This window comes from Anoxybacillus ayderensis, from assembly GCF_013761015.1.
Classification (GTDB): Bacteria; Bacillota; Bacilli; order Bacillales; family Anoxybacillaceae; genus Anoxybacillus; species Anoxybacillus ayderensis.
This window is the reverse complement of record NZ_JACDUV010000003.1, coordinates 1-228357: the sequence shown is the minus strand read 5'-3', so window position 1 is coordinate 228357 and position 228357 is coordinate 1. Positions and strand designations below refer to the sequence as shown.

Annotated in this window: 276 protein-coding genes, 1 pseudogene and 1 riboswitch (1 of these 278 only partly in view); of the genes and pseudogenes, 55 read left to right on the top strand and 222 right to left on the bottom strand. The window is 40.5% G+C overall.

Features of this window, described 5'->3' with window-relative positions; all coding sequences use genetic code 11:
- The 5 genes from HNR63_RS05790 to HNR63_RS05770 form a co-directional block, all read right to left on the bottom strand.
- Window positions 1–7 carry the 5' portion of an AAA family ATPase gene (locus HNR63_RS05790; protein WP_246316765.1) on the bottom strand. Its footprint begins 815 nt before the window's first position, so the window shows 7 of its 822 coding nt (coding positions 1–7); it begins with the start codon at window positions 5–7; its stop codon lies off the left edge, out of view.
- Window positions 8–201: 194 nt separating this feature from the next.
- Window positions 202–465: a metal-sensitive transcriptional regulator gene (locus HNR63_RS05785; protein ID WP_085789486.1), complete on the bottom strand. Its 264-nt coding sequence runs from the start codon at window positions 463–465 to the stop codon at window positions 202–204.
- A gap of 64 nt (window positions 466–529) precedes the next feature.
- The gene (locus HNR63_RS05780; RefSeq protein WP_003397201.1) at window positions 530–904 is read right to left on the bottom strand and encodes a replication termination protein; all 375 of its coding nucleotides are present in this window, start codon (window positions 902–904) and stop codon (window positions 530–532) included.
- Window positions 905–1065: 161 nt separating this feature from the next.
- A complete protein-coding gene (purU, locus tag HNR63_RS05775) occupies window positions 1066–1965 on the bottom strand; it encodes a formyltetrahydrofolate deformylase (protein ID WP_181520220.1) in 900 nt (299 codons plus the stop codon).
- Window positions 1966–2056: 91 nt separating this feature from the next.
- Window positions 2057–2881: a formate/nitrite transporter family protein gene (locus HNR63_RS05770; protein WP_181520219.1), complete on the bottom strand. Its 825-nt coding sequence runs from the start codon at window positions 2879–2881 to the stop codon at window positions 2057–2059.
- A 243-nt stretch (window positions 2882–3124) separates the two neighbouring features.
- On the opposite strand from HNR63_RS05770, the gene speE reads away from it, so the two are divergent.
- Entirely contained in the window at window positions 3125–3973 is an 849-nt protein-coding gene (speE, locus tag HNR63_RS05765; RefSeq protein ID WP_181520108.1) for a polyamine aminopropyltransferase, read from the top strand.
- 99 nt (window positions 3974–4072) lie between these two features.
- Window positions 4073–4222 carry a 50S ribosomal protein L33 gene (rpmG, locus tag HNR63_RS05760; RefSeq protein ID WP_043966395.1) on the top strand — a complete coding sequence of 50 codons (150 nt, stop codon included), beginning with the start codon at window positions 4073–4075 and terminating at the stop codon, window positions 4220–4222.
- Window positions 4223–4248: 26 nt separating this feature from the next.
- On the opposite strand, the gene treR is transcribed toward rpmG, so the two are convergent.
- From treR to HNR63_RS05725, 7 genes are all read right to left on the bottom strand, one after another.
- Entirely contained in the window at window positions 4249–4971 is a 723-nt protein-coding gene (gene treR, locus HNR63_RS05755; protein WP_021095937.1) for a trehalose operon repressor, read from the bottom strand.
- Window positions 4972–4998: 27 nt separating this feature from the next.
- Window positions 4999–6663, bottom strand: a complete 1665-nt coding sequence (gene treC, locus HNR63_RS05750; protein WP_181520107.1) for an alpha,alpha-phosphotrehalase — start codon at window positions 6661–6663, stop codon at window positions 4999–5001.
- A gap of 1 nt (window position 6664) precedes the next feature.
- Window positions 6665–8068, bottom strand: coding sequence for a PTS system trehalose-specific EIIBC component (gene treP / locus HNR63_RS05745; RefSeq protein ID WP_181520106.1), 1404 nt, complete (start codon window positions 8066–8068; stop codon window positions 6665–6667).
- 165 nt (window positions 8069–8233) lie between these two features.
- Window positions 8234–8623, bottom strand: coding sequence for a PilZ domain-containing protein (locus tag HNR63_RS05740; protein ID WP_181520105.1), 390 nt, complete (start codon window positions 8621–8623; stop codon window positions 8234–8236).
- A gap of 71 nt (window positions 8624–8694) precedes the next feature.
- A complete protein-coding gene (gene parC, locus HNR63_RS05735; RefSeq protein ID WP_181520104.1) occupies window positions 8695–11085 on the bottom strand; it encodes a DNA topoisomerase IV subunit A in 2391 nt (796 codons plus the stop codon).
- Between the two features lie 4 nt (window positions 11086–11089).
- Entirely contained in the window at window positions 11090–13063 is a 1974-nt protein-coding gene (gene parE / locus HNR63_RS05730) for a DNA topoisomerase IV subunit B (RefSeq protein WP_181520103.1), read from the bottom strand.
- A gap of 122 nt (window positions 13064–13185) precedes the next feature.
- Window positions 13186–13590, bottom strand: coding sequence for a CoA-binding protein (locus tag HNR63_RS05725; protein WP_181520102.1), 405 nt, complete (start codon window positions 13588–13590; stop codon window positions 13186–13188).
- Between the two features lie 135 nt (window positions 13591–13725).
- On the opposite strand from HNR63_RS05725, the gene plsY reads away from it, so the two are divergent.
- Together plsY and HNR63_RS05715 are read left to right on the top strand one after the other, a co-directional pair.
- The gene (plsY, locus tag HNR63_RS05720) at window positions 13726–14307 is read left to right on the top strand and encodes a glycerol-3-phosphate 1-O-acyltransferase PlsY (RefSeq protein WP_181520101.1); all 582 of its coding nucleotides are present in this window, start codon (window positions 13726–13728) and stop codon (window positions 14305–14307) included.
- Between the two features lies 1 nt (window position 14308).
- Window positions 14309–15673, top strand: a complete 1365-nt coding sequence (locus HNR63_RS05715) for an RsmF rRNA methyltransferase first C-terminal domain-containing protein (protein ID WP_181520100.1) — start codon at window positions 14309–14311, stop codon at window positions 15671–15673.
- Between the two features lie 25 nt (window positions 15674–15698).
- Here the strand turns inward: HNR63_RS05715 and HNR63_RS05710 are convergent, their stop codons facing one another.
- From HNR63_RS05710 to HNR63_RS05610, 21 genes are all read right to left on the bottom strand, one after another.
- The gene (locus HNR63_RS05710) at window positions 15699–16259 is read right to left on the bottom strand and encodes a DUF2140 family protein (RefSeq protein ID WP_181520099.1); all 561 of its coding nucleotides are present in this window, start codon (window positions 16257–16259) and stop codon (window positions 15699–15701) included.
- A 3-nt stretch (window positions 16260–16262) separates the two neighbouring features.
- The gene (locus tag HNR63_RS05705; RefSeq protein WP_181520098.1) at window positions 16263–17000 is read right to left on the bottom strand and encodes a GDSL-type esterase/lipase family protein; all 738 of its coding nucleotides are present in this window, start codon (window positions 16998–17000) and stop codon (window positions 16263–16265) included.
- Window positions 17001–17065: 65 nt separating this feature from the next.
- Window positions 17066–17638, bottom strand: a complete 573-nt coding sequence (locus HNR63_RS05700) for an SCO family protein (RefSeq protein ID WP_181520097.1) — start codon at window positions 17636–17638, stop codon at window positions 17066–17068.
- Between the two features lie 12 nt (window positions 17639–17650).
- On the bottom strand, window positions 17651–18493 hold the full coding sequence (locus tag HNR63_RS05695; RefSeq protein WP_181520096.1) for a DegV family protein: 843 nt from the start codon (window positions 18491–18493) through the stop codon (window positions 17651–17653).
- Window positions 18494–18632: 139 nt separating this feature from the next.
- Entirely contained in the window at window positions 18633–18884 is a 252-nt protein-coding gene (locus HNR63_RS05690; RefSeq protein WP_021094802.1) for a YpmP family protein, read from the bottom strand.
- Window positions 18885–18981: 97 nt separating this feature from the next.
- On the bottom strand, window positions 18982–20250 hold the full coding sequence (gene ilvA, locus HNR63_RS05685; protein WP_021094801.1) for a threonine ammonia-lyase IlvA: 1269 nt from the start codon (window positions 20248–20250) through the stop codon (window positions 18982–18984).
- 123 nt (window positions 20251–20373) lie between these two features.
- Complete coding sequence (locus HNR63_RS05680) at window positions 20374–20865, bottom strand: dihydrofolate reductase (RefSeq protein ID WP_181520095.1); 492 nt, start codon at window positions 20863–20865, stop codon at window positions 20374–20376.
- Between the two features lie 14 nt (window positions 20866–20879).
- Window positions 20880–21674 carry a thymidylate synthase gene (gene thyA / locus HNR63_RS05675; RefSeq protein ID WP_009361209.1) on the bottom strand — a complete coding sequence of 265 codons (795 nt, stop codon included), beginning with the start codon at window positions 21672–21674 and terminating at the stop codon, window positions 20880–20882.
- 92 nt (window positions 21675–21766) lie between these two features.
- Window positions 21767–22759, bottom strand: coding sequence for a hydrogenase expression/formation protein HypE (hypE, locus tag HNR63_RS05670; protein WP_021094799.1), 993 nt, complete (start codon window positions 22757–22759; stop codon window positions 21767–21769).
- A gap of 3 nt (window positions 22760–22762) precedes the next feature.
- Window positions 22763–23872: a hydrogenase formation protein HypD gene (gene hypD, locus HNR63_RS05665; protein ID WP_181520094.1), complete on the bottom strand. Its 1110-nt coding sequence runs from the start codon at window positions 23870–23872 to the stop codon at window positions 22763–22765.
- A complete protein-coding gene (locus tag HNR63_RS05660) occupies window positions 23853–24080 on the bottom strand; it encodes a HypC/HybG/HupF family hydrogenase formation chaperone (protein ID WP_021094797.1) in 228 nt (75 codons plus the stop codon). Before HNR63_RS05660 ends, hypD begins: the two co-directional genes overlap by 20 nt.
- Window positions 24071–26350, bottom strand: coding sequence for a carbamoyltransferase HypF (gene hypF, locus HNR63_RS05655; RefSeq protein ID WP_181520093.1), 2280 nt, complete (start codon window positions 26348–26350; stop codon window positions 24071–24073). The genes HNR63_RS05660 and hypF overlap by 10 nt, the downstream gene beginning before the upstream one ends.
- Window positions 26323–26994, bottom strand: coding sequence for a hydrogenase nickel incorporation protein HypB (gene hypB / locus HNR63_RS05650; RefSeq protein ID WP_181520092.1), 672 nt, complete (start codon window positions 26992–26994; stop codon window positions 26323–26325). Before hypB ends, hypF begins: the two co-directional genes overlap by 28 nt.
- Complete coding sequence (locus HNR63_RS05645; protein ID WP_085788935.1) at window positions 26972–27349, bottom strand: hydrogenase maturation nickel metallochaperone HypA/HybF; 378 nt, start codon at window positions 27347–27349, stop codon at window positions 26972–26974. The genes hypB and HNR63_RS05645 overlap by 23 nt, the downstream gene beginning before the upstream one ends.
- Window positions 27342–27761, bottom strand: coding sequence for a Rieske (2Fe-2S) protein (locus tag HNR63_RS05640; protein WP_181520091.1), 420 nt, complete (start codon window positions 27759–27761; stop codon window positions 27342–27344). The genes HNR63_RS05645 and HNR63_RS05640 overlap by 8 nt, the downstream gene beginning before the upstream one ends.
- Window positions 27758–28234: a HyaD/HybD family hydrogenase maturation endopeptidase gene (locus tag HNR63_RS05635; protein ID WP_021094792.1), complete on the bottom strand. Its 477-nt coding sequence runs from the start codon at window positions 28232–28234 to the stop codon at window positions 27758–27760. Before HNR63_RS05635 ends, HNR63_RS05640 begins: the two co-directional genes overlap by 4 nt.
- Entirely contained in the window at window positions 28224–29000 is a 777-nt protein-coding gene (cybH, locus tag HNR63_RS05630; protein WP_021094791.1) for a Ni/Fe-hydrogenase, b-type cytochrome subunit, read from the bottom strand. The genes HNR63_RS05635 and cybH overlap by 11 nt, the downstream gene beginning before the upstream one ends.
- 11 nt (window positions 29001–29011) lie before the next feature.
- Window positions 29012–30733, bottom strand: a complete 1722-nt coding sequence (locus HNR63_RS05625) for a nickel-dependent hydrogenase large subunit (RefSeq protein ID WP_181520090.1) — start codon at window positions 30731–30733, stop codon at window positions 29012–29014.
- A 2-nt stretch (window positions 30734–30735) separates the two neighbouring features.
- A complete protein-coding gene (locus HNR63_RS05620) occupies window positions 30736–31806 on the bottom strand; it encodes a hydrogenase small subunit (protein ID WP_181520089.1) in 1071 nt (356 codons plus the stop codon).
- A 161-nt stretch (window positions 31807–31967) separates the two neighbouring features.
- Complete coding sequence (tatC, locus tag HNR63_RS05615; protein WP_181520218.1) at window positions 31968–32687, bottom strand: twin-arginine translocase subunit TatC; 720 nt, start codon at window positions 32685–32687, stop codon at window positions 31968–31970.
- A gap of 88 nt (window positions 32688–32775) precedes the next feature.
- Window positions 32776–32970, bottom strand: a complete 195-nt coding sequence (locus HNR63_RS05610; RefSeq protein WP_009361196.1) for a twin-arginine translocase TatA/TatE family subunit — start codon at window positions 32968–32970, stop codon at window positions 32776–32778.
- 92 nt (window positions 32971–33062) lie between these two features.
- On the opposite strand from HNR63_RS05610, the gene HNR63_RS05605 reads away from it, so the two are divergent.
- Entirely contained in the window at window positions 33063–33428 is a 366-nt protein-coding gene (locus HNR63_RS05605) for a GIY-YIG nuclease family protein (protein ID WP_021094787.1), read from the top strand.
- 21 nt (window positions 33429–33449) lie between these two features.
- Here the strand turns inward: HNR63_RS05605 and HNR63_RS05600 are convergent, their stop codons facing one another.
- The 4 genes from HNR63_RS05600 to HNR63_RS05585 all read right to left on the bottom strand — a co-directional run bounded on the left by HNR63_RS05600 (window position 33450) and on the right by HNR63_RS05585 (window position 36295).
- Complete coding sequence (locus tag HNR63_RS05600; RefSeq protein WP_021094786.1) at window positions 33450–34682, bottom strand: dicarboxylate/amino acid:cation symporter; 1233 nt, start codon at window positions 34680–34682, stop codon at window positions 33450–33452.
- Between the two features lie 195 nt (window positions 34683–34877).
- Complete coding sequence (locus tag HNR63_RS05595) at window positions 34878–35009, bottom strand: YuzL family protein (protein WP_181520088.1); 132 nt, start codon at window positions 35007–35009, stop codon at window positions 34878–34880.
- A gap of 34 nt (window positions 35010–35043) precedes the next feature.
- The gene (locus HNR63_RS05590) at window positions 35044–35820 is read right to left on the bottom strand and encodes a class I SAM-dependent methyltransferase (RefSeq protein ID WP_181520087.1); all 777 of its coding nucleotides are present in this window, start codon (window positions 35818–35820) and stop codon (window positions 35044–35046) included.
- 40 nt (window positions 35821–35860) lie between these two features.
- Complete coding sequence (locus HNR63_RS05585; RefSeq protein ID WP_042536079.1) at window positions 35861–36295, bottom strand: BrxA/BrxB family bacilliredoxin; 435 nt, start codon at window positions 36293–36295, stop codon at window positions 35861–35863.
- Between the two features lie 144 nt (window positions 36296–36439).
- Here HNR63_RS05585 and metA point away from each other — a divergent pair, with 144 nt between their 5' ends.
- The gene (metA, locus tag HNR63_RS05580; protein ID WP_181520086.1) at window positions 36440–37348 is read left to right on the top strand and encodes a homoserine O-acetyltransferase MetA; all 909 of its coding nucleotides are present in this window, start codon (window positions 36440–36442) and stop codon (window positions 37346–37348) included.
- Between the two features lie 167 nt (window positions 37349–37515).
- Here the strand turns inward: metA and HNR63_RS05575 are convergent, their stop codons facing one another.
- The 6 genes from HNR63_RS05575 to HNR63_RS05550 all read right to left on the bottom strand — a co-directional run bounded on the left by HNR63_RS05575 (window position 37516) and on the right by HNR63_RS05550 (window position 41808).
- A complete protein-coding gene (locus HNR63_RS05575) occupies window positions 37516–39681 on the bottom strand; it encodes a type IV secretory system conjugative DNA transfer family protein (RefSeq protein ID WP_220127414.1) in 2166 nt (721 codons plus the stop codon).
- Window positions 39678–40064 carry a hypothetical protein gene (locus HNR63_RS05570; RefSeq protein WP_181520084.1) on the bottom strand — a complete coding sequence of 129 codons (387 nt, stop codon included), beginning with the start codon at window positions 40062–40064 and terminating at the stop codon, window positions 39678–39680. The genes HNR63_RS05575 and HNR63_RS05570 overlap by 4 nt, the downstream gene beginning before the upstream one ends.
- Window positions 40065–40189: 125 nt before the next feature.
- Entirely contained in the window at window positions 40190–40426 is a 237-nt protein-coding gene (locus tag HNR63_RS05565; protein ID WP_181520083.1) for a hypothetical protein, read from the bottom strand.
- 206 nt (window positions 40427–40632) lie between these two features.
- Window positions 40633–40788, bottom strand: coding sequence for a hypothetical protein (locus tag HNR63_RS05560; RefSeq protein ID WP_181520082.1), 156 nt, complete (start codon window positions 40786–40788; stop codon window positions 40633–40635).
- A gap of 14 nt (window positions 40789–40802) precedes the next feature.
- Window positions 40803–41003 (bottom strand): hypothetical protein, encoded by a 201-nt coding sequence (locus HNR63_RS05555; protein WP_181520081.1) that lies wholly within the window; start codon window positions 41001–41003, stop codon window positions 40803–40805.
- Window positions 40990–41808, bottom strand: coding sequence for a ParM/StbA family protein (locus tag HNR63_RS05550; RefSeq protein ID WP_181520080.1), 819 nt, complete (start codon window positions 41806–41808; stop codon window positions 40990–40992). Before HNR63_RS05550 ends, HNR63_RS05555 begins: the two co-directional genes overlap by 14 nt.
- A gap of 204 nt (window positions 41809–42012) precedes the next feature.
- On the opposite strand from HNR63_RS05550, the gene HNR63_RS13870 reads away from it, so the two are divergent.
- Window positions 42013–42210, top strand: coding sequence for a helix-turn-helix domain-containing protein (locus HNR63_RS13870; RefSeq protein WP_181520079.1), 198 nt, complete (start codon window positions 42013–42015; stop codon window positions 42208–42210).
- A gap of 95 nt (window positions 42211–42305) precedes the next feature.
- On the opposite strand, the gene HNR63_RS05540 is transcribed toward HNR63_RS13870, so the two are convergent.
- From HNR63_RS05540 to HNR63_RS05225, 65 genes and pseudogenes are all read right to left on the bottom strand, one after another.
- Entirely contained in the window at window positions 42306–42722 is a 417-nt protein-coding gene (locus HNR63_RS05540; protein WP_181520078.1) for a hypothetical protein, read from the bottom strand.
- A gap of 128 nt (window positions 42723–42850) precedes the next feature.
- Window positions 42851–43531, bottom strand: a complete 681-nt coding sequence (locus tag HNR63_RS05535; RefSeq protein WP_181520077.1) for an N-acetylmuramoyl-L-alanine amidase — start codon at window positions 43529–43531, stop codon at window positions 42851–42853.
- Window positions 43524–43943: a phage holin family protein gene (locus HNR63_RS05530; RefSeq protein WP_181520076.1), complete on the bottom strand. Its 420-nt coding sequence runs from the start codon at window positions 43941–43943 to the stop codon at window positions 43524–43526. The genes HNR63_RS05535 and HNR63_RS05530 overlap by 8 nt, the downstream gene beginning before the upstream one ends.
- A 182-nt stretch (window positions 43944–44125) precedes the next feature.
- Window positions 44126–44269, bottom strand: a complete 144-nt coding sequence (locus HNR63_RS05525; protein ID WP_181520075.1) for an XkdX family protein — start codon at window positions 44267–44269, stop codon at window positions 44126–44128.
- Window positions 44269–44469, bottom strand: coding sequence for a hypothetical protein (locus HNR63_RS05520; protein WP_181520074.1), 201 nt, complete (start codon window positions 44467–44469; stop codon window positions 44269–44271). The genes HNR63_RS05525 and HNR63_RS05520 overlap by 1 nt, the downstream gene beginning before the upstream one ends.
- Before the next feature lie 15 nt (window positions 44470–44484).
- Window positions 44485–45759 (bottom strand): Ig-like domain-containing protein, encoded by a 1275-nt coding sequence (locus HNR63_RS05515; RefSeq protein ID WP_246316751.1) that lies wholly within the window; start codon window positions 45757–45759, stop codon window positions 44485–44487.
- The gene (locus HNR63_RS05510; protein WP_181520073.1) at window positions 45737–46804 is read right to left on the bottom strand and encodes a reverse transcriptase domain-containing protein; all 1068 of its coding nucleotides are present in this window, start codon (window positions 46802–46804) and stop codon (window positions 45737–45739) included. The genes HNR63_RS05515 and HNR63_RS05510 overlap by 23 nt, the downstream gene beginning before the upstream one ends.
- A 275-nt stretch (window positions 46805–47079) precedes the next feature.
- Entirely contained in the window at window positions 47080–47421 is a 342-nt protein-coding gene (avd, locus tag HNR63_RS05505; RefSeq protein ID WP_181520072.1) for a diversity-generating retroelement protein Avd, read from the bottom strand.
- Window positions 47422–48021: a hypothetical protein gene (locus HNR63_RS13790; protein ID WP_220127413.1), complete on the bottom strand. Its 600-nt coding sequence runs from the start codon at window positions 48019–48021 to the stop codon at window positions 47422–47424.
- A gap of 14 nt (window positions 48022–48035) precedes the next feature.
- The gene (locus tag HNR63_RS05495) at window positions 48036–48674 is read right to left on the bottom strand and encodes a hypothetical protein (protein ID WP_181520071.1); all 639 of its coding nucleotides are present in this window, start codon (window positions 48672–48674) and stop codon (window positions 48036–48038) included.
- The gene (locus tag HNR63_RS05490) at window positions 48667–49842 is read right to left on the bottom strand and encodes a baseplate J/gp47 family protein (protein WP_181520070.1); all 1176 of its coding nucleotides are present in this window, start codon (window positions 49840–49842) and stop codon (window positions 48667–48669) included. The genes HNR63_RS05495 and HNR63_RS05490 overlap by 8 nt, the downstream gene beginning before the upstream one ends.
- Entirely contained in the window at window positions 49835–50191 is a 357-nt protein-coding gene (locus HNR63_RS05485) for a contractile injection system sheath initiator (protein WP_181520069.1), read from the bottom strand. The genes HNR63_RS05490 and HNR63_RS05485 overlap by 8 nt, the downstream gene beginning before the upstream one ends.
- On the bottom strand, window positions 50188–50562 hold the full coding sequence (locus HNR63_RS05480; protein WP_181520068.1) for a Gp138 family membrane-puncturing spike protein: 375 nt from the start codon (window positions 50560–50562) through the stop codon (window positions 50188–50190). Before HNR63_RS05480 ends, HNR63_RS05485 begins: the two co-directional genes overlap by 4 nt.
- A gap of 1 nt (window position 50563) precedes the next feature.
- Window positions 50564–51358 (bottom strand): phage protein, encoded by a 795-nt coding sequence (locus tag HNR63_RS05475; protein ID WP_181520067.1) that lies wholly within the window; start codon window positions 51356–51358, stop codon window positions 50564–50566.
- The gene (locus HNR63_RS05470; protein WP_181520066.1) at window positions 51358–51666 is read right to left on the bottom strand and encodes a phage baseplate plug family protein; all 309 of its coding nucleotides are present in this window, start codon (window positions 51664–51666) and stop codon (window positions 51358–51360) included. The genes HNR63_RS05475 and HNR63_RS05470 overlap by 1 nt, the downstream gene beginning before the upstream one ends.
- On the bottom strand, window positions 51667–52275 hold the full coding sequence (locus HNR63_RS05465) for a LysM peptidoglycan-binding domain-containing protein (RefSeq protein WP_343047640.1): 609 nt from the start codon (window positions 52273–52275) through the stop codon (window positions 51667–51669).
- A 9-nt stretch (window positions 52276–52284) separates the two neighbouring features.
- On the bottom strand, window positions 52285–54426 hold the full coding sequence (locus tag HNR63_RS05460; RefSeq protein ID WP_181520064.1) for a phage tail tape measure protein: 2142 nt from the start codon (window positions 54424–54426) through the stop codon (window positions 52285–52287).
- A 195-nt stretch (window positions 54427–54621) separates the two neighbouring features.
- On the bottom strand, window positions 54622–54891 hold the full coding sequence (locus HNR63_RS05455) for a hypothetical protein (RefSeq protein ID WP_181520063.1): 270 nt from the start codon (window positions 54889–54891) through the stop codon (window positions 54622–54624).
- A gap of 13 nt (window positions 54892–54904) precedes the next feature.
- A complete protein-coding gene (locus tag HNR63_RS05450) occupies window positions 54905–55306 on the bottom strand; it encodes a phage structural protein (RefSeq protein ID WP_181520062.1) in 402 nt (133 codons plus the stop codon).
- A gap of 13 nt (window positions 55307–55319) precedes the next feature.
- Window positions 55320–56330 carry a DUF3383 family protein gene (locus HNR63_RS05445; RefSeq protein WP_220127412.1) on the bottom strand — a complete coding sequence of 337 codons (1011 nt, stop codon included), beginning with the start codon at window positions 56328–56330 and terminating at the stop codon, window positions 55320–55322.
- Between the two features lie 4 nt (window positions 56331–56334).
- Window positions 56335–56814, bottom strand: a complete 480-nt coding sequence (locus HNR63_RS05440) for a phage neck terminator protein (RefSeq protein ID WP_181520061.1) — start codon at window positions 56812–56814, stop codon at window positions 56335–56337.
- Window positions 56811–57155: a hypothetical protein gene (locus HNR63_RS05435; protein ID WP_181520060.1), complete on the bottom strand. Its 345-nt coding sequence runs from the start codon at window positions 57153–57155 to the stop codon at window positions 56811–56813. Before HNR63_RS05435 ends, HNR63_RS05440 begins: the two co-directional genes overlap by 4 nt.
- Window positions 57156–57182: 27 nt before the next feature.
- The gene (locus HNR63_RS05430; RefSeq protein WP_181520059.1) at window positions 57183–58100 is read right to left on the bottom strand and encodes a hypothetical protein; all 918 of its coding nucleotides are present in this window, start codon (window positions 58098–58100) and stop codon (window positions 57183–57185) included.
- 66 nt (window positions 58101–58166) lie between these two features.
- Window positions 58167–58631 (bottom strand): hypothetical protein, encoded by a 465-nt coding sequence (locus HNR63_RS05425; RefSeq protein ID WP_220127411.1) that lies wholly within the window; start codon window positions 58629–58631, stop codon window positions 58167–58169.
- Between the two features lie 38 nt (window positions 58632–58669).
- A complete protein-coding gene (locus tag HNR63_RS05420) occupies window positions 58670–58975 on the bottom strand; it encodes a head-tail connector protein (RefSeq protein ID WP_181520057.1) in 306 nt (101 codons plus the stop codon).
- Complete coding sequence (locus HNR63_RS05415) at window positions 58972–59877, bottom strand: phage minor head protein (RefSeq protein WP_181520056.1); 906 nt, start codon at window positions 59875–59877, stop codon at window positions 58972–58974. Before HNR63_RS05415 ends, HNR63_RS05420 begins: the two co-directional genes overlap by 4 nt.
- The gene (locus HNR63_RS05410) at window positions 59874–60026 is read right to left on the bottom strand and encodes a hypothetical protein (RefSeq protein ID WP_181520055.1); all 153 of its coding nucleotides are present in this window, start codon (window positions 60024–60026) and stop codon (window positions 59874–59876) included. The genes HNR63_RS05415 and HNR63_RS05410 overlap by 4 nt, the downstream gene beginning before the upstream one ends.
- A 49-nt stretch (window positions 60027–60075) precedes the next feature.
- The gene (locus HNR63_RS05405; RefSeq protein ID WP_181520054.1) at window positions 60076–60930 is read right to left on the bottom strand and encodes a phage major capsid protein; all 855 of its coding nucleotides are present in this window, start codon (window positions 60928–60930) and stop codon (window positions 60076–60078) included.
- 14 nt (window positions 60931–60944) lie between these two features.
- On the bottom strand, window positions 60945–61643 hold the full coding sequence (locus tag HNR63_RS05400; RefSeq protein WP_246316750.1) for a DUF4355 domain-containing protein: 699 nt from the start codon (window positions 61641–61643) through the stop codon (window positions 60945–60947).
- Window positions 61644–61752: 109 nt separating this feature from the next.
- Window positions 61753–63123: a phage portal protein gene (locus HNR63_RS05395; protein ID WP_181520052.1), complete on the bottom strand. Its 1371-nt coding sequence runs from the start codon at window positions 63121–63123 to the stop codon at window positions 61753–61755.
- Window positions 63124–63305: 182 nt separating this feature from the next.
- Window positions 63306–64589 (bottom strand): PBSX family phage terminase large subunit, encoded by a 1284-nt coding sequence (locus tag HNR63_RS05390; RefSeq protein ID WP_181520051.1) that lies wholly within the window; start codon window positions 64587–64589, stop codon window positions 63306–63308.
- The gene (locus HNR63_RS05385) at window positions 64576–65367 is read right to left on the bottom strand and encodes a phage terminase small subunit-related protein (protein ID WP_181520050.1); all 792 of its coding nucleotides are present in this window, start codon (window positions 65365–65367) and stop codon (window positions 64576–64578) included. Before HNR63_RS05385 ends, HNR63_RS05390 begins: the two co-directional genes overlap by 14 nt.
- 38 nt (window positions 65368–65405) lie before the next feature.
- Window positions 65406–65591, bottom strand: coding sequence for a hypothetical protein (locus HNR63_RS05380; protein WP_181520049.1), 186 nt, complete (start codon window positions 65589–65591; stop codon window positions 65406–65408).
- A gap of 33 nt (window positions 65592–65624) precedes the next feature.
- Window positions 65625–66101 (bottom strand): DUF5662 family protein, encoded by a 477-nt coding sequence (locus HNR63_RS05375; protein ID WP_220127410.1) that lies wholly within the window; start codon window positions 66099–66101, stop codon window positions 65625–65627.
- A gap of 538 nt (window positions 66102–66639) precedes the next feature.
- Entirely contained in the window at window positions 66640–67362 is a 723-nt protein-coding gene (locus tag HNR63_RS13785; RefSeq protein ID WP_246316749.1) for a helix-turn-helix domain-containing protein, read from the bottom strand.
- A 51-nt stretch (window positions 67363–67413) separates the two neighbouring features.
- Entirely contained in the window at window positions 67414–67914 is a 501-nt protein-coding gene (locus tag HNR63_RS05365) for a hypothetical protein (protein WP_181520048.1), read from the bottom strand.
- 137 nt (window positions 67915–68051) lie between these two features.
- Window positions 68052–68825 carry a phosphoadenosine phosphosulfate reductase family protein gene (locus HNR63_RS05360; RefSeq protein ID WP_246316763.1) on the bottom strand — a complete coding sequence of 258 codons (774 nt, stop codon included), beginning with the start codon at window positions 68823–68825 and terminating at the stop codon, window positions 68052–68054.
- On the bottom strand, window positions 68815–69462 hold the full coding sequence (gene cas6 / locus HNR63_RS13865; protein WP_181520046.1) for a CRISPR system precrRNA processing endoribonuclease RAMP protein Cas6: 648 nt from the start codon (window positions 69460–69462) through the stop codon (window positions 68815–68817). The genes HNR63_RS05360 and cas6 overlap by 11 nt, the downstream gene beginning before the upstream one ends.
- Window positions 69437–69973 carry a hypothetical protein gene (locus HNR63_RS05350; protein ID WP_181520045.1) on the bottom strand — a complete coding sequence of 179 codons (537 nt, stop codon included), beginning with the start codon at window positions 69971–69973 and terminating at the stop codon, window positions 69437–69439. The genes cas6 and HNR63_RS05350 overlap by 26 nt, the downstream gene beginning before the upstream one ends.
- The gene (locus HNR63_RS05345) at window positions 69948–70652 is read right to left on the bottom strand and encodes a hypothetical protein (RefSeq protein WP_181520044.1); all 705 of its coding nucleotides are present in this window, start codon (window positions 70650–70652) and stop codon (window positions 69948–69950) included. Before HNR63_RS05345 ends, HNR63_RS05350 begins: the two co-directional genes overlap by 26 nt.
- Window positions 70649–71608: a hypothetical protein gene (locus HNR63_RS05340; protein ID WP_181520043.1), complete on the bottom strand. Its 960-nt coding sequence runs from the start codon at window positions 71606–71608 to the stop codon at window positions 70649–70651. The genes HNR63_RS05345 and HNR63_RS05340 overlap by 4 nt, the downstream gene beginning before the upstream one ends.
- Window positions 71605–71796, bottom strand: a complete 192-nt coding sequence (locus tag HNR63_RS05335) for a hypothetical protein (protein WP_181520042.1) — start codon at window positions 71794–71796, stop codon at window positions 71605–71607. The genes HNR63_RS05340 and HNR63_RS05335 overlap by 4 nt, the downstream gene beginning before the upstream one ends.
- Before the next feature lie 104 nt (window positions 71797–71900).
- The gene (locus HNR63_RS05330; protein ID WP_181520041.1) at window positions 71901–72815 is read right to left on the bottom strand and encodes a hypothetical protein; all 915 of its coding nucleotides are present in this window, start codon (window positions 72813–72815) and stop codon (window positions 71901–71903) included.
- Between the two features lie 4 nt (window positions 72816–72819).
- Window positions 72820–73248 (bottom strand): transcriptional regulator, encoded by a 429-nt coding sequence (locus tag HNR63_RS05325; RefSeq protein WP_181520040.1) that lies wholly within the window; start codon window positions 73246–73248, stop codon window positions 72820–72822.
- A complete protein-coding gene (locus HNR63_RS05320; protein ID WP_343047611.1) occupies window positions 73245–73496 on the bottom strand; it encodes a hypothetical protein in 252 nt (83 codons plus the stop codon). Before HNR63_RS05320 ends, HNR63_RS05325 begins: the two co-directional genes overlap by 4 nt.
- Window positions 73486–73878 carry a hypothetical protein gene (locus tag HNR63_RS05315; protein ID WP_181520039.1) on the bottom strand — a complete coding sequence of 131 codons (393 nt, stop codon included), beginning with the start codon at window positions 73876–73878 and terminating at the stop codon, window positions 73486–73488. The genes HNR63_RS05320 and HNR63_RS05315 overlap by 11 nt, the downstream gene beginning before the upstream one ends.
- A 4-nt stretch (window positions 73879–73882) precedes the next feature.
- Window positions 73883–74044, bottom strand: coding sequence for a hypothetical protein (locus HNR63_RS05310; protein WP_181520038.1), 162 nt, complete (start codon window positions 74042–74044; stop codon window positions 73883–73885).
- A complete protein-coding gene (locus HNR63_RS05305; protein ID WP_181520037.1) occupies window positions 74031–74342 on the bottom strand; it encodes a hypothetical protein in 312 nt (103 codons plus the stop codon). The genes HNR63_RS05310 and HNR63_RS05305 overlap by 14 nt, the downstream gene beginning before the upstream one ends.
- A gap of 145 nt (window positions 74343–74487) precedes the next feature.
- Window positions 74488–74736 carry a hypothetical protein gene (locus tag HNR63_RS05300; RefSeq protein WP_181520036.1) on the bottom strand — a complete coding sequence of 83 codons (249 nt, stop codon included), beginning with the start codon at window positions 74734–74736 and terminating at the stop codon, window positions 74488–74490.
- Window positions 74733–75269 (bottom strand): dUTP diphosphatase, encoded by a 537-nt coding sequence (locus HNR63_RS05295; protein WP_181520035.1) that lies wholly within the window; start codon window positions 75267–75269, stop codon window positions 74733–74735. Before HNR63_RS05295 ends, HNR63_RS05300 begins: the two co-directional genes overlap by 4 nt.
- Window positions 75270–75294: 25 nt before the next feature.
- Window positions 75295–75489 carry a ComEA family DNA-binding protein gene (locus tag HNR63_RS05290; protein WP_181520034.1) on the bottom strand — a complete coding sequence of 65 codons (195 nt, stop codon included), beginning with the start codon at window positions 75487–75489 and terminating at the stop codon, window positions 75295–75297.
- Window positions 75486–76205 carry a sigma-70 family RNA polymerase sigma factor gene (locus HNR63_RS05285; RefSeq protein WP_181520033.1) on the bottom strand — a complete coding sequence of 240 codons (720 nt, stop codon included), beginning with the start codon at window positions 76203–76205 and terminating at the stop codon, window positions 75486–75488. Before HNR63_RS05285 ends, HNR63_RS05290 begins: the two co-directional genes overlap by 4 nt.
- Before the next feature lie 120 nt (window positions 76206–76325).
- The gene (locus HNR63_RS05280; RefSeq protein WP_181520032.1) at window positions 76326–76742 is read right to left on the bottom strand and encodes a single-stranded DNA-binding protein; all 417 of its coding nucleotides are present in this window, start codon (window positions 76740–76742) and stop codon (window positions 76326–76328) included.
- Between the two features lie 100 nt (window positions 76743–76842).
- Window positions 76843–77382, bottom strand: a complete 540-nt coding sequence (locus HNR63_RS05275; protein WP_220127409.1) for an HNH endonuclease signature motif containing protein — start codon at window positions 77380–77382, stop codon at window positions 76843–76845.
- 5 nt (window positions 77383–77387) lie between these two features.
- Window positions 77388–77825 (bottom strand): hypothetical protein, encoded by a 438-nt coding sequence (locus HNR63_RS05270; RefSeq protein WP_246316748.1) that lies wholly within the window; start codon window positions 77823–77825, stop codon window positions 77388–77390.
- 30 nt (window positions 77826–77855) lie between these two features.
- Window positions 77856–78026, bottom strand: a pseudogene (locus tag HNR63_RS13970) (zinc-finger domain-containing protein); the annotation flags it as partial.
- Window positions 78027–78030: 4 nt separating this feature from the next.
- Window positions 78031–78210 (bottom strand): hypothetical protein, encoded by a 180-nt coding sequence (locus HNR63_RS05265; protein ID WP_181520029.1) that lies wholly within the window; start codon window positions 78208–78210, stop codon window positions 78031–78033.
- A 1-nt stretch (window position 78211) separates the two neighbouring features.
- Window positions 78212–78625, bottom strand: coding sequence for a hypothetical protein (locus HNR63_RS05260; protein WP_181520028.1), 414 nt, complete (start codon window positions 78623–78625; stop codon window positions 78212–78214).
- Window positions 78622–79896 carry a DnaB-like helicase C-terminal domain-containing protein gene (locus HNR63_RS05255; RefSeq protein ID WP_181520027.1) on the bottom strand — a complete coding sequence of 425 codons (1275 nt, stop codon included), beginning with the start codon at window positions 79894–79896 and terminating at the stop codon, window positions 78622–78624. The genes HNR63_RS05260 and HNR63_RS05255 overlap by 4 nt, the downstream gene beginning before the upstream one ends.
- Window positions 79874–80158: a replicative helicase loader/inhibitor gene (locus HNR63_RS05250; RefSeq protein WP_181520026.1), complete on the bottom strand. Its 285-nt coding sequence runs from the start codon at window positions 80156–80158 to the stop codon at window positions 79874–79876. Before HNR63_RS05250 ends, HNR63_RS05255 begins: the two co-directional genes overlap by 23 nt.
- Window positions 80155–80967 carry a DnaD domain-containing protein gene (locus HNR63_RS05245; protein ID WP_181520025.1) on the bottom strand — a complete coding sequence of 271 codons (813 nt, stop codon included), beginning with the start codon at window positions 80965–80967 and terminating at the stop codon, window positions 80155–80157. Before HNR63_RS05245 ends, HNR63_RS05250 begins: the two co-directional genes overlap by 4 nt.
- Window positions 80939–81712: a GIY-YIG nuclease family protein gene (locus HNR63_RS05240; RefSeq protein ID WP_181520024.1), complete on the bottom strand. Its 774-nt coding sequence runs from the start codon at window positions 81710–81712 to the stop codon at window positions 80939–80941. Before HNR63_RS05240 ends, HNR63_RS05245 begins: the two co-directional genes overlap by 29 nt.
- 82 nt (window positions 81713–81794) lie before the next feature.
- Window positions 81795–82562: an ORF6N domain-containing protein gene (locus tag HNR63_RS05235; RefSeq protein WP_181520023.1), complete on the bottom strand. Its 768-nt coding sequence runs from the start codon at window positions 82560–82562 to the stop codon at window positions 81795–81797.
- A gap of 18 nt (window positions 82563–82580) precedes the next feature.
- Window positions 82581–82982, bottom strand: a complete 402-nt coding sequence (locus HNR63_RS05230) for a hypothetical protein (protein WP_181520022.1) — start codon at window positions 82980–82982, stop codon at window positions 82581–82583.
- Window positions 82983–82995: 13 nt separating this feature from the next.
- The gene (locus tag HNR63_RS05225) at window positions 82996–83214 is read right to left on the bottom strand and encodes a helix-turn-helix domain-containing protein (protein WP_181520021.1); all 219 of its coding nucleotides are present in this window, start codon (window positions 83212–83214) and stop codon (window positions 82996–82998) included.
- 144 nt (window positions 83215–83358) lie between these two features.
- Here HNR63_RS05225 and HNR63_RS05220 point away from each other — a divergent pair, with 144 nt between their 5' ends.
- A complete protein-coding gene (locus HNR63_RS05220) occupies window positions 83359–83580 on the top strand; it encodes a helix-turn-helix domain-containing protein (RefSeq protein ID WP_181520020.1) in 222 nt (73 codons plus the stop codon).
- Between the two features lie 37 nt (window positions 83581–83617).
- On the opposite strand, the gene HNR63_RS05215 is transcribed toward HNR63_RS05220, so the two are convergent.
- The 10 genes from HNR63_RS05215 to HNR63_RS05170 form a co-directional block, all read right to left on the bottom strand.
- Window positions 83618–83812, bottom strand: coding sequence for a hypothetical protein (locus HNR63_RS05215; protein WP_181520019.1), 195 nt, complete (start codon window positions 83810–83812; stop codon window positions 83618–83620).
- Between the two features lie 40 nt (window positions 83813–83852).
- On the bottom strand, window positions 83853–84581 hold the full coding sequence (gene thyX / locus HNR63_RS05210; protein WP_181520018.1) for an FAD-dependent thymidylate synthase: 729 nt from the start codon (window positions 84579–84581) through the stop codon (window positions 83853–83855).
- An 85-nt stretch (window positions 84582–84666) separates the two neighbouring features.
- Entirely contained in the window at window positions 84667–85143 is a 477-nt protein-coding gene (locus HNR63_RS05205; RefSeq protein WP_181520017.1) for a BC1872 family protein, read from the bottom strand.
- Entirely contained in the window at window positions 85140–85337 is a 198-nt protein-coding gene (locus tag HNR63_RS05200) for a hypothetical protein (protein ID WP_181520016.1), read from the bottom strand. Before HNR63_RS05200 ends, HNR63_RS05205 begins: the two co-directional genes overlap by 4 nt.
- Before the next feature lie 173 nt (window positions 85338–85510).
- Complete coding sequence (locus tag HNR63_RS05195; RefSeq protein ID WP_181520015.1) at window positions 85511–86026, bottom strand: hypothetical protein; 516 nt, start codon at window positions 86024–86026, stop codon at window positions 85511–85513.
- 161 nt (window positions 86027–86187) lie between these two features.
- Window positions 86188–86481 (bottom strand): hypothetical protein, encoded by a 294-nt coding sequence (locus HNR63_RS05190; RefSeq protein WP_181520014.1) that lies wholly within the window; start codon window positions 86479–86481, stop codon window positions 86188–86190.
- 30 nt (window positions 86482–86511) lie between these two features.
- The gene (locus HNR63_RS05185; protein ID WP_181520013.1) at window positions 86512–87102 is read right to left on the bottom strand and encodes an ERF family protein; all 591 of its coding nucleotides are present in this window, start codon (window positions 87100–87102) and stop codon (window positions 86512–86514) included.
- Complete coding sequence (locus HNR63_RS05180) at window positions 87099–87578, bottom strand: siphovirus Gp157 family protein (RefSeq protein ID WP_181520012.1); 480 nt, start codon at window positions 87576–87578, stop codon at window positions 87099–87101. Before HNR63_RS05180 ends, HNR63_RS05185 begins: the two co-directional genes overlap by 4 nt.
- Window positions 87575–87805 (bottom strand): hypothetical protein, encoded by a 231-nt coding sequence (locus HNR63_RS05175; protein ID WP_181520011.1) that lies wholly within the window; start codon window positions 87803–87805, stop codon window positions 87575–87577. Before HNR63_RS05175 ends, HNR63_RS05180 begins: the two co-directional genes overlap by 4 nt.
- A 13-nt stretch (window positions 87806–87818) precedes the next feature.
- Window positions 87819–88010: a helix-turn-helix domain-containing protein gene (locus HNR63_RS05170; RefSeq protein WP_246316747.1), complete on the bottom strand. Its 192-nt coding sequence runs from the start codon at window positions 88008–88010 to the stop codon at window positions 87819–87821.
- Window positions 88011–88190: 180 nt separating this feature from the next.
- Here HNR63_RS05170 and HNR63_RS05165 point away from each other — a divergent pair, with 180 nt between their 5' ends.
- The 5 genes from HNR63_RS05165 (at window position 88191) to HNR63_RS05150 (ending at window position 92079) form a co-directional block, all read left to right on the top strand.
- On the top strand, window positions 88191–88517 hold the full coding sequence (locus tag HNR63_RS05165; RefSeq protein WP_181520009.1) for a helix-turn-helix domain-containing protein: 327 nt from the start codon (window positions 88191–88193) through the stop codon (window positions 88515–88517).
- A gap of 93 nt (window positions 88518–88610) precedes the next feature.
- Window positions 88611–88733: a hypothetical protein gene (locus HNR63_RS13905; RefSeq protein WP_281363158.1), complete on the top strand. Its 123-nt coding sequence runs from the start codon at window positions 88611–88613 to the stop codon at window positions 88731–88733.
- On the top strand, window positions 88702–89823 hold the full coding sequence (locus HNR63_RS05160) for a site-specific integrase (protein ID WP_181520008.1): 1122 nt from the start codon (window positions 88702–88704) through the stop codon (window positions 89821–89823). Before HNR63_RS13905 ends, HNR63_RS05160 begins: the two co-directional genes overlap by 32 nt.
- Before the next feature lie 197 nt (window positions 89824–90020).
- A complete protein-coding gene (locus HNR63_RS05155; protein WP_181520007.1) occupies window positions 90021–91526 on the top strand; it encodes an MDR family MFS transporter in 1506 nt (501 codons plus the stop codon).
- A 1-nt stretch (window position 91527) separates the two neighbouring features.
- Complete coding sequence (locus HNR63_RS05150) at window positions 91528–92079, top strand: PadR family transcriptional regulator (RefSeq protein WP_181520006.1); 552 nt, start codon at window positions 91528–91530, stop codon at window positions 92077–92079.
- Window positions 92080–92084: 5 nt separating this feature from the next.
- Here the strand turns inward: HNR63_RS05150 and HNR63_RS05145 are convergent, their stop codons facing one another.
- On the bottom strand, window positions 92085–92759 hold the full coding sequence (locus tag HNR63_RS05145) for a class I SAM-dependent methyltransferase (RefSeq protein WP_246316746.1): 675 nt from the start codon (window positions 92757–92759) through the stop codon (window positions 92085–92087).
- 64 nt (window positions 92760–92823) lie between these two features.
- Between HNR63_RS05145 and HNR63_RS13900 the strand changes: the two genes are divergently transcribed.
- Entirely contained in the window at window positions 92824–92955 is a 132-nt protein-coding gene (locus HNR63_RS13900) for a hypothetical protein (protein ID WP_019416538.1), read from the top strand.
- Window positions 92956–92982: 27 nt separating this feature from the next.
- Here the strand turns inward: HNR63_RS13900 and HNR63_RS05140 are convergent, their stop codons facing one another.
- Genes HNR63_RS05140 through HNR63_RS05130 form a run of 3 tightly spaced genes read right to left on the bottom strand, consistent with a single transcriptional unit; the run spans window position 92983 to window position 94218 of the window.
- The gene (locus HNR63_RS05140) at window positions 92983–93135 is read right to left on the bottom strand and encodes a hypothetical protein (RefSeq protein ID WP_021094656.1); all 153 of its coding nucleotides are present in this window, start codon (window positions 93133–93135) and stop codon (window positions 92983–92985) included.
- A 40-nt stretch (window positions 93136–93175) separates the two neighbouring features.
- Window positions 93176–93652: a ribonuclease E activity regulator RraA gene (rraA, locus tag HNR63_RS05135; protein ID WP_085788925.1), complete on the bottom strand. Its 477-nt coding sequence runs from the start codon at window positions 93650–93652 to the stop codon at window positions 93176–93178.
- Window positions 93653–93696: 44 nt separating this feature from the next.
- Complete coding sequence (locus HNR63_RS05130) at window positions 93697–94218, bottom strand: metal-dependent hydrolase (protein ID WP_085788924.1); 522 nt, start codon at window positions 94216–94218, stop codon at window positions 93697–93699.
- Between the two features lie 167 nt (window positions 94219–94385).
- Here HNR63_RS05130 and HNR63_RS05125 point away from each other — a divergent pair, with 167 nt between their 5' ends.
- Window positions 94386–95492 (top strand): acyltransferase, encoded by a 1107-nt coding sequence (locus HNR63_RS05125; protein WP_181520004.1) that lies wholly within the window; start codon window positions 94386–94388, stop codon window positions 95490–95492.
- A gap of 101 nt (window positions 95493–95593) precedes the next feature.
- The gene (locus HNR63_RS05120) at window positions 95594–97267 is read left to right on the top strand and encodes a methyl-accepting chemotaxis protein (protein WP_181520003.1); all 1674 of its coding nucleotides are present in this window, start codon (window positions 95594–95596) and stop codon (window positions 97265–97267) included.
- A gap of 22 nt (window positions 97268–97289) precedes the next feature.
- On the opposite strand, the gene HNR63_RS05115 is transcribed toward HNR63_RS05120, so the two are convergent.
- Complete coding sequence (locus HNR63_RS05115; RefSeq protein ID WP_246316745.1) at window positions 97290–98099, bottom strand: uroporphyrinogen-III synthase; 810 nt, start codon at window positions 98097–98099, stop codon at window positions 97290–97292.
- Window positions 98100–98290: 191 nt separating this feature from the next.
- On the opposite strand from HNR63_RS05115, the gene HNR63_RS05110 reads away from it, so the two are divergent.
- The gene (locus HNR63_RS05110; protein ID WP_181520002.1) at window positions 98291–99598 is read left to right on the top strand and encodes an ATP-binding protein; all 1308 of its coding nucleotides are present in this window, start codon (window positions 98291–98293) and stop codon (window positions 99596–99598) included.
- Between the two features lie 96 nt (window positions 99599–99694).
- Here the strand turns inward: HNR63_RS05110 and HNR63_RS05105 are convergent, their stop codons facing one another.
- From HNR63_RS05105 to HNR63_RS05055, 11 genes are all read right to left on the bottom strand, one after another.
- Window positions 99695–100135, bottom strand: a complete 441-nt coding sequence (locus HNR63_RS05105) for a flavodoxin (protein ID WP_085788919.1) — start codon at window positions 100133–100135, stop codon at window positions 99695–99697.
- Between the two features lie 128 nt (window positions 100136–100263).
- Window positions 100264–102120, bottom strand: coding sequence for a PTS fructose transporter subunit IIABC (locus HNR63_RS05100; protein WP_181520001.1), 1857 nt, complete (start codon window positions 102118–102120; stop codon window positions 100264–100266).
- A complete protein-coding gene (pfkB, locus tag HNR63_RS05095; protein WP_181520000.1) occupies window positions 102117–103040 on the bottom strand; it encodes a 1-phosphofructokinase in 924 nt (307 codons plus the stop codon). Before pfkB ends, HNR63_RS05100 begins: the two co-directional genes overlap by 4 nt.
- Entirely contained in the window at window positions 103037–103789 is a 753-nt protein-coding gene (locus HNR63_RS05090) for a DeoR/GlpR family DNA-binding transcription regulator (RefSeq protein ID WP_181519999.1), read from the bottom strand. Before HNR63_RS05090 ends, pfkB begins: the two co-directional genes overlap by 4 nt.
- A gap of 152 nt (window positions 103790–103941) precedes the next feature.
- Complete coding sequence (locus tag HNR63_RS05085) at window positions 103942–105783, bottom strand: bifunctional diguanylate cyclase/phosphohydrolase (RefSeq protein WP_425485163.1); 1842 nt, start codon at window positions 105781–105783, stop codon at window positions 103942–103944.
- Window positions 105784–105978: 195 nt separating this feature from the next.
- A complete protein-coding gene (locus HNR63_RS05080; RefSeq protein ID WP_181519997.1) occupies window positions 105979–106560 on the bottom strand; it encodes a DUF5317 domain-containing protein in 582 nt (193 codons plus the stop codon).
- 177 nt (window positions 106561–106737) lie between these two features.
- Complete coding sequence (gene glpK / locus HNR63_RS05075) at window positions 106738–108228, bottom strand: glycerol kinase GlpK (RefSeq protein WP_181519996.1); 1491 nt, start codon at window positions 108226–108228, stop codon at window positions 106738–106740.
- 32 nt (window positions 108229–108260) lie between these two features.
- Window positions 108261–109088 (bottom strand): MIP/aquaporin family protein, encoded by an 828-nt coding sequence (locus HNR63_RS05070; protein WP_085789198.1) that lies wholly within the window; start codon window positions 109086–109088, stop codon window positions 108261–108263.
- A gap of 166 nt (window positions 109089–109254) precedes the next feature.
- Entirely contained in the window at window positions 109255–109809 is a 555-nt protein-coding gene (locus HNR63_RS05065; protein ID WP_085789197.1) for a glycerol-3-phosphate responsive antiterminator, read from the bottom strand.
- Window positions 109806–110210, bottom strand: coding sequence for a secondary thiamine-phosphate synthase enzyme YjbQ (locus HNR63_RS05060; protein WP_425485162.1), 405 nt, complete (start codon window positions 110208–110210; stop codon window positions 109806–109808). Before HNR63_RS05060 ends, HNR63_RS05065 begins: the two co-directional genes overlap by 4 nt.
- A 123-nt stretch (window positions 110211–110333) precedes the next feature.
- Window positions 110334–110582 (bottom strand): hypothetical protein, encoded by a 249-nt coding sequence (locus HNR63_RS05055; RefSeq protein WP_021094639.1) that lies wholly within the window; start codon window positions 110580–110582, stop codon window positions 110334–110336.
- 248 nt (window positions 110583–110830) lie between these two features.
- Between HNR63_RS05055 and cspD the strand changes: the two genes are divergently transcribed.
- Both cspD and HNR63_RS05045 read left to right on the top strand, forming a co-directional pair.
- Window positions 110831–111031, top strand: coding sequence for a cold-shock protein CspD (cspD, locus tag HNR63_RS05050; protein WP_003398931.1), 201 nt, complete (start codon window positions 110831–110833; stop codon window positions 111029–111031).
- A gap of 112 nt (window positions 111032–111143) precedes the next feature.
- Window positions 111144–111422 (top strand): DUF2564 family protein, encoded by a 279-nt coding sequence (locus HNR63_RS05045; protein ID WP_181519995.1) that lies wholly within the window; start codon window positions 111144–111146, stop codon window positions 111420–111422.
- 36 nt (window positions 111423–111458) lie between these two features.
- Here the strand turns inward: HNR63_RS05045 and HNR63_RS05040 are convergent, their stop codons facing one another.
- Both HNR63_RS05040 and HNR63_RS05035 read right to left on the bottom strand, forming a co-directional pair.
- Complete coding sequence (locus HNR63_RS05040) at window positions 111459–111647, bottom strand: zinc-finger domain-containing protein (protein ID WP_085789195.1); 189 nt, start codon at window positions 111645–111647, stop codon at window positions 111459–111461.
- A complete protein-coding gene (locus HNR63_RS05035; RefSeq protein WP_181519994.1) occupies window positions 111644–112294 on the bottom strand; it encodes a ribonuclease H family protein in 651 nt (216 codons plus the stop codon). Before HNR63_RS05035 ends, HNR63_RS05040 begins: the two co-directional genes overlap by 4 nt.
- A 122-nt stretch (window positions 112295–112416) precedes the next feature.
- On the opposite strand from HNR63_RS05035, the gene HNR63_RS05030 reads away from it, so the two are divergent.
- Complete coding sequence (locus HNR63_RS05030; protein WP_085789194.1) at window positions 112417–113100, top strand: queuosine precursor transporter; 684 nt, start codon at window positions 112417–112419, stop codon at window positions 113098–113100.
- A gap of 60 nt (window positions 113101–113160) precedes the next feature.
- Window positions 113161–114057, top strand: coding sequence for a DMT family transporter (locus HNR63_RS05025; RefSeq protein WP_181519993.1), 897 nt, complete (start codon window positions 113161–113163; stop codon window positions 114055–114057).
- Here HNR63_RS05025 and HNR63_RS05020 read toward each other — a convergent pair.
- Complete coding sequence (locus HNR63_RS05020; protein ID WP_085789192.1) at window positions 114052–114519, bottom strand: divergent PAP2 family protein; 468 nt, start codon at window positions 114517–114519, stop codon at window positions 114052–114054. The genes HNR63_RS05025 and HNR63_RS05020 overlap by 6 nt on opposite strands.
- A gap of 64 nt (window positions 114520–114583) precedes the next feature.
- On the opposite strand from HNR63_RS05020, the gene HNR63_RS05015 reads away from it, so the two are divergent.
- The gene (locus HNR63_RS05015; protein ID WP_021094632.1) at window positions 114584–114715 is read left to right on the top strand and encodes a Small acid-soluble spore protein; all 132 of its coding nucleotides are present in this window, start codon (window positions 114584–114586) and stop codon (window positions 114713–114715) included.
- Window positions 114716–114739: 24 nt separating this feature from the next.
- Here HNR63_RS05015 and acnA read toward each other — a convergent pair whose 3' ends face one another.
- Window positions 114740–117448 (bottom strand): aconitate hydratase AcnA, encoded by a 2709-nt coding sequence (acnA, locus tag HNR63_RS05010; RefSeq protein ID WP_181519992.1) that lies wholly within the window; start codon window positions 117446–117448, stop codon window positions 114740–114742.
- A gap of 169 nt (window positions 117449–117617) precedes the next feature.
- On the opposite strand from acnA, the gene sspO reads away from it, so the two are divergent.
- Complete coding sequence (gene sspO, locus HNR63_RS05005; RefSeq protein ID WP_004890592.1) at window positions 117618–117767, top strand: small acid-soluble spore protein O; 150 nt, start codon at window positions 117618–117620, stop codon at window positions 117765–117767.
- Between the two features lie 17 nt (window positions 117768–117784).
- On the opposite strand, the gene HNR63_RS05000 is transcribed toward sspO, so the two are convergent.
- Entirely contained in the window at window positions 117785–118045 is a 261-nt protein-coding gene (locus HNR63_RS05000) for a hypothetical protein (RefSeq protein WP_009361159.1), read from the bottom strand.
- A 105-nt stretch (window positions 118046–118150) separates the two neighbouring features.
- Here HNR63_RS05000 and HNR63_RS04995 point away from each other — a divergent pair, with 105 nt between their 5' ends.
- Window positions 118151–118294: a small acid-soluble spore protein P gene (locus tag HNR63_RS04995; protein ID WP_006318326.1), complete on the top strand. Its 144-nt coding sequence runs from the start codon at window positions 118151–118153 to the stop codon at window positions 118292–118294.
- 77 nt (window positions 118295–118371) lie between these two features.
- Window positions 118372–118809 carry a DUF2621 domain-containing protein gene (locus HNR63_RS04990; RefSeq protein WP_021094629.1) on the top strand — a complete coding sequence of 146 codons (438 nt, stop codon included), beginning with the start codon at window positions 118372–118374 and terminating at the stop codon, window positions 118807–118809.
- A gap of 14 nt (window positions 118810–118823) precedes the next feature.
- On the opposite strand, the gene HNR63_RS04985 is transcribed toward HNR63_RS04990, so the two are convergent.
- The 8 genes from HNR63_RS04985 to yneA all read right to left on the bottom strand — a co-directional run bounded on the left by HNR63_RS04985 (window position 118824) and on the right by yneA (window position 124247).
- Window positions 118824–119291, bottom strand: coding sequence for a CcdC family protein (locus HNR63_RS04985; RefSeq protein ID WP_181519991.1), 468 nt, complete (start codon window positions 119289–119291; stop codon window positions 118824–118826).
- A gap of 20 nt (window positions 119292–119311) precedes the next feature.
- Window positions 119312–119671 (bottom strand): response regulator, encoded by a 360-nt coding sequence (locus tag HNR63_RS04980; RefSeq protein ID WP_085789189.1) that lies wholly within the window; start codon window positions 119669–119671, stop codon window positions 119312–119314.
- A gap of 26 nt (window positions 119672–119697) precedes the next feature.
- Window positions 119698–120402, bottom strand: coding sequence for a cytochrome c biogenesis CcdA family protein (locus tag HNR63_RS04975; RefSeq protein ID WP_181519990.1), 705 nt, complete (start codon window positions 120400–120402; stop codon window positions 119698–119700).
- 115 nt (window positions 120403–120517) lie between these two features.
- On the bottom strand, window positions 120518–120730 hold the full coding sequence (locus HNR63_RS04970; protein WP_003398951.1) for a YneF family protein: 213 nt from the start codon (window positions 120728–120730) through the stop codon (window positions 120518–120520).
- 119 nt (window positions 120731–120849) lie between these two features.
- On the bottom strand, window positions 120850–122853 hold the full coding sequence (gene tkt, locus HNR63_RS04965; protein ID WP_181520211.1) for a transketolase: 2004 nt from the start codon (window positions 122851–122853) through the stop codon (window positions 120850–120852).
- A gap of 144 nt (window positions 122854–122997) precedes the next feature.
- A complete protein-coding gene (locus HNR63_RS04960) occupies window positions 122998–123228 on the bottom strand; it encodes a DUF896 domain-containing protein (protein WP_021094624.1) in 231 nt (76 codons plus the stop codon).
- 20 nt (window positions 123229–123248) lie between these two features.
- Window positions 123249–123929, bottom strand: a complete 681-nt coding sequence (locus HNR63_RS04955; RefSeq protein ID WP_085789187.1) for a YneB family resolvase-like protein — start codon at window positions 123927–123929, stop codon at window positions 123249–123251.
- 15 nt (window positions 123930–123944) lie between these two features.
- Window positions 123945–124247 (bottom strand): cell division suppressor protein YneA, encoded by a 303-nt coding sequence (gene yneA, locus HNR63_RS04950; protein ID WP_021094622.1) that lies wholly within the window; start codon window positions 124245–124247, stop codon window positions 123945–123947.
- A gap of 152 nt (window positions 124248–124399) precedes the next feature.
- Between yneA and lexA the strand changes: the two genes are divergently transcribed.
- Window positions 124400–125017 (top strand): transcriptional repressor LexA, encoded by a 618-nt coding sequence (gene lexA, locus HNR63_RS04945; RefSeq protein WP_021094621.1) that lies wholly within the window; start codon window positions 124400–124402, stop codon window positions 125015–125017.
- A 30-nt stretch (window positions 125018–125047) separates the two neighbouring features.
- Here the strand turns inward: lexA and glnA are convergent, their stop codons facing one another.
- From glnA to hflX, 4 genes are all read right to left on the bottom strand, one after another.
- On the bottom strand, window positions 125048–126382 hold the full coding sequence (gene glnA / locus HNR63_RS04940) for a type I glutamate--ammonia ligase (RefSeq protein ID WP_021094620.1): 1335 nt from the start codon (window positions 126380–126382) through the stop codon (window positions 125048–125050).
- A 51-nt stretch (window positions 126383–126433) separates the two neighbouring features.
- The gene (locus HNR63_RS04935) at window positions 126434–126838 is read right to left on the bottom strand and encodes a MerR family transcriptional regulator (RefSeq protein WP_085789186.1); all 405 of its coding nucleotides are present in this window, start codon (window positions 126836–126838) and stop codon (window positions 126434–126436) included.
- Between the two features lie 102 nt (window positions 126839–126940).
- Window positions 126941–128209 carry a methionine gamma-lyase family protein gene (locus HNR63_RS04930; RefSeq protein ID WP_181519989.1) on the bottom strand — a complete coding sequence of 423 codons (1269 nt, stop codon included), beginning with the start codon at window positions 128207–128209 and terminating at the stop codon, window positions 126941–126943.
- A gap of 13 nt (window positions 128210–128222) precedes the next feature.
- A complete protein-coding gene (hflX, locus tag HNR63_RS04925) occupies window positions 128223–129470 on the bottom strand; it encodes a GTPase HflX (protein WP_181519988.1) in 1248 nt (415 codons plus the stop codon).
- A 145-nt stretch (window positions 129471–129615) separates the two neighbouring features.
- Between hflX and HNR63_RS04920 the strand changes: the two genes are divergently transcribed.
- A complete protein-coding gene (locus tag HNR63_RS04920) occupies window positions 129616–130224 on the top strand; it encodes a trimeric intracellular cation channel family protein (RefSeq protein WP_181520210.1) in 609 nt (202 codons plus the stop codon).
- A 32-nt stretch (window positions 130225–130256) separates the two neighbouring features.
- Here the strand turns inward: HNR63_RS04920 and HNR63_RS04915 are convergent, their stop codons facing one another.
- The 29 genes from HNR63_RS04915 to cysK form a co-directional block, all read right to left on the bottom strand.
- Window positions 130257–131411, bottom strand: coding sequence for a thiolase family protein (locus HNR63_RS04915; RefSeq protein ID WP_181519987.1), 1155 nt, complete (start codon window positions 131409–131411; stop codon window positions 130257–130259).
- Between the two features lie 14 nt (window positions 131412–131425).
- Window positions 131426–132271, bottom strand: coding sequence for a 3-hydroxyacyl-CoA dehydrogenase family protein (locus HNR63_RS04910; protein ID WP_181519986.1), 846 nt, complete (start codon window positions 132269–132271; stop codon window positions 131426–131428).
- Window positions 132272–132282: 11 nt separating this feature from the next.
- Window positions 132283–133890 (bottom strand): long-chain fatty acid--CoA ligase, encoded by a 1608-nt coding sequence (locus HNR63_RS04905; protein WP_181519985.1) that lies wholly within the window; start codon window positions 133888–133890, stop codon window positions 132283–132285.
- Between the two features lie 14 nt (window positions 133891–133904).
- Window positions 133905–135047 carry an acyl-CoA dehydrogenase family protein gene (locus HNR63_RS04900; protein ID WP_181519984.1) on the bottom strand — a complete coding sequence of 381 codons (1143 nt, stop codon included), beginning with the start codon at window positions 135045–135047 and terminating at the stop codon, window positions 133905–133907.
- 12 nt (window positions 135048–135059) lie between these two features.
- Complete coding sequence (locus HNR63_RS04895; protein ID WP_181519983.1) at window positions 135060–136619, bottom strand: fatty acid--CoA ligase; 1560 nt, start codon at window positions 136617–136619, stop codon at window positions 135060–135062.
- A 124-nt stretch (window positions 136620–136743) separates the two neighbouring features.
- Window positions 136744–137673 carry a stage V sporulation protein K gene (spoVK, locus tag HNR63_RS04890; protein ID WP_019418281.1) on the bottom strand — a complete coding sequence of 310 codons (930 nt, stop codon included), beginning with the start codon at window positions 137671–137673 and terminating at the stop codon, window positions 136744–136746.
- A 115-nt stretch (window positions 137674–137788) separates the two neighbouring features.
- The gene (gene hfq / locus HNR63_RS04885; protein ID WP_009362664.1) at window positions 137789–138013 is read right to left on the bottom strand and encodes an RNA chaperone Hfq; all 225 of its coding nucleotides are present in this window, start codon (window positions 138011–138013) and stop codon (window positions 137789–137791) included.
- A gap of 34 nt (window positions 138014–138047) precedes the next feature.
- Window positions 138048–138983: a tRNA (adenosine(37)-N6)-dimethylallyltransferase MiaA gene (miaA, locus tag HNR63_RS04880; protein WP_085789182.1), complete on the bottom strand. Its 936-nt coding sequence runs from the start codon at window positions 138981–138983 to the stop codon at window positions 138048–138050.
- Between the two features lie 117 nt (window positions 138984–139100).
- On the bottom strand, window positions 139101–140927 hold the full coding sequence (gene mutL / locus HNR63_RS04875; RefSeq protein ID WP_181519982.1) for a DNA mismatch repair endonuclease MutL: 1827 nt from the start codon (window positions 140925–140927) through the stop codon (window positions 139101–139103).
- Window positions 140928–140940: 13 nt separating this feature from the next.
- The gene (mutS, locus tag HNR63_RS04870) at window positions 140941–143505 is read right to left on the bottom strand and encodes a DNA mismatch repair protein MutS (protein WP_181519981.1); all 2565 of its coding nucleotides are present in this window, start codon (window positions 143503–143505) and stop codon (window positions 140941–140943) included.
- A gap of 75 nt (window positions 143506–143580) precedes the next feature.
- Window positions 143581–144117, bottom strand: coding sequence for an outer spore coat protein CotE (locus tag HNR63_RS04865; protein WP_181519980.1), 537 nt, complete (start codon window positions 144115–144117; stop codon window positions 143581–143583).
- A 156-nt stretch (window positions 144118–144273) separates the two neighbouring features.
- A complete protein-coding gene (locus HNR63_RS04860; RefSeq protein ID WP_009362669.1) occupies window positions 144274–144708 on the bottom strand; it encodes a YlbF/YmcA family competence regulator in 435 nt (144 codons plus the stop codon).
- A 1-nt stretch (window position 144709) separates the two neighbouring features.
- Complete coding sequence (gene miaB / locus HNR63_RS04855) at window positions 144710–146290, bottom strand: tRNA (N6-isopentenyl adenosine(37)-C2)-methylthiotransferase MiaB (RefSeq protein WP_085789101.1); 1581 nt, start codon at window positions 146288–146290, stop codon at window positions 144710–144712.
- A gap of 119 nt (window positions 146291–146409) precedes the next feature.
- On the bottom strand, window positions 146410–147276 hold the full coding sequence (locus HNR63_RS04850; protein WP_021094607.1) for a 2-oxoacid:ferredoxin oxidoreductase subunit beta: 867 nt from the start codon (window positions 147274–147276) through the stop codon (window positions 146410–146412).
- Between the two features lie 2 nt (window positions 147277–147278).
- Window positions 147279–149015 carry a 2-oxoacid:acceptor oxidoreductase subunit alpha gene (locus HNR63_RS04845; protein WP_009362672.1) on the bottom strand — a complete coding sequence of 579 codons (1737 nt, stop codon included), beginning with the start codon at window positions 149013–149015 and terminating at the stop codon, window positions 147279–147281.
- Window positions 149016–149214: 199 nt separating this feature from the next.
- Window positions 149215–150174, bottom strand: a complete 960-nt coding sequence (locus tag HNR63_RS04840) for a dipeptidase (protein WP_181519979.1) — start codon at window positions 150172–150174, stop codon at window positions 149215–149217.
- A 48-nt stretch (window positions 150175–150222) separates the two neighbouring features.
- Entirely contained in the window at window positions 150223–150483 is a 261-nt protein-coding gene (gene spoVS, locus HNR63_RS04835) for a stage V sporulation protein SpoVS (RefSeq protein WP_003181955.1), read from the bottom strand.
- A gap of 125 nt (window positions 150484–150608) precedes the next feature.
- The gene (locus HNR63_RS04830; RefSeq protein ID WP_021094604.1) at window positions 150609–151403 is read right to left on the bottom strand and encodes a TIGR00282 family metallophosphoesterase; all 795 of its coding nucleotides are present in this window, start codon (window positions 151401–151403) and stop codon (window positions 150609–150611) included.
- A 99-nt stretch (window positions 151404–151502) separates the two neighbouring features.
- Entirely contained in the window at window positions 151503–153059 is a 1557-nt protein-coding gene (gene rny / locus HNR63_RS04825; protein WP_021094603.1) for a ribonuclease Y, read from the bottom strand.
- A 268-nt stretch (window positions 153060–153327) separates the two neighbouring features.
- The gene (recA, locus tag HNR63_RS04820; protein ID WP_181519978.1) at window positions 153328–154365 is read right to left on the bottom strand and encodes a recombinase RecA; all 1038 of its coding nucleotides are present in this window, start codon (window positions 154363–154365) and stop codon (window positions 153328–153330) included.
- A gap of 106 nt (window positions 154366–154471) precedes the next feature.
- A complete protein-coding gene (locus HNR63_RS04815) occupies window positions 154472–155704 on the bottom strand; it encodes a competence/damage-inducible protein A (RefSeq protein ID WP_181519977.1) in 1233 nt (410 codons plus the stop codon).
- Window positions 155705–155725: 21 nt separating this feature from the next.
- Window positions 155726–156304, bottom strand: a complete 579-nt coding sequence (gene pgsA, locus HNR63_RS04810; RefSeq protein ID WP_026011787.1) for a CDP-diacylglycerol--glycerol-3-phosphate 3-phosphatidyltransferase — start codon at window positions 156302–156304, stop codon at window positions 155726–155728.
- Window positions 156305–156333: 29 nt separating this feature from the next.
- A complete protein-coding gene (locus tag HNR63_RS04805) occupies window positions 156334–157200 on the bottom strand; it encodes a helix-turn-helix domain-containing protein (RefSeq protein WP_084220253.1) in 867 nt (288 codons plus the stop codon).
- A 9-nt stretch (window positions 157201–157209) separates the two neighbouring features.
- Window positions 157210–158001 (bottom strand): DUF3388 domain-containing protein, encoded by a 792-nt coding sequence (locus tag HNR63_RS04800; RefSeq protein ID WP_009362682.1) that lies wholly within the window; start codon window positions 157999–158001, stop codon window positions 157210–157212.
- 182 nt (window positions 158002–158183) lie between these two features.
- Window positions 158184–158432, bottom strand: a complete 249-nt coding sequence (locus tag HNR63_RS04795) for a DUF3243 domain-containing protein (RefSeq protein WP_009362683.1) — start codon at window positions 158430–158432, stop codon at window positions 158184–158186.
- 65 nt (window positions 158433–158497) lie between these two features.
- Window positions 158498–159211, bottom strand: a complete 714-nt coding sequence (gene ymfI / locus HNR63_RS04790) for an elongation factor P 5-aminopentanone reductase (protein WP_085789094.1) — start codon at window positions 159209–159211, stop codon at window positions 158498–158500.
- Between the two features lie 6 nt (window positions 159212–159217).
- A complete protein-coding gene (yfmH, locus tag HNR63_RS04785) occupies window positions 159218–160498 on the bottom strand; it encodes an EF-P 5-aminopentanol modification-associated protein YfmH (RefSeq protein ID WP_181519976.1) in 1281 nt (426 codons plus the stop codon).
- Window positions 160495–161772 (bottom strand): EF-P 5-aminopentanol modification-associated protein YfmF, encoded by a 1278-nt coding sequence (gene yfmF / locus HNR63_RS04780; RefSeq protein ID WP_181519975.1) that lies wholly within the window; start codon window positions 161770–161772, stop codon window positions 160495–160497. Before yfmF ends, yfmH begins: the two co-directional genes overlap by 4 nt.
- Window positions 161773–161818: 46 nt before the next feature.
- Complete coding sequence (cysK, locus tag HNR63_RS04775; protein ID WP_181519974.1) at window positions 161819–162739, bottom strand: cysteine synthase A; 921 nt, start codon at window positions 162737–162739, stop codon at window positions 161819–161821.
- Window positions 162740–162881: 142 nt separating this feature from the next.
- Here cysK and HNR63_RS04770 point away from each other — a divergent pair, with 142 nt between their 5' ends.
- Complete coding sequence (locus HNR63_RS04770) at window positions 162882–163247, top strand: rhodanese-like domain-containing protein (protein WP_085789090.1); 366 nt, start codon at window positions 162882–162884, stop codon at window positions 163245–163247.
- A gap of 12 nt (window positions 163248–163259) precedes the next feature.
- Here HNR63_RS04770 and HNR63_RS04765 read toward each other — a convergent pair whose 3' ends face one another.
- Genes HNR63_RS04765 through HNR63_RS04750 form a run of 4 tightly spaced genes read right to left on the bottom strand, consistent with a single transcriptional unit; the run spans window position 163260 to window position 166833 of the window.
- Entirely contained in the window at window positions 163260–165404 is a 2145-nt protein-coding gene (locus HNR63_RS04765) for a DNA topoisomerase III (protein WP_181519973.1), read from the bottom strand.
- 46 nt (window positions 165405–165450) lie between these two features.
- The gene (gene yidC, locus HNR63_RS04760; RefSeq protein ID WP_425485167.1) at window positions 165451–166200 is read right to left on the bottom strand and encodes a membrane protein insertase YidC; all 750 of its coding nucleotides are present in this window, start codon (window positions 166198–166200) and stop codon (window positions 165451–165453) included.
- A gap of 21 nt (window positions 166201–166221) precedes the next feature.
- Window positions 166222–166506 (bottom strand): hypothetical protein, encoded by a 285-nt coding sequence (locus HNR63_RS04755; RefSeq protein ID WP_246316743.1) that lies wholly within the window; start codon window positions 166504–166506, stop codon window positions 166222–166224.
- Window positions 166507–166545: 39 nt separating this feature from the next.
- Entirely contained in the window at window positions 166546–166833 is a 288-nt protein-coding gene (locus HNR63_RS04750) for a MerR family transcriptional regulator (RefSeq protein WP_006323413.1), read from the bottom strand.
- Window positions 166834–167164: 331 nt separating this feature from the next.
- Here HNR63_RS04750 and HNR63_RS04745 point away from each other — a divergent pair, with 331 nt between their 5' ends.
- Window positions 167165–167302: a hypothetical protein gene (locus HNR63_RS04745; protein ID WP_006323411.1), complete on the top strand. Its 138-nt coding sequence runs from the start codon at window positions 167165–167167 to the stop codon at window positions 167300–167302.
- Between the two features lie 53 nt (window positions 167303–167355).
- Here HNR63_RS04745 and HNR63_RS04740 read toward each other — a convergent pair whose 3' ends face one another.
- Entirely contained in the window at window positions 167356–168273 is a 918-nt protein-coding gene (locus tag HNR63_RS04740) for a diacylglycerol/lipid kinase family protein (protein ID WP_181519971.1), read from the bottom strand.
- Between the two features lie 298 nt (window positions 168274–168571).
- On the opposite strand from HNR63_RS04740, the gene HNR63_RS04735 reads away from it, so the two are divergent.
- Window positions 168572–168931, top strand: a complete 360-nt coding sequence (locus HNR63_RS04735) for a Na-translocating system protein MpsC family protein (RefSeq protein WP_181519970.1) — start codon at window positions 168572–168574, stop codon at window positions 168929–168931.
- Window positions 168932–169050: 119 nt separating this feature from the next.
- Entirely contained in the window at window positions 169051–170040 is a 990-nt protein-coding gene (locus HNR63_RS04730) for a sodium-dependent bicarbonate transport family permease (protein ID WP_181519969.1), read from the top strand.
- Between the two features lie 26 nt (window positions 170041–170066).
- Here the strand turns inward: HNR63_RS04730 and HNR63_RS04725 are convergent, their stop codons facing one another.
- Window positions 170067–171761 (bottom strand): hypothetical protein, encoded by a 1695-nt coding sequence (locus HNR63_RS04725; RefSeq protein WP_343047605.1) that lies wholly within the window; start codon window positions 171759–171761, stop codon window positions 170067–170069.
- Window positions 171762–171873: 112 nt separating this feature from the next.
- On the opposite strand from HNR63_RS04725, the gene HNR63_RS04720 reads away from it, so the two are divergent.
- Genes HNR63_RS04720 through HNR63_RS04705 form a run of 4 tightly spaced genes read left to right on the top strand, consistent with a single transcriptional unit; the run spans window position 171874 to window position 175033 of the window.
- A complete protein-coding gene (locus HNR63_RS04720; RefSeq protein WP_181519968.1) occupies window positions 171874–172992 on the top strand; it encodes an NAD(P)/FAD-dependent oxidoreductase in 1119 nt (372 codons plus the stop codon).
- Window positions 172993–173040: 48 nt separating this feature from the next.
- The gene (locus tag HNR63_RS04715; protein WP_181519967.1) at window positions 173041–173691 is read left to right on the top strand and encodes an MtnX-like HAD-IB family phosphatase; all 651 of its coding nucleotides are present in this window, start codon (window positions 173041–173043) and stop codon (window positions 173689–173691) included.
- The gene (locus HNR63_RS04710; protein WP_042533991.1) at window positions 173688–174725 is read left to right on the top strand and encodes an iron-containing alcohol dehydrogenase family protein; all 1038 of its coding nucleotides are present in this window, start codon (window positions 173688–173690) and stop codon (window positions 174723–174725) included. The genes HNR63_RS04715 and HNR63_RS04710 overlap by 4 nt, the downstream gene beginning before the upstream one ends.
- A gap of 44 nt (window positions 174726–174769) precedes the next feature.
- Window positions 174770–175033, top strand: a complete 264-nt coding sequence (locus HNR63_RS04705) for a sigma-G-dependent sporulation-specific acid-soluble spore protein CsgA (RefSeq protein ID WP_425485161.1) — start codon at window positions 174770–174772, stop codon at window positions 175031–175033.
- Between the two features lie 40 nt (window positions 175034–175073).
- Here HNR63_RS04705 and HNR63_RS04700 read toward each other — a convergent pair whose 3' ends face one another.
- The 5 genes from HNR63_RS04700 to HNR63_RS04680 all read right to left on the bottom strand — a co-directional run bounded on the left by HNR63_RS04700 (window position 175074) and on the right by HNR63_RS04680 (window position 177785).
- Window positions 175074–175805, bottom strand: coding sequence for a YkgJ family cysteine cluster protein (locus tag HNR63_RS04700; RefSeq protein WP_181519965.1), 732 nt, complete (start codon window positions 175803–175805; stop codon window positions 175074–175076).
- An 11-nt stretch (window positions 175806–175816) separates the two neighbouring features.
- The gene (locus HNR63_RS04695) at window positions 175817–176140 is read right to left on the bottom strand and encodes a YnfA family protein (protein ID WP_085789469.1); all 324 of its coding nucleotides are present in this window, start codon (window positions 176138–176140) and stop codon (window positions 175817–175819) included.
- Window positions 176141–176242: 102 nt separating this feature from the next.
- Window positions 176243–176473 carry a thioredoxin family protein gene (locus tag HNR63_RS04690; RefSeq protein WP_181519964.1) on the bottom strand — a complete coding sequence of 77 codons (231 nt, stop codon included), beginning with the start codon at window positions 176471–176473 and terminating at the stop codon, window positions 176243–176245.
- 12 nt (window positions 176474–176485) lie between these two features.
- Window positions 176486–177433, bottom strand: a complete 948-nt coding sequence (locus tag HNR63_RS04685) for a permease (protein WP_085789471.1) — start codon at window positions 177431–177433, stop codon at window positions 176486–176488.
- Window positions 177426–177785: an ArsR/SmtB family transcription factor gene (locus HNR63_RS04680; RefSeq protein ID WP_181519963.1), complete on the bottom strand. Its 360-nt coding sequence runs from the start codon at window positions 177783–177785 to the stop codon at window positions 177426–177428. Before HNR63_RS04680 ends, HNR63_RS04685 begins: the two co-directional genes overlap by 8 nt.
- A gap of 171 nt (window positions 177786–177956) precedes the next feature.
- Here HNR63_RS04680 and HNR63_RS04675 point away from each other — a divergent pair, with 171 nt between their 5' ends.
- From HNR63_RS04675 to HNR63_RS04660, 4 genes are all read left to right on the top strand, one after another.
- Window positions 177957–178685: an amino acid ABC transporter ATP-binding protein gene (locus tag HNR63_RS04675; protein WP_181519962.1), complete on the top strand. Its 729-nt coding sequence runs from the start codon at window positions 177957–177959 to the stop codon at window positions 178683–178685.
- Between the two features lie 19 nt (window positions 178686–178704).
- Entirely contained in the window at window positions 178705–179559 is an 855-nt protein-coding gene (locus HNR63_RS04670) for a glutamate ABC transporter substrate-binding protein (protein WP_181519961.1), read from the top strand.
- Between the two features lie 64 nt (window positions 179560–179623).
- Complete coding sequence (locus tag HNR63_RS04665) at window positions 179624–180277, top strand: amino acid ABC transporter permease (protein WP_181519960.1); 654 nt, start codon at window positions 179624–179626, stop codon at window positions 180275–180277.
- Between the two features lie 14 nt (window positions 180278–180291).
- Window positions 180292–180942 carry an amino acid ABC transporter permease gene (locus HNR63_RS04660; RefSeq protein WP_181519959.1) on the top strand — a complete coding sequence of 217 codons (651 nt, stop codon included), beginning with the start codon at window positions 180292–180294 and terminating at the stop codon, window positions 180940–180942.
- Window positions 180943–181365: 423 nt separating this feature from the next.
- On the opposite strand, the gene HNR63_RS04655 is transcribed toward HNR63_RS04660, so the two are convergent.
- Both HNR63_RS04655 and HNR63_RS04650 read right to left on the bottom strand, forming a co-directional pair.
- Window positions 181366–182037, bottom strand: a complete 672-nt coding sequence (locus tag HNR63_RS04655) for a hypothetical protein (protein ID WP_181519958.1) — start codon at window positions 182035–182037, stop codon at window positions 181366–181368.
- A gap of 44 nt (window positions 182038–182081) precedes the next feature.
- Window positions 182082–182822, bottom strand: coding sequence for a hypothetical protein (locus HNR63_RS04650; RefSeq protein ID WP_181519957.1), 741 nt, complete (start codon window positions 182820–182822; stop codon window positions 182082–182084).
- Window positions 182823–182895: 73 nt separating this feature from the next.
- On the opposite strand from HNR63_RS04650, the gene HNR63_RS04645 reads away from it, so the two are divergent.
- A complete protein-coding gene (locus tag HNR63_RS04645; protein WP_181519956.1) occupies window positions 182896–184146 on the top strand; it encodes a sensor histidine kinase in 1251 nt (416 codons plus the stop codon).
- A gap of 12 nt (window positions 184147–184158) precedes the next feature.
- Window positions 184159–185046 (top strand): response regulator, encoded by an 888-nt coding sequence (locus HNR63_RS04640; RefSeq protein WP_181519955.1) that lies wholly within the window; start codon window positions 184159–184161, stop codon window positions 185044–185046.
- Between the two features lie 41 nt (window positions 185047–185087).
- Here the strand turns inward: HNR63_RS04640 and HNR63_RS04635 are convergent, their stop codons facing one another.
- The gene (locus HNR63_RS04635; RefSeq protein ID WP_181519954.1) at window positions 185088–186791 is read right to left on the bottom strand and encodes a two-component system sensor histidine kinase NtrB; all 1704 of its coding nucleotides are present in this window, start codon (window positions 186789–186791) and stop codon (window positions 185088–185090) included.
- 143 nt (window positions 186792–186934) lie between these two features.
- Here HNR63_RS04635 and HNR63_RS04630 point away from each other — a divergent pair, with 143 nt between their 5' ends.
- Window positions 186935–187327: a permease gene (locus HNR63_RS04630; protein ID WP_181519953.1), complete on the top strand. Its 393-nt coding sequence runs from the start codon at window positions 186935–186937 to the stop codon at window positions 187325–187327.
- Between the two features lie 26 nt (window positions 187328–187353).
- On the opposite strand, the gene HNR63_RS04625 is transcribed toward HNR63_RS04630, so the two are convergent.
- The 4 genes from HNR63_RS04625 to HNR63_RS04610 form a co-directional block, all read right to left on the bottom strand.
- Window positions 187354–188499: a mannitol-1-phosphate 5-dehydrogenase gene (locus HNR63_RS04625; RefSeq protein ID WP_181519952.1), complete on the bottom strand. Its 1146-nt coding sequence runs from the start codon at window positions 188497–188499 to the stop codon at window positions 187354–187356.
- 1 nt (window position 188500) lies between these two features.
- The gene (locus tag HNR63_RS04620; protein WP_181520207.1) at window positions 188501–188938 is read right to left on the bottom strand and encodes a PTS sugar transporter subunit IIA; all 438 of its coding nucleotides are present in this window, start codon (window positions 188936–188938) and stop codon (window positions 188501–188503) included.
- A complete protein-coding gene (locus HNR63_RS04615; RefSeq protein WP_181519951.1) occupies window positions 188939–191014 on the bottom strand; it encodes a PRD domain-containing protein in 2076 nt (691 codons plus the stop codon).
- Between the two features lie 190 nt (window positions 191015–191204).
- The gene (locus HNR63_RS04610; RefSeq protein WP_181519950.1) at window positions 191205–192605 is read right to left on the bottom strand and encodes a PTS mannitol transporter subunit IIBC; all 1401 of its coding nucleotides are present in this window, start codon (window positions 192603–192605) and stop codon (window positions 191205–191207) included.
- Between the two features lie 226 nt (window positions 192606–192831).
- Between HNR63_RS04610 and HNR63_RS04605 the strand changes: the two genes are divergently transcribed.
- Window positions 192832–193596, top strand: a complete 765-nt coding sequence (locus HNR63_RS04605) for a CAP domain-containing protein (protein ID WP_085789475.1) — start codon at window positions 192832–192834, stop codon at window positions 193594–193596.
- Between the two features lie 83 nt (window positions 193597–193679).
- Here HNR63_RS04605 and HNR63_RS04600 read toward each other — a convergent pair whose 3' ends face one another.
- The 7 genes from HNR63_RS04600 to HNR63_RS04570 all read right to left on the bottom strand — a co-directional run bounded on the left by HNR63_RS04600 (window position 193680) and on the right by HNR63_RS04570 (window position 201995).
- Window positions 193680–195740 carry a GDYXXLXY domain-containing protein gene (locus HNR63_RS04600; RefSeq protein ID WP_181519949.1) on the bottom strand — a complete coding sequence of 687 codons (2061 nt, stop codon included), beginning with the start codon at window positions 195738–195740 and terminating at the stop codon, window positions 193680–193682.
- Window positions 195741–195806: 66 nt separating this feature from the next.
- Window positions 195807–196571 (bottom strand): IclR family transcriptional regulator, encoded by a 765-nt coding sequence (locus tag HNR63_RS04595; protein ID WP_181519948.1) that lies wholly within the window; start codon window positions 196569–196571, stop codon window positions 195807–195809.
- Between the two features lie 57 nt (window positions 196572–196628).
- On the bottom strand, window positions 196629–198812 hold the full coding sequence (locus HNR63_RS04590) for a malate synthase G (RefSeq protein WP_181520206.1): 2184 nt from the start codon (window positions 198810–198812) through the stop codon (window positions 196629–196631).
- A gap of 132 nt (window positions 198813–198944) precedes the next feature.
- Window positions 198945–199595 carry a TetR/AcrR family transcriptional regulator gene (locus HNR63_RS04585; protein ID WP_181519947.1) on the bottom strand — a complete coding sequence of 217 codons (651 nt, stop codon included), beginning with the start codon at window positions 199593–199595 and terminating at the stop codon, window positions 198945–198947.
- Between the two features lie 11 nt (window positions 199596–199606).
- Complete coding sequence (locus HNR63_RS04580) at window positions 199607–200401, bottom strand: ABC transporter permease (RefSeq protein ID WP_181519946.1); 795 nt, start codon at window positions 200399–200401, stop codon at window positions 199607–199609.
- 10 nt (window positions 200402–200411) lie between these two features.
- Window positions 200412–201284, bottom strand: a complete 873-nt coding sequence (locus HNR63_RS04575) for an ABC transporter ATP-binding protein (RefSeq protein ID WP_181519945.1) — start codon at window positions 201282–201284, stop codon at window positions 200412–200414.
- Between the two features lie 123 nt (window positions 201285–201407).
- Entirely contained in the window at window positions 201408–201995 is a 588-nt protein-coding gene (locus HNR63_RS04570; protein WP_181519944.1) for a cell wall hydrolase, read from the bottom strand.
- A gap of 290 nt (window positions 201996–202285) precedes the next feature.
- Here HNR63_RS04570 and HNR63_RS04565 point away from each other — a divergent pair, with 290 nt between their 5' ends.
- From HNR63_RS04565 to HNR63_RS04555, 3 genes are read left to right on the top strand one after another with little or no spacing between them, the layout of a single operon-like run.
- Window positions 202286–202726 (top strand): MarR family winged helix-turn-helix transcriptional regulator, encoded by a 441-nt coding sequence (locus HNR63_RS04565; RefSeq protein ID WP_181519943.1) that lies wholly within the window; start codon window positions 202286–202288, stop codon window positions 202724–202726.
- 56 nt (window positions 202727–202782) lie between these two features.
- Window positions 202783–203181 carry a DoxX family protein gene (locus HNR63_RS04560; protein ID WP_042533976.1) on the top strand — a complete coding sequence of 133 codons (399 nt, stop codon included), beginning with the start codon at window positions 202783–202785 and terminating at the stop codon, window positions 203179–203181.
- Between the two features lie 11 nt (window positions 203182–203192).
- Window positions 203193–203897 (top strand): pirin family protein, encoded by a 705-nt coding sequence (locus HNR63_RS04555; protein ID WP_181519942.1) that lies wholly within the window; start codon window positions 203193–203195, stop codon window positions 203895–203897.
- 36 nt (window positions 203898–203933) lie between these two features.
- Here HNR63_RS04555 and HNR63_RS04550 read toward each other — a convergent pair whose 3' ends face one another.
- The 6 genes from HNR63_RS04550 to HNR63_RS04525 form a co-directional block, all read right to left on the bottom strand.
- The gene (locus HNR63_RS04550; protein ID WP_181519941.1) at window positions 203934–205136 is read right to left on the bottom strand and encodes an MFS transporter; all 1203 of its coding nucleotides are present in this window, start codon (window positions 205134–205136) and stop codon (window positions 203934–203936) included.
- 134 nt (window positions 205137–205270) lie between these two features.
- Complete coding sequence (locus HNR63_RS04545) at window positions 205271–206959, bottom strand: formate--tetrahydrofolate ligase (protein ID WP_181519940.1); 1689 nt, start codon at window positions 206957–206959, stop codon at window positions 205271–205273.
- Window positions 206960–207082: 123 nt separating this feature from the next.
- Window positions 207083–208000 carry an aldo/keto reductase gene (locus tag HNR63_RS04540; RefSeq protein ID WP_181519939.1) on the bottom strand — a complete coding sequence of 306 codons (918 nt, stop codon included), beginning with the start codon at window positions 207998–208000 and terminating at the stop codon, window positions 207083–207085.
- A gap of 161 nt (window positions 208001–208161) precedes the next feature.
- Entirely contained in the window at window positions 208162–208932 is a 771-nt protein-coding gene (locus HNR63_RS04535; RefSeq protein WP_181519938.1) for a YhfC family intramembrane metalloprotease, read from the bottom strand.
- On the bottom strand, window positions 208929–209555 hold the full coding sequence (locus tag HNR63_RS04530; RefSeq protein WP_181520205.1) for an SdpI family protein: 627 nt from the start codon (window positions 209553–209555) through the stop codon (window positions 208929–208931). Before HNR63_RS04530 ends, HNR63_RS04535 begins: the two co-directional genes overlap by 4 nt.
- Window positions 209555–209830 carry an autorepressor SdpR family transcription factor gene (locus tag HNR63_RS04525; protein WP_085789346.1) on the bottom strand — a complete coding sequence of 92 codons (276 nt, stop codon included), beginning with the start codon at window positions 209828–209830 and terminating at the stop codon, window positions 209555–209557. The genes HNR63_RS04530 and HNR63_RS04525 overlap by 1 nt, the downstream gene beginning before the upstream one ends.
- 326 nt (window positions 209831–210156) lie before the next feature.
- On the opposite strand from HNR63_RS04525, the gene HNR63_RS04520 reads away from it, so the two are divergent.
- Complete coding sequence (locus tag HNR63_RS04520; protein WP_143255554.1) at window positions 210157–210426, top strand: hypothetical protein; 270 nt, start codon at window positions 210157–210159, stop codon at window positions 210424–210426.
- A gap of 41 nt (window positions 210427–210467) precedes the next feature.
- Here the strand turns inward: HNR63_RS04520 and HNR63_RS04515 are convergent, their stop codons facing one another.
- From HNR63_RS04515 to HNR63_RS04505, 3 genes are all read right to left on the bottom strand, one after another.
- The gene (locus tag HNR63_RS04515) at window positions 210468–210785 is read right to left on the bottom strand and encodes a YbjQ family protein (protein ID WP_042533963.1); all 318 of its coding nucleotides are present in this window, start codon (window positions 210783–210785) and stop codon (window positions 210468–210470) included.
- A gap of 110 nt (window positions 210786–210895) precedes the next feature.
- Entirely contained in the window at window positions 210896–212617 is a 1722-nt protein-coding gene (cysI, locus tag HNR63_RS04510) for an assimilatory sulfite reductase (NADPH) hemoprotein subunit (RefSeq protein ID WP_220127406.1), read from the bottom strand.
- A 5-nt stretch (window positions 212618–212622) separates the two neighbouring features.
- Complete coding sequence (locus HNR63_RS04505; protein WP_181519937.1) at window positions 212623–214398, bottom strand: assimilatory sulfite reductase (NADPH) flavoprotein subunit; 1776 nt, start codon at window positions 214396–214398, stop codon at window positions 212623–212625.
- A gap of 136 nt (window positions 214399–214534) precedes the next feature.
- Between HNR63_RS04505 and HNR63_RS04500 the strand changes: the two genes are divergently transcribed.
- On the top strand, window positions 214535–215416 hold the full coding sequence (locus tag HNR63_RS04500; RefSeq protein ID WP_181519936.1) for a LysR family transcriptional regulator: 882 nt from the start codon (window positions 214535–214537) through the stop codon (window positions 215414–215416).
- A gap of 31 nt (window positions 215417–215447) precedes the next feature.
- On the opposite strand, the gene HNR63_RS04495 is transcribed toward HNR63_RS04500, so the two are convergent.
- Together HNR63_RS04495 and HNR63_RS04490 are read right to left on the bottom strand one after the other, a co-directional pair.
- A complete protein-coding gene (locus HNR63_RS04495) occupies window positions 215448–215627 on the bottom strand; it encodes an H-type small acid-soluble spore protein (RefSeq protein ID WP_181519935.1) in 180 nt (59 codons plus the stop codon).
- A gap of 79 nt (window positions 215628–215706) precedes the next feature.
- Window positions 215707–216342, bottom strand: coding sequence for a hypothetical protein (locus HNR63_RS04490; protein ID WP_181519934.1), 636 nt, complete (start codon window positions 216340–216342; stop codon window positions 215707–215709).
- A gap of 36 nt (window positions 216343–216378) precedes the next feature.
- A riboswitch (cyclic di-GMP riboswitch) is annotated at window positions 216379–216461 on the bottom strand.
- 130 nt (window positions 216462–216591) lie between these two features.
- Between HNR63_RS04490 and HNR63_RS04485 the strand changes: the two genes are divergently transcribed.
- Window positions 216592–217302: an NAD-dependent deacylase gene (locus tag HNR63_RS04485; RefSeq protein ID WP_181519933.1), complete on the top strand. Its 711-nt coding sequence runs from the start codon at window positions 216592–216594 to the stop codon at window positions 217300–217302.
- 279 nt (window positions 217303–217581) lie between these two features.
- Here HNR63_RS04485 and HNR63_RS04480 read toward each other — a convergent pair whose 3' ends face one another.
- The 5 genes from HNR63_RS04480 to HNR63_RS04465 form a co-directional block, all read right to left on the bottom strand.
- On the bottom strand, window positions 217582–218094 hold the full coding sequence (locus HNR63_RS04480; protein ID WP_181519932.1) for a DIP1984 family protein: 513 nt from the start codon (window positions 218092–218094) through the stop codon (window positions 217582–217584).
- 227 nt (window positions 218095–218321) lie between these two features.
- The gene (locus HNR63_RS13945; protein WP_343047604.1) at window positions 218322–218900 is read right to left on the bottom strand and encodes a PH domain-containing protein; all 579 of its coding nucleotides are present in this window, start codon (window positions 218898–218900) and stop codon (window positions 218322–218324) included.
- A gap of 19 nt (window positions 218901–218919) precedes the next feature.
- On the bottom strand, window positions 218920–219726 hold the full coding sequence (locus HNR63_RS13850) for a PH domain-containing protein (RefSeq protein WP_246316742.1): 807 nt from the start codon (window positions 219724–219726) through the stop codon (window positions 218920–218922).
- A complete protein-coding gene (locus HNR63_RS04470) occupies window positions 219716–220168 on the bottom strand; it encodes a PH domain-containing protein (protein ID WP_181519931.1) in 453 nt (150 codons plus the stop codon). Before HNR63_RS04470 ends, HNR63_RS13850 begins: the two co-directional genes overlap by 11 nt.
- Window positions 220169–220173: 5 nt before the next feature.
- Window positions 220174–221289, bottom strand: a complete 1116-nt coding sequence (locus HNR63_RS04465; protein WP_181519930.1) for a M20 peptidase aminoacylase family protein — start codon at window positions 221287–221289, stop codon at window positions 220174–220176.
- 139 nt (window positions 221290–221428) lie between these two features.
- On the opposite strand from HNR63_RS04465, the gene nhaC reads away from it, so the two are divergent.
- From nhaC to HNR63_RS04435, 6 genes are all read left to right on the top strand, one after another.
- Window positions 221429–222841, top strand: a complete 1413-nt coding sequence (gene nhaC / locus HNR63_RS04460; protein ID WP_181519929.1) for a Na+/H+ antiporter NhaC — start codon at window positions 221429–221431, stop codon at window positions 222839–222841.
- Between the two features lie 46 nt (window positions 222842–222887).
- Window positions 222888–223997: a mandelate racemase/muconate lactonizing enzyme family protein gene (locus HNR63_RS04455; protein WP_181519928.1), complete on the top strand. Its 1110-nt coding sequence runs from the start codon at window positions 222888–222890 to the stop codon at window positions 223995–223997.
- Window positions 223998–224010: 13 nt separating this feature from the next.
- Complete coding sequence (locus HNR63_RS04450; protein WP_181519927.1) at window positions 224011–224691, top strand: GNAT family N-acetyltransferase; 681 nt, start codon at window positions 224011–224013, stop codon at window positions 224689–224691.
- A gap of 197 nt (window positions 224692–224888) precedes the next feature.
- A complete protein-coding gene (gene adh, locus HNR63_RS04445; RefSeq protein ID WP_181519926.1) occupies window positions 224889–226409 on the top strand; it encodes an aldehyde dehydrogenase in 1521 nt (506 codons plus the stop codon).
- 50 nt (window positions 226410–226459) lie between these two features.
- Entirely contained in the window at window positions 226460–226786 is a 327-nt protein-coding gene (locus HNR63_RS04440; RefSeq protein ID WP_181519925.1) for a DUF779 domain-containing protein, read from the top strand.
- A gap of 132 nt (window positions 226787–226918) precedes the next feature.
- Entirely contained in the window at window positions 226919–227752 is an 834-nt protein-coding gene (locus tag HNR63_RS04435) for an MBL fold metallo-hydrolase (RefSeq protein WP_181519924.1), read from the top strand.
- A gap of 38 nt (window positions 227753–227790) precedes the next feature.
- Here HNR63_RS04435 and HNR63_RS04430 read toward each other — a convergent pair.
- Window positions 227791–228357: DUF817 family protein (locus HNR63_RS04430; protein WP_246316741.1), on the bottom strand; the 567-nt coding region annotated here is incomplete at its 5' end.

Genomic DNA, 228357 nt, shown 5'->3' with positions numbered 1-228357 from the left:
TAAACATTTCTCTTCTTTCTTCTATGATCGTCCGAATCGTTTCAGGAAGTGAAAATGATTGTGTATACATCATGATGTCAACCCTTTCTATGTTTTCATACGTACGTATTGTACAAAAAATGCACTCATTTGTACAAACAAACAAAATGTTTAACATAATTATATTATGTTAACAAACAATAAAAAAGGAGCCACTCGGCATTATCGACTTTTGACGAGTAGCTCAACCGCTTCTTGAATCAGTTTTTCACTTTCTAATGTTCCTGTTTCGATATCTTTGCGAATGCAACGTTCCAAATTAGCACTTACAACAACTGCAATGGCACGATCGACAGCACTACGAATAGCAGATAATTGAGCAACTACTTCTTTACAATCTTTTTGCTCATCCATCATTTTCAGCACACCGCGAACTTGTCCCTCAATTCGTTTTAATCGGTTTTTTACCTGGTTATCATATGTCATGTTTATCAAGCTCCTTTTTCTTATATACCCTTATCAGTATATTAAATGAAATATGATCTTATTGTCAACTAAAATTATCTTTAATTGCTTTACGAATAAGCGCTTCACAACGATCTAATTCTGTTTTTAATTGCCGCTTATATAACTGGGCTTTTTTATATCCTTCCTCAGTAAAACGGTAATAAACAACTTCTTGATATTTCATCCCCTCTTTTTTCTTTTTCACTTGTTCTAAAATTCCATCCTCAATTAAATCGTGTAGTGCTTTGTACACTTCTGAATGATTTGGTCGGTATCCAAACGGCTGAAATTCTTCACGAAGTACATCTAACAACTTAAGTCCGTACAATCGTTCTTGTTCGGTTAAAGTAATTAAATATAGCTTTAAAAATGCGCGTTGCTTTAATAAAAATCCGCTCGGTTTTCTTTTTTCGCTCATCTTTTCCTCCTCCTCTCATATGACACATTCTTTACTCAAAAGAAAAATCCTTCTATATTTCCATTATAATTGAACATTTTTATTTTTATTCAGTTTTTATTTAGAACATAGTTTTATGATATCAATTTTTTACAAAAAAGAAGAAGAGTAACTCCTCTTCTTTATTTGAATACAATTGTTTTATTTTCATGAACGATAACACGATCTTCTAAATGCCATTTTAATGCGCGAACGAGGACTGTTTTTTCGATCATGCGTCCAATTCGTTTCAAGTCTTCTACATGATGTTTATGATCGACTCGTTCCACATCTTGTTCAATAATTGGTCCTTCATCTAAATCATCTGTTACATAATGGGACGTGGCGCCGATGAGTTTCACTCCACGTCGATAAGCTTGCTCATATGGTCGCGCGCCAATAAACGCTGGTAAAAACGAATGGTGAATATTAATAATTTGCGTTGGAAAGGTTGCGACAAAACGAGGTGATAAAATTTGCATATAACGAGCAAGCACAATGACATCAATATCATGTTCCTTTAACAACTGTATTTGTTTTTCTTCTGCTTCTTGTTTTGTTTCTTTTGTCACTGGTATGTAGTAGTACGGGATACCGAATGACTCTACCGTTTCTCTCATTTGTTCATGGTTGCTGATGACGAGGACGAAATCTGCAAGCAATTCACCCGCTTGCCATTCCCACAATAACTCTAATAAGCAATGTTCTTCTTTTGAAACGAATATCGCTACCTTTTTTATATGCGTATGTAGACTCAATCGCCATTTCATTGAAAAACGTTGTGCAATCGTTGTGAACTTTCTCTCCATCTCCTCTTTTCGTTCCGATATATTCGGAGCATCAAACTCAATTCGTAAAAAAAATGTACCACCTTCAGGGTCTGTCGAATATTGACTCGACTCAACAATATTGGCTCCTTGTTCATACAAAAAAGTTGTAACCGCTGCAACAATTCCCGGTTGATCCGGACATGAAATAAGCAAGCGTGCCCGATGTTTATATTTGTCCATAAACTTTTGCGCATGTTTTTGTTGAAAATGCATCATAACTCCCCCCTATAAAACGATGAAATAAATAATAGCCATTATTATAACAAATAAACAAATAGTCGAGAACATATCCCGACTATTTTTCTTACTTATTCATTATTTTTCGTACGCCAAAAGCTCCTTTCCATATGGGAGCAGATTGTTTAGCAGAAGAAGATGAAAGGTACGTGTATAACGCGCCCATAAATAATGAACCACCGACAATATTACCGAGCGTTACAGGTATGATGTTATGAACCATTCCTGCCACATGAATCGTATCAGGATGTTGAACAGCTAATGCAAGGGAGAAAATAACAAAATTTGCGATCGAGTGTTCATATCCAGAAGCAAAAAAGACGAAAACGATTAAAATCATGGCGAACATTTTTGCGATATCTTCTTTCATTTGCATCGGGATAAAAATAGCTAAACAAACGAGCCAGTTACACAAAATCCCTTTCACAAACAGTTGTAACGTTGTTGCATGCATTTTTTTCAATGCAATCGCAAATAGTAAATGATCCATCGGAAGATCATGAAAAATCCCTGACTGTGCAATTAAAAAAGCAAAGAAAATAGCACCGAGCAAATTCCCGCTATAACATGCGACCCAGTTACGAAGGGTGTCTCCAATCGTCGTTTCTTTTTGCAGGGTACTAACGGTAAAGTACATCGTATTTCCTGTAAACAATTCTGCCCCACCATACATGATCAGTACAAGAGCAATCCCGAAGAAAATGCCGCTTACTAAATAAGTGGCTGGTGAATGTGTTTCGTAAAAGTATTGACCAACCCGAACACAAAGAACAAGAGCAAAACCGATATATACACCTGCTAAAGCAGCACGAATCATGTATTGAAGCAGTGATTTTTGCAAAATAGATCGCTTCTTTAATGCGAGCTCTTTACATGTTTGTAAAGCATCCATCATTTCCTCACTTCTCTTTCTATTTTTGTGATGTTTTTCACACTTTATCCTACTCCTCTTCCTTACGTTTTTCAACGAATTTATGTAAATGTTAAAAGAACTGTCAACACTTTATTTTTGTAAACGATTGCGAACAAAAAGACTATTGCAATTTTTGCACATATTGTTCTCACCCTTTGCAAATCTATACAGAAATATATTAATATAAAAAAGGTGTAAAATACGTTGTTAGAGGAGGAAGCTATGAACTACATAAAGGAACAAAACGGTGAGTTGTGGTTAACAGAAGATGAACGTGAAAATTTAAAAATTAGTTATCGCATTAAAGAAATCATTTACTCAGAACGTTCACCATTTCAACATGTAATGATTTTAGACTCATACGACTTCGGAAGAATGCTCGTACTTGACGGAGTTGTACAAACCACTTCCATTGATGGTCATATTTATAACGAGATGATTGCACATGTTCCTCTTTCTCTTCATCCGTCGCCGAAGAAAGTTTTAATTATTGGCGGGGGCGATTGTGGCGCAGCTCGTGAAGTGGCGAAATATGAAGAGGTAGAAGAAATACATCTTGTCGAAATTGATGAACTTGTTGTTCAAGCATGTAAAGAACATTTACCTGAAGTATCTGGAAATCTTTCGGACCCGCGTGTGCAATATATATATAAAGATGGGGTTCAATTTGTGAAAGATCACGTGAATACGTATGATGTCATTATTATTGACTCGTCCGACCCGATCGGCCCTGCACAAGTATTATTTGAATACGATTTTTACAAAAGTGTGCATGAAGCGCTTAAAGAAGATGGAATGATGGTTTGTCAAAGCCAATCCCCTATTTTTCATATGGACGTATTGAAACAAACATATACAAATATTCGTCATTTATTCCCGCATGTACACGTATATACAGCTACTGTTCCAACATATCCTGGCGGGCTATGGAGCTTTACGCTCGGTGGTAAACAACCTATTTCATTTGAGCGACTCAACACATTCTCAAAACAAACGAAATACGCAAATGCTGATGTATTAAACCAATGCTTCCGTCTCCCACAATTTATGAAAGAACATCTTCAATCGTAGTCGGGATCATTCCGGCTACGATTGTTGACAAACAGACTTTTTTATATTACGATACAAAACGTAATGATTACTATTATCTTTTTTTGAGGAGGACGAAACATGCGTGTGAAAATCGTTTTACAATGTACAGAAACTGGGGATCGTAACTACATAACAACGAAAAATAAGCGCAACAATCCAGAGCGGCTAGAATTAAAAAAATATTGTCCTCGTCTAAAGCGCCATACGTTACATCGTGAAACAAAATAATCCGTGGCATATGCCACGGATTATTTTTAATGCAAATGAATGCGCCGCGCAAAATCAACGAATCGAAATTTATCAAGACGATGACGGGACTCTGTATATTGAAACAAACTCGCATCATCTAAATAAACGTAATTCCGCACGACAACAACGTGGGTATATTGTTTAACATGCAAATACATTCGATCTTCATCCGTACACTCTTCGACGAAAAATTCCTTTTTGGCAAAACTAATTTTTAATTGCAATTCTTTTTCTAAATATTCATAAATGGAGCGCTCACATATATCTTTCGATAAAAACGGAACAAACTTTTTATTGAAAAAATCTTTATCTAAAATAATGCGCTCGCCTTCAATTTCTCGCACGCGTACTACTTTCCAAATGTCCTCTCTTGATGTCACATGAAGATGTTTTTTTAACATTTCATCAGGTTTCATCACTTCAAGTTGCTCAACAATCGTTCGCGAAGGTTTTCCTAACTTTTGTGCTAATTCTTTAAAACTAATCAGTCCCGAAATCGGGAAATCAAATTTACGAACGTCTAATACAATGGAACCTTTTCCTTTAATTTTTTGAATATACCCATGTTCCGAAAGTAAATTGAGCGCTTTGCGAATCGTTTCACGAGATGTCTCATATTGTTCAACGAGCTGATTTTCAGAAGGAATTTTCATTCCAGGTTTAAATATTCCCTTTTCAATTTTCGATAACAAGTCATTATAAATGGACAAATATTTATTTTCACTCATTGTTTATCACCGAAAAATATTTTACCATTATTTTTTCAAGTAATAAACAATCGATTCATACGGACGCAACATCATTTTTATAAAATCGCTTGGCGAGTCGTCATAGTTCGATAATAATATTTCGCTTTTATATTCTGTGATGTCTATATGTTCTGGCCATTCAAATAGTGTTTCTTGTCCATAAAAATTATTAATCACAACAAGTTTTTCATCGTTTCCGTTACGTATATATGCAAAAATCGAAGGATGATCTTCTAAAATGAGTTCGTAATCCCCTGTCGTAATAATGTCGTATCGTTTACGCAACTGAATTAGTTTTCGATAATGATAAAAAATAGATGTTGGATCTTGTAACGCTCGTTGAACATTAATTTCTTCATAATTGCGCGCGACAGAAATCCAAGGGGTGCCAGTTGTAAATCCCGCGTGTCGCTCATCGCTCCATTGCATTGGTGTTCGAGAGTTGTCACGAGATTTTCGCTGTAAAATATGCAATACCTCTTGTTCACTTTTTCCTTGTTCTTTTAATATTCGGTACATATTTAATGATTCAACATCTCGATAGTCATCGATTCGTTCAAATTTTGGATCGGTCATTCCGATCTCTTCACCTTGATAAATAAAAGGTGTGCCTTGCATCATATGAATCGTTGTGGCTAACATTTTTGCTGATTGTTTATGATAACGTCCGTCATCCCCATAACGAGAAACGATGCGTGGTTGGTCATGATTGCACCAAAACAATGCGTTCCATCCACCGCCTTTATGCATGTTCACTTGCCATTCCGATAAAATCTTTTTTAACTGTAAAAAGTCAAAATTAGCAACTGCCCACTTCTCTCCATTTGGATAGTCGACTTTTAAATGATGGAAATTAAATGTCATATTCAGTTCATGACGATCAGGATTTGTATATAAAATACAATGGTCAATTGTCGTCGATGACATTTCTCCTACTGTCATCATATCGTACTTCGAAAATACTTCTCGATTCATTTCTTGCAAAAATTCATGAATGCGCGGACCGTCTGTATAATATTTTCTTCCATCTCCAGGGGGAATGGATCCATCATCGTCTAAAAATCGTTGATCTTTCGAAATTAAATTAATGACATCTAACCGGAAACCGTCTACTCCTTTTTGTAACCAAAAATGCATCATCTCATATACACGCTTACGTACTTCTTCGTTTTCCCAGTTTAAATCAGCTTGTGTAACATCGAACAAGTGTAAATAATATTGTCCTGTTTGCTCATCATACTCCCAAGCCGATCCCCCAAATTTCGATTGCCAATTGTTTTGTTTATCTCTCCAAATGTAAAAATGACGATACGGGTTATCTTTAGATGAGCGAGCTTGTTGGAACCATTCATGATCTGTTGACGTATGGTTCACAACGATATCCATCACAATTTTTATATTCCGCTTATGCGCTTCTTCAATAAGTTTTTCAAAGTCTTCCATTGTACCGTATGGTTCATAAATTCGATAATAGTCACTTATATCATATCCATTATCACGCTGCGGAGATTCGTAAATGGGGGTGAGCCAGATGGCATCAACCCCGAGAGTTTGTAAATAATCAAGTTTTTGTATAACTCCTTGCAAATCACCAATTCCATCGCCATTTGTATCTTTGAAACTTTTCGGATAAATTTGATACACGACTGCTGTTTTCCACCATGGATGCATATTACTTACCGCCTTTCGTTTTTGCCAAAATGTACGTCAACGTAAATGGAACGATAAGGACGATGGCCATGCCGATGAAAAATGGTGCCCATTTATCAGGGAAAATCGATAAAAATCCAGGTAGTCCGCCAACGCCGATAGAAGAAGCTTGCACTTTATTAATCGTAATAAAAATCCCCGCAATAGCAGAGCCGATTAACGCTGAAATGAACGGATAACGGAATCGTAAATTGACACCAAACATCGCTGGCTCCGTAATGCCCAAGTAAGCAGATATAGCTGATGTAAACGATAAGCCTTTTAATTTTTCATCTTTTGTAGCAAACATCATCGCAAGTGCTGCAGAACCTTGTGCAATGTTGGATAACGCAAGCATAGGCCATAAAAATGTCCCACCTGTGCTACCAATCAATTGTAAGTCTACTGCTAAAAACGTATGATGCATTCCTGTGACAACGAGAACAGCGTATAACCCTCCATATACGAGCCCACCTAACGCTGCAAAACGATCGAATAAAGCAACAAGACCATCTGTTAAAGCGTTTGCAATGGCAAACGTTACAGGACCGATTGCAATAAAAGAAACAAACCCTGTCACAAGCAATGCAATTGGAGCAACAAGCAACAATTGAAATGCTTCCGGAATGCGTTTTTTCAAAAATTGTTCTAATTTCGCTAACACATATGATGAAATTAAAATAGGTAATACTTGACCTTGATAACCGATTTTTTGAATATCAAATCCAAATAAATTCCAATATGGCACTGTTCCTTCTTGCACAGCTGAAGCGTATGCCCATGCATTTAATAACGCTGGATGAACAAGCATAAGTCCGAGTACAATTCCGAGTAACTCGCTTCCACCAAACTTTTTAACAGCTGACCAACCAATTAACCCAGGTAAAAAGACGAACGCTGTATTGGCAATTAAGTTAATCATATCAGCAAAATCGCGCCATTGTTTATGAACATCAACAACCGATTTTCCTTCATAAAAAATCCCTGGGCCTGTTAAAATGTTATTTAAACCCATCAATAAGCCGGCTGTGACGATAGCAGGTAAAAGCGGAATAAAGATGTCAGCCAACGTTTTAATGGCTCGTTGTAGCGGATTTAATTTTTTTTCCGTAGCGTCTTTAATGTCTTGTTTTGTCGCGCGGCCGAGACCGGTCATTTCAATCATTTCGTTATATACTTTTTCTACTAATCCTTGACCAATCACTACTTGAAACTGGCCATTGACTGAAAATGATCCTTTCACAATATCAATGTTTTCTAATGCTTCTTTGTCAACTTTTCCTTCATCTTTTAACGCAAAACGAAGACGTGTGACGCAATGTGTCGCGGCAATAATATTTTCTTTCCCACCGACCGCTTGGACAATTTTTTCAACAGATTGTCGCATCTTCTACTCCTCCTTAGTTAAAGCGTTTACACACAATTTTTATAAACTTGTATATACAAGTCGACTTGTTTGTTTTTATTTTAACCTGTATATACAAGTTAGTCAACCGCTTTCAACATTTTTCAAAGAAAAAAAGATGCCCACATGGACATCCTCTTTATTTGCTTATTTGCTTTCTTTTCTCCGAGCATACATCGCTGCATGTCTTTTAATTTCGCCAATTAACTGCATTTCTTCTTGTTTAGAAATCTCTAACGATAGACCGTATTGAAATTCATTGGCATATGTTTTTTTCCAAATGACAACGCCACGGACGTTCATTGGTTGATCGACGATTGTAAACTGTAACTCCACCTCCATTTCACCTTTAGCAGAGTCAATAGGTAAATTTAATTTTGTCTCCATTCGAATGCCACGCGGACTAATATCGTGAATTTCAGCCGCTCCTTTATCCGTTTCCACTTCCCGTTCTCCAATGCGTGTAATACGGAACGTGCACGGAATCGGTTGACCAAATTGATATCGGAAAGGTTCTTGTCGTTTAAATCTCATCATAAGTCCCCCATATGAAAACTATACCTTCTTCAATATAATTGAAACAACGAAGAAATTCAAGGGAGTTATGACTATTTCACCCATGTATCCGTAACATAACCAACTTCTTCACAATCAAGCACGTATGTTACGTTGCCATATCGATCACTTAATCGCAGTTCGTCGACATAAACCTCTTCCATCATTCCTTTCTCCGTCTTTAAAATAACATATCCGTTCGAAAGGAAATGACAGCTCACTAATCGATGTGGGGTTGTTTTCACTTCTTTAACGAGAAGTTGCCCACGTTTTGCACGTGTAGATTGCTCGATCTCTGTTCGTGCTATTTTTTTCACTGCTCCACGTTTTGTCACAAGAACAACGTTTTCTTCAGTTGCTTGTTGGGCAGAAACAACGCAATCTCCTTCTTTTAGATGGATTCCTTTCACTCCAGCTGCTCGAACGCCAACTTCTCCGATTTCTTCTTCTTGGAACAATAAGCCATAGCCATATTGTGTGACGAGGAATATGTCCCCTGTTCCGTCAGTTTGATACACGTTCACAACTTCATCGTCATCTTTTAATCGAATCGCCACAAGCGGCTTAGAGTACCGTTGTGCTTTATAATGAACGAGAGCTGTTTTTTTCACAAACCCTTGTTTTGTAATAAATAGCACATATCCATTTGAAAAATCTGTGATTGGAATAGCACTAATGAGTTGCTCATCGCGATCAAGCGGAATGATATGAGAAATATGTTGACCAATATCTTTCCAACGAATATCGGGAAGTTCATAAACAGGGCAATATAGATAATTACCTTTATTTGTAAACAACAACAACGTATGTGTCGTATTCATTTCGAACATACCGAGCAATCTATCGCTCTCTTTCATGCCAATATCTTGTCCGTTCGAAGCGCTATAAGACCGAAGGCTTGTCCGCTTAATATATCCATCTTTTGTGACGGTGACAATGACATCTTCCTCGGGAACAACGACATTCATTTCAATTTTAATTTCTTTTATTTCTTCTTCAATCGTCGTTCTCCGCTCATCTGCATACGTTTTTTTCATTTTTCTTAAATCGGCTTTAATCACAGATAATAGCTTTTTCTCACTTTCTAAAATGGTCGTTAATTCTTCGATTTTATCGTTTAATGCGTTTGCTTCTTCACGCAAATCATAAATATCTGTATTCGTTAAACGATACAGCTGTAATGTGACGATAGCTTCCGCCTGAGGCTCCGTAAATTCATAGCGATTCATCAAATTTGCTTTTGCATCTTTTTTATCTTTGGACGCACGAATCGTTGCGATCACTTCATCTAACATCGATATAGCTTTCATTAGCCCTTCCACAATATGAGCGCGTTCTTTTGCTTTTCGTAATTCATAACGGGAACGATTCGCGACCACTTCTTTTTGATGTTCGATATATGCATCTAATAGTTGCGGTAAGCTTAATAACTTTGGACGACGCTCATGAATGGCAACCATGTTAAAATTGTACGTAATTTGTAAATCAGTGTTTTTGTACAAATAGTTTAAAATACCTTCTGCATTGCCGTCTTTTCTCACTTCAATAACAATGCGTAACCCTGTGCGATCTGTTTCATCACGCACATCAACAATTCCGTCCAACTTTTTTTCAAGGCGCAATTCATCAATTTTTTTAACTAAATTCGCTTTATTGACTTCATAAGGGATTTCCGTAATCACAATCGCTTGTTTGCCGCCTTTCCCTTGTTCGATCGTTGCTTTAGCGCGAATAATAATTTTTCCTTTCCCTGTTTCGTAGGCCGTTTTAATGCCTTCTTTTCCTTGGATGATGCCACCCGTTGGGAAATCCGGCCCTTTTAATACGGTCATTAAATCATCAACTGTACAAGTCGGATGATCAATGCGCATAATCACTGCATCAATTACTTCTCCTAAATGATGTGGTGGAATTTCTGTCGCATAACCTGCTGAAATGCCTGTTGAACCATTGACAAGTAAATTCGGAAACATCGCTGGCAATACAACAGGTTCTTTGCTCGTATCATCAAAGTTTGGTACAAATTCTACCGTTTCTTTATCAATATCGCGCAACAATTCAGATGCGATCGCGGATAATCTTGCTTCTGTATAACGCATCGCTGCAGGTGGATCTCCATCAATGCTTCCGTTATTTCCGTGCATTTCAATAAGCACGTTTCTCACTTTCCATTCTTGGCTCATACGCACCATCGCTTCATATACGGAAGAATCACCATGTGGATGAAAATTACCAATGACATTTCCGACTGTCTTAGCCGATTTACGGAATGGTTTATCGGACGTATTTCCATCTACATACATCGCATATAAAATGCGACGCTGCACCGGTTTCAATCCATCGCGTGCATCAGGTAAGGCACGTTCTTGAATAATATATTTACTATACCGACCAAATCGGTCTCCTAACACATCTTCAAACGGTAAATCTAATACACGTTCCATGTTCTTATTCCCCCTCAGTTGTCATCACATGATCGTTTTCTAAAATATTCATATCGTCCTCTAAACCGAATTGCACATTGGACTCAATCCATTTTCTTCTCGGTTCTACTTTATCGCCCATCAATGTCGTGACACGACGTTCTGCACGTGCTGCATCGTCAATACGAACACGAATAAGCGTCCGCGTTTCTGGATTCATCGTCGTTTCCCATAATTGATCAGCATTCATTTCACCAAGCCCTTTGTAGCGTTGAATCGTATATCCTTTACCGATTTTTTTCAAAATCGATTGCAGTTGCTCATCCGTCCATGCGTATTCAATCACTTCTTTTTTACCAACTTTTTTACTTACTTTATAAAGTGGTGGAAGGGCAATAAACACTTTACCAGCTTCGATGAGTGGTCGCATGTAACGGTAAAAGAAAGTTAACAACAACACTTGAATATGTGCCCCGTCTGTATCTGCGTCAGTCATAATGATGACTTTATCATAATGAATATCATCGAGCGAAAAATCAGCCCCCACACCCCCGCCAATGGCATGAATAATGGTGTTAATTTCTTCATTTTTAAAAATATCAGCTAGTTTCGCCTTTTCTGTGTTAATGACTTTCCCACGAAGAGGCAATACCGCTTGAAAACGACGATCACGACCTTGTTTAGCTGAGCCACCTGCCGAGTCCCCTTCGACTAAATACAATTCATTTTTTTGTGGATTTCGTGTTTGAGCAGGTGTTAACTTTCCGCTTAATACATGTTCTTTTCCTTTTCGCTTTTTTCCAGAACGTGCTTCTTCCCGTGCTTTTCGCGCGGCTTCACGCGCTTGAAACGCCCGAATCGCTTTTTTAATTAACAATGTGGCGATATCTGGGTTTTCATTTAAAAAGTACGTTAGTTTCTCGCTAACGACCGCTTCAACGGCCGAACGAGCCTCAGGTGTTCCTAGTTTCCCTTTCGTTTGTCCTTCAAATTGCAACAGTGCTTCTGGAATGCGAACAGATATAATCGCAGATAATCCTTCACGAATGTCTGTGCCTTCTAAGTTTTTATCTCGTTCTTTCAATAAACCTACTTTTCGTGCATATTCATTAAACGCGCGAGTCATTGCCGTTTTGGCTCCGATTTCATGTGTTCCTCCATCTTTCGTTCGCACGTGGTTCACAAACGAAAGCATATGTTCTGCATACCCATCATGAAACTGAAAGGCAAACTCCACTTCAATATCGCTTTGCTCGCCGCTAAAAAATACAACCGGATGCAATACATCTTTTTCTTCATTTAAGTATTGTACAAACGCTTCAATTCCATTTTCGTAATAAAATGTATCACGTAATCCCGAACGTTCATCGTGTAATTCAATTTTTAATCCTTTTAATAAAAATGCAGATTCTCGTAAACGTTCACTAATCGTTTCATAATGGAACGTTGTTGTACTAAAAATCGTTGGGTCCGGTTTAAAGCGAATTTTTGTTCCTGTTCGCTTTGTTTCTCCAATTTTTTCAAGTGTACTGACAGGCTTTCCACCATGTTCAAACCGTTGGTAATATATGAACCCATCACGTTGAATCGTCACTTCTAACCATTCTGATAAAGCATTAACAACAGAGGCACCAACCCCATGCAAACCACCGCTCGTTTTATATCCACCTTGACCAAATTTCCCTCCTGCATGTAATACAGTTAAAATAACCTCTGGCGTTGGCTTTCCTAACTTATGCATACCTGTAGGCATCCCACGTCCTTCATCTTGAACGCTAATGCTTTGATCATTATGTATCGTCACAACAATGCGCTTTCCATATCCAGCAAGCGCCTCGTCAACGGCATTATCTACAATTTCATATACGAGATGATGCAAACCACGGCTATCTGTACTTCCGATATACATGCCTGGCCGCTTACGAACCGCCTCTAATCCTTCTAATACTTGAATTGTATCTTCGTTATATGTAAGAAGTTGTTTATCTGTCACAATCATTCCCCTTTCACAACAAGAACATTTGTTTCTGTTTTTTTGACTTTCTCTATTTTAACATACATTCGAAAAACGTCCAACGTCATGAAGAAAAAGAACGACCATTACAAAAAGAATGGTCGTTTTTAACGTGTGAGCGCATGTTCTACTTTGATGCAGCGATCCATCACAACGGTATAACCCTTTTCAGTTAAATCACGGTACACCTCTTCATCATATACACCTAATTGCGCCCAAAACACGTCCGCATCTATTTGTACAAATTGCTCAGCAATTTCACGTAAATGTTCGGAGCGGCGAAACACATTCACAATATCGACATGTCCTTCAATATCCGTTAACATAGCAACAGCCGGAATGCCTTCCCATTCTTTAATAAGCGGGTTAACTGGAATGATTTCATATCCTGCTTCTTTCATCGCTTTTGCGACCATGTACGATGTACGTTCCGGACGATCTGACAATCCCACGACAGCAATTCGTTTGGCGTTATTTAAAATTTGTTTGATTTGTTCACGACTTGGATTCATGTCATCTACCTCCTATGATAACCTAGTATTTCTTCATACAAAAAAATAATCCTGCCTTCATTTTTTAAAAAAGCATGTTACAATAAAAACATGACCTTTATAGAGGAAATATGAATGAAGTAGAGGGGGCTTATAATGTCCATTTTGCTTATGATCATCGGTTATTTACTTGGTTCGATTCCGTTCGCGTTACTTGTCGGAAAAATTGGGTACGGAATTGACATACGTGAACATGGGAGCGGCAATTTAGGCGGAACAAATACGTTTCGGGTGCTCGGTGTAAAAGCAGGATTAATTGTGACGATTGCCGACATTTTAAAAGGAACGTTGGCTACAAGCTTACCTGTATTGTTTCATGTAGACATTCACCCGCTCATTACGGGAATGTTTGCTGTGTTTGGCCATACATATCCGGTGTTTGCGCAATTTCGCGGTGGAAAAGCAGTCGCTACATCTGGGGGAGTGTTGTTATTTTATTCACCTGTTCTTTTTATGACGATGTTAGCTGTCTTTTTTCTCATTTTGTATATATCCAAATACGTCTCGCTTTCGTCCATGTTAACTGGCGTGTATGCCACCGTTTATGCATTCATATGGACAGACGATATTCCTTTGCGCATTGTCGTCACATTATTAACACTCTTTGTATTTTATCGTCACCGAGCAAACATCAAACGTATTTTAAACAAAACAGAACCGAAAGTGAAGTGGTTATAGCGTGACTACATGTCGTTTACCAGAAGAATTTATAACAAAAATGAATGCTTTGCTTCAAAATGAAGCGGAGCGTTTTTTTGCGACATACAATGAAGAAAAAGTTCATGGTTTGCGGGTGAATACACTAAAAGTTTCACCATCGACATTTTTAAACATCAGTCCATGGGAACTTGATCCAATTCCTTTTTGTTCTACAGGATTTTATTACCGCGATGCCCAGCCTGGAAAACATCCGTATCATGCTGCTGGATTGTATTACATTCAAGAGCCAAGCGCAATGTTTGTCGCTGAAGTGCTTGCCCCATCTCCAGGAGAGCGCGTGCTTGACTTATGCGCAGCCCCCGGTGGGAAAACGACACAATTAGCAGCTATGATGAACAATGAAGGGTTTTTATTGGCAAACGAAATTCATCCAAAGCGTGTCAAAGCTTTATCTGAAAATATTGAGCGACTCGGAATTACAAATGCTGTTGTGACAAATGAAACACCTGAAAAACTATCGGAAACATTGGAAGGATTTTTCGATAAAATTTTAGTTGATGCTCCATGTTCCGGGGAAGGGATGTTTCGAAAAGACGAAGAAGCGATTCAATTTTGGAGTTTAGACCATGTTCAAAAATGTGCACAAACACAAAAACATATTTTATCGTGTGCTTATAAAATGTTAAACGAAGGGGGCACACTTGTTTATTCGACGTGCACATTTTCTCCCGAAGAAAATGAACAAATGATTGACTGGTTTTTAGCAACTTACGATGATATGGAACTCATTCCAATTGAAAAAGAACACGGGATTCAACCAGGTGTGACACATTGGACGAACACACATAATGAACAAATCGCACATACTGCAAGACTTTGGCCTCATCATCTCCGAGGAGAAGGGCATTTCGTTGCAAAAATGCGCAAACGAGGAGAAGCAAAACGATGGACTGGAAAAACAGCTACTTCTAACGTATCGAAAGCGATGTGGCGTGATTATGAAACGTTTATAAACAACACAATCCAAACGACAATAGACGGGACGCTTTACGCATTTGGGACGCATATATTTGCTCTCCCTTATTTATGTCCACGTTTAGACGGCTTAAAAGTCGTTCGCCCTGGTCTCCATATAGGAGAATGGAAAAAAAATCGCTTTGAACCAAACCACGCTTTAGCTATGGCACTAACAAAACAACAAGCACAAGCACACTTTCCGCTCACGTTTGAAGAAAGTATCCGATATATGAAAGGAGAAACGTTACAAACAAATGGCGATCGGGGATGGATATTAATTACTATTGACGGCTATCCACTCGGTTGGGGAAAAGAAGTAAAAGGAGTGGTAAAAAACTTTTACCCGAAAGGATTACGAATAAAATAGGATGTCCCTCGATATGTGGGGCATCCTATTTTGTAATTGTAACTGTAAAAGTCATATCATCTTTACTTAAATCAAACGTTTTCGCTTTGAGCATATATCCTTTTTTTATACGGATGTCGCTTACAACAATATAAATGCGCTCTTTTTTCGCGTCCACTTTCACCCAATTTGGCAAAGAAGCATGTTGATCTATATATGATAGCACATACGGAACGGGTAAACGAAGTTGTCCAAATGTCATCGTCGGGTGGGCAAGTACAATGTGCCCGTTTTCATCCACAGTCGGATCAAACGCCATCGTTAAATCGACTTGTTTTCCGAATATCGGAATCGCGCTTATTATATAAAGACGATCAGCTAATTGAACATCATAAGACAATTCACCCTTTTTTTCATGCTTCTGAATATAGTCACGAATAAGGGTATTCATATGCTGTTTCGAAGTTTGAACAGTAAATACCGGTCCTTCCCCTTCGATGTTTGGAATATTTGGAGAAGGAGATGGCTGAAACATATAAAAAAGTAGTAACACGATTATGAAACCATTTATCCCTAACAGGCTAAAAAATAAAATTTTCCATTTCACAATTCATTCTCCTATCCACTCACGATGTTTTTGTAAATATTCATATATGCGCTTTGCCATTTGTTCATAGCCTAGTTTGTTCGGATGAAATTGATCATCATACAATACATCATCACGTCCTTCAAACAGATCCGCAATAGGTACAAATAGTGTACGATCATAGCGGGAAATCACTTCCTTACTCCCTTCGTTCCACATGTGTATAACCTCATCCATTTCTGGTATATTTGGAAATGCTGAAGAAAACGGATTGTATAATCCAATAAGCACAATATAAGCGTCCTGATTCATATGGCGAAGAAGCTGCAGTTGTTCATCAAGTCGGGAAGCAAACGCCTGTTGTTCCTTTACAAACAAATCGTATGTTAAAGACAAAAAATGTGAACGAACAACCTTCATCATATCATTTCCACCGATAGTGATAAAAATAAGATCTGCTTGCTGAATGACCGATTCGTTATTTATAATGACATCTGCGAGTTGTGTACTACGTAATCCTCGTTTGCCAAAGTTGTGCACAAACACTTTATTCACATCGTCACGATTTTCTAAATATTGCTCAATGAAAGCAACATATCCACCTTCCTCATCACCTACCCCTTCGGTTAATGAATCACCTAACGCCACAATTTGTAAATCACGTGGCTTCATTTGTACTTGCTCTTTCTCTTCCATCATTGTAGGTGTAGAAGAACATCCGACTAAACAGACGCAAAGAAATAGAAGAAGAAATTTGTTCACAGAAAATCCCCTCTCTATAAAAGAAAAGACAAAAATGAATGAATCATCATTTTTGTCTGTATATCCTATTTTTGTAACATGTCAATATGCTTTAAAATTTCTTCGTAAGGCACATCGTTTAAGCCACTATAGTACTTCACAATCGTCCCATTTTGATCAACAAGATAAAAATCTGTACCGTGAATGACTTGGTCTCCCTCTTGCGGTTTTTTTACGACAGCTTTAAAGTTTTTTTGAGCAAAACGTTCAATTTCTTGTTGTGTGTATCCTGTAAGTAGATGCCAACGACTCGTATCTCCTTGAAACTTCTCAACATATGCCTTTAATGCATCCGGTGTATCGTTTTCAGGATCGACACTAAACGAAACAAAATGAACGTCTAACCCTTTTTTCTTCGCCATTTTTTGTAATTTTGCCATATTTGCCGTCATTGGAGGACAAACGTCAGCGCAGCGCGTAAAAATAAAATCAGCCACCCATACTTTTCCTTTTAAATCAGCTAAACCAAATTGTTGACCATTTTGATCGATAAATGTGAAATCTTCAATTGGCCAATTTTTTGCATCTGGAATTGATTGTTGGCAAGCAACAAGCAAGGACAGGAATAAAGCAAACGCCCATAAGCGTATACGTTTCACTTGTAATACCTCCTACTCCGTATAGTACATAAATCCGATGGCTCCTGGGCCTGTGTGCGTAGAAATAATTGGGGTTGTATACACGATGTCGGTTTGCGTCCATCCTGTTGCTTCCGCAATCGACTGTTTTAATCGTTCACTTAAATCCATTGCTTCTGCATGAGCAATCCCCACTGCTCGAATCATCTTCCCTTTCGTATGTTCAACAAATTGATTCGTTAAAAATTTTACAATTTGAGATTGGCTACGAACTTTTGTCACAGGTGTATATACACCATCTTCTAACGAGGCGATCGGTTTAATGTTTAATAACGAACCAATCATCGCTTTTCCTCGGCCAATCCGCCCACCTTTAACGAGATTTTCAAGCGTATCAACAACAACAAATAAATGTGTATTCGCTCGGATCGTATCAAGACGGGAAACAATTTCTTCTACTGTTTTTCCCTCTGCCGCCATTTTTGCCGCTTCTAATACTTGAAAACCGAGCGCAAGGGAAATAAAACGGGAATCAATGACGGTAACGTTGGTTTTTGTCATAGCCGCAGCACTCTCGGCAGAGCGCACCGTTCCGCTCATTCCTCCTGTCATATGAATGGAAATGACATCATATCCTGCTCCTCCGAGTTCATCATATACTTGTAAAAACTGCCCTGCAGACGGTTGAGAACTTTTTGGAAGTTCATCTGCTTGTTTCATTTTTTCAATAAATTGTTGTGGAGTTAAATCAATGCCGTCTACATATGTTTGCCCATCAATGGAGATTGATAATGGTACAACGCGAATGTCCCACGCCTCAATCGTTTCTTTTGTTAAATCGACCGTAGAATCTGTTACAATCTTCACTTTACTCATTTTTCCACTTCCCATATTTCATTCTAAAATTTCGTACGGTGAAATTATATAATAAAATGCTCCTATATGTCGCTGTTTTCATAAAATTTTTTGTAAAAAAAGAGCTGATTTGCACATTGGCAAAACAGCTCCTTATCATTTATGCATTGTTTTTTAAAATTTCAGATTTAAATATTTGTTCGTACACCGGCCACTTTAACACTCGTTTTAAATATTCTTTAAATGAATACACCTTCTTTGGACTTTTTCTAGCATGCACTTGTGCAATAAACGTTTGCAACCTTACTTTTACCATAAATTGATAAGGGTTATCGTCCTCCAATACCGGAATTTCGATAATTTTTACTTTTTGCCCATCTACGTTTTTAAACTCTAGGCTTTTGAATAACAAAATATCAATCCTCTTTTTTGACCGATTTACTTATATTATACACGATTTTTATGTTGAAGTATGTCACATTTCGTCATCGATTTATAAAAAATTTTTGTCAAATGAGCAAATGGAACAAACTGCTATCTTTATTCACTTCCATAAACGGAAAACCTTTTTTCTTCATTCGTTCGATGAGCGGACCGTAATCTTCACGACATTTTAATTCAATGCCAACGAGAGCGGGGCCACTTTCTTTATTATTTTTTTTCGTATATTCAAAGAGTGTAATGTCGTCTGTCGGTCCTAATACTTCATCGAGAAATTCACGCAAAGCGCCAGCACGTTGCGGAAAATTCACAATAAAATAATGTTGAAGTCCTTCATAAATCATAGAACGCTCTTTAATTTCTTGCATGCGCCCAATATCGTTGTTTCCTCCGCTAATAATACAAACAACGGTCTTGCCACGAATATGTTCTTTATATAAATCAAGCGCAGCAACCGGCAACGCTCCAGCAGGCTCGACTACAATCGCGTTTTCGTTATAAAGTTGCAAAATCGTTGTACATGCTTTTCCTTCAGGAACAACGACAATATCATCGACCATTTCTTTTGCTAATGCAAATGTTTTTTCCCCCACACGTTTCACTGCCGCCCCATCTACAAATGGATCAATTTCACTTAAAGTGACGACTTCTTCTGCTTCAAACGATTTTTTCATAGAAGGGGCTCCTTCAGGTTCGACGCCAACTAATTTCGTTGCTGGTGAAATACTTTTGATATACGTTCCGACACCAGAAATAAGCCCCCCGCCGCCAATGCTTGCAAACACATAATCAATCGCTTCTTCACAATCATTTAAAATTTCAACACCAACTGTTCCTTGCCCAGCAATCACAGCTTCATCATCGAATGGGTGGATAAATGTTCGCTGCTCTTGCTTTGCGCAAATAAGTGCTTGTTCATAGGAATCATCAAATGTATCGCCAACTAAAATAATGTCGACAAACTCTCGACCAAAAAACTGTACTTGTGATACTTTTTGTCTCGGAGTTGTAGATGGCATATAAATTTTCCCATGCACACCGAGCGCTCGACATGAATAAGCTACACCTTGAGCGTGATTGCCTGCACTTGCGCAAACAATTCCATTTTTCTTTTCTTCTTCACTTAAGCTTTTCATTCGATAATATGCGCCACGAATTTTAAACGAGCGAACGACTTGTAAATCTTCCCGTTTAAAATATACGTGACAATCATACCGTTCTGAAAGCAATTCATTTTTTTGCAAAGGGGTATGATACACGACATCTTTTAACGTTTGATAAGCAATTAAAATATCTTCTACATATACGCCATGTTTTCGTTTTACTTGTTGTTCCATTTTCTCGTTTCCTTTCTATTTATAATTTCGTTGTCAAAATTATGTTATTCTAAAATATATCATATTTTCGAATAAAGAAAAGTAAATTTTCTAAAAATTATTCAAAAAGATGAAGCTCGCCAATTAGCGAGCTGTTCGTTCATATATACAAAATGTGTGTGGATAACGATTTTTTTCGTCTTGCACACCTTGTCGAGCGGTACGAAGCACCCATTGCTTTTCATCAATTGGTGGAAAAAATGTGTCTCCTGTAAACGTTTCGTCAATATGTGTAACGTACAATTGATCAGCTAGCGGCATCGCTTGTTCAAACACTTGTGCCCCCCCGATAACAAACAAATGACCATGTTGCTGTTCTATTTGTTCGATGTCATCAATTGAATGAATCACTTGAACATTCGGATCCGCTGAAAACGTGCTGTCCCGTGTAAGTACGATGTTTATTCTTCCAGGAAGCGGGCGGCCGATCGATTCAAATGTTTTTCGCCCCATGACAATCGGATGACCCATAGTTACATGTTTAAAATAAGCTAAATCCGACGGTAAATGCCAAGGTAATGTATTGTTCCAACCAATGACTCGATTTCGATCCATCGCAACAATGATAGAAATCACTTGACTCACTTCCCTTACACAGACACGTCCGCTTTAATGTGCGGATGCGGATGATAATCAACAATTTCAAAATCTTCAAAGCGATACTCAAAAATAGAAGCTGGTTTGCGTTTAATGACTAATTTCGGAAGTGGGCGCGGTTCTCTCGTTAATTGCAACTTCGCTTGTTCGATATGATTCATATATAAATGAACATCACCACCAGTAAAAATAAGTTCTTTCGGTTGTAGATCGCATTGTTGAGCAACCATATGCGTAAGTAGTGCATAGCTTGCGATATTGAACGGAAGACCTAAAAACGTATCAACCGAACGCTGTTGCCACATGCACGATAACGTCCCATTTTCCACGTAAAACTGAAAAGCATAATGGCAAGGAGGCAACTTCATATTGTCTAATTCCGCAACATTCCATGCGCTTACTAAAAGACGGCGCGAATTTGGATTGTGCTTTATTTGTTCAATCACTTCGCTAATTTGATCAATCGTTCGGCCGTCTGCTCCCCTCCATGAACGCCATTGAGCTCCATACACCGGTCCTAAATCTCCATTTTCATCTGCCCATTCGTCCCAAATTGTTACACCATTTTCTTTTAAATAACGAATATTCGTATCCCCGCTTAAAAACCAAAGTAATTCATGAATAATCGAACGAATATGTAATTTTTTTGTTGTAAGTAAAGGAAATCCTTCGCGTAAATCAAAACGCAATTGACGTCCAAATACAGAAATGGTCCCTGTTCCCGTACGGTCATCTTTATACACACCGTTTTGTAAAATATCTTCAAGTAATTGTAAATATTGCTTCATGACACCCTCACCCTTTTTTATGTACTGTCATTTATTATGACATAAACGATAAAAGTAGGAAAGACAAAAACCGTAGGATTTTCCCCTACGGTTTAACAAATACGAGGCAACATTAATCCTGTTAATCGATATAATCTTCGTGTTGTGCCAAGCGGTGTTCGCAACAATAATTGACCTTTATTTGTTGCTCGAACAGTTCCGATGACAGCGGCATCTTTTCCTTCAGGTTGAGAACGCAGGGCATCAAGAACAGCCTGTTCATCTTCTTTTGGAACGATCATGACCACTTTTCCCTCATTGGCCAAATAGAGCGGATCAAAACCGAGCAATTCACATGCTCCTTCCACTTCTTGTTTTACAGGGATACGTTCTTCCTCCAATTCAATCGTTACCCCAAAATCCTCACAAATTTCTACAAGGGCAGTCGCTAATCCCCCGCGGGTTGGATCGCGCATCAGGCGAATGCGTTGACTTGCTTGTAACGCTTTGGCAATGAGCGGATACAATGTTGCACAGTCGCTCTCAACCGTTGATACAAGACCTAATTCCCCTCGGGCCACTAATATAGCTACTCCATGATCACCAACTGAACCGCTGACAATGACCGAGTCGCCTTCACACATTTTAGGCTCAAGCGGATGGGAAATGACTCCGATCCCTGTTGTATTAATATATAATCCATCCGCACTACCACGTTCAACAACTTTTGTATCGCCCGCAACAATCGCCACATTCGCTTTTTTTGCTTCTTCAGCCATCGATTGCACGATCGTTTTTAAATCACCAATTGGAAACCCTTCTTCGATAATAAAACTACAAGTCATGACTTTCGGGATCGCTCCAACGACCGCTAAATCATTTATTGTTCCAGCTACCGCTAACTTTCCAATGTTTCCACCTGGAAAGAAAAGAGGTTTAACGACAAAACTATCCGTTGTCATTGCTAGCTCATGCAGGTCTAACGTAAACGTAGCCGCATCGAATTTTGCATGACGATCGTTATGAAACATAGAAACAAAAATATCCGCAATGAGCTGATGAGCTAACTGTCCTCCGTCTCCGTGGGCGAGCGTTATTCGCTCCATTTGTTACTCCTCCCTCATATATTGATAATACGCTGCACAACTACCTTCTGATGACACCATACAAGGTCCAATCGGATGAAGCGGTGTACATGCTTTCCCAAACAATACACATTGTGGTGGATCGATAAGCCCACGAATGACTTCTCCACACCGACACTTTGTTCGACGCGGTTCGCGCGTTAAAACAGAAAACTTCACCTTTGCGTTAAACCGATCATACTCTTTCTTAAAATCCATTCCACTTTGTGAAATCACCCCGATACCGCGCCACGCCTCATCGCATAATGTAAAATAATGGTTCATCCAATATTTCGCTTGTACATTTCCTTGTTCATTCACTACACTTTTATAATCGTTTAATACAATAGCGTGCTGTTTGAGTGCCAATATTAATAAATGACGAATAGCACTTAACATATCTAATGCTTCAAATCCACTAATTACCGCAGGCATATTGTATTCTGTTGCTAAAAATTCAAAATGCGCTCTTCCCATCACCATGGATACATGCCCAGGCAGTAAAAAACCGTCTAGTGACACTTCTCCATCGTGAAGTAATTGCCGCAAAATTGGCTCCACTAGCTTTGTCGACATCCACATCGAAAAATTGTGCACTTGTTTTTCTTCTGCTTCTTTTACTGCTGCTGCTAAAATCGGAATGGTTGTCTCAAACCCTATCCCTAAAAAAATAACTTCTTGATACGGATGCTGTTCAGCAATACGAACCGCATCAACCGGGGAGTAGACGACACGCACATCTTTTCCTTCTGTCTTCGCTTGCATCAACGTTCCATAAGATCCAGGCACCCGCATCATGTCGCCAAATGTGCAAATGATTCGATCTGCACCATCTGTCAAAGAAATCATTGCATCAATTGTTACTTGATCGGTGACGCAAACAGGACAACCAGGACCAGAAATGAGACGAACGTATCCTTCGAGCGCTTTTTTTACTCCCATACGAGCAAGTGCCATCGTATGTGAACCGCACACTTCCATAAACGAAGGCATTCGTCCAAACGTTTGTTGAAACTGATTTGCTAACGTCTGTACTTCTTTTAACAACGTTCGACTGAGCGCTGAACGAGTTGGGCTATCCATCACGTCTAGCATCGACTAGCTTCCTCCATTCTTCCAAACTTTCTTTTGCATACTGTTCATCAATAATCGACATCGCCTGTCCAGCATGCACAATGACATAGTCGCCAATTTTGACTTCAGGAACAAAAATAATTCCAACATCCATTTGCGATCCCATAACATCTACTCGTGCGGAAAAACCTTCAATATGTAACACTTTTGCCGGTACTCCTACACACATACACGATCCCTCCTATGTGCTGCGATGATTAACTGTCCAAGAGCTAGTCCTCCATCATTGCACGGTACTTTTTGATGCGTGTAAACACACAATCCAAGCTTACTGAGTTCTTGACGAAGACGTTTAACGATATAACGATTATGCATACTCCCTCCTGATAATACGATATTTCGTTCGTACGTTGGATATTGTTGTAAAGCTAAACGAACCAATTCAACAGACGCTTGCACGACTGTTTCATGGAAACGACCAGCAATGATATTTACTTGTTCATGAGCTTCAACATCTTCCCATATCGCTTGCCACATCTTTGCCAAATCAATTTCCCATTCATCCTGTTTTTTCATATGAAACGGATAAGCTTCATATATTTTTGTATCATCAATGAATTCAGAAAGTCGAACAGCCGCCTCTCCATCGTACGTACTATGCGTGCAAACGTACAAAAAGGCACTAACGGCGTCAAATAGCCTCCCGCACGTACCTGCTAAAGGAGAGTGTATCCCTTTTTCGACCATTTGTTTTAATACACGTACCTCTTGTGCTTTTTCGGTAAATCGCTTCTCCGCCAGAGCATATCCTTGTTCACCAAAATAATGTCCGAGCATGCCGACTGCTGTACGCCAAGGCTCTTTGATGCAACGCTCTCCACCTGGAAGCGGAGTATACGTTAAATGCCCGAGCCGTTTATATTGTGAAGCATCTCCGTACAGTAGCTCAAACCCCCATATATGTCCGTCCTCCCCGTATCCTGTTCCATCTAAAATAAGGCCAAAACAAGGGGAATATATGTGATTTTCCTCCATGCACGAAACCATATGTGCATGATGGTGTTGGACAGCTACAATATCGGTATGCCATTGTTTTGCGATGTTCCACGTTTCATAGTTTGGATGCAAATCAACAGCAATTGTTTTTGGTGTCACTCCCATCCAAGTGCGTAAATGTTCGTATTCCCTTTGGAAATGCTCAACGACTTCTACATGCTCTAGGTCACCAATATGAGGTCCTAAAAAAATTTGATGATGTCTCCCAAACGCGAATGCATTTTTTTGTTGCCCACCAAGTGCTACAGTTTCATGAACGTCATACTTCGTCTCTAATGGATCGGGAACAAAGCCACGCGCTCGTCGAATAAAATGAATCTTGCCACTCTCTATTTGAACAACAGAATCATCAATAGGGTGAACAATCGGACGATTATGTACAAGAAAGTAATCAGCAATGCCTTGTAAATCACGTAAAGCTTGTTCATCTTCGTATATCATGGGCACCCCTGAACGATTCGCACTTGTCATCACGACAACAGGCAATCGGTCATCAAGCAATAAATGATGAAGTGGGGTGTACGGTAACATCACTCCAACTGTTTGTAACCCCGGAGCAACCGATGAAGCAATCATCGTGTTTTTTCTTTGTTTCACAACAACGATGGGAGCTTCCGGCGAAGTTAACAACCGTTTTTCTTCCACAGTTACATGACAGAATTGTTCTACAATATCAAGGGAGGCTGCCATGATAGCTAGCGGACGATGAGGCCGTTGTTTTCTTATTCGTAATTGTCGAACAGCCATTTCATTTGTCGCATCACAAGCTAAGTGATATCCACCTAATCCTTTCACCGCAACAATCGCCCCAGCACGAATATATTCCTTCGCTTGTTCAATGGCATCTCCTTGCAACGCTTGCCCATCTGGCATCAATAATGCAACAGATGGACCGCATGCTGGACAAGCAATAGGCTGAGCGTGATGACGGCGGTTCATAGGATCTTTGTACTCTTGTTCACATCGTTCACACATTTGGAACGACCGCATCGATGTAAACGGACGATCGTACGGTAACTGTTCAATGATTGTATAACGAGGGCCACATTGTGTGCAATTAATAAACGGATAGCGATACCGATGATCATTTGGATCATACATTTCTCGTAAACAATCTTCACAAACAGCCGTATCAATTGGAATTACGAGCGAAGAACTTCCTGTTCGTTCGCTCGGAATGATAGAAAAATCTTTAAAAGCACGCCATTGTGATAAAGTTACAACCATCTCATCGATGCGAGATAGCCGCGGTGCCTCCATCGGTAAAGAGTAAATAAACTGGTCAACTGCATATGCATCGCCTTCGATATGAATAAAAACCCCATCCATATTATTTTGGACTGTTCCTTTTACTTGATATCGCTGGGCAAGTGCGAAAATAAAAGGACGGAAGCCAACTCCTTGCACTCGTCCTTTCACTGTGATATTGACTGCTTTTTGCATCGGGCAACCCCTTCTCGAATCCAATGTAACCATTCATCCATTCCTTCACCCGTTTTTGCTGACAACGGCAGCAACTTAGACTGTGGATGAATACATGATAAATCTTCTTTCGCTTGTTCGACATCAAAATCAAGATACGGTAGTAAATCAATTTTATTTAGTAAAACAAGCTCTGTTCTCATAAACATCGTCGGATATTTTGGGATTTTGTCATTCCCTTCTGGTACGCTTAACACAGCTACTTTATGTTGCTGTCCTAAATCGTAACCGGATGGACAAACAAGATTTCCTACATTTTCAATAAATAAAATATCAAGATGTCGAAAATCAAATTGCGGTAAAACAGCCGCAATCATGCGAGCATCTAAATGGCACCCTCCATGCGTATTAATTTGTACGGCTTGCGCACCAAGGGCACGAATGCGATCTGCATCTTTTTCTGTTGCTAAATCCCCTTCAATGACACCGATACGAAACTCATTTGCTAACGCCTCAATCGTCTTCTCTAAAATGGTTGTCTTCCCTGCGCCCGGCGAGCTCATTATATTAATGACAAGCGTATTCGTTTCCTCAAATAATTGACGGTTAAACGCAGCTGCACGGTTATTGTTTGTTAACACATCAACTTCCAATGTAATTTTCATGCGTCAAACTCCCTTCATATGCCAATATACGAAATGTTTCTCCTGCTACAATGTTTCCACTCGGAAGTAAACATGCTGGACATTGAGCAATTTTTGTCACGGGCTCATATTGGCTTCCACAAATTGCGCAAACTGCTTTCGCTTTCTCTATATGAATGATCAATTCAGCATCCATTGTTAAACAGTTATTTGCTTGCATTTTATACACATCAAACGCAAATTGTAATGCATCCGGAAGCACATTGCTTAACGTGCCAACAAGCAATTCTACTTTTTTTATATATTTTATCTTTTTCATTTGAGCATCTTGCTCGATTAACTGAACGATTTCTCCCATTAACGCCATCTCATGCATAAGAATCCCTTTCTATTTGCACATACCACTCATCTCCTTCTCGTTTTGTAGGAAGAAGTGGCATATGCAACGTTCCTTTTTGTGAAAATACATGCCATTCACGATCACAATACAAGCAAATAAAACGATGATCTTGCTGAATATAATGCGGCATGACTTGACAATGTGAACAAATAGCTTTTCTTACATATAACGTCCCTTCATGTTTGTAAACAACGAGCGGGATGCGATCAACAGTTTTGATTTCAACATCACATATATCATCGCACGGGCCAATAGCATGCCACGTGCGATGATTAGAAAATAATTTCTTCACTTTTTCCACCTCGTCTTCTAATAATGGGGCGGAAGCTTCTTTCATTGTTTCAATTAAACTATCACGCATCATTTTTAAAAATTGCAGGCGATTCATGGCGTACGACACCACTTCTCTACTTGGTGAACAACTCGCTCAACAACGTGTGGAAGTTGTGCTTGGACAATTGGCGATAACTCTAATCCGAGACATAAAGATGCAGGTTGAACACCAAATAAAACCATTTGTTTTGGACATGTTTGACGTATTTTTGCGGCTGACAACACTTCCTGAAAACCGAGTTGATGAATGGACATTTTAATTCCGAAATATGCTGGAATTTCATCATCGATTAACGTAACAATTGTTCCTGCTTCTTTCCCTGCATTGACAGCATCGACAATTGCCAAATACTCCGTCTCTTCAATTGTCCCAAGTAAACGCATCCCATCAGTTGAGCCTTCAATCACTTCTACGTCGTCATATTTCGCCAATTTTTCTTCTAATAAAGGCAAAATATGAATGCCTACTCCTTCATCGGAATATAGTAAGTTTCCTATTCCGAGAACAGTTATTTTTTTATTTTTCATCCTGTTCACCTAATGCTTCTTTTTTTCTTTCTAGTTTATAGCCAGTAAAAATGGATGACATCGTTCCATTTCGTTGTAAATAGTCTTCGCGAAATGCCATATATACGTGTACAACAGTAAAAATGATAAACCCCCATGCTACAAGATGATGCCACGAACGAACAGAATAGCTATCGCCACCAAATAAATGGGCAACCCACATAAACATTTTTCCATAAATTGATTCTGGTTGTGGTTCAAATAATAAATAGTAACCTGTAAGCATCATAATGATCGAACCAAGACCAATAAAAATCCAATAACTTAATTGGGCGAGTGGATTATGTCCAATGTAATGTTTTTTATTGTTTTTCATAAATAAGTAATATTTTATTGTTTCAAACGCTTCCTTCCAAAAAGAAAGGCGAAACGGATTCGATGTCGCATGCTCATTTCCTTTGTACACCCAATACCAACGGACAGCTAAATTAATAGTAAAAAGAAAAGCAACGAAAAAGTGGATATAGCGCGCCCACCCCATTAAAAAGGAATAATATGCCTCTTCTTGAATAGATGCGGACACAAACGGGCGACCGATAAACACGCCCGTAATCATTAACACTAGAATAGAAAAAGCATTAATCCAGTGAAAAATACGAACAGGTAGCTCCCATACGTACACTTTCACCATGTGATCGTTTAATTCAATATGTTTTGCTTTTCGTGACCGCTTCCAAATGACTTCCGTCCGTTTTTGTTCAATTTTTGGATTTGTCGGGATCGACATACACTCCCCTCCTACCCAATACGAATATGAGTCGTTTGTTTCGATTCAAGATCTGTTAAGTGAACCGCACATGCTAAACATGGATCGAACGAATGGACGATGCGCAAAATCTCTAACGGCTTTTCTTTATCAAGCAATGGCGTTCCTTTTAAAGATGCTTCATACGCACCAATTTGTCCTTTATGATCACGCGGTGAAGCATTCCACGTCGTCGGAACAACCGCTTGATAGTTTTTCGTTTTTCCATCTTCAATTTCAATCCAATGACCTAGCGCTCCACGTGGCGCTTCCATCCATCCGACTCCTTTCGCTTTTTTCGGCCATGTACTTGGCTCCCATTTTGTTCGATCAAATGTAATTTGGTTTCCATTGCGAATATTCGCCAATAATGCGTCCATATCGTCACGCATCCATTTTGCAACAAGAATGGACTCAAGTCCGCGCGCTACTGTGCGACCAAGTGCTGAACGCATCGCTTCAAGCGGCCAATTCAATTTTTTCAACGTGTCATCTATTAATCCGACAAACTCATCTTTCTTTAAAGCATAGCCAACGAGCATGCGTGCAAGTGGCCCTGTTTCCATCGGATGCTCTTTCCATCTTGGGGATTTTAACCAGCTATATTTTTCATCTGTATTTAATGTTTTAAACGGTGGCTTTGGTCCTGTATAACGAAGTGACGTCTCACCCTCCCACGGATGCTTACCAATGCCCCCTTCTTTTCCGTCATACGTATACCACGAGTGATCGATAAACTCTTTTACTTGTTCTGGATCTTTCGGATCGACATCGAGCACTTCATTGAAGTTTCCATTTAAAATAACACCACGTGGGAAACGGTATAAGTGAACGTCTCGAATATCGCCTGTTGAAAAATCTCCATAACATAAATAGTTGTTTAAACCACCACCATATGTCCAATCTTTATAAAATGAGCCGATCGCCAATAAGTCTGGGATGTAAACATTATTTACAAACTCTACTGCCTGATCGATAATTTGCGAAACATGCATCAAACGTTCGGCATGAATGGCATTATCGCTATCAATATCAATTGGCGTAGCCATCCCACCGACGACATAGTGAGGATGTGGGTTTTTTCCTCCAAAAATCGTATGAATTTTCACAATTTCTTTTTGCCAATCAAGCGCTTCTAAATAATGAGCAACAGCAAGTAAATTCACTTCAGGTGGTAACTTATATGCTTTATGCCCCCAATAGCCGTTTGCAAAAATGCCGAGTTGTCCACTATCCACAACTTTTTGTACTTTCATTTGAATGTCTTTAAAATAACCTGGAGACGATTTTGGCCAACTAGAAAGCGACTGAGCAATGCGGCTTGTTTCGTTTGGATCTGCTTTAAGCGCACTTAATACATCAACCCAATCAAATGCATGTAAATGATAAAAGTGAACGACATGGTCATGTAAAAAAACAGCCGCGTTCATAATGTCACGAATCAAATGTGCGTTTCTCGGAATTTTAATATCAAGCGCATCTTCAACGGAACGGATAGAAGCTAAAGCATGAGTTGTTGTACAAACACCGCAAATGCGTTGCACATATGCCCAAACATCCCGTGGATCGCGATCTCGTACAATTAACTCAATGCCACGAACCGCTGTACCTGAACTAAATGCTTCTTGAATGACACCGCTGTCATCAACATCTACTTCAATGCGTAAATGCCCTTCAATTCGTGTTACTGGATCGACAACAATACGTTCTGTCATCTTTATTCACCTCGATCATGATGTTCATCTTTTTTCTTCATTGCTGTTACCGCAGCATGAGCAGCGACACCTGCAGCGGTCACACCAACCGCAATCGCTCCGACCGTTTCTGGATTAATCGTCGTTTGAGATGCAGGAATTTTTGCACGACGAACGAAGAAAGGACCGTTATCCCAAAAACCTTTCTCGGAGCAACCGATACATGGATTGCCGGATTGAATTGGATAACTAACCCCACCGTTCCAGCGCATTTCCGCACAGGAGTTATATGTTGTTGGCCCCTTACAACCTACTTTATATAGGCAATATCCTTGTCTTGCTCCCTCATCATCAAACGATTCCGCAAATAAGCCTGCATCAAAATATGCGCGACGATTACATTTATCGTGAATACGATGACGATAAAATGCTTTTGGTCTGCCAAGATGATCAAGCTCTGGAAGTTTGCCAAACGTAATAATATGCGCAATGACACCTGTCATGACTTCTGCAATTGGCGGACATCCCGGCACTAATACAACAGGTTTATCTTTCACAAAATGCGTAATCGGTTTGGCTTTTGTTGGATTTGGATATGCCGCAGGAATCCCTCCCCACGATGAACAGCTTCCATATGCAATAATCGCTTTTGCTCCTTTAGCAGCACGAAGAAACGTTTCTTTTGCCGATACGCCACCAACGGTTAAAAATGCATCGTCTGTTGGCAAGCTTCCTTCCACTGCAAGTATGTATTCTCCCGGATAATGTTCAAGAACATGTTCCAGTGCAGCTTCAATTTGATGACCCGAAGCAGCAGAAAGCGCTTCCGAATACTCGAGAGAAATCATATTTAACAGCACACTTTCCACTTTTGGATGCGTCGAACGAATAAATGATTCAGAGCACCCTGTACAGTCTTGAAACTGTAACCAAATAACCGGAACACGCTGGTTCTTTTCCATCGCTGCAACCACTTGGTTCGTTTGTGAAAAATCAAGCCCCATTGTCGCAGCAAGTGCTGTACACATTTTTAAAAAATCGCGTCTCGTAAAACCGCGATCAAGCACTTCTTCTAAAATAGTTTTTCTTTTCACATAGCTCCTCCCCTTCACACGATAGCGTTTACATTTAATTATATATTATTATTTCCCTTTATGTTATTTTAATGGTTTAATTGTCACAAAATGTTCTTAAATATATTAACAACATGAAAATAGTTTTTATTATAATAAGTAGATAAATAAAAAAGCGCCTTCTATTCGGAAGACGCTTCTTGCTCCAACTGTTTTTCTTTTCGTTTATACACAAATTTTGAGATTGATATACTTACTTCATATAACAAAAGCAACGGGATCGTTACTAAAAAGTCAGAAATAAAATCTGGTGGTGTAATCGTAACCGCAATAATTACTAATACAAAATACGCGTATTTTCTTACTTTTTGTAACGCGTATGGATTAATAATGCCAATGCTTGTTAGAAACATAACGATAATCGGCAATTCAAACAATATCGCAAACGGAATCGTCATGTTCAAAATAAACCGAAAATACTTTTCTGTTGTAAACATCGTTGCGAACAAATCTTCACCGAGGCTCATTAAAAAATGAAACACCATAGGCAATACAACAAAGTATCCAAAGCATAAGCCGAGTACAAATAGTAAAAACGTAGCTGGAATATATGACAGCGTTACTTTTCGCTCCCGTGGTGTAAGAGCAGGCTTCACGAACATCCATACTTGCCAAACGAATACAGGAATCGTCATTGTAATCGCAAACACGCCAGCTAACATCACATATACCCATAAAATATCGGTCGGACTTAAAATCGTTAGCTTCACATCTAAATCAGCAATAAGCCAACGGTATAAATCTTGCACAAAAATAAATCCTAAAATAAAAAATAAAATAAGTGCCCCAACAACAATAAACACGCGTTTGCGTAATTCTTCTAAATGTTCGACTAACGTCATCTCTTTATCTTCATATCGTTTCTTTTCTTCCACGAGCGTAAACACCAACCTTTTTCCATGTTAAAAACGGCAACACATCGTTGCCGCCTTATGATTTACGCGCTTCTTTCTTTTCATCAAGCTCCTCTAATACTTCATCACGCAATCCTTTTGTTGACTTTTTAAATTCACGCAATGTTTCACCAAAAGCCCGTCCGATTTCAGGTAGTTTTTTCGGTCCGAAAATGACAAGAGCGATGACAAGGATTAAAATTAAGCCAGGTACTCCGATATTTGAAAGCATAACGTCATCTCCTTTTTTTTATACATACGCTTCTTTTATTGTATTGCTAAGATCTTCATTTTTCAATGACAAATTTTTAAGAGGTGTGAGAAATGTTTGACAATCGACATACAGTATACGCTATTTTCTTTACCATATCTAGCGATATTACCGTAAAAGTCGGGCAATTAGGCAGCTTTTTATTCCCGAGCGGAAACTATATTTATGTGGGCAGTGCGAAACGAAACATTCAATCACGTATTCAGCGCCATATGCAACTGGAAAAGCGAAAACGCTGGCATATCGATTACATTCGTCCATACGGTGAAATTACACACGTTCAAACGTATTCCTCCGAACTGAGCGAATGTGAACGAGCCCAACAGCTGTTTCAACAATACAAAGGACAATGGATTGTAAAAAAATTTGGCTCATCGGACTGCCGCTGTTTTTCCCACCTTATTTATTATAAAGAATAAACGAGGGATGTATTCCCTCGTTTAACTTGCTTTCTCATATTGTTTTTCGTATTTTTCTTCCGATTTTGCAATAATAACTGCACATGCCGCATCGCCTGTAATATTCACGACTGTTCTCGTCATATCGAGTAAGCGGTCAACTCCTAAAATAAGGGCAATTCCTTCAACAGGTAGACCAACGGATGTTAACACCATGGAAAGCATAATTAAACCAACACCCGGAACGCCTGCTGTACCAATACTCGCAAGTGTTGCCGTTAAAATGACGGTCAAAAGATCGCTAAATGTTAAGTCCACACCATACACTTGTGCGATAAACATCGTTGCCACACCTTGCATAATGGCTGTTCCATCCATATTAATTGTGGCTCCAAGAGGTTGAACAAAACCGCTAATGCTTTTCGGAACGTTTAAATTTTTTTGTGCTGTTTCCATCGACACTGGCAACGTAGCATTGCTGCTCGATGTACTAAACGCAACAGCCATCGCTGGAGAAAATCCTTTAATAAATGCGATAGGGCTCATTTTCCCAAGTGTCCATACCGCCGTACCATACACGACGAAGAAATGAATAAATAACGCTAACAATACAGCAAACATATATTTCCCCATCGCTGCAATCGCATCAAACCCTTGTCCGCCAATCGCAATCGCAATTAATGCGAACGCACCATATGGCGCAAACTTCATCACCCATTCTACTAGATACATGAGAAGATCATTCGCTTGCTCTACGATGACTCGCACTTGTTTTACTCGATCACCAAGACGGGCGACAGCCATTCCAACAAGCACCGCAAATACAATGACTTGTAACATATTTCCTTCAACCATGGCTTGGAATGGGTTTGTTGGAATAATATTTAATAATGTGTCTACAACCGGCGGAGCTTCTTTCTTTTCAAACGATGCCCCTTCTAAATTAAAATTCCCTTCTCCTGGACGAATGACAGATCCTAATGTTAAAGCAATTATAAGCGCAAGAGAAGTAGTAATTAAAAAGAATGCAATTGTTTTCATACCAATACGACCAAGCTTTTTCGGGTCACCAACACCAGCTGCTCCTAAAACGAGCGATACAAAAACAATTGGAACAACAAGCAGTTTAATTAAGTTAATAAATATTGTTCCAAGCGGATTGAGTACGTATGTTTTTGCGAGGTCAAACCATTCTGTTGGAAGAGCTAAGTTGAAAATGAGTCCAACGATAATTCCTGCAAACATTCCTAGTAAAATTTTTTTCGTCATTGACATATCCACACCTCCATCAAATTCTGCGTCTTTTGCTGTAAAACGTATTCAACTTCGTTCGGGAAAAGGGTTAAGGGAGAGGACCTATACAATTTTAAATGTTTTTTTTAAAATTGTAAAGAAAAAATGAATATAATTGTTAGAAAAGTAGTTGAATTTCTTTTTTTACAAAAAAAACTACCACGATAATGTGGTAGTTTACATCCGCTTTGTTTTTTTGCGACTCGAATCTACTTCAATGTTTCCTGCTTCGTGTTCAGTCGTACCTTGTCCTTTGATCTCTGGTGAACTTAATCCTGGTTTCGAAGCATCCTTTTTTCGTTTCCCCATTTCATTCACCTCCTACTCCCTTATTTTGCTTTATTTATGAAAGTTCAATCGTTCCAAAATGAAATTTTGCCGTTTTTCTTCGATAAACGAAAAAATGGAATTGTTCAAAACGTGAACTTTGCCAATGATCTTTTAGAACAACTCGTTGTCGAGCTACTCGTTTTGCTTGTTCGATATCTTCTGCTGTCACATTCGTATATAGCGCTGCCTGTTTTAATCCCCTTACTCCATCCGCTTCATCAATAGTTACTTCAAACATCGGATCCAAATAAACAACATCATATGACTGATCATCACATTGCGCTAAAAAAGAGCGAAAATCGGCATGATGTACATGAATGCGTCGCATCGCTTCATTAAGTTCAACGACATCACTTTCCCAATGACGTAACCCTTGTTTTGTTAAGTAAGCGATATGTGCACTTCCTTCAATTCCCACCACTTTTCCTTCTTCACCAACAACTAAGCTAGCAATTATGCTATCAGCTGCTAATCCAAGCGTACAATCTAAAAACGTCATCCCTTTTTGTAATTTCGTCGCTTGTAAAAACGGTTCACTTTCTCCTTTTAAAATACGCTTTGCGCGAAAGGAAGCAGAATTTGGATGAAAAAATAACGGCTCATCTCCGTTAATCAAATGGATTTCTAATCTTTCTTTCCCAACGACCAAAACATGTTCAGCCATCTGTTGCTGAATGGCTGTAATGGAACGTTTTTGACGCGGGATGTACGGAATTTGTAATTCATCGGCAATTTGTTTCGCTTTTTCAATCATTTGTTCATTTGTTCGGCCAGCAGTTGTCACAATCATACGTTCACCCCAAAAGAAAAAGGATGTCAATTGGACACCCTTAGCAATGTTTTTCAAAAGCTTGCATAATATTTTGCATAATATTTTCAAGAGAATTGGCTTCAATATCGTGGCGTGGAATAAAATGGACAACTTCTTTTCCTTTTAATAAGGCCATCGATGGCGAAGAAGGTTCAATGCCAACAAAATACTCACGCATTTTAGCCGTTGCGTCACGATCTTGTCCAGCAAATACGGTCACAAGATGGTCTGGTTTTTTCTCGCTCATTTGTACCGCCTGAATAGCAGCTGGACGTGCAAGCCCTGCCGCACAACCACAAACAGAATTAATGACAACAAACGTCGTTCCTTCTACTTGTTCCATAAATTGTTCCACTTCTTCACTCGTCCGTAATTCTTTAAAGCCACCGCTGACTAATTCATCACGCATCGGTTGTACGACTTGACGCATATATTCTTCATATGACATAAACATACGTGCATCCCTCCAAATCATTCTTGCTTTTACAAGAATACAACAATGCAAATAGAAAAATCAATAAAATAAAAAACATTGAACAATTTTCTAAAAATTTTTATAATGAATGTATTTATATGATGTAAATGGAGGTTGAGAACATTGCCAATTAATATTCCACGTGATCTTCCAGCTAAAGAAATATTAGAACAAGAAAATATTTTCGTCATGGATGAAGATCGCGCCTATTCTCAAGACATTCGACCGTTAAACATTATTATTTTAAACTTAATGCCGCAAAAAGAAAAAGCAGAAACACAGCTATTGCGTTTGCTTGGAAATTCACCGCTACAAGTACATGTGACTTTTTTACGTCCCGAAACACATGAAGCGAAAACAACATCAAAACATCATCTTGATCAATTTTATACAACATTTCAACATGTTCAGCATAGAAAATATGACGGCATGATTATTACTGGTGCACCCGTTGAACATTTGCCGTTTGAACAAGTTGACTACTGGGATGAGTTAACTCAAATTATGGAATGGACAAAGACGAATGTCACATCTACGTTACATATTTGTTGGGGTGCACAAGCAGGGATGTACTATCATTACGGTATTCCAAAATACGATTTGCCACAAAAATGTTTCGGCGTATTCGATCATATGTTAGAACAAAAGCACGTCAAACTTACTCGTGGATTTGACGATATTCATAAAGTCCCACACTCGCGCCATACAGATGTGAAACGTGAACATATCGAAGCGGTTTCTGAGTTAACAATTTTATCTTCATCCGAAGAAGCTGGCGTCTGTCTCGTCATTTCAAATGATGGAAAACAAGTATTTTTAACAGGACACCCAGAGTATGACGCCACAACGCTCAAAGAAGAATATGAGCGAGATGTTGCCAAAGGGTTGGACATTCAAATCCCAAAATATTATTTTCCACATGACGATCCGAATAAGCAACCATATAACACGTGGCGTTCCCATGCGAATTTACTGTTTGTCAATTGGCTCAACTACTATGTGTATCAAGAAACACCGTATGTGTGGGAATGATGTTTTCCTGGTGCGTTTCGCTTCTTTACAATGAGAAAAAACGTTGATTTATCAATGTTTTTGAACTTTGGAATAACATAGATTGTAACCGAGTGCGGTGTTTTTTCGTTTGTCGCGTGGTCAAAAATGTGGTCAATGTGGTCATCACCCCCATAAAAAGGGCGGGATTACTCCCGCCCTTTTCTTTTACTCGGTGGCGCCGCCATCTTGGCAATAAACGGCTTCTGCATGCCATCATCACTTCGCAGGACATTGATCGCGTGGAACTGTTTCAATCGGATGCCGTCTTCAATGGTAAACGGCGCAATTTCTTCCGCCAAATCTTTAAACGTCTTTTTACTACTCGCATACACCGTGTAATGCGGTCCAGCCGATTTGATAATTTCAGTTAAATCACTCGGTATTTGCTCCCAGCTATGAAAGAACCAGCAGTATCCCACACGCCATTTTCGCGACTCCACCGCCGCTGACTTCCAAATCTTTGCCGACCGCAAGAATTGATGCGGCTCATCGAGCAACACAAAGAATGGGTGTTGTGCTTTTCTTAACGTCATCGCCAAGTCAATCTTCGTGCATAGTAGGTTGATGATGAGATTGACTGCCTCCGCCCCCAATTCACGCTTTGGAACGTCGATAATGATTGCCTTCTTTTGCGACATTAGTTCTACCATATCAAGGCCTTCCTCTGCGTCCATGCACTCGGATAGATACTCATCACCAAGTATCGCATCTAAACGGTTGAGGATAGGGGATAGTACTTGGTTTTGCCGGGAGTCTGAAAACTCATGATACTGCACGAGTGTTGTCTTGTGGATGCTGTCGGGCATAGTTGAAATGACTTGCTCACGATAGTCTTCATCTTGGAAGATATAGAGTATCTCGCTCAATCGCCCCGTCTGCATCGCCATGACAGCGGCACGTAGAAACCGCGAGGTTTGCCCTCCAGCTTCCAAATCCGCTTGGTCAAAAAAGCCAAGCATCGTATTGGCAAGCCGGTTTCTCGCTTTTGGTGAGTGTGCGACTTCTCTCCAATCCAGCGCGATAGGATACTGTCCTAGTCGGATGTGTATGACTTGATTGCGCGGTAGGACAGACGATACTTCCTCGTAGATTTCCCCTTTGGCTGGATCGATTACCAGCGCCCCGAATCCGTTACGCACAGCTTCTACCACCATGTTGGCTGCTGCTCCACGTGTTTTCCCGCTACCCATGCCACCGATATAGACACGTGGAAGGCATAGGATGTCGTGGTTGTTTGTCGGATGGTAGACAGGGATAGTGGTTTTCTTATAGGTGACGCCACCGAAATACAAACCTCCCCTTGTGAATGCCGCTGGCACTTCTGTTTCGAGCTGTGCGATGTTTGGAATATGGTATTTTTCTTGGTATTCGGAGGTTGGCAATAGGTGCAATCGACTTAATTCAGCGATGCTAAAATAGTCTTTATTCGTTAGTGATGACAGTTTACGCTGTTTCATCTTTTCAAACGTCTTACGTGGATTGCTAATCGTTGGAGCAAGCATGTTATCGCCATCGAGTTCACGAAACGCCATCGTCACCATACGTAAAAGGGCATGTGATTTGGCGTGATCGTGACATACGACACCCACGCGAATCTGTACTTCATAGGCATCGCCCTTTGTTTTGGATAGAGTTGCATCGCTCAATCGTCCGTCGCGTAAAATCATCGCTCGCTCACTTCCGTCGAGTTTCAGCGGTTCTAATTCCTCACCTGTCAGCAGCTCTGTCATCACGCTTGCTGCTCCGTACACGGTGTGTGTAAGTGCTTTAAGCGCGGTTCTCCCTACACTTTTTTTATCTATTTTCATCTTTTTCGGCATATCTCCTTGTTTAAACCGTTCGTATGCTTCTACCGCCCCCATAAACCAATCCTTGTGAGCAGGAGTGGCTAACACTTGGATATAGACCTTTTCCCCTTCTTCCATACTACGAAGCGTTTCTAACGCGCTAGGAAGCGCGCCTAACGTTCGTCTGTCGACACGAAGGGAAAACATATAGTGCCGCTCGTAAGATAGCGTAGCGGTCAAATATGGGACTTCTGTGAACGGCTCTGATACTTCCTCGACCGCAACTTTTGCCCATGTACTTTCAATCGCCTTCTGAGCGAGTGCAACTTGTGAAGCAGGAACGGTCACGTAAAAACCTGTATTTTCTTTCTCGAGCACCGTTTCAAAGGAGAGGAAAGGGGCGTCATCGAACCCCTTCCCGTTCCAACGCTCAAGCGGTGACATGTAGACGCACATCGTCCGGGCGAGTTCTTCTGTGTTTTGGTTCGTCAGCCGACTGTCCGGGGTGATACGTAACGTTTTCATTTCCCGATGCTTTTTCCGACTTCTAGTAGGATGCTCATGATTCCCGGTGCAAACTGCATCCCGATGAATCCGATCGCTGCCCACTTGATGATGTGCAACCCCTTGTGTCGGTTCCCCGTCATGATGACCAGGAAGCCTGCGCATATCATCGTGAATCCGACCGGGTAGGCTAGTGCTTGCACTAGTTCGATGAGTGGATCGAATGCGTGAATGATTTTGTCTTGGATGCTTGCCGCGCTCGCTGTCGAGGCGTACGTGGATAGGGCGGCGGTCAACGATGTCACCTGTAAGAATTTGTTTTCCCCACTCACCTCCTTTTTTCGGCTCTCGGCTAAAAAATCTCGAACACTCCCAACTGTTTCGATACGCGGTGTAAAAAACATGATGTATAACCCCTTTCGTTTTTGGTTATGCTACTCACAAAAGCGAGGTGATGACGATGCACACTGTCATTGGTGGTTTATTAATACTTGGCGGTACGGCGTTAGTGATTGCTAAAGCGACAGGATTACTTGGATGAGAACAATTTCGGCATGGACGTAGACGGTTTGGATATAGATTTCTTTTCTTGGACAGGAGCGGTGTTGGACTGCTCTTTTTTTTCTGTCATTTTTCGTTTCATGTCCTCAATGATGAGCTTTTTCACATACCCGCTAAAATTTTTCTTGGACACGTACTTCCATAGTTGCTGTTCCACTTCATCTTTCAAGTTGAACGATACAGATTTGACATGCTTTTTAGTCATACCGACACCTCCGTTTTCGGTATTACTCTGCCTAATTTTTTTGTCGTATGAAATGCACGGATAGACACGCATATTTTCACGTCTGCGCGCATACGCTATTACCGTAAGCGTAGCACGGTACTAGCGTGGCTTCACCCCTTTAATGGTGGAGCCTTTTGTTTTGGTCATAGCGGTATTACTGATTTTAAAAAGATGGTATTACCGAGTTACTGTCTTGAAGATAATTCTTCTTTTATATCTGCAATCAACTGTGCTTGCTTCATGATGTACGCTGTGTTATCCGTTGCATGATACATTCTCATAACAGCATCAGTTAATAATAATTCCAGTACATCTGTCGATAATGATTTTAAATTTTTCATTTTCATTTCTCCTTTCAAATGAAGTCGTTGAAATATTCCGTCTGTACTTCCTGCGTCTCTAAAATCGGACGCTTAACACTCACACCTTCCATATCACGCTGTATCAACCGCTTAATGTACGCGGAAAAATTCGTTCTTTTCATCGCATGTTCATACAACGCAAGCTGGTCGGGGTCTTCAATGTTAAAAGCAACAGGTTTCCTAACAATGTGCATATATCCCCCTCCCGATCGTGTAAAATCCAACGGCATTCGCAAAAATTGGATCTTCATATCCATCGTGCAATACAGGCCACATGATTTCCACGTTCGGAAAATACCGCATCATCGGTTCCAATAGTAGCTCCGCGATACCACCGACGAGATACACCGTATCCTCACGTTTCCAACGTTTCGATACGTGTGAAAAGATACCGCGAGATAACTCATGTAAGTCCTTGTTTCGCACGCTGTTATAGCCGAAAGGAAGCGTTTCTGAATCGCGGTTGACATATCGTCTGTTCAAGAGCGTCGCACAATTGACCGTTGCGCTTCCAACGTCGATGATACGTATCAATCCGTTTGTTGGTGAACTCCAGAACGCTGATGCTCCTTCAGCTGCTACTTCGCATTTGGTGATTGTAAATGTCTTCGTTTCACCATTAACCGTCAATGTATGCCGACCGATGAGCATTTCTTTAATTTTCTTTTTTTCATCTGGAGTGTGCTTGCTGATCGGCTGACCGACAACAATTTCATAATAATCTGAATCGCTGTACCGATGTAACGCTAACAACACACGCATTTTCGCGTCCTCGTGAGCCTTTGTATCACCCATGACCATGCCACCATAATCAGACTCGATAAGCGCGAGCGTACCCGCGAATCCTCGTTTTCCTTCGTACTCCCACACCATGCCGTCTCCGTGGTTGTTTTCGAGGTTGCGTTCTTGGTACTCGCCAATCGCTGCACAAAACTTCATCGTGCCGTTGATACCAGCAATCTTCACTTCACTATTTCCAGCGTCAACACCAACAATCATATGCTCACCTCCATGTTGTTCATTAGTGAATCACTAGACGAGTTGTATCGGTAGGAGTTATTCACTAGTGATTCAGTTGTTAGAGCATATGAGCGGTTGCTTGTACGATAGAATTTGTCCTCCAATTTTTTTTTGTTTTTTTTCACACTATACTTGGAAAGGAATAAAAAGAAATATGGAGAAGATATAAAATGGTGATGATAAGTGAAAAGTAAAATCGGGGAAATTATCGAGAAAAAAGGCTATAAGAAAAAATATGTAGCGGAACAGGTTGGAGTATCCGCGAATCAGTTATCGAATTGGATTGTAGGGAAAAATTATCCGACGGTGGATAAGGCGTTTAAGTTAGCGGAGGTGTTAGGGGTGAATATAGAGGAGTTGTATGAAAAAGGGCAGTCATGACGCTGCCCTTCTTATTGATAATTTTCTTTTGTGAACATCACTTTCCCGTCTTTGTCTAATACAACGACTTTCTTTACAGAATAAAAACAGGATTTTTAACCCAACAATGCAGAAAGTTGGCGATACAGTTTTTCGTCGCACTTGATATGAAGCGTATGTTCCATACCTTCTACGTCACGTAAACGCAAGTATGCTTTTGATGTGTCAATCTGCTTTCCACCCATAGCCGCTCCTACAATTGCTCCTGTTGTTCCAGCAACCATTTTTCCGACAACCGCACCCGCTGCCGCTTTCCCTGCGCTACGTGTATGTGATTCTTCCCAATCAACGCCGACAAGTGTCCATTTCTTTTTGTCTGCGAATGGCACTTCTGTGATGATTTCGCCTGGTTCTTCTCCTTTGACAATATTAATGAAGCGAACCGGCATATCCTTATCAGTTAGAACGTGCCCACCCGAAAGGATTTCGACATTAATACGCTGTTTGAATATTTCCTTTAGATTTTTAAACATTGCGATTCCTCCCCTTTTATATGATATGTATGTACGCAAGCAATCGGAAAAAGTTTCATCAAAAGTATAGCATGGACAGAAAAGTGATTCCATAGAAAATAAAAAAGCCCTGCCGATGTGGCAGGGAATTAAACGATAATCGCTGGATAGCCTTTGTCTTTTAGTTCTTTTGCTAACCTTTCTGCGTTTGACTTATCTTTAAATGCTCCGACTTGCACACGATACAATTTTCCATCAGACGATTTTTCTTGTGGTTTTGCTTTTTGCGGCAATCCTAAAAATTTAGCGACACCTCGTGCGTGCGCTTCTCCTACGGCTTTGAGAAACGCTTCATTTTTCAATAGTTTTGCATCGTTGCTGTCGATGAACAAGTTTTCGGTCAACACGGCAGGCATTTTTGTTTCTCGTAAAACGGCATAATCAGCCCGTTTTTTGCCTCGGTCTGTGATGTTACCAAACTGGCGCATTGCGGATAAAATTTCACCATGCAACACGTTTTGCAATGCAATTGACTGTGGTGATGCGTTAGGATGAACATAACTTTCAAACCCTGTGCCCTTGCCAGCATTGATATGCACGCTGACAAATACGTCTGCACCCCATGCGTTTGCCATATCGGCGCGTTGGGACAACGTCAGCGTTTGGTCTCCTGTACGAGTGACACGTTGTTCAAAGCCTGTATAATTCTCTTCGAGGTAAGACATTGCATATTCCACGATTTTGTGTGTCAACTGTTTTTCCTGCAATCCATTTGCCACCGCGCCAGGATCATCGCCGCCATGCCCTTTATCCCAGTAGATTTTAGACATTTTTCCCCTCTCCTTTCTCGCTTCTTCCTTTCAACACTTCTACCGCCTGCTTGATTTGTTCTGGCACGGGAAGCCCAATTCGTCCGGCATTTTCAATGATCGAAAGTAGCTCATTCGCTAAATAAAAAAAGATCGTTGCGTCACGGAACAGTCCATTTGTTCCGACAGCACGATCAATTAAATGTCCGACTGCTACGAGTATGAAAATCATGACTTTTTTCGGAATGCGCTTGAAACCAACTGCACTCCTCAATGTTCCTTCTTTCGATGCTGCCAACACACCTGTAACATAATCAAGTGAGACGAATGCAAGTAAGATGCCCAACAATTCAGACCAACCGCCAAACAAATAACCGACGACAGCCCCCGATACGGCCGCGCCGGTTTTAAAAGCAACTTCTAATCGTTCCAACTCAACAACCTCTCTTTCTGTAAAACGGCATAAAAAATACGCCTTCATGGCGCTTGTTTGTGTCGCATTACGACTACGCAGTAAACTCTTCTCCTGTGATCTCCTTATACTCAGCTAAAGTAAAACGGCATAAAAAAATGTGCCCTTGGTTTGGTGTTTGTTTGTGCCGCATTATCGTCCTGTTATACAACGAATTCTTCACCTGTAATCTCTTTATATTCTTCGAGTGTGATAACTCCCCATTGTGCCGCTTCATGGATAATATCTTTTGTTAGGTAACCCATTTTGTAAAAAGTATTATAAAAGTCGAAAAACACACTTTTCATTAACTGATTCCTCCTTTGAGTTTCATAATTTCAATGTTTAGATTCGCTACAGTCTGCGTTAATTGAGTAATCAATATGTCTTTCTTTTGATTTTCAAGTGCTAATTGCGCTAATGCCATCGATGTGCTTTTCTCTGCTATTTCTCCATGTTTCCTTTCTTGTTCCACAATTTCTAAGTCTTTGATTCGTATGCTTTTCATCTTTCAACCCTCCTTTTACTCGAATGAAAAACCGAATCCGTCTACGATGATTTGTTCGGTTGCAGTGCCTTTCAAAATCTCAAATTGCAAGTTGATCCCCCACTTCGCAGCTGTTTTTGTCGTGTTGACGAATGTGTGAACTTCACGGCTTAAAAACTTTTGTGTAATGTCCTCCCATGTTGGTGATGCATCAAAGCCGTTGTTGCAAGCTTTTACAGATAATGTCGCGCCGTTCGGCACAGTCATTACTCCACTCACCACAAGTTTCTTTGCCGCAATAGATGTTTCAATCGGATTTTTCAGCGTGAATTTGATGCGGTCATCCGTTTTGGTAAACGTATATGTCCGCGTTGCTGTACCGCCTTTTCCATCATTGACAGTAATCGTAATAGTATGTGAGCCAAGCGATAAAGTTGACCATACACTACTTAAATCGAGTGTATATGTTTGACCACGGACTGCATTGTTGATTGTGCGGATTATTGTCGCATCGACTTTTTCCGTGACTGTAAGTGTATCGCCTGTATCTGTGTCGTTCACGGAGTAGTTCACCGAAAAAGAAGCTGATTTGTTCCCTAAGTTGCTGTCGCTGCCAGAAATCACAGGGGCAGAATTCAGAACTTCAAGGACGGGGCGCCAACCGACGCTCGCAGTGCGGGAGCTCGAAGAATAGTAGACCCAGAAGCGAGCCGAGTAGTACCCGCGGATCGCGCGGTAGGCGCTGTCTCCTGTATAGGTTTCTTGCACCCAAGAATAAACTCCCATCCAATTCCATTTTTGATTATGTGCGCTATTCTTATCTGTACTATTTAATGTCGAATCTAAGTCTGATGAAGATGGAGTAGGTAAGCCACTCAATCCCGCTTCATTTACAATCCAACGATCCCACTCGTTTGATGCGGGAGAGCCGCCACTATAATAATCTGAACCGCTGCGAAGATTAGAACCGCCGGTTAATACTCTTAATTTATATTGCTGTCCGTCAATTGTGACTGTTTTTCCGAAAATTAAACCCTGTGCGTTAAGGTCATCCCAGCTGATATTGACGAGCATAACACGGTCGCAGACAAGGTATTTTTTGCCACCGTCATTAACTTCAATCCATTGCATTTCATAGTTCGTTTCCGTGTTTCGAATCTCTAATGTAGCACCCGCGCTATAATTCTGTATATTCCCTACGCCAGCACCTGTATAAGGTTCTGTGTCGTTCCGCCATGGGTTTGTCGGGCGGGGAATCCTCGTGCTTCCCATATACAGCGTACCAAGTTTAATCACATCGCCATTCGCCAAACTTCATCTCTCCTTCCACGTTGATATACGGATATGGAGCGAATATTTTCTTCGCTAGATTATAGGAATTACTATGGCGTGCATGACCAAGCCAGCTATCAACAGCTTGTTTCACTTCTTTTTCCGTCAGCAATCCCCCCTTTAACTTGCGATCCATCGCTTTTATCCGCCGTTTCATCGCTCGTTTTGATTGATCGCGTACTTTTCTATGAGTTGTCCATATTTTAAAACCGTACGCATTTACACCTTGTTTTAGAGGAAATATCTGTGTTTTTTTCTCGTTTTCTTTTAAGTTCAATTTTGTTCGTAAAAACCAAACCATCTGCTCTTTTAACAAATTCGCATCTTCTCTCGTTGGTACTATTGCTATACAATCATCCATATAGCGTACATAATATTTAATTCCTAAATAACGCTTTACATATTGGTCAAGTTCGTTAAGATAGATATTTGCAAAGTCTTGACTGGTAACATTTCCAAGAGGGATTCCGACTTCTCCTTCTGGACTACTGTCAATGATCGTATCAAGAAGCCATAACGTGCGTTCGCAAGCTATTTTCTTCCGTAAAATTCGTTTTAATATTTCGCGATCAATTGTATAGAAAAACTTTGAAATATCCACTTTCACAATCCAGCCGCCGCCAAAATTGCGTTCAGCCATCCTCATATATCGTTGCGCAGCATCAACTGCTCGATGTGTTCCTCGTCCCTCAAGACAAGCATAAGAATCTTTAATGAATACGCCTTTGTATACATGTTTAATCACGTTATGCACAGCAAACTGAACAATCTTATCTCGAATACGCGGAGCGCTGACTAAACGTTCTTTCGGCTCATACACTTTGAATCGAATATACTCGCCGACTCGATACCTTCCTGTTTTTAACTCTTTCCATAAATTAAACAAATTCACATCTTCGGCCATTGAAAACAAAATAGCCTCTTTCTTGAATTTTCGAGAACCCTTTATGGTTTGTTTATAAGCAAAAAGAAGATTATTAAAATCAACAATCTTCTCGTACAAACGATCGTATCTTTTCACCATATCGGCTGCCTCCCATGATGCTAGGCGATATGACTATTCATGTGTTTACGCTCTTCGAGCGAAGGATTACAGCTCCCTTGAAGTTTTTCAAAGCCCGTTAGAAAAGCCGTAGCCGTTCTAATCGAAATGACTAACAAGGCGGGGCGCCAACCGACGTTCGTATTGCGGTTGCTCGAAGAATTGTAGTCCCAGTAGCGAGCCGAGTTGTACCCGCGGATCGCGCGGTTGGCGCCCAAACAGCCGTAACCCTAATCAGTGCCACTATAAAGAGATCGTCAAGACCTCATCCATCCACCGAGAAGTTTACCTAATTCAAGAATTTTTGTTTGGAAATATAAATGCTTCTTCTGCGAAAGATATTTCTGCTTCTTAGCAACACTAAACAAAACAAGAAGAAGTTTTATATATGCATCCGCTTCTTCTTGGTACAATCGTCTTTTCGATTTTACGTTATTCGCAAGCATTATATATTTCAAAAGTGAATAGAATGTTTGTTTAATTTCCTGGCACAAAGCAAACTTCTCCGCTTTTGGGAAGTTTTTTAAAACAGGATAGACTTCATTAAGTAGCACTTCTGTCTTTTTATATAAAATTAAATCTGTTGCAGACTGACTCAATTAAATCGCCAACCTTTTGTTTGTACTGTCATAAATCCCGTTCATGAGATTGATGTCGGCTAAATTTTGAAACGTCTCAACGAAAATATTGGCGGTGACGCCATTCAGCGTTGCACCTTTGAGTGTTTCAAGTTCCACCGCCATGTCGATAATGTTGAGATTGATGTTTGTAAATTTTGACGCAGTTTCAACCAAATGTGCAGCAAGTTGTTGGTCGGTGTAGTTATTCGCATCCGCTTCCGCTTGGTCGGCTTTCGCTTGCGCGCCCGCTGGTGTTTCTGCTCCTACATCAGATGCGGTTAATATGACAGCACCTGTTTTGTTGTTTACACTTTGAACGCCACCTGCAAGGCTTCCGTCTGCATTAACCACTTTCCCTTCTGCGTTTAATGCGGCATAACCGTTAGGCTGTCCTTTTTCGTCTTTATGTTGTGCGTTCGTAAATAGCGATTGCAACGCTTTAAAGGTTTTGTTAAAAAACCAGTTGAAATAGTCCGCAGGCGGTTTCTGGCTTGGTTGCCAACCGTCATCCTTTAAACTTTGCGGTGGTTCTACTCCCTCTTTGTTCCACGTTGGTAGTTGGTTTTGGTCAAAAGGCACTATACATCACACTCCTATAAAGGTAAATCTTGATTTTGATTCGGTTGATACACTAATCCGAGATACCCACCGACTGTTCCATCTATGTCTGAAAATCCTTTGTTTCCATCTGTTTCGATAGGGAGAGCACAAAATTCAAAGGTTCCGCTCATCTCGATTGTGTTCACTTTTACACCAGCCGCTACTGTTCGTTGCACAATGCGCGCAAATTGAGTTGGATCCAGCCCAATTTCATTTAGACGCTTAATGGGTAACTCAATCACTGAAATAGCGGCGGGTTGTGGATTCGTAGGGTCATTCCACTGCTCTTTTATCCGAATTTCCGACGGCTCTGCGTCTAAAGCAATAGAGAGAACTCGAATAATTGTGTTGATGTCTCCTGTCGAAAGATTACGAGCGTTTTTTGATTTCAATAAAACTCTATAGACCTCATCGGTTGCTACACCACGCGGTTGATTCAATTCAAGCCCGATTTCATCAAGTACCGCACCTTCGGCTTTGTCGATGTCTCTCCACTCACGAATTCTTTGGTTGGTTAACTGTAAATCTTGTAACTGTTCAGCAAAAATCGTCATCAATTTTCCGATATTGCTGTTAGGGTATTTACGAAAATAATCTTGAAATTTGCTAAGGATTTCTTGGACATCAAACAACAGTTATCACCTCAATCTTATCCGCATCGGTTTGCGCTACTTCTTGAATACCGATTGACACGTTAGTTGCGGAATAATTGACACCGTCGGTCGATAACTCTACTTGTACATCATCAACGCCGGGTACTTGATAAACGATAGAGATAAGTTTCGAATGAATGACATCATCACCCATGTTCAAACCAGCATATATTGAACCACTTACATCCGTTCCCCCGATAAAACGGATAATCGCTGATTTGATTTGATTTTCACCATCTGCTGGAAAAGCATTGTTTTTCTTTACAGTCACTTTGGTAAAAATGGATACTTCTTGCGCTCTTGAAAAATAAATATCATGTGTATATCCGGCAATATCCGCTACCGTGACATGTGTATCCCCATACGGCTGAATACCAGCCGCTTTTGTTTCAAAAATCGCTTGCCCAATCTCTTGGTCATCTCCACCTAGTACGAACGCCTGAAATGCCCTCGGCGGTGTTCCGTAAGAATCTACCTCATCACCATAGTTTTCAATCACTGTTGCCGCTCGTACACCATCTACTTTCAATAAAGCAGCTCGTAAGGAAAGTAAAGTTCCCTTTCCCAAGCCTTCACTAGAAAGTTGTGCTCGTTCTCGGACTTCTTGGTCGGTTTCTTTTTCTCGGCCGCCTGTAGTCGGCAAAGGATTATAGACACTTTCCACATTGGCATCTGGATTGACAATTTCCGTGATAGTCCCAGCCGCTCTGTTACCGATTTGTCCGCTTTCGATACAACGAATCGTTCCTTGACCATCTCCGTTTTCGTCTAAAACGATATCTTCTATCGTCTCAAAGAAAATACCGCTATTAGTTGAACATAAAAACCCCGCTGGAACTATATAACCCGGCGTTCCCCTGATTTGAATCGGTCCTTCTGAATGGGTTGCTAAACGCCGAGTAATTCCATAGCGGGGTAACAGTCGGTCTAAATTGTTTCCTGTTGCAGTATTGAGATTAGCGGAATAATAAACATCTTCGTTATCTTTCCACACTAAAGATAAAAACCAAGCCATGATTCGGATGAGAATGCCAAGGAAAGACCTTTCTGTCACATTAGCATCCTCTCCAAATAATTGCTTGGTTCTATCGGTCATCTCGTTTAATAATTCATCGTATGTCTTTCGTTTGTATCCGTACTTATCCAACACGTGTTGTCACCACGCTTTCTATTGTTTCTCCATTCGTTAAGTTGGCTATAAACGAAATGTTCAGTTTACGTTTTACTTTATCTCTTGTGATTTGTACATCTTCTAATGTATCAACCCTATCTTCTTGTGAAAGTCCGTCAAGGATTTCGTTTCGTATCTTTTCATCGGTAGGTTTTTCGACCAAGTTGAAGAAACGAATTCCTAACTCTGGATTAAAAAAACATTCACCTTTATTGGTTCCTAAAACAATTCCTACACATTGTTGAATCTCGTCTTTGTCTTCAATAACTTGAAAATCCCCATTTTCAAAGGCTAAATCCCCATCAATCAATTTTAAATCTTTCAAGTTATCACCCCCACGATGATAGCGTCGTGTAAATCATGATGCCGGGAAACATCAGGATAAGCGATTTTCCCTGTCAAAACATCGTCGATGGCACGTTGACAAAACACCGCAAGAACCACATCTCCTGCTTTTAAGTCAGGGATATAGGTTTGGCTATTCCCGTTGACTTTTAAACGATAGTAAAGCACAGGTACATCATCTATAGGCGGTAAATTTTCAGGATTTCGACCTACTTCTTTCATCTGAAACAGCGGCTGGATTTTTGCTCGCCGAGTGGATTCGTTGTAGGATAGCACTTTGCAAGGCATAGCAGTGTTTAAATTTAATATCGCTTCTGCAATTTGATTCTTAATAAACTTGATGACTTCCATTTCAAATCACTTCCATCTCTGTATAAAACTCATTCCCGTTCCAATAGTGACGGCCTTTTCTCACTCGGAATTTTCCATTTACTGTTTTGGATTGAATTTCCACGATAGAAGCAGTAGTTAAACGGTATTGAAGTAAGCATTTCACTTTGTAGCCTTTGATAATTCGACCATCGACTTCTTCTTCAAATGGTTCAGGGGAACCAATCAATCCTGTGTCACTTGAAAGTTTAAAACGGGTGTCATCTCCTTCTTTTAATGAACGTATATATAATTGCCCTTTATTGATATACGCCGATGCTCCGCAGTCTTTGGCAATTTTGTTTAATTGCTCAATGATTTCACCATTTACGGTATATCCTTTTGTGTACACCTTATCTTTCGGGAGTTTTAAAACCGCTACTTTGAGACTGAAAGAAGCAATTAAATCTCTCAAAATTTGAGAGGCTTTAATACCTTTTTTATACGATTTTTTTACGGTCTTTTTTGTATCGAACGGTTTCGTATCAAGGACATATATCGTTGTTTTTACGTCAGTGCGTTCACCTTTGTTTTCTACTTTCGAAATATAGCCGGATAATAAAACACCGTGGTCTTGCTTATATCCAGCATCCAACGTCAACTGTTGATTGCGCTTTAGTTGATTCACTGTTTTTTGTGACAGATTGTATATCGTGATTTTACTTTCATTCGGCTCCATATCATCATCAAACGGCGCTTCGAATTCTACTGTTAAATCATCACTATTTAGAGTTACGTTTCCTGTTTTTATAACTGCATAACGCCCAAACAGCTCCATTATCTCACCACCGCTAAAAACACGGTTTTTTGAAAGTTCTCATAGGTCACTTGATTTTCTAATCCTGCTTCGTCTTTTGGCACAATATCAACCGCAGGGAAACGCGAATCCCTCACATCTTGAAAAAGCGGCACGCCGTACACTACTTTTTCGCCATAAACCAAAGGCTCTCCATCTTTATAAAGGTCAATCGTAAAGAAATCGTATAAATCGTTATATCGGATTTCCATTTCAAAAACTTCCGCTTCCAACTCAATTTCAAATCGGTAAGGGATATTTTCTTTTTCAATCGGGATATATTCTAGCATCTATTTCACTCTCACTTTCTGACCGATTTGAAGTTTTCGTGGATCAACACCTGGATTCAGTTTTTGAATAGCTTGCCATGTAGTCCCGTATTTTGGCGCAATTGACCAATAGGTATCGCCTTTGCGGATAGTGTGATAAACAGCAGTATTCGTCGGTTTGTTTTGCGTTTGTTTTCTTCCGCTATTGGTCACGGGCTTTATTTGTGAACGTTCTTTAGGCAACGTAGGAACATAAGATTGTTGAGCAATCCGAACTTTTTTGAGTGTAATAGATGCGTTATATCCGTTTTTAATATTTTTGTTTCGGTTGTACTTAAACGATTGAATGACAAAGTTTGGATAGATTTTTTTGCCTTCATATACGATTCTTTCACCTTTGTACATCTTAGATTCTAGAATATCCACGGCTTTTTGAGCGCGTTCGAAAGTAGGGCGAATAATGATTGCGTTCAATTCAATAGTAGGTGTTTCGGGTTCAATATGGTCGCTAATATTGAACCCTTGCTCAACAGGATGGTCAGTCACTGTGACACCTGTATTGATACTTTCATCAAGGACTAATATCTCATATCCTGCTAATTTAGATTTTCCATTCAATTCGATTGCCACAACCAACACCTACCCTTCTGTTACGCGTGGACTAATCCGATTGATACTTGCAAAAAATTCTTCTAACTCCGCACGAATCGAACGTGCCGTTTCTTTCCCGTCTTTCGCTTCATAAATCGTAATTTGGAATACATTGTGAACTTCTGTGTTACCGCTATAAGTGTTTGGTGAAGCGCTTGGCACTGTACCTAACGGATTGATTCGCGGTGTATGCCCTGAACGGTCAAGGATTCCTGCTTGCTCTAATGCTCTTGCTTGGTCGGCGCGTAAAATTGTTTCATCCTTATGTGCTCGCATTAAGTAATTGTCGTAGGGAACTTTCGAAAGTCCCGTTGCGTGTCCGGGCACTTGGATTAAACCTTTACCGCCCATCCATTTCGGTAAACCAATCTTCGGCATTTTGAAGTTTTTCAACGCACCGACAAAGTTATCCCATTTCTCTTTTGCGCTTCGTAAAAACTCAAGAAGCGGTGAAAAGAAATTGGAGACTTTGGTCTTTGCGCTTGTCATAGCGTTGCTAATAGATGTTTTTACGTTATTCCACGTCTCGCTCGTACTTTGTTTGATGCCAGCCCATTTTTCTCTCATAGAAGCCCACAATTCGCCAGCTTTGGCTTTAATCGTATCCCAATTCCGATACAAAAGGACACCAATTGCAACGAGAGTCGCAATCCCTGCCGCTACCCATGTCATCGGATTAGCAAGCATAGCCGCGTTTAATCCCCACTGGGCTATTGTCGCCATGAGTGTACCTGTACGGAAAGCGGTGATTAATTGATTGATTGTGCCGATGATAGTCATTCCTAGCATGATACCTTTAAATGTAAGAAAAGCCGTTCCAAGTCCGATAACCGTTTCTTTAATCGGACCCCAATTGTCACGAATCGTGCTAGCAAAACCAGCGGCTTTTTCTGCGATGCTATCAATGACAGGTATCACATTGACCGAGATATATTCCGTCATTGATTGAAGCCCTTTCAACACTTCTGAACCAAGCGGAGCGAGTGCTTTGACTAAACCGACACCAATGTCCCAAATGTTACTCAACGTATCCGCTAAAATCGGGCCATTTTCTTTTGCGTATTCAACGAATTTTTGAAAGCCTGTTGATTGACTTAATCCTGCCGACCATTCCTCAAAACGTTGTGTTATACGTACTAACCATTCTTCTACACTAGCCCCAAGCGGAGCGAAGGCGCTAAACATGTTCGTGATACCTAAAAAAGTGTTTCCGAAGATATGAGCAAAGTTATACAGACTTTCTGCCGCGTTTGTTTCTAACCAAGTGAAGAAACGTTGCATTGCTGGACTGTCTAACGACTTATTAAACTCATCGGTTAATTCGACAAACACACCCGCAACATTTTGAATCGTCGGTTGTAAACCTGTCAAAACTCCTTGTAAGCCTTTTAAGCTGTTTGCGAATGTCTGAAAAATAGGCTTTTCAAACTGTTTAACAAAGCCGCCCCAAAAAGTTTTAAACGATTGTAGCGCTGTTAATGCGTTTTGTTGCTCTTGGCTCATATCTGCGTATATTGCCGCTAACTCTTTCTGCGCTTTGATTCGTTCCTTTGCTGAATCGGCTTTTTCGATTTTCTCTTGCAGTTTCGCAATTTCTTTTTGTGTTTCAAAGATATTCGTTAGCGCACCAACAGCAACAGCACCAAACGCCGCCGCTCCGATTCCTGCCGCTCCGAACGATGCGACTAATGCGCCAATCCCTGCAAGTAATGGAGCGGAAGCGGCAACCGCACCGCCAAATGCGGCAGTAAGTGCTGTGCCTAACAACACCACTTTCGCAGTTGTACGGTTTGTTTCACGCCCTAACTCCTCCATTTCGTCTTCTGCGTCGTCGATATCATCTTCCATATTTGCAAACGTCGTTTTCGATGTAACAGCTAACATTCCAAGTTGTCCGTTTAGTTCCCCAATCTCGTCTTTTAAGTCATCCGCTGCTCGTTCAGCATCATTCATTGCTCCGCTTCCGACAATTCCGACTTGACTAAATCCTGCCGATAATCCTGCAAGACCGACACCCATTTCACGAAAGTTATCGCGAATATCGTCTGTTGTGTCTTCGATTCGCATCAAGCCGCGAGTAGCATTGTCTTCAAACGTTATACCAACCGTTAAATTACGCAAACTATCCATTAGTTTTCACCGCCTTTCTTCTTCATCTCGGAAATAGCGGCGAGATGTTCTAAAATCACATCAGCAGGCCATTCCTCTATCTCGTTCGGTTTGTAAGCAGGGAAGTATTGTGGAATGACGTATTTCCACCAATTCTTTCTTGCTTGTTGAATAAAAGAAAAGGGAACGTCGTCAACGCTCCCTAATTGGAATAACCTATCGTTTTCCTTGTTGTTGAAACAAGAAAGCGGCTTGCGTCACCTCCTGTAGTTCAGCCCATTCCTCGAAGTCATCCATCTTCAATCCAGCGGGCTGAACAATCACATGCTCAAGCATCGCTGGCATCGCTTTTGAGTTTAAAACCTTTCCATGCTTGTCTGTGATTTGGTCAAGAATTTGTGCCCATTTGGATGGAAATACACTTTGAAATACGTATTTATTACCCGCTTGGCTTGTGTATTCTTCTGTTTTTGGTTTAAAAACCATTACTCATTCCTCCTTACGCTTCTGTTAAGTCTGCCACATGAATTTGCACTTCTACACCTTGCACTTCTGTTCCCCATGAACGAGAAGGCATTTTCATAATCCGCGCTTCAGTACCGCCTGCACGGTATGCGCCATTGTTAATGTCGACGATTTGGATAGAGAAAATCTTTTTTGACTTGCGTAAATTTTGCAAGAATGGAAGTGAAGCGGAAGTCTGCTTGAGCGTTAAAGTAATCGTTCCTGTTTTGTCTGCACTTTCTGCATATGTTACATCTCCATCCGCTCCTACATGCGGAATGATGTCATCTTCGTTTTTCTCGACAGAAATTGGCTCTCCATCCATGAACCCAGCGATAAAAACGCCATTAACGATGACGCTAACTTTCTTGAAGTCATATGTTTTTGTTTTTCCCATCTATATCCCCTCCTTAAATCGTGAGAACTCCACGAATCTCTACTTTTTCCACCGCTCCAGCGATCACTGCTGTCCACTCAATATCTGGTAAAATACGTTGTGCGCGTGTGTTTGCAGGAATTTCTGCGCGTTTTGGAACGGTAATGGTGTATAACGGTTCGCCATTTTCCTCTGCGATAATCCCTTGGCGGAACGCTTGTTTCAATACGTTGTCCACCTCCGCAACCACCATCGCAATACCAGCATCCGTGTATGGCACTTTCGGTTGTGTCGCGAGTAAACGGAACACCGCTTCTGTCATACGTGCTTTGATAAAGTGTGTTGCTTGTACGTTGTCAATGTATTCACCGCTTGTCGCAACGCCGTGCGATGTGATATTCACTCCGCCTTCACGAATGTATGTGCAAGCGTTGTTGTTGTGGATGTCATTGATTTTTGTTGCGTCAAAAGTGGCTGGCGCAACCCCTTGGATCGTTTTGAATGTCCATGTATATGAGCCAATTTCTTGTGGTGCTAGCAACGCGACAAGTCCTTCAGCTGGATATTGACGCGGTTGGTCATGCACAAGAAGGAATACATTGTCATACAACCCGCTCAACATGGTATATAACGTTTCACTCGATGTCGAAGCGGCGTAAATTTTTTCTTGTGTACTTGTCCATTCTGCAAGTGCAGCGATTTCGTCATCACCCTGTTCGACAGATACAAGGTAGTAAAAGTCGTTGTGTGTTTGAATTAGCGTGTTCAACGCATCGACTAGCACCGCTGGATCTCCGCTTGTCCCGTTGTATTGCACGCCGAATACAGCAATTTCCGCTGGTCGTGGATTTTGCCCGAACATGCGAGAGAATAATTTGTATTCTTCTGTCGTTGTGGCAAAGTCGTTGGCCACCTGTTCAATATCTGTGTAAATCTTATACGGCAAGTTTTTTGAGGTTGACAACACGAGTGGTGTACCAAATCCCTTTTCACTCACCGCTTTCGTTTGTCGTGTAATCGTCACCGTTACATAACGATTGCCCATATTCTCACTCTCCTTTGAAAGTTACTTTATTGAACCATTCTGTCGGCATTTCTGCCGTTTGTGTCATGCGCAGTTGCACATCAAAGCCATGTTTGTATTCGTAGCTGTCCACAAGAAATGCCGTGCGGTTTTCGATGTTTCCGACATTGACAACCGCTATCCCGTTGTCTTGCAGGTACTGTTGACCAACAAACAAAAACCATTGACGTAGCTTTATCGCATTGCCAATGGTCGTTTCGTTTTTGTCTGCGTATATATTGAACGAGATGGTCACAAGGTATTGTTCTTCGTATTGAAGATACAATTCCTCGCCTGCATCTCGTGTCGTGACGTTTGGCTGCCCTCGATCTTTTACATATGGAGCGGTGATGTTATAGACCGCATACGGCAACGGTGGCTTCGGAGCGGTTGTATTCGCTTGGATAATGCGTAACCCGGTGTCTTGGTAGGCTTTTGCGATCATGTTTTTAATGGTTTCGATCATTGTTTCCGCCACCTCATGTAGTAGATATACACATCCGCATATTCACTGTAATCTTTGAAGTTTTGTATCGTGTAGCGGTCACCTTTATACTCAATTTCAGCGTTCAATGCAAGCGGCTGTGTCGTGTACACCTTTTTGTCTTTCGCTTGATATGTTCCCGCTTCAGCGTATTGAAGGTCATCTTCCGATAGTGGCAACACAATGCCATACATTTTTGTTTGTGTTTCTTCACCTTCTACCCAATCACCAGCGTCGTTCCAATAGCCATCGGTTTTCTCAATGTATGTGAACGGTACTTTGAATTCGTCAACAAAGTCAGCAAATGCGAATGGTTTATTCACATTGACATCACCCCAATAAAAAAACACCTATTTTACAGGTGTTTTAAATGCCTTTTCTACAGGCCAATTATATTTGTTTAAACGTTGTTTCAACGTGTCGTAATTAATATTAAGTTCTCTAGCCCAATCAGCAATAGTTTGTGTTTTGCCGTTGTAAGTTATCTGATTATGCAAGGGATTATCTTTGGTTTCTAATGCTTTTTTAATATCCCAACCATCCATAATTCGTTTATGCAAGGTTTTATAAGGTATTCCTTTTTCTTTGGCCCATTGTCTAATATTTTTTGTTTCACCATTGTATGTTATCGATCTTTGGTTGTTAGTTTTAATTTCTGTATCAAACACTTTGTCCAACGGCATCCCTTTATAAAACCTTTTGTATAGCACCTCATAAGGAATGTTTAATTCATCAGCCCATTCAGAAAGTGTCTGCGTTTTACCTTTGTACGTCACTTCATGTACGTTTTCTCTATTGTTGCTTTGTTCTTTTGTTGTTGCCCATCTGCAATTTTCGGGCGAATATCCCTTTTTGTTGTCTATGCGATCAATAGTTAAATCTTCTCTATATCCGTTTTCCATAGCCCATTTATAGAACTCGGAAAAGTCGTTTTTCCAAGAATCACAAACGGAAATTCCTTTGCCGCCATACCTTTCAAAAGCCTCATTGTTAGTGTTATAACATCTGTCCTTCATGTTGTTCCATATACCATAAATGCGCGTTTTAGTTAATCCATGAGTTTTCTTTGTTTCGCTCGTTCTTTTTCTTCCGTAACAGCCACAAGATTTAGTTATACCTTTTCTCAAATTATAGCCATTAACCACCGTAGTGTTCCCGCACTCGCATAGACATACCCATCTTGCTTCGCCACGCTTATCATTTTCTCCGCGCCGAACAACTGACAACCTACCGAATTTCTTGTTCGTTAAATCTATTAACCTGCCCACGCCAATCCCTCTCACAACTTTTTTGTAGATACCATTATTATATCAACTAACAGGTTTGAATTCCAGTTATTCGACGTTATGTCGTATGCTTCCAACCAAGCGACCTGTATCAATAAGCGGATTATCCGAACCCTTCCGCTCGATCGTCATTTGACTGTTCGGTGGATTCTTCAAGTCACGCATTTTCTTTTGAATGAGTCCAGCAAACTCCATGCCGATTGCATCCATAAAGAGTTTCGGGTTGATGTTTCCTTCGATTACGTCAGGAAGCAACTTCTCGATTTTTTCAGCAATCTTATCGACATTTTCATCAAAACCCGTCCGCAACCAAGACCGCTCCGGTATCTTGATGACGGTTGTTTCTTTTTTGAGCGGATACCCATTCGCCGCAAACCACGCCCTCATTCGTGGAGTCACTTTGATTTCCGTCCCATATTCATGCACAGCGCCAATCATAACAAGTTCGGAATCATCTTCGCCGAACAAGCCAACTTTGATCTGTTTGCCGCCAAGTTGCTTTAGATTACGCATCACCTTGTCAATGTTGTTGGTATCCTTAATGACCATACTCATACAAACCGCACCTTTCGATATGGAGCAAGTAAGCGGTGCACTTCGTTCATCGTACCGCCTTCAAAGAAAGATTTGCTCATGTCGCCTAATGATTGAGAAGCCACATTACTATTTTCTTGGTACGCTTTGACCAACTTCGCAATCGCTTGTTTGACGTTTGGTGGCAATCCTTCATCAAACGACTGTCGGCAATATTGCTTCACATAATCTATTGCGTCGTCTAAAACGATTTGTAAGTATTCGTCTTGTGTCGTGTCATTGAGCGGGATTTTCAAACGAATTTTTAATTCATCTAACGTCATCGTTTCAACCGCTCCTTTTTCCATTGTTCAAAGGTCATGCCTTCTAATTCCTTAGCATCAACTTTTTCTATTCTCTCGACAGAAAAAGAAAGATAACAACGACAATTTACATTTTCCTTAGCACCGCCGCTTAATTGTCCCGGAACCATACCATGAATACTGCCTTTTTTAAACTCCTTGTCTACTGGAACCTTCATACCGTCAAGTAGTTTATGGCTTGCTCTAACCCTTCCATCCTCAACCGTGTTCCAAACTTTATACATCACAACACCGTTTTTATGGGCATGTTCAGCGGCCTGCAACTTCCCTGTCTCAACCGCCCGATGCGCCTCTGTGCGTACTATCCGCATCGCTTTTGTTGCGTCATTTTCAAGCGCATCTTTAATTCGTGTCGCCATTTGTTTGTACGTTTCGCCTTTCACTAGACCTTGTGTGATTTCCTGCTGTATCGTGTAGATGATGGCCGCTCGATTCTTTTCCAGTCGCTGTGACAGGGTAAGCCCTGTGATCGGATTTTCAATCATGGCTGTAATGACTTCTGGTCGCACAGCGGAATAACTCAAGCGGCTCAATGTATCGGTTTCCACCGCCCATGCCGTAAGGTAATATCCATCGAGATAAGACTCTCCTAGAACGTCATAAACGGTCTTTCTCACGTCTTTGTAAAGTATCTTGAGTAAATAGTCGATATACTCCATAAACTTGCGTAAGCGGTCAAATTTAGCCATCTCGCTATATGTTAACTTGCCATCGACTTCGTATTTTTCGTATAGCTTCGCCAATTCCTTTCGGACATCGTTGAGCAATATAGCGTATCGTTTAACGATGTCACGCTCACTTTTTTTTACTCGTCGATTGACGAGTTTCTCGATCATTTCAATCGTTTTGTTCAAATTTTTCATGCGTCATCACGTTTAGTGGGAGCTCTTTTCGATGATTTCTTTTCTTCTACCTCTACTTGCTCAAAGTCGCCACTTTTGATTAACCTTTTGATGTGCTCCTCATCCGTCACATACCACGTGTTTCCTGTTTTTTTATGTTTCAGCCACATTGTTTACACCTCCTAACAACAAGAAAAGGGAGCCTAGCCGCTCCCTTGATTAGCTTGGACGTTTCGCACTCAAGACAGCTAATGCTTCAGGCCTTGTCACGCGGGCCCCGTATAAATGAAGGCCTTTAACAGCATCAGCGAAACGACGCTCTGGACGATACGCCTCCACTTGGTTCACTTGTTCAGCGAATGACCACGCAATGCTGTGTCCAGCGATGATTTTGTAGTTTTCGTTTGCACCCGTTACTTTTGGTACGTTGTTTGATTTCAACACAATGAATCCCGCTGCTTTTCCAATCACACCATTCATTAAACGTTCTTCGGCTGGCATGCTACCTGTTTTGACAAAGCGGTCATCTTTAAGCATAAGACCTTCATACCACGGCGGAACGATGACGAAACGACCTTGTTCTGGTACATCTGCTTCGTCCAGCTTCACCGACAGGTCAACAAGGTATTCATACGCATCGTTTTTTGTTGGTTGTACCGGTGTTGTGTCGTTTCCAATTTGGTGATATGCCTCAACGTAATGAGAAGCAATAAACTGATCGGCAGCATTTCGCAACGCATAAGCCGCTTCGCGCATCGCTTCATCCATAAGCTTTGGATTTTGCTGGATTTTGTCCACGTCATCCACTTGGAAGTTGAAGAATTTTGCTTGGTCAATAACAAGTGTGCGTGTTTCATCCGTCAATGTTTCAGGAGCAGGCATGTCTTGGTTTTTAGTGTAATCTCCCACGTTGATACGACCGATGTTATTGATTTTTACCGTGTCGCCATACGCTTTGATTTCACCTTCGTAATCCCGATTAATTACCCCAGCTTGACCGTAGACAAGTGTTTTTTGTAGGTTTTGAAGCAAGCGTGCGCTCCAAATTGTAGGGATAAAGTTATTGATTGCCATAATGTATCATCCTCCTATTTTCCTTGTAAGAATTTTTCAATTTGCTCCCAATTTGCGTTAATCTCTTCTGGTGTCATTTTCTCAATCATTTCCCGTGTGATTGGCTTTCCATCTGGATTAGACGGTTTTGGATTACGACCGCCGTCTTTGAACCGCTCCTCTACCGCTTTTTGTACGGCAGCGGAGAACACTTCTTCAAATACAGCAAGATTTTTCAACGTCGTTTCTTCGTCTTGTCCGACAAAGAAGTCAATGAGTTTTGTTGGCAATTGTTTTTCCGTTGCAACGGATAGCGCTTTGTTACGTAGCGATTCGCGAATTTTTTCTTGTTCGATCTGTTCAAGTTTCTGTTGTAACTCGCGCAATTGTTTTTGTTCCGGTGTTTCAGGCGGATAGCGTTTTGCAATCTCTTCTTCTAACTTCTTCGGAAGCGTCTTTTTCTCGTATGTCTTGATAGCTTCCGTCACACGTGAGTCCGTGAGTGATTGCAACCACTTTTTCGCATCGTCATTTTGGTTCACGAACTGCTGCACCACATCAAGTGTCAATTGCAACCCTTGTGCGTTGCTTGGTTCGCTTTGTGGTTGGTTGCTTGATTGTCCTCCGTCTCCTGTTGGTTCTCCACCATCACCGCCATCACCGTCCGCGAAAAATTGAAAATCGAGACGTAGCGGCATATCGAATAACTGTTTGTTTTCAGTTTCAAATGTCATTTTCATTTCCTCCTTCGTCCTTCACAGTTGCATAAGCCCCTGCAAAGTCCTGTTTTATTCGAGCAGTTTAACGTCTTACTCAGGACAAGCAATAAAAAAGAGAACGCCCTCACATGAGTTCGCTCTCTTGGTTTTCTGTATCATCTTGGTTTGTTGTATCGTTTGTAAACGAATCAAGGTCAATCATATCTTCTTTTTCCTGTCTCATAAGCTCTTTCTCGTATTGAACATCATCGATATACGGAATTTGCGACAATAACGTATGATCGCTATGAATCCCTTTCAACTTCGACGCATACTCCGCTACATAAGAAAGGTCGATTGGAATATTGCGTTTAAACTCCCAAAAGATATCGAGATAGTCAATGTCGATGTTTTTCTTTTTCCATGCGCTACACAATACTTTGAATTGTTCACGCAAGCCTTTACCGAATTTACGAGCTTTCGTTCCCGCTTTGTTCTCAAGCGCAATGAGCTTCCATTTGCGACTTTCCCCTGTCTGCGCACCTCCGCTAAATTTTTCATCAGACATGTCAACACTAGCGGAGAACTTATGAATGTTTTCATTGAGCGTTTTCTTGTTGTTCTCGACGAATGTGTCGTTGATGTTTTTAGTGATGAAAAACACATCGCCGTTCTCGTCGATTTCAATACCGCCTGTTTGCTTCATCTTATCAATGGTTTCTTGGTCAATTTGTACACCCTTGAAACCCATATACGCATTCGCGAATGTCTCAATCTCGTTGACTGAATCGCTAACGATTTTGTCGTATGCGTCAATCAATGCTTCGACTTTCTCAAAATCACCTTGTTCTTCGTCGTTGTTTTGGAAGCGAATGAGCGACACAAAGTCAAATAAGTGCGGTTGACTTCCTTCTGAATCCATAATAAAAACGCCATCATTCTCGATAAAGAATGTGACGTTTTTAGAATCGTACCATTCGACTTTCGTGTATTCGTTGTTTTCAAGGTCTTTCACCTTGTAATAGCGGATAGCGTGTGTGATCTCACCACCATCTTCGATAAATACCACTTCCCACGGGAAAATGTTCATCGCCCGCTCTTCTCCGTTTTTGTCGATGTATAACAAACGAGCGGCGTATCCGCAAATGCTCATGATTTTTCCTAATTCGCTGTCAAGGTCGTCGATAGCATTAAGAATATTGAATCGCGAAATGCGATCATGGTACTCTTTAGCTTTCGCTTCACCGTATTTAGTGTTATCTAAACTATACGTGATCGGTTCTCCGAACAGATACCCAACGACTTGATTGATAATGTATCCCCTGTAATCGTTTGGGATTTTGTTGTTTGGCTTTTTCGGGTCTGGTAACTCTCTGCTTTGTATCGGCAATCCGCTACCTAAATAGCGGTTGTATAGCCCTAGCATAGCTTCGCGGTGTGGTTTGTGCCATTCGAGTATCCGTTTGATGATGTCGCTTGTGACCGTTTGGACAGATAATTGTATGGTTGAACGCATGATGTCACCTCCTTTTTATGCAAGTTTTTATACAAAACAAGAAGCGCAAAAACATTGATATAACAAGGATGCATAAAACTTTGTATACCCGATAATTTTTCGATATTGATATATCAACATTTTCGTCTGTTTCAACTTCCTAAAACGGTGGTTATGTCTACTAAAATTGCATACCGTATTCATTAATAAAGCGACGGAACCGCACGGGCTTTATTGCCAAACAATACCGTATTGACAAAGTAGCGATCAGCGTCCAGTTGATGGTCGTTTTGTTTGACCGGCTTATCTTCGCCCCGCTCTGCTGCTTTTTCATCCCAAACGTATGAACTGTATTCACGGAATGTTTCTTTGCAGCAATCATTGTAGAGAATCATTTTCTTGTTTAAAGCGGTTGCTACATTCCGTATGCCATCTAGTACATCGTTTTTAGCTTTGATGACTTTGATTCCTTTCTTCCGCAATAACGCAATAAATGAAGCGGCTGATGGGTCAACGATCACGCCTTTAAAACGGTCTTTTTCAATATCGCCAATAAAATTGACCAAGTCCTCATAATACTCTTGGTCTGTTTTCTGCTTGTTTTGCTGTCGGCCGTCGTAGTGATACTCTTTCACCTTGTACCACACGCCGTTGTAAAGCCCCCACAATCCAAACGTTGTCGGGTTTTGTGTACCATAGTCGATCGATACGTAGTATTTCCCATATGGGCGTGACACCGTTGGAACGACGTGTTCATCCTTATTAAACATGTCATAGATAATACCTTCCGCCAGCACCCATAGACCAAGAATGTATCGTTGATAGAACACACCCTTGTACATCCGCTTGTAGCGTTCTTTTACCCGCTCGGACAGCGATAAATTGTCATCCATCGTAAAATGCAAATGGAGCAAGTTTTTCTCATCGAGTTTATCCAAGTATTCAGTCTTAAACCAATGATACGGTCCCGCTGGGTTGCAGTTGAACCACAGCTTTGCTCCATCAACCGAACAACGGGCGGTTGCTTGATTGACGAACGATTCCGGCATGAGCGCTACTTCGTCAAAGAACATTCCAGCAAGCGTAATCCCTTGGATCAAGTCTTGTGAGGATTCATCTTTCCCGCCAAACAGGTAGAAATAGTTTGTTTTCCCTTTAAACGTGATCGTCAAATAGTTATCTGCTCGATGATCTTTGACCTTGTATCCTCTCGATTTAAGCATCCGCTTGAGCGGCGTAATGACGTTTCGGCGCAATGCTCCAATCGTCTTTCCTGCCATGCCGAAGTTTTGTTCGTTAAACGTATCCATCGCCCACATGATGTAGGAAAGGGACATCACAACGGTCTTTCCAGCACGAATGGAACCGTCACATATGATACCGTCTTTGTCGCTGACAGGCGAACCTTTGCGCCACCATGTCAATACTTTGAGTTGTTTCTTAGAAAACGGCTTAAAATAAAAAGGAGCAGGCTTAAACTTCTTCATCGTCCCACACCTCTTTTACTTTGCCATCTAATGCATCTAGGAAGCCATCGTCTTCAAATTCTGTATCGTCATCACCCATTTTCTGCTTATCCATTTCGATTTTGTGCTGGTCTTTAGCGTCGAGGATACCAAGCGTTTGTCGTTGCATCTTTTGCAGTTTCTCAAGCGATTGAACGATGTTTAATAGTTTAGCGTCATTCAATGCGTCTTTTACATCAACGATAATCGACTCTTCAAATGCGCCTTTCCCATATCCTTGGCGCAACTTTTCAACGTACTTATACAGTTCGTTTTCATCTTCTAACGCTTCTTCAATAATACTGATGAGCTTGTCCGATACACGTAAATGACGAGCGGTGACGGCGGATAGTTCGCTACTGATAATTTCGGCGGTTTTTTCTGCTGTTTTTTGTCCCACATTTATCCGATATTTGTCCCTTTTTTCAGTCCACTTATGTTCAGCGGCATATTCTCTAACTCGTTTATGAGGAATACCATACTTTTCCGCCAAATCTTTGAGAGTACAAGGTTTCTTTCGTATATCAGTTACGTACTCATTTTCAATTTCAATCCACGAAACATCAGTATTGTCGTTTTGTTGTACAACATTTGTATTTGTTTGTTGTACAACATTCCATTTATCACGCTGTTTCCATACAGCAACTACCTTTTCATCTACATCGAGCATTTTAGCAATTTCTCGATTAGTGATATTCCCATTATGTTGTTTCCATATCTCAAACGCTTTATCTCGTCTTGGATCGCGTCGTCTTGGCATATTACATAAGCACCTACCTCCGATAAAAAAGCACCTGATTATTCAGACTCTAACGTCTCCAAAACACGTTTTACCCCTTCAAACCACTTATCTTTCACACAACGAGGAAAAAGGCATACCACGATACTTTTCTGTTGCCAAGAGGCCCACTCGCAACCCTTGCATTTGTGCTTCTCATAAGCTTCGTTTCGTTTCTTTTCTTCTTCATCAATATATCGTTCCATGCCTTTCACCTCGCTTTCGTTGCGCTTTCCGCGTCAAATTGTTTTAAAACGGTCTACTGTGTTTTTAAGGATTGAATACAGTTGTTCGCCAATCTTAAAACGATCTTTGTTGATTTCTAAACTTTTATAAATATCACCATCATCATGTCTCATTACGGCTGCTTTCCAGTCGCAAACCATTTCGATTAAGTCAAACAAATCCATTCCATTCACGCCGTTTTCATAATGTTCAGGGTGGTGGCTGTTGTTAGCATAATGATGTTTCAACGCCACGCTCATTTCTTTTAAGAATGTTTTATACTCATCCGAACCATAAGTGCTACCTTTGAGTTTTGGAGTGTATTCTGTGAATATCTCTAGTTCGGGAGATTCTAGTTTCGTTTGATCGTGCGCTACTGCTCTTCTCAATAATTCGCTTGCGGCGCTCATCATAAATTCCCTTACTTGATTAATGTGGACAATCGTATCTTTCTTGCAATCTTCTTCGGTATACTTCCGATATTCAGCCACGTTTCATTACCTCACTTTGCATTTAGCACATATTTTCATTAGAACAAATATTGATAGCATAATAAAACGCCACCCCTTCTTACTCAACCTCTCACGTAGCACGCGAAAGGCGGTCGGTCTTGGACCAACCTACCAAGAAAGAGTGACGTTGTTTTGATATGTTCACGTCTAATCCCTGCACCTAGGATTCAACCCCGCTTTATTTTCGGGATTGGCAGTTCATAGACACCTTCGGGAGCGATGCCCGTGTGTTCATTATACTACACGCCACCACGTCGCACACATCGTGCGAGGTGATGACGTTAATTCCTATGATACTATTATAAACTAAAACTATACTGTGAAAGTGACATAAAAGTGACAATCAGCGTGAAACAAAGAAACAGCACTTCCTCCTTTCAACCTCAAATAAAAACGCCACCACGATCGGAGTGACGCCCTGCTTCAACATATCCCACGATACAATCATAACACGTCTGGAACAAAATATTCTGTCATCTTTCTGTCATTTTTCTTTCGGTTTTCTTACTGTTTATCACTATTTTCTAATTACTAGTTGAGCGTAAATAGTTTCGACTTTATCATTGAAAACAATTTTATGTTCATAAGAACCGTAAAACACGTTATCTTCTCCGTATTCTTCAACTAATTCTCTTATGATTAGTCGTTTTATTTTTTCTTTTTCTATGTCTGTGTATTTAATTTCTTTTTCATCAAGTATATCTTCAATCTCATCAATGTAATCGCGCGCATAAAACAATTCTGCTTCATCAACAGATGCTTTCAATCCATTGACGTAATTTTCAACAATCTCCTTCATCCATGAATCATCTAAACGCCCAGCCACACGTTCCATCCCTTTATGAGTGACTAACCACGTGCCACCACTTTTCCGTGCTTCACTTACCTTAAACTTCCCTCGCTCAATCCATTTAACGACGGTGTTCTGTCCTAATTCCCATATTTTTTCCGCTTCACGCGCCGTGTAAACAGCCGTTATCGGTGATATATTGCCACTAATCAAATAAACTTCAACAATGTAATAACCGTCTTCTTCTGATGGATATATGTCGATCGTCACTCTACCGACATTCTCGCCTTTCTCATTAGTTAAACTTATCTTTCTGCGTTCGAGTGGATATATGTTATCCGCTGCATCCAAATCCCATTCGTATGCTCCTTCAATCATCTCAAATACCTTCTCGATCGCTCCGTTAAATGCGTCATCTCTGCTTCCATACTCTTCTTTAAACATCAACATTTTGATTTCCCCTTTCAGTTGTTTTTTAAAAAGACAGGAGGGATAGAAAATTCACTCAATCGTACCCATTCTTTTCGAAAAAGAATCGGCTAATCTTCCTCTTTTGCAGTTCGCTTTCACCCAATCGTATGCGAATGAATTGACGAGTGCCCAGCGGTCAACGCCTTTTCTTGATACTGCATAGTTGACGCCAAAAAGCTCAATCCACACTTTTGCTTCATCGACATTCAAAAGAGCATCGAAAGCTTCGAGTAAGTGTGCTTTTTTCGTTGATCTGTAAGCATCGTCCTTTTCGCTCCAATATTCGCCGCTTTCAACTTTAGCAACATATACTTTTACCATCTCGCTTAATGCCGCTACCGCCTTATCACGAATATCGCTAGCCCACGCCACTTGTTTCGGAGTACCCTTCAAAGTTGGTAACGCTTTTTCTCTCATCTTTTTCACCTCAGCCCATACAGTTTTTAGTGCTAACGCCATGCAAGCTACCCAATCACCAACCATCGTTTTTGCTAATGCAACTGCTTTTTTCATGATCTCTTTTTTGTTCATTTTCTTTTCCCTCCTGTCTTGTATTCAACCTTTCTGATTTTATTATATACATTTTTCGTCTAAAATACAAGACATTTTTTAAAATTTCTTTGCGACATTTTTCGACAAAAAAAAGACACCTACTATCGGTGTCTTTTCTAAGTATAAGACTTTACATCAGGTAGCATCCATTCAAGCTTTTCGTAATATTCAGGATAAAACTCTCGTAGCCACAAAATCCTTCCTTCGTTAGCACCATCTGTAGTAGCCCAACCGGTGTTCCTTATCCAATCTCTTGTCTGGAATTTTTGATAATCATACAATTTCGGATATGGTAAGTTTCTTGATACAATGTAAGCCCATACATCCCTTGCTGTCCAATCAGCAAGCGGAGCACATCGATAGAATCCTTGCGTATTTTCAAATGTGACACCCATGCTCATAATCATCCATCTTCTGCTCCGTGATTCTTCTTTTCTGATCCCCCAAAACACACCGTTGTATCCATTTTCTTTCGCCCAACGATCAGACGGTTCTTTTTTTAATACCTGCAACGCTTTGTTTTGCATTGACTCTGTCCGGTTTATACCTGGTATTCCAAACCTCTCCCAAACTTCTTGCATTGGACGTCCGTCAGCAAAATGTGTTTTAAAAATATCAAATTTATATCGTTGTTGCGTTAATTCCATTGTTTCGTATATGTCAGGCAATTTATACGCGCTATCCATAAAATGAACCGGTATTCTGTCTGTCACTTGGTGCAAGAGGTCTAACAAAACCAAGCTGTCTTTACCGAAACTAATTGAAGCTGACCACTTGACATTCTCAATCCGAAAAGCATCGCGTATAATCGATAGACTTTTTTCTACTTTCCTTTTGAATGCTGGTAACATTGCGTAAAGCATATACATTTCTTTTTCACTATCGGTCATATTCCACAATTGTAGTCCCTCCAGCTCCCATCGTTGTCTTAGCACCCGTCCCGGCGTATTCAGCAAAATGCGATAATGCGTGGAATTCATTAGCTATGCTTAAATCCGGCTTAATACGCACATCTCCGCTAAATACGGTGAACGTTGGATAATCAGCAATACGATAAGCATGAGTAACAACATTAGCATAGACAATTTTTGCAGGGAATCGTTTATTTTCCTCGTAAGTCGGTATTTCTATATCTATTTTATCTGGAAAAATCTCATTCCATCGTTGTTTCCACGATGTCAAAATCATCAATGGATCGGGGAGTGGGTAGTTGATATTTCCCCACTTCCGAAAGAATGTTTTTTCAAAATGAAACTGCGTACTCACACGTCCCTTATTTCCTTTTAACAGGTCACGATAATCTATATGTTCAGTAATTTCTATCCCGTTTAATCCACCGATCATTTGTTCTAACATCGGACATATCACATGAATTTTGTTTGGTAAAACAATACTAAACGGTCGATAATTCCGATTGTCGTGTATCATTTTTGATAAAACAGGACTTGTTTTCTCAATCATTTTTAAGACCGCACTATACATCAACTTTCCGTCGTTAAATTCAACAGGAAGATTGGCTTTGAACACGTTTCCTACCTTCTTTCCTTTTGATATGATAAGAAACCAATTCGTCATGTTTTTTACGGTATGGATGGTTTTTATCTGACAGAGATAAAGGAGGTTCGCTGATCGCTCTTTCCCTGTCCCACAATCTCCTGACAACCCTTTTATAAGCTGTATCCCACTTGATCCCGTTTTCTCGCATAATAGCTAACTCCCGTTCACTAAAAAAACCTTTCCGAAATTTCCTTGCGTGTCGCATTGCTCCTGCATCACATTTTCGCACAGGTGTCGTCGCAGCTTTCAAAGGACTCCAACCCAGCTTTTTAATCCTACTGTAAAAAACCTTATGTCGAACACCATTTTTTTCTGCTATCCCTTTCCACTCACGCCAAACAGAATAGTTTTTAACAGGCGTTGTTATCGCTTTTTCTACATCCCAACCTAAGCTACGGACACGGTTGTTTACTCGTTCGCGAGATATCCCGTTTTTTTCAGCAATTGCGTATTCTTCAGGAGTGATATAGTAGCGATTCATTCCACTCCTCCTTACGTACATTCGGGATCATACATATCACTTGATTGTCTTTCAGCCAATACGGCGGTTTAATCGCATACATTCGTATTTGATACACTTCGCCATTCGGCAATTCTCCCGAAAACGGCGTTGGTCGCATAATTCCATACGGCCCGTATTCTGTCCAATCTTCGTGCCATTCCTCAACAATCCATTCTTTCACATATCCGTACCCTTGCGCGCCTTTTTTCCCGATATTCGTAATATATGTGTTCAATAGCCGTCGCACTTCTTTTATGTCGCCGACCGCGTAAAATTCAATGTCCGACACAACACGAATAATCTGCGGCATGCGGTAGGCTTTCGTCTCTCCTTTTTGTGTTTCAATCCTCCCGCGACGACCTTTAAAATCTACGTAGATTGTTGCATCTGCGTCATTGATTTTTTTATGCCAATATTCTGTGATTTCATCGTATTGAATATAAAAACCACTTGACGATTTCCAGCGCCCGTCCTCTCCTTTTACAAGTGGCGGGACAGGTTCAATGAACCCATCCCGCGCGATTTCTGAATTGAAAACGGCATCTGGATGATTTTCTAGCATCCATGCGTATGCCAGGATACTATCAAGGTTGAATAGTCCATCTGATGAATTCACACGTCCATCTAGGAGCTTTGCAATGACTCGCATCGGCTTCATTTTGTTGTGCCCTCCAACATTTTAATGATCGTCTCGCTATTTTCTAGTACGTATGCATCGTAGAGGTCTTTCAAGTGTGCGTCATAGGTTTCTTTTGCTTTCTGCGCAGTTGCGCTTAGTTGGATGAATTCAGCCCCAATTGAAGCGAATGGCTGCCGTCCTTCTTCTTCTGTGATGATGTCCATTTCTGCCGACACAAGCCCGAATCCCTTTCCAGCCATACCACCGAGATAAGGTTGCTTCTGCCACTCGTGTATCGCCGAAACAAATGCTCCCAACTCTACCTCGTCACAGATAATATCCCATCGGTGCCACAACTGTGTTCCTGGCGCCATATATTCCACCGCATAGCGCATTTGAGTCGCTGGACCATCTTCTTTCTTTTTCTTTCCTTTTTCTCCCTCGATTGCAAGCAACTCCTCACCTTCCAACGCCAAGAATTGATTGCGCATGTTCTCGTTTTTCTCATCGTCCTTGCGACTGAACTCGATGACGTTGGAAAGATGCCGCCAGCTATATTCCGGTTTTGGGAGATATGACGGTAAAATGTTATTAGTCTCTCTGCAAATCGGGTAAGCAAAGGTTTGTTTGAGTTTTCCATCTAAAATTTGATTTCCTACGCCGCCGCCAAACAGCGATACAAACGGCAACGCTTTTCTGATCGCGCGAGCTTGGTCAATGTCGATGCTTTGCGCTCCGCCGATACTCCCGCCCGAGAACAGCAAGTGAAACGCTTTGAGTGACACTTGAATTTGCAGTTTGTTGAGTAGATAACGCGCTCCACAATCACGCAGCATTCCGCGCAGCGCATTCCCTGAATAGACCATGACTTCTTCGATTTTGTCACCGTTCACGACTGTTGTTGTGTTCAAGAAGCTTTGCGTCGACTCGCTTTCTCCGATATGAGATAACGGTTGTAAAAGAGTATAGATGGTTTCGATACGATAGTGTTTCATTCAATGATCTCCCCTTCAACAATAGTTTCTAATTTCGATTCGAGCGGTTTTTCTCGTTCTAAACGGTCACGCACGAGCATAATCGTTCGAGCGGTTTCTTTGTAGAGTTGATACAAAATTTCATCATCTTTTCCACTTTCGATGATCTCTGTCAAAAATTCACGCTTGTTTCCGTCATTTCCCTTCATGATGATGTTTCCAAACTCGTCTTGATAGGCTGTCATGACATCCGAACCGATTTCGCACCATTTTGGATTTATACTCTCACAAGCCATTCGGCGCTTGAATGCTTCTAGAAAAGTTCCAATTGTATTTGCTCGCTTTGCACTTGCTTTTGTGAATCGTTCAATTTGTCCCCACATATCTGGTCCGCTTGGTCCACGTCGTTTGTTTCGGCTTCGATAGACGGCATAAACGATAAGTGCGGCTGCGGCGGCGTTTTCGTCTTTTGTCCTAAACCCATAAAGCATAGTACATCTTCCTCCCTCTCAACTTTTTGCGCAACAAACATCACGACATTCAGCAATTCAGTTCCTCGATACGGCTTCACCTGTTCCTCAAACCATTCCCAACGATCAATTCCAAACTTCAACACACGCTGCTGGTTGTATTGACCCGTTTGAACTTCTGTTTTTGTGAAGGCAAATAGGAAACGCTCCACAATCGCTAGCAGTCTAGTAAACTCTTTCCGATTGATAATCACCTCTGTTTCTTCCAGCATAACAGTATAAATCTCACGGTTGTAGCTAACAGTTCCCTTGAACGCTAGATGTTTTTTCTGGCTCACCGCCAGCACGATGAGAAACGGCGGCTCTGGCGGTTCAACGAGAAATTGTCGCATCTCCACGCGATTAGGCAGGTGCAATTTTTCTTCTGCGACGAATGAAAAGTTCCGTAAACTCGTCCTGTTTTTCGGGTTGGTCAATATTGTGAATGAGCAAGCCGGACATACATGCGTCCCGATCGGATACCGTGACCGATTCCAATCGGTGAACACGTCTGAAAATACATGTTTCGTCGCAATCCCTTCCTGTATCGTCTCTCCGCATAAAAAGCAACGACTGTCGATTTTTTCCATATGCTTCACATCGTACGGGTCGTAGAATTCTACTTCCCGTACAATCTCGTTCCCTTTTGCATCTTTTGTGTTCTGTATGATTTTTTCTGTTCGTTTCCACGCTTCATATACCAAGCGCGTAGGCTCCATCTCCTCACCCCCATCCTAGCATTTCTGCTATTGCGTAAACGATTTCATCCCTCCATCGCATCGCTTGGCGCTTGCTGATGTTTAGTTGGTCTGCTAGCCCATCCCATGTATAACGTTGCGGTCTTGTCCAATATTTCAATTGTATAAGTCGCTTATGCTCATCCGATACACGCTCATATACTGTTTTTATTGCGTTTGCGACGGTTTCAAGTTGTTGTAACCTTCTATGCGTCAATAACATCGTGCCAATCCGTTCCGTCGGGCTAGAAGGAAGATTGCTTCTCCCACCACCCACATTTTCGTCTATACTATCATTACAAAACATGATATCTTTCCGAATCCGTTCGATTTCTTTCAATGTATCATAATAACAATACAGTTCCGCCTCAATGTGCTTGAACGTCGCTTTTTTGATTTTCTGCGCTACTGTCATTTGCCCAGCTCCTCTAACGCTTTTAAATGCACATATTTGAACTTCAATGTTTCACAATATACGATCGCATCTATCATTTCTTGTTGCAGGTGTTCGAGCCATCCGATGAAGTCATAGTCCGCTGGATTCACCGTTGTTCCGTACTTCTCTAGCCCTTTTCGTGTCTGTTCCTCAAGCATTTTCTGTACGTTGCGTAGAATCTGATTTTTATTGAGTTCCTGCATCCAATATTCCGCTTTAGATTCCACCCTTTGCCACCTCTTTCATATGCTCATACTTTTTCTTGAGTATCTGTATCTGTTCCTGTGTAGATAAGTATGCCGCTTTCCAGCGGAGCGCTTCTGCTTCATACTCCGCTTCTTTCCTGCGCCATTCCGCAGCGGCCATTTCCGCTTTCATCTCCCTGTCTTTTGTTGTACCTTCTGGGTCAAGACTATATATTGTCGCGATTGTTTCCCGACGCTTAGCTTCCGCGAGCTTCCAATCTTTCGTTGCCGCCGCCCACAGACCGCCAAGTAACTCGAGTATTTGACCATATATCGACAGCTTTTCCATAAGTTCTTTCGGCAGCTCTTCATTTAGAGAAGCCGCCTTTTTGTATAGTTCAGCAAGCTTTGTTGTTTTGCTCATGTCGTCACTCCCCAACGAACCACATACCGTTTTTCGCTAGGTCAAGCGGAAAACTAACGAACCCGTTTGGTGTCACCACTTCTCGCTTTTCTCCGTTGTATTCCACGTACACTTTTCCGCCGTTTTTTAAGTGTTTCATTGCTACCTCGAAGCTAATTTGTGCCATTATCTTTTCCTCCCATCAGTTCCAAGAATTTTTCTAACTTCATCGACACAATCCATTCCTGCCTGTCCGCCCTAAACGCAACCACATCGGGGCTAGATTGATTCAACCAATCGTATAACTGCTTCATGCCGCTTTTTCTCCGCTTCACTTCCGCCCGCCATCCATTCGGCAATATCACATCGTTGCTATGCTCTCCGCCGATACTTCCCGACAGCGGTACTCGTTTAGCACCGGGGATAAGGGAAGCGAATTCCCTTTCCCCTTCGTATCCTTTGCGTTTAGACTTTTTTCCGCTCATCCAACACACACTCCAAATAAATCAAGTAACCTAGAATCATTGTCAAAAGTAACTTCTCGATATCAAGCCCCAAAGCCATTCCTACTAACCAACCAACGACAATAATTAGCCATCTGCTAAATATAATCGACATATGTTCACATCCTTACAAATCACGTTTGATTTCATCCTTCCATTGCCTAATCATCATCAACCGATTGAGCCATCTGTCTTTCTCTTCACAGTCCGTTGCCAATCTCGCTCTCATCATCGCACGTTGTCGGACTGTGCTGTTCATATCGTTCATGGAAAATAGCTTTGTTGAAGTTTTCTTCACTTGCTTTTGTGCTTTTTCTAACTGTTTAGTGCACTCTTTTTCAGCAAGGGAGAGAAGGAAAAGTCTCTCGTTTCTCAATATCCTCGCTCCTGTCTAGCGTGATTTTCCGCATTCTTTTGCATATAGGCTTCTTCGATTTGTTCCCATGTGAAGCCGAGCATTTCGCCAAGACCTAAGAAAAGTTCCCACATATCCGGGTAGTAATTAATATCTTCAAGGAATGTGACTGTCACCTTAAATAGAGTTATGAATTGAATTTCAATAGTGCCCATCTTTATAGGCATTAATTCATCACCTGTAAAAGTGCCGATTTCACTTTCAAGACCGATAGATAATAGGAAATGTAAGCAGTCTACGTATTCTTCAAGGAGTGGATTGTACCATTCTTGGTCTTCTGGCATCATTGCTGGATTTCGTAACGCTTTTGTGTGCGGTTTTTGATTGTTACTCCAAAACTTAAAACCACGCCAACAATTACATAGTTCGCCTAGCTCCACTTGAAGCGCAAGAATTTTTTTCGCCAGCCGATCTTCTCCTTCTTGCCGCGGATGCTCTTTTTCGATGTGAGCGTCCAGCTGGCGTTGCAGTTCAAACAGTTTAACTAAGTTCATATTTTTTCACCTCGTTTAGTTATAATTAGTTATTGTTTTTAGTTATAGAAACGGTGTTTATGTGTTGTACAATTTTTTGATACGTCTTTTCACCGATTCCCTTCACTTCACGCAATGACTCGATATAGAAGGCGAGCACGCCAGCCGCCTTCTCCCTCGCTTCTTTTTCTCCAGCTCGTTTGCCATCGTTGAATCCGCGCCAGTAGTCTGGATTCATCATCCAGCCTCCCTTTGTTGTTTGTGATAGCGATATTTGTAGTTGCGGTAGGCAATATCGTTAATGCCTAATGTTTTCATAATTTCTTCCCTGCTGGCTCCGGCTTCATATAACTTGATAAATTCGCTCATGAGGTTTTTCCGTTTCTCTCGTTTCGAATTTAATCGGTTTAACGCTCGCTGCAATATCATTTGTACTGCGTTTGTCGTTTTCCCTAATTTCCGCGCGATTTCTTTTTCCGTGTACCCATCTAGTTTCATGCAAACTACTATTCTTTCTTCCCGTTTCAACTGTTGCAGTTTTTCCTCTAGTGTGAGTTTTTGTACCACGATTTGTTCCACGTTCATATCAGACGGAATGACTTCATACAACATCCGTTTTTGTCCGGTATCAAATAGTGGTTTGTCCAAATTCTCCATTTCGTATGGATCCGGCCTGCCGCTTCGTTCTTCCGGCACACGAATGAGATGGCCGCGCCGCCGCGCTTCTGACAAAATCCGTTTTTGTATGCATACAATCACGTAGTAAGCGAAAGTCGCTGTTCCATTTTCCTTATACGACTGACACGCCTTCCATAACATTTCTGCGGCAATTTGTTCTAAATCCGAGAATTCCATGCCGTGCTTTCTCGCGTATATTTCTGCGTTTTCATGTCCTCCAAGCAAGGAATAGATCGCCTGGTAAATCAGTTTGTAATTAGACAGGAACTTTTCTTGCATCCTCTCCACCCCGCTTTTTCTCGCTAAAAAGGAATCTCGATTTTATGTCCGCATTTCACGCATATCCCCACTTCGAAATAGTTATCATCCGACTCATATCTATACTCATGCTCGCATTGCTCAAAAAGGTAGATCTCCATCGTCAATCGGTGTTCCTATATCTGCAAACGGGTCATCATATGCGCTCGTATTCGCTTGTTTTTGCCCCGTATTCGCGTTTTTTTGCTCTCCGCCACCTTCCCCCTTCGATGATAAAAACTGCACCGTATTCGCCCAAATATCCGTTGTAAAAACACGCTGTCCGTTCTTCTCGTAGCTCCCTGTTACAATCGTTCCTTCCACCGCTACAAGCGATCCCTTTTGCGTGTAGTTTGCGGTGTTTTCAGCCGTTTTTCCGAATGCCGTGATCCGAATAAAATCCGTTTGTTCTTTGTTGCGATTGACCGCTAACGTGAACGTTGCTACTGCTTTTCCTTGCGCGGTGTAACGTAGTTCAGCTTCTTTTGTTAAACGACCAATAAGGAAAACTTTGTTCATTGTGTTAATCTCCTCTCTTGTGTATCATGATATATTGGTGAATTATTGCGTTTAAACAAAGATGATGTAAGAAAATTTTTTCGGCTTGCTTTCATACGTCTCAACGACCGTCAGCTTCTCCCCGTCCGCGGTCTGAATCACTTTCTCTACGACGTAAAGTTTCCTCATCCACCTCTCCCCTTTGCATAAACCGCTCGAATGCTTCTTTTGTTGTGTTTGGAATTAGTCCAGCCATAAATAAGTCATATTCATCCGCCCAATACCATTCGCCATATCGTTTCTCTCGTTCCTCTCGTAACCAATCCGCAAAGGTTCGTTCTTGGTGTGCTTTCATATGATGTTCTTTGCATAGCGGCACGAGATTTCGCCATTTGCCACGGCCGCCTTGTGATCGAAACCGAATGTGATGCGCTTCGATATATGTGTTTCCGCAAACGATACAGACACTTCCAAACTCCTCAATCATCCGCTCATACTCTCGTTTACTTACCTGCCCTCGTACACGTGCGCTTGGAATCGTACGCCCCTTATGCACACGTGTTTTCCCTTTTCGTTTTTTCGGCCGTTTTTCTTTATATTTTGGTTTTGGCTTCTCTTTCCGTTCTTTCGTCGGCTTTGGAACCGGTCGAAATTCAAACATCGGCATCACATCTCGATCGCGACTTCGAGTAGTTTACGTAACTTTTCATTCTGACGAATAAGTTTTTCGTTTTCTCTTTCCGCTTCTTCAAGTGATCGTTTATACAGTTCGATTTCACTTTCGGCACGTAAAATGTCATTTTTTAGTTCGCAAATTGTTTTGTCTAATCCATCTTTTTTTATATGTTGATGTTTCCCTTCTACTTCAAGCTCCTCAATCCGTTTCTGAAGCGTTTGGATCGTGCTATCTTTTTCCGATAGTTGCTGCTTCAATTGTTGCATCAACTCGTCATATGTTTCGGTTGTTTTATCCGCCGCACCTTCCCACTTCTTTTTATGGTAAGACAATGTCGCCTGTGTAATCCCGAAATACGATGCGATAAACGCATCTGTTTTTCCCTCTTTTTTCAACGCCTCATATGCTTCCTTTGTGATTTTCGACATAAGACATTCTCCTCTCTCCAAGTATTCTCCTAATCGTTGTAACAACGCTCCTGTTGCGCATTGTGAACGACAAAAAGTTGGGTCTTTTAAAGCGCCATTTTTATCATGTTTGTTATACTCACATCTTTTGCAATATCGCTCGATTACGTCGTTGATCTTAATAATCACAGCTGTTCTCTCACGTTTATCCAACTTCCCCATACGCTCACCACTCGCGACGCATCGCCAGGTACTCGATTACTGCTTCACCGATTTCTTCATCGTACACACTCGCGAATGTTTTGTTTAATTCCTCAATTGTCACGTTCCCATCTTTCGATGCGATGTAGCGAAAAATATCCCATTTATCAATCGGACGTGTAAAAACTATCACTTTTCTCCGCACGTTATCTCCCCCTAAACACATACGGTATTTTTGGTGCTTTCCTCCGAATGTCACGACGCGTCATGCGTATGATGCCATTTTCAGTCACGTAAAAGAGCGGTTCTTCTGCGACCTCGATTTGATCGGTTTTTGCGACATGTTTCGCTTGTTCCGCATCATACGCCAACACATATACATTTTGACGCGGTGCATAATACAACATCGGCACAGGCTTCATGATGTTTGTTTTCTCGTTGTACTCATCTAAATAACGATACATCGCGCGCTTGAATTTAGGCTGGAAGTAGTAATCTATCTTTTCTGCGTCGTCGTCAAGTGACAAAACTTTTTTCTCCCGCACAAGAAAGTCAATGATGAGCACTAACGAGTAGTATTCATATCGGATGGCTTCTTCGTACAGTTCCCTTATTTTCATTCGCTCACCTCGAGGTTCGCAAAAACTTGCGTGTTCTTGTCAAAGTACAGCTTCACGACGCCAAGCGGACCATTTCTGTTCTTATCAACAATCACTTCAATGATGTTCTGTTGCTCCTCTTTGTTATAGTAATCATCGCGATAAAGCAACAGAATTTTATCGGCATCTTGTTCAATTTCTCCAGAGTCGCGCAAGTCAGATTTCGTTGGACGCTTGTCCTGTCGCTGTTCAACTGCCCGATTGAGCTGAGCAAGAACGATGACCGATACTTTCAATTCACGCGCCATACGTTTTAATGTCCGTGTGATCTCTCCGATTTCTAAATATCGTTCGCGCCGTCCGCTTCCTTCGATCAACGTCAAGTAGTCGATGATGACTACATGTCTTGTGTACGGAGATTTTTTGATATTCGCTTTCACCCTTGCCCATATATCTGTTACTTTCACTTTCGATCGGTCGTCAATATCTAACCGCCCCTTGTACGTTGTCAGAATCCCTTGCGCCTGGCGGTAACTTATCCAATCTTGTTCATTAAATCGTTTCGCTGCATTTTTTATTTTTGTTGCATGTATACGGCCAAGCCCGCATATCATTCGAGTAAGAAGCGATTTCGCGGACATTTCTAAGCTAAAAAACGTGACGAAGTGTCCTTTTTGTAATGCATTATTCGTTAGCGCCAGGGAGAACGCGGTTTTCCCAACCGACGGACGAGCACCGATAATCGTTAATTCTTCTTCCACCCAGCCATCTAAAATAATGTCTAAGTCACGGAACCCTGTCGGTATGCCGTTTATCCCTTGCTTTGTGGTATTCACGTCCATTTCGATGTCTGTAAGAACATCAATTAGACTGAACTCTCCTTCCGCTTCGTCAATGGTCAAGCTGTGCATTTCTTGCGTCAGTTGTTGTATCTTTTCATAGTCATTTGTTTCTCTGATTTCTTTTGCGATTTCCTTGACCCGATTCGTTTTCCAATTTTCCTTTACATACCGTTCATACGTATGAACATGCTCCGTGTTGGCAACAATATGTAATAGGTCATTCAAATAGTCATATCCGCCAATAAAGAGCAGCTCATCACCAAGTTGAACGGACAGGGATACCGCGTCGATGATTTCATTGTTTTTCGCGAGTTTTTTCATCGCGCGGTAAATCCGTTGATGTCTGATGTCTGTGAAATGCTCGGGTTCAAGGTGGATTTCTTGTAGTAAACTGTTGTCCTTCAATATACAATGTAGTAAAGACTGTTCAGCATTTACCAACCGCCTCACGCTCCCATTTTTCGATCTCGCTTATAATGTTTGTTTCGTAAGCGGCATGCTTCTTGATGTACAAATCAGCAGGAGCGGGAGGGTAGCGATGTTCCGCTGCATATCGTTTCAGCTTGTCCAGCGTGGCATCATAATCTTGTTTTCCGAGCACCATGTACCAAGCGTCAACCGCTTCGAGAAATTCGCTCTCGTCAATATTAAATTGATTGGGATACAGGAAATGAATTCGCATTAACAATTCGGCTACTTCATGTTTTTTCATTCCGCATCCTCCTTTAACTGTTCAATATACTTTCGATATGCTTCTACCATTTTGTCCGGGCGGCGCGACGCGGACTTTTTCTTTTCTTTGGTTTCTAGGTCAGTAAGAGAAGTGACGCCTTCCTTCGCCCAATTACGCAAGATACCTTCCGTGTATTTCCACGTCTTCCCTTCTTTATGGGTGATCTTTAAAGCTTCTAGTACCAATTCCGATGATAAGTCGTTCATCCATTGATTCATGCTTTCCATCGTGTATGACGATGGTATCCCAAAATTGCTTTGATAGAATTGATAGACATGCTCTATTTTGTCTAGTTTTTCATTTTCAACTGTTTCTAACGACTCGACATGTTGTTCTTTTTCTTGTTCTTTTTCTTGTTCTTTTTCTTGTTCTTCCCCATAGTCTATACATAGGGTATCTATACCGTATCCATACCATTTGCATAGGTTGATAAATTCGTTTACAAACCTCTTGTTTTTGACTTGTTCCAGCTCTTTTTTGATACAAGCAATCACTTTAGTGCTATTAATCCTGTTGTACTTAATCCAATTGACGATCATGATTTCTTTAGTCTTTTCATCGTACTTTATCTTGCTGTAGCCAATGAATCGTTGCAGCAGTTTATCGACGGTTTCGCGGTTATATCCTGTTTCTGTTTCAATGATTCGTTTTGGGAGTTCGTAAATGCCACATTGTGTGGTCTTGCTGTTGGTCATTAGATATAGGTAGAAGTATTTTTCTTCCGGCGTTAAATCAAGAACAAAGCCGTCTTGCCAAAAATCAACATGCACTTGTCTGAACTTCGCCATCCTGCTTCACCTCGTATTTTACGTCTTCATAAATCTGATAAATTTTTGAAAATGTTAATTCTGGTAAAACGATTGTTGTTTCATCATCACATTTACCGTCGTTATTTAACGGCGGTTTGAATTTTGAAATATAGTACATTTCGTAAATCGATGTATCGCTTTTCGTTTTTGTTAAAGCGTAACGCACAAAAGTCGCTTGCCTTTCTGCTGCCGAAGAAGCTATCCTGCCACCTAAATTCATAACGCTTTTTCCGATGTAAATAAGCGTTTGATTTTCGTCATACAAGAAATACACTCCGTGATCTCTGGCTAACTCTTTTTGAAGTTCGATAAATTCATCGGTAAATTGTTTGTATTTCTTCTCTTTCTTAAACCACACTTGTTCACGAACGATGATTGGTCTATAATATTCGTCATAAAGGTCTCTGTAATTTTCGCGATTTACATTTTCGTCCTTAACAATTTCTCTAAACCGCTTGAATATAAAAGCGAAGTCCTCTAATGTTTCGGCCAATTCATCGAAGTTGTAAACAGACCGAAGCATATACGAAAATATTTTTATAACTTCCCTTAATTCCAGCTTGTATAATAAGTCATCGTAAGTTTTTTGGAATTTATAAATCGAATCGGTTATTTCCTGTAAACGTTGTTGATCGTCATATGATAATTTCAAACCGTTGTTGAATAATATTTTCCTGCACACGTAGAAGAAATGAGTCTCATTCTTATATTCATATTTACTCATAAAGTCATCGCCTCCAAGGGTGCGGTAACTTACCGTGTCCTATGGATAGTTTTATTTTCCGATGTTGGTGCATCGGACTTTTTTATCCGACCTTGCCGGCCAATGCTTTTGCAAGCCGAATCGCAGGAACTAATAAATTCAGTTCCTCCACAATGTCGATCGGCTTAATGTTTTTATCTCCTTTAGCCTTGCGGTTCTCGACGCGTCGTTTAATATCTACATGGTGTTGAGCGCCAAGCAAGTCATAAACCTTGTTGTATGCCTCATCGAAACCGATTTGTTCTTTTTTAGATAAAGCACGAACCGCATCGTTAAATTGTTTACGTAAAGGGACATTGATATCGACTAGTCCGCGTTTTAAATCTGTTACTTCGTTAGAAGTTGCCGCAATTTGTTGCTTCGCTTCGTCCGCTTCCTTCCGTACTGCCGCCAACTCCTGTTCAATCTCTTTTTGTCGCAGCTCAATCGATATTAAAGCTTGCAACTGCGGGCTTAACATCTGGATGTTTAGCGCGTTTTCTTTGACGTTGTAGTATTCATCAACCAATCGTTCGTATGCTTCCCACGCTTCGTCGGTATTGAGTGATTTCGCATGCAGCCAAGCACCTTTTTCTGTCCAAAGGTAAAGCAATGGAGCCCTTTTTGACTGTTCCGCAATTTGCGGATAAGTTGATTTAAAAATCTTTAAATCCTCACCTTGCAACAAAATGAAATGTTTTCCCGGTTTATAACGCTCTTTGTTCCGACTAAAATTTTCGGAAATGCGTTTTTCATCTGTTCCATATGCTTCCGCTAACTGTTGCGTCGTCAAAACACGTTGGCCGTTTTGTTCGATTACCATTAGGCTCATACCGTTTCTCCTCTCTCCTTATTCTTGAAATTGTTTTATTGCTTGTTCAGCAAGTGACATACCGGTTCGCTTACGATAAATCGTAGAAGTCGCTAACAAGAATTTAATACCCACTATTCGAACAAATTTATTATCGTAACAATGCGTCATAAGGAGTTTTAAAAAGTCATTTTTTCCAAACCTTTCACCAAATTCCCGATTAATCATTTCTAACGTGCCGTGATAACTCCATGACCCATCATCTTCATATCGTTTTATAGGCGGGAACAAACAAAAAAAATCTTCTGTCGGTGTCCACCTAAGCTGTTCTTCGATTGTATGCACGAAAGCCAAAATTTCTTCCGGTTTGTACTGGGCACCGTTTCGTATATTACGGCCTAAGACAATCAAGTTTCGGTATCCTATTTTTTGTCGATTCATTTTTTCATTCCCCTCACGAAACCTTATCTTTCTTAATCACGATTAAATCACCAATGCTGCAGTTTAACGCTTCGCATAGTCTGGCGATCGTGTCTAAACGGATGGCGCGTTTATTTCCGTTTAGTAAGTCTGAAATGACTGTCCGAGAAATCCCTGTCATCTCATGGAGTTCTTTAATTTGTCGAATGTTGTTTCTCGCCATCATTTCAAACAATTTCACTTCGACTTTCATTTACTTTCCCTCCTTTCATTTCTTATTATACACACTTATGTGTTTAAAGTAAACATATAAATGTTTATTTAATAAAAAAATATATATCTTTGTCGCATAACATTGTATAATTTGAATACATTAATAAGTAAGGAGAGATGCGCCATGAAGGTAAAGAACAATTTACGTATCTTGATGGCTAAACATAAAATGAACATTCAAGACGTTCATGAAAAAACTGGATTAAGCCGAACAACGATTTCCAAACTATATAATGAAGAATCCACCACGATCGCTTTTGAAACGATTAGTAAGTTATGTAAGTTATTTGATTGCGACGTGGATGATTTGTTGTATTTAGAGAAAGAGGAAGGGAAGGAAGAATGATCCCTTCCTCTTTTGTTGCGTGTTTTCTTCGTACTGTTCATTTATTTTCTTCTAGTGGTTCACAATCATCTTGGTCAAGTACCCACCCATCATGATATAAATCCCAATCGCCATCTTCATATTTTGTGACGGATTCTAAAGTAACGACACTACCTATCTCAAGACCGTGGCGACAAGTATTAGCTGTTATTTTTACTTTTTGTCCTACATAGAACTTTTCATTATGCTCCACACTCTCACCCCATTAATTCGCATTATGTGTCTAATAAGCCTTACGCCTGCTCAAAAAACGCATCCGTCCACGGTTCTGCTGCCACCACCGCTTCGCGCAATCGTTCGGCTAATTCAGTAATTTCAGCTTGTGCCCCTCTGCCTTTTCTGCGCTTGGAGTAAAAATCGAGTAAAGCGCGTAAGTTTGCGGTCATGACAAGGTTGGTTGTTGCGGCGTTCGGGAGAATCATTCTCGCATTTTCCGCTGGTAACCCTAACTTCCGTAACTCGTCATACGCTAGTTGTAATGTACTCATGATACCTTTATACATCCGCTCAGCCTCTTCACTCATTTGTGGTGTGACATAGTCAAACCCACCACTTTTATCGCCACTACCAAAGCGAACATAACGCTGTGACTGCACGCTATACGAAAATCCAACCCGATGACGTGTTAGTTGCGCCAGCAAAGCACGTGAAACGCCTTCAATTGCAAATGTGAACGAGATATGTTCAAGTGTTGAAAGGTGCTTGCTAGAAACAATGTGTCGGATAAGCCTATCCGCTTCTGTTCCACCTTGACCGTCTGTTGCTTCGCGTTTGAAATATCTTTCACCCTCAAGTGCAACGATTTCACTTGGGCGGTTTGGTGAGTAACACGTTCTGATCGCTGTGAGCGCTACTGTTTGACCGTCGCTAATATCCAATACATCCTCAAAAACATCAGCGTCTAAAATGGAAGCTAAAAAGCTATCGCTTAACTGTGTATGTGCGATTAAGGTTACATTCATACGTCATTCCCCCATTCTTATATCGTTTAAACGAGCGTACTCTCCGTTGAAACTTTCATAAGACGACTAGATAAGAAGCATACGTTCATTGTTCATTCACCTCCACACCGACCGATTTCAATGCAACTAAACAAATAGCTAGTGGGGCGGTCTCTGCAAAAGCTTCATAATGGTTCCCAAAAGGTCGCTCATCTATTTCAGCAAGATATTTCATGTCAATTGGCGCACCTTCCGATTGAGGTATTACTGCTATCTTCAATTTGTCTACTAATTGCCAAGCGTATCTTATATCACTTGAGTAACGTGGGTATTCCGTTACCACAACGCTATTTTCTTTCAACCATTTCACCCAATTTGGAATGTAATAACCACCACTAAAAAGCCGATCGTACTCTTGTCTATCGAACTTCAATTTTGTGTAACCATCGACAATGCAACCATCTTCTGTGAAAGTGCGGCAACACTTTTCTTTGAATTTTTCAACCGCTTCTTCAACAGTGAGCTCCTGTACTCCGAAAAACTCTTTACCAACCAAACGGTCAATCTCATGCAGATTCATCATTCATTCCCCTTTCTCATCACTATCGCAATATCAACACCGCGTTCTTTCATCATCTCAACAACTTGCATCAACCGGTCATGCTCCTCTTTCCGTTTGATAAGCTCGTCCAAGTCGCGTTTGCAGCGTAAAAATTCTAACTCATCACTCAATTGTGTGTGTGCAAGCAACATTACTTTCATCCCGATCACGATCATCCTTTCTCATGCGTACGATATATCCGTCGTATTCCACAACGGAATGAAAATCGCAAAACTTTTTCACTTTCTCATCGTAGCGGTATATTTTCTTTGTGTTCTTAAACTTCCGGATTGGAGATACACACTCAAATCCACGCTTTTCTAAATCCTTTACGGCCAATAAAATCTCTTTAAGACGCATTCTGCGGATGCACACTTCCATGTGTATCACCTCGCATTTCGCGTATTTTTCTCCTCACCATCTCTTGTGATCGTCCCAGATGTTCAGCGATCTCTTTTGTCGGGATTTTACCGACATTTTCACGGATGAAGAGTAGTTCTTCTTCCGTGAACATTTTTTTCTTTGTAAACGGTTCTTTTGTTAGTAGCCCTCGTTCCCTTAACTGTTTAGCACGAATACAGATAGTCCGTTGACAACATCCTGTATTCAACGCGATGGTTTTGAGCGGTTCTTTATCGTAATGTTCGATGATGTATGTATCGATCATCGCCCAATCCTTCCGATCTTTCCTTTCTTTTGGTTTCGTTTCTTGGTGTACAGGCCTTTCTTTCCATAAAAATTGACCGATCGTGCGCATGTCTTTATATAACGGACATGCTTGGCAATCCTTTTCTTCACACATTTCACACTCGGTCAACATTTTCCCCAACTCGACCATGAGCTTGTGTTTCAACTGCTTGTCCACACCAATCCCCCCTTTTTTGTCAATCAAAAATTCCGAATGTTCCGACTATAAACATAAAAATAAATATCCCCATCACGACAATGTCCAATACTTTTTCATTCCAAAATTCCTCCATGTTCCCCTCTCCTTTTTAGAAGGGGCATTACGCCCCTTGCTATTCTTCACTCACTAATGATTTCCCCGTTCTCGATGATGCTATCTATCATCCAATCGTATCCTGCAAAACCTTTTGATTTCCGTTGCAAACGTTGTTTTTCTTTGCTATCTACTACACGGACATTTACATTCGCACCCCAACCATCACCGAAGTCGTAGTAATAATTCCCTTCTTTCACACGTTCAGCGTCTTTATTTTTTAAAGTTCTAAACTTCACGTATAAGTCTTTTTCTCCGCTCCATCTGCCATTCCAAGAACCAACATTCGGCATAGTTAATGTGAAAGCGAATATTTTCAAGTTCATTCTCCTTTCTTTCCGCAAGGAGCATTACGCCCCTTTTTGTTTTCCTGTCAAAATTTCAATTGCGCGGCTCGCTTCTGCCGCTGTCCAATGTTCAATGTCTTTATCTGTGCCTAATTGTTGCTTCAAATGCTGATACAACGCTTCTTTTGTGTACTTTTCCGTCACCTTTTTGTTGAGTAAGCTGTCGATGAAGTTTAGCTGTTTATCGCTCGCTTTCGGCTGTTCCGTCGCCGCGTTGCCGTCGTCGTCATCTTCTGCCGCGATACCAAGAGCTGCGCATAAGCTGTAACGTCTTGCGTAGGTAACTGCACTTCCTGCGCCCTGTGCGGTGACTTTGCCCATTGGGAGTTTCAACGGCTCACTTTCGATGAACTCTCCACTTTCGTGCAAGATGAGTGTTGTCACGCAGATGTTATCACCTTCTGTTGTTGTTGATTGGAAGAAAGATAGTCCATGTTTCGCTAGATGCGGGCGAATTGTGCTGATGATTTCTTCTAGCGGGCTATATTTACTTTTGAAATGCGGGTTTTCCGCTATCTTTTTCGGTGCTGGGCACTCCGCTTGGAATTTGCAGAGCGCCGATGCAATATTCGCAATGTTTTCTGATCGTTTCATCGGATACGCACCCCTTTCGTCTGCTTCAATGTCACGCCAGGAATCACTTCGCCGTTTTTCAATCGATCTAAAATCGACTTCTTATCAACTTTAGCTGGTTGTGGTATCATAAACTTTGATGGAATTAATTTTTCATCAGCTATCTCGACTGACGGAGGGTTGTTCTGGATTGCAACCGTGATAGTTGGGCGCTTCACTTTCTGCAATCCAGCCACCTCCAATTGTTCCTGCAAGTACGTTTTGAGCCGCTCCACTTTTGCTTCAATCGCACGTCTACGTTCTGCAAGCCGTTGTTCTTCTTCTTTGATGATTTTTGCGTCTGCTTCCAAGTTGCGAATCAATTTGGCAATGTTCTCAACCTTTTCCTCAATCGCATCTTCTAATGACTGTAATGTATCGACTAACGCATCCGATTCCATTTCTTCTGCCATTTCCATTAAATGAGCGTAATTTTGGGCTAACTCGTAAAGTTTCACACAAATTCCTCCTCTTCTTTCTTTTTGTTAAGTTGCTGCCAAACAATCGACATATGGTTCCACACAAGCAACATATCTTCCAACGTGCTCAATTCATGCTGTAATCCAATGATGTAGCCTTGTAAGAAGTTTTTTTCTGTGTCAAGTGTACTTTCATTCACTTTCTGTTGCATGCGTTCGATGTGTTTTTTCGCCAAATCAATGCGAAAACGAATCGCTTGTTCCAATGTGTTCACCTCCTTAATTCGCCAACGCTTTTTGTTCTAGCCACTTAAAAAACATGTCGCGATGGACACGCTTCAAGCGACCGATACGTACAAGAGGGAATCCCTTTTCCTCCATCACTTCATACGCGTGACGGTGAGTGATTCCTAAAATCTCCGCCACTTCCTTCGCAGTAAGCATGATCGGATAGTCTTGTACATTTTTCATTTTTATCACCACCATGTTGTTTATTTATCACCGTTGTCTTTATTGTATCCAAGTGTTGTTTATTTGTCAACATTGTTTCTAAATATTTTTTAGTGCTTTTTATATATTTTTGTTAAATTCCCATGCAACACCGTTGAATGTTGACTTGTAGTGAAACATAATAGAGGTGGGGGTGATAATATGCACGTTGGAGAAAAAGTGAGAAAAATCCGGAATGAAAAAAAATTATCCTTGCGTCAACTCGCCACGATGACCGACATGAACCACGCATATCTATCTCGTATTGAAAACGGGAAGGTGCAACCAAGCGTCGAAAGTTTAATAAAGATCGCAAAAGCACTCGGTTGTGATGTTGCTGACTTTTTTGAAAAGAAAATGGAAGTTGATGAGGAGTTGGAAAAAGAAGGAGTGCAATGGGTGATTTTCGGAAAAGAACTCGAAAAAGAAGGAATTACTTTAGAACAAGTAAAGGAGTGGATACGTGCCATCAAAGCGACAAAATTTTAATTTTTTCGTCCTCTCGACACATTTCGACATTTTTTTTAGTAATCTTGTCGTATCATAAATACGAACATAAGTTTGCATGCTGGAGGGGACGTCATGGAAATTATCTACTCACCTATTGTACCTGAAGGTGTAATCATCGAGGGAACAGATTTCATCATCGTTGGAATAAAAGAAGGTGAGACGAATGAAGGGATACTTCAGGAAACGGGGGAATAAATGGTCATTCACGGTTGATATCGGTAGAGATCCAAGCACGGGAAAGCGAAAGCAGAAGACTGTTTCTGGTTTTCGCACAAAAAAAGAGGCGGAAGCCGCGTGTCAAGCTCTATTGTACGAGCTAAACAACGGAATATATGTTGATGAAAAAGATTGGACAGTTAAACAGTTGATGGAACATTACATTGACATCCATGTATTAAAATTAAGACCGAGAACGATCGACAATTACACAAAATACATTCGTAATTACATTTATCCTACTTTAGGAAATGTGAAAGTTAAAAAATTAACGCCGATTAAAGTACAGAAATGGTTAAGTGAACTTCATGAAAAAGGATATTCTTTATCAACACAAAAAACGGCTTATCTCTTATTAAAAGGAGCACTTAAAAAAGCGGTGTCGTGGGAGATTGTGAAGAAGAATTGTATGGAAAACATTCCATGCCCTTCACCTAAACACGTAGAGCGTGTGACATGGAATGCAGAACAAGTCCGATCTTTTTTAAACCTATCACGACAGCGTAACCTTAATTATTATATGGCATTTCTTATTGCTTTTCATACAGGAATGAGAAAATCAGAAATTCTCGGTCTACAATGGAAAGATATCGACTTTGAAAAACGAGTGATTCATGTCCGTCGTTCTCTACTTGAAAGAAAAGGAGGTGGATATGATTTCGATGATGTAAAATCGAGCTCATCACGTCGGACGATCGCTATTGATGATATTTTATTGATGGAATTGAAAAAGCATCGCATTCGGCAACACGAATATCGCCTGGTGCATGGTGAAAACTATGTCGATATGAACTTGGTGGTCTCGACATATAAAGGCACACCAATCAACCAACGCACCATATCAGAAGAATTTTATATCATCCGCGACCGTTTGGGGTTACCTAGAATCCGTTTTCACGATATCAGACACACACACGCTACTTTACTCTTGCAATACGGTGAAAACGTTAAGGTCATTTCTGAACGCCTTGGGCATTCGAATATCGGAATCACATTGGACGTCTATTCACATGTTGTTCCAGATATGCAACGAGAAGCAGCTGAAAAAATCGCTCGCATTCTCAAATGAGATGTGGTCAAAATGTGGTCAATTCATCAATTTAAACTTGCCAAACTATTGATATATCAATAGTTTATCGCTTCATACCCATACACGCCATACATTTGGGAGTAAGCTTTCGCTTTTTGCGAGAGCTTTTTTATTGATATATATTCAAATTTGAATATAATAGTTTGTATATCATTCATACGGAGGAGAGTAATAAAATGGAAAATGAACAACGATATTTATCGTTTATTGTAGCTGGATTGTTATTAGCAATCCTAATGGCAGCAATGGATAACACGATTGTTGCAACGGCAATTGGGACGATCGTTGCTGATTTAGGTGGCGTAGATCAATTTGTTTGGGTGACATCTGCGTACATGGTTACCGTGATGGCTGGTATGCCGATTTTCGGGAAGTTATCCGATATGTATGGTCGAAAACGTTTCTTTTTATTCGGGTTAATCGTCTTTTTAATCGGTTCTGCGCTCTGCGGTTTAGCACAAAGCATTGTACAACTTAGCATTTTCCGCGCGATTCAAGGGATTGGTGGCGGAGCATTAATGCCAATTGCATTTACAATCGTATTTGACGTATTCCCACCAGAAAAAAGAGGAAAAATGACAGGATTGCTCGGGGCAGTCTTTGGAATGTCAAGCGTGCTTGGTCCACTCCTCGGTGCTTATATTACCGATTACTTAAGTTGGCATTGGGTATTTTACGTCAATGTCCCAATCGGTTTATTGTCTATTTTTTTCATTGTTCGTTATTACAAAGAAACAACGCCACATACGAAACAAACAATCGATTGGTTTGGTGCACTCACTCTCATTGTTACAGTCGTTAGCTTAATGTTCGCCCTTGAATTAGGTGGAAAAAAATATGATTGGGATTCATTCACCATCATATCGTTATTTATGATTAGTGCCATTTTCTTACTAGCATTTTTGTATGTAGAAACAAAAGCAAAAGAGCCAATTATTTCATTTTCGCTATTTAAACGACGAACATTTGCTGTAGCGCAGTTACTTGCTTTTTTATACGGTGCGACATTTGTCATTTTAACTGTTTTTATCCCGGTGTTTGTACAAGCGGTTTATGGCGGTACAGCGAAAAATGCTGGACTCATCTTAATGCCGATGATGCTTGGATCTGTTGCAGGCAGTTCGTTCGCTGGTATTTCACAAACGAAAACATCGTATCGAAACATTATGTTTCTTTCTGTGATCGCTTACTTTACAGGCATGCTTCTACTTAGTTTCATGACACCGGAAACATCGCGTATATGGTTAACTGTGTATATGGCGATTGCGGGATTTGGCGTTGGTTTCTCATTTTCTTTATTACCCACTGCATCAATGCACAATTTAGAGCCACGTTTTCGTGGAACAGCGAATTCAACCAATTCGTTTTTTCGCTCGCTCGGCATGACGCTCGGCATTACCATTTTCGGAACGATTCAAACAAATACATTAACTAGCAATTTAAAAGAAACTTTCGGTTCGATGCCATCAGCACATTCGTTCGATCCACGTGCACTATTTGAAGCAGGAGCACGCGCACAAATTCCGGCACCTATTTTACAAAAAATTGTCGATGCGTTGGCATCATCTATCACGTATGCATTTACGCTCGCATTAATCCCAATTGCTCTTTCATTCGTATTCATTTTCTTCATGGGAAATGAAAAACTAGAAATACAAAAACGGGCAAAAGTAGGGAAATAAAATGAGCGTGAAACTTGTCATTCTCGGCTTGTTGATGGAAGGTGAAAAACATCCATATGAAATTCAACAAATTGTCAATGAACGCCATATGAAACATTATATTAAACTTGCAGCTGGATCGCTCTATTATGCCTTTGATCAGCTTGAAAGAAAAGGATATGTAGAGGTGGTCGATGTCGTACGCGATACGAATCGCCCAGATAAGACGATTTACCGCATCACGGAAAAAGGAAAGCAACACTTTGAACAGCTCTTGCTAGAGGAATTACAAAAACATGAACATATTCACCGCTCTATTTATGCGGGGCTATCTTTTGCTGCATACGCCGATGCAGCAAAAGTAAGTGCGGTATTAGAACGACGTTTGCAAGAAACAAAACAACAACTTGAAAAATTGAAATGGATATTTGAACAAAAGCGACCAAACGAATATGTCGCAAAATTGTACGTGTTAAAAGGAGTCATCATGCATTTAGAAACCGAAGTGGAATGGCTACAACAACTGATCCAAGTCGCTAACAATAAAAAACTACACGAAAAAGGAGGGAGCTAGCTCCCTCACTTTTTTTGCAACATAAATAACCACATAAACGAAACAGCCTGTTTTAATTCTGTTGGTAGCTGTTGAATGAAATGCTCATCGACGCCACGCTTATACACTCCCTCTTGAGAAACAGTGATGAAACCATTTTCCTTTGCCAACTGTTCAAACTCCCATGGCATCATCGTATTACAAATGACTGCTTCATCATATAAACGACGATAGCTATTCACTCGAGGAGCGGCTGTTGGGCCGAGAATGCCGACACATACATGTGCATTTGTTTTTAATACCCGACGAACTTCTTCAAGTGCAGCAAGTGGGCGTTCAGTCCATTCCAAGCAGTTAATAATCATCGCACCGGAAAACGTTTCATCTGGAAAAGGCAAGTTCATAATGTCTGCTTGTTGAAAATGAAGATGTTCATGATATCTTTGTTTTTTCGCTAATTCAATCATTTCGCTTGATAAATCTAATCCGATGACACGATACCCTTGTTCACATAGTTTATATGACCCGTATCCATCCCCACATCCAATATCTGCAATATATCCTTCTTTCGGCATATATGTCGTCACAAACGGAATAATCGTCTTTCGACTTCCTCTCTCCCACATGTCTTCACTACTTTGATGCCACCACTCTGCTCGCTCATCCCATTGCTTCTCCGCTTCTTTATGCCACGCGCGCATAACTCCACCCCTTTTTGAAAAAATAAACATGTTACGTTTATTGTAGCAGAAAGGAGGCCGAAACATGACAAAAAAAGTGAACGAAGGAAGTCGAAATCAAAATGCACCGACACAACACGGGCAACTATATGAAGGTGCAGGAGACAACAGTAAAGGCCGTAAGCAAAACAAAAGCCAAAGCGATAAAACAGAGTAATGAAAAAAGTCGGGCTGATCGCCCGACTCATTCTTCTCGCTTGCTAACGCGAATAGCTGGTGTGTTGTTCCCAATATATAACGGAACGCCTTCTTCATGTGGATGGTCATAAAAATAACGATTGATCTCTTGTTCAGCAAACGCTACTTCATCTTCTCGCATTGTTCGTTTTTCCTCCATCGTCTATCCCCCCTAGACGATAGAATAACCGAACAAATCGTTATTCATGCAAAGGCTCGTCTGAAACAATCACTCCATCTTCATCAACATATACGTATGTACCTGGCTTCCACTCTATATCTCCGAAATAAACAACTGTGTCTCGTGCCCCTTTTCCTTCTTTTTTACTTTTGCGCGGACATGTTCCGAGGGCAAGTACACCAATCGGCATCGTACTTATTTCTTTCGAATCACGAATACATCCATGTACAATAATACCTGCTAATTGGCGATCATACGCGATTTGTGCCAGCCGATCACCCACAAGCGCACATTGTTTTGATCCTTTTCCATCAACAACGACTACACTTCCTGCTGGTACTGTTTCTAACGCTTCTCGAACAAGAACATTATCTTCGAAAACATCTACCGTTGTAATCGGTCCATAAAACGATGTTTTTCCACCGTAACTTTGAAATGTCAGTGAACAAACGCGTACACGTTCCCCATATTGATCGCATAAATCTGCCGTTTTCATCCTCATCCCCCATTTTTGTCAATCTCAACATAATCATATTCAATTTATTCAGAAAAATCAATAAATGAAAACGAAAAGAACGAACTGTTCCCTTCTATCGCTCCGTTCGTTAAAAAATAAATAAACAAAACAAGAAAGCAGTAAAAAAGCAATGTTTCAAAAAAGCTAGACGTACGATAAGTCATAATAAAACGATATCTTTTTTTAGAAAATGGCCAAAGTAGCGGAACACCTTGACTCGAACAGTAATCAGCTAACACATGAAACGCATAACCGAGACATAATCCGAGCGTAAAAGGAGAAAAATGTTGGAATAATAAAACAGCTGTGATCGCTCCCCATGCTAATAGCGAGTGTGTAAATCCGCGATGACCGAACGCCTTTTTCACTTGTTTCGCCACACCAAGTGAACGGCGACCAATATATGAATTTGGTTCATCAATATCAGGAAGCAACCCTCCAATCGCTAATCCGGCTGCATAGGTAACAGTAAAAGATATAGAGGTATATGTTGCAATCCCGGCACCAATGGCTAATGACGAAACAATATGAGTATGATAACGCATGGTTTTTCACCTTCCTTTTGTAAACGCTTCACATGACACTAATTATTAACATTCATGAATTTGCGACTGTTTTTTCAATAAATATTCATTTCTTCAACCAACTTTGTGAAACTATTAGCATTATACTAGTATATGAACAAATTGACAAATGAAGCTGGTGAGAAAAAATGATAAAAAAAACACCTGCAGAACTAAGCGTTATGAAAAGTTTAGCATTTTTAGCGGTCGTTTTTCAAAGTGCGTTATTATATGTTATGAATCATCGCTCTCCACATGCTGAGGAAGCGATTATGATCAGTATATTGTTTCAAGTCGTCAAATTTTCTGCGCCCGTGTTCGTCTTTTTAGTCGGATTTCATATCGCACAACAAACAGATGCGATTCATTATTCACGTTACATGTCCCATAAATGGAGAGAGCTCATTGTTCCATATATAACATGGTCGTTTATTTATTTGATATTATTTTCTAGTCATTCACATGCATTTGAAGCGGTGAAACAACTATTGCTTGGAGAAACAGCTCCTCATTTATGGTACGTCGTCATGATTATACAATTTCATTTGCTTATTGTCGCCATTGTTCCATTTTTCCGATGGCTGAATGAAAAAAAATATTGGAAATTATTTATTATCGTTAGTGCGATCACTTACATGGGCTTCATTACATTCATTTCTCCAATCGTTCAAAGCAAATCATATATACATTACGTTGACCGTACATTTTTAGCTTATTTTTTCTATTTTTGTTTAGGTAGTATGGCTGCGTACACATTGCCATCTTGGAGAAAATTTGTTATTCGAGCTATTCCGCTTAACACGTTTTTATTTTTATCGCTTTTTATTTTTGTTGGTTATGAGTTGTTTATATCTCAAGGTGTTTTTTCTATCGATTTAAGCGCGATTACGTATTTAAAGCCGTCAATGGTGTTATATGTTACATCAGAAATTGTTTTGTTATACGGTTTGTCAATTACTATCGTACAAACAAAATCACGACTATATACAACGTTACGTTTCGTTAGCCGATATACGTATGGAGCATATATCGGACATGTGTTTTTCTTATATATGTTTGCACCGACCATTCCGACAACGATATATTCGCTGTTACAAGCGGTGATCTTGTTTACAATTACAACCGTGTCCTCGGTCGGCATTTGTTATATGATACACGCTACACCATTTAGCTTACTTTTTATCGGTCAAGCGCGTGAACATCGGACACTTTCAATCCCAACGATTTCAAAACTGAAAAAAGGCATCCCAAGTTAAATTTAGGGATGTCTTTTTATTTTATTTGCACAAACAAAAAGATGATAAATACGTATGATAAAAACAAGCCAGCTCTAAAAAAGAAAAAGGGGTGACTCAAAGTGACAATTAGTAGAAAAATATTTCTTTCATTTTTCGTGATGTCGGCTCTATTTGTTAGTATTCAGTTATTTACAATTTTTCAAATCGCTCAAAAACATGATAAACAAAGTCAAATGATTGATAGGCGCATGCAAATTTTAACTTACACAAATGATTTAACGATCGCTTTTTATGAGCAAAGGAAAGAAGTGTTAACGTACTTGTTGCTAAGAACGAAAAATCATTTAGACAACTATACGAACGCCCGTTCACATTTTCATGACGCCTATAACAATGCAGAACGTATAGTAACAACAAAAGAAACAAAAGAAATTTTTCAACATATGCAAAAACTTGAATTGCAATATTTTGATCTTGTCCAACAGTTTATTCACGCCGAAACGGAAGAGGAAGAGACAGCAGTTTTTAAAGAATTAGCAAAAAAGGGGAATGAATTTATAAGCATTGCTGACAAGATGATTATGAGACAAAAGCAGTTGCTCGCTGAGGATCGCGAACGCATAGAACAAGAAATGAAACAAATACAAATGATCTCCTCACTGCTCCTTTTTGTATTATCCATTGTTATCATTAGTATAACGTGGTTAATAAGTAGTAGAATTGCTAAACCGATCCATCTCGTTTCTGATGAGCTACAGCGCGTAGCGAAACAAGATTTATCCTCCCCACCTTTACCAGTGAAAACAAAAGATGAAACAAAATATATGATTGAATCGATTAATCATATGAAAGCAAAATTAAAAGAAACGATCGAAACGATGAAAGACATTTCTATTCATATGGCATCGCAAGCAGAACAATTTTCCACAAGTGCAGAAGAAAGTACACAAGCAGCTGAAAAAGCAACAGAAATGGCGGAGCAAACATATGCGCAAGCCGGGCAACAATTGCGTATGTTAAAAGAAGCTGATCATTCTTTACATGAGTTTGCGATCGGAATGAATCAAATTGCTGAAAGTACAGAAGATTTGCTTACATCAGCCGAACGAGCACATGATTTTGTCAATCAAGGAAAACATTCCATTCAAGCAGTGACAGTACAAGCCGCCGATATGCGCGATGCTATGTTTACAACAAAAACGCTTGTTGAATCTCTCCAACAACGTTCAGAGAAAATCGGAAAAATTACAAACGTCATTACGGCTATTGCCGAACAAACGAATTTACTTGCGCTAAATGCAGCCATTGAAGCTGCGCGTGCCGGTGAACACGGAAAAGGATTTACTGTCGTCGCTCATGAGGTGCGAAAATTATCCGAACAATCGAAAGAAGCGGCAAAAGAGATTGAAACGATGCTAGATCAAATAAAGGTCGAAACAAAAAGAGTAGCGCAAGCCATGGAGGAAAACACGAAAAAACTTGTTGATGGCACGACATACTATGACACAGCAGAACGTTCATTTCAAGTTATTAATCAATCAGTAGAACAAGTGTTTTCTAAAGTACAAACGACATCGGCAGCAATTGAACAAATGACCGCGATTTCAAACGAAATAACCGAAACAATGAAACAATTAAAACAAATAGCGGACGAAGTGATGAAAAGAAGTAAAGAAAGTGCGGTGACGATGGAAGAACAGTTAGCGATGAACGAACAAATTTCTTCCGCTGCCCAAACGCTTGCCCAACTTGGCGATCAGTTACGCACAACAGTGGAATCATTTCGTATATAGACGTGCATAAATGTATGCACGTCTACTTCTTGTCAAAATATTTCGCTAATTCAACAATCATCGCCCCCATCCGTTCGTGAGCTGGAGCAATGACATGCGCAATCTCTTCCTCGTGTAACGCTTCTTTCGTTACTTTTCCTACCGCAACAGCCACAACGTCACCGTCAAATGCTCGTTTTATTTCTTGTGCATATCCACCTTCGTTCACAAACGAAAAGAAAAAGCGTACTTGAATCGCTGATGTAAAACAAACTGCTTGTACAGATCGAGAAATAATTTCGTCAACAAGCTGTTTCATTACATGAGGCGCAGGTGGAGTATGGAGATACGGCCATATCTCTTGATATAAAGCTCCTCGTTCAGTTAAAAATTGTTGCAATGACGGAGCTGAATCTCCATAAAGCTGAACAACAACATGTTTACCTGTCCAATCCACTTCTTCTAGCACATGAACAAGACCTTTTGTCGTTCCATCGTCTGCCGTTATGTGTGGGTTTATGCCGTATGTACGTAGGACGTTCGTCGTTTTATACCCACGCACCGCCACATGCGCTTGACGAATGGCTTGAAGAAACATTTCTCCTACTCCCCACTCGTCTGCTTTTTTCATTAATGTTTCAACACCAATTCCTGTCGTAAAAATAAACCAATCGACTGGCTCATTGACGATCTGATAAAGTTGTTGTTTTAGTTCTTCATTAAGAAACATCGTTCCTTGAGCAGGTCGTAAAATTGGAATGCCCCCTTGTTTAACGATAAGCGCGCTCATTTCCTCTATTTTACGTGAGGCACATAGTGCAATGTTTTTATTCGCCAACGCTTTCTCAACCATTCATCTCATCTCCTTTTCTTCCCATCACATCACATAAAGATGCGAAATAGCGCAAATTTTGTAGAAACGTGACATAAAACATCGAATAGTTATATATTCACACGATAACTAAATTCGCCTACAATGTAAAGAGACGATTCGACGAAAATATTCAAATTATTCGAAATATATGTCGAAAGGAGCGGCTTTATATGCCCTCGTTAATTAAAGAAATATTGCTAAATTTATTTTTTATTATATTAGCGCTATTAATTGTTCCCATTTGGCTTGAAGAACGGCGCATATCCGATCACGCAAAAACGATTTTAAAAACGATGGCGATCGGGATATGTATTATATTTTGTATGACGTTTCCTATCCACGTAACAGATAGTTTTATTTTTGATTTACGTCAAGTCGCCATCTGGATTGGCGGTTTATACGGAGGAGCATTGTCAGCCCTTTTTCTTTCGAGCATGGCTGTTATTTATCACATCATTATCGGTGGCACGGAAGGTATTATTGTGGCGATGATCATTACAACCATCCAAGTCATTATTTCCTTCTTTCTTTACCGAAAATTCCAAACGTCTTTTTCCCCGAAACAACGGATTACTTCGATTATTCTTTTATCGATCGGAACAGCTATGTTAACAATGATGCTCTCTAGTATATGGATTGTTGATGACTATCAAATTTTATATATCATTTCAACATATTTTCCAGCACAACCAGTTGCAGCGTTTTTAGGTGCTTATATTACTGAAACGATCCAAAAACATAACGATCTTCGTCGCCGCATTGTTCGTGCCGAAAAGATGGAAGTGGTCGGCCATTTAGCCGCTTCGATTTCGCATGAAGTGCGTAATCCATTAACTGTATCTCGAGGATTTATGCAGTTGTTACTACAAAGTGAACGAATGAATTATAAAGATAAACAATACATTCAAATCGCAATTGAAGAAATTGATCGCGCAGAAGCAATTATTACAGATTATTTAACATTTGCCAAACCAGCTCCAGAACATGTCGAAAAGTTAAATGTAAAAACCGAAATTGAGCGAGTAATTGATATTTTACGCCCTCTCGCCAATATGAACAGCATTGAAATTCAAACGTCCCTAGTGCCATTTGCGGTAAAAGGAGAACGCCAAAAATTTCAACAATGTTTATTGAACGTCATGAAAAATGCTATTGAAGCGATGCCAAATGGAGGTACATTACGTATTAACGTATCGATCGATAAAGATTACGTACTTATTCATATTAGTGATACAGGAGTTGGCATGACAAAAGAACAAATTGAACGTTTAGGGGAACCTTATTTTACAACGAAAGGAACAAAGGGGACAGGTCTTGGGATGATGGTTGTTTATCGCATTGTTGAGACGATGAAAGGAGATTTATTTATTCATAGTGAAGTTGGTGAAGGGACAGACGTATATATGTATTTCCCATCCTATTATAAAACAGATGTCGAGAAATTTTCACGAAAAAACGAAAAAGCGATCCCAATTTGAAGAACAAGTTGTTTATTGACTTGTTCTTTTTTGTTTCATTGATTATTTAGAACATAGTTTAATTAATGAAAAAAAGGCCGTATGTCAAACGACCTTTTATAACTGCTTAGAAAATTCTCTACCGAACGCAATGCACAACTGTTTATCTTCATTTGTTGGCGTCAATTCGATCTTCAAACCTTCGAGAACGACTTCAGCCCCACATTCTTGCAGTTTTTCGATTAAAATATCAACGGCAGCACCATATTTTTCATAACTTGAGTCGCATGAGCCGAAAACAGCTGCTTTTTTTCCTGTTAAGTCCACGTCATTCAATTCATCATAAAAATCTAAAAAATCATCTGGCAATTCACCATCTCCCCATGTGTACGCTCCAAGCAAAATACCGTCATATTGCTCAAGTTCTGTCGCTGTAGCATCTAACACTTCTTTTACATCCAACTCGACTCCTTGTTCACGTACACCTTGAGCAATTGCTTCTGCCATTTCTTCTGTATTGCCTGTCATGCTTGTAAATACCATAATTACTTTTGCCATCAGTAATCCCCCTATAAATATAATTGATAATAATTTTCAACAATTATATATTAAATGATAATGATTATCTTTGTCAAAATATTTTAGTAAAAAACGCGCGATTTTTCTCATCGCGCGCTCATAATCTATTATTCTTTCACTTCTTTTTTCCATAATCCAACCATTAACGCAGTCACAAGTGAACCGATGAAAATGGCAAGTACATATAAAAATGGATTCCCTTTTACAATCGGGATAACGAAAATACCGCCATGTGGCGCTGGAAGTCCAATACCAAACATCATTGTCAACGCTCCCGCAACGGCTGAACCGACGATGATGGAAGGAATGACACGTCCTGGATCAGCTGCCGCAAACGGAATGGCTCCTTCTGTAATAAACGAAGCACCCATAATATAGCACGTTTTTCCTGCTTCCCGTTCCGCTTTCGTAAATTTCTTTTTGAATAATGTTGTTGCAAGTGCTAATCCTAAAGGAGGCACCATTCCACCTGCCATAATAGCTGCATGTGGTGCGTAATTTCCGGCATCAATCATCGCAATGCCAAACGTAAACGCCGCTTTATTAATCGGTCCACCCATATCAACCGCCATCATACCACCGAGGATAAGACCAAGTAAAACAAGGTTGCCTGTTCCCATATTTTCAAGCCATGTTTTCATTCCTTCATTTAACGCTTTTACTGGATCAATAACAACATACATCATAATAAATCCTGTAAGCAATATCCCAAATAACGGATAAAGAAGAACCGGTTTAATTCCCTCAAGTGATTGCGGTAAACGACTAAACCATTTTTTCAATCCGACAACGAGATAACCGGCTAAAAAGCCCGCAATTAGTCCACCTAGAAAGCCTGCACCGCCATTTGCTGCCATAAATCCGCCGACCATCCCCGGAGCAAACCCTGGACGATCCGCTATGCTCATCGCAATAAAACCAGCTAACACTGGAATCATAAGTGCAAAGGCACTACCACCACCGATATCCATCAACGCTTTTGCAATCGGATGGAATGATGGATCATTTGGATCAAATGCTTTAATACCAAAAATAAATGAGATCGCAATTAAAATACCGCCACCAACAACGAACGGAAGCATATTCGATACGCCGTTCATTAAATGTTTATAAAATCCTGTTCTTTCTTTCGGTGCATACGAACGATGCCCACCACTTGCGCGATAAATTGGAGCCTCTTGTTTTAATGCGCGATCAATGAGTTGCTCTGGTTTACGAATAGCATCAGCAACAGGTACTTGGATGACATGTTTTCCATCAAATCGATCCATCTCTACTTGCTTATCTGCTGCAACGATAATGGCGACCGCTTCTTCAATTTCTTGTTGTGTTAACTCATTTTTCACACCACTTGAACCGTTTGTTTCTACTTTTATATCTACTCCCATTTCTTTCGCTTTTGCCTTTAAGGCGTCAGCAGCCATATACGTATGCGCAATTCCTGTCGGACAAGCCGTAACAGCTAACACTTTTTTCTTTCCATATGGTTGTTTTTCTTCTGTCACTATTTCTCCCTCCTTTTCTTGAATCGCTTGAATGATCTGTTGTTTTGTCGAAGCGTTTTCAATTTTCGAGCGAAACGATGCATCCATTAACAATGTCGACAAGCGAGATAACGCTTCCAAATGTGTGTTATTCGCTCCTTCTGGTGCAGCAATCATAAAAAACAAATGGCTTCGTTTTCCGTCTAACGAATCGTAATCAATTCCTTCTTTTGAACGTCCAAAAACAACGGCTGGAGTGCGCACCGCTTTCGTTTTTGCATGAGGGATAGCAATTCCTTCGCCAATCCCTGTCGTGCTTTGCGCTTCACGGGCGAAAATAGCTTCAATAAACGTTTGACGATTGTTTAATTTTCCTGTCTTCTCAAGAACGTCTACTAATTCTTCAATCACTTCTTTTTTTGTTCGCGCGTTCAAATCAAGGACAATCGTATCCTCTGTCAACAAATCTGTTATTCTCATACACGCTCCTCCATTCGTATAATTTTTACTTCATCTAATAAGCGATGAACCTCTTCTTCTGTGCATAAATCTTCAGAAAATGCTGTGGCACTCCCCGCGGCAACACTATAACGAAACGCTTCTTCAAGCGATGCTTCGTTCACATATGCAGCTAAAAACCCCGCTACCATCGAATCACCAGCACCAACCGAATTTTTTACTATTCCTTTTGGAGCTTGAGCGACTAATATCACATCTTTATGGAACAAAATGGCCCCATCCCCAGCAAGTGAAACAATAACGTGCTGGACACCATTGTTAATCAGTTTTTTCCCGTATTCCAACATTTGATGACGACTATGAATACTGACTCCGAACAATTCTCCAAGCTCCATTTGGTTTGGTTTAAGTAAAAACGGCTCGTATGCAACGGCTTGTTTCAATGCATTGCCACTCGTATCAACGACAACAGCAACCCGTCGTTTTTTTGCTTCTTCCATCATCGTGACGTAAAATGTATCATCTACCGAGGGCGGAAGGCTTCCTGCTAAAACGAGTATATCTCCTTTTTTTAATTGCTTAATTTTAGCAATTAACGCTTCTTTATGCTCATCGCTAATGATCGGTCCTTCCCCATTTATTTCCGTTTCTTTTTCCCCTTTTAATTTAATGTTTAGTCGCGTTTGTCCAGGCACAGTAATAAAATCTGTTAAAATATGCTCCCTTTTCAATTCATCAGCAATAAACTGACCTGTAAATCCACCAATAAACCCGAGAGCAATATTATGAACGTGTAACCGTTTCAATACACGCGACACATTAATTCCTTTTCCGCCCGGAAAATATGCCGTTTTTGTTGCTCGATTTAATTTTCCAAGTTCGATCTGTTGTGCTTTCACAACATAATCGACGGAAGGATTTAACGTACATGTATAAATCATGATTTCACAACCTCTACTGTCGTTTTTGCTTCATACATTGCTAGCAACTCTTCATCTGTTTCATCCGTAATCATCGTTGCCTCTTGTAATGGTGCAATTTTGGCAAACGTACTTTCATTTAATTTTGAGTGATCGGCTAATACAAAAGCTTGTTGTGATAAATGAAGAGCGGTTTGTTTTATAAGCGCTTCTTCCGGATCTGGAGTTGTATAACCAAAATCAATATGAACGCCGTTTACACCGATAAAACATTTGTCAAAACTATACTGTTGCAACGAGTGAATAGCTCCTCGACCAATTAACGCATTCGTTTTTTTCTTAATGAGTCCGCCAACAAGGTACGTTGGAATGTCTTTTTCTAACAGTGCCTCAATATGCATAATACCGTTCGTTACGACGACGATATTTTTCGCTTCAATATAAGGAATCATCTGTAATGTTGTCGTTCCTGCATCTAAATAAATGCAATCACCATCTTGAATAAGACTTGCTGCGTATTTTCCAATGAGCTGTTTTTCATGAATGTTTTTCGTCGATTTTTCAAAAACGCTCAACTCTTCTCTTTTTTGTTGCAACAACGCAGCTCCACCATGAACACGCTTTAATTTTTTTTCTTTTTCTAGTTGGCTTAAATCACGTCGAATCGTCGATTCTGAACATTGTGTCGCTTCAACAAATTCATGTAACTTTACCACTTCTTTTTCTTGTAGCAACTGCAAAATAATGCGATGTCTTTCTGGTGTTAACAATTTTACACCTCCTTTTTAAACCGCTTACATCTTTATCATACCGAAGTATCATCAAAAAATCAATCAAATTCATTCAATTTTAATCAAAAATTATCATTATTTTTCACATATCATTCAAAAACAATCATATTTCAGAAAAATAAAAAACTGCCTCATGTAGAGACAGTTTTATTGGTGATTTTCTCAGGATAATATTCTTCAATCATTTGGATAAATGGCTCGACATATTGAGGATCAAATTGCGTACCAGAACAATGGCGCAATTCAACAATCGCTTCGGAGAATGTTTTTGTTCGTTGATACGGGCGGTCTGTCGTCATCGCATCGAATGAGTCAATAATGCACAAAATACGGGCTAACTTTGGTATTTCCTCCCCTTTTAGCCCATAAGGATAACCTCGTCCATCGTAACGCTCGTGATGAAGTTCAACAAGTGGAATCACTTCTTCAAAACGACCATCGGAGAGAACAATTTCTTTCCCCCATATGACGTGTTTTTTCATCATTTCCCATTCATCAGAGGTGAGTTTGCCTTTTTTATTAATAATGTCTCGCGAAACTTCGATTTTACCAATATCATGAACGAGTGCCCCTAAAATAAGAGTCCGTTTTTCTTCTTCTGTAAGCGGCAATCGATCACTAAATTCCATTGCATATGTAAATACACGTTTACTATGACGATATGTATACACGTCTTTATAAAGCAACAGTTTTAGCTGCTCTTCAATTGCATCTAAGTCTTCTTTAAATTTCAATGCATCACGAGATATTCTTTTCTCATCATACAATTGCACATTGTTTTTTCCTTGTGCTTTCGAATAATAAAGCGCTTGGTCAGCTTTATGTAGCAGTTCACTTTCTTCATACATGTCAGATTCATACTCAGCAATTCCGCATGAGAACGAAATACAACGATATGGAAGTCGTTCAACCCCGTCAAATGGCGTGTCATTTAATTTTTTCCGCAATTGATCCATAAAAGCTGCTGCTTCGTGTTTCTCCGTTTTCGGCAAAATGATCGCAAACTCTTCTCCACCATATCGTGCTACTGTAAAACCACGATCTTTCGTTTCATTTTTTAAATACTCCCCAACAAATTTCAACAATCGATCACCTTGCACATGACCGTGATAATCGTTATATTTTTTAAAATCATCTAAATCTAAAAAAGCAACCGAAAGCTGACCACCCGTTTTTTTCGTCTCCTGAAATAGTTCCTTTAAGTAATCTTTAAAATATCCGTGGTTATATAAGCCGGTGAGGTAATCTTTATTTGCTTGATTAGCCATTTCTTGATACCACTCGAGCACTTTTCCAAACGTAATGGATAACAAAACAACTAAAACTGTAAATAAAAACAACCCGAAAAAACCTTCGTTATCAATTAAAATAATAAGCACTAAAGAAAGAAGTAGTGTGACGAAATATGCAAAAAATACTTCTTTTAAAAGACCCCTATTAAGAATACCTTTAAACTCCGGATGGGCGGAAACAATAAAAAATACAAGAGTAATAAGCAAGTTCAATAAAAAATAGATGATTAAGCTAACAATATATGGGGATAGATTATAAAAATTCCCTGTACCCTCTAATCCGCCAAATAGCTCAAAAACCTTATAAGTACAAAAAATCGTAATAGCATACATACAGAAATTAAAAATATGAGCTTGATTTGATACGGATTTATTGTATAAAAAATTCACAAAATACGTTAAAAACAGTACTGCGAGCCCATGGTTCAAACTGAAATAAAAGATAGTAGCAAGATATATAGATGATTCCATAGAAAAAGCATTTCCACTTGGAGACAATCTTATATCAAAATAACATAACAAAAACGCTGCGGTAGATAGGGTATAGATCCAAACCCAATCATTTAACGAATATTCATTTGGAGACACATTCATTATAAAAAATACAGATCCCAATATAAAAATAAAAACCAAGTACATTTTAGACATAAAAGAAAATCTGTTTATTAACTTAGTCGACATTACAAATCACTCACTACTTTAAAAATTTAATTGATTCACCACATGGATAAGAATAAGAAAAAAATCAGGGAGATTTTCTCCCCCTAAAAACGCTCCTTTAAAAACCCACTTTAATCCCTGAAGTCAACGCAACAATAACAGAACCGATAACGACGAGATTAATAAGTACGTTTTTCACGCGTGCGTTCATGTTTTTCACCTCCCTTCATGTGTTGGTTGAAGAGAATTTGTTTGTTTTTCCTTCATCATTAAATACTGAATAAACAAAAACACACCAATATTCATGACTACATCGCCTATGCTAATCACTTTTGCACGCGGATAAGGCGGTGCTAAAGGGATAATGTCCCCTAAGAACGGGAATATGGTGTCATTTGTAATAGCCGTATGCTTCCCGTAAAGTCCTGTTTTTAGAAGCTCGACGTATTCTTGTCCTAAAACAGCTTGTGTCGCTTCAAGTGAAACAGGCATTCTACCGCCATTCAAAGCAATGACAATGAAATTCAAAAGCACACCAGCAAAAATCGTTTTCATCCCCGGATAATGACGATTAAGCCAAATGAACGTTAATCCAACGATGTAGACAACGATAAATGTGATGTTACTTATATTCGCTAAAATAGCGATACGATCCTGCAACAAGAAAAAAATCCATTGCACAAGCAATAAGATTGGAAAAATCCAACCTCCTTTTAACTTCAAAGTTGCGATGCCTTTGAAATTACCTCCGCGAAATAAGCCAATGAGAATTCCTAAAATAATTCCATCGTGTACCATATAGCCCTCACATTTCTTTAAAACCAAAATTTTTTGTCTTTTTATTGATTATATTATCACATTTTTTTTTATGTGAAAACGGTTATATTAATGAAATATTTCAGTTTTTCTATTGATTATTTAGAACATAGTTTTATTTTAAAAAACCAGCTACCGAGTGGGTAGCTGGTTTTGTTTTCATTTAAACATTTGTGCAGCGCGAACTGCTTTTTTCCATCCATCATATAAATGTTGACGAACATCAGTAGACATTTTCGGTTCGAAGGCACGATCAATATTCCACTGCTTCGCAATTTCATCTTTACTTTGCCAATATCCAACCGCAAGTCCTGCTAAATATGCCGCACCAAGCGCTGTTGTTTCATTCACAACCGGTCTTTCAACTGGTACACCGAGAATATCGCTTTGAAATTGCATTAAAAAGTTGTTTTTCACTGCTCCGCCGTCTACACGCAACGTTTTTAACGTAATACCCGCATCCGCTTCCATTGCAGTTAACACATCTTTCGTTTGATATGCAAGCGACTCAAGTGTCGCACGAATGAAATGTTCTTTTGTCGTTCCACGCGTTAAGCCAAATACCGCTCCTCGTACGTCGCTATCCCAATACGGTGTCCCAAGCCCTACAAATGCTGGCACGACATATACGCCATCTGTTGATTGCACTTTTATTGCATACGCCTCGCTATCTTTTGCTTCCTTAATCATTCGTAATCCGTCACGTAGCCATTGAATCGCAGATCCAGCAACGAAAATGCTCCCTTCTAGTGCATACTCGACTTTCCCATCAATCCCCCACGCAATCGTCGTTAACAAACCATGCTTTGACTGAACGGCTTTTTCACCCGTATTCATTAACATAAAACAACCTGTGCCGTATGTGTTTTTCGCCATTCCTTCTTCAAAGCATGCTTGCCCGAATAATGCCGCCTGCTGATCCCCTGCGATTCCAGCGATCGGTACCTCTTGTCCGAAGAAATGGTACGGTGCCGTATGTGCGTAAATTTCTGAAGATGGTCGAACATCTGGCAACATCGCTTTCGGCACTTGTAAAATGTCTAGTAACTCATCATCCCATTTTTGCTCATAAATGTTGAACATTAACGTTCTTGACGCATTAGAGTAGTCAGTTACATGTACTTTCCCGCCAGACAGTTTCCAAGTAAGCCATGTGTCAATTGTTCCAAACAATAAGTCCCCACGTTCTGCTTTTTCGCGTGCACCATCAACATGGTCTAAAATCCATTTCACTTTCGTTCCTGAAAAGTAAGCGTCAATGAGCAAACCTGTTTTTTTATGAAATACATCATTATATCCAGCCTGTTTCAATTGTTCACAAATTTGTGCTGTTTGGCGTGATTGCCATACAATCGCGTTATAAATCGGCTGCCCTGTTTGTTTATCCCATACGACTGTCGTTTCCCGTTGGTTCGTAATACCGATAGCCGCAACTTGTTTCGGCTCAATAGCCGCTTCCGACAATACGGTTGCAATGACAGCTAAAATAGAACCCCAAATTTCATTCGGATTATGCTCGACCCATCCTGGTTGAGGAAAATATTGTGTAAACTCTTTTTGTGCAATATGCACAATTTCCCCTTTTTGATTAAATAAAATGGCACGTGAACTCGTTGTCCCTTGATCAAGAGCTAAAATGTATTTATCCATATTCCTTCTCCTCCTATATTTTTACATTATATCTATATCGTTATTTTTCTTGCTGCTTGCAAGTTGTTAGTTTTTCTCTGTTCTGATACAAACGCAATGCTTAAAATAAATACCGTTATCACAAAAACATACCAAAATGATTGTGTCATTTGTCCTTTAAATACAGCTTTATAAAAAAGCCCTCCTAATGAACCTCCTAACAAAGGACCAATAACAGGAATCCAAGCGTACCCCCAGTTCGAACTTCCTTTACCTGGTATAGGTAATAAAAAGTGTGCAATTCTCGGACCTAAATCCCTTGCAGGGTTGATCGCATATCCAGTCGTTCCACCTAGAGAAAGGCCTATACTGACTATAAAAAACCCTACAATAAGTGGATTTAAGCCTTCTGTAAACTTATTGGCTCCAATTGCTAAAATTCCAACAATTAAAATAAAAGTTCCTAGTATCTCGCTAAGTAAATTAGCGAAACGATTTGGAATGGCTGGTCCAGTAGAGAAAACACCTAGTTTCACACCTGCATCCTCTGTTTCTTTCCAATGTGGTAAATAATACAAAAACACAAATGTTGCGCCAATCATTGCACCAATCATTTGAGCTAGAACGTATTCCAGAACTTGATTCCAAGGAAAATCTCCGTTAAAAGCTAAAGCCAATGTAACTGCAGGATTTAGATGAGCTCCACTATATTGCCCCACGACATATACTGCAATAGCAACTCCGAGTCCCCAACCCATTGCAATCACAATCCAACCACCATTTTGAGCAAACGACTTTTTCAGACTAACTGCTGCACAAACCCCCCCTCCAAAAATAATTAATAATGCAGTCCCTACAACTTCGGCTATAAATGGTGTCATAGCCTTTCTTCCCCCTTTGCCATTTTATTTTGACAGAAAACAAAAAGACCCACACATATCCCGCGAACATGGAACATGCGTGAGTCTCCTTTTCTCCGTCACAAAGTTAATTAACTTACTTACAAGTCTAATGAATGTTGAAAGCGGTGTCAATAGTTTTCCTTCATCATTTTGGTTCAAAATACCGCCAAAGTTCGACATTTGATGTCGTTACCGCAACAGCCCCTGCGGCAAGCGCTGCTTCGACCTCTGTTTCATTTTCTATTAATCCGCCAGCAATAATGTCCTTCCCTGTTCGTTCATGAAGTTGAGAGATGACTTTCGGAACAACACCTGGCAACACTTCAATGTAATCCGGGTTTGTTTTTTCTACAAGTTGAACGCTTCGTTCAAACGCATTCGAATCAATAATAAATGTGCGTTGAATGGCGACAACGCCTTTTTGTTTTGCTTTCGTGATTACACTGCTTTTTGTCGAAATCAATCCATATGGTTTGACGAGCTGACATAAAAATTCCGTCGCATATTCGTCGCTTTTTAGCCCTTGAATTAAGTCAACGTGAAGAAACATTTTTTTACCATGCTCATTTGCGTATGTATACACACTTTTCAGCATACCGATATGAATATCTAAAAACACCCCATATTCGTAATTCATTTTGATAAGTTTATCAAAATCTTTCATCGAACGTACAGCAGGCAAAATACGTTGTCCGTTCATCCTTCCATCACCTTTACATAAAATGTGCGCGTTCTCGGTCCGTCAAACTCGCAAAAATAAATGCCTTGCCATGTCCCAAGAAGCAGCTGACCTTTCGTGACAATAACATGCGCTGATGATCCAACCGTGCTTGCTTTCATATGTGCCGCAGTATTTCCTTCACTATGCCGATCAAGCGTATGATGCCATGGATACAACTCATCGAAACGACGAATCATGTCTCGTTTCACATCCGGATCGGCATTTTCATTTATCGTAATTCCTGCGGTTGTATGCGGACAATAAACAACGGCAATTCCTTCTTGTACTCCACTTTCTGTAACAAATGATTGAACAAACGAAGTAACATCTACAAACTCATCTCGCTTCGTTGTTTGAATCGTCCATCGTTTCATCATCATATCTTCCCACCTTTATCCTCATATATTTATGATCATACATATTTTCACAGTTGTTTTCCATAAAAAAATTCATGAATCACGAAATACCACCTATCATAGTGAAAGCCCAGGATAATCTGGGCTTTAATCATATACATGGTGAGACGGAATGATATAATCTACCGAAATCACAGGCAAATCATGCTGTTCAACCGAGGCAACAATTAACCCTTGTTTGCTTACAATACCAAATTGTTCTTTCTGCTGTTCAAATGCTGCTTCGCTAAATGCTAAAACCGTTTGATATAGCTTTTCTTGATCGACTTTTTGCTTTCGTACATGATTGCTTAACTTAATGATGACTTCTTTTCCACCAATTTGACCACGATACATACCGCTCACTCCCTTTTTATACTCCTTACTGTTAATGTTATGCACTGATTACAAAAATCCTCCTCTAAAAAAATTTTTTGAAAAAATCGCCTTTTTGTCTTGACTCTTCCTTGTCATTCGTGTATAGTCTAATTATCATCTAACTGAATATATGTCCTGCACCGATTGGTTGCTGTGGATATATTCCGTTATATGAAAAATTTTTTCATTAGCCTATTGGCTAAAAGGTATTAGGAGGATTCAGTATTATGCAAAACGGTAAAGTAAAATGGTTTAACAATGAAAAAGGTTACGGATTCATCGAAGTTGAAGGCGGAGACGATGTATTCGTACACTTCACAGCAATCCAAGGTGAAGGCTACAAAACGTTAGAAGAAGGTCAAGCTGTTTCTTTTGAAATCGTTCAAGGAAACCGTGGCCCTCAAGCTGCAAACGTAGTGAAACTATAATCGTCTGAGATGATTCATATATAGCTCGACGAAAAGACCAGCAAACGCTGGTCTTTTTTCATTACATACTCGCCTCCTTTCACACAAATACTACAAACGAGGAGGGATAGTAATGACACAAAATCCAAAAAAACCGCATCTTCAGTCCAATAGCGTATTTACAGAAATCGAAAATGCGCGTTTGGCGGTTGAGTCAGCCAAAAAAATGGTGGCAGCAGCAACGATGAGCTTAGATGACCATGCGTTTGATCATGCAAAACAGGCAATTAAAAATGCCAAAGAAGCGATCGCGCGCGCCAAAACAGGCGCAGAAGATCCGTTGTTGTTACAATGCGAAAAGGAACTAGCAGACGCACATCATCAATTATCAGAGACGATCAGTCACATGTAACAACAGAGTGTCCCGTATACTCGGGACACTCTGTTGTTATGTTTTTTGTTTCACAAGCAACTGACCGTATTGTTGTATTTTTTCGCCTACTGTACATGTTTGAATGCAAAACGATTGCGCATACAATTTTCCGCACTCTTTACGAAATGTTCTTTTCACAAAACATTCTTGGCAATACGTATCAAACAACTCATTTAACCGAAGTAATACATCTTTTCGATTCATCGCTCACGCTCCAAACGCATCGTACTCGTAATGATCGTTCCATGAAGCGCTTGTGTCGCTAATTGATCCGCTTCACCATTTTGCTTTCTACCAATTGGTTCATAAATTGGTGAAATACAAAGCTTCTTCATTTTTTGCTCAATTCGCTCAACCCATCTCCCTTCGTCTGAAAATACAGGCCATTCATCAGATAATTGATGAAATACGACATGTGCATCTCCGCGAAAAACAACGGGTAAATGATGAACACCAAGATGTTCAAGCTGTTCGAGTAAAAAATAGAATGCTGCATACTCCGCTTCATTATTTGACTGCAATTCATCTAGCTGCGCATTTGCGCGTATGCGAAACGGATCGCCGTTTTGTTTATAATAAATAACAACGCCAACTCCCGCTTTTTTTGTTTCATGGTCAAAACCACCATCAAAATAGGCAACAATATCATGTGGCTCTGTTTCAATTTCTTTCATTAGCTTGGCTAACTCTTTCTTTGTCCATGCCACACCACGTGTATCATAAAATAAAAGTTGTTTTACTCTTCCTGTTTTCTCTATATCTTCTGCAAAAGATAAAGCCTCCTCCACTTCCATTTCTTTTGATGTCCACACCATTTCCTTTTTTTTCGGTGTTACATATGTCCACTCCATAAACACCTTCACATCGCTCACCTTTTCTTTTTGATTTTATTATAACAGTTTAGACAAAAAATGATCTCAATTGTATAATATCCTTTGTGTCTTTATACTTTCATACATGAGGAGGGATCACCATGTTCAACGAAATACTCGGTCTTTTTTCTGCCATCATTACATTTTCACTTGTATTGCTCATTTATCGTTTCTTTGGTCGCTCAGGTTTATTCGTCTGGATCGGCTTTTCTACTGTTGTCGCTAATTTACAAGTCGTTAAAACGGTTGAATTGCTTGGTATGACAGCTACACTTGGAAACGTCATGTACGGGACCGCCTTTTTAGTGACTGACATTTTAAGTGAAAAATACGGAAAAAAAGAAGCACAAAAAGCGGTATGGCTCGGCTTTTTTACACTCATTTCACTCACGATCGTGATGCAACTTGCTTTACTATTTAAACCGCATGCTACCGACTTCGCACAACCAGCGTTAGAAACGATTTTCGGTTTGTTGCCACGTATCGCACTTGGTAGTTTGCTTGCTTTTTTAATTAGCCAGTCACTTGATGTTTACTTGTTTCATTGGTTTAAAAAGAAATTCCCGCATGATTCTCAACTTTGGATTCGCAATAACGGAAGTACGATGATTAGCCAATTGATCGATACGCTCGTTTTCACATCAATCGCGTTTCTCGGTGTATTCCCATTTCATGATTGGCTACAAATTTTTATTACGACATATGTATTAAAATGGATTGTCGCAACGTTAGATACACCGTTCGTATATATCGCCAAAAAAATATCCCCAAAATATATGGAATGATGGTAAAATGTTGTATGAGACTTCGGTCTTATACAACATTTTTTTGTAAAGGAGCGGAATATGAAGTATAAAGCAGATATAAGTTTATTGTTTGTCGCTTTCGTTTGGGGCGCTACGTTTGTCGTCGTTCAAAACGCCATTGCTTTTTTGCCCCCATTGTTATTTAATGGCGTACGTTTTGCGATCGCAAGTATATTGCTATGGATTTGGGTATTTATCTTTGAACGAAAACCGCTAGATAAGCAACTTATACGCGCTGGATTTATTCTTGGCATTTGGTTATGTCTTGGATATGCTTTTCAAACGATCGGCTTATTGTACACTACTTCATCAAAAGCAGGATTCATTACCGGACTAAATGTCGTTCTTGTCCCCTTTTTTTCATTTATGATTTTAAAGCAAAAACCTTCGCTGAATGCTGTCATTGGAAGTGTATTAGCTGCATGTGGACTATATTTCTTGACTGTAAGCGGAGATATGTCAATGAACAAAGGTGATCTCTTCGTCTTTTTATGCGCGATTGCTTTTGCATTACATATCGTTTCAACAAGCATTTATGCGACAAAATTTTCAGCCGTCCTACTAACAACCGTTCAAGTTCAGACCGTATCTATTATTTGTTTTATATGTTCATATTTGTTCGAAGATTGGTCCGTTGTTCCGCTCTCCATTTTTTTTAAATTTGATGTATGGGTCGCTTTACTCATCACCGCACTATTCGCAACAACAATTGCTTTCTTTATTCAAACGCATTTTCAACAATATACCTCTCCAACACGTGTTGCTTTAATTTTTGCTCTAGAACCTGTTTTTGCTGCTTTGACTGCATATATATGGAATGATGAGCGTCTTCAACAGGCCGCTTTATTCGGGGCTGCACTCATTTTATTAGGAATGATTTTTTCCGAACTCCCTCAACATATATGGCAAAGGAAAAAGAGCGCTCGCCTCTCATAGCGAGCGCTTTCTACTTATGACATAAGATAACCCGCCTGTAACAATACCAAGAAACGCTCCCCCAATAACTTCAATAGGTTGATGACCAAGCCGTTCACGCAATAACTCCTCTTTTCGATCAAGCTTACCATCATCAGGAGCTCCTTTTATCTTTTCAATTTCTTCAGTTAATTCATTTACACGAATAGCTAGCTCTCCTGCTTGATGACGCACTCCTTGAGCATCATACATAACAATTAAGCCAAAAATGGCTGCAAGGGCAAAATCTATGCTCTGCACTCCCCTTTTTAAAGCAACGTATGTGGCAAGTGAAGCAACTCCTGCGGAATGGGAACTTGGCATACCACCTGTCTCAAAAAAGAGTGACCAATCCCATTTTTTCGTTTTTCTTTTCGCCAATGGAATTTTTAAAAATTGGGCTAACGCAATTGTACATAATGCTGTTTGAATGGCTCGATTCATATCCTTGCCTCCTTATATATATTTTTCGAAAAGACGGATACAATATGCACAGGAGGTGGACGTAATGAGCAAAAATAATGGAAGAAATCGCGGCCAAAACGCTCCAAGCGTCAATCCACAAGGATATGATGCTACATTTACACCCGAGCCAAAAAGTGCATTAGAAAATGCGGCGAAAAAAACGAACAAAAAATAAAGAAGAGAGCGGTCTGCTCTCTTCTTATCGTTTTAATTTTTCGCGTAGTACCATCGGTAAAATACCGCCATGGCGATAGTAGTCAATTTCTACTTCGCTATCAAAGCGTACAAGCACTTCAAATTCCTTTTTGTTTCCTTGTTCGTCTGTCGCTGTTACTTTTACATAATCGCGCGGTTTTACATGTTCATCGATGTGCACTTCAAATACTTCTTTACCCGTTAATCCAAGCGTTTCCGCATTTTCCCCTTCTTTAAATTGAAGTGGTAACACGCCCATAAGCACAAGGTTTGAACGATGAATACGCTCAAAGCTTTCAGCGATGACTGTTTTAATGCCAAGTAAATATGTTCCTTTTGCTGCCCAGTCGCGTGAACTTCCCATACCGTAATCTTTTCCTGCAATGACAACAAGACCTGTACCATCTTGTTTATACTTCATGCAAGCATCGTAAATCGACATGACTTCGCCTGTTGGCCAATATGTCGTATAGCCACCTTCTGTACCTGGTGCAATTTGGTTACGAATACGAATGTTAGCAAACGTACCTCGCATCATTACTTCATGGTTACCACGACGAGAACCATACGAGTTAAAATCTTTCGGATCAACACCTTTAGAAATCAAGTATTGTCCTGCTGGTGTATTTACACCGATCGATCCAGCTGGAGAAATATGGTCTGTTGTGACAGAATCTCCAAATTTACCAACCACTCGTAATCCAGTAAGTGGTTTTACTTCTTCCACTTCTGGCGATAATCCTTCAAAGAATGGTGGGTTTTGGATATACGTTGAATGTTCGTCCCATTGATAAAGTGGCTCGTCCGTCGTTTCAATCGCATTCCAACGAGCGTTATCGTCGAATACTCGCTCGTATTCTTTGCGGAACAATTCCGGTGTCACAGCTTGTTTTACGACTTCTTTCACTTCTTCTGTAGACGGCCAAATATCCTTAAAGTACACGTCATTTCCGTTTTGGTCTTTACCGATCGGCTCATTTAATAAATCGATATCAACCGTTCCAGCAAGTGCATATGCCACAACGAGCGGCGGTGATGCTAAATAGTTACCTTTGACGAGCGGATGAATGCGTCCTTCAAAGTTTCGGTTACCCGATAATACACTCGTCACAAGCAAATCATTTTCTGCAATTGCTTTTTCAAGCTCTGGAGCAAGTGGACCAGAGTTACCGATACATGTCGTACAACCGTAACCAACGATATTAAATCCAATTTGTTCTAAATAAGGAAGGAGTCCTGAATCTTTTAAGTATCCTGTGACGACTTTTGAACCAGGCGCAAGCGATGTTTTTACGTATTTTGGAACTTTTAATCCTTTTTCCACTGCTTTTTTCGCAACTAAACCTGCTCCAATTAACACATATGGGTTCGATGTGTTCGTACAGCTTGTAATCGCAGCGATCGCAATCGCACCTGTTTTCATTTTTACTTCTTCGCCGTTTAACGTTACTGTCATTTCTTTATCAAAATCCGCTTCTGTCAAGCCAAAGCCTTGGTTTCCTTGTGGAGAAACTACCGCTTGACGGAACGATTCTTTCATTTTTGAAAGCGGAATTAAATCTTGTGGACGTTTTGGCCCAGAAAGATTCGGTTCAATTTCTGATAAGTTAATTTCAACAACATCTGTAAATACAGGCTCCTGCGCATCTGGTGTATAGAACAAACCGTTAGCTTTGCAATATGCTTCAACAACTTGAACATGCTGCTCATCACGGCCTGTTAAACGCAAGTAATCAAGCGCTTCTGCATCAACTGGGAAGAAGCCGCACGTTGCACCATACTCAGGCGCCATGTTTGCTACTGTGGCACGGTCAGCTAAAGGTAATGTTGCCACACCTGGACCGAAAAATTCAACAAACTTGCCGACGACCCCTTTTTTCCGAAGTACTTGTGTCACTTTTAACGCAAGATCTGTTGCTGTTGTACCGTTTGGTAACTTTCCTGTTAAACGCACACCGATGACTTCTGGTACTGGGAAGTAAGAAGGTTGTCCAAGCATACCCGCTTCCGCTTCAATACCACCAACACCCCAACCGAGTACGCCAATGCCGTTAATCATCGTCGTGTGAGAGTCTGTACCTACAAGCGTGTCCGGGAACGCTTCATATTCACCGTTCTCTCCTTCAACGACATGTACCACATTCGCTAAATACTCTAAGTTCACTTGATGCACAATACCTGTTGCTGGTGGGACAGCACGATAATTGCTGAACGCTTTTTGTGCCCATTTCAAAAACTTGTAGCGTTCTGCATTACGCTCAAACTCTAAATTCATATTGTACTCGAGCGCATCTTCTGTTCCAGCTTTATCAACTTGAACAGAGTGATCAATGACAAGATCGACAGGAATTTCGGGGTTGATTTCATACGGATCTCCACCAATGTCCGCCATCGCTTTGCGCATCGAAGCTAAATCAACGACAGCAGGAACACCTGTAAAGTCTTGCAAAATAACGCGAGATGGTTTAAATGGAACATCTACATCTTTTAGTTCGCTCGTTCCCCATTTCGCTAAATTTTCAACGTGCTCTTTTGTAATGACACGTCCATCAACTTGACGAAGTACTGATTCAAGAAGTACTTTAATCGAATACGGAAGACGTGATACGTTTCCAATTCCCGCTTCTTCAAGCGCTTGTAAGCGATAATAATGATATGTTTTCCCGTTTACTTCAAATGTAGAACGCGCTTGAAATACATCATTTTTCACCATTATGTATTACCCCCTTCTAACAAGTCATCTTCTCCCAAACCCACAAAATTCCTACGCTTTTATCTTAATACAATGCTCTACATAAGTAAATAATAATTGTTTATAAGTTTCAGATAAATGCATATTTTTTTGCTCTCTTTCCAACAATAGTTGTAGGAGGTGAAAAAAGATGGTAAAAAGAAAAGCAAATCATGTCATTCCGGGCATGAATGATGCAAGCGCTCAAGGAAAAGGCGCAGGTTACAATGAAGAACTCTCTAATGAACCACTTACTGAAGCTCAAAAACAAAATAATAAAAAACGTAAGAAAAATCAATAATCCCGCTTGAAGCGGGATTATTCATACATATTTACTTCCTCTACAATCGCTTGCAAATCATCGCGAAATTGTTCAAGCTGTTTTCGCTGTTTTTCAGAAGCTACTTCAAGCGCATTATTAATTTGCTCAAACGCTTCGTTTACTTCTTGTTTTAAATGATGCAATTGACTTCCATAATCTGCATCACTTTTCACAAGATGATCGTACCATTCTTTCGCCTCCATTGTTCCTTGTTGGGCAGCTTCAAACGCTTGTTGCTTATTTTTATGATAAGGCATCTCATTCACTTCCTCTCTTTTTAATATTTATCGTGCCTATTCATGAGCGAAATATGCATAAATCTCATCTACCATGCCATCATATGAAGGAAAGGAGTGTATGGTATGAACAAAAATACAAGCAAAGATATGCGAAAAAATGCTCCAAAAGGAGATAACCCAGGACAACCAGAACCGCTTAGCGGATCGAAAAAAGTAAAAAATCAAAATCATACCCGTCAAAAGCATAACTCCAGTCACGATATGTGAAAGAGCTGACACAACGTCAGCTCTTTTTCTTGATTCCGCTCTTATTTTTTTACATAATAAACGTTGAGGTGGAATGTATGCTAACAGGTTGGTTTTTATGGTTTATTTTATTTTGGGTCGTTTTTCTCCTTGTTACGATGTCGATCGGTGGCTTTTTTATGTTTCGGAAATTTTTAAAACGGCTGCCGAAAGAAGATGGGAAATCCGAATTAGATTGGCAGCAATATTACATTGAACAAACACGCCATCTATGGTCTGAAAAAGAAAAAGCGTTGCTCGAAGATTTAGTTCGTCCTGTTCCTGAACTGTTTCGAGATGTAGCTCGTCAAAAAATCGCTGGTAAAATCGGAGAGTTGGCGTTACAAGAAAAAGCGAATCGGATTACAGAAGATTTAGTTGTTCGTGGCTATATTCTCGCCACACCAAAACGCGACCATAAATTTTTAATTAAAGCTCTTCGGGAAAAACAAATTGATTTTGCAAAATACGAACATCTGCTAACGAAAAAAAGCTAATCACCCTTCGTTGATTAGCTTTTTTTCGTTATCTCGCGTTGAAGACGACGATATGATGCATACATCGCTACTCGCCAAGGAACAATCATCGAAAAAGCGAGGATCCAAAACATTCCGGCAAGCTCTCCGTACTCAATGGTACGGCTTAAATATGTTTTTAGAGCTAAGCGTAATACAATTAAACCAACAAAAATAAAAACGAACGCTTTTGAGCGTTGTAAATAAATTTCATTGCCTCGAACTTCAAACGAAGATGTTTTAATTAACAAAATAGAAAAAAGTGCCCCGATGAAAATGGCCTCTCCACATTCAAGCGCCGTTACCCGAAACATCGGATGCACAAACATCAATGCACCTGTGCTCATAAAAATAGGCGGTAATATAATTTTTTTTGCGTTTGTCGGTTTTTCTGCCGCTTTCATTCGAATAAAAAACGCAAATCCAGCCATCAATACAGCGAATACCGAACTAAAAATGGCCAAAGTGAATCTCCCTCTCTTTTTTACTGCAACACACGTTGAATCGCTTCAATCACACGGCTTTCATCAAATGGTTTTACGATAAAATCAAGCGCCCCTGCTTCGATTGCTTCAACGACCATCTTTTGTTGTCCCATAGCTGAGCACATAATAATTTTTGCATGCGGATCGCGTTGCTTAATTTCCCTTACTGCTTCAAGTCCGCTCATCACCGGCATCGTAATATCAAGCGTCACAACGTCCGGCTTCAATTCCATGTAAAAATCAACAGCTTCTTTTCCATTTTCCGCTTCCCCAACAACTTCATGATTTGCTTTTTTTAAAATATTGGCTAACGTCATGCGCATAAACTTCGCATCATCCACAATTAAAATTCTCGCCATTTCCTTCCCCTCCACACCTTTAAAAACTAAAAACCTGTAAAACCACCAAATATATTTGTCATATAAATTGTAATTTTCGTCATCCAATCAAAAAATAATACGACACCCATTCCTACCATGACATATCCGCCGATTTTCATTAGCTTAACATGATGTTTTCGAATCCACCCCATTTTTCCGATAAAAAAAGACAAAAGCAAAAATGGCAAAGCAAAGCCAAGTGAATAGGCTGTCATATAAACAACACCTAAACTCGGGTTCGTTGCTGCTAAAGCGATAACGGATACTAAAATTGGACCTGTACACGGCGTCCAACCAGCAGCAAATGCCATGCCAATAAGAAAAGAACCGATGTAACCAGATGGACGATGTTGAAAAGATAAACGACGATCAGTCATTAAAAACTTCGGTTTAAAAATTCCGATAATCACAAACCCAAAAAACACCATCAATATTGCACCAATTTGACGAATGAGATCTTGGTATGTATGGAAAAATTGTCCGAGCATCGACGTACCAAAACCGATAGCAATAAAAATAAATGAAAATCCGAGCAAAAAAAATAACGTATGTAACAAACTTCTTCTTTGCAACAACGCATAATCAGATTTTAAATCACTAACCGACATTCCTGTGATATATGATAAAAAAGCTGGATAAAGCGGCAAACAGCACGGGGAAATAAACGAAAGTACGCCCGCCCCAAACGCGACAAACAGTTGAATGTCCATGTGATTGGCACTCCATTTCTTCTTCATTTGCCTATATTTTATCAAAAAAATACAAATATGAGCAACAGCTTCTTTCTGTGCTAAAAAAGACACTCGTTGATGAGTGCCTTGCCTTTTATTTTAATTGGTTGTTCATTGCTTTCATCATTTGATTGATTTTCTTTTGCGATGGAGTCATGCCCATTTGCATCATCATCATTCGAATCATTTGTTCATTAATCGGTGGATTTTTCTTTAAGTAGTTCATCATTGTTTTACGCGCAATAAAAAATCCGAGCGCAACGCCGGCAGCAAGCGCTACAATGCCTACTAAAATCATTTCCCACATATTTTTTCCTCCTTCATGTTGTCTACATTACACTATACTAAACAATGACGGTTTGTACAATATGTTCAGTAAAAAATCTTTATTCGATAATAAAACGGGGAGATGCGCTCCCCGTTTTATTATTTATTTAGTAATGCTTTGACACGTGCAACGACATTTTCCACTGTAAATCCATATTCTTGCATAATTTTTTCTCCAGGTGCAGAAGCCCCGAAGCGATCAATCGCTAAAATATCTCCTTCATCTCCTGTATATCGTTCCCAACCAAGAGATGCGCCCATTTCAATTGCAAGGCGTTTTTTCACATGTTTCGGAATCACACTTTCTTTGTAATCAGCTGTTTGCGCTTCAAAACGATCCCATGAAGGCATGCTTACAACTGAAACATGGATCCCTTCATTTGCTAACGCTTTCTGTGCTTCTACAGCTAAGCTAACTTCTGAACCGGATGCTAACAATAATGCTTGTACTTCTCCTTTGGCTTCAGAAACAACATATGCTCCTTTTTTCACCCCTTCATAAGCGCGCTCAGCTGTCGTCGCTAGCGTAGGAAGGTTTTGACGTGTCAACACAAGAGCAGTCGGACGATCTGTAGATTCCACAGCCAAACGCCATGCAGCAGCTGTCTCATTTGCATCTGCCGGACGAATAACACATACATTTGGCATTGCTCGTAAGGAGGCAAGTTGTTCAATTGGCTCATGCGTTGGACCATCTTCACCGACAGCGATGCTATCATGCGTAAATACATATGTGACAGGCAATCCCATCAGCGCAGCAAGTCGAATGGCTGGACGTAAATAGTCTGAAAAGACAAAGAACGTACCGCCGTACACTTTCACACCACCGTGAAGCGCCATGCCATTTAGCGCAGCCCCCATCGCAAATTCACGGACACCAAACCAAATGTTGCGACCTTCATAGCTACCTGGCAAGAAGTCTCCTGCCCCTTTAATTAACGTTTTGTTTGAACCGGCTAAGTCCGCAGATCCACCTAAAAATTGCGGTACAACTTTTGCGATGGCATTCAATACTTCCCCAGAAGAAGCGCGTGTTGCTAAACTTTTTCCTTCTGCATATACCGGCAATGCTTTTTCCCAGCCTTCAGGAAGTTTACCATCAATCGCCATGCGTAATTGTTTTGCTAAGTCTGGATACGCCTTCTCATATTCAGCAAATAAAGCGTTCCATTCCGCTTCTTTTTTCTCTCCTGCTTCTTTTACTACTTTTTCAAAATGAGCATACACTTCATCTGGAACATAAAAGTCTTCTTCAAACGTCCAATTATACGCTTCTTTCGTTAACTTAATTTCATCTTTCCCAAGTGGAGCACCGTGCACATCGGCTGTTCCTGCTTTGTTTGGTGAGCCATAACCGATCGTTGTTTTCACTTCAATTAATGTTGGGCGTTCCAAATCTTTTTGAGCTTCAGCAATCGCTTGAGCAATTTCTTCAATGTTATTGCCGTCTTCTACACGAATGTATTGCCATCCGTACGCTTTGAACCGTTGTTCTACACTTTCTGAGAAAGAAAGATTCAATTCGCCATCAAGTGAAATATCATTCGAATCATAAAGAACAATGAGGCGACCAAGCTTTAAGTGACCGGCTAACGAAGCAGCTTCCGCAGAAACTCCTTCCATCAAGTCACCGTCACCACAAATTGCATATGTAAAGTGGTTAACCATTTCGAACTGGTCTTTGTTGTATGTAGCTGCTAAATGACGTTCTGCCATCGCCATTCCGACAGCCATCGCAATTCCTTGTCCAAGCGGTCCTGTTGTTGCTTCTACACCTGGTGTATGACCGTATTCCGGATGGCCTGGTGTTTTACTTCCCCATTGGCGAAACTGTTTGATGTCTTCCATTGTGACGTCATAACCGCTTAAATGAAGCAAGCTATACAGTAGCATCGAGCCGTGTCCTGCTGATAATACAAAACGATCACGATTGAACCATTTTGGATTGCGCGGATTATGGTTCATAAACTTCGTCCACAATGTATACGCCATTGGCGCAGCCCCCATCGGCATTCCTGGGTGACCTGAATTTGCTTTTTCAATTGCATCAATCGACAACGTACGAATCGCTGCAATCGATAATTGTTCAATAGAGTGTGTCATCATCTTCATCCTTTCATTTGCAAACATTCTCACCTTTTATGATATAGAAAAGTTCGTAAAATGTACAATGCTTCACAACATTTTTTTTGACAAACTGACGAAAAAAAGAGAACATCTATCAGTATGTTCTCCATCATGCGCATGTTAATGCATTCGTTTTTTCTTACTATCTTTTAATTTTTTTGGAGTGACATCATTTCCGTTTGGATCAATGACTTTTACGTGATGCAATGTTTCGATCATCGACGCACGAAACGCAGCAATATACTCTGTGCGAAGTTGAAGCTGTTCTTGTTTTTCTTCAGCCGTAAGACCTTCCATTTTTGCTTTTTTAGCTAAAGCATTAATTCTTGCTATTTTCTCAGAAGATAACATTTAGCCTCATCCTTTTGTATTTACTTCTCGTCCGTATCATCATACAAAAATTTTTCATTGTTGACAAGTTGCTCATATTCTTTGTATCGTCGATGCACGGTCGCTTTTGATACATCATAACCAAACGAACGAAGCGTTGCAGCAATCTCAGCGAACGTTAAGCGATTTTGACGCAATCGAATAATGTCTTCAATTGGTACATCTTTTCGATCACGTCCAGCGTGTTCACCTACGTTGCGCAAATTGTTTTCTGGTCGATAGCCGTTTTGAACAGCTCGCTGCATCCCACGTTTAATTTTTAAATTATGTATTTTCCTTTGATACTCTTCTACAATGCTAATGATTTCTAACACCATCGAATCCGCTTCTGATAGCTGAAGCTCCCCTCGATGGCTCACCGTATACACCCGAATACCTTCTTTTTGTAAACAACGAAGGAGAGCAATTTTTGCATTCCCACGTCCAAGTCTTGTCTCATCTTGTACGAGAACGACATCAATGCGATGTTGCTTGATCGTATCAAGCAACTCCATAATCCCTTCCCGTTCGATGTCGTAGCCACTTGCTTGCTCTTGAATAATTTTGACAACATTCATTTCGTATTCCGCCGCAAGCTGTTCTAACTCTTCTTTTTGTCTTTGTAACGATGTTTCTTGCGTTTCTTTCGTTGTACTTACACGACAATAAATAATGGCGTTCATTCGTCATCCCTTTCTTTACGGTCTATTCGCAACAAGCCGATTTTCGCTATTTGATTTTAACACAGGAATGACAATTTTCTCACCAATGATTAATCGTTCGTCTGAACGGTTGTTTACTGACATTACCCATTGAATGAATTGTTCATGGGACAATTGATGTTCATGTTTGTATTTGTCCGCAAGCTTCCATAACGTATCACCAGCTGACACAGTAATCTCAACATATTTTTGTTTATCAACCGATTGTGTGACGTGCAAAAACGCCCAAACAAACAATACACTAAATAAAAACATCACGACATAATGTATTTTCCCCATACCTTCTACCCCCTAAAAACAGAACGTTTGTTTGTTTTTATAATAACGAGAACTTTTGTTCGTGTCAACTATATTTTCGAACTTATGTTTGTATTCAAAACAAAAATTATGTTATAATATGGGCAAAGATGAAAAGGAAGAGGTGTATAAGAATGGCGAAATTATCAAAACGACAACAACAAATATTAGATTTCATTAAACAAGAAGTACGCACGAAAGGGTATCCACCATCAGTGAGGGAAATTGGAGAAGCAGTCGGTTTAGCATCAAGTTCAACCGTTCACGGTCATCTAGCCCGTTTAGAAAGCAAAGGCTTCATTCGACGCGATCCAACAAAACCACGCGCCATTGAAATTTTGGACGAGTACGAATCCATCCCAAAGACAAACGTCGTCAACGTTCCAATCGTCGGAAAAGTAACAGCTGGACAACCGATTACCGCAATCGAAAACATTGAAGAATATTTCCCTCTTCCAGAACGATTCGTCTCACCAGATGACCAAGTATTTATGTTACAAATTGTCGGAGAAAGTATGATTGAGGCTGGTATTTTAGACGGAGACTACGTGATCGTCCGTCAACAACAAACGGCTAATAACGGAGATATCGTTGTAGCGATGACAGAAGAAAACGAAGCAACCGTCAAACGCTTCTTTAAAGAGAAGGACCATATTCGCTTGCAACCTGAAAATTCATCCATGGAACCGATCATTGTTTCGAATGCAATGATTTTAGGAAAAGTGATTGGCGTATACCGCTCAATTCATTAAAAAAGCTAACGGAAAAACCGTTAGCTTTTTTTAGTAAAGGCTCATATATTGTTCGCGTTCCCACGGATGTACCGCTGTGCGGAACATATCCCATTCAATTTCTTTTGCTTCAACGAAATGTTCAAATAAATGTTTACCAAGTGCATTTACGATTACTTCATCGGATTTTAAGTTTTCGAGCGCTTCCGCTAATGTTGCAGGCAAATCAACAATACCTTCTTCTAAACGCTCTTCTTTCGTCATCACATAAATGTTTCTGTCAACCGGTGCTGGCGGTGTCAATTTATTTTTAATGCCGTCTAATCCAGCAGCCAACAATACAGCCATCGCTAAGTATGGATTTGCCGCTGGGTCTACACTACGCACTTCAATACGCGTGCTCATGCCACGTGATGCCGGGATACGAATCAATGGGCTGCGATTGCGTGCTGACCATGCAACGTAACAAGGGGCTTCATAACCTGGAACGAGACGCTTATATGAGTTTACTGTTGGGTTTGTTACCGCTGTAAAGTTTGGAGCATGCTTTAACACACCCGCAATAAACTGCAATGCTGTTTCGCTTAGTTGCAATTGACCATTCGGATCAAAAAAGGCATTTTCACCATTTTTAAAGAGCGATAAGTTACAATGCATACCCGAACCGTTTACACCAAAGAGAGGTTTTGGCATAAATGTCGCATGTAAACCGTGTTTGCGTGCTACTGTTTTTACAACAAGTTTAAAGGTTTGAATGTCATCGCACGCTTTTACCGCATTGGCATACTTAAAGTCAATTTCATGTTGGCCCGGTGCGACTTCATGGTGAGAGGCTTCAATTTCAAAACCCATCTCTTCTAGCTCTAATACGATATCACGACGACAGTTTTCACCTAAATCCGTTGGTGCTAAATCGAAGTAACCGCCATTATCGTTTAACTCTAACGTCGGCTCTCCTTTTTCATCTAACTTGAATAAGAAAAACTCTGGCTCTGGGCCTAGGTTAAACTCTGTAAATCCGAGCTCTTCCATTTGTTTCAATACACGTTTTAAATTATAACGAGGGCAACCTTCAAATGGTGTGCCATCTGGATTGTAAATGTCACAAATGAAACGAGCTACTTTTCCCTTTTCAGCTGTCCATGGGAAAATAACAAATGTATCTAAATCAGGATATAAATACATATCTGATTCTTCAATACGGACAAATCCTTCAATTGACGATCCGTCAAACATCATTTTATTATCGAGCGCTTTTTGTAGTTGGCTTACAGGGATTTCGACGTTTTTAATCGTGCCAAGAATGTCTGTAAACTGTAAACGAATATACTTTACATTTTCTTCCTTTACAATACGAAAAATATCTTCTTTTGTGTACTTAGCCATTACATATTCCTCCCCCAAAATAAAAAATCATTTGTGTAAAAAACATAAATTTTAATGGAAAAAGCGAGCGATATCCCCTTGACGAAGTGAGGCACGATTCAAACGACCCGCTTCCATTAATTCGGCACGTAACAGTTTGCGTAATTCCGCTTCGGATAAATCTTGTTTCACTACTTTTGGCGCGACAGGTGGTACGGTGTCCGCATGCTGTTGTTGACGTGAGGCAAAAATTTGTTTAATGCCTGCTAAATTCACACCTTGTTCAATTAAATCTTTAATTTCGAGCAACCGATCCACGTCGTTAAACGAAAATAACCGACGATTGCCTTCTGTTCGCGCAGGTGAAACGAGACCGTGTTCCTCATAATAGCGAATTTGTCGCGCTGATAAATCCGTTAACTGCATAACGATACCGATAGGAAATAACGGCATGGAGCGACGAATGTGACTATTCATGTCGACCCCTCCTTACGTAATACGTATTTTTATTTTATTCTATGTTATTTTATATGTCAATAATATGTTACATTTTATCACATGTTTTTTTCTGAAAATATCTTATAATTTAATTAATTGTTTCTCAAGCAACCGATCAATCGCGATACAAACAGCAATTTTAACGTGTGAGTACGTCAATCCCCCTTGCACGTATGCAACATATGGCGGGCGAATAGGTCCATCGGCTGATAGCTCAATACTTGCCCCTTGAATAAATGTGCCTGCCGCCATAATGACGTCATCTTCATATCCTGGCATATAGTTCGGATATGGAGTAAAGTGCGCATTGACCGGTGAGGCAAATTGAATGGCTTGACAAAACGCAATCATTTGCTCAGCATCGTCAAATTGTACCGATTGAATTAAATCCGTACGTGTAGCGTTCCATGTCGGGTACGTATTCATGCCGATGCGTTCGAGCATCGCCGCCGTAAAGACCGCCCCTTTCAACGCTTGTCCGACGACATGTGGTGCTAAGAAAAAACCTTGATACATTTCTTGTAAACTGTATAACGAGGCGCCCGCTTCTGCCCCAATTCCCGGTGATGTCATTCGGTATGCACACATTTCAATATATTCGCGTTTACCAACGAGATATCCTCCTGTTTTCGCTAATCCACCCCCAGGATTTTTAATGAGCGAACCAGCGATTAAATCAGCGCCGACATGGCACGGCTCTTGTTCTTCGACAAATTCCCCGTAACAGTTATCCACAAAAACGACAACGTCTTGTTTCATTGCTTTTACAAAATCAATCATTTCTTTAATTTCAGCAATAGTAAATGACGGGCGTGGGTCATACCCTTTAGAGCGTTGAATGCCGATCATTTTCGTTCGTTCATTGATTGCTTGTTTGACCGCTGCAAAATCGACTTTTCCTTCGTTTGTAAGCGGTACGCTGTTGTAGCCGATATGAAACTCTTTTAATGAACCAATTCCTTTGCCGCGAATGCCAACGATTTCTTCTAGCGTATCGTACGGTTTGCCGGTAATGTACAAAAGTTCATCACCCGGACGTAAAATACCGAATAAGGCAATTGTAATGGCGTGCGTACCAGAAATAATTTGTGGACGAACGAGCGCCGCTTCCCCACCGAATACGTCCGCATACACTTTTTCAAGCGTGTCGCGTCCCATGTCATCATAGCCATATCCTGTCGACGGAATAAAATGTGCGTCGCTTACTTGATAACGGCGAAAGCTTTGTAATACGCGATATTGATTGTAGTCAATGCGCTCGTCAATCGCCCGATGAATCGGCGCAATTTGTGCTTCAATTTCTTTAACGAGTGCAGAAATCATTTCTCCGTGTGTTAAATGTTGAAACATAAAAAAACCCTTTCTATTTTTGGTATGTTCTTAGTTGTAACAAAAGTGGATGTTCTCGCAATAAGTAGCCGCTGCATTCATACATGCCGCTTTGTTCGTTGTAGTACATGTGTCGCACAATCGTTTCTGCTTTTAGCTGTGCCAGCAATTTTCCTTCAAACGCTGGAATCGTCACGTCGTAACGCTCCATTGCTTCAGTTATTTTTTCTTCGATAAATTGGCGCAATTTTTGAACGTCTTGTTCATGAAACGCACTCACTAACATATAATCGGTTTTCGGGCTTGGGACAAAGCTTGGAAGGACAATGTCTCGTTTGTTATAAATCGTCGCAATTGGAATCGTCGTCGCCTCCAATTCTTCGAGCAAGCGATAAACTGTTTGTTCATGTTGAATATAATCCGGATTCGATGAATCGACAATATGTAAAATAAAATCGGCTTCTTTCACTTCTTCTAGCGTCGAACGAAACGCCGCGACGAGCGTTGTCGGCAAGTCTTGAATGAAGCCGACCGTGTCCGTCAACAGCGCGGTATAACCGCTTGGCAGCACAAGTTTTCTCGTGAGCGGATCTAGTGTAGCAAACAATAAATTTTCTTCAAACGCATCCGCATTCGTTAGGCGGTTAAAAAGCGTTGATTTGCCAGCGTTCGTATAGCCGACAAGGGCCATTTGAAACACCGCATTTTTCTTCCGCCGCTCGCGATAGCGTTCGCGATGTTCGACAATGACTTTTAGTTGCGCTTTAATTTCATCGATACGGCGGCGAATATGACGGCGGTCTGTTTCAAGCTTCGTTTCCCCCGGTCCTCTCGTTCCAATTCCACCACCTAATCGGGAAAGTGCTGCGCCTTGCCCACTTAAGCGCGGCAAAATGTATTGCAACTGGGCAAGTTCGACTTGTAATTTCCCTTCTTTGGAGCGCGCGCGGCTTGCGAAAATGTCTAAAATAAGCTGCGTTCGGTCAATGACGCGTACATTTAACAACTTTGTTAAGTTACGGTTTTGGCTTGGCGACAGTTCGTCATTAAAAATGACGACATCTGGCTCAAATTGTTCGACAAGACGCACGAGCTCGTCGACTTTTCCTTTTCCGATATATGTAGCCGGGTGAATCGTGTCCCGTTTTTGCGTGAGGGTGATGACTACCTCGCCATTTGCTGTATGAACGAGCGAAATAAGCTCTTCTAGCGAATACGAAAATCGTTCATCATCAACATGTGGCAATTGACATCCAACAATAATGACTCGTTCCTTTTCCATATTTCCCCTCTTTCCTATTGAACATCTGTTCTCATCATAACAAATCTAGTTTAAAAGCGCTATGGCCGAAAAATGATCATTGATTTTTTTATATTTTATACATAAAATTTTAACGTAATGTTACATAACAGAAAGGATTGCGATGATGACTTGGGAAGTATTAAGTATAATTGGCACTGTTGCTTTTGCGATTAGCGGAGCGATTGTCGCTATGGAAGAGGAATACGATATTTTAGGTGTATACATTCTCGGAATTGTAACCGCATTCGGCGGCGGTGCTGTGCGCAACGTATTAATTGGCGTACCTGTATCTGTTCTTTGGCAACAGCAAACACTTTTTTTCATCGCGTTTATCGCGATGACTATTGTCTATTTGTTTCCACACAAAATGCTACCACATTGGCAACGTTGGGGAAACTTTTTTGATGCTCTCGGATTGTCAGCCTTCGCCATTCAAGGAGCATTATATGCTGTTCAAATGAATCGCCCGTTGAGTGCAGTCATTGTTGCTGCTGTATTGACTGGAAGTGGAGGCGGAATGATTCGCGATGTATTGGCGGGAAGAAAACCTCTCGTATTGCGTGATGAAATTTATGCTGTTTGGGCGATTTTAGCGGGCGTTGCGGTCGGAACCGGCATCGCACATTCTCCAATTAGCTTGTATGTATTGTTTATTGTCGTTGCGACATTGCGCATTTTATCGTATACATACAACTGGAAATTGCCGAATAAATCGTTAAAAACAGACAACTAAAACAGGAGCCCTCAAAGGAGGCTCCTGCTTTTTTATCCTTCCCATCTCTCCACAATGGTCGCGGTTGCCATGCCATGCCCGATGCAAATTGTTAATAAGCCGTAGCGTCCCTTTCGTCGTTCGAGTTCGTGAACGAGCGATGTCATGAGTTTGGCGCCCGTTGCGCCGAGCGGGTGACCTAAGGCGATGGCACCACCGTTGACGTTCACTTTCGAAAGCGGGGCACCAATTTCTTTTTGCCAAGCGAGGACGACAGATGCGAACGCTTCGTTAATCTCGACAAGGTCGATATCGTCAATCGTGAGGTTCGCTTTTTGCAATACTTTTTTCGTCGCCGGAATGACACCGTCAAGCATGTATGTCGGGTCGGAGCCGACGACCGTTTGGGCAACGATTTTTGCTTTTGGCTTCAAGCCGAGGCGAAGCGCTGTTTCGCGCTCCATCAATAGCACCGCGGCTGCGCCGTCACTCATTTGGCTCGCATTGCCGGCAGTAATTTTCCCATTTTGTTTAAAAACGGGCTTCAACGCCGCTAGCGCTTCAAGCGATGTATCTCGGCGCGGTCCTTCATCAGCTGTTACGATGATGTCGTTGCCGTCTTTATCAAGTCCGTTGACAGGCACCATTTCTTCCGTGAAACGACCTTCCGCTTGCGCTCGAAGTGCCCGTTGATGACTTTCGTACGCATATTCATCTAATTGTTCTCTCGTCAATCCGTATTTTTCGGCGATCAATTCCGCAGAAATGCCTTGGTGAACAAATTCGTATTTTTCATGGAGCGATGATGGAATCGTTCGCTCGTTTCCGTCGCTTAAAATTGGCACTTTTGTCATGCTTTCTACACCAGCAGCGATCGTCATCTCCATATCGCCTGATTTAATTTCTTGGGCAGCGAAATGGATCGCTTGCTGGCCAGAGCCGCACATGCGGTTGATTTGCACCGCCGGTACTTCTACTGGAAAGCCTGCCTCCAATGCTGCTAACCTCCCGATATTGTAGCCTTGTTCGCCAATCGGCGTTACGCAGCCCATGACGATGTCTTCAATTGCCTTTTTTCCCACCCCAGCACGCTTGACAACTTCATCAAGCACAATTGCCGCTAAATGAACAGGATGTTTGTCGCGAAACACCCCGTTTCGCTTGCCGACAGGGGTGCGTACCGCTTCGACAATCACCACTTCTCGCATATCTTTCCCTTCTTTCATTCGTACGTATAAAATCCTTTGCCTGTTTTTCGACCGAGATGCCCTGCTTCCACAAGTTTGCGAAGCGTTTGTGGCGGGCGGAATCGGTCGCCATATGCTTCCGTCATATTTTCACTGACAAATAGCATCGTATCTAACCCGACTAAATCGGCAAGTTCAAGCGGGCCCATCGGGTAATTCAGCCCAAGGCGAATCGCTTTGTCGATATGCTCCGCGGAAGCGATCCCTTCTTCATACATACGAATGCATTCCAACATATGCGCCGCTAACGCACGTGTTGTCACAAATCCTTGCATATCTTTTACGATAACCGTTTCTTTGCCAATGGCTTCCGATAATTGTTGAATGGCTTCAATCGTTTGTTCTGATGTTTCTACCCCTTTTACGATTTCAATGAGCTTCATGACTGGCGCCGGATTAAACCAATGCATGCCGACGACTTGGCTTGGACGTTTGGTCGCTGCAGCAATCGCGGTGACGCTTAATTCCGACGTATTAGTCGCTAAAATCGCCTCTTGTTTCGCATAGCGGTCAAGCTGTTCAAACACTTGTTTTTTGAGCGGCAAATGTTCTGGAACGGCTTCAATGACAACGTCTGCCGCTTTTACTGCTTCGTGCAAGTTCGTTTCGGGTTGAATGCGGGCAAGAATAGCCGTTGCCTCTTGTTCTTGTAATTTCCCGGCTTTTACAAAACGGGCAAGGCTTTTTTGAATGGCTTGTACTCCTTTTTCAAGCGCCGCTTCAGAAATATCGTATAAATAAACCGTTTTCCCGCCCATCGCTAGCGATTGAGCAATGCCGCTTCCCATTAAGCCGGCACCGATGACCGCCATTATTTGCATCGTTACTCCCCCTATTGAACGTTTGTAAAATAATCGCGCAATTGTTCACGCAATTTCATTTTTAAAAACTTTCCGACGCTCGTTTTCGGAATTTCGTTCATAAAGACGATTTCATCTGGCAGCCACCATTTCGCAAATTGCGGCCGTAAAAAGTCGTATAGTTCCTCTTTTGTCACGCTTTTTCCTTCCTTTACTACGACGCAAGCAATCGGGCGCTCTTGCCACTGTGGGTGCGGAACTGCCACAACGGCCGCTTCAAACACTGCTTCGTGCGCCATCAAAGCATTTTCTAAATCGACAGACGAAATCCATTCCCCGCCGCTCTTAATGACGTCTTTTGTACGGTCAACGATTTTAATAAACCCTTCTTCATCGACGGTGACGACATCCCCTGTATGTAGCCAACCATCTCGAAATGCGTCTTTGCTTCGCTCATCGTTATAATATTCATCGGCAATCCATGGGCCGCGCAAGCATAGTTCGCCCATTTCCGTTCCGTCCCACGCTACTTCGCCATCTTTTCCGATCACTTTCATTTCTACCCCTGGGACAAGAAACCCTTGTTTCGCACGAATGTCCAATTTTTCTTCGTTCGATACGTGCTGCTGGTAGCTTTTTAGTCGCGATAAGACGACAAGCGGGCTCGTTTCTGTCATGCCGTAAGCGTGCACAAACGGAATACCGTATTTTTCTTCAAAGGCGCGAATCATTCCTTTTGGCGCAGCTGAGCCGCCGCATAAAATGCGCGTCACGCTGCTTAAATCGTACGAACCTTTCTCCAATTCATTCAACAAACCGAGCCAAACGGTCGGCACACCGGCCGCAAGCGTCACTTTTTCTTGTTCCATTAGTTCTGCCAATATTTTCGGCGTAAATGCCGCCCCTGGCATAACAAGCGTCGTCCCGAACCAAACTGCAGCAAACGGCAATCCCCACGCATTCGCATGGAACATCGGCACAACTGGAAGCGCCACATCCGATTCCGACAATGCGGCACTATCAGCAAGCCCTAGCGCCATGCTATGGAGAACGATGCCGCGATGGGAGTACAACACGCCTTTCGGATTTCCAGTTGTCGCAGACGTATAACACATCCCGGCAGGGTGATGCTCGTCGAGGTCTTTGACAAATGAAATCGGCTCGGCTTGTTGCAACAATTCTTCATAATGGTAAACAGGCGCAAGCGTCGTCTCTGGAAGCGTTGGTTCATCGGTCATAATGATAAATGCTTTGACGTTTATTTCGTCTTTTACTCGTTCAATGAGCGGTAGCAAGTCGTCATCAATCAATAGTACACGGTCGTTTGCATGATTAATAATATAGGCGATATGTTGCGTCGACAGGCGAATATTGATCGTATGCAACACCGCTCCGATGCCTGGAATCGCAAAATACGCTTCTAAATGGCGATGATGGTTCCACGCGAACGTACCGACGCGGTCGCCTGTATTGACACCAAGCGTTCGTAATGCACTAGCAAGCTTTCTCGTCCGTTCACTAATTTCTTGATACGTATGGCGGACAAGCCCTTTCTTCATCCGCGAAATAACTTGTTTTTTCGGAAAAAACAGTTCTGCCCGTTCAAGCATTGTCGCAATATTTAATGGAACGTTCATCATGTGCATACACCCTCCTAAAGTTCAAGATGTTTCGCGATGATCATTTTCATCACTTCATTCGTGCCGGCATAAATGGCGCTAACCGGAATGTCGCGATAGCGTCTTGCAATCTCATATTCTTCCATATAGCCATATCCTCCGTGAAGTTGCATCCCTTCCGAAGCGACACGCTTTGCCATTTCCGTAATCCACCATTTCGCCATCGATACGTTCGCTACGACGTCTTTCCCCGCGATATGTTGTTCGATGACATCGTCAAGAAACGCGCGCCCTAGTGCAATTTCCGTTGCCATTTCCGCGAGCCGAAACTGAACCGTTTGAAATTGGCTAATTGTTTTTCCAAACGCCGCGCGGTTTTTCACATATCGTTTCGTTACATCAAACATCACTTCTGCCGCTGTTTGCGCAGCGATCGCAACGATGAGACGCTCTTGTTGCAATTTTTCCATCAAATAGTAAAAACCTTTTCCTTCTTCTCCAAGCAAGTTTTCTTCCGGAACTTTTGCGTCGCTAAAAAATAGCTCGGCCGTGTCTTGGGCATGCAAGCCGACTTTTTCTAGCTTCCGTCCACGTGTAAACCCTGGGGTTGTGCGCTCGACAACAAGGAGGCTAATGCCTTTATGTGGCGGGGTTGCTTGCGGATTTGTTTTACAGACGACAATGACTAAATCCGCATGAATGCCGTTTGTAATAAACGTTTTTTGCCCGTTGACGATGTAGTCGTCGCCCTGTTTCATCGCTGTTGTCGAAATGCCCGCCAAATCAGAACCAGCGCCTGGTTCGGTCATCGCAATGGCGGTAATGGTTTCCCCAGACACGCATTTTGGTAGCCATTTTTTCTTCTGTTCGTCTGTTCCATACGATGCGATATACGGAACGACGATATCGTTATGCAAGCCGATGCCGACAAGGCTTGATCCTACCTTTTCTAATTCTTCATTTATCACGACCGAATAGCCAAAGTCGGCACCAAATCCACCGTATGTTTCGTCTACCCATGGGCAAAGAAACCCGTTATCCCCCATTTTCCGCCAAAACTCACGCGGGATAATCCCTTGTTTTTCCCAATCGGCATAAAACGGATACGCTTCTTTTTGCAAAAATTTGCGGAACGCCTCACGAAAAATGTGATGTTCTTCGTGGAAATACGTTGCCATGTTGTCACCATCCTATGATTGCGCCATGTTTTTCATTTGCTCGCGCAACAAAAATTTTTGGATTTTCCCGCTCGCATTGCGTGGCAACGCGTCGACAAAATAGTAGGCACGCGGCCGTTTATACGGAGCGAGCTTGTCGCTTTGTTTGCAAAACGCCTCTAACTGTTCCGCGTTAAGCTGTGGGTCCTTTTTCACAACAAATGCAACGACTTTTTCTCCCCACAAGGCATCCGGCTCGCCAAGCACCGCAACATCAAGCACGCCTTCATGTTCATAAAGCACGTCTTCTACTTCGCGCGGATAGACGTTTTCGCCGCCACTAATAATCATGTCGTCGACGCGGTCGGCAACGTATAAATAGCCGTCTTCATCCATATAGCCTAAATCGCCAGAATGATACCAGCCTTTATACATCGCTTTTTCCGTCGCATCTTCGCGGTTGTAGTAGCCGATCATCATGCATGGGCCTTTGACGATAATTTCTCCGACTTCTCCTGGAGGTAAAATGTCATCAGGGTCAGACGGTCCGTCTTCTCGCGGTTTGACGATGCGAATTTCATGGTTTAAGCATGCGCGTCCGGCAGATCCCGCTTTCGTTAACTGCTCCTCTTCGTATAAGAAAGTCACCGCTGGCCCCATTTCTGTCATGCCGTACGCTTGAATTAAATCAATGCCTAACCGCTCTTTACATTCTTTCACAAGCACTGGCGCCATCGGGGCCGCTCCGTACAACCCAATGCGAAGTGAGGATAAATCGTACTCTGACAATTTTTCTTGCAAAATCATATTCCACATCGTCGGCGCGGCAAATAACACGGTAATTTTCTCTTGTTCGATGGCGGTTAATACTTGTTTCGGGTCAAAATGGTGAACGATGACGTTCGTTGCGCCCGCGTGAACGCGCGGGAGGAAGCAGCAATGCAATTCTGCGCAATGGAACATTGGGGCGGTAACAAGCCCGCGCTCTGTTTCACGAATGCGCATCACCGAATTGCAAATCAAGCTTTGTTCAACCATGTCGCGGTGTCGATGCATCACTCCTTTTGGCCGCCCTGTCGTTCCGCTTGTATACATAATCGCATACAAATCATTTTCGGAAACGTCGATTGCTGGAAGTTCGTCGCTTGCATGTTGGATTTGTTCGTGATAAGAAACCGCGTACGCTGGCACTTGTCCGTCAATGATCCAAAAAGAAATGTGTGGAAATTCACGATGGATGGCTGTAATTTGTGGTTCGACTGCTTGCTCAAATAATACGATTTTTGGGGTAGCATCCGTTAAAATGTAAGCGATTTCTTTTGGCCGCAAGCGAAAATTAATCGGGTTAAAAACCGCACCGATTTTCGCGCACGCAAAAAAAGCGGTCGCAAGCTCCGCCGTATTAAATAACACGGTCGATATACGATCCCCTTTTCGCACCCCTGCTTTTAAGAAAGCGCTTGCAAGTTTGTCCACTTCTTTTGCCCATTGTTCGTACTTATAGCGAAGCCCTGTACGAACATCAACAAGCGCTTCTTTTTTCGGGAACTTTCTTACCGTTTGTGCGAACACTTCACCAATCGTTAAATACAAAACAAACCCCTCCTTCTCTTTTTTATTCATGTAAATAATACTTTTTATTTTCAGATTATATTCTACAAATAAAAAGGAAACCCTTCTTTCCTAATATAAAAAAAGGAAGGTTTCCCTTCCCAATTTATTCAACAACTAAATCCCTCTCTCGTATGATCATCAGTTCTTTTTTGTCATAGCGCCCTTCATGCAACAAACGTACCGCTTGTTTCCGAATTGCTTTTTCAATCAAATTTCGAATGTAACGACCGTTACTAAATTTTCTTTGATATCCCCCAGCTAGTAGTTGTTCAATATGTTCGCGCAACTTTCGCTCGGCTTCAGAAGTAAGCTCGTATTCTCTTATATGGAGCATTTGTTTTGCGATTTGTACAAGCTCTTCCGTTGTGTAATCAGGAAATTCGAGCATCAACGGAAAGCGGGAAGGTAATCCTGGATTTAACGACAAAAAATAATCCATTTCAGCTGGATATCCCGCTAAAATAACGACTAAATCATCCGAAAAATCTTCAATTCCTTTTACTAACGTATCAATTGCTTCTTTTCCAAAATCTTTCTCTCCTCCGCGTGCAAGTGAATACGCTTCGTCAATAAATAAAATCCCACCTCGCGCTTTTTTTATTAAATCGCGAGTTTTATTCGCCGTATGTCCAATATATTCCCCAACTAAGTCTGCACGTTCTGCTTCAATAAAGTGTCCTTTAGATAAGACGTTCATTTCTAAAAATAACTTTCCAAGAATACGGGCCACTGTTGTTTTCCCTGTCCCAGGATTTCCTTTAAAAATCATATGAAGCGATTGTTTATTCCCTTTTAATCCATTGGCTTGACGTGCTTTATTAATATATAACCATGCGTAAATTTCCTTAATTAATTTTTTCACTTCATTTAACCCGACTAATTCATCTAGTTCTTTTTGAATCTCTTTTAACACGGCATGTTGATGATAATCAATTCGATTTGTCGTTTCTTCTTTCGATAAGTAATTGACGTTTTTTGCATTAAGCACAATATTAATTTGACTTTTTGTTTGCTTCATCGTCAACTCTGACAAGGCGACGTCACCTCTCCTTCATCGTTGCTTCTTTTATCAATATACGCTGTTGTCGCCCATTTCGTGACAAATGCCTAACGAAAAAATCGCCCACCGATATGGTGAGCGATTTGGCTTACTCCATTTCAATTTTCACATTTTTTTGAGGTGCAAACGTAGAAATCGCATGTTTATAAATTAATTGTTGTCTTCCATCTACTTCTAATAACACCGTGAAATTGTCAAATCCTTTTACTAAACCACGCAATTGAAATCCATTGAGTAAAAATACAGTAACCGTCGTTTCTTCCTTGCGCAATTGGTTTAAAAACTGGTCTTGAATGTTTATTGTGTTTTTCATTACTTCGTCCTCCTCTTTTCTCTCTACATTACGTCTATATATTCGCCTCAAAGTGAAACTTTCCTTCTATGTAATGCGAAATTTCATTTACTCGCCTTTCAAACATTGTATCATCAGTCATGTCAAACCATTGAACAGGCATTTGATTACGAAACCATGTAAACTGACGTTTCGCATAACGACGAGAGTTTTGTTTCAACTGTTCGATCGCCTCTTCAAGCGTGATTTGTCCATCTAAATATGCATATAGCTCTTTATAACCGATCGCTTGAATCGCTTGACAGTCGCGTAAACCTTGTTCATACAATCGTTTCACTTCTTCAATCAACCCTTGATCAATCATTTGATCTACCCGTTCATTAATGCGCTCATATAGTTTCTCACGTTCCATCGTCAATCCAATGAGCGCTGCGTTATACACGAGTTTCCTTTTTTGTTCTTTTAGCCATTCTGTCATTGTTCTCCCTGTGCAATGATAAATTTCTAATGCACGAATGACACGACGAACGTTATTCGGATGAATACGTTCCGCACTTGGCGGATCAATTTGTTTGAGTCGCTCGTAAAGTTCAATCGGTGAACATTGTTCTAGCGACTGGCGATACGCTTCATTTGATGGTGCATCTGAAAATTGATAATCGTAAATCACAGATTGAATGTATAGCCCTGTACCACCAACGATGATCGGCAGTTTTCCGCGTTTTGTTATATCTGTAATGAGCGAACGAGCAAGCGTCTGAAACTCTGCAACAGAAAAAGATTCGTGCGGTTCCTTTATATCCAATAAATGATGTGGTACACCTTCCATTTCTTCTTGACAAATTTTAGCGGTTCCAATATCTAATCCTTTATATACTTGCATCGAGTCTCCATTAATAATTTCTCCATGTAAACGCTTGGCCAACTCTATGCTCATTTTTGTTTTCCCTACAGCCGTTGGACCAATTAACACAACGACTTTCTCTCCCATAAAATACCACTACTTTCCACGCTAATTCACATTTATTTATTATAGACAAACGATGTACATTTTATCATCTCATTTTAAAAAATTTTTATTTGAAAGCGGATGAAAAACATCTGCTTTTTACATGACTCGTTTAAACATTTTTTCTAATTCATAAGTAGAAAAGTGAATAATAATCGGACGACCGTGTGGACATGTGAACGGATCGCTTGTTTTACGCAACGATTCAAGCAACGCAAATATTTCATCGTTGCGCAAAAATTGGTTCGCTTTAATCGACTGTTTACAACTCATCATGATTGCTGCTTTTTCGCGAAGTTGCTTTATGTCTACTTTTTTCATCGTTAACACTTGCTTAATCATTTCCTCAATAATTGTAGCTTCCTCCCCTTTTGGAAACCATTGAGGATGAGAACGAACAATAAAACTGTTATGACCAAATGGCTCTAAAAACACACCGCAAGCAGCTAACTGTTCGCGATAGCTTTCGATCAATACATACTCGCTTGATGAATAAGTGAGCGTCAATGGGATAAGCAACGGCTGTAATTCATTTGTCACGGTTGCTAATTTTTCACGGAAATATTCGTATTTGATCCGTTCTTGTGCCGCATGTTGGTCAATAATATACAAACCATTTTCATTTTGAGCTAAAATATACGTCCCATGCATTTGTCCAATCGGATATAATGGCGGAATGCGCTCTTGATTTGCTTCATCTGCTACATGTTTGTTTTCAACGATTGGTTCGACATCAATCGGCTTCGTATCCTTCTCGTAAACACGTTCTTCTCGTTCCTCTAACACCATTCGTTCTTCTTTTTTTTCTCCTTGTTCATGATGTGAAATCGTTGTACGTGGAGGAACAATATGCGATTCTTTCACGATATGTTCAAACGAAAACGTTTGTTGCTCTGTTTTCGTCTTTTCTGCTCGCGGTGCCGTTACCTCAGGAATTAACGTCTTTTTTTGAAATGCTTGACGAATTGTTTGTTGAACAAGTTCATTTAATTCCCCTTCTTTACTAAAACGCACTTCCAACTTCGCTGGATGAACGTTCACATCTACAAGAAGCGGATCCATGACGATATTTAAAAATGCAATCGGATGCCGGCCAATCGGAAGAAGCGTGTGATATCCTTCTTCAATCGCTTTATATAGCGTATAGTTTTTAATATATCGTCCATTTACAATCGTTGTCATGTAGTTCCGGGAAGCGCGCGTCACTTCAGGTAAAGCAACGTAGCCGTCAATCGTAAAATCAAGCGTTTCTGCATGAATCGCAACCATTTTTTTCGCAACATCAAATCCGTAAATAGCTGCTAATACTTGCCGCACATCCCCATTTCCGTTCGTATAAAACAGCTGCTTCCCATTATGTGTTAATCGAAACGAAATATGTGGATGAGCAAGTGCTAAACGATTCATCACATCCACAACATGTCCAAGTTCCGTATGAATCGTTTTCATATATTTTAAGCGAGCGGGCGTATTGAAAAATAAGTGCGAAACAGTAATATCCGTTCCTTTTCGACTGCTCGTCCGACCATTTTGTACAAGCTCTCCACCTTTTAAGATGAGCAACGTTCCCGGACCTTCCCCTGTGCTCGTCTTCAGTTCCAAATGTGAGACAGAGGCAATACTAGGTAACGCTTCCCCTCTAAAACCGAGCGTACGAATACGAAATAAATCCGCCTCATCTTTAATTTTGCTCGTTGCGTGCCGTTCGAACGCTAAAAAACAGTCTTCCTCTTCTAATCCATCACCATTGTCAACAACGCGAATTTTCGCTAATCCCGCTTCTTCTAACTCTACTTCAATGATCGTACTATGGGCATCGATCGCATTTTCAACAAGTTCTTTCACGACAGAAGCTGGACGCTCAACGACCTCTCCTGCCGCAATTTTATTTGCTAACGCATCATCCAGCTTACGAATTTTCCCCACAATTTCCCTCCTTTCATTTTAATAGCTTTTGAATTTCATATAGTTTATTCATCGCTTCAAGCGGTGTCATATCAAGCAACTGAAGAGACTGGATGCGCTTGATCACTTCTTTCTCTTTTTTCGATACGCTCAAACGCTCTTCTTGGTGTTGCTCCTCAAACATACTTAACTGCTCAAATGTTTCTCTATTTTCTTTCACCACACCTGTTGAATTTGTTTCAAATTCACGTAAAATTTGTTCCGCTCTTTGAATTAAATCTAACGGTAACTTCGCTAATTGGGCTACATGAATACCGTAACTTTTATCCGCTGGACCTTCTTTAATTTTATGCAAAAAGATGACGGTGCCATTTTCTTCAATTGCGCTAACATGAACATTTTTTAAACGCGGCAATCGTCGTTCAAGCGCTGTTAATTCATGATAGTGGGTACTAAATAACGTTTTGGCACCAATGCGATCGTGAATGTATTCGATCATCGCTTGAGCAAGCGCCATCCCATCATATGTGGATGTTCCTCGACCAATTTCATCAAATAAAATGAGGCTGTTTTGTGTCGCATGGACGATCGCATGACGCGCTTCTAACATTTCCACCATAAATGTGCTTTGACCTGCCACTAAATCGTCAGCCGCCCCAATCCGCGTAAACACTTGATCAAAAATCGGTAATATCGCTTCTTGTGCTGGAACAAAGCACCCAATTTGCGCCATAATAGCTGTTAAGGCAATTTGACGCATATATGTGCTTTTCCCAGACATATTTGGACCTGTAATGAGAAGCATTTCTCGTTCGGCATCCATATAACAGTCGTTTGGAACGTAGACGTTCGATCCCAGCACTTTCTCCACAACAGGATGTCGCCCTTGTTGAATCACAAGACGGCGATCATAAGAAAACTGCGGCTTACAGTAGTTATATTTTTCACTGACAGTAGCAAAACATTGTAAAACGTCTAGTTGGCTTATATATTTCGCTAATTTTTGTAAACGAACAATATATTGCTTCACTTGTTCACGGATAGAAACAAACAGTTCGTATTCTAGTTCCATACTTCTTTCTTCTGCTTCTAAAATGAGCGCTTCTTTTTCTTTCAACTCTTTCGTCACAAATCGTTCCGCATTAGCTAACGTTTGTTTACGCTCATATCGCCCTTCTGGCAACAAATGCAAGTTTGCTTTTGTTACTTCGATATAATATCCAAACACTCGGTTGTAACCAATCTTTAACGACTTAATTCCTGTTAACTCCCGCTCTTTCGCTTCTAACTGGGCAATCCATGTTTTTCCGTTTCGACTAGCATCCCGAAATCGATCTAACGTTTCATTATAACCATCTTTAATAATTCCACCTTCTTTCACAGAAAGCGGTGGATTTTCTTCAATCGCCTCTTCTAACAATTGAACAAGGTCCTCGCATGCATCTAAATGTTGGGCAAATGATTGAATATGCTCGTCACGCATGTTCATCAGAAGGGTAGAAATGAACGGGACTTGCTTTAACGATTTTTTCAATTGAATGAGATCGCGGGCATTCACATTTCCAAATGCCACACGGCCAGCTAGTCTCTCTAAATCATATACACCGCGCAAATATTCGCGTAATTCTTGTCGCTCGAAATAATGCATGAGCAGTTGTTCAACGATGTGTAATCGCTGCTCAATTTTTTCACGATCTAATAATGGACGGTCAATCCATTGTTTAAGCAAACGACCACCCATGGCTGTCATCGTCTCATCAAGAAGCCAAAAAAGAGAGCCCGCTTTCCCTTTCGTTCGAATCGTTTCTGTTAACTCTAAATTTCGTTTGGAATACACATCAATTTTCATATGTGCATCAACTTCATACAACTCTACAGGCTGTAAATGGGCTAAATTCCGTCTTTGCGTTTTAATTAAATAATTTAATAACCTTCCAAACGTCACAAGTAATTTTTCTTGTTTCAAATGAGAAACAATCGATTCACAAGAAGGTGGAATCATTGTTTCATCTTCACTCGAAATGGTAAGAGCATATCGCTCCTTCAGAGGTTGACATTGTTCTTTGTACTCGGTCGCGACAACGATTTCTTTTGTGCCAATCGAGTAAATTTCATTGAATACATCTTCAAATGAATGAAGCATCGTCATACGACTTTCACCGGTTGTTAAATCCGTATATGCAAATCCGTACGTCCCATCTTCAAATGACGTTAATGAAGCTAAATAGTTGTTTGCTTTCTCTTCTAGTTGCTTTCCTTCCATCACTGTTCCAGGGGTAATGAGTTGCACAACTTCTCGACGCACAACCCCTTTGGCCGTTTTTGGATCTTCGACTTGTTCACAAATCGCAACTTTATAGCCTTTCTCAATTAAACGCTCGATGTACATGGCAGCCGAATGATAAGGGACACCGCACATCGGCACTCGTTCTTCCCCGCCACCATCGCGGCTTGTCAAAGTAATTTCTAACTCTTGTGACGCTTTAATGGCATCTTCAAAAAACATTTCATAAAAATCACCGAGACGAAAAAACAAAAAGGCATCTTTATATTGTGACTTAATTGTTAAATATTGCTGAATCATTGGTGTATAAGCCATGATTTTTCCTCCAACGCCCAAAATATTGACTTCAATTATTATAACAAAAAATAAAAACTAGGAAGAATAAACTTCCTAGTTTTTATTGCCTTCTTCTTGAAGAAGCTCTTCATCTAGCTGTTCTAATTCTGCATCAATATCTTCATCTACCTCGTCTGATGGTGTATCCACGACGGCGATGCGGACTTTCGTTTCTCCGATGACTTCTGCAACAAACTCGCGCTCTACTTCCACAGTGACTTTATTTCCATTCGGAGCAATCGTGCATTCTAAGCAATTCGGCTGTTGAACAACGCGCGCAATCACTTCTTGTTCTTCACTAATCAGCTCTTCATTACGATACTTTAACGGAATGACATCTGTGTACGATACCGTTTCTGTCAACACTTCCGTTTTCGTATTATCGTTGTACGAATACCAAACGTTCACATCATACTTCCCGTGAATTTCAACACTACGATCCACTTTTTTCGCTTCGTATCGATGATTAATAATCCAGCAACCGAGCACGCTTGTCGGACGATGTTGCGCGGAAACGGTATGTGTCGATTGCGTAAACTTTCGTCCTTTTCCCACGACTGCCTTTGTAATAATTTCTCTGTATTGGGACATGAAACAAACCCTCCTCAAAAATGCATTGTTCATTTTATCCTATGCACAGGAAACATAAAAGTGTACATAAAAAAACAATCATTCCGTATAGTTCATTGTATGCAACTCCTTCGAAATATGTGCGAAAAATAAAAAAAGAGCCCATATGAAATGGACTCATTCATGACAATGACCGCAATGGCTATGTTTCACTTGGGCACCTGTTTCTCCGCGTAACACATCGCCACCTGTCGATGTAATAATTTCGTCTGTCACTGTTTTTGAAATGGTGGATGCAACAAGCTGCAATAAATCGTTAATTTCTACTTGTGATTGTTTAAATTGTTCTACAATTGGAATGTCTGATAGCTGTTCGTAAATCTCGTCAATTTCTGCTTCCACTTTTTTCAGCGCTTCAATTTTTCCATAATGTTGTAAGTTGACAGCTTGTTTTTGTAACGATTTAATTTTAGCAATCATCGTGCGCACTTTTTCATTTTCATGAATTTTTGCTTCTGCTTGTTTAAAAATTTCCACTTCTTCTGTTTCAGCAATCATTTTAGCTAATTCTTTTGCTTTTTGTACGATGTCATCTTTCGTATATTTCGCCACCTTATTTCACCTCAATCGCTTCTTCTACCATTTCTCCGTTTAACGTCCACGTTTTCGCTTCTGTAATTCGCACTTTAACCAATTGACCGATCGCGGACTTTGGTCCAACGAAGTTAACAAGCTTGTTTTTGCGCGTATATCCCGCGAGGACATCCGGATTGTTTTTGCTTTCCCCTTCTACTAATACTTCGACAACTTGTCCCTCATATTCCTTCATTTTCTTCGCGGAAATTTCGTTTACTAATGCATTTAATCGTTGTAAACGTTCTTTTTTCACTTCCATCGGCACGTTGTCAACCATTTTCGCTGCTGGCGTTCCTTCACGTGGCGAGTAAATGAACGTAAATGCTGAATCAAATTCGACTTCACGATAGAGCGATAACGTTTCTTCAAATTGCTCATCCGTTTCATTTGGGAATCCGACAATGATGTCCGTTGTAAGCGCGACACCTGGAATGGCTTCTTTAATTTTACGAACAAGCTCCAAATATTGTTCACGCGTATATTTACGCGCCATCATTTTTAACACTTCACTACTTCCAGACTGTACAGGCAAGTGAATGTGCTCAACTAAATTTCCGCCTTTCGCCAACACTTCGATTAAACGGTCATCAAAATCACGCGGATGACTTGTAGTGAAACGAATGCGTGGAATATCAATTTTGCGTAATTCATCCATTAAATCCCCGAGGCCATATTTCATATCGGTAAAGTCTTTTCCATACGCATTCACGTTTTGTCCTAAAAGAGTAATTTCTTTATATCCTTGTGCAGCTAAGTGACGCACTTCTTGGATAATATCTTCTGGACGGCGGCTGCGCTCTTTGCCACGTGTATATGGAACAATACAGTACGTACAAAACTTATCGCAACCGTACATAATATTAACCCATGCTTTAATATTTCCTTTTCGCACTTTCGGTAAATTCTCAATGACATCGCCTTCTTTTGACCATACTTCAACAACCATTTCTTTTGACATGTACGCTTCTTTCAAAATATACGGAAGACGATGAATATTGTGCGTACCAAAAATCATATCAACGTATTGGAATTGTTTTAAAATTTTATTAACAACTGACTCTTCTTGCGACATACAGCCACATACCCCAAGCAATAAATCAGGGTTGTTTTGTTTCAATGGCTTTAAGTGGCCAATTTCTCCGAATACTTTGTTTTCCGCGTTTTCACGAATCGCACATGTATTTAACAAAATGACATTTGCATCTTCTGGACGATCCGTCGGCTCATAACCAAGTGCCATAAAAATACCGGCCATCACTTCTGTGTCATGCTCGTTCATTTGACAGCCATACGTACGAATGTAAAATTTGCGACCGTTCCCCATACCACGAAATTCTTCAGGAATAGAAAAATCTTTATGATATTTTACTTCCTCTTTTCCGCGTTTTTTTGCTTCTTTCAAAGATGGGGGAACAAATACAGTTGAAAAATATTTTTCATAGTCTTGGCTCGTTTTTTGCTTTAGACGCTGTAAATTGTCATCCAAAGCGGATTTTTTGTCCGTTGGATGATCTGTTTCAATTTGTGCTGTGTACTGTAAACGTTGCTTTTCGTTCATCGTTATTCTCCTTTCTTTTGTTCATACATGCACACTAACATAGTATATTATTTTCCGGACTTTTAAACAATGTTTTTTCCATGAAAAAGAGGATGGCCTCTACCACCCTCTTTTCTGTCTTACATAAACTCTGCAACGAGTTGATCAAATTTTTCTTTACTAATTGTTAAATCCGCTTCAGTTAGTGGTTTTTCGCTATAACCTGGCACAAGATCTTGATATGATTTGCGCTCTTTATTTTGATAAATAAGCCCTGTCACAAGCCCTTTATGTTTCATTAACGTTTGCATCGCCATTTCGCGATTAGACGGATCGTATCCTTCAATTGAACTTAAGCTCGTTAAATTGTCTTTAAACCAATCGTACGTGTTCACTTTATTGTATGTGACGCAAGGGCTAAATACGTTAATGAGTGAGAACCCTTTATGCTTCATGCCCTCTTCAATTAATTGCGTCAACTCTTTTAAATCGCTAGAAAAGCTTTGAGCGACGAATGTTGCCCCTGCTGTTAATGCCATTTCCATAATCGACAACGCTGGCTCAACTGACCCTTGTGGTGTACTCTTCGTTTTAAATCCAACTTCACTACGCGGTGATGTTTGACCTTTCGTTAAACCGTAAATTTGGTTATCCATGACGATGTACGTAATGTCGATGTTACGTCGAATAGCATGAATTGTATGCCCCATTCCGATCGCAAATCCGTCACCGTCGCCACCAGCAGCAATGACAGTCAAATCGCGATTTGCCATTTTTACCCCTTGAGCAATTGGAAGCGCTCGGCCATGAACACCATGGAAGCCATATGAGTTAATGTAACCAGAAATACGACCTGAACAACCAATTCCAGAGACAACAACAAGTTCATGTGGTTCAAGTCCAACGTTGGCAGCTGCGCGTTGGATAGCCGCCTGCACAGAAAAGTCGCCGCAACCTGGACACCAGTTCGGTTTAATATTATTACGGAAATCTTTAAATGTCGCCATGTTTAAAACAACTCCTTGCATTTTGTATAAACTTCGTGCGGTAAGAACGGGTTGCCATCATACTTCAACACGTTAAATACTTTCTCAGCATGTCCAACGTTCATTTTTAAGATGTTGGCAAGTTGTCCTGTTGCGTTATTTTCAACAACAACAACTTTTTTCGCTGATTGCACAAGCGGCAACATTTCTTCCGTCGGGAACGGATGAATGAGACGAACGTGAGCATGGTTCACTTTTATACCATCGCGTTCTAATCGTTCCATCGCCTCTTCAATCGCCCCGCGCGTCGAGTTAAATCCGACAATTAATATATCTGCTTCTTCATGCTTCACATGTTTATGAACTGGTGTCGGAAATTGAATATGTTTTAACTTGCGTAAACGCTTATCCATTTGTGCAATACGGTTCGCTGCTACTTCAGAAGGACGACCTGTTTCATCGTGCTCAACACCTGTCACATGGTGAATACCGTTTTTCATTCCCGGCAATACGCGTGGTGACACACCGTCTTCAGTCACTTCATATCGTTTGAAGCAACCTTTGTCCGGAATTTCAGGCAGTTCTCCTGTGACAAGCTTGCCGCGACGAATTTCAATTTTGTCGTACTCTAGCGGCTCAACAGTTTGCTTTCCTAGCGAAAGTTGTAAGTCTGTTAAAACGATGACTGGGCATTGATACTCTTCTGCAATATTAAACGCTTCGACCATATCGTAAAACGCTTCTTGTACAGTGCTTGGAGCGATGACTACTTTCGGAATCTCGCCATGTGTACCGTAAATCATTGCCATTAAATCTGACTGCTCTTGTTTCGTCGGAAGACCTGTACTCGGACCACCGCGTTGCGTATCAACAATGACAATCGGCGTTTCTGTAATTCCAGCTAATCCGATCGCTTCCATCATGAGCGAAAGGCCCGGTCCAGCCGAAGCTGTCAACGTACGCACACCCGCATAGTTTGCACCAATAGCCATTGTACAAGCAGCGATTTCATCTTCTGTTTGAATGACCGTACCACCAAACTGCGGAAGCTTTTTAATTAAATATTCCATAATCTCAGATGCCGGTGTAATTGGATAAGCCGCCATAAAACGTGCACCGCCAGCAAGTGCGCCAAGCGCAATCGCGTCGTTTCCAATCATAAACATTCTCTTTTTGCCATCTGCTTTTTCAAGCTGCATTAATTGAATATTGTCGCCAAGCTGTTCACGCATAAACTGAGCGCCCGCTCTGATCGCTTCCATATTTTTTGCAACAACTTGTTCACCTTTGCGACCGAAAATCTCCTGAACGACCCCTTCATATACGCTAATATCGAGACCGAGTACTGCGCTAGAAGCTCCGACTGCAACCATGTTTTTCATTAATGCTGTTCCTAATTCTGTTGCAATATCTGTAAATGGAACCGCATACAACGTAGCTCTTGACTCGTCCGGAATCGTCGGATTAAACTTCGCGTCTGCGATGACGATCCCACCTTGACGTAACTCATGAAAGTTGAAATCAATTGTTTCTTGGTCAAAAGCTACTAATATATCAAGATCATCGGCAATCGAACGAACTTGTGTCGTGCTAACACGAATTTTATTGTTCGTGTGGCCACCTTTAATGCGAGATGAAAAGTGGCGATAACCGTATAAATAGTAGCCTAGTCGGTTGAGCGCAATGGAGAATATCTCTCCCGTACTTTCAATACCTTCCCCTTGTTGTCCTCCAACTTTCCACGAAAGTTGACTAATCATGTCTTACACCCCTTTAAAGTTCCATCAATTGTAACGTAACGTTTTACGATTATAAGTGTAGCACTTTTCCAAAAAAAGCTCTACCATTTCGCTTAATAAATTTTTTGAAAAATTTCATATACTAAACGCTTTCATTCTAGCCCTATTGAAAAAAAATTGCAACATATTTGTTACAAAAATGTGAATTTTTCTTCCGATTTTATTGGGGGATTCGCTCATAAAAATTACAAAACAAAAATTTTTTTACCTGTTCCTCTTTAAAATGCTTTAACAATTCATCAATGAAATGCGGATAATGAGAAACATTTTCCAATTGATCAACCGTTTCAAAAATACCGTCAAAATCAGATCCAAAACCGATGTGATTTTCTCCACCTAACGAACAAATATGATCGACATGCCGTAATACATCTGTCACCGTTGTCGTATGGGCATCGTGACGCAAAAATTGCGGAACAAACGTCACACCGATGACTCCATTTTTCTTAATGAGCGCTTGAATTTGATCATCACGCAAATTGCGAGGATGCGGACAAAGCGTATATGCATTCGAATGTGAAGCGATCGGATAGTGAGCTAATTCCATAACATCCCAAAACGCTCGTTCACTTAAATGAGATACATCTGTCCAACACTGTTGTTCATTTAATAATTGAACGACTTCTTTTCCGAATCTCGTTAATCCTCCTCCACGTTGCTCTAGAGCACCGTCTGCTACCATATTCGCATCATTCCACGTTAAACCAACAGAACGAACACCGAGGCGAAGAAGTGTGCGCAATTGCGTTAAACTTTCTCCTATAGCTTCACATCCTTCTAATGTGAGCATCGCTCCAATTTCATTCGGTTGTAGTTGATCGATTTCTTTTTTTGAGCGAACAACTTTCATATTCGGTTGCGACACAATTTTCTCGTAAAAATAATCAATCATCTCTAACGCGACAAAAAAGCGTGACTCTGGTCTGACATGTTTCGGAATATAAATCGCAAATCCTTGTACAGTTACACCGGCCTGTTTCAATCCATCGTATGTGACATGTAGCGATGAACTCCGCTCAAACGATACATCTTGGTCACAAAATAGCTGATATAAAACGTCACAATGAGCGTCAAATATACGCACAACGACCCCTCCATACGAACATTCGTCTTTTAGCATATGATAAAAATAACCTGTTTGCTATGTAAGCAAACAGGTTTATGTGTATTAACGCGGTTCAACAATAAGCTTAATTGCTGTCCGCTCTTCCCCATCAATTTGAATGTCCGTAAACGCAGGAATACAAATGAGATCGACTCCGCTCGGTGCTACGAATCCTCGCGCGATCGCTACTGCCTTAACGGCCTGATTTAATGCACCTGCGCCAATGGCTTGAATTTCAGCTGCACCGCGTTCTCTTAACACGCCTGCAAGTGCACCAGCTACGGAATTAGGATTAGATTTTGCTGAAACTTTTAATATTTCCATTTCTAGCTCCTCCTCGTTTCTAACAATTGCTTATGAAAAGTTGTACTGTTCATTATATATTCGCCCCTGTTTGCTCGTATTCCTGCTACGATATGTATTTTTTCAGAAAAATCTTAAAAGAGGAACTAGTCAAAATACGGATGATCGTCATTGATGATAATTCGTTGGATAGACCTTGTTTTTCCACTTTTTTCGTCTATTTCAATGAGCACAGCATTCAATTGTGCCCGACCTGTCGTCACTTCAAATCGAACCGGAAGTCCTGTTAAAAATTTGCGCAATACAGCTTCGCGATCAACCCCTAAAATACCGTCATAAGGACCTGTCATCCCGACATCAGTAATATATCCTGTTCCATTTGGCAAAATGCGCGAGTCAGCTGTTTGAACGTGTGTATGCGTGCCAACTACTGCGCTTACTCGGCCATCTAAATACCATCCCATCGCTTGTTTCTCACTCGTTGCTTCTGCATGAAAATCAACGAGAATAAAAGGAGTTCGCGCAAGCGCCATCTCGACTAATTCATCCGCTTTTTTAAACGGGCAATCGATCGCTGGTAAAAATGTTCTTCCTTGTAAGCTAATGATCGCTACCTCATATCCTTCCACATGAACGAATACGATCCCTTTTCCAGGTGTACCTATTGGAAAATTGGCTGGACGAACGAGCACTTTCGCTTGGTCAATAAATTCGAAAACTTCACGATTATCCCACGCGTGATTGCCAAGCGTTACTACATGCACTCCTATCTCTACAAAACGACGGTATATTTTTTCGGTAATCCCTTTTCCGCCCGCTGCATTTTCACCGTTCACAACAATGACATGGGGCTTATATTTTGCTTTCAGTTTCGGCACATATTCATCAATCATTTTTCGTCCCGGTTGTCCTACGACATCACCGATAAATAATATTTTCATCGTACTACCCTTTCTATGCTCATGATCTCTATTTTTCAGTTTCGCACAAAATAAAGCATTTATCAATACGAAAAAGCTACCCCGAATAAGGAGTAGCTTTTACTTTGCGTATTCAACAGCTCGTGTTTCGCGAATCACCGTGACTTTAATATGCCCTGGGTAATCAAGCTCTTCTTCGATACGCTTGCGAATATCACGCGCTAAACGGTGCGCTTCCAAGTCATCAATTAGATCTGGCTTAACCATGATACGAATTTCACGTCCAGCTTGGATAGCATATGATTTTTCAACACCTTCATACGACTCAGCAATTTCTTCAAGCTTCTCAAGTCGACGAATGTAGTTTTCCAATGTTTCGCTACGAGCGCCTGGTCGAGCAGCAGATAAAGCGTCTGCAGCAGCGACAAGAACAGCGATAATCGACGTCGGTTCCGTATCGCCATGATGGGAAGCAATACTGTTAATGACAACCGGATGCTCTTTATATTTCGTCGCGAGCTCTACCCCGATTTCGACATGGCTTCCTTCTACTTCATGGTCAACAGCTTTTCCGATGTCATGAAGGAGACCTGCTCGTCTTGCGAGCATTTCATCTTCCCCTAACTCAGCTGCCATTAAACCAGCTAAATATGCAACTTCCATCGAATGTTTAAGCACATTTTGTCCATAGCTTGTACGGAACTTCAAACGCCCTAAAATTTTAATTAAATCTGGATGCAATCCGTGGACACCAACTTCAAACGTCGTTTGTTCTCCCACTTCACGAATATGCTCATCCACTTCTCTTCTCGCCTTCTCGACCATCTCTTCAATTCGTGCTGGATGGATACGCCCGTCTTGAACGAGCTTATCTAGCGCGATACGCGCTGTTTCACGACGGATCGGATCAAAACCAGATAAAATGACCGCTTCTGGCGTATCATCAATGATAAGGTCAATACCTGTTAACGTTTCTAATGTACGAATGTTACGCCCTTCACGTCCGATGATTCGGCCTTTCATTTCGTCATTCGGCAAGTTCACAACAGATACAGTTGTTTCTGCTACATGATCAGCAGCACAACGTTGAATGGCAAGCGATAAAATTTCTTTTGCTTTTTTATCCGCTTCTTCTTTCGCTTTCGTTTCTGCTTCTTTAACCATGAGCGCAATTTCATGCGAAAGTTCTTTTTCTACACGCTCTAAAATGATTTGGCGTGCATCATCACGCGTCAAACTAGAAATGCGCTCTAGCTCAGCTTGTTCTTTTCGAACGAGTTCTTCCACTTTGCTTTCCATCTCTTCAATATGCTGTTGTCTTTCATTCAGAGAATTCTCTTTCTTTTCAAGCAATGCTTCTCGCTTGTTTAACGCTTCATCCTTTCGATCGAGATTCTCTTCCTTTTGCAACAAACGGTTTTCCTGTTTTTGTAACTCACTTCTTCGTTCGCGAATTTCTCGTTCTGCTTCAACGCGAAGTTTGTGAATCTCATCCTTTGCTTCAAGAAGCGCCTCTTTTTTCAATGCGTCTGCTTCTCGTTTCGCTTCTTCGATCATTTGTTTGGCAGCTGCTTGTGCACCACCAATTTTTGCCTCGGCAATGGATTTACGAACAAAAAAGCCAACAACTGCACCGACGACTAGGGCAAGCAAAGCGGAGATGATCGTTTCACCCATTGTCCTCACCTCCTCTTGCTATAAATTCGTTACTTCATCAATGTCGGCATGTACATTGCAACCATTCAACATACACTTCAAAATTGTCAAATATACATGTACATTTTAAAGGTGGCCTTCCATATTGTCAAGGCTTGTCATTGTGGGAAAGCGTTTCATATCGCTTTATTTTCCAAAAAAAGAGGGTGTTCCAAAAATAACGGAGCACCCTTTCCATAACTATATATGCACATGATCACTTTTTTATTGAAGCAAGGCGACCTTTTTATTATTCTAAAAAGTCTAGATCATCTTCGCGCACAGATGTCGTCGATGCCCCTGCTGTAATGCCATAATGTTGGCGAATTTCACGCGCAATTTCTTCCATAATGTGTGGATTTTCCTTTAAAAATTGTTTTGCATTTTCTCGTCCTTGTCCTAGTCGCTCATCTTTATATGAATACCAAGCGCCACTTTTTTGAATAATGTCGAGTTCAGCACCCATATCAATAATTTCGCCTTCTTTTGAAATTCCTTCGCCATACATAATATCTACATCCGCTGTTTTAAACGGCGGCGCCACTTTGTTTTTCACAACTTTAATTTTCGTCTTATTTCCAACCATGTCGTTGCCTTGTTTAATTTGTTCTGCACGACGCACTTCTAAACGAACAGACGCATAAAACTTCAATGCACGGCCTCCAGGAGTTGTCTCTGGGTTCCCGAACATAACTCCTACTTTTTCCCTTATTTGGTTAATGAAGATAGCGATCGTTTTAGATTTGTTGATGGCGCCCGATAGTTTACGTAACGCTTGGGACATGAGTCGCGCCTGCAATCCAACGTGAGAATCGCCCATTTCTCCTTCAATTTCTGCCTTCGGAACAAGAGCTGCGACTGAGTCAATGACGATAATGTCAACTGCCCCGCTTCGCACAAGCGCTTCGGCGATTTCTAACGCTTGCTCCCCTGTATCTGGCTGTGAAAGCAACAATTCATCGATATTGACCCCTAATTTTTCAGCATAAATAGGGTCTAACGCATGTTCCGCATCAATAAATGCAGCTTGACCCCCTTGCTTTTGCACTTCTGCAATCGCATGAAGGGCAACCGTTGTTTTCCCCGAAGACTCCGGACCGTAAATTTCAATAATACGTCCGCGCGGATATCCTCCTACGCCTAGCGCAATATCAAGGGCAAGAGAGCCGCTCGATACAGTCGAAATTTGACGATCTGTTTGCTCCCCTAGCTTCATAATTGAACCTTTTCCAAACTGTTTCTCAATTTGCTTTAACGCTTGTTCTAATGCTGCTTGACGATCGTTCAAAGAAACTCCTCCTTTTGCTCGTGAAAAATAAAGCAGTAACTGCTACTTATTACTATACAGCTTTTCTATTTATTTGCCAAGAAAAAATCGAATAAGTGTTCGTAAATTAATGTAGCAGCTGTAGTAAATAATAACAACCATATTTCGCTGTACGCATCCGAATCGCTTGGCGTCCGCCTGATAATGTAAGAGCAAATGTCTTTGTCCCTTGTTCTGTTGCAATCCCTATCCATACCGTTCCTACCGGCTTTCCTTCCAACTCGTCCGGTCCTGCAACACCTGTAAAACTAATACCGATATCGCTTCCGCAAAGCTTTCGAACATTTTCTGCCATCAACTGTGCGCATCGTTCACTAACTGCCCCCTCCGTTTGTAATACTTCTTTCGGCACATGGAGCACATTTTCCTTTATTTCATTCGTATAACAAACAACTCCCCCCGCGATAACTGTAGAAGCCGTTGGAAGTGCTGTCATTTCTCCCAAAAATAAACCTCCCGTTAAACTTTCAGCAACAGCGAGCGTCTGATTTTTTTCTTTTAATGTAGCTAACAATTTGCTAAACAACGTTTCATCATTATAACCGTAAAAGTAAGGACGAACGCGGGCTAAAATGTTTTGCTCCAACTCATCAATGAGCCGCTTTGCTTCTTCTTCACGCTCATGTTTCGCTGTTAAGCGAAGAGTTACTTCACCATCAGACGCCAGTGGAGCAATCGTCGGATTTGTTTGAGCATCGATGAAATCCTCGATTTCTGCTTCTAACTGTGATTCACCGATATGAAAAAAGCGGAGAACACGTGAAACAATTTTCTCGCGAACATGACGTTTTTGCAATAAAAAAGGACGTCCATATTTGATGAACATCGGTTGCATTTCTTTTGGCGGTCCCGGGAGGAGCATGTACGTGATGTGATCAACAGTAAGTGCCATTCCCGGAGCCATCCCATGTTCATTTTTTAACACATAACTTCCTTCCAACACGAGCGCCTGTTTTCGATTGTTCGGGGACATTGGGCGCTTCGTTTTCGCAAAATAATCACAAATAGAACGCCATGCTTCTTCATCTAAAACGAGCGATTTATTTAACATGTTTGCAATCGTTTCTTTCGTTAAATCGTCTTTTGTCGGACCAAGTCCCCCTGTGAAAATGATTAAGTTCGAGCGTTGCTTCGCTACTTCAATCGCATGTGTAAGCCTTTGAGGGTTATCGCCAACAACCGTATGGTAATACACATCTATTCCTATTTCAGCTAATTGTTGCGATAAAAACTGAGCGTTCGTATTTGCAATTTGACCAAGTAAAAGTTCTGAACCGACCGCAATAAGTTCTGCTTTCATCTTTCTCCCATCCCTTTTTATTTACTTTGAATGACGAAATGCGTGTTTATTTTTCGCAAAGTAATCCCATCCTGACCAAATCGTGAAAACAAGTGCAACCCACAACGAAATGTCCGCAAACGGAAACGACAAAAGTGAAAAAGGAAGATTATGCAAAAGGAGAGCAGCAATCGCTACAATTTGCGTCCACGTTTTAATTTTTCCAAGCATATTCGCTGCGACCACTTCACCTTCTCCCGCTAAAACAAGCCGTAATCCGGTTACAGCAAATTCACGGCTAATAATGACAATGACGATCCATGCGGGAGCTAAGCCTAATTGGACAAGCGCAATGAGCGCAGCAGATACAAGTAATTTATCTGCGAGAGGGTCAAGAAACTTCCCTAAATTCGTTACTAATCCATATTTTCGTGCATAGTATCCGTCAACCCAATCTGTTGTTGATGCGATAATAAAAATAAGCGCAGCTATGGCGTGTGTTACTGGCAGCTGTTCTGTTCCGATTTGAATCACACCGAAATCAATCGGTGCCAACAGAAAAATAAGGAAGAAAGGAATAAGAAGCATTCGCGCAATCGTAATTTGATTCGGTATATTCACAACACTTACCTCCAACACTTCATCCGACATTATTGTTTTTTATACAGAATAGTAATATCTTGGCGCACATGATCGTTTGGATTGACAGGATATTCAAGCGTCTGCCCGTTTATTTTTACTTCTGCATTCAATGTTTGTCCGATGACTAACAATACCTCTGTTTCATTTGTTAAATCAAATGTTTCAGATTGATTCGCATACATCATTTTCCGTGCAAACGCCTTTCCTTTTCCGTTTTTCACTTCAATCCAAGCGTCACCTTTTGTTGCAATGTCAATGATCAATTGCTCTCCTGTCACTTCAAGTGTCGATCTTCTCCCGTTCGTTTCAATTACTTTAACTGTCGCTTCTAATGGTTGTTCCTGCTGTTCATTTTCTCCTTCGTTTTCAGACTGTTGCTCACTTTGTTTTTCCGGTTGTTGCTCGTTTGCTTGCTCGGACTGTTCAAATTCTGTCTTTTCGTTAATCACTTGCTCTTGTGGTTTTTCGTTTACGGTCCGATTTTGGAAAAAAAACCAAAGAACAACAGCCACTCCAATCACTAATGTACCGATCAAAATTTTCGGAAGAACATCGAGCACTTTTGCGCCTTGTTCTGATAATTGTCGCGATTTTACACGCGATAGTTCGCCAGGAAGCTCTTCTTGTTGGGCATTTGGAATTTCGTTTGCATATTGCTCAAACAGTTCGTCAGCATCGAGACCGACTGCCTCGGCATATTGCCGAATAAATGCCCGAACATAAAATTTCCCTGGCATAATGACATAATTTCCTTGTTCAATTGCGATTAAATATCGTTTTTGAATTTTAGTGATTTCTTGCAAATCATCTAAACTCATATGACGTTGTTCTCTCGCTTCTTTCAAACGCTTCCCTAACTCTGTCAACGGAAACACCTTCCATCTTTAAAAATCAATATTTGAAAATCCGTCATTTCCAAAAAATGAGGACTGATCAACGAGATCATACGTAATCTCCTCATCTGCATCGTGACGCAATTCAATGATATAATCAAAGTCATCGAGCTTATATTCTGTATGCCTTACAAAAATATCTGGATGTTCAATCACTTTCGTCGCCGGTAGACGCATGAGCTCACGAATGAGTTGCCAATGTCGCTCGTTTGACCGACGCGTCGAAACAATCCCGTCAATAATAAAAACATTATTTTCGCTATATTCATCTTCGATTAATTGGCTACGAATCGTCTGTTTAATTAATGTAGAAGAAACAAACAACCAACGCTTGTTTGCACACACGCTCGCAGCTACGATCGATTCCGTTTTCCCCACGCGTGGCATGCCGCGAATTCCAATTAACTTATGCCCCTCTTGTTTAAATAGCTCTGCCATAAAATCAACGAGCAAACCTAACTCGTCTCTGACAAAGCGAAACGTCTTTTTGTCATCAGCATCGCGCTGAATATAACGCCCGTGCCGAACAGCAAGACGGTCGCGAAGCTTCGGTTCACGTAATTTCGTTACTGTAATATCTTCCATCGTCGCTAAAATGGACTGTAAACGCTCAATTTGTTCATGACTTTTACATAGCAAAAGCATACCTCGCCGCGAATCATCCACTCCGTTGATCGTGACGATATTAATGGAAAGCATACCAAGGAGCGATGCGATATCTCCTAACAACCCCGGGCGATTCATATGTATTTCATACTCTAAATACCATTCTTTTTTCTCCATATACCCCTTCTCCCCTTTACGTTACACGATGCGATCATTTAAGCAACGCTTTGTCGAAACACGCATGTATGTTTATTTTACCATTTGAATGCGAGAATGAAAAGAATGGACGACGGTTTTTTGTGAACAGATAAACATAGTAAAACAAGCTGGTGGACATCACCAGCTTGCGCCTACATGACTTATTTATTTTGGACAAGTTTAATCATCATGTTTGCAATAGCATGTTGCTCTTGCTCATTTGCGACATGCCACAAATCGGCAAGTACACGTTCTTCTGGGTTTTTCGGATCGACTTGTTTCGCCAAATAATCCCCAATTTGATAAGCAATATCCGAAATGACTTGCTGGTTCATCCCTTGCTCTTGTGCTTGATGAAGACGATCAGCTAAAAAGCTTTTCCATTGTTCAAAATTATCAAGAACAGACATATGCAAACCTCCTTGAAATTCGTTTCAAGAACAGTTTGCCTCACAACATAAAAAATTATGCTTGCTTAACAATACCAACCGCCATTTACAGATAAAATTTGTCCTGTAATATACGATGCATGATCAGAAATTAAAAATGACACAGCTTTTGCCACATCTTCCGGCTTCCCTACTCGTCCGAGTGGAATATCATCAATTAGCGCTTGAATTTCTTCTTCAGTGAACTCATGAAGCATCGGCGTATCAATAGCCCCTGGAGCGATCGCATTGACTCTTATGCCACTTGGAGCAACTTCTTTTGCTAACGCTTTAACAAATGTATTTTGCGCACCTTTTACCATCGAATATAACACTTCGCAAGACGCACCTGTTAGTCCCCAAATGGATGAAATGACTACAATTTGTCCACGACGTTGTTGAATCATAGAAGGCAACAGTCGTTTTGTCAGTAAAAATGGACTTGTTACATGTAGTTGCACCATTTGTTCTACTTGTTCATTGGTCATGTCCGTCATCAATCCATACGCACTCATTCCACTATTATGAATGAGCACGTCAATAGGATGGAAAATAGAAGACATTAACACATCTACCCCAGAAGGATGAGATAAATCAGCTTGAATGGCATACGTGTCTGTTGATAGTTCTTTCATTATATGTCGAACAGATTGTTCATTTTTGTAGTAATGTAAGTATAAACTATACCCATCTTTAGCAAGCTGCCGAGCAATTTCTTGCCCAATTCCCCCGCTCGCTCCCGTAATTAAAGCATATTTCATCTCATTTCACCTTTTCGGAACAACTTGACATACAGTAAACTGTTCGCCAACAAAACATTCGCGAGCGACCGTTTTTAAATCGTCAGATGTTAATGATTGTAACGTTTCTACAACATCGAACAAACTCATATGATCAAACGCATACCGAGTAAACTGATTTGCAATATATTCAAGAGAATTTAACGAGCGTAAAAATGTGCCGATTTTTTTTCTTTTCATTCGTTCGACTTGCTCATCATCAATATCATCAAACTCTAAAAGAATGCGCTGAATTTCTGTCGCTAATTGATCGGGCTGTGATGTGTCACCGCCAACTAGGCCGAACCCAAAATCACTTTCTTCCGTATAGTCAACCATAAATGTTTCGTCAATTAATCCTTGTTGATACAACCGCTCATAATGTGTGGAGCTTTTCCCAAATAAATAGTCGAGCAATAAACCGATGGCACATTCGTGTTTCAGCTTTTCTTTTCCTTTTGTATATACGTTGTTCGCTTTTATACCAACGAAACATTTTGATGTTTGCACGTTCATTTCAATGACATGTCGTTCACGAGCAACATGAGTCGGCTCCTCATAACGAAATCGCTCGATCTCTGCTGGCGGACGGAACGTTTTTTTCGCTTGATTCGTTCGAATTTGTTCAAGTATAGCCGATGGATCAATAGGACCTGTAACAAACAATAACATGTTGCTCGGATGATAAAACGTTTCATAACACTCATATAATAAGTCTTTCGTAATGTGTGAAATCGACTCTACCGTTCCCGCAATATCAATTTTTACGGGATGGTGATGATACATGCTTTCGATTGTCCCAAAATACAAACGCCAATCTGGATTGTCATCATACATGCGAATTTCTTGACCGATAATCCCTTTTTCCTTTTCAACCGTTTGTTCTGTAAAATACGGCTCTTGCACGAAATCAAGTAACGTTTCTAAATTTTTTTCTACATTTGTTGTACTAGAAAATAAATAGGCGGTGCGTGTGAAAGACGTAAAAGCATTCGCAGATGCCCCTTGTTTGCTAAACGTTTGAAATACATCGCCATCTTCTTTTTCAAACAATTTATGTTCTAAAAAATGAGCGATGCCATCCGGTACTTTTTTCATCGTTGTTTTTCCGTATGGGGTAAAGTAGTTATCCACCGAACCGTATTTCGTTGTAAACGTCGCATATGTTTTGTTAAATTCTTTTTTTGGCAAAATGTAAACATCTAATCCATTGTTTAGACGTTCATAAAATAATTGTTCCTGTAATTGATCGTGGTGAATGATTTTCATTTTTTCTCACCTTCCTTCTCCGTTAAAAAATAAATCGTATCTAATTCAATTTTTTTTCCCACACGAACGATATCTTCTCGCGTCACTTTTTCAATTCCTTCGAGCCATTGCTGTAACGGACGTTGATTTGTTGCAATGACATTATGATAAGACATTTCGATCATTCCTCTTGCGGTATCGATCGTTTCTAATAGTTGATTACGAATGACCGCTTTTGTTTGAACGATCTCTTCATCGCTAAATTGTCCGTTACGCATCGCTTCTGCTTGGGCATGAATGATTTCGAGCGCACGTTCATATTTGCTTGGGTCAATTCCTGCCATGACCATCATCATTCCTTGGTGACTTTCAATACGTGAAGCTGCATAATAAGCTAAACTCGCTTTTTCGCGCACATTAATAAACAATTTTGAATGTGCAAATCCTCCAAATATCCCATTCCATACTTGTAACGCATCATAATCTGGATCGTTATATGTCGTGTTCGTTCGATAGCCGAGATGGAGCTTCCCTTGTTTTACATCTTGTTTTTCTACAACTTCTTGCACATCTGTTCGTATTGTGATCGTCGGTGTCGCTATTGAACGCGGCGGGCGCACTTCTAACGAAAAACGTTCAGCCACATCATGTTCTACATGCGCTAACATGACATCCCCAACGATGTATAAATCTATTTCATCGTGTTTCAACATGTGCTCATAATGTTCATATAAACGTTTAGCGTCAATCGAATCGACATCCTCTAGTTTACCGTGAACATCGAGCGCATAAGGTGAACCTTTATACATTTCTTCCATGAGTCGATGTTGAGCATATCGCATTTTATCGTCAAACAACGATTGAATTTTTTGTTTCAATGCTCGTTTCTCCTGTTCAACGATCGCAACAGAAAATCCATCTCCCTCGGTAAACGGACGAAATAGCATGTCGCTAAATAACGTCAACGCTTCACGTAATAATGGGGATGTGTCACCTAAAAATTTTTCGTTTGCAATATCCATTCGAATAGTAATAATATGATTTTCTCCTTTTTTCGCTAAATCAACTTGTAAAGTAGCACCATATAGTTCGTCTAAATATGTACGTAACGCTTTCATCGACGGATGCCGCTCGGTAGCGTTTTGTAGTACGTATGGAACAAGGGCTCGCATCGTTACATCTTTTTCACATAACGGCGCTTTCATCTTTAATACGAGCGTATTTGTTTTATATTTTTTTGTCGGAATGACATGAAGACGAAGACCGCCTATCGTTTTTACTTCTTCTTGAAACATACAATCACTCCTTTTTATTTTATAGCCTCGACATTTTTGATCGCTCTTATCCGCTAAATAAATCGGATGATAAGTATCGCTCTCCTGTATCTGGTGCCATGCAAAGTACACGTGCATCTTTCGGAAGAGTGCGAGCCACTTGAATAGCACAATAAGCAGCTGCTCCAGCTGAAGCACCAACGAAAATTCCTTCTTCTTTCGCTAATCTTCTTGCCATCATCTGCGCTTCTTCATCTTTGACGAGCAAAATATCATCATACACTGTTCGATTTAAAATGCGCGGAATAAAACCTGGCCCAGTACCAGGAATTTTATGCGACCCCGGTTGCCCACCCGAAAGGACGGGAGACCCATATGGTTCGACCACATAAATACGTAAACGAGGAAATTTTTTCTTCAATTCTTCCCCCGTTCCTGTCACTGTCCCGCCAGTTCCTGCCGTAAGTACAAACGCATCAATCCCATCTGGAAATGCTTCTATAATTTCAAGCGCTGTGCTAGCCCGATGAGCATCTGGATTTGCTTCATTTTCAAATTGCATCGGAATAAAGCTGTTTGGAATGTTCTCCGCAAGCCGATACGCTTCATCAATCGCCCCTTGCATGCGCAAAGCTGCGGGAGTTAAGTACACTTCCGCCCCATATGCTTTCAATAAATTGATCCGTTCTTTCGTTGCATTATCTGGCATCGTAATAATGCAACGATATCCTCTGGCTGCACATACCATCGCTAATCCAATTCCTGTATTTCCTGATGTCGGCTCAATAATTGTGCTTTCATAAGGGACGATTTTCCCTTCTTGTTCTGCTCGTTCAATCATTCGTCTAGCCGCGCGATCTTTCACGCTTCCCCCTGGATTAAAGGATTCAAGCTTTATATATACACTTGCTCCCTCAGGAAAAACAACCCGATTGAGCTTCACAATCGGCGTGTTTCCGATCAGATCGATAATCGATTGATACATCATTTTCCCTTCTTTCTATGTAAACCTTTCCTTTAATTGTACTATATCTCGAAATAACAATGGTGTCGAAACGTTTGAAGAAATGAAAAAAATCAGTTAGAATACATGAGTGGGTATTCGATTATATACGGAGGTTGGTGACAAAATGAAAAAATGGGCAGCTCTTTTATTCGTATTTCTTTTCATCATAAGCGGATGTGCACAAGGAGGCTACACAAACATTTCTGTTGATAAAGCAGCACAAATGATCCAAAAAGGAGACGTTGTTGTTCTTGATGTTCGAACAGAAGAAGAATACGCTTCTGGTCATATTCCAGGCGCGATTTTACTTCCTTTACAACAACTGAAAGAGCGCATAAATGAACTGAAAAAAGACGAGACATATATCGTTGTTTGTCGTTCAGGTAATCGCTCAGCGCAAGCAAGCGAATTACTAGTAAAAGAAGGGTTTACAAACGTATATAATATGACTGGCGGCATGAACGAGTGGAATGGTGATGTTGAAAAATAGGAGACAGTCCTCCTATTTTTCAAACGAAAACGATATACGTTTTTCTTTTTCATCCCATATAAGCGCAGCGTTAAACGTCCTTTCTCCCTTTTTAAATCCTTTAATAACATTCGTTTTTCCTTCAGTTAACAATTTTTTAATATTCGTTTGTGAAATGGATTTTCCTAACATCGTTTTTGAAATCGTAAATGAGCACTTTGTTTTTGTATAGTTGACACAGCCGTAAAACGAGCCTTTATCAATGACCGAGCCCCCACAAAGCTTACAAGTCCCAACATGTTTTCCGATCGTTGTTTTTTTCTTTCGCTGAATCGAAGCCGTATCAAGCCCTTCAAACGACCAGCTGCTTGCCATTTGCACCGCATCTGTTACGATTTTCGCTGCTAATTTTTTGACTTGTTCCATAAAATGTGTCGCTGACGCCTTTCGTTCACCAATTTCACTTAATCGTTGCTCCCATTTCGCTGTCATCTCGGGTGACGCTAAAATATATGGACCGATGGCTTCAATTAATACTTTTCCTTTATCGGTTGCATATACTTGATTATTTTTTATTTCGATATAGTTTCGCTCCTTTAATGTTGTAATAATGGAGGCGCGCGTCGCTTCCGTCCCGAGTCCTTCTGTTTTTGCTAATACTTTTTCTAGTTGTTCATCGTCTAAAAATTTCCCTGCTGTCTTCATTAACGTGATCAGTTCGCCTTCTGTGTATCGCTTTGGCGGTTGTGTTTTTCCCTCTTTCACATGCACATCATATACCGTTCCTTTTTCTCCCCTTTGTACATTCGGTAAAAGTTGTACATCATCATCTTGTGACATAAGGACGTCCCGCCATCCTGCTTGTATTTGCTTTTTTCCTTTTGAAATGAAACGTGCCCGTCCATCGACAAGAGTAATCATCGTCGTATAGTCAAATACCGCCTCTTCACAATGGGCAGCGATCAAGCGTCGAACGATAAGATCGTAAATATTTCGCTCATCGTGGCTCAGTTTTTCCAAATCTGGAACTTGTTCAGTCGGGATAATGGCGTAGTGATCCGTTACTTTCTTTTCGTTTACATAACGTTTATTATGTAAAATTGAATAATGAGCAAGCGGAAAGTAAGAAGCATACTCTTTCTTTTGCGCAAGCCACTTTAAAATATGTGGGAACGTTTCCGCTTCCCCTTTCGTGACATATTGTGAATCCGAGCGCGGATACGAGACATATCCTTTTTGATATAGCTTTTGTAATATATCAAGCGTTTTTTGTGGTGAATATTTAAATCGCTTGTTGGCTGTTGCTTGTAATGTTGATAAATTAAACAAAAGCGGTGGTAAAAACGTTTTTCGCTCACATGTCACTTCTTCTATCTCTACTTGTTTTCCTCTGCAAAATGCGCTCACCTTTTCGGCGAGTTGCTGATCATATGTTCTTGTTTCATTTTCATGCCACCACTTTCCTTCATATCGTTTTCCATTCACATCAAACGTAGCAACAACTTCCCAAAACGGCTCGGGACGAAACTGTTCAATTTCTTTTTCTCGTCTCACAATTAATGCAAGCGTCGGCGTTTGTACACGCCCGACGGAAAAAACATCATTCATCCCTTTTTGTTTTAATAAAATTGTATACACTCTCGATGCGTTCATACCCACAAGCCAATCGGCACACGTTCGGGCATACGCCTCTTCATATAGCGGACGCGTCTCGTTTTCATCTAACAACTTGCGAAAGCCTTGTTCGATTGCTTTCGGTGTTAACGATGAAATCCAAAGCCGTTTAATCGGTTTTTTGACGCCACTCATATAGATGATATTGCGAATAATTAATTCCCCTTCTCTCCCGGCATCGCCTGCATGAATAATTTCTGTCACTTCTGGCTGACGGAGCAATTGTTTAATGATAGAAAATTGTTTCGCCTTTTTTCGATCCATTTCATATTGAAAACGATCGGGAATGATCGGTAACGTATCTAGTGTCCATCGCTTCCAGCTTGCTTCATACGTTTCTGGGGAAGCTAATTCAAATAAATGTCCAACTGCCCATGTCATATAAGCGCCTGTCGGAAACAGCTCATTCGGTAAAATTTCAATATACCCTTCTCGTTTTTTTGTTTGAAAAATAGATGCAAGCGTTTTTCCTTGATCCGGTTTTTCAGCAATAATAACTTTCATTTTTTCACCCCTTCACGAAAAGAAACCTGCTCAGCTAGCGAGCAGGTTATTTGGCAGCTTCTGTATCGTATCTTTTCCATTGTGCACGCATGATAAGTGACTGAATAATTGAAAAACATCCACCAACGACCCAATATAGCGACAAAGCCGAAGGGACAGAACTCGCTCCCATGAAAATGATAACAGGCATAATATATGACATCATTTTCATTTGTGTAGCCGTTTCTGTTGTTGTAGCAGTCGGAGATAACCGCATCGAAATAAATGTCGTTAAGCTCGCTAATATCGGCATAACGAAATACGGATCGCGATGACCGAGCTGCATCCATAAAAACGAGTGCAGTTTAATTTCTTCCGTTCGCGAAATTGCGTAATACAGCGCCATAAAAATAGGCATTTGAATAAAAATCGGTAAGCAACCGCTCATTGGGTTGACACCGTGTTTTTGATATAGTTGCATCATTTCTTGCTGTAGCTTTCTTTGCGTTTCCATATCTGTGCCTTTATATTTTTGTTGAAGTTTTTGTATTTCCGGGCGAATGCGCTGCATCGCAATATTGGCACGAAACTGTTTGATGATAAGCGGGAGCAGCCCAAAGCGGACAACAATCGTCAATGCAATAATAGCGAGCCCGTAATTTTCTTGAAATGCGTGTCCAAGCATCAGTAATAACTTTGACATCGGATAAACAAAATAATGATCCCACACACCTTGACTATGCTCTGTAATCGGTACATTTCGATTACATGCACTTAATAAAAATACTGAAAACAAAATAATCCATTTTTTCACAATTTTACTCCTCCTTGTTTGTTATCATAAGCAAACAAGGAGTGTCCTTCCTTCTTCATCACTCGCATACGATCGTTCATCGATCGGAATTTTCCGCTGTTGAAATGTAACAAATCGCACGTGTAACGACATATATCTATATACATCGCTCGTCTTCATACAGCCATTCGCATCGTATGAAACGAATCGTTGAATGGAGATCGGATAATTTACTTGTCGCGTCACATAGCACGTCATCGCCATAACGAACATACTGAAGAGCGATACATACGTAAATATATCGAATGAAAACTCCATAAACATGACCATTCTCCTTCCCCTATCAATTATAACATGGAGAAGAGAAAATTACATGCGAGAACGAAAATGGGCGTTGATTTGTCCTTTTCTCATCGTTTCACGAATCTCTTTCATCATTTCATAACGAATTTCTCGTGTTTGCACTCCTTCCTCACGTTTGTTTGCGATCTCAACGAGCCATTCAACATCAGCAAAGGAATACTTTCTCGTCCCTTTCGATCGATCAGGAAAAATAAGTTGACGTTCTTCATAATATCGAATTTGTCTCGGTGACAAACCGGTTAATTCACTAACAATACCAATCGAAATGACTTTTTTATGTTTATACGATTCCATCCTTATCCCCTCTCGTGTATACTGCGTTATATTTCATAACATTAATATACTGCATTTTATCAATATTGAAACGAATTTTGTTATAAAAATTAACAAAATTCATTATTCATGTTATAAAAAGTAACAAAAATGCTGTTTATAATACAGAGGATAGATATAATGATTATCAAATAAATAACGGAAGGAGGAAAGAAAATGGGAACCCTTTTACAAATAACGATGAAACAAAAACAATTTTATATCGACAAACTGCATGAAGGAGGAGAAATACATCATTGGACATTAGCAGAACTGCGAAAAAAATATGAACAGCTTCGAAAGGAGATTGCCAATGGAAAAGAAAGCGATAGATTTAGCAAAACAAATTATTGAGCTTGATTTGCAGCGAGACGCGATATTTGAGCAACTCCTTGCACTTCTTGGCGATCGCGCCTATGAAATATTGCGGCATATGCAAAACAAATATTAAAGGCTCTTGGCGATGGCAAGAGCCTTTATTCTTTATATAAAAATCCATTCAGGCTACTTCAGCACACGTATTTGTTTGTTTACTGAAATCGTAATGTCGCCTTCGCCAATTTGCTCGCCATCTGCATGGAGAGGAAGAGACGTGTTGCCGCAAATATGAATATATTTTCCTTGAAACGTATGTACTTCTTTCATCCTTATATGACCGCCCCAGAAAACTGTCACAAATAAAGCGAGCAGTTTTAACCGTGATATATTATCGACCACGACAATATCAAAACACTGATCATTTGACAGCGCAAATGGAGCAATCTTCATTCCACCGCCATAATACGGATGATTCGCAACAGTGACAAGCCATGCATTTGAAAACGTATGTTGTTTTTCATCAACTGTCAATTGCACAACAGTTGGTTTATATATAAACAACTCTTTCAATAAATAAAACACATAAACAAACTTTCCTAAATATAATCTATTCAAAAGATGTTTCCATCTCGAATGATTCACCTTTCGTGAAATATGTGCATCGAATCCACAACCGACACTGTTCACAAAAACACCTTGTTTCACACCTTTAAACGTTCCGATATCATACAGTTCGACATGCATATCCTTCACACGTAATAACATTTGACTAAGCGCTTTTCTCCACGTTATCGGGATGTTTATCCCTCGAGCAAAATCATTTCCTGTTCCAGCTGGGATGTATCCGACAGTGACATGATCATACATCGCAACACCGTTCATGACTTCGTGCATCGTTCCGTCTCCACCAACGGCAATTAATATCAATGGTTCATATGTTTGCTCAGCAATCTGTTGTGCTAGCTTCATTCCGTCTCCTTGTTTTTGGGTAAATACAACATGATAACGAATATGATGATGTTGAAGTGCTCGTTCGATTTTTTTCCATATTTCTTTACATTTCTCATTTTTCGCTGAAGGATTTACAATAAAATATAGTACCAAACCTTCTCCCCCATTCTCTTAACCCTTTCCTTTTATTTTACCATGGCATATACATGTATGACATCAATCTTTTCCCTTGACATAATTTTTGAAGCCTTATACAATTAGAGACAAATTGTTGCACCGAACGATTGATAGCAAACTCATTTCCTTGTTTTGTCTTAGCGTTTTTGACATGGCGACATGGCGAAAACGAAAGGACGGACGCCGAAACGAGTTGAGCTAAAAATACATCGGTATGTTTCACTTCAATCTATACGTGAGGCATGCCGTTTTTTGTTTCTAAAGGGGGATCAACGTGAAAACAAAAGGAGAACTAGAAGATCAAATTAGTCGCGCGCTCACCCAATGGGAAAAAGAATATTTAGGCCGCGGTCCACTCTCTGTAAAAACAGATATTTTACGAAATATGGTCATCGTACAGTTGCGTGGCATTTTAACTCCTGCTGAAAAAGTATTGTGCGAAACAAAAGAAGGCATGTTGTCGATTAAACGCATTCGCGCAGATTTAATTGAATCAGGTAGCGAGCAACTAAAACAAATGATTTATACATTAACAGGTAAACAAGTAACAAGCATGCATACAGATATTAGCACAAAAACAGGGGAACGGATGATCGTCTTTTTATTACAAGAACCAATCGATATACAAGGTTGATCTTTTAAAGGCCCATTGCGGTCGGTAAAAGATACGCCGGAAATATTTTTCGACCAAATCGAAAAATGTTTCCGGCTTTTTTGTTGAATATAAAAAAGAAATAGAAGGAGAGGATTGCTATGCAAGAAATGATTATTAACAATTTAACATCGCCAGCCATTTTATTTTTTATTCTCGGCATTATTGCTGCTCTCGTGAAATCTGACTTAAAATTACCAGCGGGCTTAAATGAATCGTTAAGCATCTATTTGTTAATCGCAATCGGAATGAAAGGTGGCATTGAACTTGCGGAACATTCTTTTCATGAACTCGTTCGCCCGTTAGTTGGAACGTTGTCGCTTGGTATCATTATTCCAATTATTACGTTTGCGATTTGCCGTCGTCTTGGCATTGATCGTAAAAATGCAACCGGCATTGCAGCAACTTACGGATCCGTTAGCATCGTTACGTTCGGTGCCGCAATTGCTTTTGTTGAACAAGCAAATATTACGTACGAAAGCTATATGAACGCCTTTGTCGTCTTGTTAGAGAGCCCTGCGATTATCGTGTCGCTCGTCATATTGAAATTGTTAGAAAATCGCTCATATAAGGAAGAAGTAGTATATCGTTTCTCAGCTACATCTGCGTACGGACCGATCATTAAAGAAGGATTATTTGGAAAAAGCGTCTTTTTAATGGTCGGTAGCCTTCTCGTCGGGTTAATCGGCGGCGAACGCGCCCTTACGATTGTTAAACCGTTGTTTATCGATTTATACCCAAGTGTTCTCGTTCTCTTTTTACTAGGGATGGGATTAACAGCAGGAAATCAGCTTGCAGCCGTACGTAAATATGGGATCAAACTGCTCGCATTAGGTATTCTTTTACCTCCTGTATACGGGTTTTTAGGAGTGGTGATCGGTTATTATTCAGGGCTATCGTTGGGAGGAACAATTTTACTTAGCGTGCTTGCTGCAAGTGCTTCATATATTGCTGCTCCAGCAGCGATGCGCGCATCTGTTCCTGAAGCGAATCCTGCGATTTATCTTGGCATGGCACTCGGGCTTACATTTCCGTTTAACTTAACGATCGGCATGCCACTATATTATGAAATGGCTAAGTGGTTTTATTGAAAAAGCAAGGGGTGTCCCTTGCTTTTCTATTTTTGAATATGTGGTGGTGGTTGTAAATGATTTGTTGCGTGACGAAGGAGAAGAACGAACTGTTCTTCATTTATATCATCTTTCGGAAAAGCTAATTGTTCATGGCGTTCATCATATATAACAATGTGCTCACTTTTTCGTTGAAATATATGATAACGATTTTTACGTTTTTCAAAAGTCACTCGTTTTATTTGATTGAGAGGAATTTCTCGTATATCCCATCGGTCAGCGTACATCAATTTTTTCGTTGTGAGTACAATTTCCCTATTTCGTTTTCTCCAATCGTTTACAACAAAAACAATTCCCAATGCGGTTAACAAAAAGGAGAGAACATATAAAAACACACTTTTTTCTTCAACTGCCACTAGCCAGCGTGAACAAATAAACAACATCAATACAGTGTAAGATAAAATATTTGTCCAACGAAATGTCCACTGTTGCCGAAATAACGTATGTTCTGTTTGCTGCTCTTGCTTGATTTGCTCAATAAAATACTTTTTATGCTCCTCGATCGAATATTGTTGAATTGGAATAAATGGAACATACGTATATTCAAACATACTTCTCCCATCTTGACTTTGAACATACACCCCGACCCACGCCACATACTTTTCTTGCTCATCAACATAAGCAAGGAAATAATAGCGAACTTTTTCATTATACTCATTTTCCATCTCAATATGATTGATCATTTCTATATCGTTCGGGACAACGCCATATTCATGAGTTAATACATAAAACAAATGGCTTTTTGCAAAATGATTGAGCTTATTTGCTTCCATCGGAAACAGCTGTTTTTTTCCGATCCGCTCCATTTCTTCATATAATAAACTTGCACTTTCTATATTGTTTGCGCATGCTAAAAGGACATCGTCAGCAACAGTCAGGCGATGTTGTAAAGCCGTAACGATCGCTCGCGCTTGAATGGTCGGATCACGAAACGATAAAGCTTCTTGCAACAATGTTGCGATTTCCTCGTTAAAATAAAACTCCATTAAAGAAAGGCATACGTGCATATCAGCTCGAATAGATAAGTAGTTTTCTTTCCAAAACCGGAAAACGAACATCGGGCTATAATCAGCATCATATGGCGCATACATTTCTTTCGTTTGACGATACTGTCGAATAAGTATGGAAACAATTTCGTCCTGTTGCAAATGACAAGCTACTCCTTCACGATGCAAGTGAAGCAATAACCAACAAAAAAGATCTGACGGTAAATAAGCATAATCGTGATCAATAAGCTTTTTAATGACATTCAGTCGATGGCGGAGCTGCTCCCATGGAATTGAAAATGTTTGCTGTTGCAACTCGCTATGAACGATATGATATAATGCCTCATCATATTGTTCATCCCCTAACTCACATACATAGCAAAACGCCATTTCTTTCGCTGCAGAACTGAAGCACGCAAAATGTTCGAGGACATTTGGAACAAACTGTGCACTTACAAAATATAACGCAAACTGAAGCACATGATAGCTCGGATCATCCCACTCGTCAACAGGATCTGGAAACGTCTCTGCTGCATACGCAATCATTTTTCGAATAAAAGCAGGTTGAAGTTCTATCTCTTCTTCTGATAATTGTTCAAGTGCACACAAAGCTTCGTATCGCTTTTGTGGATCGTGATGTTTTAAATCGCGCATAATTTGCTTTAGTTGTAAGTCAACCGTTGTCAATCTATACACCCCAATGACATCATTTGTTAACTCCTCTATTTTATAACGAGAAATGATTAGCGGCAATATAAAGATTATGTTATTGTTAATGATGCGAAATGAAATAAAGAAGGTGTGAACAATGAATCGTTATATCGTCATCGGGGCTGGAATTGTTGGTGCTTCTATCGCCTTTCATCTAGCAAAAGAAAAAGTGCAGGTGATTTTAATCGATCGTGAAGACCAAGGGCAAGCAACAGATGCAGCAGCAGGAATCATTTGCCCGTGGACGTCACAACGGCGAAATAAAAAGTGGTATGCGCTTGCCAAAGGCGGTGCGGCATTTTATCCCCATCTCATTGAACAATTACAAACATACGGTCACGAAACAGGATACAAACGTGTCGGAGCCATTTGTTTACATCATGATGATAATAAGTTACAAAGCATGGAAGAACGTTTGTACACCCGGCGTGAAGAAGCGCCTGAAATCGGGGAGATTATTCGTCTATCTTCACAAGACGTAAAAACACGATTTCCTGTATTAAGTGACGAATACGAAGCGCTATATGTAAGCGGAGCTGCTCGAGTGGACGGACGCGCATTGCGACGTTCTCTTATTCATGCTGCTATTCAATTAGGGACAACATATATAAAAGGAAGTGCGACACTTTTGCATAAAAATAACCGAGTCATTGGGGCTACAGTGGCAAATGAACGTTACGAAGGAGATGCTGTCATTGTTGCGGCAGGTGTTTGGGCGAAATCGTTACTTTTACCGCTAGGTATTGATTTTCTCATTACCCCACAGCGAGCACAAATCGTCCATCTACAAAACCTTGAGCAACATACTGATCATTGGCCTGTCGTCATGCCACCAAACAACCAATATATACTCGCCTTCCCAAAAGGAAAAATTGTCGTTGGGGCTACACATGAAGATGGTGTTGGCATCGATTGTCGCGTGACTGCTGGTGGAGTGTACGAAGTGTTACATAAAGCGTTAACCGTCGCCCCCCATCTTGCTGATTGGACTCACTTAGAAACACGTGTCGGCTTCCGACCTCACGCACCAAACTTTTTACCTGTATTCGGTGCCGTCCCACAGATCGAAGGGCTTTACGTTGCAAATGGCCTTGGGGCATCCGGTTTGACCGCCGGACCATACGTCGGCTTCGAACTATCCAAAATGATTCTCGGACAGTCTACCTCATTACAGCGAAGCGACTACGATGTCGCTCAAGCGATTCGATTTCTTTGATGAACGTGCTGTTTAATTGCATATCCTATCAAAAGTGGAGGTTTTCTTATGAACAAATGGGCATTTGTTTCTGACTTTGATGGAACAATCTCTCATCAAGACTTTTATTGGATGGTTATTGAAAAATATTTTCCTGAAGGTAAACAATTGTTTCAACAATGGCGTGACGGAAAAATAAAAGATATTGACTTTTTAAGCACCGTCTTTACATCCATTCATCAAGATGAAGAAAAAATTATTGAAGATATTTATAACATTCCGATTGACGAAACGGTTTTACCCTTTATTACACGCATCCAGCAAAACGGGGGCGATTTTTACGTGCTAAGTGCGGGGACGGATTACTATATTCGCCATATTTTAAAAAAGTACGACATACGTGGCGTAGATATTTTTTCTAACGAAGGATATTATCATGATAAAAATATTCATATGCGCATCGATCCGAATCATATTCATTATTCAGAACGATACGGCATCGATAAATCAAGTGTCGTTCGTACATTAAAACAAACGTACAAAACGGTTTATTTTATCGGCGACAGTGAACCAGATGTTCACGCAGCGAAAGTCGCAGATGTGACATTCGCAAAAGGTGCTTTACAATCGTTGTTGCGCGAACAACATATTCCTTTTGTTCCTGTGGACACGTTTGCGGATGTTGAACGTTATTTACAAGAAAAAGGAGTATTGAAATGAACATCCCTATTCCATCCATTCTTGAAATTGGAGAAGGTGTCATTTGTCGCATCGACGAGCTGATGAAAACGTATCGTTTTTCTAAAGCTGTTATATTATTTGATGATTTCACTTATCAAACGTACGAGAAAGAAATGAAGCGAGCGATTTCATCCGCTGCTGTTCACACTGTTTGCTTACCACCCCAGCTTGATATCGTTGACATTATGAAAAAGGCGTTTGAACTTCCTCACTGTGATGTCATGATGGCTATGGGTGGCGGAGCAGTCATTGACTGCGGTAAATATATGGCGTTTTTACGACAAGTGCCGTTTCTTAGCATACCGACATCTGCATCAAATGACGGGTTTGCAAGCACAAACTGCTCGTTACTTGTCAACGGTAAAAAAACAACCGTTCCCGCTAAAGTACCATTTGGCATTTTAGCTGATTTACGTATCGTTCAACAGGCGCCGGATCGCTTTATTTTAGCGGGCGTCGGGGATTTAATGTCGAATATTACAGCTTTGTATGACTGGGAATTTGAACAAAACCACGGAGTCAGTCGGGTAAACGCTTTTGCGGCGATGATTAGTAAAAAAGCGGTCAACAGCTTCATTCGTACGCCGATGCAAAACATTAAGCATCCCATTTTTTTAAAAGAATTAATTAGTTCTTTAACAATGGGCGGCATTTCAACAGTTATTAGCGGGAATAGCGCACCTATTAGCGGATCTGAGCATTTAATCTCCCATGCGCTTGATCAAATTAGCGAATCACCGCATATGCATGGCATTCAAGTTGGGATCGCTACGTATATCATGGCACACGTACAACAACATCGGGCGGAACGCATTACAAAAGTGTTTACACGTACCGGATTTTTTGACTACGTTAAAACATTACGTTTAAATAAAAAAGAATATCGAGAAGCAATCAACATCGCACCAACGATCAAACCAAACCGTTATACGTATATTCATGATGAACAATACCGGAAGCGTGCCATTCAACTTCTTGACGAAGACCCTATTTTACAGGAGATTTTCGTATAACGTACATAATTAACCACGAAACCGCTTACCCTACTGTTGAGGAGGTGGGGCGGTTGAATCAAACGTTAGCTTATTTGCGTGAAGCATTAGCAAACTATGCTGATCGGCATCACACGATAGCCGTTCATTTATATAAAAAACTGATGAGTAAATCATACAAAAACGAGGAACAATTCGTTCGGGATTTATCGCAAAAAGAAGCGGCATTTTTAGATCGCATGCTTCGTCAAGAAATGAAGTACGCAAAAGAAGAACAAGATGCTGTTCGAGTTTATCATTTAATTGAAATATATGAACAACTCATTTAAGCAAACCATGTCTAGCGCTTATATGAGCGCTAGACACTTGTTATTTCTTTTCGTTAATAAAATAACAAAACAAATAGTCCATCGTAAACAAATCGTCTGGATAGTCGATTCCTACATCTTCCCCTTCATAAATGAGCGTTTGAATCAAATCATGAAGCGACTCGATATAAAACTCATATAAAAATTCATAACTAAACGGTTCATTAGGCATATGTGATTCCGCACATACATTCGGTGAACAGTAGTTTACATACGTACGACATGGAATAGGTCGTACATCATAAATGAAACATGTATTTGTTTGGGGATTTAAAAATATACAAGGTAATTGCTCTTTCATATATATTTTCTTAAAATTTCTCTCTTCTGTAAAATCTAACGTTTCTACTCGCTTTATTTGTTCCGCGTAGTGTTGAGTATACCATTGTATATGCTTATATATGCGTTCTCGCTCGTCATTTGGCAGTTTAGCGATATGAGTCATCATCCATCTTGCTTCTGCACGCGTCGTAATAATGGGAAAATAGCAACAGTGTGTACACCCTTTTGTACAAGTTGGGCGAATATTCACTTTGCGCTCAATTGTATGAATATGTTCATCGACAAGCAAAAGCAATTTTTTAAATGCTTGAAACATAAATTCCTTCCCATTTTCCCCATCATATCGTTCCAACCATTCATCAACCGCATCAACGAACGCTTGTCCATTCGGCATATGCTTATCGTTAATTTGCTTACAAATCCGAACAATTTGCTCATATGTTAAAGGCATGCGTATCCTCCCTACTGTCTCGGTGCCCATAGCATAATTGCCACACCAACTAAACATACAAACCCACCAATCCAATCATACAAATCTGGCGTTTTTTTGTCGATCCCCCATCCCCATAGTAAAGATAAAATAATGAAAATTCCTCCATACGCCGCATACACACGTCCAAATGATGGGAATGACTGAAATGTTGCGATGACACCGTATAACGCTAAACATATTCCCCCAGCAATCCCATACATCGCAGACTTTCCTTCGCGTAACCAAATCCATACAAGATATCCTCCACCAATTTCTGCAACACCAGCTAATAAAAATAACATGATTGCGCTCATATTTTCTCTCCTTGTTTTTTTGTTGCGGGTATTTGAATTTTAAAACGATTTTTCCGACATCACAAATGTTTTTAAAAAAATAAAGAGGCGTTTCTCGCCCCTTTATTTTAACAACCCCTTCACTTCATCGACAGATAATAGCTTCCCTGTTGATACAACTTTTTCATTTACGACAAGCGCTGGCGTGCTCATCACCCCATAGCTCATAATTTTTCCAATATCCTCTACTTTCTCTACTTGCGCATCGATTTGAAGTTGCGCAATGGCCATTTGAACGTTTTGCTCGAGCTCTTTGCATTTTTTACATCCTGTTCCTAACACTTTAATCACCATTTTCTCATCCTCCTACAATATCGCATTAAATATATAGCCAATGGCGATAATGCCAATGGTTGCAATAAGGACAAATATACCAATGAGCTGCGGTTTCATCACTTTGCGAAGCAACACCATCTCTGGAAACGATAGTGCGGTCATCGCCATCATAAAGGAAAGTGCCGTTCCCGGCGCCACCCCTTTTCCCATTAACGCTTCAATCATCGGAAGTGATCCGACTGCATTCGAGTACAATGGTACCCCAAGAATGACCGCGACTGGGACGGCGAATATGCTTTCTTTTCCAGCATAACGAACGAGTAAATCTTCAGGAACATATCCGTGAATCCACGCTCCAATTCCAATACCAATAAGCAAAAACACCCATATTTTTTTTACAGTATCAATGACATTTGTTTTTGCATAAGCGAATCGATCACGCATCGTCATTTCTTGGACAACAGATTCCCCTAATTTAATATCAAACACATATGGCTCGACATATTTCTCTAGTTTTAGCTTCCCAATCACCCATCCAGCCATAATGGCTAATAATACGCCAAACAAGACGTACAACACCGCAATTTTCCATCCAAAAATCGAAAACAACATAACAAGTGAGACTTCATTGACAATCGGTGACGAAATTAAAAAGGTAAACGTCACCCCAAGCGGAATGCCTGCCTCGACAAATCCGATAAAAAGAGGAACGGTTGAACACGAACAAAATGGTGATACGACACCAAGCAAAGCTGCTAGTACGCTCGCAATCCCTTTTTTCTTCCCGCTAATCCATTGCTTTACTTTTTCAGGCGGAAAATAGCTACGTACAAACGAAATAGCAAACACCATCACAGACAATAAAAAAAGAATTTTTAACGTATCATAAATAAAAAAATGGAGCGCTCCTCCAAACTTTGAAGTGATCGACAGTCCAAATACATCTTCAACTAACCAGTCCGCAAACATGTTAAACATGAACATCTCTTCTTTCTTCCATAAGTGGCATGACCACTTTTTGATTTAGTTGATAAATTGTAAATTTTCCTTGTTTATATACATGTACTACTTTTCCGCGCTCAAGCAATTTCAAATGATGCGTGACAGTCGATGGGGGTAGCTGCAAGGCAGCTGTAATCTCACACATACATAAATCACTGTGCATTAACATACCAACAATGCGCAAACGTGTTTCATCTCCAAGTGCTTTAAACAATTGAGCGCGATGTTGTATGAGCTGATCATCTTGAAGAAAAGGAAACGTTTGCTTTGCTTTTTCAATCACGTCATTTAATTCTTGTTCATTTTTTAGTTGCCAATGATTTTTCATCCGTCATTCACTCTCCTCACTTTTATAATAAAACTATTTTTCTAGTTTTGTAGTTGTAAATGATGAACATTTTTTGAACATGGTTTTTAAATTTTTCTGTTAGTTTTTGTCGTTTTTCGTAGTCTATAATTTACTATTTATTCAGAAAATAAAAAGAAAGGAGGGGACATATTGATCTATTTTCATCAAGTGAATAAACATTACGGAGACTTTCACGTCTTAAAAGATATTAATCTCACCATCCAACAAGGCGAAGTCGTCGTGATTATCGGTCCGTCTGGTTCTGGAAAAAGTACGTTAGTCCGCTGCATTAACCGCCTAGAAACAATTACAAGCGGCGAACTGATTGTCGATGGCGTGAAAGTCAACGACAAAAACACCGATATTAACAAACTGCGCCGCAATATCGGTATGGTTTTTCAACATTTTAACTTATATCCACACAAAACCGTCTTGCAAAATATTACATTGGCACCGATGAAAGTGCTCGGCGTGCCGGAACAAGAAGCAAAAGAAACGGCGATGTACTATTTAGAGAAAGTCGGTATTCACGATAAGGCGAACGCCTACCCGACAGCGCTGTCTGGCGGTCAACAACAGCGCGTCGCCATCGCTAGAGGACTAGCGATGAAACCGAAAATTATGCTGTTTGACGAACCGACTTCCGCCCTTGACCCAGAAACGATTGGCGAGGTGCTCGATGTCATGAAAACGCTCGCAAAAGAAGGGATGACGATGGTTGTCGTCACCCACGAAATGGGATTTGCGCGGGAAGTCGCTGATCGCATCGTCTTTATGGATCAAGGGAGAATTTTAGAAGAAGCGCCACCAGAACAGTTTTTTGCCAATCCGCGTGAAGAACGGGCGCGCCTGTTTCTTAGCCGGATTTTAAACCATTAATATAAGGGGGAAATTTTTCATGTTCAAAACCGTTTGGAAAAAAATGATTGGGCTTGGGCTTGTCGCCATGCTCAGCGCTACTGCCTTAGTCGGCTGCAGCAGCGAAACAACAACAGAGAACAAAAATAGCAACAAATCAGAAGAAAAAGCAACAGAAACCACGTTGGACAAAATTAAAGAACGCGGAAAATTAGTCGTCGGTGTCAAATACGACCTCAACCTTTTCGGCTTAAAAAATCCGCAAACGGGTGAAGTAGAAGGCTTTGATATCGACATTGCGAAAGGATTAGCGAAAAAAATTCTCGGCGATGAAAACAAAATTGAGCTAAAAGAAGTAACATCAAAAACACGTATTCCGATGCTAAACAACGGCGAAATTGACGCGATTATCGCGACAATGACGATTACCGAAGAACGGAAAAAAGAAGTTGACTTCTCCGACGTCTATTTCATGGCGGGTCAATCGTTGCTCGTCAAAAAAGACAGCAACATTAACGGGATTGCTGATGTAAACAAAAAAGGCGTGACGGTATTAACAGCAAAAGGCTCTACTTCCGCGCAAAACATTCGGGCAAAAGCGCCAGAAGCAACTGTGTTAGAATTTGAAAACTACGCCGAAGCGTTTACAGCTCTAAAAGCAGGACAAGGCGATGCGCTCACGACAGACAATGCGTTGTTGTTCGGAATGGCAAAACAAGATCCAAACTTCCGTGTCGTTGATGAAACGTTCTCGGAAGAGCCGTATGGAATTGCGGTTCGCAAAGGCGATAAAGAATTATTAGACGTCATTAACGAATACTTAAAAGAAATTAAAGCAAACGGCGAATACGATAAAATTTACGAAAAATGGATTGGCGAAAAGCCAAAACAATAACGAAAAGACGATGAGCGGAAATATATCCGCTCATCTCTTGTTCATTTGGAAAGGAGGCTACAAGGTGCTTGACTACTCGATTCTGATCGAACATTGGGATATGTATATGCAAGGGTTTGCCAATACATTAAAGGCGAGTGTCCTCGCGTTAATCGGCAGTTTCGCCATCGGGACAGTAATGGCCGTTTTTCGCATCGCACCCATTCGCCCATTAAACTGGATTGGCGCTGCCTATGTCGAATTTATTCGCAATATCCCGCTTATTTTAATTGTATTCGTCTTTTTTGTCGGGTTGCCTGCCATCGGCATTCGCTTTGATTCATTCACTGCTGGCACGTTAGGGTTAACTGTTTACACGGCGGCGTTTATTGCCGAAGTCATCCGCGCCGGCATTCTTGCCGTTCCGAAAGGGCAAATGGAAGCTGCTCGCTCATCGGGACTAACGTATTTGCAGGCGATGTGGCATGTGATTTTACCACAAGCAGTAAAAATCGTCATCCCGCCAATGGGCAACCAATTTATTAACCTTGTAAAAAACTCATCGGTTCTCGGGGTCATCGCCGGGCTTGATTTGATGTATTTCGGTGACTTAATTTCGTCAGAGACGTTTGTAACATTTGATGTGTATATTTTCGTTGCATTATTTTATTTACTTTTAACAATTCCATTAAGTTTAGGGGTTGGCGCATTAGAACGCCGCCTAGCAAAAAGTCGGTAAAGGTGGAGTGAGAGATGGATTTTGTCGGTGCCTATGCTCCTGCGCATTTGAAGTTTTTATTGGAAGGATTTGTTGTTACTCTTGAAGTTGCCTTTCTCTCCATTTTTTTTAGTTTTCTCATTGGGATTATTATCGGCGTGCTACGGTATAGCCGTATTCCTTTTCTTTCTCCAGTGCTTGCCGTCGGGGTGGAGACGATTCGAAACTTGCCGCTGTTATTAATTATTTTCTTTACGTATTTTGCGCTCCCTGAGGTTGGATTCAAACTTGATAAGTTTTATGCTGCGATTTTAGCGCTCGTCATTTTCGAATCGGCGATGCTATCAGAAATTGTGCGCAGCGGGCTGAATTCAATTGAAAAAGGGCAAATAGAAGCGGCTCGCTCATCAGGTCTTACCTATACACAAACGCTATGGCATATCGTTTTGCCGCAAGCGTTGCGCCGCATGGTTCCCCCAATTGTCGGGCAGTTTATTTCGCTTTTGAAAGATACGTCGCTTGCTGTCGTCATCGCCTTGCCAGAATTAATGAACCATGCGCAAATTATTAACGGCCAAAACGTCAACTATGTCATTCCGATTTTCTTATTAGTCGCAGTGATGTATTTTGTCGTCAACTACTCCCTTTCGCTCGTTTCGCGAAGACTTGAGCATAAACACATATAGACATAACAAGTCTCATCACTTCCTTAAATATACGAAAAGTTTTGGAAGCGATGAGACTTATATCCTTTTAGCGCCAATGGAACGTTAAAAAACTAAATACAGCAATACGACAAATAAGATGCATAAAACGATGAAAGAAGTGCATATCCAAATAAACACTCTAAAAAAACGAATTTTTTTATCCATTTCCCCTTTTGTTTTCTTAAGAAAAACTGCTCCAAAAATAATCGCAACCAAGCCCCTAAATATAGTAGCAAACCAAGTATTCATTATATTTGGATCAATAACTAACGTGCTGATCGCATAAATGAACAAGATAACAGACACACATAGAGAACTATAAATAATCGTCTTGCTTCTTGTTTGTTTCAAAAGATTCATAAGGCATTTCCTTTCCCTTTAGATGAATTATGAGGAGCACGCTTATTTCTTTTCTTTGGCTGCTTGATCTAGCACATGATTAATGAAAGCTTCACGAATGGCTTTCACTTGGTTATCTGTTGGAATTCCATAATTATCAAAATTGCCACTATCCATTACAATAGGTCCGGTTTTTAAATTAACATTATTGACAGCTTCTTTGAACCCTTTTTTGCCTCCAAACGATTCAATAAACTCACTAAACCGTCTATTCACTTTCCCAGATTTTGAATAATATTCTTCAATGGCCTCGGACAAATGTAGCTTAGAATTTTCTTTTATCATATTCGCAATATTCACAGCATCTATATCTGCCAACAAATCGGAAGTAGAAAACGAACTATTCCCACCTATAATCTTCCTCGCTTCTTTCTGAAGAAGCTTCAAATCGTTCGAATCGTTTGTATTGCGTTGAAGGTCTATGACTGCTGTTTGTAAATCCCCAGCCCATCCAGCCAGTTGATCAGGAATCGGAGATATTGATAATATTCCATCTAATGTTGCAGCCATGTGCAAGAAATCGATTTTGTTCCCAGTCACAGGATCTTTTAAAAATGCTCCTTCACCATTCGGTTCAAAGAATTTACTTAAGCTTTTGCTTTTGGATTCAACGTACTGAACATGCCTTTCATCTATTGTCCCAGCGGTGATAGCCCATTTAAATCCAGCATACACTTTAGAATTATGGTCTTATAAATTCTAGGTTGTAATCATTTATTTCAACTGGTTTGCGTGAAACGTTCGTTCTTGGATTCTTTTGTAGCTCCCTCAAGTACGAATCCGTGAGTTTTTCTAAATCCTCTAATCGCTCCACTAATGTTTTTACATCTGTAGCATCCGAATTTTTTATTGGCTAAGGCTTGAACTGTAACTGTTTGCACATGATGTGTTGTCTTTGTTGAGGTGCTAGTTGCTGTTTTTATTTCAAAGTTTCCTGAATCTTTATTCCCTGCTCCTTGGATAACAGCAGGAGACGTTTTATTCGCGATTATATTTGTTGAAGCGCGAGAAGCATTGCCGAAAACTGCACTTTGATATACTTTTTTAATACCGTACACAATATCTTTCTGTTGATTAAAGTTAGTAGACACGCTAACTGAAGAAGGTATCGAAGGGGTAATTGGCTGAACAACTTGATTGGTTAGCGTGTTAGAAGCTTGATTTTTAGAAACCATCTGTTCATAAGCTCTCTTAGCAGCCTCGCTAATCGTTACAACATCTTTAGAAATCGTTGCTTTCGCTGGTGTATATGACACTGATGCTGTCACAGAGCTAGAAGGTTTTGTAGTTACAATCGTGGGGACATAAGAATTTGGTTTCTGTTGAAAATACTGCTTAACAGAAACGGTAGGCATCGTCATCCCTCCAAGATCATAATCCTTAAGGTAATAATAATCCAAAATTGTTTTTTTACAATATGCTCTTTTGATTTTTTCGTATTTTTGTTTAAAAAACTCCAATAAAAACAATCTTTACAATAACAACCAACGGCTGATACGATAAAAATAAAATGAAAAAAGTAGGAGATCACCTATGCGCGAACGGATGCTACCAATCTTCCTTCTCATTATAGCTACCGCTTTTTTCGGAGAAATGAAAGTGAATCCGTTTGGAAGTTCGTTTCGGTTTTCGCTCGGAAGCGCCGTTTTCTTTTTCGGGCTTATTTGGTTTCGAACTGTTCCGGTTGTAAGGACGGGTTTGTTCACAGGGCTTTTTATTTTAACATTTCGTACAGGTATCGACCTGCTGATGAAAGATGTCTCTTGGAGCGACAGTTTGCTTTCCCATCTGCCGGCTGCGTGCTATTATCTCGCTTTTGCGTTATTTGTTCGCCTATGTCGCATTCGCACTTCTATGGAACTGCCTATTCGTGTCGCACTACTTGGCGCAAGCATCGATTTCGCTTCAAACATCGTCGAACTGTTTGTTCGCCACCTAATGGGCGAAACGATTGCTGTCACGCATGAAACGATTTTTATGCTGCTTTTGTTCGGAATTTTACGAAGTTTTTGTGTTGTTGGACTATATAACATTTTGATGATTCAACAAATGCAAACGTTAGGAGAAGCCAGACGGCAAGAGCTCGAACGGCTCGTGATGATGAACGCCAGCCTCTATGAAGAAGCGTTTTATTTGCGCAAATCAATGAGCCATATGGAGGACATTACACGCAAAAGCTACGAGCTATACACAACGTTAATGGACGGGGAAAGGATTGAACCGCGCACCGCGCTTTATATCGCAGAACATGTGCACGAAGTTAAAAAAGACTCTCAGCGCATTTTAGCTGGCCTGTCAGAATTAATGAACCAAGAACAGCGCGATTTGCACCTGTCGATTGCTGAGCTTTGCGGCATGGTCATTCGTGCGAATCAAAAATATGCGGAATTGTTAAAAAAAGAAATTGCTTTTCAATTCACGTGCGATCTCGATTTATCGACTAGGCACGTCTATGCCCTTCTTTCTGTCTTAAATAATTTAGTCGCCAATGCGGTAGAGGCAATCCCCTTATCCGGATGGATTCAGCTTCGCGCTGAACTTGATGGCGGCGACCTCGTCTTTACCGTCACTGATTCCGGTCCTGGAATCCCAGAAGACGAGCGCGATTGGGTGTTCGAGCTTGGGTTTACAACCAAATATGATGAACACGGCAACCCATCCACTGGCATCGGGCTAACGCACGCGAAAGAAATTGTTCATAGTTTCAATGGAAACATACGATTAACAACCGACGAAAATGGCCAAACGCAATTTCAAATAAGCATTCCTAGCAAACAACTATAAGGAGAGGATGCCATGCGCTTTTTTCTAATTGAAGATGACGCGGTTGTAAGAAAAATGTTAGAGAAAGTGATTCATGAAAGCGGACTTGGAGAAGTTGTGGGGCAAGCTGAGGATGGGCTAGATGTATCGATCGATCAGCTATATGCTGTCGATGTCGTGCTTATCGATTTGCTTATGCCAGGGCTTGATGGCATCCAAACGATGAAAAAGTTGCGCGCGCAAGGGTTTACCGGCCCATTTATCATGATTTCCCAAGTAGAAAACAAAGAAATGATTGGGCAAGCGTATCTTCACGGCATCGATACATATATCCATAAACCGATTAACCGTTACGAAGTCGTCTCGGTTTTAAAACGAGTCGCCGACTACCTTTCTGTCGCTTCATCGCTTGACTCCATTCGGCGTCTATTGCAAACGCTAGAAAAAACGAAACAACCACTCGCCACCCATGAAGCGACGACTGAACAAAAGGCACGACAGCTTCTTCTCATCTTAGGCATCGCTGGCGAAGCGGGGGTAGCCGATTTATTAGCTATTATGCGTTGGCTTTCGGAACAAGAACAACAAGGGCGATCGATTCACGACTTGCCGCCATTGAAAGAGCTATATGCCCAAATGGTTCAACGTGTGTGTAAAGAAGAGCAACTTGTGCAAAAAGAAATACGTGCGATGGAACAACGCATCCGCCGCATGGTGCTACAAGCGTTTACACACTTATCGTCACTCGGGTTAGCCGATTACACAAATCCGACATTTGAGCATTTTGCCCCGCGTTTGTTTGATTTTGAAGAAATTCGCTTGCGTATGCAAGAATTAGAAGCTGGGGAAAAAGCAACAAAATGCCGAATTAACGTAAAAAAATTTTTAACTGCCTTCTATATGGAAATAAAAAATATATAGCAAAGGTGCCCGTAACGGACACCTCTTTTTCTTTACTCCTTTTACCGTCGAATGGGTAGCCTAATGACAAACGTCGTTCCTTGTTCCGAGCTGTAGTGAAGCGCAATCGTTCCGCCATGGTTTTCAATAATTCGTTTGACGATCGTTAATCCTAATCCTGTCCCTGACGATTTCGTTGTGATAAATGGTTCAAAAATCGCCTCCTGCATATGTGTCGGAATGCCGCTTCCAGAGTCGTACATGTACATGTTGTACGTTTCATCGACATCGGAATATATGCAAATCGTTCCGCCTTCTTCCATCGCTTCGATGCTGTTGTGAAGCAAATTGTATAACACTTGCATCATTTGTTTCGAATCAAGCTGTAACGGGACATGATCAAGGCGCACGTGCACGCGTATATTTTTCGCCTCTAACGTTTGTTGAAAAAGAGAAAGAACATCTTGAACGATCGTTTCGATATACGCCTCTTTCATCACCGGGGCGCTCGGTTTGGCGATCAGAAGCATATCTTCAACAATGGCATTGATGCGATCAATTTCTTTTAATAAAAGGGGAATATGATATTGTTCGCGATCGCGTTCATGTAAATTTTCGTTCATAAACGCTAAAAAACCGTGAATAACCGCAAGCGGATTACGAATTTCATGCGCTGCCTTCGCCGCCATTTCCCCCATTAACGCCAACTTTTCCGATTGATGTATTCGTCTAGAAATTTTCTCAGCTTCAGTAACATCGAGAAAGAAAACAATACGTCCAATTGGCTCTTTATGTGGAATAATTAAATCTGTTTTAGATACCAAAAATTCCCTTTTTCCCTCATCTGAGTCATATGATATTTTTACTTGTTGAAAAGAATCTTGAGATGTAAGTAGATTCCAAAACAAACGGTTTTCTTCCGATCCCTCTCTAATTTTCTCCTTTATTTTTCTTTGATCCAAGCATAGTAATAACATAGCTGATTTGTTAATAAAATAATCCGAACGAGTTTCATCCATTGTGATAATTCCAATCGGTAAAGAGTTAAGTAATTTTTCAATGTACGCCTTATCGTCTGCCAATCTCTCGTACAAATGAGAGTATTGCCTAAAAACTGCCGAAAGTAGCAACATAATAAACATATATAAAAGCAAACCGAATATAGTATCAAAAACGAAAAGAATGGCCAAGATCAGTGAGGCTGTCAATTCTACCATATAAATATATATTAATTCTTTTATAGTATTTAACAAAATCAAACGAAACTCAGTAGATGAGCGCAATGAAAAATATATGGTCATAAGTAATACGTTTAAAACAAAAAAAGCAGCGAAGGAAGCAATATAGGCTCCAAAATCGTAAATAGAAACTTTCCCGACAACGCCCCCAAAAACGATATAAGCATAATAACTCCCACAAATCATCATTGTATAAACAGAAAAATTAAATACATGGTTAAACCATGACGTTTTTCGTGGATACCAAAAGTACATCACAAAACTGCTTATTAAAAGTATGATTAAAGAAAAGTGCAATCCATGAGTAAAAAGCAAAGCAAGGTAAACAGACGACTCTAACGTAAAAGCATTTCCATTCGGCGGCAAATATATCGTATATCTACTAAGCAAAACAGCAGCCCCAGCAAACAACAATAACAAAAACCATTCGTTTTGTACGTTCACGTCTGAAAACGGCCATGTATATAAAAATAATGCACATCCAAGCAACGAGATAAGCGTCACATATATCGCAAATAATCGTTTCATTACATTCACCCATGATGTAAAATTGACTCTATCATTCTATTTTAAAACAAAAAAATAAGCAACAAGACAATTTTCTTCATTGTTCTGTTCAGCCCAATTCACGGTGCGATATAATATAAGAAAATAATCAAGGGGTGACAACGATGTTTAAACTTCCTAAAAGTCGATCGAAACAATGGTATATCGTTAGCACTTTTTCGTTTTTTCTCTTTCTTTGTATGCTTGTGGTATCTCGTTTATTGCTTAATATGGATATGGACTTTAATCAACTCGTTGGTTTTGCGATCATATCCCTCATTTTATCATGCCTCATCGGAATAGGTGGTTTTTTTGGTAAAACGACGTTTGTTATCATATCTTTTGCTTTTTTCATCATTGGAATGATTTATATGTTGTTTATTTCTATTACCGATTTGCACGATGGCTGGAGCGATATAACAAGCATCATTTCTTTTCTTACTATTTCATTGTTTGGCGTTGTTATCGGAGTGATTGCCGAAATCATTCGCACTCTTTTGAAAAAGAAACCCAAGTAAAAAGAGCCATCTATAAAGATGGCCCCCTACATATAAAGCATTTGTTTTTTGATTTCGACCGCAAGCGGATGATCAGATGGGAGCTTCGCATACGTTTCAAGGGCTCCTTCTACTCCGCATTCTTTTATCGTTTCTTGAAGTTGTACTGCTTCCGCATCCCCTTCATAATCAAATAACAACAATGCTGCGATTCCTTTGGCTAAAGATGTAGGAACTTCTCCAAAGCATTCATAATATTTCATCGCTGGACGAATGAGCCGATCGTTTGGTCCGAGTTTACGAATTGGCGAACGAGCTACCCGTGTCACTTCATCTGTCATGGAAGGATTGACAAATCGTTGAACAATTTTTTCAATATACGCTTGATGTTCAGCTTCATCCCAACCGTATTGATGAACAAGTACTCGCCCTGATTCACGTAAAGCGTTTGTCACATTCGATAAAATATCGCCATCTGCCATCGCTTGATGGATCGTCTCATATTTTTTCCGATATCCTAAATAAGCAACGATTGCATGACCTGTATTCACAGTAAACAATTTTCTTTCGATGTATGGTTGTAAATCAGCAACAAAATGGGCTCCAATGATGTGTGGAATATCTCCAATCACTTCTTTCGTTTCAATGACCCATTCAAAAAACGGCTCAACGACAACGGTTAACGGATCGTCGTGACTTTGATTTGGGACGATACGATCGACTGCACAGTTTAAAAATGCACATTTATCTTTTAAAGATGTTTGTTCTTGTTCTGATAAATGTTCCCATACATATTTCTTCAAATACTCACTACCACCAATCATGTTTTCGCACGCAATAACATGTACAGGCTGAGAACATACCGTTATTCTTTTTTGCAGTCCTTCTGCAATTGTCTGTGAGATAAGCGGTAATACATTTGGTCCAACAGCTGTTGTCACTAAGTCAGCACGCGCAATTTGATCGATAATTTCATGTCTTTGATGTTGACTATGCAATGCTGATACATTGCGAACAACTTGTTTTTCTGTCGTCTCTCCCGCGATAATCACTTCATATTGCCTTCTTTGTTGAAACGCTTGTACAACTTTATCGTTTACATCAACAAACACCACATCGTATCCTGACTGAGATAATAAACTTCCAATAAATCCTCTTCCTATATTTCCTGCTCCAAAATGGACAGCTAACATATTATTCCACCTCATTTAATAGTGCTAAAATCTCATCTTCAGTCGTTGCTTTAATCATTTTTTGAATGTTTTCTTCTTCTGAACATACAATCGCAACTTTTGAAAGAATTTCTAAATGCTCACCATCTTTACCTGCAATACCGATTAAAACTTTGACGATATTTCCTCCTCCAAAATCAACGCCGTTCGGCACTTGAACAATGGATAAACCTGCTTGTTTCACAAGTTTTTTTGCTTCTTCCGTACCGTGTGGAATTGCTACAAAATTCCCCATATATGTTGAAATTAATGCTTCTCTCTCAAACATTTTGTCGATATAAGACTCCTCTACGTACCCTCGTTCAACTAAAATACGTCCTGCTAATTGAATCGCTTGTTCTTTCGTTTTTACATCTGCATCTAGTACAATATTTTCTTTTGCTAACACTGCCACTGTGATTCACTCCTTATGATGTTGAAGTTGTTCGTAAAAAAACTTTTCTAATTGTGTGCTTAAAAACGCATAAATTTGTTCTTTATTACCTTTTGAAAATAAATCTATACTTTCTTCATCTTTAATAATGAGCGAACTGACATGACTAAGCACTTGCAACATATCGTCTTGCGCATCTTGAGGTGCAAGCAACAACAAAAAACGATTCACTTGCATCGGTTGCTGATCCATACCGACGATCGTTTTTGGTTGTGTTAGTGTATACATCGTAAAAGATGGTCGCAAAACAGCCTCGCTTCGCGCGTGGTACAACGCTAAAGTAGTATTCGGGATTCCTAATCCACCGATTTCCTCTCGTCGCAACAACTCCTTCACGACGATTCCTTTCGTTCGAATGGCTCCATGTCGTTCAAGATGTGTGCAAGCATACATTAATGCATCATTCATGGAATGGGACGATAATTCGAGCAACGAAAAACTGTTTAACAGTTGAACGATTGTCTCACTTACCAAGTGAATCGAACGAATTTTTTCAATCCCTTTTTTCAATGGATTCGTTTTTCGAAAACGCATAGAAAACGTTTTCGTTTTTAGAAATTGTCGAATTGCAACAACTTCCTCTTCTGGCAACATCGGATTCACAAGAAAATATGGTTGCGACGTATGAAGTGGAATCGTTGATACGATCAAATCGTATTCGTGCACATCCATATGTCGAACGTCAAAAAACGACTTTTGTTCAATATGAGAAATATCTGGAATTTCTTGTTTGAGACGTGTAGCTAATATTTTTGCCGTCCCAATTCCGCTTGAACAAATAACGAGTGCACGTAACCCTTTCTTTTCGCGCAATAACGCTGAAGCAAAATGAAGAACTAAGTAGCCAACTTCTTCTTTCGGCACCGTTATATCTGAAAATACATGCTGTACACCTTGTTGCACAATATGAAACAATTCGCTATAGTCTTGCATAATTTTATGAAGCAACGGATTAGTAATACCCATATGATGCTGTATACGATATAAAGCTGGTTTTAAATGGACGATTAAATCTTCGTACAACGGATAGTCGTCCGTTAAATCAATCCCTATTTTATCGCTCACAAAACGAATGAGCTCTTGCGCTTTCATCGCGATTGCTAAACTCGCCTCTTCTAACATATAGCCACGCCGAGTTCTTAACTTTGCACCCATTAAATGCATCGTGATGTAACCAATTTCTTCTTCGGGAATCACAACATGAAAAACTTCTTCTAATTTTTTTGCGATTTTTCCTGCTATTTCATATTCTTTCGTTTTACGAACCGCTTGCAAATGTTGGGCATCAAAATGGATAGCCTCTCCTTGCACAATGCGCTCAATGGCTAACGCCAGATGAATAACGAGAGCGATATACGAACTATCGGCAATCGTAAATGGAAGATCTTCTTTCATTCCTTCAATTTGTTGTTCGATCATAAACAATTTTTCTTTATCAACAAGCCCAAGCAACTTCTCTGTTACCGTATTTACTAAATCTGTCGACTTTTTTTGAATAGACTCTTTCATTAAAGAGAGAAATTGTGACTCGTCAAAATGATCAAATAACAGTTCACTCATCATTTTACGTTTTGCTGCTTCGGAGCCACATATTTCGACCCCATATCCCCTTTTTCGAATGAGGGAAAGGCCATGTTTTTCTACCTTTTCTTCCATCTTGTCTAAATCGTTGCTGATCGTGGCGACTGTTACGTTTAAATCATTCGCAAGAGAGACTAACTTCACCGGTTCCCCTGATTCTAATAAAGCAATTAAAATCATCGTTTGCCGCTCTTCAGGTGTATATTCCGTATGTGATAAACGAAATACATGCATTTGTAGCTGTCGCTTTTTTTCTTCTTCTCCGACGATTTGAATACCAACACCTGCTTTTTTTATGAGTTGTAAATCATACGATTCAACAACTTGTTCAACACCTTTTAAATCACGGTGAACCGTTCGTTCGCTTACATCTAATTGCTTCGCGACATCTCCTACTGTAATTCCTTTTGGGTTCGCTAATAAAAGATCTAATATTTTTCTTTCTCTCGCTGATATATACACACACTCACCTCCCATCTAGCAACGATTGTTGACATTTTTTTAAAACATGTTTGCTTTTCAAGAAAAATTTTACCGTCACTTTTCTCGAATAACAACAAATAGAAAGCGCTTTTTCGTCACTTTACATGTTGACATTTTTTAAATAAAGAAGCAAAAAGGTAAGCTGTTCACTTACCTTTTTGTTTATTCGTTATTCACCTTTTTTTAACATCTCGATTAATTCATCATATTTTGGACTATTTAAGAAGTTTTCCACAGATATGTGGTATGCATTTGGTAATTTTTCTTTCGCACGATCTGTTAAATTTTGATGAGTAATAACCACATCTGCATCCGCTGGCAATTGATTAATCGCTGTATTTGTTACTTCAATATCAAGTCCAGCTTTTTGCACTTTGTTTCTCATAATGGAAGCACCCATCGCACTTGATCCCATTCCTGCATCACAAGCAAAAACAATTTTTCTCACTTGTTTTGGCGCCGCAATGCTTAAAGCTGAAGCCACGCTGCTTTTCTTTCCTTTTAATTGCTGCATTTGTTCTGTCGCTTGTTCTAAATCGCCTTCTTCTTGTTTTGATGTTTTTAAGAAGAAGGATGCCACTAAGAAAGAAACGGTAGCAGCAACGATTACACCAGCAAGAACCCCTAAGTAATGACCGCGCGGCGTCATAGCAAGTAGCGCAAAAATACTTCCTGGCGATGGAACTGCAACAAGACCTGCATTAAATAATGTGAATGTAAACACCCCGCTCACACCACCGGCAATTGCAGCTAAGATGAGTACTGGGCGCATTAAAATGTAAGGGAAGTAAATTTCGTGAATTCCTCCGAGGAAATGGATGATCACCGCACCTGGCGCTGATTGTTTTGCCATCCCTTTTCCGAATAACCAATAAGCAAGTAAAATACCAAGACCTGGACCTGGGTTTGTTTCAAGCAAGAATAAAATAGATTTTCCTGTTTTTGCTGCTTGCTCAATACCAAGTGGGCTTAAAATACCATGGTTAATGGCATTGTTTAAAAATAATACTTTTGCTGGTTCAATAAAGATGTTTGCTAAAGGTAACAATTTCGCGTTAACAATTGCTTCTACGCCTGCTGCTAATGTTTTGTTTAATCCTAAAACAACTGGACCAATTCCTTTGAAAGCGACTAATGTGAGTAACCCACCAATAATACCTGCCGAAAAGTTGTTTACTAACATTTCAAAACCTTGTTTGACTTTCCCATGAACAAGTTTGTCAAACTGTTTAATGGCATATCCGCCAAGCGGCCCCATGATCATGGCACCTAAAAACATCGGAATGTCTGAACCGACAATAACCCCCATGGTTGCGGTTGCACCGACAACACCACCACGCATGTCATAAATCATTTTTCCGCCTGTATAACCAATTAATAATGGTAATAAATACGTAATCATTGGGCCAACTAATTTAGCGAATGTTTCGTTTGGCAACCAACCTGTCGGGATAAATAATGCAGTAATAATTCCCCATGCAATAAATGCTCCGATGTTTGGCATAATCATTCCGCTTAAATAACTGCCAAATCGTTGCACTTTTACACGAAAACCTGTTTGATTTTCCATGTTTCTTCCTCCTCTTTTTTATTTGGTCTTGCTATAGCTTCATATTAAAGCGCTTACAGGTCACATTCAATGTAAAGTAAATATCATTTTGTCTGTCACAATCTTGTCATTTTTTAAAAACAAAAAGAGGAAAAAACATTTCTCAACCATTCCCATCATTAGTTTGCTTCATAACAGCAAAAACTAATGATGCATAACGATTAAAATGCCAAGGAGGGATGCACAAATGATAACAAAACTAACGAAATCCATTGCCGCCTTAAGTTTACTGGCCATTGTTGGCTGTAACAACGCAATGGATATGAACAACCGTTCAAACATTTCTGCTTTGCATACGACGCTATCAAGCGATCAATATCCCCATACAAAAGCGATATTGATTCAAGAAGCGCGCTATAAATTTGTTCCGATCGATCCGAAAGACGCAGCCAATTTACGCACACAAATTGAACGATCGTTAACGGAACAACAAAGAATGTATGTGCAACCAAGACCTTACACGCCGTCACCAAATGCGTATCAACGTCCAAATCAGGTGACGCCGACACAACCGAACAGACAAACACAACAACCGACTCAGCAGCAACCAAGACAAACAACACCGACAACAAGTATTAGTCAATATGCACAACAAGTCATCGATTTGACAAACAGAGAACGTGCTCGTGCAGGGCTTCCAGCTTTACGTGCTGATGCGCAGCTCAGCTCGGTCGCTCAGAAAAAATCGGAAGATATGCGAAAAAATAATTATTTCTCGCATACAAGCCCAACATACGGCTCTCCTTTTGATATGATGCGCGATTTTGGCGTTTCTTATCGAACAGCTGGGGAAAACATCGCGAAAGGGCAGCGGACACCTCAAGAAGTAGTGAATGCGTGGATGAATAGCGCCGGACACCGAGCCAACATTTTAAATCGAAACTTTACGCATATCGGTGTTGGATTTGACGGAAACGGAAACTATTGGACACAAATGTTTATTGGAAAGTAAAGTCTCCTTTACCACTGTCAAAGGAAATGGCAGTTGAACATCAAAAAAACCGCCGTCTCCATACGAGGCGGCGGTTCCCTATCTTACCGTTCAGACACTTGTTCTAATAATGCATCTCCTGTCTTACTTACACGTACATAGGCAAAACGAGCATGGCGTTGGATATCTCCTCCTGTTTTTTCTGGAACAAAATACGTTTCAATTCCATAAATGATTGTATTTCCGTATATATTTCCGTTTACTAATACATCGCCTTCTCGATACATATCCGAATCGCGTTGTTTTCCATTTAACGAATACACACCAACGAACCGATGAACGCCTGTTTCATCTTTCCGTAAAATGACTTGGGCTTTTCCCCACTCATTCATTCCCTCAATTGTTGAAATTTCGTATTGAAGACGGACATAATCTCCTTGAATGAGCGAACGTGGATCGACTGGTTCAAGTTGCAATTTCATTTGTTGACCATATTGAAGATGTTGCTCTTTATCAAACGTCACATAAGTGATAAAAGCCACTTGCAACATGATGATGACGAAAAGCGGTAACCATTTTTGCTCATGAAAAGATAATGAAATCGACTTTCTTTTTTGTACGACCGAAGCAACGATCAATAAACATACTCCAACAATGGCTAATGTCATGGATTTATGCAATAAATTCCATACCCATTCATAATACTTTAACGCTAAAAATAAAAAGATATATAACCAAGCAATTGCTTGTTCTTTTTCATTCGTACGGAAAAAGAGAACAAAAGCAACAAAACCAAGAAACAGTATATTCCATACAACATACGCCCAATCCACCACAACTAAATCAGCACTCGTCAATAAAAGAAGCGTAGCGAATGAAAAAACGAGGAAAACGAGTCGCTCATACGTATGTTTTGTCACCCAATAAATAATACCGTAAAAAACAAATACAGTAAATAACGTGAAACGAATGTCGCTCCACTCATCAAGCATCATCATGGCGAAATAAAGAGAAACAGCCATATTCGTCATCGTTCGTACACCCGCCGACATTCGCCATGAAACAATAAATAATACAGCGATATACACACTAATGACGATAAAGGAAACCTCTGTTACGCTAAACGCACCGAGGATATATCCAATCGCAAGCAACGTGTAACGAACAACATCGTTCCATCTTTTCCATAGCAATCCCGGAACAACAAATAAAGAAACAGATATACTAAGCAACCAATAGGGAGAAAACACATCAAACCAAAACGATAATAATTGCAATATACTTCCAACTACAATAATGGAAGCAACCCCTGTGACAATCACTTGAAAAGCAACAAAAAATATTTTCTCTACTTTTCCGTTGCTTCGCTTTTTCATCCAACGAAGCGCATAAATGCCTGTATAAACGATGATGGCAGCCAACACAAGCCCAAATATATACCAATTACCACCAAAATGCCGATCAACAAAGCGAAAATATTGCACAACCCAAAACATACCTGTAAACAACACCGTACATATAAAATACGGTTGTTTTCTTACATATATTAAAAACAACACGAAGATAAAAGCATATACGTATGGCCAAAAATGAAACTGGTCTATGGAAATCCCTTGTATAAATATGACGAATAGCCAACTGTGCATCGCCATATAAGCCAGAACAGAAACAATTGATGGACGTCCAAGAAATGAAATGATCCCGTTGATTATGGCAAAAAGCAATAAAATAAAAAACGATGACCATTCTCCACGTTCAATTTGATACGAAGACGGAAAATAGTAAAACCAAAATGTGAGCTGTAGCAGTCCGAAACTGAGTATAGAGAGAAACGGAATGCGAGCAAACATGGCAAACATAGCCGTAGGGATAAACCAAATGAAAAACAATAAAAAGCTATCCGCATGCGAGTTATATACTTGACCAATTAATGCGACACAAATTCCAAATGTTATCGCCCCAAAAATAAGCAACCATTTACTTAAAAAATGATGGCGAAAAACCGTGGCGCTCATGCCATAAAACAAAATCATAAACCCAGCACTAATCCCGACTTTCATCAAGCGCCCAAGTTCAGGCCAATTAGAAGCAAAAAAATAAACGAGCGCTGCGATCAAAAACAAAAGCCCTAACAAATATGTTGTTTTCACAACACGTTGTGCCATAAAGTGGCCTCCTTAAACATCCTTTTTATCATTATACTATGACTAGAGGCCAAACGTATACATCATTCATCGATATCCAAGCCGTTCCGAAATTTGCTTACCTATCTTTTTCATTTGTGCGTGAAGTTGTTCAATCCGTTCATTTGTCATACGAATGGTCGGTCCGGAAACACTTACTGCGGCAATAACTTGTTTCGTATGATCAAAAATTGGAACAGCGACACATCGTATACCGTATTCATTTTCTTCTAAGTCGAGCGCATAACCGCGTTGCCGAACACGTTCTAGCTCTTGAAACAACATTTGACGATCTGTAATTGTATAATGAGTATGTGGTGGCAATCCTTTTCGATCTAAAATATCCGCAACAACATGCTTAGGCAAATGTGCTAAAATCGCTTTTCCAACAGCTGTACAATGCATTGGTGCTCGCTTTCCAACTTTCGAATGCATGCGCAACGTTTCATTCCCATCTAACTTTTCAATATAAATGACTTCTCCTTGATCGTACACGACAAGATGCACGACTTCATTTGTCAATTTTTCCAGCTCACGCAAATACGGTTTCGCTTCTTTTCGCAAATCCATCGATTCTAACAACTTTGAGCTCATTTCTAGTAGTTTGTAGCCAAGTTGATAGCGCTCTGTTTCTTCGTCTTGTTCGACATATCCATACTCAACAAGTGTGGACAATAACCGGTACACCGAGCTTTTATGAATACCTATTTGTTTTGCGATTTCAGTTACACCCATTCCATGACGTTCATTACTTAAAATATCCATGATTTGTAACGCCCTACTCACTGATTTCACAAACGAATCTTTTTCCATGCTGTTTCCCACCTTTAGTACATAACGAGGGCATTCACATGGAATGCCCTCATCACATTATTGTTTTACATGCGCAAATTTTGCTTTTGCTTCTAAACGACGGCGATGTAAAATCGGTTCTGTGTAGCCGTTCGGCTGTTCATATCCTTTGAAAACGAGATCGCACGCAGCTTGGAAAGCAACTGAGTTGTCATAATCCGCTGACATTGGTCGATATAACGGATCATCAGCATTTTGTTCATCTACCACTTTGGCCATTCGCTTCAATGTTTCAAGCACTTGTTCTTTCGTACAAATCCCATGATGCAACCAGTTCGCAATATGTTGACTTGAAATACGCAACGTTGCTCGATCTTCCATCAAACCAACATTATGAATATCAGGAACTTTTGAACAACCAACACCTTGATCAATCCAACGAACAACGTAGCCAAGAATACCTTGGGCATTGTTATCTAGCTCTTGTTGAATTTCCTCAGGCGTCCATGTTGGATGGATCGCGACAGGAATTTGTAATATGTCGTCACGATAGTTTTTAACATGTTTCTTCAGCTCATCTTGCACCGCAAACACGTCAACTTTATGATAATGAAGCGCATGTAAAGTTGCTGCAGTCGGTGACGGCACCCATGCTGTGTTTGCCCCTGCTTGCGGATGAGCAATTTTTTGCTTGATCATCTCCGCCATCATATCAGGCATCGCCCACATCCCTTTGCCAATTTGAGCCCGTTCTTGAAAACCTGTCGCTAACCCAATCGCCACGTTCGACTTTTCATAGCTTTGTAACCATGTGGATGACTTCATTTCGTTTTTCCGAATCATCGGACCTGCTTCCATTGACGTATGAATTTCATCGCCTGTACGATCTAAAAAGCCTGTGTTAATGAAAATAATTCGATCTCTCACTTGATAAATGCAATTTTTTAAATTCAACGTTGTCCGACGCTCTTCATCCATCACGCCAATTTTAATTGTATTTCGCTCAAGACCGAGCATGTCTTCAACCCGATCAAACAATTCGTTCGCAAATGCTACTTCTTCTGAACCGTGCATTTTCGGCTTTACGATGTAAATGGAACCTTTTCTTGAGTTCACATATTTTCCGTTACCGAGAAGCGAATGTTTCATAATTAAAGTCGTCACAACAGCATCTAAAATGCCCTCATACACTTCTTCCCCATTTTCAAGCAAAATCGTATTGTTTGTCATTAAATGCCCAACGTTTCGCACAAACATGAGTGAACGGCCTGGCAATGTGAGCGTTTCGCCATTTGGTGTCGTATACACACGATCCGGTTGAAGGGCACGAGTCACTATTTTATTCCCTTTTGTAAAATTCGCTGTTAAATCCCCACGAACTAAGCCGAGCAAATTACGATAAACAAGCACTTTATCTTCCGCATCCACCGCTGCAACGGAATCTTCGCAATCCATAATCGTTGTTAAAGCTGACTCTAAATAAACATCTTTAATCCCAGCTGCATCTGTCTGCCCGATCGGATGAGTTCGATCAATTTGTATTTCAATATGCAAGCCGTTATTTTTTAACAAAATAGCAGACGGTTGCTCTGGTGAGCCTTGATACCCGACAAACTTCTCTTCATCTTGTAATGTTGTCGTTTGTCCATCTTTTACTGTGACAGTTAATGTACCGTTTACAACAGCATATTGAACAGCATCTTTATGCGAGTATTCACGAAGCGGTACCGCTTCATCTAAAAAAGCACGGACGTAAGTAATGACTTTCTCACCGCGCACTGGATTGTATCCTTTTCCTCGCTGTGCACCGCCTTCTTCACTAATCACATCTGTCCCATATAGCGCATCGTACAAACTTCCCCAACGAGCATTGGCTGCATTAAGGGCATAACGTGCGTTTGTAATTGGAACAACGAGCTGCGGACCTGCTTGCTTAGCAATTTCATCATCTACATTTTCTGTTGTAATTTCAAAGTCATCAACTTCTGGCTCTAAATATCCGATTTCTTGTAAAAACGATTTATATTTTTCAAAATCGAACTGCCCACGATGTTGCTTATGCCATTCATTAATCTTTTCTTGCAGTTCATCACGCTTCGCAAGCAACGCTTTATTTTTCGGTGTGAGTTCTTCAATCAGCTGCTCAAAATCGCTCCAAAACTTGCTCGCATCTACGCCGCTATTTGGTAATACTTCATTTGTTATAAAATCATAAAAGATGCTTGCTACTTGCAAACGTCCAACTTGTACATATTCTCCCATCATCATTCCCCTTCCCCTTTTTGTTGCGTATTATGAAACATCGTTTCAAATTTCTCGAAAATATCATACCACACAAAAACAGAAAATTTCAACAATTTTCTTATAATGAATAAAGGCGGGAAAAGTCCCGCCTTACTTGTAAATCCCATATTTTATAATATTCACATATTCATCTAACTCTTGTACGAGCAAATCTCCTTGTTGAATCGGATTATATTTTTGATTTTTATACAGTTGCATGTACTTATTCGATAATTGTTCAACGATCAACATCGTCATGCGCACGACAGTTTCAGCACATACATCATCACGCAATGTTTCTTTCTGGAGAAGATCTTTTAAAAAAATATGTTGCAATTGAAAATCTTCAGCATATGTTTCGTAATGTGTCGCAAGTAGTTGTTCCATTTCTTTTTTCACCGCTTTTGGTGGATTAGCGACTGCATCGATGACTAGTTGTGTTTCATTCGGATATTTCATAAATACTCGTTGCTTGATAAGCACAATTTGTTTTATTCGTTCAAAAAAGTCACTACATCTCAGTTCATTTACTGCTTCCATCGTTTTTTCAGTCAATAACCGTTTTGCATAATGAACGACATACAAATATAAATTTTTTTTGCTTTTAAAATAGTGAAACAACAATCCTTTTGAAATGCCAGCGCGACTCGTCATCACATCCGTCGATGCATTGTCGTATCCGTTTTGTACAAACTCTTCGATCACGGTTTGAATAATGAGTTTCTTTTTTTCTTCTGGTTGCCTTTCAAACGCTTCGTACAATCAAATCCCCCTCACACGACAATATCTTTCTTTTGATAAATTACATATGCTGCAACAATACTTGAAATAATGATCACAATCATTAAACTTGTATACAATGGATCTATTTGTAAATCATAAATAATCGGTGCCGCATCGACATATTTAAACGGACTCACATATTTTAAAAACGATAAATCTTCAGAAATACTTGACATCATATTCATAAAATAAGTAACAAAGACAAGTCCAAAGGCAAACGATGATGCGTTTCTCGTTTTGCGCATCATCGTTGATAAGAAAAATGCTATGGACGCAAAAGTAAAGTGAAGGAATACAGTTGCCAACGTTAATAAATAAATAGCTGTGAATGAAACATCGTATTCTTTAGCCATTTGAAAACCAATCAAACTGACGAGCAAAGAAACCGCATTTAAAATAAGGATATTCACCACCACAACAAGCCATTTATCCGTTAAAATTTCTCTCCTTGTTATCGGTTTAGCGAGTAAAAATTCAATCGTTTTATCGTTCTCCTCTTTTGCGACGATGTTTGCGGCTAACATCGCTGCATAAACGCTACCAAGTAACGTCGTCATCGTATATACACGAACACCGTAATATCCTGTTAAATCGCCAATGCTTAGTTGATCCATCCCAAACGCCTTAATCATCGCTGGTGGCAATGATTGAAGAAGTTTCGTTACTTCTTTTTGCTGCTCCGCAAACTGTGGGAAAATACTTAGCGTTAAAAGGACAAGACCGCCAAGTACGATACTCCAAATCATTAAAGACTTTGCATTTCTCTTCCATTCACGTTTAAACATCGTTCATCCCTCACTTTTCGTAATAGTGCATAAACACATCTTCTAAAGATGGCTCGCTAATCGACACATCTTTTATGCGCAAGCTGTGCAATAGGGCGATCAGTTCATTCATATCTCCTTTATATAGCATCGTCATTTCATTGCCGTTCATTTCTTTTTTTACAACACCTGCTAAATCAAATAAAGTATATTGCCCTTCTTCAAACACGACCGTCACATGTTTCAAATGGTTTTTCGTTAAATGTTCAATCGTTTCCACTTGAATTAATTTTCCTCCTTTAATAATTGCTACACGATCGCAAAGTTTTTGTACCTCAGAAAGAATGTGTGAGGAGAAGAAAATCGTCACCCCTTTTTTCCGTTCTTCCAAAAGAAGTTCAAAAAATGTATGCTGCATAAGCGGATCTAATCCACCTGTTGGCTCATCTAAAATGAACAATTTTGGTTCGTGCAAAAGCGCTTGAACGATACCGACTTTTTTTCGATTTCCAAATGATAAATCTTCAATTTTTTTATAGATATCTAAATCAAGACGTTCAGCTAACTGTTTCAATCGTCGATCCGACACTTTGTAAAATGATGCCGAATACGTCAATAAGTCAATTACTTTCATATCATCATAGTAATGCACTTCAGAAGGTAAGTAGCCGACATGCCTCCGAATTTCTTTTGCATCTTTCACAATATCTTTTCCGAAAATTGTAGCACTACCGCTCGTTGGATAAATGAAATTCAGCAATGTACGAATCGTTGTGCTTTTTCCCGCCCCATTCGGTCCAATAAATCCAAAAATTTCTCCTTCCTCAATCGAAAATGTAACATGTTCAATTCCTCGATTGTTTTTATACATTTTCGTTAACTGTTTAACATCAACAATGCCCATTATTCCGCCTCCCCGACATCACTCATTTATTGACTAGTAAGTCAATTCCATTATATAGGATTTTGACTGGTTAGTCAATTAAAGATAAAAAATAATCCCCCCTACACACGTAGAGGGATTGGATTATTTCGCAAATACATGGTTTCCAATGATCACAGTTACTTGTCGTGAGCGGATCCATTCGCTTTTCGCCGTTTTTGGATTATAAAAATACAGCGACCCGCTTCCTAAACCGCGAAAAGCAATGGCTTCTTCGACCGCTCGATATGCTTCACGATCTGCCGGCTTATTAATTTCACCATTTTGTACAGGAGTAAATGCGTAATATCCTCCGGAACGATCATAAATGACTTGGCGAATAGTGTTTGGAAAATTCGGATGATCAACACGATTCAACACCACGGTTGCTACCGCTACTTTTCCTGCGAATGGCTCTCCTTTTGCTTCTGCATGAACAAGACGAGCTAATAAATCTTTATCAGCCTGAGAAATGGGTTGTGGGATGCGTAACGTTTCTCCAACAAATAAAACATCTGTTTGTTTTTGATTGATTCGTTGTAACTCTAGCAATGGAACATTGTAATGTTTTGCGATCGTCCAAAACGTCTCCCCTTGCTTGACATAATGAACTGTCGTTTGCGCAAAAGTTTCAGTTGTTGAGACAAAGATGGTAGCTACAAACAGAGAAGCAAGTGCTAGTAATTTCCTCATGTTATCCCTCCTAGTCTGTTGCTCGCTTACAAGACTAGCAGAGATTTATTAATCTATCATTATCTAATTGTTGGAAAATCTCTCAAACGATATGACGCTCAACATTCCAAAAGATATATGGAAAATGATTCATTCACACTCAATATCCTCTTACTGTTTGTCACAGCTTTTTCAAAATCACAATGATCATGTGACGATCATCACAACAAACAAATAAAAATTATATATATTGACAACTTACTTTTCGTAAGTTTATAATTATCTTGAAATCAAGATAAAGGTTGATGCATATGAGCCAAAACGATCAAACATTATCATTAAAACTATTCATTGTCCTTTCTAGAGCACATAAGGCGGTGTCTGAACATGTAAAACATGACATTCAGCGTTACGGACTAAATCCAACGGAGTTTGGTGTTCTCGATTTGTTGTATCATAAAGGAGCACAGCCGATTCAGCAAATCGGTGATAAAATTTTGCTTACAAGTGGAAGCATGACATACGTTATCGACAAACTCGAAGAAAAAGGATATATCGTCCGGCAACGTTGTGAAAAGGACCGCCGAATTACGTACGCTGTCATTACAGAAGAAGGAAGGACACTAATGGATCACATTTTCCCACAGCATGCACAAAAAATGTCGGAAATTTTCCAATCTTTATCCACAGATGAAAAAGAAATAGCGATTCACTTGCTCAAAAAGATAGGTCTTTCATTAGCGCCTTTTTAAAGGCCTATCGCACAACTTTTATCTTGAAATCAAGATATATGAAAGGAGAAATAATTATGATGCACATCGGTATTTTACTTATTCGTCTAGCTGTCGGTTTAACTTTTATGGGTCACGGTGCTCAAAAATTATTCGGATGGTTTGGAGGATATGGCTTAAAAGGAACGGGAGGATGGCTTGAATCTATTGGACTAAAGCCGGGGATGACAATGGCTCTCATTGCTGGCCTAGCTGAATTCGTTGGAGGGTTATTGTTTGCGCTTGGGCTGTTCACCCCATTTGCAGCTTTGTTAATTGCTGCAACGATGTTCATCGCCATTGTAAAAGTACATGCACCAAATGGATTTTGGATCACACAAAATGGATTTGAATATAATCTTATTTTAATTGTGGTTGTCATTGGCGTTGCACTTATTGGCGCAGGCGACTATTCACTTGATGCACTTATCAAATAAGGAGGCACACCATGATTCACGTATATCCCGCACATGAACGATTTGAATCAAACCACGGTTGGTTGCAAAGTTATTTTAGTTTTTCATTTGCTGAATATTTTGATCGCAAAAATATGAACTTTGGCCCATTGCGCGTATTTAATGACGATATCATTGCTCCACAACGCGGATTTGGCGCACATCCTCATCAAGAAATGGAAATCGTTACAGTCGTCTTAAAAGGACAACTTGAACATCGCGACAACCTTGGTAATCATCGCATCATCTCATTCGGTGAAGTACAACGAATGACAGCCGGAACAGGTATTGTACATTCAGAAATGAATCCGTCTACTACGGAAGAAGTCAATCTTCTACAGCTTTGGTTTTTACCTAAAACGTACGGTCTTACTCCGTCATACGAACAAGTTTCATACGATGTTGAAAATATGAAAAATCGCTTATTGCCCATTGTTTCAAAAAAACAAGCCGGTGAGCAAGTTGCCTACATTCACCAAGATATAACCATGTATTTATCCGATTTAGAAAATAACAAACAACTTACATTTCACCAACAAGAAGGACGTCGAATGTATGTGTTTGTTATTGAGGGAGAACTTGTGTTAAATGATGATACGGTTTTACAACGTCGTGATGCCGCTCGTATCACAGATGTCACACGATTGCACATAGCAGCGAACATAGACAGCCGTTTTATGCTCATTGACTTACCGTAGTGGCCAGCTTGCCCATGAAAACGGGCAAGCTGAATTTTACTGAGCAGCACGTACATCTTTCGGCAACCAAAACGTAAGTATACCGAACAAAGGAAGAAAACTACACATCACCATAAGTGTTTTTAGCGTATACACGTCTGCGATTTTGCCAAGTGCAACCGCTCCAAGCGCCCCCATTCCAAATGCGAGACCAACAATTAATCCAGAAGCCATCCCGACATTTCCTGGAAGCAATTCTTGTGCATAAACGACAAAAGTAGCAAAACTAGAAGATAAAATAAAGCCTGTGACAAAAACAATTGGCAAAACGAAATGAAGTGGCACATATGGCAAAATGAGCGCAAACGGTGCCGTACCAAGCGTGGATGCAAAAATTAAATTTCGTCTCCCAAATCGATCAGCAAGCGGACCGCCAAAAACGGTACCGATCGCCCCTGCGATCATAAAAACAAATAAATAAAGCTGCGCCTCACGAATGGAAACATCGTAATATTTCATTAAATAAAACTGATAGTAATTCGAAATCCCTGCATAATACCACGAACGTGCAAATACGAGCAACACGAGAAGAACGAGGGCAAATATAATTCGTTTGCTTGTATGTGTCTTTCCTTCTGCCATTCTGTTCGGACGATTTTTCAGCTGATGCAACTGAACAGCATACCACTTGGACACCCAAAATAAAACAACCATCCCAAGCGCCGCAACAATGACAAACCAACCTGCTCCCTTTTGACCAAATGGAACAAAAATGAGCGCTGTAAACAATGGGGCGAGGGCGTTACCTGTATTGCCGCCAAGTTGGTAAATGGATTGAGCGAACCCCCTTCTCACCCGCGCAGCAAAATAAACGACGCGCGAACCTTCTGGATGAAAGATAGCTGAACCAAATCCAATGAATAAAACGGACAATAACACAAAGAAAAAATTAGGTGCAAACGCTAATCCAACCATCCCTAGCAAGCTCGCTCCCATACTAAACGGCAAAAAGCTCGGTGATGGATACCGATCGGAAAACAATCCGACAACCGGCTGTAGGATAGACGACGTCATATTAAGCGTAAACGCAATCCAACCGATTTGTGTATAAGATAAGTGCATCGATGATTCTAAAATCGGAAACAGCGCTGGCACCACGGCTTGCATCGCGTCATTCAATAAATGACCAATACTAATGGCGATTAAAATCGGATAAACGACGGTTTGCATATTTGTACGTTGTTCAACGCTTGCTTGCATCTTCCTCTCTCCCTAGAAAACAAATTGAATATTTACATTATAATACCTTCCGTCAATCTTTCAATTTTTTTGCCTGTTTATAAAAAAAGCGCCCTACCTTTACTGATAAAGCGCTTGTTCTCCCGATTGATCATTTAGAAGAGTCCACGTGCGTTTCCATGTTCGTCGACATTCATCTGGAGCGCTGCTGGTTGTTTCGGCAATCCTGGCATCGTCATGACATCTCCTGTTAAGGCAACGAGAAACCCAGCGCCAATCGACGGTTTTAATTCGCGCACTGTAATCGTGAAATCGGTCGGACGGCCAAGTTTTGTTGGGTCATCGGAAAGCGAATATTGCGTCTTTGCCATGCAAATGGGGAGCTTGTCCCACCCAAACGATGTAAATTGTTCGATTTGCTTTTTCGCCTTGTCGGAAAAAGAAACATCGCTTGCGCCATAAACAATACGCGCGATTTTTTGAATTTTATCCGTAATCGGTTCATCTAATTCGTATAACGGAGTGTACGTGCTTTTTGTATTTTCGATTGCTTCTAATACTTTGCGAGCTAAATCAATTCCGCCATCTCCGCCTTTTTCCCACACTTCCGTTAACGATACAGGATATCCTTTTTCTTCACAAAATGCCGTTAATGCTTGAATTTCTTTATCTGTATCCGTGATAAAACGGTTAATGGCAACGACAAACGGCAAGCCAAACACTTGAATCGTTTCAATATGTTTCACTAAATTGGCCAGTCCTTTTTTTAACGCCTCGACATTTTCACTCGCTAGCTGTTGTTTTCCTACCCCACCGTGCATTTTTAACGCTCGAATCGTTGCAACGATGACAACAGCTTTTGGTTCAATTCCTCCCATTCGCGCTTTAATATGTAAAAATTTCTCAGCGCCCAAATCTGCACCAAATCCCGCCTCTGTCACAACATAGTCTCCGAGCTTTTGCGCCATTTTTGTCGCAATGACGCTATTGCATCCGTGAGCGATATTGGCAAACGGGCCACCGTGCACAAGTGCAGGTACATGTTCTACCGTTTGGACTAAATTCGGCTTTAGCGCATCTTTTAGTAAAAGCGTGAGCGCTCCTTCGACGCCAAGATCAGCTACTGTAACAGGTTGACGATCCACATTATATGCCACAACCATTTTTGCTAAACGTCTTTTTAAATCTTGCAAATCGGTTGCTAAGCAAAACACCGCCATGATTTCAGAGGCAACGGTAATATCGAATCCGTCCTCTCGTGGCACACCTTGCGTCGGTCCGCCTAATCCGACCACGACTTTACGTAGCGCACGGTCATTTAAGTCCACTGCTCGCTTCCAAACGATGCGGCGCGTATCGATTCGTAATTCATTTCCTTGATGAATATGGTTGTCAATGAGCGCGGCTAAGGCGTTATTCGCGGTCGTAATCGCATGCAAATCGCCAGTAAAGTGCAAATTAATGTCTTCCATCGGCAACACTTGTGAATACCCTCCACCTGTCGCCCCGCCTTTTATTCCCATCGTCGGGCCAAGAGAAGGTTCCCGCATCGCAATCATCACTTTTTTACCAAGTTTATGTAATGCTTGACCAAGCCCGACAGTAACCGTCGATTTTCCCTCTCCCGCTGGTGTTGGATTAATCGACGTCACTAAGATGACTTTACCGTCTTGTTTCGTCCCAAGCCGCTTTAGTGCATGAAGGGAAATTTTTGCTTTATAATGCCCATACGGTTCAAGCTCTTCTTCTAACAAATCAAGTTCACTTGCAATATCTTGAATACGTTTTAATTTTGTTTCTTGGGCAATTTCAATATCCGTTTTAATCTTCGTCGTCGTTGTCATCGTTCAGTCCCCCAGTATGAAAATAATCCCCCCTTATTTTAGCACGATAGTATGAAAATACGACAGAACTTAAACAAGGAAAAAACACTTTTTCAGCTAATCGCCAAAAAAGTGTTTTCTTCATTACGGCAACCGATGACCTGCCGCACGATAAATCTCGTACCACTCTTGTCGGGAGAGTTGCACATAACTTGCTTGGCAAATGTCTTTTAAACGAGCGGAGTTTGTCGTACCAATGATGACTTGCATGTTCGCTGGATGACACAAAATCCAAGCGACGGCAATCGCTGACTTGCTTACTCCTTTTTCCTCCGCTATTCGCCCAAGCACTTCATTAACTTCCGGAAATTTCTCGTTGTCAATGAATACTCCTTCAAAAAAGCCGTATTGGAACGGAGACCACGCCTGTATCGTAATATGTTTGAGACGGCAATATTCTAAAATATGTCCGTCGCGGTTCGGCGCTCCGTCAAATAGCGTATTCGCTTGAATACCGCTTGTCACTAAATTCGCATGCATAATACTGAACTGCATTTGATTTGCGATAATCGGCTGTTTGACATATGCTTGCAATAGCTCGATTTGCATACTATTGAAGTTGCTCACCCCAAAATGACGGACTTTTCCACTTGCATGTAGACGGTCAAACGCCTCTGCTACTTCTTCTGGTTCCATAAGCGTATCCGGTCGATGTAAAAGCAACATGTCTAAATAATCGGTTTGAAGTCGCTTCAATATGCCGTCGACGGATGTCAAAATATGCTCTTTTGATAAGTCATAATAGCCATCACGAATCGAACATTTGCTTTGAATGTGGATGCGTTCGCGCAAATGCGGGCAAGAAGCAAGCACTTCACCAAACAGCTCTTCACAACGTCCTTTTCCATAAATATCCGCATGGTCAAACATCGTAATTCCCGCTTCAATCGCTTCGTCTATATACCTCGACAGCTCAGAAACAGACATTTCCGAAATTCGCATGCATCCTAGCACAATTTCTGATGCTGTTAGGCTAGAGTTACCAATGTTCATTTGTTTCAATTGTCCATCCTCCTTTTTTACCTTCTTTTCTATTATACTTTCACTTTGAGACTGTTTCTATGAGGAACTGCACTCCGATTAACTCAACAGCACACAAAATTCTCCCTCCCTCATGCCTTTGACACGAGCATAAGGGAGATGCAATATGTTTTACAACTTTTTTAATGAAACTTTTCTGCTATACGTCGAATGAAGACGAGTGAAGCGATTGCAATGAAAGCAAGAATCGTTTCTACAATCCAAACATTTGAAATGACTTTCACTTGATATAATGCAGGGACGACATCAATTAATGCATGAATCAAAACGGCATACACAACATAACGAAATTGTCCCTTTCGAACCCCGTATAAAACAAGAAGCGAAAGCGCAACATGGATCGCTATCGCAAATGTTCGCTCGATACCACCTAATACATACATCCAATCAGGCTGGTTTAACATGGTTTTGAGCATCTCCACTTGCGTAGCAGGAAGAGAGGAAGCAACTTGCTCAAACTGACCTGTTTTCACGAGATGAGAAATGACCATCATATTCACAGCGCTAAAAGCGCCAATGAGCACGGCTTCCATTCCTCCATGTCCTAGACCGAATGATAATCCATCCCCATATGTTCGATTGTTTTTTAACATGAAACGAAATCCGACATATCTCCCTATCTCTTCAAATACTCCAGCTGCTAAAGCTCCGTAAGCGACAAACGCCCAAACGCTACTTGTTCCTTTTAACGATGTGCCGCTCGGATCAATCACAAGTATATGCATGCCTTTCTCTAACACTTGTGAAAATAAAACAAAGATAAGCAAGCCGACACCGAACGCTTTCCAAGAGAGCCATCCTTTTTTTCGTCCATATATGATAAGTGCGAAAGGAACAGCCAAAGAAAGAAACAACTGAATAGACATCCCAACCAAACCAATCTCTCCTTTCATTTACGCGAAAATAAATACGACTGGATAAACAAATACATCGTGCCACCAAATACGATGATCATAAGAAAAATAAAGCGCCATACACTTGTTGCAAATATCGTGAGCATAATGAATATGCCCATGATAACAAACACTTTTCCTCCGACACGATGCGTTTTTTGCCAAACTTCTTCATTTTCTAGCGTCCAAGGGGTACGAATACCGAAAAAATAATTCGGTTTAATTTTCGGCATATAATTTCCAAGGACAATGAACAACATTCCAACTCCAATCGGCACAACGACATCGACTTGCACAGGAATTCCGATATTATACGCAAGCGTCACCACATACATGCTAAATAAAAATAAAACAAATACATGTAAAAAAATGCGATATACTTTTTCAAATTTCTCGTAGTTTTCTTTGCGTGGATCCACTTTCGGCAAAAAGACGACAAGCGCAACGATTCCTGTTAAAAATATCGGAAATAATAATGCGCCCCACCATTTGTTTATAAAGCTATCTGCTTCCCCGGCAACATTCCAATGAATCGCCACTTCATCCGGCAAAAAAGGGATCGCTAATAAGCCTAATACATAGCTGCATGCAATGAGAATAATAATAAATGCGTGCTTTTTCATCATTCATCACCTTCTTTTTGTAATATGTCATAAAACCAGCTCATTAAATCTTGGAACACCGTTGTGTTTAATGAATAATAAATATGTTGTCCAACGCGCCGATCTTCCACTAAATCGGCTTGTTTTAATATTTTTAAATGATGAGACACACTCGGCTTTTGCATATCAAAATGTTCAGCAATTTCCCCTGCCGTTAAATCTCCCTTTTTTAATAAAGAAAGAATTTTTCTTCGGTTTGGATCAGCAATTGCTTTAAACGCTTCGTTAAACGACATCTTTTTCACCTGCCTTCTTTTAGATATTTAGACAAATTTCTAAATATCAATCAAAAAAAATAGACATTTAGATAAATTTCTAATTGAATTATATCCCATTTTTATACGTAAGTCAATAAAACAAAAGAAACCTTGATTCCCCCTTCCGTTCTATTACATGAATCACAATCTCTATTGTAAAAATGTGTTACATCCCTTTATTCATCATCGTTGAACATTACATGTCAGTTTTTCGGAAAAAGTTTGGAAAGTTTCTTAGTGACCGTGGACAAAGATTGGGCATATGATGACAACGCACACATGTTGAATGAACGAGGAGGTGTATTATGTATTATTACATGTTTCCACAATATCCATATTCGGAAATGACCGCTCATTACATGACAAAGCAACCACTATACCCTCATTTAAAGAAGGAGACATTATATGTTATTCAACCATTCGTTCAATACGGTCTTCAGGAAGCAAAGACAACATCATTCGCACATGCTCTACAAGAAGTTGCTGCCATGACATATTTAATCGGCAAAGGGTTTCCACCTCAAATGGCTTATGCCATTGTTGAATCGTGGGAAATGAATGAAACTCTTTCATAAGTCAAAAGAGAAGAAGCCGATTCAGCTTCTTCTCATATTCCCTATTCCTTCAACTTCACTGCTGTGCCTGTCGCGATGCACATCATCATTCCATCGCGCAACGTTTCAAAATCGAGATCGACGCCAATTACTGCGTTTGCCCCCATATTGCGTGCTTTTTTCACCATTTCTTCTACAGCCATGTCTCGACCTTCAGCTAACTTGCTTTCGTATGTTCCACTTCGGCCACCGATGATATCGGTAATGCTCGCTAAAAAATCACGAACGACATTCGCCCCTAAAATAACTTCACCAGACACTAACCCGAGATATTGTTCAATTTGTTTTCCTTCGACGCTGTTTGTTGTTGTGACGATCATGTAAATGACTCCTTTCTATAAATAAAATTTGCCCCTTTATTATATTCTCGATCGTTTCAAATCATCCTTTTTTACAAACAAATCGGCTCCCAAACAGGAAGCCGATTTGTTTAGTCATGAAAGTTCATTCCATCTGTCGTCTCTTTCACAACGCCCGCACGAATAACGAAGTCACCAAAACGTTCGCCATGGAGTCGTTCTTTCGCATACCGAGAAAGGAGCGTACGAAGTTCAGATAAAATTTCTTTTTCTCCGATATTTTCCCGATACAATTTACCGAGACGGCTGCCGTCAAATGCAGCCCCGAGATACATATTATATTTGCCGACGGATTTACCGATAAATGCAATTTCTCCAAGCACATGACGAGCACATCCGTTCGGACAGCCGGTCATGCGAATCGTTATTTCCTCGTCACGAAGCCCGTTTTCCTCGACAATTTCTTCAATTTTATCAATGAGTGTCGGCAAATATCTCTCCGCTTCTGCCATCGCTAATCCGCACGTTGGCAAAGCCACACAGGCTAACGAATTGCGGCGAAGGGCACTATAATGTTTCCCATCTGTTAATTTGTATTGCTTAATAAGCGTATCAATTTCTTCTTTTTTCTCACTTGGCACATTGGCGATGACTAAGTTTTGGTTAGCGGTGAGACGGAAATCGCCCGTATGCACTTTTGCAATTTCTCGCAAGCCTGTCATAAGTGGATAATCATCGGTATCTTTCACCCGTCCGCCCTCGACAAACAACGTAAAATGCCACGTTCCGTTCACACCTTCGACCCAACCGTAGCGGTCGCCATTATGCTCGAAATAGTAAGGACGGGCTTCTTCTAAATTCCATCCAAGTCGACGCTCTAGTTCTGTTTTCACTGCATCCAAACCAAGCCGATCAATCGTATATTTAAAGCGAGCATGTTTACGTACGGAGCGATTGCCATAATCACGCTGAATAGTAACGACTTTTTCCGCCACTTCAATGACTTGTTCTGGTTTACAAAAACCGATCACTTTCGCTAGTTGCGGATACGTCGTGCGGTCGCCATGCGTCATTCCCATGCCACCACCGATCGCTACATTAAACCCTACAAGTTTTCCGTTTTCCATGATGGCAATAAAACCAAGGTCTTGCGAAAATACATCGACATCGTTTGACGGTGGAACAGCGATACCAATTTTAAATTTTCGTGGCAAGTAAAGCGGCCCATAAATTGGTTCTTGTTCTACTTCTGGTGTTCCAGCGACTTTTTCTTCATCTAACCAAATTTCGTAATACGCCCTTGTTTGTGGCAATAAATAATCACTTAATCTTTTCGCCCATTCATACACTTCTGCATGCACTTCCGATTGGTAAGGATTCGGATTGCACATGACGTTTCGATTGACGTCACCGCATGCCGCTAACGTCGTAAGAAGTGCCTCGTTAATGGCTTGGAGCGTTTTTTTCATGTTCCATTTCAATACGCCGTGAAACTGAAATGCTTGTCGTGTCGTAAGTTTCAACGTCCCGTTCGCATACGTCCGCGCCAATTCGTCCATCGCAAGCCACTGCTCTGGTGTTGCTACGCCACCTGGGGTACGAACGCGAATCATAAATTGATACGCTGGCTCTAATTTTTGTTTTTGCCGCTCGGCTCGCAAGTCGCGGTCATCTTGCAAATAGCTACCATGAAATTTCATCAATCGGTTATCATCTTCTGGAATGCCGGCAGTGATGCGATCTTCCATCGTTTCTTTCAACGTGCCGCGCAAATAGTTGCTTTCTCGTTTAATGCGTTCAACATCGCTTGGCGGTCCATCTGGCGGTGTTAATACAAACTTTTCCACAATCATCCCCCCTAATATACGTCACGTTGGTAACGTTTTTGTTTTTGCATGTCGGCAACATACGCTTCCGCTCGTTCATTCGTCATCTTTCCTTCTTTCGCAATAATATGGATAAGCGTTTCATGAACGTCGCGTGCCATGCGTTGTTTGTCGCCACAAACATAAACAGCTGCCCCTTCTTCTAACCATCGGAACAGTTCTTTGCTTTGTTCAATCATTCGGTGTTGCACGTATACTTTTTCTTTCGCATCGCGTGAAAAGGCAACATCCATCTTCGTCAACACACCGTTTTTTAGCCACGTTTGCCATTCTGTTTGATAAAGGAAATCGGTCACGAAATGTTGATCGCCAAAGAACAGCCACGATTTCCCTCTCGCGCCAATCGCCTCACGCTCTTGCATAAAGGCACGAAATGGCGCAACCCCCGTACCTGGTCCAATCATAATGATTGGCGTATGTGTGTCTTTCGGGAGTTTAAAATTCGGATTTTGATGAACGAACACAGGAAGTTTATCGCCAATGTGTAAACGTTCGGCACAAAACGTTGAGCACACTCCTTTCCGTAAGCGCCCATGTGCTTCATAACGAACCGCGCCAACGGTGATATGCACTTCATCTGGATAAGCTAGCAAGCTACTTGCGATTGAATAAAAGCGCGGTTGCAACTTTCGTAATGAAGAGACGAACTGCTGTGGTGTCATCTCCCACGAACCGAAGTCACAAAGAACATCGAGCATATCGCGTCCTTTCATATATTCTTTTCTTTTCGCTTCTTGCTCAGAAGAAAGGAGCGCATGGAAGTCTGGGTCACCCGAAAACGTAGCGAATGCTTGCAATAATTGCTCGGTTAATACGGTAATTTCTAACCGCGACATCAACGCTTCTCGTAACGGCTCTTCCTTTTCTTCAATAGAAACGAGTATGTCTGGATTCCATTTCATTTTTTCAATCATGGCGTCGACAAGTTCTGGATCGTTTTTTGGAAAAACACCGAGCGCATCGCCTGGTTCAAACACAAGCCCAGAACCCTCGAGAGATAATTCAATATGACGTGTTTCTTTATTTGAGCCGCGTCCATTTAAATTGATATTTTCTAATACTTCCGCTTGAAACGGATGTTTTCGTGAATAAATGGTCGTTGGCTTCGCTTGTGCAGATGAAGTTGTTGCTACGGAAATGGCTCCTTGCTTATCTAACTCGCCAAGCACTCCCTCTAGCCATTTCGCTGCTTTTTCTTCATAATCGACGTCACAATCAACGCGTTCGTATAATCGCTTTCCACCTAGCTCTTCTAGCCGTTTATCAAAATCTTTTCCCGTTTTACAAAAATGTTCATACGACGTATCGCCAAGCGCCAATACAGAGAAACGAAGATGATCGAGTTTTGGTGCGCGCTTGCTATGAAGAAATTCGTAAAATGACAAGGCGTTATCTGGTGGTTCCCCTTCTCCGTATGTACTAACGACAATGAGCAGCGTATTGATTTTTTTCAACTCGTTCGGCTTAAAATCAAGCATCGAGGAAACGGTGACATGAAACCCGCGATGTTTAAGCGTTTCTCCTACTTTTTCCGCTAGTTTTTGCGCGTTTCCTGTTTGCGACCCGTAAAGAACGGTCACTTCCTTCGTTGCAGATGCTTCTTGTTGAAGCGCTCCGACCGACTCCGTTGCAGCTAAATACCCACTTAGCCAAAGTTTTTGTGCGGAATTTAACGTTGGCCAAAGCCGATTGAGGAGCTCGACTTGTTCTTCATTAAATGGACTGTTTGTCACTTGAAATGGCAACATGCTTCACCTCTCATTTTTCTACTATTCCTATAAATCAAGTATGTTTTATTTGACTTTACCGTAAAAAATAAAATTAGTAAAATAAATATAAATTATCAGAACTATTTATTTTTTTAATAACTAAGGAGCGAGCGATATGTACGAACAATTAAAAACGTTCATTACGCTAGCTGAGGTGAAAAATTTCACAAAAACAGCAGACATTCTTCATTTATCTCAACCAAGTGTAAGCTTGCACATTAAAAATTTAGAAAAAGAGTTTCAAACAAAACTATTTATTCGTTCACCAAAAGAGCTACAAATGACGCCAACGGGAGAATTGCTTTATGATCGAGCAAAAAAAATGATCGCGTTATACGAACAAACGAAACAAGATATTTTGGAACATCACGACTGTGTGAAAGGAACATTAAAAATTGGGGCTAGTTTTACGATCGGGGAATACGTGCTACCTACCTTTTTATGCGCCTTACAAAACGATTATCCAGAATTACAATTGGAAGTGATCATCGGCAATACAAAAGAAATTGTAGAGCTCGTTCGTACGTATCAAACACATATCGGTTTAATTGAAGGACAAACAAATGAAAAAGAGCTTGTGGTGTACCCATTTATGCAAGATGAGCTAGTCATTGTTGCGTCTAATGATCATCCTCTCGCTCACAAACAGGAAGTATCGATAAACGATTTACAAAACCAAATATGGATTACACGCGAATTAGGATCTGGCACACGTGAATATTTTAACCATTTTATTCGTTCAAATGGACTAAAAGTAAAATCACTGATGATTATTAGCAGCAATCAAGGAATAAAAGAAACGTTAATACGCGGAAACGGTGTAGCGCTCCTTTCACGTCATGTCATTGAACAGGAGTTGAAACATAAAAACCTATCGATTGTTTACGTCAAACATTCTCCTTTTTATCGAACATTTTCTTATCTTTACTCACCGACAATGAAAAACAACAAACTTGTACATTTGCTGATTGATTTACTCCAACAAAAAAGGATGTGACAAACAAGTTGCTTTGTCACATCCCCATCGCTTAATGCTCCTCTAGCTGTGAAATCGGAACGCGCTGTTGTTTTTCTGGGTTGTTTAAAAAATGAATCGTTGCCATTTCTGTTTGCGCATCGACATGTTCAATATATACGGCTTTTCCATTATACGTTACATGTTTCATATCGGGTGACTGGGCAATTTGTTGCGCACGTGTGATGTTCATTCGCTCCCCTCCTTTCGAACAATTATTATCATTTGTGTTTGACGCGAAAATATACAAAAAAGAGCGCCAACAGGCACTCTTATAACAGTTCAAGCAACTTCTTTTTATTTTGTTGTACTTTTTCTTCTAACGCCTTTACTTTTTCTTTCAATACTTGTACGTTGACATCATTCTTATATACTTTCTTTTCTAACGCACGAATTTCATTTTTTACAGCTTTTAATTGATTAGAAGCAGCAATAAGCTTCCCAAACCATTGATCTAACTCTTCTTGTTTTTCCGCTTCGTCGTCTTCATCCGATTGCACGACAGGTGATTGTTCAGTCGTAGTCACAGTAGCGCTATCTTGTTCATTGACTACTTGTGTCGTTTCCTCTGTTGTTTGTTCACTTTGTGGTTGTGTTGGTTGTTCAGTTGGTTGTTCTTTCGGCGTGCTAAACGCTTCAAGCGCTATCGTCACCTCGTTCACACGCACTTCAATTTTGCTTAACTTTTTATTTAGTTCTGCCAATTTGTTTTTTAACATTTGTTGTTCTTTTTTCTTTTTTGCCTCTTCTTTTTTCTGCTTAGCTAACTCTTGTTTTTTCTTCGCTTCTTCCTTTTTCACGACAAGCTGGCTTTTCTGTACATGTTTTGCTCCATCATGCTTTGCTGCAAAAGCTGGAGAAGCAACGAGCATCGATGCTAGTAAAATTGGTAATCCTTTTTTAAACATTACCCTTTCCTCCATTTCATATGTATGTTTTTTGGTAATGGTAGCTGGCTGGCATAGGTATCCCGTTAGCCCCTATAGCTTTGCGACGCTAAGTTTCCTTAGCTGTGCCTTTACTTCTTATTATACTTTGCTTATTTTCATGGGCATGAATCAAAAGTCCTTATTTTCCTTATAAACATATGTGAAAATAAAGGAAGAAAAGGGCGAAGAAAGAAGTAGTTATTGGTAGATAAAAAGGAGGGGTACGGAATGTTAGAAAAATGGTTGAAAGAGTCTTCGTATACCGTCGTATTTACTGGAGCAGGAATGTCTACAGAAAGCGGGCTTCCCGATTTTCGTTCGGCAAAATCAGGGCTTTGGCGCACGAAAAATCCACAACAATTAGCAAGTACGTATGCGATGCAACATAACCGAGACGAGTTTATTGCATTTTATCAATATCGTATTCGTACGTTGCTTGAATGCCAGCCACATATCGGACATATCATTTTAGCTAATTGGCAACAGCAGGGGCTTATCCACCAAATCATCACCCAAAATGTCGACGGCTTTCACCAACAAGCAGGCAGTACAAATGTCATTGAATTACATGGAACGTTGCGAACAGTGCATTGCTCGCGTTGCAGGCGAACATACGACGCAAAACGGTATGTAGACGAACAGTTTACGTGCACATGCGGCGGCTTTTTGCGCCCTTCCGTTGTTTTATTCGGGGAGTCGTTACCGTATGATGCGTTTGAACAAGCATGGACAGCAGCTGAACGGGCAGACTTATGGATTGTGCTCGGCTCTTCTTTACAAGTGTCACCAGCTAACGAACTTCCTGTCATCGCGAAACGAAGCGGGGCCAAATTAGTGATTGTGAACATGGAACCGACGCCATTAGATGATTGGGCGGATTTGCTTATACATGGTCGCAAAATTGGAGAAGTGTTGCAGGAAATAAAGGAGAAGTTATAGGAAAACCAAAATAACTCATTGTATGCCGTTTTTTCCTAATGATCGAATGCATATATACAATGACGAGAGAGAGAAGAATGATCGAAAGAAAACAGAAAACCAAAATCTATTTACCCGTTCGTTACTCGTAAAACGTTACATCGTTACTCGTTCTCCGTTCTCCGTTCGCACCCGCTCTTAGACTAAAAAGGACTTTGAAGAATGGTGATCATTTCCTCATCTCTCTCGTTGGTGCCTAAGCACCCATAAGGGCACTTTGCAAAATGCCCTTAAAGCTGCTTATGCCTCTAAATATTTGCTCGCAAGCGAAACGTCTATTTCCACAGTATAGTTGACTTTATCAATGCGACTAGACAGCACTTCGACTTGGCGTGCCAACATTTCTGCGGCTTGTTTATATTCACTCGGATTAAATAATGCAATGGTTTCCATCACCACATTTCCACCATAATACTCGCGTGGTTTTGTGTCTCCTAATCGCTTATACAAATGAACTCGACTCCGCAACATTTTCGCTGTTTCAATCGCGCGAATAAGAGAAATACGTTCCCCTTCCCATTCGACAGTCTGTTGCATATTCGTTTCGTTGATCAGTTCTTGTAGTGCAAGCACATCTTTCTGTATTTCGGCCATCTCTGTAAGTACTTGCTCGACCGTCCGTTCTGGCAGTGTATACATCTCCCCTTTTGGAACGGTAACCGTGTGAGTCGTCAACAACTCCGCTTGCAGCTCGTCTACTCGCCTTTTTAAAAACGAAAGGAGATTAATTGATTGCGCTAACGTAATTTTCATTTACTCAGCCTCCACCTTTACTCATCGACTGTATAATTATAATAATGAGGAAGAAAAAAGTAAACTTTAAAACTTATGGTTCATCACCGAAAAATGTACTTTTTAAATTTAAACTTGATAGCAACATAGCAAATAAAGCAATGTAGTATAAAAAGTAAAACAAAGTGTTTAGTTTCTATCACAATCGTCTTTATTTAATAACTACAACTTGTGGTGAAGTGCCAAACTTATTCCTTATTTCCAAAAAACCATTCGTATATTGCTTGTGCCTCATGTTCGTCCACATCAACGACTTTTGTGCGTATGCCTGGCATGACAGTCGCACGTACTGTACATAATCCGAGTCGTTGTTGCATACGAGTTTGCGAGACCGTTAATGACTGAATACGATGTTTTAACATATATACCGTTTTTATCGTCAGCCATCCACTTCCCAATGCTAGCTGCTCACTTTTAATCGTTACTCCTGCTCGCTTATAACTTCGATAGCCAACATATACTGCGGGCAAAAGGAGAAGGAGCGTTTCAAATCGCTGAAAAAATACGATTGCGATGACCGGAATGAGCATAACCGTATAGAGCGACCTCAACATATAGCGCCAACGGGCACGTGTACATAGCGATCGGAACGAATCGTCCAAACGATATTCAGGAAAACACGTCGCAACAAGAGAAGCAACTTCGTTTTTACGAACAAGCGGAAACAGCACGAGACTGCCATGTTTTCCATCATCAAGTGCCCCTCCGGCATGAATGAGATGAACAGACACATAACCGAACAAGTGCCGAATCGGACTTTCCTTCACTGCAATGGCTTGAACGCGCTCAATCGATGTAGAAATGCTCTTTTTTTTGCAGCAATCCTGTTGTTATCGTTATCGTTTTGTTTTGTTTGACAACCGTAAAATTCATATAGCGAAAAAGATGGCCGATCACAGACAACACGTAAGCGATCATAAGAACGACAAACAAAAAGATGAGTGTAGAAGCTGTATCGTCAGCGCGAAAAAATATGTTTAGCCGTTCAAATGAGACAAAATCATTAAAATCGGAAAGAAATGCACCGATCGCTGCAATGACTCCAAAAGCACCACCACTTGTGATAGATAAAAACAATACGTCGCGAAAACGAAGTGTAAATATGGTAGCCGCCTTATCTTCTATTTCTATACATATGTTTTCTCGTTTTTGGTGATGCACCGCTCGCTCTATTTGCTTTGCTTCTTCTATGGAAACCGCTGAAAGTATTACTTCTGGTTCATCCATTTGCCTGCCAGCTGTTTCAATATGTACTTGTACAACACCTACAAGCCGCTGCAACACCCCTGACGAATATGAAATACCTTGAATACGTTCAAATGGAATATACCGTTTCTTTTTTACAAATATCCCTCGTTCAATATACATGTCATTTTCTTGTAAACGATATGTAAATCGCTGCCACGACATATACCCAGCGAACATAGCATAAAAAAGAAATAAAAACAAAGGCAGCCAATCAACGAAAGGATCACCTGTTTTCTCTTTTATTGCTAGAAGTAACGCAAGCGCCAAAAACGGTCCTTGCTTCAACCGCTTAACTATATAAATAACAATCGCAATCGGATGCAACCGTTTCTTTTCATGCATCATTTTCATCTTCCTTCACTAAAGAGGAAATGTAGTAACGCAACTTCTCTGCTTCTTGTTCATCAAGAAATGGAATTTCGTGCGCAGTTGCCGCTGTATAAATGTAAAGTGAAGCCAGTTTTTGCCTTCGTGCTAACGGACCTTGCTTTACATCAACATGTTGAACGCGATGAATGGGAATAAGCGTACGCTTTCGAATCCATACCCCGTGCTCGAGTTCAATTTCTCGATCGCGAATGATATATCGCCAGCGTTCCCATTTCCAGCGCGGAACGAAAAAAACAAACAAAATCGCATCAGCAATCCATAAGCAAGCGAGTCCCAAAACAACCCACACGGGAACGAAAAAATGAACAATCACGTATAAGAGAAGGAAAATGATTAAACGAATGACTTCATACGTTCGCCACATCAACACGGCCCGTTCAGAAAGTACGTTTTCCATGTTTCTTATCCCCTCCCCTTCAATGCCTCCATTACCGCCACTTCTAAAATACGAACACCATCAAGCATGCACGACCGATCAAACGTCATGTGCGGATGATGCAATCCAGGCTTTAAGTCCGCCCCAAGCCCAAGCATCGCCGCTTTTACGTGCGGTCGTTGAATCGTGTAAAAATGGAAATCTTCACTGCCTGACGTTTGTAAAGATGGGACACATCCCTCCTCGCCGAAAACTGTAACAATTCCTTTTCGAATGCATTGTTCTGCTTCAACGGATACTTCTGCCGCTGGAACAAAATCTACCCATTTATACGAAATACGTACTCCCATCGTTTCAGCATATTGAATAATTTGTTCCACTTTTTGTTTCATTTGTTGTATAAGCTCATTCGTTTCTGCCCGTACGTCTAATGCAAACTGAGCGCTACCTGGGATAATATTCAAATTTTCTCCACCTGCTACACACTTTGTCATTTTTATCGAATACGACTGTTGCGGAGGGAAATAAATCGTTTTTAATTGAAAATTAATGAGCGAAATGACATCAATCGCATTCACTCCTTGATGCGGGCGTGCCCCATGGCAGTCATCCCCATAAATGTGTCCGACAAAAAACTGTGCCGCCCCATGACGGATCGATGGAGACGCTTGTTTTAACGATAATTCCTCTACTGGACGAAGATGAACACCAAATAAATAATCAACGTCATCAAGCACACCTTTTTCAATCATTTTTAATGCACCATTTCCTTTTTCTTCAGCTGGCTGAAAAAGGAAACGAATCGTCCCTTGCTCCCACTGCAATGTTTTGAGACGTAAAATTAATCCCATCACAATCGTCATATGTGCATCATGCCCACACGAATGGTTTGCACGAAACTCTCCATCTACTTCTTGCCATAAAGCATCCATATCTGCCCGCACCATAACCACTGGTTTTCCACTTCCCATTTCAGCCACAATCCCCGGACAATCGTCAAATAGGCGATAGCGAACACCTTCATTCTCTAAAAATTGTTTAATATACTTTGTTGTCCCATATTCATTCCAACTTGTCTCAGGGTGTGTATGTAAGTAATCGAAAAGCTCAAATAAGCGTTCTTGTAGTTGCTCGTTGTTCATAATCATTTCCCCTTTCTATTTTTATATAACTCTTTAATTTTCTTACAAAAATAGATTGACGTACGTGGATTGAATCTTTATTATTCATAATAGCTTATATTTTAAGATAATTCAGAGATATAAAAAAGGGGTTGGGAGAATGAAAAAACAAATATCGTTTTCTGTTGCAATGATTCCTGTTCTCGTCACGATTGTCGTTATGGCACTGACAATTGTTGTCCTCGAACAAAGTCCACACATTCCGCTCATCGTTGGAACGACTGTAGCAGCACTCATCGCTTGGCGACTTGGCTTTACATGGCGTGAAATCGAAGAGTCGATATATAAAGGCATCCGCTTAGCGTTACCGGCTGTCGTCATCATTATGCTCGTCGGCTTAACGATCGGTGCGTGGATTGGTGGTGGCATTGTTGCTACAATGATTTATTACGGGTTAAAACTATTAACACCATCTTTATTTTTAGTATCCATCACAATTATTTGCGCTGTCGTGTCATTAGCGATCGGAAGTTCATGGTCAACGATGGGAACGATCGGCGTTGCTGGAATGGGGATTGGTATGAGCATGGGCATCCCTGCCCCGATGGTTGCTGGGGCCATTATTTCTGGTTCTTATTTTGGGGATAAAATGTCTCCGCTTTCGGATACAACAAACTTAGCGTCCGGACTAACAAATACTGATTTATTTGTACATATTCGCCACATGCTTTATACGACTATTCCTGGTTTATTGATCGCCCTAGGCGTATACGCCTTTTTAGGGAAAGATTTTGGAAACAAACAAGTGAAAACGGAAGAAATTGAACAAACATTAGCTGTATTACAAGAACATTTCGTCATCTCGCCGTTTTTATTACTTATTCCGCTTCTTGTCATCGCGCTTGTTGCTAAAAAAGTCCCAGCCATCCCGGCGTTAATCGTCGGTATCGTCCTCGGCTTTTTAGCACAAATCTTTGTTCAAGGCGGATCTGTTTCTAGCGCTGTGCAAGCGTTACAAAGCGGTTTTGTCATTGAAACTGGAAACAAAGTTGTCGATGATTTATTTAACCGAGGTGGACTAGAGTCGATGATGTATACTGTTTCGATGACAATTGTAGCGATGACGTTCGGCGGTGTACTCGAACATACAGGGATGCTAGAAGCGATTGTAAATCAAATTTTAAAACTAGCAAAAACAGCAAAAGGTGTCGTTACTTCGACTGTCTTCTCATGTATCGCAACAAATGCAACATGTTCTGAACAATATATTTCGATCGTCATCCCATCACGCATGTACGCAAACGCCTATAAAGAACAAGGATTACATTCAAAAAATTTATCGCGCGCCCTTGAAGATGGTGGCACATTAACGTCTGTCTTCTTTCCGTGGAACACGTGTGGTGTGTTTATTCTCGGTACGCTTGGTGTACATGCTTTTGATTATGCACCATATGCTGTATTGAATTTTATCGTTCCAGTCATTTCGATTTTGTACGCACTAACCGGCTTTTCAATTGAAAAATTGCCACCATCTGAAGTAGCACAAAAAAATGAAACTCATATTCACGCATAAGGCTGTCTGTTCGGGAGACAGCCTTTTTCAAGAAAGGAGAAAACATATGCGTATTACAGCAATCCATATATATGCTATTCGTTTACCGCTGCGCGTACCGTTTGTCGTCAGTTATCATTCATACAACGATATGCCATCAATTATTGTAAAAATCGAAACAGATGAAGGGCTAGTTGGCTACGGCGAAGGAGTTGCGGATGAACATGTCACAGGGGAAACGTGGGAAGGCACATTTGCCATATTAAAGCATACGTTAGCTCCCCGTCTGATTGGAACGAATCCGCTACATATAGAAGCTTTACATGAACGAATGGATGGAGCAATATATGGTGCGCCGACCGCCAAAGCAGCCATCGATATCGCTTGCTTTGATCTGATGGGAAAAAAGCTTGGGCAGCCTATATATCAACTCATTGGCGGACGATTTCACGATGCCTTTCCTATTACACATGTGTTAAGTATCGGTAATCCGAACGAAATGGCTGAAGAAGCCATGTCGGTTATTACAGAAGGTTATCGTTCATTAAAAATGAAAGTCGGCACACATATAAATGAAGATATTGCTCGCATCCAAGCGATCCGAGAACGAGTGGGAGACGATATTTCGATTCGTGTCGATGTGAATCAAGGATGGAAAAATAGTGCGACAACAGTAAAAGCTTTGCATGCACTCGAAATACTCGGCATCGATTGGCTTGAACAACCGGTTATCGCTGATGACATCGATGCGATGGCATACATTCGTACGAAAACAAACATCCCATTAATGATTGATGAAGGATTGAAAAATATGCGCGATATGCGTGAAATTATTCAAAAACGAGCAGCAGATAAAGTGAATATTAAACTGATGAAGTGTGGGGGCATTTATCCTGCCGTGAAGCTAGTCCATCAAGCCGAACTAGCAGGAATCGAATGTCAAATCGGCTCAATGGTCGAGTCATCAATCGCTTCAGCCGCTGGTTTTCACGTCGCTTTTGCGAAAAAAATTATTACGAGCGTAGAACTAACCGGACCACTAAAGTTTACGAAAGATGTCGGCAATTTGCGTTACGAACTCCCGTACATTCGATTAACGGACAAACCCGGCTTAGGCATCGATGTGAACGAACAAACGCTTCTTGAACTAACAGCTTTTTCTGATGTCATTCGTTAAAGGAGAGGGCACGATGCAAGGAATTTTAAAACAAAGCAATGAATCGTTTTTCGTTTCTCGGTTGTACACGGAACACCTGTCAGACATTTTGTCACTACAGCAGCTCGTTGTCGATCAACTAGAACAAAAAGACATTCTTCAACCATTAACTGAAGAAGAATATGCATACATTTTACAAGGAAATGGACTTATGCTTGGCGCGTTTACAAACAATCAACTCATCGCGTTCCGCGCCCTGCTCTTCCCTTCCATTGATGAAGAGCATTTAGGACTCGACATTGGTCTTTCAAAAGAAGAGTTGAAAGATGTCATTTATCAAGAAATATCCATCGTCCATCCAAAAGCACGAGGAAATGGCTTACAACAAACATTAGCTACTTTCATTATGGACGAACTTGAACGAACAAATAAACCGTACAAATATATATGTTGTACCGTCGCTCCATTTAACATTCCTAGTTTGAAAGATAAGTTTGCACAAGGAATGGAAATTGCCGCACTCAAACAAAAATATGGTCATCGTCTCCGCTATATTTTCGTCAAAACGCGCAGCAAAATAAACCGAACATGGCACGAGCATGTTTCGTTGCGCATGGATGATATCCCGGGACAACAAACATTACTTGCGAACGGATGGCGGGGCATCGCCTTGGAGCAACGCAATCATGAATATTGGATCCTTTTTGGGAGATAAAAGGGGAACTTCCCCTTTTTTATTTTTTCCTTACCCTACCATCTGAAACATACTTCTTTCCTATATGCAAAGCACAAAGTTTAGGCGAACTTTATTTAGTACAAACATATCATATTTCACTAAATCGACACATATGATTTGTATCAGACTTGGTCATTTATTTTCATTTGAAAGCGGATACAAAAGGAGGAGTTTACATGATTTATGCTCAGCCTGGGCAACCTGGCTCACTCATTACATTTAAAAAGAGATATGAAAATTTCATCGGCGGAGAATGGGTACCTCCCATTGACGGTGAATATTTTGAAAATATTTCGCCCGTTACTGGACAAGTATATTGCGAAGTTCCTCGCTCGAAAGCAGCTGATATCGAATTAGCACTCGATGCTGCTCATGCGGCGAAAGAAACATGGGGACGCACATCTGTCGCTGAACGTGCACGCCTATTAAATAAAATCGCAGACCGAATGGAAGAGAATTTAGACATGCTTGCGGTCGCAGAAACATGGGAAAACGGAAAACCGATCCGTGAAACGCGTGCCGCTGACATTCCGTTGGCGATTGATCATTTCCGCTATTTTGCTGGTTGCATTCGTGCGGAAGAAGGCACGCTTGCAGAGCTTGACGATGATACCGTTGCTTATCATTTCAAAGAGCCGCTTGGAGTTGTCGGACAAATTATCCCTTGGAACTTCCCGATTTTAATGGCAGCGTGGAAACTCGCACCTGCTTTAGCTGCTGGTAACTGCGTCGTATTAAAGCCAGCAGAACAAACTCCAACATCGATTCTTGTGCTAATCGAGTTAATTCAAGACTTATTACCAAAAGGTGTTGTCAACGTCGTCAACGGATTTGGTCTTGAAGCTGGCAAACCGCTCGCTTCTAACCCACGAATTGCGAAAGTTGCCTTTACTGGCGAAACGACAACCGGACGTTTGATTATGCAATATGCATCTCAAAATTTAATTCCGGTTACGCTTGAACTCGGCGGAAAATCACCAAACATTTTCTTCGCTGACGTTGTTGCGAAAGATGACGAATTTTTCGATAAAGCATTGGAAGGTTTTACGATGTTTGCATTAAATCAAGGGGAAGTTTGTACATGCCCTTCACGCGCGTTAATCGAAGAATCGATTTACGATGTGTTTATGGAACAAGCTTTAGAACGAGTGAAGCAAATTAAACAAGGAAATCCGCTCGATACGAGTACGATGATTGGCGCTCAAGCCTCATCTGAACAGCTAGAGAAAATTTTGTCATACATCGACATCGGTAAACAAGAAGGGGCTGAACTTCTAATTGGCGGCGAGCGCAATATGTTAGAAGGAGACTTACAAGGTGGTTACTATGTCAAACCAACCGTCTTTAAAGGGCATAATCGGATGCGCATCTTCCAAGAAGAAATTTTCGGTCCGGTTGTATCTGTCACCACATTTAAAGATAAAGATGAAGCGTTAGCGATCGCAAATGATACATTATACGGACTAGGTGCTGGGGTATGGACGCGCGATATCAATACAGCGTATCGCTTTGGACGTGGCATTCAAGCTGGACGTGTATGGACAAATTGTTATCACGCATATCCTGCGCATGCGGCATTTGGTGGATATAAAATGTCAGGAATCGGACGTGAAACGCACAAAATGATGCTAGAACATTACCAACAAACGAAAAACTTACTTGTTAGCTACTCACCGAAAAAACTTGGATTTTTTTAATCGTCCAGGCAGCGTCTCGAAAGCGCTGCCTTTTTGAAAGGATGGGACACATGCAACCGAAAGTAATAGCCACCAAAGCAGCCCTACAACTTATTGAAAAACTAAAAGCGAAATATGGTCCACTGATGTTTCATCAATCAGGTGGATGTTGCGATGGAAGTTCACCGATGTGTTACCCGCAAGGAGAGTTTATGATCGGTGACTCAGACGTGTTGCTTGGCGAAATTGGAGGATGTCCATTTTATATGCATGCTGCTCAATACGAATATTGGAAACATACCCAACTGATTATTGATGTTGTACCTGGCCGCGGTGGCATGTTTTCACTTGAGGGATCCGAAGGAGTACGTTTTTTGACAAGATCAAAAGTATTTTAATGATATGATGAGTTGCTTTAGGGCAGCTCATTTTTTATGAATGAAACAAAAAAACGATGATTTTCATAAACCTCAAAATAATGAATGACTATTCATTTTAGTATAGTATAATGGAATTAAGGGGGAGTGGGGATGTTACTAAAGAAAAAATTTGAACAAGAAACGGTTGGCGATGTCCACGTTGCCAGAGGTACTCTCACATTTCAAGGGGTTCGCTTAACCGTTCATTGTTTCTCGATTGATGGTGTATTGATTGACACCGGAGCACAATCGTTAGCACGAGAATTTACACAGTTTTTCAACCAATTACAAATTGACCAAGTTGTCATTACTCATTTTCATGAAGACCATACAGGTTGTGCAGCATGTTTACAAAACAAACGACAACTACCCATTTATATGAATGAGCTCATGATTGATTATTGTCGGAAACAAGCAGATTATCCGATATATCGCAAGTTTTTTTGGGGAAAACGCCCTCCTTTCGAAGCCAAACCGATTGAAAAAACATTTTCTTCTCATCACGCGACATGGGATGTCATTCATACACCAGGTCATGCGGTTGATCATCTCGCATTTCTTAATCGCGAAACAGGAAAACTTTTTACAGGGGATTTATACTGTCTAGAAAAAACAAAAGTCGTTTTGCGCGAAGAAAGCGTTCCTACATTGATTGAATCATTAAGAAAAGTGTTAACGTACGATTTTAACGAAATGTTTTGTGCCCACGCTGGCTATATAAAAGACGGACGCACTGCTTTGCAACGAAAGCTTAACTATTTACAAGAACTTCAAGGGAAAATTATTCATTTGTATGAACAAGGTGTACAACAAAAACAAATTCAATCCATTCTTTTCCCAAAGAAATATCCAATCACCTATCTTTCCTTCGGTGAATGGAGCTCTTCTCATATCGTCCGTTCAGTGATTGAAGAATATCGGATAAAAAAGATGAGCGAACAGTGACGATTGCTGTTCGCTAAAATCATATATTCTATTGCGCCCTAACCGACGAAATCGTCGTCTGTGTTTTTTTGTTTCATCTGCTTTAACGTCGCAACGATGAGAAAGCTGACAATGACTAATAAAAACCATGAACTTACTTTTCCTAAGTGAACGATACTCCAAACCTTCGCTTGGTTCGGGTATTGCCAGGCGCCAAAGAACGTAGCAATATTTTCCGCAATCCAAATAAAAAACCCGATGAGAAGAAATGAAAGCACAAGCGGCATGCGATAACGCGTTCCATTCACCTCGTATATGACGGATGATGACCAAAAGACGATCGTGACAAGCCCGATTAACCACCACCGAACGTCCATCCAATAATGATGGGTAAAAAAATTGAAATAAATCGCCGCAACTAGTGGAACAACGACTGAAAATGGCGGCCATTTCACGAGTTCCACCTTTAACCGCCGCGACGCTTGACAAAGATAGCTGGCGACACTTGCATACTTGAACCTCTCATGGCTAAAGCCACGAGATTCCTGCGCTGTCACTTCTAATGAAGTGAGAATGAGCAGGCTAGCCCCGCAGTTCCTGCGGTTAGAAGCCGTATGGCTTCGTTT

Coding starts and splice junctions, on each gene's coding strand:
- HNR63_RS05475 (WP_181520067.1), bottom strand. CDS start 51,358: ATGGAGCTGTTTGGGCGTTATGCAGTTATAAAAACAGGAAACGTAACT.
- HNR63_RS05115 (WP_246316745.1), bottom strand. CDS start 98,099: ATGGTTGAGAAAGCGTTGGCGAATAAAAACATTGCACTATGTGCCTCA.
- HNR63_RS05220 (WP_181520020.1), top strand. CDS start 83,359: ATGAAGGTAAAGAACAATTTACGTATCTTGATGGCTAAACATAAAATG.
- HNR63_RS05645 (WP_085788935.1), bottom strand. CDS start 27,349: ATGCATGAGATGGCGTTAATGGGAGAAATCGTTCAGTTAATCGAGCAA.
- HNR63_RS04480 (WP_181519932.1), bottom strand. CDS start 218,094: ATGAAAATTACGTTAGCGCAATCAATTAATCTCCTTTCGTTTTTAAAA.
- HNR63_RS04995 (WP_006318326.1), top strand. CDS start 118,151: ATGAACAAAAATACAAGCAAAGATATGCGAAAAAATGCTCCAAAAGGA.
- HNR63_RS04465 (WP_181519930.1), bottom strand. CDS start 221,289: ATGAACAACGAGCAACTACAAGAACGCTTATTTGAGCTTTTCGATTAC.
- HNR63_RS04910 (WP_181519986.1), bottom strand. CDS start 132,271: ATGCAAATAATGGCGGTCATCGGTGCCGGCTTAATGGGAAGCGGCATT.
- HNR63_RS04700 (WP_181519965.1), bottom strand. CDS start 175,805: ATGCCTTTAACATATGAGCAAATTGTTCGGATTTGTAAGCAAATTAAC.
- HNR63_RS13900 (WP_019416538.1), top strand. CDS start 92,824: ATGACAAAAAAAGTGAACGAAGGAAGTCGAAATCAAAATGCACCGACA.
- HNR63_RS04455 (WP_181519928.1), top strand. CDS start 222,888: ATGCGTATTACAGCAATCCATATATATGCTATTCGTTTACCGCTGCGC.
- HNR63_RS04935 (WP_085789186.1), bottom strand. CDS start 126,838: ATGAATAGTCACATTCGTCGCTCCATGCCGTTATTTCCTATCGGTATC.
- HNR63_RS04575 (WP_181519945.1), bottom strand. CDS start 201,284: ATGGGCATTGTTGATGTTAAACAGTTAACGAAAATGTATAAAAACAAT.
- mutS (WP_181519981.1), bottom strand. CDS start 143,505: ATGGCTTATACACCAATGATTCAGCAATATTTAACAATTAAGTCACAA.
- HNR63_RS13905 (WP_281363158.1), top strand. CDS start 88,611: ATGGAAATTATCTACTCACCTATTGTACCTGAAGGTGTAATCATCGAG.
- HNR63_RS04765 (WP_181519973.1), bottom strand. CDS start 165,404: ATGAAAGTTATTATTGCTGAAAAACCGGATCAAGGAAAAACGCTTGCA.
- thyX (WP_181520018.1), bottom strand. CDS start 84,581: ATGAATGTAACCTTAATCGCACATACACAGTTAAGCGATAGCTTTTTA.
- HNR63_RS05420 (WP_181520057.1), bottom strand. CDS start 58,975: ATGACGTTAGATGAATTAAAAATTCGTTTGAAAATCCCGCTCAATGAC.
- HNR63_RS04520 (WP_143255554.1), top strand. CDS start 210,157: ATGTATTATTACATGTTTCCACAATATCCATATTCGGAAATGACCGCT.
- HNR63_RS04955 (WP_085789187.1), bottom strand. CDS start 123,929: ATGAACGCCATTATTTATTGTCGTGTAAGTACAACGAAAGAAACGCAA.
- HNR63_RS05155 (WP_181520007.1), top strand. CDS start 90,021: ATGGAAAATGAACAACGATATTTATCGTTTATTGTAGCTGGATTGTTA.
- HNR63_RS04930 (WP_181519989.1), bottom strand. CDS start 128,209: ATGTTTCAACATTTAACACACGGAGAAATGATTTCTGCACTCGTTAAA.
- miaB (WP_085789101.1), bottom strand. CDS start 146,290: ATGAACGAAAAGCAACGTTTACAGTACACAGCACAAATTGAAACAGAT.
- nhaC (WP_181519929.1), top strand. CDS start 221,429: ATGAAAAAACAAATATCGTTTTCTGTTGCAATGATTCCTGTTCTCGTC.
- HNR63_RS04830 (WP_021094604.1), bottom strand. CDS start 151,403: ATGAAAATATTATTTATCGGTGATGTCGTAGGACAACCGGGACGAAAA.
- HNR63_RS05600 (WP_021094786.1), bottom strand. CDS start 34,682: ATGTCAATGACGAAAAAAATTTTACTAGGAATGTTTGCAGGAATTATC.
- HNR63_RS04795 (WP_009362683.1), bottom strand. CDS start 158,432: ATGTCTGTTCTTGATAATTTTGAACAATGGAAAAGCTTTTTAGCTGAT.
- HNR63_RS04505 (WP_181519937.1), bottom strand. CDS start 214,398: ATGTTGCCATTTCAAGTGACAAACAGTCCATTTAATGAAGAACAAGTC.
- HNR63_RS05510 (WP_181520073.1), bottom strand. CDS start 46,804: ATGGTGAAAAGATACGATCGTTTGTACGAGAAGATTGTTGATTTTAAT.
- tatC (WP_181520218.1), bottom strand. CDS start 32,687: ATGACGTTAGTCGAACATTTAGAAGAATTACGCAAACGCGTGTTTATT.
- HNR63_RS05295 (WP_181520035.1), bottom strand. CDS start 75,269: ATGAACTTAGTTAAACTGTTTGAACTGCAACGCCAGCTGGACGCTCAC.
- HNR63_RS05225 (WP_181520021.1), bottom strand. CDS start 83,214: ATGAAAGTCGAAGTGAAATTGTTTGAAATGATGGCGAGAAACAACATT.
- HNR63_RS05570 (WP_181520084.1), bottom strand. CDS start 40,064: ATGTTTTTTACACCGCGTATCGAAACAGTTGGGAGTGTTCGAGATTTT.
- HNR63_RS04690 (WP_181519964.1), bottom strand. CDS start 176,473: ATGGTGATTAAAGTGTTAGGAACAGGATGTAAAAAATGCAAAGAGCTC.
- HNR63_RS04905 (WP_181519985.1), bottom strand. CDS start 133,890: ATGATGAACGTTCCATTAAATATTGCGACAATGCTTGAACGGGCAGAA.
- HNR63_RS05740 (WP_181520105.1), bottom strand. CDS start 8,623: ATGATGAGATTTAAACGACAAGAACCTTTCCGATATCAATTTGGTCAA.
- HNR63_RS04720 (WP_181519968.1), top strand. CDS start 171,874: ATGAATCGTTATATCGTCATCGGGGCTGGAATTGTTGGTGCTTCTATC.
- HNR63_RS04435 (WP_181519924.1), top strand. CDS start 226,919: ATGTTACTAAAGAAAAAATTTGAACAAGAAACGGTTGGCGATGTCCAC.
- treP (WP_181520106.1), bottom strand. CDS start 8,068: ATGCGACAATCTGTTGAAAAAATTGTCCAAGCGGTCGGTGGGAAAGAA.
- HNR63_RS05000 (WP_009361159.1), bottom strand. CDS start 118,045: ATGCCTTATCATAAAAATAAGCAACAAGCGTTTGAAGCTGCCCAACAA.
- HNR63_RS04695 (WP_085789469.1), bottom strand. CDS start 176,140: ATGAGCGCAATCATGTTATTTTTATTAGCTGGTGTTGCAGAAATTGGT.
- HNR63_RS05660 (WP_021094797.1), bottom strand. CDS start 24,080: ATGTGTGTAGGAGTACCGGCAAAAGTGTTACATATTGAAGGTTTTTCC.
- pfkB (WP_181520000.1), bottom strand. CDS start 103,040: ATGATTTATACATGTACGTTAAATCCTTCCGTCGATTATGTTGTGAAA.
- yfmH (WP_181519976.1), bottom strand. CDS start 160,498: ATGAAAATCATTCACCACGATCAATTACAGGAACAATTATTTTATGAA.
- HNR63_RS04595 (WP_181519948.1), bottom strand. CDS start 196,571: ATGGAAAAAGATTCGTTTGTGAAATCAGTGAGTAGGGCGTTACAAATC.
- HNR63_RS04715 (WP_181519967.1), top strand. CDS start 173,041: ATGAACAAATGGGCATTTGTTTCTGACTTTGATGGAACAATCTCTCAT.
- HNR63_RS13850 (WP_246316742.1), bottom strand. CDS start 219,726: ATGATGCATGAAAAGAAACGGTTGCATCCGATTGCGATTGTTATTTAT.
- HNR63_RS05150 (WP_181520006.1), top strand. CDS start 91,528: ATGAGCGTGAAACTTGTCATTCTCGGCTTGTTGATGGAAGGTGAAAAA.
- HNR63_RS05590 (WP_181520087.1), bottom strand. CDS start 35,820: ATGATTGTGACAACTGCTGGCCGAACAAATGAACAAATGATTGAAAAA.
- HNR63_RS04565 (WP_181519943.1), top strand. CDS start 202,286: ATGAGCCAAAACGATCAAACATTATCATTAAAACTATTCATTGTCCTT.
- HNR63_RS05105 (WP_085788919.1), bottom strand. CDS start 100,135: ATGGCAAAAGTAATTATGGTATTTACAAGCATGACAGGCAATACAGAA.
- HNR63_RS05035 (WP_181519994.1), bottom strand. CDS start 112,294: ATGGAGTGGACATATGTAACACCGAAAAAAAAGGAAATGGTGTGGACA.
- parE (WP_181520103.1), bottom strand. CDS start 13,063: ATGATTGTGACAGATAAACAACTTCTTACATATAACGAAGATACAATT.
- HNR63_RS04440 (WP_181519925.1), top strand. CDS start 226,460: ATGCAACCGAAAGTAATAGCCACCAAAGCAGCCCTACAACTTATTGAA.
- HNR63_RS05635 (WP_021094792.1), bottom strand. CDS start 28,234: ATGAAAAATAAAAAAATAACTGTTCTCGGAATAGGAAACTTACTATAT.
- HNR63_RS04660 (WP_181519959.1), top strand. CDS start 180,292: ATGGATTTTGTCGGTGCCTATGCTCCTGCGCATTTGAAGTTTTTATTG.
- HNR63_RS05350 (WP_181520045.1), bottom strand. CDS start 69,973: ATGAATCGCTACTATATCACTCCTGAAGAATACGCAATTGCTGAAAAA.
- HNR63_RS04570 (WP_181519944.1), bottom strand. CDS start 201,995: ATGAGGAAATTACTAGCACTTGCTTCTCTGTTTGTAGCTACCATCTTT.
- HNR63_RS05260 (WP_181520028.1), bottom strand. CDS start 78,625: ATGAAAATAAGGGAACTGTACGAAGAAGCCATCCGATATGAATACTAC.
- HNR63_RS05365 (WP_181520048.1), bottom strand. CDS start 67,914: ATGAACAAAAAAGAGATCATGAAAAAAGCAGTTGCATTAGCAAAAACG.
- HNR63_RS05275 (WP_220127409.1), bottom strand. CDS start 77,382: ATGTTTGAATTTCGACCGGTTCCAAAGCCGACGAAAGAACGGAAAGAG.
- HNR63_RS05160 (WP_181520008.1), top strand. CDS start 88,702: ATGAAGGGATACTTCAGGAAACGGGGGAATAAATGGTCATTCACGGTT.
- HNR63_RS05205 (WP_181520017.1), bottom strand. CDS start 85,143: ATGATGAATCTGCATGAGATTGACCGTTTGGTTGGTAAAGAGTTTTTC.
- HNR63_RS04730 (WP_181519969.1), top strand. CDS start 169,051: ATGCAAGAAATGATTATTAACAATTTAACATCGCCAGCCATTTTATTT.
- HNR63_RS04580 (WP_181519946.1), bottom strand. CDS start 200,401: ATGTTTAAACGTGAATGGAAGAGAAATGCAAAGTCTTTAATGATTTGG.
- HNR63_RS04525 (WP_085789346.1), bottom strand. CDS start 209,830: ATGTCGTTTAACGAAGCGTTTAAAGCAATTGCTGATCCAAACCGAAGA.
- HNR63_RS05410 (WP_181520055.1), bottom strand. CDS start 60,026: ATGTGGCTGAAACATAAAAAAACAGGAAACACGTGGTATGTGACGGAT.
- rraA (WP_085788925.1), bottom strand. CDS start 93,652: ATGAAAACGGCAGATTTATGCGATCAATATGGGGAACGTGTACGCGTT.
- HNR63_RS04920 (WP_181520210.1), top strand. CDS start 129,616: ATGACTTGGGAAGTATTAAGTATAATTGGCACTGTTGCTTTTGCGATT.
- treR (WP_021095937.1), bottom strand. CDS start 4,971: ATGAGTGAAAATAAATATTTGTCCATTTATAATGACTTGTTATCGAAA.
- HNR63_RS05345 (WP_181520044.1), bottom strand. CDS start 70,652: ATGAAGCCGATGCGAGTCATTGCAAAGCTCCTAGATGGACGTGTGAAT.
- HNR63_RS05395 (WP_181520052.1), bottom strand. CDS start 63,123: ATGCGTTCAACCATACAATTATCTGTCCAAACGGTCACAAGCGACATC.
- HNR63_RS04750 (WP_006323413.1), bottom strand. CDS start 166,833: ATGGAATCGTATAAACATAAAAAAGTCATTTCGATTGGTATTGTTAGT.
- HNR63_RS04970 (WP_003398951.1), bottom strand. CDS start 120,730: ATGTGGGAAATGATTTTAGTAGGCATTGTAGCGCTTGCTGCCGGCGTT.
- HNR63_RS05625 (WP_181520090.1), bottom strand. CDS start 30,733: ATGACAGAACGTATTGTTGTCGATCCAGTAACACGAATTGAAGGGCAT.
- HNR63_RS05310 (WP_181520038.1), bottom strand. CDS start 74,044: ATGGCACAAATTAGCTTCGAGGTAGCAATGAAACACTTAAAAAACGGC.
- HNR63_RS04490 (WP_181519934.1), bottom strand. CDS start 216,342: ATGTTTAAAAAAGGATTACCAATTTTACTAGCATCGATGCTCGTTGCT.
- HNR63_RS05070 (WP_085789198.1), bottom strand. CDS start 109,088: ATGACACCATTTATAGCCGAAGTTGTAGGGACTGCATTATTAATTATT.
- HNR63_RS05470 (WP_181520066.1), bottom strand. CDS start 51,666: ATGCTAGAATATATCCCGATTGAAAAAGAAAATATCCCTTACCGATTT.
- HNR63_RS05565 (WP_181520083.1), bottom strand. CDS start 40,426: ATGACTAAAAAGCATGTCAAATCTGTATCGTTCAACTTGAAAGATGAA.
- yfmF (WP_181519975.1), bottom strand. CDS start 161,772: ATGTTTCAAGAAGAAGTAAAAACGATAGGCGGTCTTCGTCTTCATGTC.
- HNR63_RS05440 (WP_181520061.1), bottom strand. CDS start 56,814: ATGATCGAAACCATTAAAAACATGATCGCAAAAGCCTACCAAGACACC.
- HNR63_RS05140 (WP_021094656.1), bottom strand. CDS start 93,135: ATGGAGGAAAAACGAACAATGCGAGAAGATGAAGTAGCGTTTGCTGAA.
- HNR63_RS04555 (WP_181519942.1), top strand. CDS start 203,193: ATGATTCACGTATATCCCGCACATGAACGATTTGAATCAAACCACGGT.
- HNR63_RS05245 (WP_181520025.1), bottom strand. CDS start 80,967: ATGGCGAAGTTCAGACAAGTGCATGTTGATTTTTGGCAAGACGGCTTT.
- HNR63_RS05780 (WP_003397201.1), bottom strand. CDS start 904: ATGAGCGAAAAAAGAAAACCGAGCGGATTTTTATTAAAGCAACGCGCA.
- HNR63_RS05610 (WP_009361196.1), bottom strand. CDS start 32,970: ATGCTTTCAAATATCGGAGTACCTGGCTTAATTTTAATCCTTGTCATC.
- HNR63_RS04630 (WP_181519953.1), top strand. CDS start 186,935: ATGTTTAAACTTCCTAAAAGTCGATCGAAACAATGGTATATCGTTAGC.
- HNR63_RS05305 (WP_181520037.1), bottom strand. CDS start 74,342: ATGAGCGGAAAAAAGTCTAAACGCAAAGGATACGAAGGGGAAAGGGAA.
- HNR63_RS05165 (WP_181520009.1), top strand. CDS start 88,191: ATGCACGTTGGAGAAAAAGTGAGAAAAATCCGGAATGAAAAAAAATTA.
- HNR63_RS04850 (WP_021094607.1), bottom strand. CDS start 147,276: ATGGCGACATTTAAAGATTTCCGTAATAATATTAAACCGAACTGGTGT.
- HNR63_RS05390 (WP_181520051.1), bottom strand. CDS start 64,589: ATGAAGAAGTTTAAGCCTGCTCCTTTTTATTTTAAGCCGTTTTCTAAG.
- HNR63_RS05045 (WP_181519995.1), top strand. CDS start 111,144: ATGACACAAAATCCAAAAAAACCGCATCTTCAGTCCAATAGCGTATTT.
- HNR63_RS05405 (WP_181520054.1), bottom strand. CDS start 60,930: ATGGCAATCAATAACTTTATCCCTACAATTTGGAGCGCACGCTTGCTT.
- HNR63_RS04710 (WP_042533991.1), top strand. CDS start 173,688: ATGAACATCCCTATTCCATCCATTCTTGAAATTGGAGAAGGTGTCATT.
- HNR63_RS05540 (WP_181520078.1), bottom strand. CDS start 42,722: ATGTTTAAAAATCTAAAGGAAATATTCAAACAGCGTATTAATGTCGAA.
- adh (WP_181519926.1), top strand. CDS start 224,889: ATGATTTATGCTCAGCCTGGGCAACCTGGCTCACTCATTACATTTAAA.
- speE (WP_181520108.1), top strand. CDS start 3,125: ATGAACTACATAAAGGAACAAAACGGTGAGTTGTGGTTAACAGAAGAT.
- HNR63_RS04545 (WP_181519940.1), bottom strand. CDS start 206,959: ATGACAACGACGACGAAGATTAAAACGGATATTGAAATTGCCCAAGAA.
- HNR63_RS04640 (WP_181519955.1), top strand. CDS start 184,159: ATGCGCTTTTTTCTAATTGAAGATGACGCGGTTGTAAGAAAAATGTTA.
- HNR63_RS05520 (WP_181520074.1), bottom strand. CDS start 44,469: ATGAAAAGCATACGAATCAAAGACTTAGAAATTGTGGAACAAGAAAGG.
- spoVS (WP_003181955.1), bottom strand. CDS start 150,483: ATGGAAATATTAAAAGTTTCAGCAAAATCTAATCCTAATTCCGTAGCT.
- HNR63_RS05585 (WP_042536079.1), bottom strand. CDS start 36,295: ATGTTTATGTCATATGAAGAATATATGCGTCAAGTCGTACAACCGATG.
- HNR63_RS05595 (WP_181520088.1), bottom strand. CDS start 35,009: ATGGGGAAACGAAAAAAGGATGCTTCGAAACCAGGATTAAGTTCACCA.
- HNR63_RS04745 (WP_006323411.1), top strand. CDS start 167,165: ATGGAAAAGAAAGCGATAGATTTAGCAAAACAAATTATTGAGCTTGAT.
- HNR63_RS04670 (WP_181519961.1), top strand. CDS start 178,705: ATGTTCAAAACCGTTTGGAAAAAAATGATTGGGCTTGGGCTTGTCGCC.
- HNR63_RS04990 (WP_021094629.1), top strand. CDS start 118,372: ATGCTAACAGGTTGGTTTTTATGGTTTATTTTATTTTGGGTCGTTTTT.
- HNR63_RS04605 (WP_085789475.1), top strand. CDS start 192,832: ATGATAACAAAACTAACGAAATCCATTGCCGCCTTAAGTTTACTGGCC.
- HNR63_RS05325 (WP_181520040.1), bottom strand. CDS start 73,248: ATGACAGTAGCGCAGAAAATCAAAAAAGCGACGTTCAAGCACATTGAG.
- HNR63_RS05725 (WP_181520102.1), bottom strand. CDS start 13,590: ATGAATCCAAGTCGTGAACAAATCAAACAAATTTTAAATAACGCCAAA.
- HNR63_RS05270 (WP_246316748.1), bottom strand. CDS start 77,825: ATGTCGAAAATCACAAAGGAAGCATATGAGGCGTTGAAAAAAGAGGGA.
- HNR63_RS05020 (WP_085789192.1), bottom strand. CDS start 114,519: ATGAATCGAGCCATTCAAACAGCATTATGTACAATTGCGTTAGCCCAA.
- HNR63_RS05015 (WP_021094632.1), top strand. CDS start 114,584: ATGAGCAAAAATAATGGAAGAAATCGCGGCCAAAACGCTCCAAGCGTC.
- HNR63_RS04960 (WP_021094624.1), bottom strand. CDS start 123,228: ATGTTATCTTCTGAGAAAATAGCAAGAATTAATGCTTTAGCTAAAAAA.
- HNR63_RS05480 (WP_181520068.1), bottom strand. CDS start 50,562: ATGGAAGTCATCAAGTTTATTAAGAATCAAATTGCAGAAGCGATATTA.
- sspO (WP_004890592.1), top strand. CDS start 117,618: ATGGTAAAAAGAAAAGCAAATCATGTCATTCCGGGCATGAATGATGCA.
- HNR63_RS05450 (WP_181520062.1), bottom strand. CDS start 55,306: ATGGGAAAAACAAAAACATATGACTTCAAGAAAGTTAGCGTCATCGTT.
- HNR63_RS04840 (WP_181519979.1), bottom strand. CDS start 150,174: ATGCTAAAAGACGAATGTTCGTATGGAGGGGTCGTTGTGCGTATATTT.
- cysI (WP_220127406.1), bottom strand. CDS start 212,617: ATGATTGTGGAAAAGTTTGTATTAACACCGCCAGATGGACCGCCAAGC.
- yneA (WP_021094622.1), bottom strand. CDS start 124,247: ATGGGGAAAATACATTATGTCGTGATGTTTTTATTTAGTGTATTGTTT.
- HNR63_RS04530 (WP_181520205.1), bottom strand. CDS start 209,555: ATGAAAAAGCACGCATTTATTATTATTCTCATTGCATGCAGCTATGTA.
- HNR63_RS05525 (WP_181520075.1), bottom strand. CDS start 44,269: ATGAAAAGTGTGTTTTTCGACTTTTATAATACTTTTTACAAAATGGGT.
- tkt (WP_181520211.1), bottom strand. CDS start 122,853: ATGACACACTCTATTGAACAATTATCGATTGCAGCGATTCGTACGTTG.
- plsY (WP_181520101.1), top strand. CDS start 13,726: ATGTCCATTTTGCTTATGATCATCGGTTATTTACTTGGTTCGATTCCG.
- HNR63_RS05415 (WP_181520056.1), bottom strand. CDS start 59,877: ATGAAAAATTTGAACAAAACGATTGAAATGATCGAGAAACTCGTCAAT.
- ilvA (WP_021094801.1), bottom strand. CDS start 20,250: ATGGAACAACAAGTAAAACGAAAACATGGCGTATATGTAGAAGATATT.
- HNR63_RS04600 (WP_181519949.1), bottom strand. CDS start 195,740: ATGGCACAACGTGTTGTGAAAACAACATATTTGTTAGGGCTTTTGTTT.
- HNR63_RS05290 (WP_181520034.1), bottom strand. CDS start 75,489: ATGATGAATCCAGACTACTGGCGCGGATTCAACGATGGCAAACGAGCT.
- HNR63_RS05145 (WP_246316746.1), bottom strand. CDS start 92,759: ATGCGCGCGTGGCATAAAGAAGCGGAGAAGCAATGGGATGAGCGAGCA.
- miaA (WP_085789182.1), bottom strand. CDS start 138,983: ATGGGAGAGAAAGTCGTTGTGTTAATTGGTCCAACGGCTGTAGGGAAA.
- hypE (WP_021094799.1), bottom strand. CDS start 22,759: ATGGAGCGAATAACGCTCGCCCACGGAGACGGAGGACAGTTAGCTCAT.
- HNR63_RS05025 (WP_181519993.1), top strand. CDS start 113,161: ATGAAGTATAAAGCAGATATAAGTTTATTGTTTGTCGCTTTCGTTTGG.
- HNR63_RS05055 (WP_021094639.1), bottom strand. CDS start 110,582: ATGTATCGTGGTCAAATTGGTGGAAAAGAAGTCATCATTAAGTTAAGC.
- parC (WP_181520104.1), bottom strand. CDS start 11,085: ATGGAACGTGTATTAGATTTACCGTTTGAAGATGTGTTAGGAGACCGA.
- HNR63_RS05785 (WP_085789486.1), bottom strand. CDS start 465: ATGACATATGATAACCAGGTAAAAAACCGATTAAAACGAATTGAGGGA.
- HNR63_RS04625 (WP_181519952.1), bottom strand. CDS start 188,499: ATGTTAGCTGTCCATTTTGGAGCAGGAAATATAGGAAGAGGATTTATT.
- rny (WP_021094603.1), bottom strand. CDS start 153,059: ATGGGTGAAACGATCATCTCCGCTTTGCTTGCCCTAGTCGTCGGTGCA.
- HNR63_RS04915 (WP_181519987.1), bottom strand. CDS start 131,411: ATGCGAGAAGTGGTGATTGTCGAAGCGGTACGCACCCCTGTCGGCAAG.
- HNR63_RS04635 (WP_181519954.1), bottom strand. CDS start 186,791: ATGAAACGATTATTTGCGATATATGTGACGCTTATCTCGTTGCTTGGA.
- HNR63_RS05085 (WP_425485163.1), bottom strand. CDS start 105,783: ATGTCGACTAAGTTAATAAACAGATTTTCTTTTATGTCTAAAATGTAC.
- HNR63_RS05130 (WP_085788924.1), bottom strand. CDS start 94,218: ATGCGTTATCATACTCATATTGTTTCGTCATTAGCCATTGGTGCCGGG.
- HNR63_RS05040 (WP_085789195.1), bottom strand. CDS start 111,647: ATGAATCGAAAAGATGTATTACTTCGGTTAAATGAGTTGTTTGATACG.
- cspD (WP_003398931.1), top strand. CDS start 110,831: ATGCAAAACGGTAAAGTAAAATGGTTTAACAATGAAAAAGGTTACGGA.
- HNR63_RS05030 (WP_085789194.1), top strand. CDS start 112,417: ATGTTCAACGAAATACTCGGTCTTTTTTCTGCCATCATTACATTTTCA.
- HNR63_RS04845 (WP_009362672.1), bottom strand. CDS start 149,015: ATGATTAGTCAACTTTCGTGGAAAGTTGGAGGACAACAAGGGGAAGGT.
- HNR63_RS05240 (WP_181520024.1), bottom strand. CDS start 81,712: ATGAGTAAATATGAATATAAGAATGAGACTCATTTCTTCTACGTGTGC.
- HNR63_RS04450 (WP_181519927.1), top strand. CDS start 224,011: ATGCAAGGAATTTTAAAACAAAGCAATGAATCGTTTTTCGTTTCTCGG.
- HNR63_RS04550 (WP_181519941.1), bottom strand. CDS start 205,136: ATGCAAGCAAGCGTTGAACAACGTACAAATATGCAAACCGTCGTTTAT.
- HNR63_RS05060 (WP_425485162.1), bottom strand. CDS start 110,210: ATGATGATGAAACGATGGACGATTCAAACAACGAAGCGAGATGAGTTT.
- cysK (WP_181519974.1), bottom strand. CDS start 162,739: ATGATGTATCAATCGATTATCGATCTGATCGGAAACACGCCGATTGTG.
- HNR63_RS05605 (WP_021094787.1), top strand. CDS start 33,063: ATGTTTGACAATCGACATACAGTATACGCTATTTTCTTTACCATATCT.
- HNR63_RS05100 (WP_181520001.1), bottom strand. CDS start 102,120: ATGAGAATAACAGATTTGTTGACAGAGGATACGATTGTCCTTGATTTG.
- HNR63_RS05125 (WP_181520004.1), top strand. CDS start 94,386: ATGATAAAAAAAACACCTGCAGAACTAAGCGTTATGAAAAGTTTAGCA.
- HNR63_RS04610 (WP_181519950.1), bottom strand. CDS start 192,605: ATGGAAAATCAAACAGGTTTTCGTGTAAAAGTGCAACGATTTGGCAGT.
- HNR63_RS04495 (WP_181519935.1), bottom strand. CDS start 215,627: ATGAACATCACACGTGCGCAACAAATTGCCCAGTCACCCGATATGAAA.
- ymfI (WP_085789094.1), bottom strand. CDS start 159,211: ATGAAATATGCTTTAATTACGGGAGCGAGCGGGGGAATTGGGCAAGAA.
- HNR63_RS05380 (WP_181520049.1), bottom strand. CDS start 65,591: ATGGAACGATATATTGATGAAGAAGAAAAGAAACGAAACGAAGCTTAT.
- HNR63_RS04590 (WP_181520206.1), bottom strand. CDS start 198,812: ATGGGAGAATATGTACAAGTTGGACGTTTGCAAGTAGCAAGCATCTTT.
- HNR63_RS05360 (WP_246316763.1), bottom strand. CDS start 68,825: ATGACCGATAGTGAAAAAGAAATGTATATGCTTTACGCAATGTTACCA.
- HNR63_RS05330 (WP_181520041.1), bottom strand. CDS start 72,815: ATGGAGCCTACGCGCTTGGTATATGAAGCGTGGAAACGAACAGAAAAA.
- HNR63_RS05555 (WP_181520081.1), bottom strand. CDS start 41,003: ATGCACATTGTTAGGAAACCTGTTGCTTTTAACATTGAAGACCCCGAC.
- treC (WP_181520107.1), bottom strand. CDS start 6,663: ATGCATCCATGGTGGAAAACAGCAGTCGTGTATCAAATTTATCCGAAA.
- HNR63_RS05445 (WP_220127412.1), bottom strand. CDS start 56,330: ATGGGCAATCGTTATGTAACGGTGACGATTACACGACAAACGAAAGCG.
- cybH (WP_021094791.1), bottom strand. CDS start 29,000: ATGTCGATCCCGACAAATCCAAAAATTGAACAAAAACGGACGGAAGTC.
- hflX (WP_181519988.1), bottom strand. CDS start 129,470: ATGGAAAAGGAACGAGTCATTATTGTTGGATGTCAATTGCCACATGTT.
- HNR63_RS05335 (WP_181520042.1), bottom strand. CDS start 71,796: ATGAAGGGAAATGACGGAAACAAGCGTGAATTTTTGACAGAGATCATC.
- glnA (WP_021094620.1), bottom strand. CDS start 126,382: ATGGCTAAGTACACAAAAGAAGATATTTTTCGTATTGTAAAGGAAGAA.
- rpmG (WP_043966395.1), top strand. CDS start 4,073: ATGCGTGTGAAAATCGTTTTACAATGTACAGAAACTGGGGATCGTAAC.
- HNR63_RS05280 (WP_181520032.1), bottom strand. CDS start 76,742: ATGAACAAAGTTTTCCTTATTGGTCGTTTAACAAAAGAAGCTGAACTA.
- HNR63_RS05460 (WP_181520064.1), bottom strand. CDS start 54,426: ATGGATAGTTTGCGTAATTTAACGGTTGGTATAACGTTTGAAGACAAT.
- HNR63_RS05695 (WP_181520096.1), bottom strand. CDS start 18,493: ATGAGTAAAGTGAAGATTGTAACAGATTCTACGGTCGATTTAACAAAA.
- HNR63_RS05065 (WP_085789197.1), bottom strand. CDS start 109,809: ATGAACGGACAACGTATTTTGCCTGCTGTACGTTCGATGAAAGATTTT.
- HNR63_RS04535 (WP_181519938.1), bottom strand. CDS start 208,932: ATGAAAGGAGAGATTGGTTTGGTTGGGATGTCTATTCAGTTGTTTCTT.
- HNR63_RS05535 (WP_181520077.1), bottom strand. CDS start 43,531: ATGTCTAAAATCTACTGGGATAAAGGGCATGGCGGCGATGATCCTGGC.
- HNR63_RS04770 (WP_085789090.1), top strand. CDS start 162,882: ATGAAAAAATGGGCAGCTCTTTTATTCGTATTTCTTTTCATCATAAGC.
- HNR63_RS05575 (WP_220127414.1), bottom strand. CDS start 39,681: ATGAAAACGTTACGTATCACCCCGGACAGTCGGCTGACGAACCAAAAC.
- HNR63_RS05340 (WP_181520043.1), bottom strand. CDS start 71,608: ATGAAACACTATCGTATCGAAACCATCTATACTCTTTTACAACCGTTA.
- HNR63_RS05385 (WP_181520050.1), bottom strand. CDS start 65,367: ATGCCAAGACGACGCGATCCAAGACGAGATAAAGCGTTTGAGATATGG.
- HNR63_RS05315 (WP_181520039.1), bottom strand. CDS start 73,878: ATGAGCAAAACAACAAAGCTTGCTGAACTATACAAAAAGGCGGCTTCT.
- HNR63_RS05425 (WP_220127411.1), bottom strand. CDS start 58,631: ATGCGTAATCTAAAGCAACTTGGCGGCAAACAGATCAAAGTTGGCTTG.
- HNR63_RS05400 (WP_246316750.1), bottom strand. CDS start 61,643: ATGACATTTGAAACTGAAAACAAACAGTTATTCGATATGCCGCTACGT.
- HNR63_RS04800 (WP_009362682.1), bottom strand. CDS start 158,001: ATGGAGAAAAAAGAATGGTATTTAGAGTATGAAATACATATGAATCGC.
- acnA (WP_181519992.1), bottom strand. CDS start 117,448: ATGGTGAAAAATGATGTATTTCAAGCGCGTTCTACATTTGAAGTAAAC.
- HNR63_RS04975 (WP_181519990.1), bottom strand. CDS start 120,402: ATGGACATTCAACTGTTTGTCGCGTTTGGGGCGGGCGTACTTTCGTTT.
- HNR63_RS04645 (WP_181519956.1), top strand. CDS start 182,896: ATGCGCGAACGGATGCTACCAATCTTCCTTCTCATTATAGCTACCGCT.
- HNR63_RS04680 (WP_181519963.1), bottom strand. CDS start 177,785: ATGAAAAATCATTGGCAACTAAAAAATGAACAAGAATTAAATGACGTG.
- HNR63_RS05560 (WP_181520082.1), bottom strand. CDS start 40,788: ATGAAAAATTTAAAATCATTATCGACAGATGTACTGGAATTATTATTA.
- purU (WP_181520220.1), bottom strand. CDS start 1,965: ATGCATTTTCAACAAAAACATGCGCAAAAGTTTATGGACAAATATAAA.
- HNR63_RS05080 (WP_181519997.1), bottom strand. CDS start 106,560: ATGGTACACGATGGAATTATTTTAGGAATTCTCATTGGCTTATTTCGC.
- thyA (WP_009361209.1), bottom strand. CDS start 21,674: ATGAAGCAATATTTACAATTACTTGAAGATATTTTACAAAACGGTGTG.
- HNR63_RS05550 (WP_181520080.1), bottom strand. CDS start 41,808: ATGATTGTTGGTGTTGACGCTGGAAATAGTGAAGTGAAGATTGCTGGT.
- HNR63_RS05185 (WP_181520013.1), bottom strand. CDS start 87,102: ATGAAACGATCAGAAAACATTGCGAATATTGCATCGGCGCTCTGCAAA.
- HNR63_RS13785 (WP_246316749.1), bottom strand. CDS start 67,362: ATGTTGATGTTTAAAGAAGAGTATGGAAGCAGAGATGACGCATTTAAC.
- HNR63_RS04815 (WP_181519977.1), bottom strand. CDS start 155,704: ATGAAAGCAGAACTTATTGCGGTCGGTTCAGAACTTTTACTTGGTCAA.
- HNR63_RS04865 (WP_181519980.1), bottom strand. CDS start 144,117: ATGTCCCAATACAGAGAAATTATTACAAAGGCAGTCGTGGGAAAAGGA.
- HNR63_RS05640 (WP_181520091.1), bottom strand. CDS start 27,761: ATGAATCGCCTGCAATTTTTAAAAATGATGCGTGATAGTTTAATTGAA.
- HNR63_RS05235 (WP_181520023.1), bottom strand. CDS start 82,562: ATGAGCCTAATGGTAATCGAACAAAACGGCCAACGTGTTTTGACGACG.
- HNR63_RS04685 (WP_085789471.1), bottom strand. CDS start 177,433: ATGTTTAACATGTTTGCGGACTGGTTAGTTGAAGATGTATTTGGACTG.
- HNR63_RS05285 (WP_181520033.1), bottom strand. CDS start 76,205: ATGCAAGAAAAGTTCCTGTCTAATTACAAACTGATTTACCAGGCGATC.
- hypB (WP_181520092.1), bottom strand. CDS start 26,994: ATGAAAATTACATTGGAAGTTGATGTGTTAACAAACAATAACCGTGCA.
- HNR63_RS04470 (WP_181519931.1), bottom strand. CDS start 220,168: ATGGAAAACGTACTTTCTGAACGGGCCGTGTTGATGTGGCGAACGTAT.
- hfq (WP_009362664.1), bottom strand. CDS start 138,013: ATGAAAAACACAATAAACATTCAAGACCAGTTTTTAAACCAATTGCGC.
- HNR63_RS05200 (WP_181520016.1), bottom strand. CDS start 85,337: ATGATCGTGATCGGGATGAAAGTAATGTTGCTTGCACACACACAATTG.
- HNR63_RS05770 (WP_181520219.1), bottom strand. CDS start 2,881: ATGGATGCTTTACAAACATGTAAAGAGCTCGCATTAAAGAAGCGATCT.
- HNR63_RS04500 (WP_181519936.1), top strand. CDS start 214,535: ATGTACGAACAATTAAAAACGTTCATTACGCTAGCTGAGGTGAAAAAT.
- HNR63_RS04515 (WP_042533963.1), bottom strand. CDS start 210,785: ATGATCGTCACAACAACAAACAGCGTCGAAGGAAAACAAATTGAACAA.
- HNR63_RS05250 (WP_181520026.1), bottom strand. CDS start 80,158: ATGAAAAAACATGAAGTAGCCGAATTGTTAATGCGAATTCATTTCCTG.
- lexA (WP_021094621.1), top strand. CDS start 124,400: ATGGCGAAATTATCAAAACGACAACAACAAATATTAGATTTCATTAAA.
- HNR63_RS04755 (WP_246316743.1), bottom strand. CDS start 166,506: ATGGTCATGTTTATGGAGTTTTCATTCGATATATTTACGTATGTATCG.
- glpK (WP_181519996.1), bottom strand. CDS start 108,228: ATGGATAAATACATTTTAGCTCTTGATCAAGGGACAACGAGTTCACGT.
- HNR63_RS04980 (WP_085789189.1), bottom strand. CDS start 119,671: ATGGCGAGAATTTTAATTGTGGATGATGCGAAGTTTATGCGCATGACG.
- HNR63_RS05230 (WP_181520022.1), bottom strand. CDS start 82,982: ATGAATCGACAAAAAATAGGATACCGAAACTTGATTGTCTTAGGCCGT.
- HNR63_RS05170 (WP_246316747.1), bottom strand. CDS start 88,010: ATGAAAAATGTACAAGACTATCCGATCATGCTTACTGCGAAGGAAGTG.
- HNR63_RS05110 (WP_181520002.1), top strand. CDS start 98,291: ATGCCCTCGTTAATTAAAGAAATATTGCTAAATTTATTTTTTATTATA.
- hypF (WP_181520093.1), bottom strand. CDS start 26,350: ATGCAAAAAGCAGTCAATATCACAGTGAAAGGACGAGTGCAAGGAGTT.
- HNR63_RS04900 (WP_181519984.1), bottom strand. CDS start 135,047: ATGGCAACGTATTTCCACGAAGAACATCACATTTTTCGTGAGGCGTTC.
- hypD (WP_181520094.1), bottom strand. CDS start 23,872: ATGCTAGACGTGATGGATAGCCCAACTCGTTCAGCGCTCAGTCGAACG.
- HNR63_RS04560 (WP_042533976.1), top strand. CDS start 202,783: ATGATGCACATCGGTATTTTACTTATTCGTCTAGCTGTCGGTTTAACT.
- HNR63_RS04485 (WP_181519933.1), top strand. CDS start 216,592: ATGTTAGAAAAATGGTTGAAAGAGTCTTCGTATACCGTCGTATTTACT.
- HNR63_RS05455 (WP_181520063.1), bottom strand. CDS start 54,891: ATGGTTTTTAAACCAAAAACAGAAGAATACACAAGCCAAGCGGGTAAT.